The 230,686-nt window shown below is 67.0% G+C and carries 193 protein-coding genes, 6 tRNA genes and 4 pseudogenes (2 of these 203 running past the window's edge); 76 read left to right on the top strand and 127 right to left on the bottom strand.

The features are described 5' to 3' along the window. The 7 genes in view from SLW56_RS08895 to SLW56_RS08865 are tightly spaced (at most 30 nt apart) and all read left to right on the top strand, a layout consistent with a single transcriptional unit that may run on beyond the window. Positions 1-332, top strand: the 3' portion of a protein-coding gene (locus tag SLW56_RS08895) for a DUF2341 domain-containing protein (protein WP_295909880.1). 1,447 nt of this gene lie to the left of the window's left edge; the window shows 332 of its 1,779 coding nt (coding positions 1,448-1,779); its start codon lies off the left edge, out of view; the stop codon is at positions 330-332. A 4-nt stretch (positions 333-336) separates the two neighbouring features. Continuing rightward, positions 337-741, top strand: coding sequence for a biopolymer transporter ExbD (locus tag SLW56_RS08890; protein ID WP_152237666.1), 405 nt, complete (start codon positions 337-339; stop codon positions 739-741). Between the two features lie 10 nt (positions 742-751). Then, entirely contained in the window at positions 752-1,420 is a 669-nt protein-coding gene (locus tag SLW56_RS08885) for a TonB family protein (RefSeq protein WP_267102819.1), read from the top strand. A 30-nt stretch (positions 1,421-1,450) separates the two neighbouring features. After that, a complete protein-coding gene (locus SLW56_RS08880; protein WP_152237254.1) occupies positions 1,451-3,163 on the top strand; it encodes a putative porin in 1,713 nt (570 codons plus the stop codon). Between the two features lies 1 nt (position 3,164). Continuing rightward, positions 3,165-3,830, top strand: a complete 666-nt coding sequence (locus SLW56_RS08875) for a hypothetical protein (RefSeq protein ID WP_295964278.1) — start codon at positions 3,165-3,167, stop codon at positions 3,828-3,830. Beyond that, the gene (locus SLW56_RS08870; RefSeq protein WP_295909883.1) at positions 3,827-4,168 is read left to right on the top strand and encodes a hypothetical protein; all 342 of its coding nucleotides are present in this window, start codon (positions 3,827-3,829) and stop codon (positions 4,166-4,168) included. The genes SLW56_RS08875 and SLW56_RS08870 overlap by 4 nt, the downstream gene beginning before the upstream one ends. A gap of 24 nt (positions 4,169-4,192) precedes the next feature. Next, entirely contained in the window at positions 4,193-16,264 is a 12,072-nt protein-coding gene (locus SLW56_RS08865) for a filamentous haemagglutinin family protein (RefSeq protein WP_320694707.1), read from the top strand. A gap of 27 nt (positions 16,265-16,291) precedes the next feature. Here SLW56_RS08865 and SLW56_RS08860 read toward each other — a convergent pair whose 3' ends face one another. Beyond that, the gene (locus SLW56_RS08860) at positions 16,292-16,483 is read right to left on the bottom strand and encodes a hypothetical protein (RefSeq protein WP_320694706.1); all 192 of its coding nucleotides are present in this window, start codon (positions 16,481-16,483) and stop codon (positions 16,292-16,294) included. 274 nt (positions 16,484-16,757) lie between these two features. On the opposite strand from SLW56_RS08860, the gene SLW56_RS08855 reads away from it, so the two are divergent. Further along, complete coding sequence (locus SLW56_RS08855) at positions 16,758-18,065, top strand: substrate-binding domain-containing protein (RefSeq protein ID WP_320694705.1); 1,308 nt, start codon at positions 16,758-16,760, stop codon at positions 18,063-18,065. A 94-nt stretch (positions 18,066-18,159) separates the two neighbouring features. Here the strand turns inward: SLW56_RS08855 and SLW56_RS08850 are convergent, their stop codons facing one another. Then, the gene (locus tag SLW56_RS08850; protein WP_320694704.1) at positions 18,160-19,347 is read right to left on the bottom strand and encodes an ATP-binding protein; all 1,188 of its coding nucleotides are present in this window, start codon (positions 19,345-19,347) and stop codon (positions 18,160-18,162) included. After that, positions 19,344-20,033, bottom strand: a complete 690-nt coding sequence (locus tag SLW56_RS08845; RefSeq protein ID WP_320694703.1) for a response regulator — start codon at positions 20,031-20,033, stop codon at positions 19,344-19,346. The genes SLW56_RS08850 and SLW56_RS08845 overlap by 4 nt, the downstream gene beginning before the upstream one ends. Before the next feature lie 109 nt (positions 20,034-20,142). Between SLW56_RS08845 and SLW56_RS08840 the strand changes: the two genes are divergently transcribed. Genes SLW56_RS08840 through SLW56_RS08820 form a run of 5 tightly spaced genes read left to right on the top strand, consistent with a single transcriptional unit; the run spans position 20,143 to position 28,523 of the window. Continuing rightward, entirely contained in the window at positions 20,143-21,603 is a 1,461-nt protein-coding gene (locus SLW56_RS08840; RefSeq protein ID WP_320694702.1) for an efflux transporter outer membrane subunit, read from the top strand. Positions 21,604-21,632: 29 nt separating this feature from the next. Then, positions 21,633-22,451 (top strand): MipA/OmpV family protein, encoded by an 819-nt coding sequence (locus SLW56_RS08835; protein ID WP_320694701.1) that lies wholly within the window; start codon positions 21,633-21,635, stop codon positions 22,449-22,451. Positions 22,452-22,474: 23 nt separating this feature from the next. Next, positions 22,475-23,593: an efflux RND transporter periplasmic adaptor subunit gene (locus tag SLW56_RS08830; RefSeq protein WP_267099796.1), complete on the top strand. Its 1,119-nt coding sequence runs from the start codon at positions 22,475-22,477 to the stop codon at positions 23,591-23,593. After that, positions 23,590-26,664 carry an efflux RND transporter permease subunit gene (locus SLW56_RS08825; RefSeq protein WP_320694700.1) on the top strand — a complete coding sequence of 1,025 codons (3,075 nt, stop codon included), beginning with the start codon at positions 23,590-23,592 and terminating at the stop codon, positions 26,662-26,664. The genes SLW56_RS08830 and SLW56_RS08825 overlap by 4 nt, the downstream gene beginning before the upstream one ends. Beyond that, entirely contained in the window at positions 26,661-28,523 is a 1,863-nt protein-coding gene (locus tag SLW56_RS08820; RefSeq protein WP_320694699.1) for an alpha/beta hydrolase, read from the top strand. The genes SLW56_RS08825 and SLW56_RS08820 overlap by 4 nt, the downstream gene beginning before the upstream one ends. 567 nt (positions 28,524-29,090) lie before the next feature. Here the strand turns inward: SLW56_RS08820 and SLW56_RS08815 are convergent. From SLW56_RS08815 to SLW56_RS08800, 4 genes are all read right to left on the bottom strand, one after another. Then, a tRNA-Glu gene (locus tag SLW56_RS08815) sits at positions 29,091-29,166 on the bottom strand. Between the two features lie 44 nt (positions 29,167-29,210). Beyond that, positions 29,211-29,286: transfer RNA gene (locus SLW56_RS08810), tRNA-Ala, on the bottom strand. Between the two features lie 114 nt (positions 29,287-29,400). Continuing rightward, a tRNA-Glu gene (locus SLW56_RS08805) sits at positions 29,401-29,476 on the bottom strand. Positions 29,477-29,522: 46 nt separating this feature from the next. Next, positions 29,523-29,598, bottom strand: a tRNA-Ala gene (locus tag SLW56_RS08800). A 429-nt stretch (positions 29,599-30,027) separates the two neighbouring features. On the opposite strand from SLW56_RS08800, the gene SLW56_RS08795 reads away from it, so the two are divergent. The 3 genes from SLW56_RS08795 (at position 30,028) to SLW56_RS08785 (ending at position 34,621) form a co-directional block, all read left to right on the top strand. Further along, positions 30,028-30,114 (top strand) — tRNA-Leu (locus SLW56_RS08795). Between the two features lie 163 nt (positions 30,115-30,277). Beyond that, positions 30,278-30,658 carry a response regulator gene (locus tag SLW56_RS08790; RefSeq protein ID WP_017909846.1) on the top strand — a complete coding sequence of 127 codons (381 nt, stop codon included), beginning with the start codon at positions 30,278-30,280 and terminating at the stop codon, positions 30,656-30,658. A gap of 159 nt (positions 30,659-30,817) precedes the next feature. After that, entirely contained in the window at positions 30,818-34,621 is a 3,804-nt protein-coding gene (locus tag SLW56_RS08785) for a PAS domain-containing protein (RefSeq protein ID WP_320694698.1), read from the top strand. Between the two features lie 79 nt (positions 34,622-34,700). On the opposite strand, the gene SLW56_RS08780 is transcribed toward SLW56_RS08785, so the two are convergent. The 3 genes from SLW56_RS08780 to SLW56_RS08770 all read right to left on the bottom strand — a co-directional run bounded on the left by SLW56_RS08780 (position 34,701) and on the right by SLW56_RS08770 (position 39,092). Then, positions 34,701-37,070: a Tex family protein gene (locus SLW56_RS08780; RefSeq protein WP_320694697.1), complete on the bottom strand. Its 2,370-nt coding sequence runs from the start codon at positions 37,068-37,070 to the stop codon at positions 34,701-34,703. A gap of 96 nt (positions 37,071-37,166) precedes the next feature. Next, on the bottom strand, positions 37,167-38,801 hold the full coding sequence (locus SLW56_RS08775; RefSeq protein ID WP_152237240.1) for a hybrid sensor histidine kinase/response regulator: 1,635 nt from the start codon (positions 38,799-38,801) through the stop codon (positions 37,167-37,169). Between the two features lie 75 nt (positions 38,802-38,876). After that, positions 38,877-39,092 carry a hypothetical protein gene (locus SLW56_RS08770; protein ID WP_017907884.1) on the bottom strand — a complete coding sequence of 72 codons (216 nt, stop codon included), beginning with the start codon at positions 39,090-39,092 and terminating at the stop codon, positions 38,877-38,879. Between the two features lie 177 nt (positions 39,093-39,269). Here SLW56_RS08770 and SLW56_RS08765 point away from each other — a divergent pair, with 177 nt between their 5' ends. After that, positions 39,270-40,481 carry an FAD-dependent oxidoreductase gene (locus SLW56_RS08765; RefSeq protein ID WP_320694696.1) on the top strand — a complete coding sequence of 404 codons (1,212 nt, stop codon included), beginning with the start codon at positions 39,270-39,272 and terminating at the stop codon, positions 40,479-40,481. Positions 40,482-40,631: 150 nt separating this feature from the next. Here SLW56_RS08765 and SLW56_RS08760 read toward each other — a convergent pair whose 3' ends face one another. From SLW56_RS08760 to SLW56_RS08735, 6 genes are read right to left on the bottom strand one after another with little or no spacing between them, the layout of a single operon-like run. Further along, positions 40,632-41,087 (bottom strand): hypothetical protein, encoded by a 456-nt coding sequence (locus SLW56_RS08760; RefSeq protein WP_017913022.1) that lies wholly within the window; start codon positions 41,085-41,087, stop codon positions 40,632-40,634. Further along, complete coding sequence (locus SLW56_RS08755) at positions 41,084-41,284, bottom strand: PspC domain-containing protein (RefSeq protein WP_026144177.1); 201 nt, start codon at positions 41,282-41,284, stop codon at positions 41,084-41,086. The genes SLW56_RS08760 and SLW56_RS08755 overlap by 4 nt, the downstream gene beginning before the upstream one ends. Before the next feature lie 28 nt (positions 41,285-41,312). Continuing rightward, positions 41,313-41,687: a DUF5329 family protein gene (locus tag SLW56_RS08750; protein ID WP_148828215.1), complete on the bottom strand. Its 375-nt coding sequence runs from the start codon at positions 41,685-41,687 to the stop codon at positions 41,313-41,315. A gap of 52 nt (positions 41,688-41,739) precedes the next feature. After that, the gene (locus SLW56_RS08745) at positions 41,740-42,816 is read right to left on the bottom strand and encodes a class III poly(R)-hydroxyalkanoic acid synthase subunit PhaC (protein ID WP_267092262.1); all 1,077 of its coding nucleotides are present in this window, start codon (positions 42,814-42,816) and stop codon (positions 41,740-41,742) included. Continuing rightward, positions 42,813-43,934 carry a class III poly(R)-hydroxyalkanoic acid synthase subunit PhaE gene (gene phaE, locus SLW56_RS08740; RefSeq protein ID WP_267099785.1) on the bottom strand — a complete coding sequence of 374 codons (1,122 nt, stop codon included), beginning with the start codon at positions 43,932-43,934 and terminating at the stop codon, positions 42,813-42,815. The genes SLW56_RS08745 and phaE overlap by 4 nt, the downstream gene beginning before the upstream one ends. 45 nt (positions 43,935-43,979) lie before the next feature. Further along, positions 43,980-44,594 (bottom strand): CDP-alcohol phosphatidyltransferase family protein, encoded by a 615-nt coding sequence (locus SLW56_RS08735; RefSeq protein WP_017909499.1) that lies wholly within the window; start codon positions 44,592-44,594, stop codon positions 43,980-43,982. A gap of 141 nt (positions 44,595-44,735) precedes the next feature. Here SLW56_RS08735 and SLW56_RS08730 point away from each other — a divergent pair, with 141 nt between their 5' ends. Further along, positions 44,736-45,494 (top strand): 3-hydroxybutyrate dehydrogenase, encoded by a 759-nt coding sequence (locus SLW56_RS08730; protein WP_043092076.1) that lies wholly within the window; start codon positions 44,736-44,738, stop codon positions 45,492-45,494. Between the two features lie 525 nt (positions 45,495-46,019). On the opposite strand, the pseudogene SLW56_RS08725 reads toward SLW56_RS08730, so the two are convergent. The 4 genes and pseudogenes from SLW56_RS08725 to SLW56_RS08710 all read right to left on the bottom strand — a co-directional run. After that, positions 46,020-46,136 (bottom strand): annotated as a pseudogene (locus SLW56_RS08725) (7,8-dihydro-8-oxoguanine triphosphatase); the annotation flags it as partial. 163 nt (positions 46,137-46,299) lie between these two features. Further along, complete coding sequence (locus tag SLW56_RS08720) at positions 46,300-46,788, bottom strand: 8-oxo-dGTP diphosphatase (RefSeq protein WP_148828211.1); 489 nt, start codon at positions 46,786-46,788, stop codon at positions 46,300-46,302. Between the two features lie 69 nt (positions 46,789-46,857). Next, positions 46,858-47,364 (bottom strand): DUF1249 domain-containing protein, encoded by a 507-nt coding sequence (locus tag SLW56_RS08715; protein WP_017909496.1) that lies wholly within the window; start codon positions 47,362-47,364, stop codon positions 46,858-46,860. A 155-nt stretch (positions 47,365-47,519) separates the two neighbouring features. Continuing rightward, entirely contained in the window at positions 47,520-48,341 is an 822-nt protein-coding gene (locus SLW56_RS08710; RefSeq protein ID WP_010342958.1) for a pyruvate, water dikinase regulatory protein, read from the bottom strand. Positions 48,342-48,486: 145 nt separating this feature from the next. Between SLW56_RS08710 and ppsA the strand changes: the two genes are divergently transcribed. Both ppsA and SLW56_RS08700 read left to right on the top strand, forming a co-directional pair. After that, a complete protein-coding gene (ppsA, locus tag SLW56_RS08705) occupies positions 48,487-50,862 on the top strand; it encodes a phosphoenolpyruvate synthase (RefSeq protein ID WP_295957889.1) in 2,376 nt (791 codons plus the stop codon). Positions 50,863-50,867: 5 nt separating this feature from the next. Next, positions 50,868-51,818 (top strand): mechanosensitive ion channel family protein, encoded by a 951-nt coding sequence (locus tag SLW56_RS08700; RefSeq protein WP_267092264.1) that lies wholly within the window; start codon positions 50,868-50,870, stop codon positions 51,816-51,818. Positions 51,819-51,916: 98 nt separating this feature from the next. Here SLW56_RS08700 and orn read toward each other — a convergent pair whose 3' ends face one another. The 3 genes from orn to mntR form a co-directional block, all read right to left on the bottom strand. Continuing rightward, positions 51,917-52,489, bottom strand: a complete 573-nt coding sequence (orn, locus tag SLW56_RS08695) for an oligoribonuclease (RefSeq protein ID WP_017917154.1) — start codon at positions 52,487-52,489, stop codon at positions 51,917-51,919. A gap of 100 nt (positions 52,490-52,589) precedes the next feature. Further along, positions 52,590-53,090: a tRNA adenosine(34) deaminase TadA gene (tadA, locus tag SLW56_RS08690; protein WP_152237567.1), complete on the bottom strand. Its 501-nt coding sequence runs from the start codon at positions 53,088-53,090 to the stop codon at positions 52,590-52,592. Next, complete coding sequence (gene mntR, locus SLW56_RS08685) at positions 53,087-53,551, bottom strand: manganese-binding transcriptional regulator MntR (RefSeq protein ID WP_026143893.1); 465 nt, start codon at positions 53,549-53,551, stop codon at positions 53,087-53,089. The genes tadA and mntR overlap by 4 nt, the downstream gene beginning before the upstream one ends. Before the next feature lie 147 nt (positions 53,552-53,698). On the opposite strand from mntR, the gene SLW56_RS08680 reads away from it, so the two are divergent. Next, positions 53,699-55,048 (top strand): Nramp family divalent metal transporter, encoded by a 1,350-nt coding sequence (locus SLW56_RS08680; protein WP_320694695.1) that lies wholly within the window; start codon positions 53,699-53,701, stop codon positions 55,046-55,048. Positions 55,049-55,128: 80 nt separating this feature from the next. Here SLW56_RS08680 and SLW56_RS08675 read toward each other — a convergent pair whose 3' ends face one another. The 3 genes from SLW56_RS08675 to SLW56_RS08665 form a co-directional block, all read right to left on the bottom strand. Then, entirely contained in the window at positions 55,129-55,494 is a 366-nt protein-coding gene (locus tag SLW56_RS08675; protein ID WP_152236432.1) for a nuclear transport factor 2 family protein, read from the bottom strand. A 227-nt stretch (positions 55,495-55,721) separates the two neighbouring features. Beyond that, complete coding sequence (locus SLW56_RS08670; protein WP_043092081.1) at positions 55,722-56,174, bottom strand: VOC family protein; 453 nt, start codon at positions 56,172-56,174, stop codon at positions 55,722-55,724. 81 nt (positions 56,175-56,255) lie between these two features. Further along, positions 56,256-57,077: an AraC family transcriptional regulator gene (locus SLW56_RS08665; protein ID WP_319019739.1), complete on the bottom strand. Its 822-nt coding sequence runs from the start codon at positions 57,075-57,077 to the stop codon at positions 56,256-56,258. 572 nt (positions 57,078-57,649) lie between these two features. Between SLW56_RS08665 and SLW56_RS08660 the strand changes: the two genes are divergently transcribed. After that, positions 57,650-59,167, top strand: coding sequence for an MASE1 domain-containing protein (locus SLW56_RS08660; protein ID WP_267102614.1), 1,518 nt, complete (start codon positions 57,650-57,652; stop codon positions 59,165-59,167). On the opposite strand, the gene SLW56_RS08655 is transcribed toward SLW56_RS08660, so the two are convergent. After that, on the bottom strand, positions 59,151-59,570 hold the full coding sequence (locus SLW56_RS08655) for a hypothetical protein (protein WP_267098529.1): 420 nt from the start codon (positions 59,568-59,570) through the stop codon (positions 59,151-59,153). The genes SLW56_RS08660 and SLW56_RS08655 overlap by 17 nt on opposite strands. 310 nt (positions 59,571-59,880) lie before the next feature. Between SLW56_RS08655 and SLW56_RS08650 the strand changes: the two genes are divergently transcribed. Together SLW56_RS08650 and SLW56_RS08645 are read left to right on the top strand one after the other, a co-directional pair. Next, positions 59,881-60,324 (top strand): Rrf2 family transcriptional regulator, encoded by a 444-nt coding sequence (locus tag SLW56_RS08650; RefSeq protein ID WP_043092084.1) that lies wholly within the window; start codon positions 59,881-59,883, stop codon positions 60,322-60,324. Between the two features lie 2 nt (positions 60,325-60,326). Beyond that, complete coding sequence (locus SLW56_RS08645; RefSeq protein ID WP_017913847.1) at positions 60,327-61,247, top strand: NAD(P)/FAD-dependent oxidoreductase; 921 nt, start codon at positions 60,327-60,329, stop codon at positions 61,245-61,247. Between the two features lie 151 nt (positions 61,248-61,398). On the opposite strand, the gene SLW56_RS08640 is transcribed toward SLW56_RS08645, so the two are convergent. The 4 genes and pseudogenes from SLW56_RS08640 to SLW56_RS08625 all read right to left on the bottom strand — a co-directional run bounded on the left by SLW56_RS08640 (position 61,399) and on the right by SLW56_RS08625 (position 68,032). Beyond that, positions 61,399-63,564: an ATP-binding protein gene (locus SLW56_RS08640; RefSeq protein WP_295843720.1), complete on the bottom strand. Its 2,166-nt coding sequence runs from the start codon at positions 63,562-63,564 to the stop codon at positions 61,399-61,401. A 483-nt stretch (positions 63,565-64,047) separates the two neighbouring features. Next, positions 64,048-64,239 (bottom strand): annotated as a pseudogene (locus tag SLW56_RS08635) (LysR family transcriptional regulator); the annotation flags it as partial. A gap of 16 nt (positions 64,240-64,255) precedes the next feature. After that, positions 64,256-66,964 (bottom strand): AAA domain-containing protein, encoded by a 2,709-nt coding sequence (locus tag SLW56_RS08630; protein WP_320694694.1) that lies wholly within the window; start codon positions 66,962-66,964, stop codon positions 64,256-64,258. A gap of 177 nt (positions 66,965-67,141) precedes the next feature. Further along, complete coding sequence (locus SLW56_RS08625; RefSeq protein WP_043092087.1) at positions 67,142-68,032, bottom strand: LysR family transcriptional regulator; 891 nt, start codon at positions 68,030-68,032, stop codon at positions 67,142-67,144. 107 nt (positions 68,033-68,139) lie between these two features. Here SLW56_RS08625 and SLW56_RS08620 point away from each other — a divergent pair, with 107 nt between their 5' ends. Genes SLW56_RS08620 through SLW56_RS08610 form a run of 3 tightly spaced genes read left to right on the top strand, consistent with a single transcriptional unit; the run spans position 68,140 to position 72,610 of the window. Then, complete coding sequence (locus SLW56_RS08620) at positions 68,140-69,711, top strand: proton-conducting transporter membrane subunit (protein WP_320694693.1); 1,572 nt, start codon at positions 68,140-68,142, stop codon at positions 69,709-69,711. Between the two features lie 24 nt (positions 69,712-69,735). Continuing rightward, on the top strand, positions 69,736-72,171 hold the full coding sequence (locus SLW56_RS08615; protein ID WP_320694692.1) for a DUF2309 domain-containing protein: 2,436 nt from the start codon (positions 69,736-69,738) through the stop codon (positions 72,169-72,171). A 4-nt stretch (positions 72,172-72,175) separates the two neighbouring features. Next, complete coding sequence (locus SLW56_RS08610; RefSeq protein WP_267092272.1) at positions 72,176-72,610, top strand: helix-turn-helix domain-containing protein; 435 nt, start codon at positions 72,176-72,178, stop codon at positions 72,608-72,610. Here the strand turns inward: SLW56_RS08610 and SLW56_RS08605 are convergent, their stop codons facing one another. The 3 genes from SLW56_RS08605 to SLW56_RS08595 form a co-directional block, all read right to left on the bottom strand. Then, positions 72,611-73,132 carry an arsinothricin resistance N-acetyltransferase ArsN1 family B gene (locus SLW56_RS08605; protein WP_152244511.1) on the bottom strand — a complete coding sequence of 174 codons (522 nt, stop codon included), beginning with the start codon at positions 73,130-73,132 and terminating at the stop codon, positions 72,611-72,613. It abuts the gene before it with no gap. Positions 73,133-73,163: 31 nt separating this feature from the next. Further along, positions 73,164-73,595 carry an arsenic resistance N-acetyltransferase ArsN2 gene (gene arsN2, locus SLW56_RS08600; RefSeq protein WP_017908088.1) on the bottom strand — a complete coding sequence of 144 codons (432 nt, stop codon included), beginning with the start codon at positions 73,593-73,595 and terminating at the stop codon, positions 73,164-73,166. A 125-nt stretch (positions 73,596-73,720) separates the two neighbouring features. Then, positions 73,721-74,035 (bottom strand): metalloregulator ArsR/SmtB family transcription factor, encoded by a 315-nt coding sequence (locus SLW56_RS08595; RefSeq protein WP_017908089.1) that lies wholly within the window; start codon positions 74,033-74,035, stop codon positions 73,721-73,723. A gap of 41 nt (positions 74,036-74,076) precedes the next feature. Here SLW56_RS08595 and arsH point away from each other — a divergent pair, with 41 nt between their 5' ends. Together arsH and SLW56_RS20850 are read left to right on the top strand one after the other, a co-directional pair. Then, entirely contained in the window at positions 74,077-74,811 is a 735-nt protein-coding gene (gene arsH / locus SLW56_RS08590) for an arsenical resistance protein ArsH (protein WP_295933147.1), read from the top strand. Then, positions 74,808-75,061: pseudogene (locus SLW56_RS20850) on the top strand (ArsC/Spx/MgsR family protein); the annotation flags it as partial. The gene arsH and the pseudogene SLW56_RS20850, both read left to right, overlap by 4 nt. 569 nt (positions 75,062-75,630) lie before the next feature. Here SLW56_RS20850 and SLW56_RS08580 read toward each other — a convergent pair. The 7 genes from SLW56_RS08580 to SLW56_RS08550 all read right to left on the bottom strand — a co-directional run bounded on the left by SLW56_RS08580 (position 75,631) and on the right by SLW56_RS08550 (position 84,511). Beyond that, positions 75,631-77,592 (bottom strand): hypothetical protein, encoded by a 1,962-nt coding sequence (locus tag SLW56_RS08580; RefSeq protein WP_320694690.1) that lies wholly within the window; start codon positions 77,590-77,592, stop codon positions 75,631-75,633. 2 nt (positions 77,593-77,594) lie between these two features. Further along, positions 77,595-78,062: a hypothetical protein gene (locus tag SLW56_RS08575; RefSeq protein ID WP_320694689.1), complete on the bottom strand. Its 468-nt coding sequence runs from the start codon at positions 78,060-78,062 to the stop codon at positions 77,595-77,597. Positions 78,063-78,217: 155 nt separating this feature from the next. Then, complete coding sequence (locus tag SLW56_RS08570; RefSeq protein ID WP_320694688.1) at positions 78,218-79,837, bottom strand: VPA1262 family N-terminal domain-containing protein; 1,620 nt, start codon at positions 79,835-79,837, stop codon at positions 78,218-78,220. Positions 79,838-80,062: 225 nt separating this feature from the next. Next, the gene (locus SLW56_RS08565) at positions 80,063-81,943 is read right to left on the bottom strand and encodes an AAA family ATPase (RefSeq protein WP_320694687.1); all 1,881 of its coding nucleotides are present in this window, start codon (positions 81,941-81,943) and stop codon (positions 80,063-80,065) included. Then, on the bottom strand, positions 81,940-82,434 hold the full coding sequence (locus SLW56_RS08560) for an ABC-three component system middle component 2 (protein WP_320694686.1): 495 nt from the start codon (positions 82,432-82,434) through the stop codon (positions 81,940-81,942). The genes SLW56_RS08565 and SLW56_RS08560 overlap by 4 nt, the downstream gene beginning before the upstream one ends. Then, positions 82,431-83,519, bottom strand: coding sequence for an ABC-three component system protein (locus SLW56_RS08555; protein ID WP_320694685.1), 1,089 nt, complete (start codon positions 83,517-83,519; stop codon positions 82,431-82,433). Before SLW56_RS08555 ends, SLW56_RS08560 begins: the two co-directional genes overlap by 4 nt. After that, a complete protein-coding gene (locus tag SLW56_RS08550) occupies positions 83,516-84,511 on the bottom strand; it encodes a restriction endonuclease (RefSeq protein ID WP_320694684.1) in 996 nt (331 codons plus the stop codon). Before SLW56_RS08550 ends, SLW56_RS08555 begins: the two co-directional genes overlap by 4 nt. 382 nt (positions 84,512-84,893) lie before the next feature. Here SLW56_RS08550 and SLW56_RS08545 point away from each other — a divergent pair, with 382 nt between their 5' ends. After that, positions 84,894-86,405: an MASE1 domain-containing protein gene (locus SLW56_RS08545; RefSeq protein WP_320694683.1), complete on the top strand. Its 1,512-nt coding sequence runs from the start codon at positions 84,894-84,896 to the stop codon at positions 86,403-86,405. Here SLW56_RS08545 and SLW56_RS08540 read toward each other — a convergent pair. Next, positions 86,389-86,820, bottom strand: a complete 432-nt coding sequence (locus SLW56_RS08540; protein ID WP_320694682.1) for a hypothetical protein — start codon at positions 86,818-86,820, stop codon at positions 86,389-86,391. The genes SLW56_RS08545 and SLW56_RS08540 overlap by 17 nt on opposite strands. A 239-nt stretch (positions 86,821-87,059) precedes the next feature. Between SLW56_RS08540 and SLW56_RS08535 the strand changes: the two genes are divergently transcribed. Continuing rightward, on the top strand, positions 87,060-87,389 hold the full coding sequence (locus tag SLW56_RS08535) for a hypothetical protein (RefSeq protein WP_320694681.1): 330 nt from the start codon (positions 87,060-87,062) through the stop codon (positions 87,387-87,389). A gap of 79 nt (positions 87,390-87,468) precedes the next feature. Here the strand turns inward: SLW56_RS08535 and SLW56_RS08530 are convergent, their stop codons facing one another. The 21 genes from SLW56_RS08530 to SLW56_RS08430 all read right to left on the bottom strand — a co-directional run bounded on the left by SLW56_RS08530 (position 87,469) and on the right by SLW56_RS08430 (position 110,339). Further along, a complete protein-coding gene (locus SLW56_RS08530) occupies positions 87,469-87,804 on the bottom strand; it encodes a hypothetical protein (protein WP_320694680.1) in 336 nt (111 codons plus the stop codon). 184 nt (positions 87,805-87,988) lie between these two features. After that, entirely contained in the window at positions 87,989-88,654 is a 666-nt protein-coding gene (locus SLW56_RS08525) for a calcium-binding protein (protein ID WP_320694679.1), read from the bottom strand. Between the two features lie 180 nt (positions 88,655-88,834). Further along, entirely contained in the window at positions 88,835-89,095 is a 261-nt protein-coding gene (locus SLW56_RS08520; RefSeq protein WP_320694678.1) for a hypothetical protein, read from the bottom strand. A 1-nt stretch (position 89,096) separates the two neighbouring features. Next, positions 89,097-92,771: an RHS repeat-associated core domain-containing protein gene (locus SLW56_RS08515; protein WP_320694727.1), complete on the bottom strand. Its 3,675-nt coding sequence runs from the start codon at positions 92,769-92,771 to the stop codon at positions 89,097-89,099. A 1,028-nt stretch (positions 92,772-93,799) separates the two neighbouring features. After that, positions 93,800-94,054: a DUF2274 domain-containing protein gene (locus SLW56_RS08510; protein ID WP_320694726.1), complete on the bottom strand. Its 255-nt coding sequence runs from the start codon at positions 94,052-94,054 to the stop codon at positions 93,800-93,802. A 47-nt stretch (positions 94,055-94,101) separates the two neighbouring features. Continuing rightward, positions 94,102-95,421 (bottom strand): TrbI/VirB10 family protein, encoded by a 1,320-nt coding sequence (locus tag SLW56_RS08505; protein WP_320694677.1) that lies wholly within the window; start codon positions 95,419-95,421, stop codon positions 94,102-94,104. Position 95,422: 1 nt separating this feature from the next. Further along, positions 95,423-96,439, bottom strand: a complete 1,017-nt coding sequence (trbG, locus tag SLW56_RS08500) for a P-type conjugative transfer protein TrbG (protein ID WP_320694676.1) — start codon at positions 96,437-96,439, stop codon at positions 95,423-95,425. Continuing rightward, positions 96,436-97,137, bottom strand: a complete 702-nt coding sequence (gene trbF, locus SLW56_RS08495; RefSeq protein WP_320694675.1) for a conjugal transfer protein TrbF — start codon at positions 97,135-97,137, stop codon at positions 96,436-96,438. Before trbF ends, trbG begins: the two co-directional genes overlap by 4 nt. A gap of 26 nt (positions 97,138-97,163) precedes the next feature. Continuing rightward, a complete protein-coding gene (trbL, locus tag SLW56_RS08490; RefSeq protein ID WP_320694674.1) occupies positions 97,164-98,537 on the bottom strand; it encodes a P-type conjugative transfer protein TrbL in 1,374 nt (457 codons plus the stop codon). Then, complete coding sequence (locus SLW56_RS08485; protein WP_320694673.1) at positions 98,530-98,838, bottom strand: hypothetical protein; 309 nt, start codon at positions 98,836-98,838, stop codon at positions 98,530-98,532. Before SLW56_RS08485 ends, trbL begins: the two co-directional genes overlap by 8 nt. A gap of 14 nt (positions 98,839-98,852) precedes the next feature. Then, entirely contained in the window at positions 98,853-99,608 is a 756-nt protein-coding gene (gene trbJ, locus SLW56_RS08480; RefSeq protein WP_320694672.1) for a P-type conjugative transfer protein TrbJ, read from the bottom strand. Between the two features lie 11 nt (positions 99,609-99,619). Continuing rightward, positions 99,620-102,082, bottom strand: coding sequence for a conjugal transfer protein TrbE (trbE, locus tag SLW56_RS08475; RefSeq protein ID WP_320694671.1), 2,463 nt, complete (start codon positions 102,080-102,082; stop codon positions 99,620-99,622). 9 nt (positions 102,083-102,091) lie between these two features. Further along, positions 102,092-102,358 (bottom strand): VirB3 family type IV secretion system protein, encoded by a 267-nt coding sequence (locus SLW56_RS08470; RefSeq protein ID WP_320694670.1) that lies wholly within the window; start codon positions 102,356-102,358, stop codon positions 102,092-102,094. A 23-nt stretch (positions 102,359-102,381) separates the two neighbouring features. Then, entirely contained in the window at positions 102,382-102,765 is a 384-nt protein-coding gene (locus SLW56_RS08465) for a TrbC/VirB2 family protein (RefSeq protein WP_320694669.1), read from the bottom strand. Further along, a complete protein-coding gene (trbB, locus tag SLW56_RS08460; RefSeq protein ID WP_320694725.1) occupies positions 102,762-103,787 on the bottom strand; it encodes a P-type conjugative transfer ATPase TrbB in 1,026 nt (341 codons plus the stop codon). The genes SLW56_RS08465 and trbB overlap by 4 nt, the downstream gene beginning before the upstream one ends. Then, positions 103,787-104,251 carry a CopG family transcriptional regulator gene (locus tag SLW56_RS08455; protein ID WP_320694668.1) on the bottom strand — a complete coding sequence of 155 codons (465 nt, stop codon included), beginning with the start codon at positions 104,249-104,251 and terminating at the stop codon, positions 103,787-103,789. Before SLW56_RS08455 ends, trbB begins: the two co-directional genes overlap by 1 nt. Next, entirely contained in the window at positions 104,248-106,245 is a 1,998-nt protein-coding gene (locus SLW56_RS08450) for a conjugal transfer protein TraG (RefSeq protein WP_320694667.1), read from the bottom strand. Before SLW56_RS08450 ends, SLW56_RS08455 begins: the two co-directional genes overlap by 4 nt. Before the next feature lie 227 nt (positions 106,246-106,472). Continuing rightward, positions 106,473-106,706 (bottom strand): EexN family lipoprotein, encoded by a 234-nt coding sequence (locus SLW56_RS08445; RefSeq protein WP_320694666.1) that lies wholly within the window; start codon positions 106,704-106,706, stop codon positions 106,473-106,475. Positions 106,707-106,963: 257 nt separating this feature from the next. Next, positions 106,964-107,902: a hypothetical protein gene (locus SLW56_RS08440; protein WP_320694665.1), complete on the bottom strand. Its 939-nt coding sequence runs from the start codon at positions 107,900-107,902 to the stop codon at positions 106,964-106,966. Positions 107,903-108,170: 268 nt separating this feature from the next. Next, the gene (locus tag SLW56_RS08435) at positions 108,171-109,115 is read right to left on the bottom strand and encodes a tripartite tricarboxylate transporter substrate binding protein (RefSeq protein ID WP_320694664.1); all 945 of its coding nucleotides are present in this window, start codon (positions 109,113-109,115) and stop codon (positions 108,171-108,173) included. A 285-nt stretch (positions 109,116-109,400) separates the two neighbouring features. After that, the gene (locus SLW56_RS08430) at positions 109,401-110,339 is read right to left on the bottom strand and encodes a LysR family transcriptional regulator (RefSeq protein WP_320694663.1); all 939 of its coding nucleotides are present in this window, start codon (positions 110,337-110,339) and stop codon (positions 109,401-109,403) included. A 206-nt stretch (positions 110,340-110,545) separates the two neighbouring features. Here SLW56_RS08430 and tssI point away from each other — a divergent pair, with 206 nt between their 5' ends. The 8 genes from tssI (at position 110,546) to SLW56_RS08390 (ending at position 119,472) form a co-directional block, all read left to right on the top strand. Continuing rightward, on the top strand, positions 110,546-112,897 hold the full coding sequence (gene tssI / locus SLW56_RS08425) for a type VI secretion system tip protein TssI/VgrG (RefSeq protein ID WP_320694662.1): 2,352 nt from the start codon (positions 110,546-110,548) through the stop codon (positions 112,895-112,897). 16 nt (positions 112,898-112,913) lie between these two features. Continuing rightward, complete coding sequence (locus tag SLW56_RS08420) at positions 112,914-114,032, top strand: DUF2169 domain-containing protein (protein ID WP_320694661.1); 1,119 nt, start codon at positions 112,914-112,916, stop codon at positions 114,030-114,032. After that, a complete protein-coding gene (locus SLW56_RS08415) occupies positions 114,025-115,566 on the top strand; it encodes a PAAR-like domain-containing protein (protein ID WP_320694660.1) in 1,542 nt (513 codons plus the stop codon). The genes SLW56_RS08420 and SLW56_RS08415 overlap by 8 nt, the downstream gene beginning before the upstream one ends. Then, positions 115,563-116,333, top strand: a complete 771-nt coding sequence (locus tag SLW56_RS08410; RefSeq protein ID WP_320694659.1) for a PoNe immunity protein domain-containing protein — start codon at positions 115,563-115,565, stop codon at positions 116,331-116,333. The genes SLW56_RS08415 and SLW56_RS08410 overlap by 4 nt, the downstream gene beginning before the upstream one ends. Before the next feature lie 204 nt (positions 116,334-116,537). Then, positions 116,538-117,170 carry a PoNe immunity protein domain-containing protein gene (locus SLW56_RS08405; RefSeq protein ID WP_320694658.1) on the top strand — a complete coding sequence of 211 codons (633 nt, stop codon included), beginning with the start codon at positions 116,538-116,540 and terminating at the stop codon, positions 117,168-117,170. 83 nt (positions 117,171-117,253) lie between these two features. Then, positions 117,254-118,006: a PoNe immunity protein domain-containing protein gene (locus SLW56_RS08400; protein WP_320694657.1), complete on the top strand. Its 753-nt coding sequence runs from the start codon at positions 117,254-117,256 to the stop codon at positions 118,004-118,006. Positions 118,007-118,034: 28 nt separating this feature from the next. After that, positions 118,035-118,589, top strand: coding sequence for a hypothetical protein (locus SLW56_RS08395; protein WP_320694656.1), 555 nt, complete (start codon positions 118,035-118,037; stop codon positions 118,587-118,589). A 142-nt stretch (positions 118,590-118,731) separates the two neighbouring features. Beyond that, positions 118,732-119,472: an AP2/ERF family transcription factor gene (locus SLW56_RS08390; protein ID WP_320694655.1), complete on the top strand. Its 741-nt coding sequence runs from the start codon at positions 118,732-118,734 to the stop codon at positions 119,470-119,472. Here the strand turns inward: SLW56_RS08390 and SLW56_RS08385 are convergent. Then, the gene (locus SLW56_RS08385) at positions 119,450-120,382 is read right to left on the bottom strand and encodes a LysR substrate-binding domain-containing protein (protein WP_320694654.1); all 933 of its coding nucleotides are present in this window, start codon (positions 120,380-120,382) and stop codon (positions 119,450-119,452) included. The genes SLW56_RS08390 and SLW56_RS08385 overlap by 23 nt on opposite strands. A 738-nt stretch (positions 120,383-121,120) precedes the next feature. Here SLW56_RS08385 and SLW56_RS08380 point away from each other — a divergent pair. Beyond that, positions 121,121-121,669, top strand: a complete 549-nt coding sequence (locus tag SLW56_RS08380) for a hypothetical protein (RefSeq protein WP_320694653.1) — start codon at positions 121,121-121,123, stop codon at positions 121,667-121,669. A gap of 46 nt (positions 121,670-121,715) precedes the next feature. Here the strand turns inward: SLW56_RS08380 and SLW56_RS08375 are convergent, their stop codons facing one another. From SLW56_RS08375 to SLW56_RS08330, 10 genes are all read right to left on the bottom strand, one after another. Then, positions 121,716-123,716 carry a relaxase/mobilization nuclease and DUF3363 domain-containing protein gene (locus SLW56_RS08375; RefSeq protein WP_320694652.1) on the bottom strand — a complete coding sequence of 667 codons (2,001 nt, stop codon included), beginning with the start codon at positions 123,714-123,716 and terminating at the stop codon, positions 121,716-121,718. A gap of 460 nt (positions 123,717-124,176) precedes the next feature. Further along, positions 124,177-124,701 carry a S26 family signal peptidase gene (locus SLW56_RS08370; protein ID WP_345785063.1) on the bottom strand — a complete coding sequence of 175 codons (525 nt, stop codon included), beginning with the start codon at positions 124,699-124,701 and terminating at the stop codon, positions 124,177-124,179. Positions 124,702-124,796: 95 nt separating this feature from the next. Continuing rightward, positions 124,797-125,066 (bottom strand): chromosome partitioning protein ParB, encoded by a 270-nt coding sequence (locus tag SLW56_RS08365; protein WP_320694650.1) that lies wholly within the window; start codon positions 125,064-125,066, stop codon positions 124,797-124,799. After that, complete coding sequence (parA, locus tag SLW56_RS08360; protein WP_320694649.1) at positions 125,063-125,701, bottom strand: ParA family partition ATPase; 639 nt, start codon at positions 125,699-125,701, stop codon at positions 125,063-125,065. Before parA ends, SLW56_RS08365 begins: the two co-directional genes overlap by 4 nt. Positions 125,702-125,939: 238 nt before the next feature. Then, a complete protein-coding gene (locus tag SLW56_RS08355; protein ID WP_320694724.1) occupies positions 125,940-126,713 on the bottom strand; it encodes a replication initiator protein A in 774 nt (257 codons plus the stop codon). A gap of 89 nt (positions 126,714-126,802) precedes the next feature. After that, complete coding sequence (locus tag SLW56_RS08350; protein WP_320694723.1) at positions 126,803-127,105, bottom strand: helix-turn-helix domain-containing protein; 303 nt, start codon at positions 127,103-127,105, stop codon at positions 126,803-126,805. A 491-nt stretch (positions 127,106-127,596) separates the two neighbouring features. Continuing rightward, the gene (locus tag SLW56_RS08345; RefSeq protein WP_320694648.1) at positions 127,597-127,911 is read right to left on the bottom strand and encodes a DUF736 domain-containing protein; all 315 of its coding nucleotides are present in this window, start codon (positions 127,909-127,911) and stop codon (positions 127,597-127,599) included. A gap of 836 nt (positions 127,912-128,747) precedes the next feature. Next, positions 128,748-128,957 (bottom strand): hypothetical protein, encoded by a 210-nt coding sequence (locus tag SLW56_RS08340; RefSeq protein WP_320694647.1) that lies wholly within the window; start codon positions 128,955-128,957, stop codon positions 128,748-128,750. A 59-nt stretch (positions 128,958-129,016) separates the two neighbouring features. Beyond that, on the bottom strand, positions 129,017-131,083 hold the full coding sequence (locus SLW56_RS08335; RefSeq protein WP_320694646.1) for a ParB N-terminal domain-containing protein: 2,067 nt from the start codon (positions 131,081-131,083) through the stop codon (positions 129,017-129,019). Between the two features lie 72 nt (positions 131,084-131,155). After that, positions 131,156-131,983, bottom strand: coding sequence for a DUF932 domain-containing protein (locus SLW56_RS08330; RefSeq protein ID WP_320694645.1), 828 nt, complete (start codon positions 131,981-131,983; stop codon positions 131,156-131,158). A 702-nt stretch (positions 131,984-132,685) separates the two neighbouring features. On the opposite strand from SLW56_RS08330, the gene SLW56_RS08325 reads away from it, so the two are divergent. Continuing rightward, positions 132,686-133,543, top strand: a complete 858-nt coding sequence (locus SLW56_RS08325) for a hypothetical protein (RefSeq protein ID WP_320694644.1) — start codon at positions 132,686-132,688, stop codon at positions 133,541-133,543. A 104-nt stretch (positions 133,544-133,647) separates the two neighbouring features. Here SLW56_RS08325 and SLW56_RS08320 read toward each other — a convergent pair whose 3' ends face one another. From SLW56_RS08320 to SLW56_RS08310, 3 genes are all read right to left on the bottom strand, one after another. Continuing rightward, on the bottom strand, positions 133,648-134,463 hold the full coding sequence (locus tag SLW56_RS08320; protein ID WP_320694643.1) for an alpha/beta fold hydrolase: 816 nt from the start codon (positions 134,461-134,463) through the stop codon (positions 133,648-133,650). A gap of 130 nt (positions 134,464-134,593) precedes the next feature. Then, complete coding sequence (gene radC / locus SLW56_RS08315) at positions 134,594-135,103, bottom strand: DNA repair protein RadC (protein ID WP_320694722.1); 510 nt, start codon at positions 135,101-135,103, stop codon at positions 134,594-134,596. Between the two features lie 336 nt (positions 135,104-135,439). Continuing rightward, positions 135,440-135,835 (bottom strand): ATPase, encoded by a 396-nt coding sequence (locus tag SLW56_RS08310; RefSeq protein WP_320694642.1) that lies wholly within the window; start codon positions 135,833-135,835, stop codon positions 135,440-135,442. A 546-nt stretch (positions 135,836-136,381) separates the two neighbouring features. Here SLW56_RS08310 and SLW56_RS08305 point away from each other — a divergent pair. From SLW56_RS08305 to SLW56_RS08290, 4 genes are all read left to right on the top strand, one after another. Continuing rightward, positions 136,382-137,779, top strand: coding sequence for a 3'-5' exonuclease (locus SLW56_RS08305; protein WP_320694641.1), 1,398 nt, complete (start codon positions 136,382-136,384; stop codon positions 137,777-137,779). Further along, complete coding sequence (locus SLW56_RS08300; protein ID WP_320694640.1) at positions 137,776-138,438, top strand: DarT ssDNA thymidine ADP-ribosyltransferase family protein; 663 nt, start codon at positions 137,776-137,778, stop codon at positions 138,436-138,438. The genes SLW56_RS08305 and SLW56_RS08300 overlap by 4 nt, the downstream gene beginning before the upstream one ends. Positions 138,439-138,450: 12 nt before the next feature. After that, positions 138,451-140,130, top strand: coding sequence for an ADP-ribosylglycohydrolase family protein (locus SLW56_RS08295; RefSeq protein ID WP_320694639.1), 1,680 nt, complete (start codon positions 138,451-138,453; stop codon positions 140,128-140,130). Positions 140,131-140,279: 149 nt separating this feature from the next. Then, on the top strand, positions 140,280-140,660 hold the full coding sequence (locus SLW56_RS08290; protein ID WP_320694638.1) for an AlpA family phage regulatory protein: 381 nt from the start codon (positions 140,280-140,282) through the stop codon (positions 140,658-140,660). Between the two features lie 16 nt (positions 140,661-140,676). Here the strand turns inward: SLW56_RS08290 and SLW56_RS08285 are convergent, their stop codons facing one another. From SLW56_RS08285 to SLW56_RS08275, 3 genes are read right to left on the bottom strand one after another with little or no spacing between them, the layout of a single operon-like run. After that, positions 140,677-141,201 carry a DNA-binding protein gene (locus SLW56_RS08285; RefSeq protein ID WP_320694637.1) on the bottom strand — a complete coding sequence of 175 codons (525 nt, stop codon included), beginning with the start codon at positions 141,199-141,201 and terminating at the stop codon, positions 140,677-140,679. Between the two features lie 4 nt (positions 141,202-141,205). Further along, complete coding sequence (locus tag SLW56_RS08280; protein ID WP_320694636.1) at positions 141,206-141,481, bottom strand: hypothetical protein; 276 nt, start codon at positions 141,479-141,481, stop codon at positions 141,206-141,208. A 58-nt stretch (positions 141,482-141,539) separates the two neighbouring features. Next, on the bottom strand, positions 141,540-142,796 hold the full coding sequence (locus SLW56_RS08275) for a tyrosine-type recombinase/integrase (protein ID WP_320694635.1): 1,257 nt from the start codon (positions 142,794-142,796) through the stop codon (positions 141,540-141,542). Between SLW56_RS08275 and SLW56_RS08270 the strand changes: the two genes are divergently transcribed. Beyond that, the gene (locus tag SLW56_RS08270; protein WP_152246778.1) at positions 142,783-143,016 is read left to right on the top strand and encodes a hypothetical protein; all 234 of its coding nucleotides are present in this window, start codon (positions 142,783-142,785) and stop codon (positions 143,014-143,016) included. The two genes, SLW56_RS08275 and SLW56_RS08270, sit on opposite strands and share 14 nt — an antisense overlap. An 81-nt stretch (positions 143,017-143,097) precedes the next feature. Here SLW56_RS08270 and guaA read toward each other — a convergent pair whose 3' ends face one another. The 3 genes from guaA to folD all read right to left on the bottom strand — a co-directional run bounded on the left by guaA (position 143,098) and on the right by folD (position 147,414). Further along, positions 143,098-144,663, bottom strand: coding sequence for a glutamine-hydrolyzing GMP synthase (gene guaA, locus SLW56_RS08265; protein WP_010342916.1), 1,566 nt, complete (start codon positions 144,661-144,663; stop codon positions 143,098-143,100). Positions 144,664-144,763: 100 nt separating this feature from the next. Beyond that, positions 144,764-146,221 carry an IMP dehydrogenase gene (gene guaB / locus SLW56_RS08260; protein WP_017917282.1) on the bottom strand — a complete coding sequence of 486 codons (1,458 nt, stop codon included), beginning with the start codon at positions 146,219-146,221 and terminating at the stop codon, positions 144,764-144,766. A gap of 281 nt (positions 146,222-146,502) precedes the next feature. Beyond that, on the bottom strand, positions 146,503-147,414 hold the full coding sequence (gene folD / locus SLW56_RS08255; RefSeq protein ID WP_043092093.1) for a bifunctional methylenetetrahydrofolate dehydrogenase/methenyltetrahydrofolate cyclohydrolase FolD: 912 nt from the start codon (positions 147,412-147,414) through the stop codon (positions 146,503-146,505). Between the two features lie 51 nt (positions 147,415-147,465). On the opposite strand from folD, the gene SLW56_RS08250 reads away from it, so the two are divergent. Beyond that, the gene (locus tag SLW56_RS08250) at positions 147,466-147,762 is read left to right on the top strand and encodes a DUF1244 domain-containing protein (RefSeq protein ID WP_043092094.1); all 297 of its coding nucleotides are present in this window, start codon (positions 147,466-147,468) and stop codon (positions 147,760-147,762) included. A gap of 4 nt (positions 147,763-147,766) precedes the next feature. Further along, the gene (locus SLW56_RS08245; protein ID WP_320694634.1) at positions 147,767-148,540 is read left to right on the top strand and encodes an alpha/beta fold hydrolase; all 774 of its coding nucleotides are present in this window, start codon (positions 147,767-147,769) and stop codon (positions 148,538-148,540) included. Between the two features lie 198 nt (positions 148,541-148,738). Here SLW56_RS08245 and SLW56_RS08240 read toward each other — a convergent pair whose 3' ends face one another. The 11 genes from SLW56_RS08240 to ndk form a co-directional block, all read right to left on the bottom strand. Continuing rightward, positions 148,739-150,586, bottom strand: a complete 1,848-nt coding sequence (locus tag SLW56_RS08240; protein WP_267116912.1) for a monovalent cation:proton antiporter-2 (CPA2) family protein — start codon at positions 150,584-150,586, stop codon at positions 148,739-148,741. A 476-nt stretch (positions 150,587-151,062) separates the two neighbouring features. After that, positions 151,063-152,199 carry a molybdopterin-synthase adenylyltransferase MoeB gene (gene moeB, locus SLW56_RS08235; protein ID WP_320694633.1) on the bottom strand — a complete coding sequence of 379 codons (1,137 nt, stop codon included), beginning with the start codon at positions 152,197-152,199 and terminating at the stop codon, positions 151,063-151,065. A 165-nt stretch (positions 152,200-152,364) separates the two neighbouring features. Beyond that, positions 152,365-153,582, bottom strand: coding sequence for a gephyrin-like molybdotransferase Glp (gene glp / locus SLW56_RS08230; RefSeq protein WP_320694632.1), 1,218 nt, complete (start codon positions 153,580-153,582; stop codon positions 152,365-152,367). Next, positions 153,579-154,184, bottom strand: coding sequence for a molybdenum cofactor guanylyltransferase (locus SLW56_RS08225; RefSeq protein WP_320694631.1), 606 nt, complete (start codon positions 154,182-154,184; stop codon positions 153,579-153,581). Before SLW56_RS08225 ends, glp begins: the two co-directional genes overlap by 4 nt. Before the next feature lie 7 nt (positions 154,185-154,191). Beyond that, the gene (der, locus tag SLW56_RS08220; RefSeq protein ID WP_017913737.1) at positions 154,192-155,589 is read right to left on the bottom strand and encodes a ribosome biogenesis GTPase Der; all 1,398 of its coding nucleotides are present in this window, start codon (positions 155,587-155,589) and stop codon (positions 154,192-154,194) included. Between the two features lie 18 nt (positions 155,590-155,607). Then, a complete protein-coding gene (gene bamB, locus SLW56_RS08215; protein WP_017910712.1) occupies positions 155,608-156,963 on the bottom strand; it encodes an outer membrane protein assembly factor BamB in 1,356 nt (451 codons plus the stop codon). Continuing rightward, positions 156,963-157,601: a tetratricopeptide repeat protein gene (locus tag SLW56_RS08210; RefSeq protein ID WP_010342903.1), complete on the bottom strand. Its 639-nt coding sequence runs from the start codon at positions 157,599-157,601 to the stop codon at positions 156,963-156,965. The genes bamB and SLW56_RS08210 overlap by 1 nt, the downstream gene beginning before the upstream one ends. Positions 157,602-157,665: 64 nt before the next feature. Then, a complete protein-coding gene (locus SLW56_RS08205) occupies positions 157,666-158,541 on the bottom strand; it encodes a RodZ domain-containing protein (RefSeq protein ID WP_017910710.1) in 876 nt (291 codons plus the stop codon). Continuing rightward, positions 158,538-159,329 carry a type IV pilus biogenesis/stability protein PilW gene (gene pilW, locus SLW56_RS08200; RefSeq protein ID WP_026143845.1) on the bottom strand — a complete coding sequence of 264 codons (792 nt, stop codon included), beginning with the start codon at positions 159,327-159,329 and terminating at the stop codon, positions 158,538-158,540. Before pilW ends, SLW56_RS08205 begins: the two co-directional genes overlap by 4 nt. Before the next feature lie 13 nt (positions 159,330-159,342). Then, on the bottom strand, positions 159,343-160,524 hold the full coding sequence (rlmN, locus tag SLW56_RS08195; protein WP_017910708.1) for a 23S rRNA (adenine(2503)-C(2))-methyltransferase RlmN: 1,182 nt from the start codon (positions 160,522-160,524) through the stop codon (positions 159,343-159,345). Between the two features lie 35 nt (positions 160,525-160,559). Then, the gene (gene ndk, locus SLW56_RS08190; RefSeq protein WP_002812972.1) at positions 160,560-160,985 is read right to left on the bottom strand and encodes a nucleoside-diphosphate kinase; all 426 of its coding nucleotides are present in this window, start codon (positions 160,983-160,985) and stop codon (positions 160,560-160,562) included. A gap of 214 nt (positions 160,986-161,199) precedes the next feature. Between ndk and SLW56_RS08185 the strand changes: the two genes are divergently transcribed. The 3 genes from SLW56_RS08185 to SLW56_RS08175 all read left to right on the top strand — a co-directional run bounded on the left by SLW56_RS08185 (position 161,200) and on the right by SLW56_RS08175 (position 165,597). Then, positions 161,200-161,832: a TetR family transcriptional regulator gene (locus SLW56_RS08185; RefSeq protein WP_017910707.1), complete on the top strand. Its 633-nt coding sequence runs from the start codon at positions 161,200-161,202 to the stop codon at positions 161,830-161,832. Between the two features lie 34 nt (positions 161,833-161,866). Next, a complete protein-coding gene (locus tag SLW56_RS08180; protein ID WP_152181412.1) occupies positions 161,867-164,239 on the top strand; it encodes a 3-hydroxyacyl-CoA dehydrogenase/enoyl-CoA hydratase family protein in 2,373 nt (790 codons plus the stop codon). Between the two features lie 152 nt (positions 164,240-164,391). Continuing rightward, positions 164,392-165,597: an acetyl-CoA C-acyltransferase gene (locus SLW56_RS08175; RefSeq protein ID WP_017913732.1), complete on the top strand. Its 1,206-nt coding sequence runs from the start codon at positions 164,392-164,394 to the stop codon at positions 165,595-165,597. Positions 165,598-166,059: 462 nt separating this feature from the next. Here SLW56_RS08175 and galU read toward each other — a convergent pair whose 3' ends face one another. From galU to cmk, 8 genes are all read right to left on the bottom strand, one after another. Further along, positions 166,060-166,941 carry a UTP--glucose-1-phosphate uridylyltransferase GalU gene (galU, locus tag SLW56_RS08170; RefSeq protein ID WP_043092104.1) on the bottom strand — a complete coding sequence of 294 codons (882 nt, stop codon included), beginning with the start codon at positions 166,939-166,941 and terminating at the stop codon, positions 166,060-166,062. Continuing rightward, positions 166,941-168,851 carry a nucleoside-diphosphate sugar epimerase/dehydratase gene (locus SLW56_RS08165; protein WP_267085220.1) on the bottom strand — a complete coding sequence of 637 codons (1,911 nt, stop codon included), beginning with the start codon at positions 168,849-168,851 and terminating at the stop codon, positions 166,941-166,943. The genes galU and SLW56_RS08165 overlap by 1 nt, the downstream gene beginning before the upstream one ends. Continuing rightward, entirely contained in the window at positions 168,851-169,840 is a 990-nt protein-coding gene (locus tag SLW56_RS08160; protein ID WP_267085219.1) for a glycosyltransferase family 4 protein, read from the bottom strand. The genes SLW56_RS08165 and SLW56_RS08160 overlap by 1 nt, the downstream gene beginning before the upstream one ends. Next, entirely contained in the window at positions 169,840-171,018 is a 1,179-nt protein-coding gene (gene lapB, locus SLW56_RS08155) for a lipopolysaccharide assembly protein LapB (RefSeq protein ID WP_017910701.1), read from the bottom strand. Before lapB ends, SLW56_RS08160 begins: the two co-directional genes overlap by 1 nt. A gap of 6 nt (positions 171,019-171,024) precedes the next feature. Beyond that, the gene (locus tag SLW56_RS08150; protein ID WP_043092107.1) at positions 171,025-171,324 is read right to left on the bottom strand and encodes a LapA family protein; all 300 of its coding nucleotides are present in this window, start codon (positions 171,322-171,324) and stop codon (positions 171,025-171,027) included. Positions 171,325-171,397: 73 nt separating this feature from the next. Next, positions 171,398-171,703 (bottom strand): integration host factor subunit beta, encoded by a 306-nt coding sequence (locus tag SLW56_RS08145; RefSeq protein ID WP_010342890.1) that lies wholly within the window; start codon positions 171,701-171,703, stop codon positions 171,398-171,400. A gap of 80 nt (positions 171,704-171,783) precedes the next feature. Beyond that, entirely contained in the window at positions 171,784-173,463 is a 1,680-nt protein-coding gene (gene rpsA, locus SLW56_RS08140) for a 30S ribosomal protein S1 (RefSeq protein ID WP_010342889.1), read from the bottom strand. Between the two features lie 230 nt (positions 173,464-173,693). Further along, positions 173,694-174,365, bottom strand: coding sequence for a (d)CMP kinase (gene cmk / locus SLW56_RS08135; RefSeq protein WP_320694721.1), 672 nt, complete (start codon positions 174,363-174,365; stop codon positions 173,694-173,696). Between the two features lie 173 nt (positions 174,366-174,538). Here cmk and ykgO point away from each other — a divergent pair, with 173 nt between their 5' ends. From ykgO to SLW56_RS08110, 5 genes are all read left to right on the top strand, one after another. Next, positions 174,539-174,664 carry a type B 50S ribosomal protein L36 gene (gene ykgO / locus SLW56_RS08130; RefSeq protein WP_010342887.1) on the top strand — a complete coding sequence of 42 codons (126 nt, stop codon included), beginning with the start codon at positions 174,539-174,541 and terminating at the stop codon, positions 174,662-174,664. Positions 174,665-174,791: 127 nt separating this feature from the next. Further along, on the top strand, positions 174,792-175,121 hold the full coding sequence (locus SLW56_RS08125) for a hypothetical protein (RefSeq protein ID WP_152236249.1): 330 nt from the start codon (positions 174,792-174,794) through the stop codon (positions 175,119-175,121). Between the two features lie 168 nt (positions 175,122-175,289). After that, complete coding sequence (locus SLW56_RS08120; protein WP_152236250.1) at positions 175,290-176,327, top strand: agmatine deiminase family protein; 1,038 nt, start codon at positions 175,290-175,292, stop codon at positions 176,325-176,327. Between the two features lie 141 nt (positions 176,328-176,468). Further along, positions 176,469-177,353, top strand: coding sequence for a carbon-nitrogen hydrolase (locus SLW56_RS08115; RefSeq protein WP_152236251.1), 885 nt, complete (start codon positions 176,469-176,471; stop codon positions 177,351-177,353). A gap of 158 nt (positions 177,354-177,511) precedes the next feature. Then, complete coding sequence (locus SLW56_RS08110) at positions 177,512-178,792, top strand: TraB/GumN family protein (RefSeq protein WP_320694630.1); 1,281 nt, start codon at positions 177,512-177,514, stop codon at positions 178,790-178,792. Between the two features lie 132 nt (positions 178,793-178,924). Here the strand turns inward: SLW56_RS08110 and SLW56_RS08105 are convergent, their stop codons facing one another. Genes SLW56_RS08105 through SLW56_RS08095 form a run of 3 tightly spaced genes read right to left on the bottom strand, consistent with a single transcriptional unit; the run spans position 178,925 to position 186,632 of the window. Continuing rightward, positions 178,925-182,011 (bottom strand): efflux RND transporter permease subunit, encoded by a 3,087-nt coding sequence (locus SLW56_RS08105; protein WP_320694629.1) that lies wholly within the window; start codon positions 182,009-182,011, stop codon positions 178,925-178,927. Beyond that, a complete protein-coding gene (locus SLW56_RS08100; protein ID WP_320694628.1) occupies positions 182,008-185,514 on the bottom strand; it encodes an efflux RND transporter permease subunit in 3,507 nt (1,168 codons plus the stop codon). The genes SLW56_RS08105 and SLW56_RS08100 overlap by 4 nt, the downstream gene beginning before the upstream one ends. After that, complete coding sequence (locus tag SLW56_RS08095) at positions 185,514-186,632, bottom strand: efflux RND transporter periplasmic adaptor subunit (protein ID WP_295909851.1); 1,119 nt, start codon at positions 186,630-186,632, stop codon at positions 185,514-185,516. The genes SLW56_RS08100 and SLW56_RS08095 overlap by 1 nt, the downstream gene beginning before the upstream one ends. Before the next feature lie 194 nt (positions 186,633-186,826). On the opposite strand from SLW56_RS08095, the gene SLW56_RS08090 reads away from it, so the two are divergent. After that, the gene (locus tag SLW56_RS08090) at positions 186,827-187,210 is read left to right on the top strand and encodes a cytochrome c (protein ID WP_026143839.1); all 384 of its coding nucleotides are present in this window, start codon (positions 186,827-186,829) and stop codon (positions 187,208-187,210) included. Positions 187,211-187,217: 7 nt separating this feature from the next. Beyond that, complete coding sequence (locus SLW56_RS08085; protein WP_017911097.1) at positions 187,218-187,679, top strand: cytochrome c; 462 nt, start codon at positions 187,218-187,220, stop codon at positions 187,677-187,679. Between the two features lie 350 nt (positions 187,680-188,029). On the opposite strand, the gene SLW56_RS08080 is transcribed toward SLW56_RS08085, so the two are convergent. Both SLW56_RS08080 and SLW56_RS08075 read right to left on the bottom strand, forming a co-directional pair. After that, positions 188,030-189,742, bottom strand: coding sequence for a transmembrane repetitive protein (locus SLW56_RS08080; RefSeq protein ID WP_320694627.1), 1,713 nt, complete (start codon positions 189,740-189,742; stop codon positions 188,030-188,032). Positions 189,743-189,755: 13 nt separating this feature from the next. After that, a complete protein-coding gene (locus SLW56_RS08075; RefSeq protein ID WP_010343876.1) occupies positions 189,756-190,352 on the bottom strand; it encodes an NfuA family Fe-S biogenesis protein in 597 nt (198 codons plus the stop codon). Positions 190,353-190,438: 86 nt separating this feature from the next. Here SLW56_RS08075 and SLW56_RS08070 point away from each other — a divergent pair, with 86 nt between their 5' ends. The 4 genes from SLW56_RS08070 to SLW56_RS08055 all read left to right on the top strand — a co-directional run bounded on the left by SLW56_RS08070 (position 190,439) and on the right by SLW56_RS08055 (position 194,092). Next, positions 190,439-190,780 carry a 4a-hydroxytetrahydrobiopterin dehydratase gene (locus SLW56_RS08070; RefSeq protein WP_267085686.1) on the top strand — a complete coding sequence of 114 codons (342 nt, stop codon included), beginning with the start codon at positions 190,439-190,441 and terminating at the stop codon, positions 190,778-190,780. Positions 190,781-190,785: 5 nt separating this feature from the next. Then, a complete protein-coding gene (locus tag SLW56_RS08065) occupies positions 190,786-191,217 on the top strand; it encodes an energy transducer TonB (RefSeq protein ID WP_152236258.1) in 432 nt (143 codons plus the stop codon). An 85-nt stretch (positions 191,218-191,302) separates the two neighbouring features. After that, positions 191,303-192,124, top strand: coding sequence for a zinc transporter ZupT (gene zupT, locus SLW56_RS08060; RefSeq protein WP_267100382.1), 822 nt, complete (start codon positions 191,303-191,305; stop codon positions 192,122-192,124). A 126-nt stretch (positions 192,125-192,250) separates the two neighbouring features. Then, positions 192,251-194,092 carry a DUF3300 domain-containing protein gene (locus SLW56_RS08055; RefSeq protein WP_320694626.1) on the top strand — a complete coding sequence of 614 codons (1,842 nt, stop codon included), beginning with the start codon at positions 192,251-192,253 and terminating at the stop codon, positions 194,090-194,092. A gap of 51 nt (positions 194,093-194,143) precedes the next feature. Here the strand turns inward: SLW56_RS08055 and SLW56_RS08050 are convergent, their stop codons facing one another. Next, entirely contained in the window at positions 194,144-195,133 is a 990-nt protein-coding gene (locus SLW56_RS08050; protein ID WP_043090516.1) for an RluA family pseudouridine synthase, read from the bottom strand. 394 nt (positions 195,134-195,527) lie between these two features. Here SLW56_RS08050 and SLW56_RS08045 point away from each other — a divergent pair, with 394 nt between their 5' ends. Beyond that, positions 195,528-199,067 carry an Rne/Rng family ribonuclease gene (locus SLW56_RS08045; protein ID WP_267085689.1) on the top strand — a complete coding sequence of 1,180 codons (3,540 nt, stop codon included), beginning with the start codon at positions 195,528-195,530 and terminating at the stop codon, positions 199,065-199,067. Positions 199,068-199,668: 601 nt separating this feature from the next. On the opposite strand, the gene SLW56_RS08040 is transcribed toward SLW56_RS08045, so the two are convergent. Beyond that, positions 199,669-200,316, bottom strand: coding sequence for a response regulator (locus SLW56_RS08040; protein WP_320694625.1), 648 nt, complete (start codon positions 200,314-200,316; stop codon positions 199,669-199,671). A gap of 460 nt (positions 200,317-200,776) precedes the next feature. Between SLW56_RS08040 and SLW56_RS08035 the strand changes: the two genes are divergently transcribed. Further along, entirely contained in the window at positions 200,777-201,238 is a 462-nt protein-coding gene (locus SLW56_RS08035) for a GNAT family N-acetyltransferase (RefSeq protein ID WP_267085690.1), read from the top strand. Positions 201,239-201,265: 27 nt separating this feature from the next. Here SLW56_RS08035 and SLW56_RS08030 read toward each other — a convergent pair whose 3' ends face one another. Continuing rightward, a complete protein-coding gene (locus SLW56_RS08030) occupies positions 201,266-202,453 on the bottom strand; it encodes a DUF2252 domain-containing protein (protein WP_267085691.1) in 1,188 nt (395 codons plus the stop codon). 347 nt (positions 202,454-202,800) lie between these two features. Between SLW56_RS08030 and SLW56_RS08025 the strand changes: the two genes are divergently transcribed. The 3 genes from SLW56_RS08025 to SLW56_RS08015 all read left to right on the top strand — a co-directional run bounded on the left by SLW56_RS08025 (position 202,801) and on the right by SLW56_RS08015 (position 204,761). Continuing rightward, positions 202,801-203,379 (top strand): DUF3617 domain-containing protein, encoded by a 579-nt coding sequence (locus tag SLW56_RS08025; RefSeq protein ID WP_267085692.1) that lies wholly within the window; start codon positions 202,801-202,803, stop codon positions 203,377-203,379. Between the two features lie 198 nt (positions 203,380-203,577). Then, positions 203,578-203,982, top strand: a complete 405-nt coding sequence (locus tag SLW56_RS08020; protein WP_320694624.1) for a hypothetical protein — start codon at positions 203,578-203,580, stop codon at positions 203,980-203,982. 29 nt (positions 203,983-204,011) lie between these two features. Then, positions 204,012-204,761: a BPL-N domain-containing protein gene (locus SLW56_RS08015; RefSeq protein WP_267085694.1), complete on the top strand. Its 750-nt coding sequence runs from the start codon at positions 204,012-204,014 to the stop codon at positions 204,759-204,761. Between the two features lie 68 nt (positions 204,762-204,829). Here SLW56_RS08015 and SLW56_RS08010 read toward each other — a convergent pair whose 3' ends face one another. The 5 genes from SLW56_RS08010 to SLW56_RS07990 form a co-directional block, all read right to left on the bottom strand. Continuing rightward, entirely contained in the window at positions 204,830-206,134 is a 1,305-nt protein-coding gene (locus tag SLW56_RS08010; protein WP_267085695.1) for a hypothetical protein, read from the bottom strand. Next, a complete protein-coding gene (locus SLW56_RS08005) occupies positions 206,131-206,721 on the bottom strand; it encodes a hypothetical protein (RefSeq protein WP_267085696.1) in 591 nt (196 codons plus the stop codon). The genes SLW56_RS08010 and SLW56_RS08005 overlap by 4 nt, the downstream gene beginning before the upstream one ends. Then, entirely contained in the window at positions 206,708-207,286 is a 579-nt protein-coding gene (locus SLW56_RS08000) for a hypothetical protein (RefSeq protein WP_267085697.1), read from the bottom strand. Before SLW56_RS08000 ends, SLW56_RS08005 begins: the two co-directional genes overlap by 14 nt. Next, complete coding sequence (locus SLW56_RS07995; protein WP_267085698.1) at positions 207,283-207,846, bottom strand: hypothetical protein; 564 nt, start codon at positions 207,844-207,846, stop codon at positions 207,283-207,285. The genes SLW56_RS08000 and SLW56_RS07995 overlap by 4 nt, the downstream gene beginning before the upstream one ends. Positions 207,847-208,066: 220 nt before the next feature. After that, positions 208,067-208,780 (bottom strand): DUF2306 domain-containing protein, encoded by a 714-nt coding sequence (locus SLW56_RS07990; protein WP_198527637.1) that lies wholly within the window; start codon positions 208,778-208,780, stop codon positions 208,067-208,069. Between the two features lie 75 nt (positions 208,781-208,855). On the opposite strand from SLW56_RS07990, the gene SLW56_RS07985 reads away from it, so the two are divergent. Further along, positions 208,856-209,815: an AraC family transcriptional regulator gene (locus SLW56_RS07985; protein WP_320694623.1), complete on the top strand. Its 960-nt coding sequence runs from the start codon at positions 208,856-208,858 to the stop codon at positions 209,813-209,815. 147 nt (positions 209,816-209,962) lie between these two features. Here the strand turns inward: SLW56_RS07985 and SLW56_RS07980 are convergent, their stop codons facing one another. The 5 genes and pseudogenes from SLW56_RS07980 to serS form a co-directional block, all read right to left on the bottom strand. Then, positions 209,963-211,246, bottom strand: a complete 1,284-nt coding sequence (locus SLW56_RS07980; RefSeq protein ID WP_267085701.1) for a hypothetical protein — start codon at positions 211,244-211,246, stop codon at positions 209,963-209,965. A gap of 532 nt (positions 211,247-211,778) precedes the next feature. Continuing rightward, positions 211,779-212,480: pseudogene (locus tag SLW56_RS07975) on the bottom strand (site-specific integrase); the annotation flags it as partial. A 254-nt stretch (positions 212,481-212,734) separates the two neighbouring features. Beyond that, positions 212,735-212,824, bottom strand: a tRNA-Ser gene (locus SLW56_RS07970). 213 nt (positions 212,825-213,037) lie between these two features. Beyond that, a complete protein-coding gene (locus SLW56_RS07965; protein WP_010342573.1) occupies positions 213,038-214,027 on the bottom strand; it encodes a LysR family transcriptional regulator in 990 nt (329 codons plus the stop codon). Positions 214,028-214,409: 382 nt separating this feature from the next. Continuing rightward, positions 214,410-215,690, bottom strand: coding sequence for a serine--tRNA ligase (gene serS, locus SLW56_RS07960; RefSeq protein WP_320694622.1), 1,281 nt, complete (start codon positions 215,688-215,690; stop codon positions 214,410-214,412). A 131-nt stretch (positions 215,691-215,821) separates the two neighbouring features. On the opposite strand from serS, the gene SLW56_RS07955 reads away from it, so the two are divergent. Both SLW56_RS07955 and SLW56_RS07950 read left to right on the top strand, forming a co-directional pair. After that, a complete protein-coding gene (locus SLW56_RS07955) occupies positions 215,822-216,475 on the top strand; it encodes an energy transducer TonB (RefSeq protein ID WP_152236275.1) in 654 nt (217 codons plus the stop codon). A 105-nt stretch (positions 216,476-216,580) separates the two neighbouring features. Next, on the top strand, positions 216,581-216,841 hold the full coding sequence (locus SLW56_RS07950; RefSeq protein ID WP_148829457.1) for a hypothetical protein: 261 nt from the start codon (positions 216,581-216,583) through the stop codon (positions 216,839-216,841). A 66-nt stretch (positions 216,842-216,907) separates the two neighbouring features. Here SLW56_RS07950 and aroA read toward each other — a convergent pair whose 3' ends face one another. The 4 genes from aroA to serC form a co-directional block, all read right to left on the bottom strand. Beyond that, positions 216,908-218,221 (bottom strand): 3-phosphoshikimate 1-carboxyvinyltransferase, encoded by a 1,314-nt coding sequence (aroA, locus tag SLW56_RS07945; protein ID WP_320694621.1) that lies wholly within the window; start codon positions 218,219-218,221, stop codon positions 216,908-216,910. A 98-nt stretch (positions 218,222-218,319) separates the two neighbouring features. After that, a complete protein-coding gene (locus SLW56_RS07940) occupies positions 218,320-218,514 on the bottom strand; it encodes a hypothetical protein (protein WP_295969773.1) in 195 nt (64 codons plus the stop codon). A gap of 316 nt (positions 218,515-218,830) precedes the next feature. Next, the gene (gene pheA / locus SLW56_RS07935) at positions 218,831-219,979 is read right to left on the bottom strand and encodes a prephenate dehydratase (RefSeq protein ID WP_017916069.1); all 1,149 of its coding nucleotides are present in this window, start codon (positions 219,977-219,979) and stop codon (positions 218,831-218,833) included. A gap of 79 nt (positions 219,980-220,058) precedes the next feature. Then, positions 220,059-221,144, bottom strand: a complete 1,086-nt coding sequence (gene serC / locus SLW56_RS07930; protein ID WP_320694620.1) for a 3-phosphoserine/phosphohydroxythreonine transaminase — start codon at positions 221,142-221,144, stop codon at positions 220,059-220,061. Between the two features lie 154 nt (positions 221,145-221,298). Here serC and msrP point away from each other — a divergent pair, with 154 nt between their 5' ends. Then, positions 221,299-222,267 carry a protein-methionine-sulfoxide reductase catalytic subunit MsrP gene (msrP, locus tag SLW56_RS07925; RefSeq protein ID WP_267124490.1) on the top strand — a complete coding sequence of 323 codons (969 nt, stop codon included), beginning with the start codon at positions 221,299-221,301 and terminating at the stop codon, positions 222,265-222,267. 134 nt (positions 222,268-222,401) lie between these two features. Further along, positions 222,402-223,031 carry a protein-methionine-sulfoxide reductase heme-binding subunit MsrQ gene (msrQ, locus tag SLW56_RS07920; RefSeq protein ID WP_043092131.1) on the top strand — a complete coding sequence of 210 codons (630 nt, stop codon included), beginning with the start codon at positions 222,402-222,404 and terminating at the stop codon, positions 223,029-223,031. Here the strand turns inward: msrQ and SLW56_RS07915 are convergent. Next, positions 223,000-223,797, bottom strand: a complete 798-nt coding sequence (locus SLW56_RS07915) for an FHA domain-containing protein (protein ID WP_295839546.1) — start codon at positions 223,795-223,797, stop codon at positions 223,000-223,002. The two genes, msrQ and SLW56_RS07915, sit on opposite strands and share 32 nt — an antisense overlap. Positions 223,798-223,913: 116 nt before the next feature. Between SLW56_RS07915 and SLW56_RS07910 the strand changes: the two genes are divergently transcribed. Then, entirely contained in the window at positions 223,914-224,189 is a 276-nt protein-coding gene (locus SLW56_RS07910) for a polyhydroxyalkanoic acid system family protein (protein WP_017916064.1), read from the top strand. Positions 224,190-224,550: 361 nt separating this feature from the next. Here the strand turns inward: SLW56_RS07910 and SLW56_RS07905 are convergent, their stop codons facing one another. Then, a complete protein-coding gene (locus SLW56_RS07905) occupies positions 224,551-225,270 on the bottom strand; it encodes a hypothetical protein (protein ID WP_017914340.1) in 720 nt (239 codons plus the stop codon). Positions 225,271-225,357: 87 nt separating this feature from the next. On the opposite strand from SLW56_RS07905, the gene SLW56_RS07900 reads away from it, so the two are divergent. The 3 genes from SLW56_RS07900 (at position 225,358) to SLW56_RS07890 (ending at position 228,598) form a co-directional block, all read left to right on the top strand. Next, a complete protein-coding gene (locus SLW56_RS07900; RefSeq protein WP_017914341.1) occupies positions 225,358-226,623 on the top strand; it encodes a patatin-like phospholipase family protein in 1,266 nt (421 codons plus the stop codon). A gap of 122 nt (positions 226,624-226,745) precedes the next feature. Beyond that, positions 226,746-227,396, top strand: a complete 651-nt coding sequence (locus tag SLW56_RS07895; RefSeq protein WP_320694619.1) for a phasin family protein — start codon at positions 226,746-226,748, stop codon at positions 227,394-227,396. Between the two features lie 200 nt (positions 227,397-227,596). Continuing rightward, positions 227,597-228,598 (top strand): restriction endonuclease, encoded by a 1,002-nt coding sequence (locus SLW56_RS07890; protein WP_320694618.1) that lies wholly within the window; start codon positions 227,597-227,599, stop codon positions 228,596-228,598. Between the two features lie 159 nt (positions 228,599-228,757). Here the strand turns inward: SLW56_RS07890 and SLW56_RS07885 are convergent, their stop codons facing one another. Beyond that, positions 228,758-230,686: the 3' portion of an SDR family oxidoreductase gene (locus tag SLW56_RS07885; RefSeq protein WP_320694617.1), read on the bottom strand. It continues 60 nt past the right edge of the window; only the last 1,929 of its 1,989 coding nucleotides appear in the window; its start codon lies off the right edge, out of view; it ends in the stop codon at positions 228,758-228,760.

Raw genomic sequence — 230,686 nt, 5'->3', positions numbered from 1 at the left:
TCCACAAAGGCATGGTGCTGCTGACCATCGCCATCTCCGGCGGCCCATTCCTTGGTCTGCTCGGCACCGTGGTCGGGGTGATGATCACCTTCGCCGCAGTCGCGGCGGCGGGCGACGTCAACATCAATGCGATCGCTCCGGGCATCGCCGCGGCGCTGCTGGCCACGGTGGCCGGCCTGGCCGTCGCGATCCCGGCGCTGTTCGGCTACAACTACCTGCTGAGCCAGGCCGAAGCGGTCTCGGCGGACATGCAGGTGTTCGTCGACGAACTGGAGAAGCGTATCGCCGAAGACTACGCCGGCGACGCGCCGGCGCGCGTGCGCGAGGGCTGAGCCGATGAAGGTGCAAGGCAAGAAGCCGTACGACGACATCAACATCACGCCGATGCTGGACCTGGCGTACGTGCTGCTGGTGATCTTCATCATCATGACCACCGCGGCGGTGCAAGGCATCAAGGTCGATCTGCCCAAGGCCAGCGCGGCCAAGCCGCTGTCCGAGCCGAAAACCAAGGTCATCGCGATCGACAACAACGGCCAGATCAGCCTGGATGCCGTGCCGGTGAGCATGAGCGAACTGGAGCAGCAGTTGCGCAACGCGCTGGCCAGCGACGCCGAACTGCCGGTGATCCTGCGCGGCGACCGCAGCGTGCAGTACGAGAAGGTCATGGCCGTACTGGATCTGTGCAGCCGGCTCGGCATCGCATCGATCGGCCTGGCTTCGCAACGGCCGGCGGCCGGCTGAGATGACGCCGATGCCGCCCTCGCCCGTGGCTCCTGCGCGACGCTGGCTGCTGCCGGGCGCAGGGCTGCTGGCGCTGCTGTTGCTCGGTTGGCTGGCGACGATGCTGTTGCGTCCGCATCCGGTCATGCCGACGCGCGCGCAGCCGCCGCGCATCACCCAGGTCATATTGCCCCCGCCGCCCCCTCCGCCACCGCCCAAGCCGGAGCCCGAGCCGCCCAAGCCGCAGGAGCGCCTGCCGCCCAAGCCGCTGCAGGCCGCCGAGCCGACGCCCAAGCCCGAGGCTGCGCCCACACCGCCAGGCGACCCGCTCACCGCACCCGCCGGCCCGGGCGACAACGCCTTCGGATTGCAGGCCGGTGCCGGAGGCGGCACCCGTATCGGCGGCCAGGGCGGCGGCGGCAGCCCGTTCGCCAGCTACGCCGCCAGCGTGCAGCGCGCCGTGCAGCAGGTGCTGCAGCGCGACGAACGCACGCGCAAGGGCCGGTACACCGCCACCGTCGCGTTGTGGCTGAACCCTGACGGCAGCATCGGCCGGTTGCAAGTGCTGCGCTCGGCCGGTCGGCCGGAACTGGATGCGGCGATCGTGCGGGCGCTGCAGAACCAGCCGTTGCCGCAACCGCCGCCGCCCGCCCTGCCCCAACCCATCCAGTTGCGCATCGGAGCCCTCGCTCCGGGCTGACTTCCGCGTTTCACATCCAGGACTTCGCGCATGACGCTTCCGCTCCCTTCCCTCCGTCCTTCCCGACTGCGCATGGCGGCGCTGGCGCTGCTGCTCGCGCCCGCCGCGGCGCTGGCGCAATCGGCAGCGGCCTCGGTCGATCCTGCGCAGCTCAATCCGCAGGTCACCCTGCGCCTGATCGACCTGCTGGTGGCCAAGGGCGTGCTCACCCGCGCGCAGGCCGACGACCTGATCCGAGAGGCCGCCGCGCTGCCGGCGGCCGCGCCTGTCTCGCCCGCCGGCACGCCGGCCTACGCCACCGCACCCGGCGCGGTGGTGGTGCCGTACGTTCCCGAGCCGGTGCGCCAGCAGATCAAGGACGAACTGCGCGCCGAGGTCACGGCGCAGGCCAAGTCCGAAGGCTGGGCGGCGCCCGGGGCGCTGCCGGAATGGACCCAGCGCCTGCGCCTGTACGGCGATCTGCGGGTGCGCGGCGAAGGCGTGTTCCACCCCGACGGCAACTACGCCTTCTTCCCGGACTTCGGCGACATCAACGCCGGCTCCGGATTCGACGTGGTCGGCGCCAACAACGCGCCGTTCGTCAACACCACCCGCAACCGCAGCCGCATGCGCCTGCGCGCGCGCCTGGGTGTCAGCGCACAGATCGCCGACTGGGTCCAGGCCGATCTGCGCCTGGCCACCGGCAGCGACCGCAGCCCGGTGTCCACCAACCAGACGCTCGGCAGCGGCGGCAATCTTTCCAAGTATTCGCTGTGGCTGGACCGCGCTGCGCTGCAACTGACCCCGCTGGAGGCGCTGTCGCTGTCCTTCGGCCGTTTCGCCAATCCGTTCTGGAGCAGCGAACTGGTATTCGACAGCGACCTCAACTTCGACGGCGTGGCCGCCCGCTACGACCTGGCCGCCTCCGATCCGGACGCGACGTTCGCGCCCTGGGCCAGCGCCGGCCTGTTCCCGGTCTACAACACCGACTTCGACTTCGGTTCCACCAGCACCAGCAAGACCCGCAGCCGCGACAAGTGGATGTACGGGGTGCAGGTCGGCGCGAACTGGCGCTTCGCCGATGCCACCGCGTTGCGCGTGGGGCTTGGCTATTTCGAGTACGACCAGTTCGAAGGCAAGCGCTCGTCGCCGTGCCTGGCGCCGACCTCGGCCGACAGCTGCGACAGCGACGGCTCGCGGCCGCAGTTCCAGCAGTTCGGCAACACCCTGTTCGCCCTGCGCGACATCGTCGCCGACCCGTCCAATCCCAACGGACCGCAACTGCAGTACTACGGCTACGCCAGCAAGTTCGGCGTGGCCGACCTGCACGCGCAACTGCAGTTCGCGCAATTCGATCCGGTCATCGTCTCGGTGGAGGCGGACGTGGTCAAGAACACCCGCTACGATCCCGCGCGCATCCTCGCGCTCGGTCCGGTCAACAACCTCGGCAACCAGGGCGTGTTCGAAGGCGGCGACATGGGGTACGCGCTCAACCTCACCGTGGGCCAGCCCAAGCCGATCCAGCCTGGCGAGTGGAACGTCAGTCTCGGCTACCGCTACCTGGAGTCGGATGCGGTGCCCGACGGGTTCACCGATTCGGATTTCCACCTCGGCGGCACCAATGCGCGCGGCTTCATCGTCGGCGGCACCTATGCCCTGGCGCGCAAGACCTGGCTGGGGCTGCGCTGGCTGAGCGCCAACCAGATCTCCGGTCCGCCCTACGCGGTGGACGTGCTGCAGCTCGATCTGGGCGCGGAGTTCTGACATGCGCGACCCGTCCGACTTCCGACTGGTCTTCGCGTTCCTGTCCGTGCTGCTGGCGATCGCGCCGGCGCAGGCCCAGGAGGGCAACGAGGCCCGCCTGCGCGACGCGTTGCGGGACACCAGCGCTCGGCTGCGCCAGGCCGAGGCCGCACTCGTGCAGCAGCAACTGGCCACCGCCGCCGCCGAGCGCGAGCGCGATGCCTTGCGCGCGACGCCGCCGCCGCGCAGCGCCGACCCGGGCCGCGAGGCGGCCCTGCAACGCCAGTTGCAACAGCTACGCCAGGAGCACGACGCGGCGCTGAGCCAGCAACGCAGCCAGCAGCAGGCGCAGCAGCAGGCCGCGCAACGCGCTGCGCAGGACCAGCAGGCGCTGGCGGCGCAGCAGGCGCAATTGCGGCAGGAACGTGCGCATGCGCGCGACTGCGCCGCGGCCAGCGCGGCGCTGTACGCCAGCGCCCGCGAACTGGCCGCGCTGTACCGCGATCCGGCCTTCGTGCGCTTCGTGCGCAGCCATGGCCGCGAGTTGTTCGGGATGGCCAGGGTGACGCGCGAGAACCGGGTCCGCCAATTGGAAGACCGCCTGGCCGAACAGGACGCACAGGCCCAGGCCTGCGCAGCGCCCGCGCCGCCGCTGCCGGTCGCGGCGCAGCAGGACGCCGCGCCGTGATCCAGCGCGTCGCCCTCGGCCTGGCGCTGGCCGCACTGCCGGCGCATCAGGGCCTTGCCGCGCCGCCGCCGGCCACCCCGTGCGTGCAGGTGCGCGTCGGCGAGGACGTTGCCGGTCACCTGGATTGCCTGAACCAGGCGCTGCAGGCGGCCGCGACCCGCGCCCGCCCAGCGGCCTCGCCGCTGACGCGTGCGGCGACCGCGCTGGATCCGCTGCAGCGCGGCCAGCCGACCCCGGCCGCGCTGCGCCAGCGCTACGGCACCGCGTACGGCCGATCGCTGCAGCCGCAGCGGCCGCCGCCGCCCGCGTTTTCCACCCCGTTCGCTCCGGCGCATTGACGCGCCGCCACCGAGACCGCCGCCATGCCCCGCATCCACCGCCATTCCCGCCGCCCTCTGCGCCCGCTGTTGCTGAGCGTGGCGATCTCGGCCGTTCTGGTCGGACGCGCCGAGGCGCAGAGCAGCCCGTTCGTGCGTCGCGGCGCGGATCCGGGCACGCAGGCCGCGGCGGCGGCGCAGCGTCAGGGACTGCAGTCGGCGGCCGCCAGCAAGCTGGCGCAGACCTCGCTGCAGGCCTTCCAGCGCGCCGCGCAGACACGCCAGGCGCTGGATGCGGCGCAGGCGAGCGCGCGCGCCGCGGCCCAGGCCGCGCAGCACACCGGCGTGCCCGACGGCCTCGGCAAGGGCGGGCTGCAGGTGCCGGACGCGGTGGCGATCGATCCGGGTCCGGTGCGCAGCGACGACCCGCGCCTGGGCCAACGCAACATCTGGCTGGGCGCGCGCGCGCCGACCCAGCAGAGCGTCGACGGTGCCACCCAGGTCACCATCCAGCAAACGCAGAAAAAGGCCATCCTCAACTGGGAAACCTTCAACGTCGGCAGCCGTACCCGCCTGCAGTTCGACCAGTCCGCCGGCGGCGCCGACGCGGCGCAGTGGATCGCGCTCAACCGGGTCAACGACCCCAGTGCCGCGCCGAGCCGGATCCTGGGCAGCATCCAGGCCACGGGCCAGGTGTATCTGCTCAATCGCAACGGCGTGCTGTTCGGCGGCGCCAGCCAGGTCGCTACGCACTCGCTGCTGGTGTCCTCGCTGGATCTGTTCGACGCCAACCCGGCGCGCAGCGATCAGGCGTTCCTGGCCCGTGGCCTGTTCGGCAGCGCCGGTCAGAGCGGCGTGGTGCTGAGCGGTCTGGACAGCCTGGCCGCAGGCCGCACGCCCGGCGATATCCGCATCGACAGTGGCGCGCGCCTGTCCAGCGGCAGCCAGGGCTACACGCTGATCGCCGCACCGAACGTCAGCAACGCCGGCAGCGTGACCGCGCAGGACGGCCAGGCGCTGCTGGCGGCAACGCTGGGCCTGCGCCAGTCGCAGGAACTGCAGCAACTGCTGGGCGGCGCCAGCGGCAGCGTGGCGCCGCTGGGCTTCGGCGACTTCGTCTCGCCGGTGGGCAGCGACCGCTCCGGGGTCGGCCGGCTCGACAACAGCGGCATCGTCGCCGCCACGCGCGGCAACGCCACCCTGGTCGGCTATCAGGTGCAGCAGCGCGGCCTGGTCCAGGCCACCACCAGCATCAGCCGCCCGGGCAGCGTGATGCTGCTGGCGATCGACCAGGACAACCAGTTCGGCGGCGGCGCCCTGGTCAACTACAAGGGCGGCGCCCTGGAGCTGGCGCCGGGGGCCGTCACCGCGATCCTGCCCGAACGCGACGGCGAGACCACCACCTCCAGCCCGGCGTCGGACCTGGCCTTCCTCGGGCCGAAGATGGTCCTGGCCGGCGCGCAGATGGCCCTGCGCGGACAATCGCTGACCTTCGCCCCCGGCGGCAGCGTGGATCTGCTCGGCCTGGGCCGGGAAACCACGCTGCTGCGCGGCCGCGCCCTGCTCAACAACCGCATCCTGCTCGACAGCGGCGCGCAACTGGATGTGTCCGGCATCGCCGACGTGCAGATGCCGATGGACCGCAACCTGGTGCAGATCCCGCGCGTGGGCCAGAACGAACTGGCCGATGCGCCGCTGCAGCGCGATGGCGCGTTGCTGCGCCAGTCGCTGCGGTTCGACCGGCGCGCCAGCGGCGTGCGTGCCGACGGCCAGGCCTGGGTCGGCAGTCCGCTGCTGAACGCGCAAGGCTATGTCGACCAAGTGCCGCGCGATATCGATCAGATGCTGCTGAACGGCGGCACCATCAACATCGGCGCGCGCGACCTGGCGATCGCGCCGGGGGCGCAGGTGAGGCTGGACGGCGGTTATGTGCACATGCTCGGCGGGATGGTCGAAACCCCGCGCCTGCTGGGCGCCGATGGACGCCTGTACGACCTGGCCGATGCCGATCCGTCGATGCGCTATTTCGGCATCGCCGGCAGCCAGAGCGTGGCGCACACGCGCTGGGGCATCAGCGAGACCTTCGCCAATCCCTTGCTCGGCAGCCGCCGCTACTACGAAAGCGACTACCTGCAGGGCGGCGACGCAGGCGCGCTGAACATCGAACTCGGGCGCCATTCCAGCGGCAGCGGGCAGGAACTGGGCGTGGCGGTGTTGGCCGGCGATCTCTCCGCGCAGGCCCTGGCCGGCCGCTACCAACGCGCCAGCGGCACGTTGCCGCACGGCGGCGCCCTGCGCATCGACAGCGACGCCGGCCTCTACAACAGCAGCATCGGCGCCTCGGTGAACGGCGACATCAGCCGCGATCGGCGCAGCTGGCAGATCGTCGACAGTGCGGTCGCGTGGCCGCAGGGCCTGGATCTGCCCATGCCGGCGGCGGACCTGCCGGGCGCCGCCGGCCAGGCCCAAGCGCGCGACAATCCGCTGTTCTGGTCGCAGCTGTCCACGCGCATGCTCGACGGCAGCGGCGTGCAGAGCGTGGCGATCGGCAATGCGCCAGTGATCGAGGTGGCGCCAGGTACGGCCTTGCAGGTCGCCGATGGCGGCACGCTGTCGCTGCAGGCGCAGCGCCTGCAGATCGACGGCACGCTGACCGCGCACGCGGGCAGCATCGCCCTGCAGAGCGCCGGCGGCATCGCCACCGTGCAGGACCCGCGCCAGGGCGGCAATGCCCTGCTGGGACGTGGCGACCTGCTGCTGGGTGCCGATGCGCGCCTGGACGTGAGCGGGCGCTGGGTCAACGACGACCGGCGCTTCGGCCAGGACGCGCAGGGCAGCGCCTTCGTCGATGGCGGACGCATCGCCCTGGACGCGCTGCAACTGCGCCTCACCGATCCGCTCAGCGGCACCGACAGCGACCAGAGCGGCGCGATCAGGGTGGCCTCGGGCGCGGTGCTCGACGCCTCCAGCGGCGGTTACGTCGATCGCAACGGCGCCTTGGCCATGCGCGAGGGCCGCCCGCTCGGCCATGGCGGCGACATTGCGCTGCGGACCTACGTGCGTCCGCAGAGCGAAAATCCCGGCGCACCGACCTACACCGCCGATCTTGCGCCCGGCGACGGCGCTGGGTTGCTGCAGTTCGACCCGGCCAGCCTGCGCGCTGACAGCTTCGCCGGCGGCGGCACCCTCAGCCTGCGCGCCTTCGGCATCCAGATCGGCGGTGCCGCGCCCGCCGACGCGCGCGTGCTGCAGCTCGATCCCGGGTTCTTCGCCGGCCAGGGCTTCGGCGGCTACGACCTCGCCGCCGAGCAGGACGCCACCGTCGCGGCCGGCACCCAGGTACGGGTGAGCCAACGCAATCTGCTTCCCGACCTGCAGGCCTTGCGCGGCGCCGCCAGCGGCCGCGATGTGGTCGGCGGTGCGGCCCAGCCAGGCGGCAACGGCTTCGCCACGCTCGGCACCCTGGACGCCTTCTATCGACCGGCCACCGATTTCGCGCTGCGCGGCGGCGATTTCCTCGGCCGCGTCGCCGGCGATCCCAGCCGCAGCGGCGCCAGCGGGCAAGTCCGTCTGGACCAGGGCGCGCAGTTGTCGCTGGACCCCGGCGCGACCGTGCGCGTCGGCGGTCGCGGCCAGGTCGCGATCCTCGGCGGCATCCAGGCCAGGGGCGGCGACATCAGCGTCTCCGCCGACACCTCGGCCGATGCCGGCCTGTCCGCAGCGCCGGCCGTGGACCGCGGCCGCGCCCACGCCGTCCCCGGCAGCGTCGTATGGTTGGGTGCTGAAAGCCACCTGGACGTGTCCGGCATCGCCCTGCTCGACCCGCAAGCCGCCCTGAAACCCACCGCCAGCGGCCTGCGCCAGCCGCGCAGCGGGCGCGTCCTCGATGGCGGCCACATCACGCTCAGCAACGACAGCGGCGCCATCGCGGTCGCCAACGGCGCGCAACTGGACCTGTCCGGCGGCAGCGCCGTATTCGACCTGCCCACCGGCAACAGCGCGCTAGGCGGCGGCGAGACGTTGCAGGCGCAGACGGCGGGAAGCGCAGGCGGGCGCCTAGATCTTGCTGCCGGCACCGGCCTGTTCTTCGACGGCCGCATCCGCGCCGGCGGCGGAACGGCGCAAGACCGCGGCGGTACCCTGGCATTGCAGGCGCTGCAATTGCGCGAGGGCGCCACGCCACTGCTGCCGGGCCCCAGCGGCATCGTGTTCACGCAGAACGACAGCCGCATGCCCGCCATCGCACAACCGGGGACGCCGCTGCCGGCTGCGGCCACGCCCGGCCCGCTGTATTTCGCGGCCGAGCGCCTGCGCGACAGCGGCATCGACACCCTGCTGGTCGGCGACCAGGCGCCCGGCGTGGCACCGCGCCCGCAGGTGCCGATCGGTTTCGCCGGCGACGTCGATCTGGCGGTCGCGCGGGCCATGGTGTTCAACGCGCCGCGTTATGCGCTGCTGCCAGACGCTGCCACCGGCTTCGGCGTCCTTGCCGCGAGTAGCCAGGTCACGTTGCGCGCGGCCTACGTCGGCCTCAACGGCTGGCAGTCGCCGGGCAGCGCGAACGCCCGCTTGACCGAACCGGGTGCGCCGGGCGCCACCGCGCTCGAAGTCAGCGCCGCACACATCGACCTGGGTGGCCAGTTCGCCCTGGACGGCGTCGCTGACGCGCGCCTGTCGAGCAGCGGCGCAGTGCGGTTCCACACCCCTGCGGCCTACGCGTATCTGGTCGACGCCAACGGCGTGGCCACCCCACGCGCCGGGGAACTGCTGACCGCCGGCAACCTGACCATCAGCGCCGCGCAGGTGTATCCCGGCAGCGGCGAGACCTTCCTGGTCCGCGCGCTCGGCGCGCCCGGCGCCGACGGCAGCCGCGCCGACACCCGCATCGCGCTGCAGGCGCAAGGCACGCTGCCGGCGCTGCCGCTGTCGGCCGGCGGCACGCTCGCGCTGGACGCGACCCGGATCGACCAGGACGGCCGCCTGCGCGCGCCTGGCGGTCGCCTGCTGCTGGGCGTCGCCGCGCCCGACGATGCCGCCGCACGCGCGGTGTTCGGCGACCGTGCGCTCACCGCCACGCGCGAGGTACGGCTCGGCGCGGGCAGCGCTACCTCGGTCTCGCTGCAAGGCCAAGTGCTGCCCTACGGCGCTACCGTCGACGGCAGCCAATGGCGTTACGACGGCAGCGCGCAGGGCAGCAGCACCGCGCTCACCGCGCCGCCGCAGAAGCAGATCCGGATGGACGCGGACAGCGTGACCCTGGCGCCGGGCGCCAACGTGGACCTGTCCGGCGGCGGCGACCTGCAGGCCAGCGAATGGGTACCGGGCACCGGCGGCAGCCGCGACCTGCTCGCGGCCAGCAACACCAGCTATGCCAGCGGCAGTGCGGTGCAGGTCCCGCTGTATCCGGACGCACGTGCGGTCTACGCCATCGTGCCCGGCGCACAGAGCCCGGTCGCGGCCAGCGACGCCGCGTTCGAACGCAACGGTGGCGCCCCGGCGCTCGGCAGCGCCGTACATCTGAGCGGCGTGCCCGGCCTGGCCGATAGCGACTACACGCTGCTGCCGGCCAGGTACGCCACCCTGCCTGGCGCCTACCGCGTGGTCGCACGCAGCGGCAGCGACGATGCCACCGCCGCACAGAACCTGACTGCACCGGACGGCACCGCGGTGGTCGCCGGCTACTTCGTCGACACCCTGAGCGGCACTCGCCACGCCCGCAGCCAGTTGTTCGAGGTGCAATCGGCGGCGACCTGGGGCCTGTATTCGGAATACACCACGACCAGCGCCACGTCGTTCTTCGCGGCACAGGCGGCAGGCCGCGGTGCCGCCGCACCGCAACTGCCGCGCGACGGCGGACAACTGGTGCTGGCCGCCGGCAGCGCGCTCGGACTGGGTGCCAGCCTGGCCACCGCCGCGGCCAGCGGCGGCAACGCCGCGCAGGTGGACATCGCTGCGCGCGCGCTGCAGGTCCTGGGCAGCGGCCAGAGCGCGGCGCCCGGCTACGTCGGGGTCGATGCCGCCGCGCTGAACGCATTGAACGCCGGCAGCCTGCTGCTCGGCGGCACCCGCACGCAGACCGACGCCGGCCTGCGCGTGCAGGTGACCTCGGAACGGCTGCGGGTCAGCAACGACGCCGCCACGCCACTGCGCGCGCCCGAACTGCTGCTGGTGGCCGGCGGCACCGGCGATGCCGCTGCCGGCCTGCGCGTGGACGCCGGCAGCGTGCTGCAAGCCCAGGGCGGCAGCGGCGACCGCGGTGCCGTCACGCTGTCCTTCGGCGAGACGGGCGGCGCCAGCGGCGACGGCGCGCTGCTGCGCCTGTCCAGCGTGGGCCCGGCATCGATCATGCGCAGCAACGTGCCGAACGCGGAGCAGGCCCGCGCGCGCCTGCAGGTCGGCGCCGGCGCGCTGCTCGAAGGCGCCGCCGCCCTGACTCTCGATTCCACCGGCGACACCGCGATCGACGCCGGCGCGCTGCTGCGCGGTGAGCGCATCGATGCCAGCGCCGGACGTGTGCGCCTGGATCCACAGGCCGCCAATGGCGCAGCCGATGGCCTGGTGCTCGGCACCGGCAGCCTGGCGCAGTTCGCGCAGGCGCGCCAAATCGGCCTGCACAGCTATGGCGACATGGAACTCGCCGGCGGCCTGGACCTGCACGTCGGCAGCACGCTGACGCTCAGCGCCGGCCGCTTCCTCGGCGACGGCGGCGACGTCACCCTCGGCGCCGATCAGCTGACCCTGTCCAATCAGGGCGGCAGCGCCACAGCGAAGACCGCCGCGGCCGAGACCGGACGGCTGCACCTGCAAGGCCGCGAGGTGACATTCGCCGGCGGCGACAAGCAGCTCGGCGGCTTCGCCAGCGTTGCGGTCGATGCGACGCAGACCTTGTACGTGCGCGACCGCGGCCAGTTCGACTTCGGCGGCCGCGACGTCGACCTGCGCACGCCGCTGCTGCTGGCCGACGCCGGCGCCGACCAGGCGCTGCGTACCGGCGGCGCACTGCGTCTTCAACGGACATCGGGCACCGGCAGTGCCGCGCAGCCGCTGGGCGGCAGCGTGAGCCTGATCGGTGCGACGCTCGACAGCGACGGACTGATCCGCGCCAACTCCGGCGCGATCGCGTTGCGCAGCACCGCGGGCGCGCTGAACCTGCACGACGGCGCCACCCTCGACGCCAGCGGGATGGCAGACACCTTCTACGGCACCGTCCGCTCGACGCCAGGCGGCACGATCGCCGTGCAGGCCGACGTCGGCGACGTGCGCGCCGACGCCTCCACCCGCCTGATCGTGAGCGCCAGCGGCAACGCCGATGCCGGCGGCGTGGCCTTGGCCGCACCCCAAGGCCGCGTGACCCTGCCCGGCACCCTCGACGGACACGCGCAACAGGGGCACGGTGGCCGCTTCGCACTCGATGCCGCCAGCGCCATCGCCCTGGATCCCCTGTCCGCGCAACTGGCCGGCGGCGGCTTCGACGACAACATCGACGTGCATGCGCGCAGCGGCAACCTGGACTTGAGTGCGGGATCGACGCTGCGCGCGGCGACGGTGCGGCTGACCGCCGACGGTGGCGCCGACCGTCCCGGCACCGATCCGGACGACGGCAACGTGCGCATCGCCGGCAGCATCGACGCCTCGGGCGCGGCAGGCGGCAGCATCGCGTTGTGGGGCCGCCACGGCGTGGCCGTCGATGGCCGCCTGCTGGCGATGGGCAGCGCGGCCGACCGGCGCGGCGGCAGCATCGAATTGGGCACCGGCGGCCGCTCCGATGGCACCCTCAACGCCGACTACGGTTACCAGAACGTGCAGGCCGACGGTGCCGGCCGAATCGCGCTGGGCGCCGATGCGCTGCTGGACGTCTCCGGCGGCAGCGCCGGTGGATTGTCCGGCGGCAGCGTGCAGATCCGCACGCCGCTGCTCGCCGACGGCGAGGTCAATGTCGGCGTCGCCGAAGGCGCACGCATCCGCGGCGCGCGCGAGGTCGGCCTGGAAGCGTACGCCGTGTGGAGCACCACCGACGCCAGCAGCGACCCATCCCAGCATTTCGACGGCATCGTCGATCCGGCCGGCTGGTACGACGCGCAGGGTGCGCTGCTGCCGGGCAGTTGGACCGACCTGGCCGGCAATGCGGTGGCTGCGCCGACCACGCCCGCGCAGGTCGCCGATTACCTCAGCCGTTATGTCTTCGTGCCCGACGCCGCCAACGCCGCGCATCGCGGCTTCTACGGCTACGCCGACGATGCGGCGGGCACGCCCGGCATGCTGATGGGCTTCGTGCAGAAACCGGGCTTCGCATTCGAGGCGCGCCTGGCCAACCTGCCCAACCTGCGCGCGCGCCCCGGCATCGAACTGCGCAATCCCGACCCGGACATCAACGGCGGCGAGATTCGGGTGATGAGCGCCTGGAACCTGGGTTCCGGCGCCGACCGCGATCGGCTCGACTTCCGCTACAACGGCAACGCGCCGGTGCTGAGCCTGCGCGCGCAGGGCGCCGTCAGCCTCCAGGCCAGCCTCAGCGACGGCTTCTACCAGTTGCGCAATCCGTTCGGCGGCGGCGGCCCGAAGGCGCCCTACAGCAGCGCCGAAAGCGCCTACCAGGCGCTGCTGGACAACGCCTTCAACAATGCCTTCGTCAGCATCGACGGCCTGCTGCCGGTGCCAGCCTCGGATCAGGGCGCCGACCAGGACGAGGCGCAGCAGTACTACGGCCAGTACCTGCAACTGCTGAGCATGCTGCAACAGCCGCAGACCCTGGGCGGACTGCCGACCAATCTGCTGGAAGGCGTGATCTACAGCTATGCGCCCGAAAACGGCTATCCGGTGCAGGACTACCCGGATCAACCGCAGGCGCCGCAGGCGCCGACCTCGCCGACCGACTATGCGACCTATCTGGCCGGCTACCAGCGCTACCTGCTTGCGCTGTTCGACTACAACACCGAACTGTCCAATGCCGGGGTGTTCGGATTGGCCACGCTCGCCCTGCCTTCGGCGCCGGTGCTGGGGCCGCTGTTGCCGGCGGCAACCCACAATACGCCGTCGCTGCAGGCCGCGGCGGACAACCCGTTGCCGCTGGCGACCAGCAGCCTGATCGGTGGCGACAGCAGCCGCTATCGCATCGTCGCCGGCGCCGATTTCGCCGCGGTGCGGCCGGATGCGCTGCGCCGCGGCAGCGACGCCGACGTGGTGCTGGACGGCCACCAGCGCTATCAGGAAAGCGGCAAGAAGGACGTGCTGCTGCCCACGGTGGTGCGTACCGGGATCGGCAGCATCCAGATCGCCGCCGCGCGCGACCTGCGGTTCGCCGATGCCGACGCGCCGGCGAGCCTCTACAGCGCCGGCCGGCCCGCGCCCGACAGCGAGGACGACGCGGATCTGCGCATCGTGCGCAGCGACGACGGCAGCCGCAGCGCCGACCAGGTGGTCAGCGCCCAGGCCACCGCCGAAGCCGCCGGCGACCTGCGGCTGCAGGCCGGCCGCGACATCCTGGGCAATCGCCAGGTCTTCGATCGCGACGGCAGCCGCACCGGCGTGGCCGGCAACTACGTTGGCCAGTACTGGTGGCCGTGGCTGCAGGTCGGCAACCCGCTCGGCAACGACGGCAGCACGCCGCGCGCCGGGCTGATCAACTACGGCGGCTTCGCCCAGGGCGTGATGAGCAGCGGCGGCGACGTCGCGGTACAGGCCGGGCGCGACATCCGCGAGCTGTCGGTGTCGCTGCCCACCAGCTACCGGTTGACCGCTCAGGGCCGGCAGACCTACGGCGGCGGCGACCTGCGGGTCGACGCCGGACGCGACGTGCTGGGCGGCGACTACTTCGTCGCCCGCGGCCGCGGCACGCTCACCGCCGGCGGCAGCCTCGGCAGCGCGTTCGCGCTGCAGGGACAGGGCTACGACGCCGCCGGCTCGTTGCGCAGCGTGAGCAGCGCGGTGGACCCTGTGTTCGCGGTGCAGGATGGGCAGTGGAGCATCCGCGCCGGCGGCGAGGCCGACCTCGGCGCCATCGTCAACCCCAGCTACGTGATCGCCTCCGGCGGCGTCGCGGCGCTGTTGCGCGACGGCGGCCGCGCCGTCACCGACTACGGCAACGCCTCGTCGGTGGAGATCCAGTCGCTCACCGGCGACGTGCGCCTGGGCACGCTGAAGTTGCCGGCGCTGCTGTTCGGCAACGGCGAACGCGATACCGAGCGCCAGGCAGACAGCCTGATCCTGGGCGGCAGCGTGTTCGACACTGTGCTGCCGGCGCAGTTGCGGGCGATCGCGCATGGCGGTGCTGTGCAGTTCGAAGCCAGCGCCCGGCTGTATCCTTCGGCGCTGGGCCGGCTCGAGGCGATGGCGCAAGGCGACATCCGCCTGTTCGACGACACGCTCAGCGCCAGCAAGAGCAAGTATCAGTTGGCGATGCTGGACGAGGCCGGCGGCTACGACGGCAACGACGCCGCCGCAGGCAGCGGCACGCCACTGGACCTGCACCGCGACGATGCGCAACCGGTCCGCCTGTACAGTCGCAATGGCGATCTGATCGGCGGCCACGCCGCCGACGGCTACCTGGTCGATCCGCTGACCCTGCGGGTCCCGACCGCGGCCGACATCCGCGCCGGACGCGACATCGTCAACCTCGACCTGCGCGCGCAGAACGCCAGCGCCTCAGACGTCACCCGCGTACAGGCCGGCCGCGATCTGTACTACACCCCGATTCAGGGCGGACCGCGCGATACCGGCACCGGCGGCGCGGTGCACTGGGGATGGCTGGAACTGGCCGGACCAGGCACGTTCGAAGTCGAGGCCGGCCGCAATCTCGGGCCGCTGACCTCCGCCAACGAGGCGCTCGCCGCCAATCTGCTGCACGACCGCAATGCCGGCGGCATCCGCACCACCGGCAACCGCCGCAATGCCGGGCTGCCGAGCGCCGGCGCAGACCTGGTGGTGCGCTACGGCGTGGCCAACGGTGAGGACATCGACGCCTTCGCCGCGCTGTATCTGGATCCGCAAGGCGCGCACAGCACCGCCACCTACCAGCAATGGCTGCTCGCTTTCGTGCAGGCGCAGGACGCGGCCTTCCCCGCTGCGGCGCCAACGGCCGCGCGCAGCGTCTTGGCCCAAGAGACAGGCGAGTCCGCCAGCGCCTGGCAGCGCTTCGAGCGACTGCCCGTCGACAAGCGCCGTCTGCTGGTGGAGCGCGTATTCCTGGACGTGCTCAAGCGCGTCGGCGAGGGCTATGCGGATCCGGCCAGCGCGGACTACCAGAAGTACGCGCGCGGCTATGCGGCGATCGAAGCGTTGTTTCCTGCGCGGTTCGGCTACACCCGCAACAACCTGGAAGGCGGCAGCAACGGCGCCGCCACGCTCAGTCTGACCGGCACGCTGGACATGCGCGGCTCGACCCTGCAGACCGAACGCGGTGGCGACATCCGCATCCTCGGGCCCGGCGGCGGCCTGCAGGTCGGCAGCGTGCTGGCGCCGCCCACGGTGGTGGACAGCCAGGGCACCGTGCTGATCGGTCCGGCGCAACAGGGCATCCTGGCGGTGGGACGCGGCGACATCGGTGTGTTTACCGACGCCAGCGTGCTGCTGGCGCAGAGCCGCGTGTTCACCCAGCGCGGCGGCGACCTGATGATGTGGAGTTCCAACGGCGACATCAACGCGGGCAAGGGCAGCAAGACCAGTGCCGAGCGTGCCCGAGTGCGCTACCTGTGCGACCAGGACCAGTACTGCATGCTCGATGCCAGCGGCCAGGTCAGCGGCGCTGGCATTGCCACGCTGCAGGCGTCGGTCGACGATCCGCGCGGCAACGCCGTGCTGGTGGCCCCCCGCGGTACCGTCGATGCGGGCGACGCGGGCATCCGTGCCAGCGGCAATCTGATCGTGGCCGCACAGTTCGTTGCCAATGCGGACAATATCCAGGTGCAGGGCGACGCGGTCGGCGTGGGTAGCGCGCGCAGCGTCAACACCGGCGCGCTGAGCGCGGCGTCCAACGCCGCGGCGGCGGTCTCCGATGCGGTCGGCGATCTGGCCGCACGCAGCGCTCCCGGGCCCGGCGAAGCGCCGGCGATGATCACCGTGCAGGTGCTGGGCTTCGGCGATTGCGCCATCGACGATCCGCGCTGCCAGCCGCATCCTTGATCCGGATGCGGCATTGCCGACGCGCAGTCAGGGCGGCAACGCGCGGCCGATCCAGGCCGACCGGATTTGGAAACGATGCCGGCTGCCGGACAGCACGATGCGATCGCGGGGCCGGTATCGCATCGCCACGCAAAATTCAGCGACGACCATCGCGACCGCCAACGTGCATGACATCTGCACGACATGCTTCGCCGTCACGCACCGCGCGGTGTCCTGCATCTCGGTCGATGGTGCATTCCGTATACATGGAACGCGCACAATCAAAATATCGGAACCTAAATCGTCATTTTCTTCGAGTTCATTATTTCATAAAGGTGATACGCCGCTATTTGCAGAATGCGCATCACAGGTAAGGAAATGTTCCCTGGAATGTCGCCACCGCAACATCTGCGCCGCACATGCTGATCTCGCGCCAGGAAGAAGGCGCAAGCACGCAAGGTAAAGAATTCCCCCGGATTCATTCCGTCGTTTTCTCAACCAAGGAGAACAGCAAGTGCGCAATCTCACCCTTTCCCGTTTCAGCGCGATCGCCGTGGCGATCGCGGCCATGTCCACCGGCTCAGCGATGGCCGCCGAGAACCTGTATGGCGGCGGCGCGACCTTCCCGGCGCAGCCGTATGTCGGCAACACCTACACCGCGGTCACTCCGAACGCGCGCCTGTCGACCAATGCCGGCAATACCGCCGGCAGCGGCTCCACCACCGCCGCCCTGGGCAGCGGCTCGGTGTTCCTGACCTACAGCAACGGCAGCAGCAACAAGGTGTCGTATTGCCAGACCGGCAGCGGCTTCGGCAAGAACACCCTCGCCGGCAGCACCGCCGCCAACCAGGCCTGCAACGACTTCAGCACCTCGCCGCTGGGCCTGAGCGCCGCGGCCTTGGCGCCGGACTTCATCGGCACCGATGCGCCGTACAGCACCTCCGACTACAACGCCTTCCTCAATGGCGGCAACGCCGCCGGCCGTGTCGGCATCGTCCAGGTTCCGACCCTCGCCGGCGCCATCGCACTGCCGCAGAGCACCCCGACCGCCAGCTTCAACCTCACCGCGGCGCAGGTCTGCCAGATCTATTCCGGCCTGGTCAGCGACTGGAGCAGCGTGTCCGGCAGCGGCACCAGCGGCCCGATCAAGATCGTCTACCGCACCGACGGCAGCGGCACCACCTTCGCTTTCACCAGCTACCTGGCGCGCACCTGCAACGGCACCAGCAACGTGCCGTCGGGCTTCACCTTCACCCCGAACCAGACCTTCAACTCGGCGCTGCCGGGCGGCGTCAGCGGCGTGTACGGCTCGCGCGCGATCGGCGCCAGCGGCAATAACGGCGTGGTGACCTCGGTGCGGGTGACCAACAGCAACGCGCTGGGCTATGCCGATGTCGGCGAAGTGCTGCTGCAGGCGGCCCGCTACGTCACCGTGGCCGGGTTCGATCCGAAGAACTTCGGCAAGGACTCCAGCGGCAATCCGGCGCCGGTGACGCTGGCGGCGTCGGCCCTGCTGAGCGGCCGCGTGCTCGACGGCGCGACCGTCAACGCGGTGCCGGGCAGCGGCTCGACCGCGGTGAAGAACTGCGTGCGTCTGGTCAACCCCAGCGCCGCGATCACCAACGCCTACCCGATCGCGGCGATCACCTACCTGGCCGGCTTCACCAGCGGCAACGGCAGCACCGCGCATGTGCAGGCGGTGAAGGATCTGTTCAACATCTTCTACAACACCAGCACCCGCCCGGCGCTGCCGGATGGTTTCGCCTACCTGGGCGGCATCACCGCCTCGGCGCAGAACACGGTCAATACCTGCGTGCAGTAATCGCGCAGCGCAACCGAGCGCATGCGCAGCCGGTGGGCCTTCGTGCCCGCCGGCTTTTGCGTGCGCGTTGCGCCTGCGGCAACTCCGGCGGATGTCAAAACCCGTGCGGCAGGCGCACCCGCGCGCACAGCCCGCCGCCCGCGCGGTTGGCGAACTCCAGCGCGCCGCCGTGCGCCTGGCAGATGGCCGCGGCGATCGACAGGCCGAGGCCGCTGCCGCCGGAATGGCGTGCCCGCGAGTCGTCGGCGCGCCAGAAACGGTCGCCCATCCGCGCCAGCGCTTCCTCGTCGACGCCGGGACCGCGATCGGCCACGCGGATCAGCACGCCACCGGCATCGGCCTGCGCCTCCAGCGCCAGTTCGCCGCCGGCCGCGGCGTAGCGCAGCGCATTGTCGATCAGCACCGACAGCACCTGGCCCAGGCGGTCGCGGTCGGCGCTGATGTGCAACTGCTCGGGAATGCGCACCTGCACCTGCATGCCGGCCTCCTGCAGCGGCTGCGCCGCCCAGGTCAGGCGTTCGCGGACCAGGGCGCCGAGTGCGAACATCTGCGGCTCCAGCATCAGCTGGTTGGCGCGTGCCATCGACAGCAGGTGCAGGTCGCCGACCAGGCGATTGATCTGTTCCAGTTGGCGCTGGACCATGCGCAACTGCTCCTCGCTGCTCGGGAACACCTGGTCGAGCATGCCCTGCACCCGCCCCATCGCCGCGTTGAGCGGGGTGCGCAGTTCGTGCGCCAGCATCGCGCTGGACTCGCGCACCTCGCGCTCGTACCGCTGCAGCTGCGCGCTCATGCCGTTGAAGTCGGTCGCCAGCCCGGCCAGTTCGTCCGGGGCGCCGGGCACCACGCGCGCACGCGCGGCGAAATCGCCATCGCTGATCCGCCGCGCCGCCTCGGCGACGTTGGAGAACTGCCGCGACAATGGCCGCGAAGCGAGCAGGCCGCAGACCACGATCACCGGGATCGACGCCAGCACCATGCCGGCCAGCAGCCACCAGTCGCGGCTGGCCAGCCCGGGCAGGAAGTCGGCCACGTCGTAATAGGTTTCGAACAGTTCCCACAGGCGCCGCGCATTGCTGTGCGGATCCTCGCGCAGCTGCAGCATCTCCTGCCGCGCCTGCGGCGGCAGGCGGCTCAGGGTGGAGACGTCCCAGATCGCGAAGCGCAGCACCATGCCCAGCGCGATCGCGATGATGGTCAGCACCGCCAGCGCGCTCATGCGCAGGCCTACCCATTGCCACAGCGGGGCGTGGCGTTTGCGGCGGAACCAGGCCCAGTTCATCGGAAGCGGTAGCCGATCGCGCGCACGGTCACCAGCAGGCCAGTGACCTGCTCGTGTTCCAGCTTCTTGCGCAGGTTGTGCACGTGCGCATCCACCACCCGTTCCAGCGCGTCGCTATCAGGCAGACAGATTTCCAGCAGTTCGCTGCGGGTGAAGGCCTTGAACGGCGTCTTCATCAGCGTCGCCAGGATGTTGAACTCGGTCGGGGTCAGTTCCAGCGCCACCTCGTGGCCGTCGGCATCGCGCACGGTGGCACGCACCGCGGCGGTGTCCACGGTGAGCCGCTCGTGGCGCAGCGGCTCCTCGCTGGCACGCGCCGGCCCGGCGCGGCGCAGCACCGCATACACCCGCGCCACCACTTCCTTGGGGCTGTACGGCTTGACCACGTAGTCGTCGGCGCCGTAACGCAGCGCGCCGAGCTTCTCCGGTTCGTCGCCCATCGCGGTGACCATGATCACCGGCGTGTCGCTGCTGCGGCGGATCGTGGACAGCACCTCGGTGCCGCTGAGCCGCGGCAGCATCACGTCCAGCAGCACCAGGTCCGGCTTCCACTGCGCATGCACCGCCACCGCCTTCTGTCCGTCCTCGGCGATGGTGACCTCGAAGCCGTCGCGGCGCAGGTAGGCATCGAGGATGCTGGCGCTGTCGGCATCGTCTTCGACCAGCAGGATCTTCTTCGCGTGCATTGCCCGGTGCCCGTGTTTGGCGTCTTGATGGAATCTTGAAGATTCCTAGAAGGCGGATTGAACATGCCCGCCGATGCTGGCAGTCGAGTTCGATCACCCGACCGCTGCCATGATTCTACCGTCCCTGCCGCTTCGCCCGTGTCGCACCCGCGCCCTGCTCGGCCTGCTCGCGCTCGCCCTGGGTGGCTGCTCCCTGGCGCCGGTCTACCAACGCCCGCAACCGGCCCTGCCGCCCACCTTCGGCGCGACCAACGCGACCGCGGCCGCCGCACCGGATCGCGGCGAGAGTGCGCTCACCGACCAGGAACTGCAGTTCGTACGGACATTCTCGCCGCAGCACGACCTGGCCCCGCTGCTGACCCAGGCACTGGCCCACGATCCGGACTTCCGCAATGCCGTGCTGACCGTGCAGCAGGCGCGCGCCCAGTACCGCATCGAACGCGCGCAGCAGCTGCCGCAGCTGGGCCTCGATGCCCAGGGCACGCGTCGCAGCTACGACGACGCGGCCACGCAGGCGCGCTATGGCCAGAAGCTGAGTACCGTCGCAGTCGGCGTGGATGGCTTCGAACTGGACCTGTTCGGCAAGCTGGCCTCGCTGTCGGCGGCGGCGCAGCAGCGTTACCTGGCCTCCGAAGACGGCCGCCAGGCGGCGCGCGGTGCGCTGATCGCCGAGGTACTGCGCGCCTACACACTGGAGCGTGCCGCCCTGCAGAGCCAGCAGCAGGCGCAGACCATCGCCGAGCGTAGTGCGGCGCTGCTGGCGATCGCCACGCGCCAGCAGGCGGTCGGGCTGATCTCCCGCGATGCGCTGGACCGCCAGCGCCACGACGACGACCAAGCGCAGGCGCGCGCGCAGCAGGCCACCAGCGATCACGCCGCCGCTCGCCGAGCCCTGCAACTGCTCGCCGGCTACGCCACGCCGGACGGCGCCGGCACCTTGCAGGACCTGCTGCCGGGTGCCGGGCAGGACGATGGCCGCACCTGGCGCGACCTCGACTCGCAGCTGCTGCTGCAGCGCCCGGACATCCGCCAGGCCGAGGCCGAACTGCGCGCGCGCAATGCCGACATCGGCGCCGCACGCGCCGCGTTCTTCCCGTCGATCCGCCTGAGCACCTCGCTGGGCACCGCCAGCGAGGCATTGAACGGCCTGTTCATGCCCGGCAGCCGCAGCTGGAGCTTCATGCCGCAGTTGCTGCTGCCGCTGTTCGACGGCGGCCGCAACCGCGCCAACCTGGATCTCGCACAGCTGCGCAAGGACGGCGCGGTGGCCGACTACGAGAAGACCGTGGAAGCGGCGTTCCGCGAGGTCGCCGATGCGCTGGATGCGCTGCCGGCGCTGCAACAGCGCGAACGTGGCGAACGCACCAATCTCGAACGCGAACGCCAGCGTGTGGCGCGCCTGCAGCAGCGCGTCGCGCAAGGTCTGCAGGACCGCCCCGAGTTGCTGGCCGGCGACATCCAGGCCGCGCAGGCCGAACTGGCGCATCTGCAGGCGCGGCAGGACCTGTTGCTCGATCGCATCGCGCTGTTCCGCGCGTTCTACGGCGTGCCGCTGCCGCACGCGCCCTGATGACCTTTCCCCCGCACGAGGTTGCCCCGATGAAACATCTCCTGTCCGTTCTGTCGCCCACGCTGACCGTGGCGGTGCTGGCGCTGCCGCCGGCCGCGCACGCCGCAGACCCCGATCCGGCCCCCAGCGCCGGCCTGTTCGGCGACCGCACCCAAGTGAGCGTGGGCGCCGGCGCCATGCTGACTCCGCGCTATCCCGGCTCCGCCGACGACCGCGTGCAGGCGGTGCCGGTGTTTTCGATACAGCGCGGCATCCTGTTCGCGGACACGCTGCGCGGCGCCGGCGTCCAGTTCCAGAACGCGCACGGCTTCTCCGCCAGCCAGTCGTTCGGCTACGACCTGGGCCGCCTGCAGCGCAACAGCAGCTGGCGCCCCGGCTCCAAGCGCCTGGCCGGCATGGGCGACGTGCCCGGCGCGATCACCGCGCGCAGCCTGGTCATGCAGCAGCTCACCCCGTACCTGGCGCTGGACGCCGAGGCGGAGTTCGCGCTGAAGGACGGTGCGCGCCGCAACCGCTACCGCGCCGGCGCGCGCTTCACCCTGCTGCAGGCGGCGGCCGACAACGTGACCCTGGACCTGGACGCGCACGTCGGCGACCGCCGCTTCAACCAGGCGTACTTCGGCGTCACCGAGGCGCAAAGCCTGACCAGCGGATTCCAACCGCACCGCGCCGATGCCGGCGTGTACGCCTACACCGTCGGCGCCGAATGGGATCACACCCTGTCGCCGCACTGGACCGCCTCGCTGCTGCTCAACGCCACCCGCTACGTCGGCCCCGCCGACGGCAGCCCGGTGGTGCGTCGCCGCGCCGCTGCCGGCGGCGGCGCCACCGTCACCTACACCTTCTGAACGTTCCCGGGACACCGCCGATCATGACCCTGCGCCCCACCCTGCTTCTCACGCTGTGCCTGCCGCTGGCCGTGCTGGCGCTGTCCGGCTGCGGCCGCGAGGCCGCACCGCCCGCCGACGCGCCGCGCGCGGTCAAGCTGGAAACCGTCGGCAGCGATGCCGCGCGCGACAGCACCCGCTACCTCGCCCAGGTGCGCCAGCAACAACGCGCCGATCTCGGCTTCGAAGGCGGCGGCCGCATCGCCGCCATCGCCGTGGACGTGGGCGACCGCGTGCGCGCCGGCCAGGTGCTCGCACGTCTGGACCCGGAACCGAACAACCTGCGCCTGCAGCAGGCCGAGGCCGGCGTCGGCATCGCCGCGGCAGACCTGCAGCAGCAGCAGACCCAGCTCGCCCAGCAGCAGGCCATGTTCGACGACGGCGCCGCCTCGGCCGCGACCCTGACCGCGGCCAAGAGCGCCTTCGCCGCGGCGCAGGCGAAGGTCCGCAGCGCGCAGTCGGACCTGGCGCTGGCGCGCCGCGCGGTGCGTCAATCGGAACTGCGCGCACCGTTCGACGGCAGCGTGGTGGCACGCCTGCAGCAGCCCGACAGTCTTGTGAGCGCGGGCCAGCCGGTCCTGCAACTGGACGGCGCCGATCGCGCGCAGGTGCTGGCGACGCTGCCGGCCGATCGCGCGGCGGCGCTGCAACCGGGCCAAAGCGTCCTCGCCTACCGCAGCAGCGCACCGCAGCAGGCGCTGCCGCTGCGCCTGCGCAGCGTGTCCGAACGCGTGGACGGCGGGGCCACCGTGCAGGCGCTGTTCGACAGCACCGGCGCCGACGCGGCGCAGCCGCGCAGCGGCGAATCGCTGCTGCTGGCCCTGCCCGACAGCGCCGCCGATCAGGCGCCGAGCGTGCCGTTGAGCGCGCTGATCCCGAGCATGGCCGACGGCCAGACCATGCTGTTCGTGTACCGCCAGGACAGCGGCAGCGTGCGCCGTCGTCAGGTCGTCACCGGGCACGCCGAGGGCGGCCGCGTGCAGATCCTGCGTGGCCTGGCTCCGGGCGAGCGCATCGTCGCCGCCGGCGCCGCCTTCCTCCACGACGGCCAGCACGTCGTGCCGTTCCGTCCCACCACCCGCCTCGGCACCACCTCGCCATGAACCTGACCCGCGCCACCCTGCAATCGAGCCGCCTGGCGCTGTTCAGCGCCGCCCTGATCCTGATCGGCGGCATCGTCACCTTTCTCGGTTTCCCCTCGCAGGAGGAACCCAGCGTGACCGTGCGCGATGCGATCGTGCAGGTCGGTTACCCCGGCATGCCGAGCGAGCGCGTGGAGAACCTGCTCGCGCGCCCGCTGGAGGAACGGCTGCGCGAAGTCAGCGGGCTGAAGAAGATCGTCACCACCATCCATCCCGGCAGCGCCATCGTGCAGGTCACCGCGCAGGACAGCGTCAAGGACCTGCCGGCGTTGTGGCAGCGGGTGCGCAGCAAGGCGGCCGAGGCCGGTGCCGAGCTGCCCGCGGGTACGCAGGGGCCGCTGGTCGACGACGACTTCGGCCGCGTCGCCATCGCCTCGATCGCCGTCACCGCGCCCGGCTTCAACACCGCCGAGATGCTCGGGCCGCTGCGGCAGATGCGTGCGCAGCTGTACGCCGTGCCGGGCGTCGAGCGGGTCACCTTCCACGGCCTGCAGGACGAGCGCGTCTATGTCGCCTTCGACCGCACCAAGCTGGGCGAGGCCGGCCTCACCCCGGCCGCGGTCGCGCAGCAACTGCGCGCGCAGAACGTGGTCGCCGGCGGCGGCCTGGTCGCCGCGTCGGGCATGGCGATGACCGTGACCACCTCCGGCGAAGTGCGCGATCTCGACGACCTGCGCAATGCCCCGATCGCCACGCAGGGCGCCGACGGCCCACGGCAGATCCCGCTGGCGCAGCTGGCGCGGATCGAGCTGATGCCGGTTGATCCGCCGGAGGCCGGCGCCATCTACCAGGGCCAGCCGGCGGTGGTGGTGGCGGTGTCGATGGCGCCGGGCAACAACGTCGCCGAGGTCGGCAAGGCGCTGCGCCGCACCCTGGGCGAGACCGCCAAGGCGCTGCCGGTGGGTTTCGCACAGCACGTGGTCACCTTCCAGGCCGACGTGGTCGAGCGCGAGATGGGCAAGATGCATCACGTGATGGGCGAGACCATCGTCATCGTGATGGCGGTGGTGATGCTGTTTCTCGGCTGGCGCACCGGCCTGATCGTCGGCGCGATCGTGCCATTGACCATCCTCGGCGCGCTGATCGCGATGCGGGTGTTGGGCGTGGAACTGCAGACCGTGTCCATCGCCGCGATCATCCTGGCGCTGGGTCTGCTGGTGGACAATGGCATCGTCATCGCCGAGGATATCGAACGGCGCCTGGCCGCCGGCGAGGAACGTCGCGCCGCCTGCGAGGCCGCCGGCCGCAGCCTGGCGATCCCGCTGCTGACTTCTTCCCTGGTGATCGTGCTGGCGTTCTCGCCGTTCTTCTTCGGCCAGACCAGCACCAACGAATACATGCGCTCGCTGGCGATCGTGCTGGCGGTGACCCTGCTCGGCTCGTGGCTGCTCAGCATCACCATCACCCCGCTGCTGTGCATGTACTTCGCCCGCGCGCATGCCGCGCCGGCCGATGGACATGGCGACAGCTACACCTCCAAGCCGTATCGGCTGTACCGGCGCACGATCGAGGCGCTGCTGGCGCACAAGGCGCTGTTCCTGGGCAGCATGCTCGCCCTGCTCGCCCTGGCGGTGACCGTGCTGGTCTCGGTGCCGTACAGCTTCCTGCCCAAGTCCGACCGCCTGCAGTTCCAGATGCCGGTGACCCTGCAACCGGGCAGCGATGCGCGCGAGACACTGCGCACCGTGCAGTCGATCAGCCAGTGGCTGGCCGACCGCCGGCAGAACCCGCAGATCGTCGACAGCATCGGCTACGTCGCCGACGGCGGCCCGCGCATCGTGCTCGGGCTGAACCCGCCGCTGCCGGCGGCCAACATCGCCTACTTTACCGTCAGCGTGCGGCCGGGCAGCGACATCGATGCGCTGATCGCCAAGGTGCGCTCCCACCTGCGCCAGGCCTACCCGGCGGTACGCGCCGAGCCCAAGCGATTCTCCCTGGGCTCGACCGAATCCGGCGTGGCGATCTACCGGGTGATCGGCCCGGACGAAACGCAACTGCGCCGGATCGCCGCCGGCATCGCCGACGCCCTGCGTGCCCTGCCCGGCACGCTGGACGTCAGCGACGACTGGGACAGCCGCATTCCGCGCTACGTGGTGCAGGTGGACCAGGCCAAGGCGCGCCGCGCCGGCGTCGCCAGCGAGGACATCGCCCAGGCGCTGCAACTGCGCTATGGCGGCGTGGACGCCTCGGTGATCCACGACGACGGCAGCTCCGTGCCGATCGTGCTGCGCGGCGACAGCGACCCGCATGCACGCGGCGGCAATCCCGGCGACACGCCGATCTACCCGTCCTCCGGCGCCGCGCCGCTACCGCTGGCGGCGATCGCCGACATCCAACTGAGTTCGGAACCCTCGACGATCCAGCGCCGCAACCTGAGCCGCGCCATCACCATCACCGGCCGCAACCCGGACCTGACCACCGACCAGGTGGTGGCCGCGCTGGCCGACAAGGTGGCGGCGCTGCGCCTGCCGCCGGGCTACCGCATCGAGATGGGCGGCGAACTGGAGGACGCCGCCGAAGCCAACCAGGCGCTGCTGCAATACATGCCGCATGCGCTGGGCGCGATCCTGCTGCTGTTCGTCTGGCAGTTCAATTCGTTCCGCAAGCTGTTCATCGTGGTCGCCAGCATTCCGTTCGTGTTGATCGGCGCCACCCTCGCGCTGCTGGTCACCGGTTATCCGTTCGGCTTCATGGCCACCTTCGGCCTGCTCGCACTGGCCGGCATCATCGTCAACAACGCGGTGCTGCTGCTCGAACGGATCGAGGCCGAGCTGGCCGATGGCCTGAGCCGGCACGAGGCGGTGATCGCCGCAGCGGTCAAGCGCCTGCGCCCGATCGTGATGACCAAGCTGACCTGCATCGTCGGCCTGATCCCGCTGATGCTGTTCGCCGGGCCGCTGTGGACCGGCATGGCCATCACCATGATCGGCGGTCTGGCCCTGGGCACGCTGGTGACCCTGGGGGTGATTCCGGTGCTGTACGACCTGCTGTTCGCACGCCGCGCCGGCAAGCCGGCGAAGGTCGCGGCATGAAGCGGCGGCGCTGGCACCGCGCGATCCTGCCCTGTGTCGTGCTGTGCATGGCGCTGTGCACCGGCGGCTGTGCCAGCGTCACCCTGCAACGCGTGGATGCGGCGCGCTACATCCAGGCCAAGCGCGGCGACGCGCTGAGCACCGCGCGCCCCAGCGATGCCGCACTGCAGACGCTGAACGTGGCCGGCCTCGACGCGGCACGCTGCACGGCGACGGTGCCGCCATGCATCGACCAGTTGCTCGGCAACGCCGACATGGACCAGGAACGTACCCTGGCGACGGCGGCGGAACTGTCGCTGCTGGCCGCGCAACGTGCCGCCAGGCAACGTCCGGCCAGCGATGCCACGCTGGCCGCCTGGCTGCAGACCGCGCGTTACGCCTACGCCTACCTGTTCTTCAGCGCACGCACGCCCAGCGAACGCGCCTTCGAGGAACGCCAGACCCAAGTGCGCGACTACTACAACTACGCCGTGCAGCAGGCGGTGACCGCGTTGTTCGCCCGCTACCGGCGGCATCCGCCGGCCACGCACGAGGCCGGCGCGCAGATCGCCGCCCTGCCCGACTGGACGGTGACGCTGGATGCCAGCGGCGTCGGCGACATGCCGATGCCCGAGACGATGCTGGCGGCCAGCGGCCTGCGTTTCGACGGACTGCGCAGCGTGTATCGGCGCGATGGCTTCGGCGCGGAGATGGTCGCGGTCCTGCCGCAGCCGGCGGCGGAGGCCATCCGCAGCACCGACGCCGCTCCTGTCTACAGCGACATGCCCACCCCCAACCTCACGGTGTTGCTGCGCTTCGATGGCCGCACGCTCAAGCAGGTGCTGGCCAGCCACAGCGCACACGTGGAGGTCCACGACCCCTCGCTCGGCGATCGGGTCACAATGGGCGGTGTCGACGTGCCGCTGGCGGCCAATTTCAGCGCCGGCTACGGCGTGTGGATGGCGCGCGCCGGTTTCGCCGCGCAATCGCTGCGCACCCTGCTCGGCCTCGGGCACGGCATCGACCGGCCGCACGTGTTCCTGACCCAGCCCTACGATCCGAACCGGCGCGTGCTGGTGCTGCTGCACGGGCTGGCCAGCAGCCCGGAAGCCTGGGTCAACTTGGCCAACGACCTGCTCGGCGATCCGCAGGTCCGCGCGCGCTATCAGATCTGGTTCGTCTACTACCCGACCAACCTGCCGATTCCCTACACCCACCTGCAGGTTCGCAACGCCCTGGAGCAGACGCTGGACCAGTTCGATCCGCAACGCCGCAGCGTCTCCGCACATGACATGGTGCTGATCGGGCACAGCATGGGCGGCGTGCTGGCGCGCTTGATGGTGTCTTCCAGCGACGGCGAGCGGCTGTGGCGAACCCTGTTCGACGGGGCGGCGCTGGATCCGCAGGCGCGCCAGGCACTGCACGCAAGGCTCGGACCGATGCTGCAGTTCGCACCGATGCCGGAAGTCTCCGAAGCGATCTTCCTGGCAACCCCGCAGCGCGGCACGCCCGAGGCCGCCGGCACGGTGGGCGAACTGGCACGCGCCGTGATCGGGCTGCCACGGCGCGTGCTCGACCAGTTCCAGGACATCGCGGGCAAGAACATGCTCGACGGGCTGCCCAACAGCATCGACAGCCTCAGCGACCACGACCCTTTCATCCTCGCCGCAGCGCAATTGCCGATCTCACCACAGGTGACCTATCACTCCATCATCGGGCAGGAGGATCCGCGCGTGCCGCTGGCGCAGTCCAGCGACGGCATCGTGCCGTACTGGAGCGCCCACCTGCCCGGCGCCGCCTCGGAAACGGTGATCGTCTCCGGACACAGCGTGCAACGCACGCCGCAGGCGATCCTGCAGATCCGCCGGCTGCTGCATTGAACTGGCGCAGCGCTAGCCCTTCATCGATGCAGCACCAGCCCCACTGTCCCTAAGGGAGAAGGAACCAAAAGCCCCTCTCCCACCGGGAGAGGGGTTGGGGTGAGGGTACGGGGCGCGCAGCGCCCGCACCAATGTGGCCATGCGAGGCGACGCCCGTACCCTCATCCGCCCCTGCGGGGCACCTTCTCCCGGAGGGAGAAGGGAGCAACCAAAGCCCCTCTCCCCTCGGGAGAGGGGTTGGGGTGAGGGTACGGGGCGCGCAGCGCCTGCACCAATCTGACCATGCGAGGCGACGCCCGGACCCTAATCCGCCCCTGCGGGGCACCTTCTCCCGGAGGGAGAAGGGAGCAACCAAAGCCCCTCTCCCCTCGGGAGAGGGGTTGGGGTGAGGGTACGGGCGCCCTCGCACATCCTGGATGCAGGCAGACAAGGAACAGCAGCACCACTCGCTCGAAGAAGCCAGCGATCCACTCGGCTTCCAGCGCATGCTTGCCGCATCTCGCAGCCGCCGCACACGGCCACCGCACGCATAAAAAAACACCCGGCAGTGCCGGGTGTTTTCGAAAGTGGCGTCCCCACGGGGATTCGAACCCCGGTCGCCACCGTGAAAGGGTGATGTCCTAGGCCTCTAGACGATGGGGACGCGGATAACGATGTTGCTTTGCGGACGGCCTATGTCCGAAAAGTTGGTGGAGCCAGCCGGGATCGAACCGGCGACCTCTTGCATGCCATGCAAGCGCTCTCCCAGCTGAGCTATGGCCCCACGTGTACTGGCAGAAGCGGAATCTTACCCGACTTCCTTCCGATGTACAAACCCCGCACTCAGTGCGTTCGGCAGAGCCGAACCCGGATGCGCGCGAGGAATTCCTGCGAAAAATGGCGTCCCCACGGGGATTCGAACCCCGGTCGCCACCGTGAAAGGGTGATGTCCTAGGCCTCTAGACGATGGGGACGCTGTATAACGATGTCGCCTTTGCGGACGGCCTATGTCCGAAAAGTTGGTGGAGCCAGCCGGGATCGAACCGGCGACCTCTTGCATGCCATGCAAGCGCTCTCCCAGCTGAGCTATGGCCCCACGTGCTGCGAGGAGCGGAATATTAACGATCGTGATCGGCACACGCAAGCGTTTTTTTCGGAACGTTCGCGACGCCGCACACGCCCTCGCCACGACCGGCTGCATCCGCACGCGCGCCTGCATTGCGCGACGTCTGCGCCTCACGTCCAACGATGGAGGCGACCTGCGGAACTCGCCGCACACGGCGCCAATCCGCCTCCGCAGCCCTCCGCCACTCGTGTCGATGATTGCCGATATCGGCACAACGGGTGGATTTGCGCGCCCCTTGCGCGGTCGGCAGGAACCGAATGCTTCGCCTAACGTGCGACGCACATATAGAGATGTGCTCGGGAAGTACCCATGGCCACTGCCATTCCCCCCGCCTCCTCCAACGACGGCAAATACAGCGCTGGCGGCGCGGCCGAACTGTCGGCTATACTCCGCGGCCGCGCCGAAGTGGCGGAATCGGTAGACGCAGCGGACTCAAAATCCGCCGCCCTTAAAAGCGTGTGGGTTCGAGTCCCACCTTCGGCACCAGGACTGACGGCAGCTTCGGCTGCCGTTTGTTTTTTGCGTGCCGCCGCGGCGCGCGTCGACGTCGATCACAGGTAAACGCTTCATCTTCCTGCGCGCGTTTGTCTAGGCGGTGGCAGTGACGGTCCCGCTATACTTTCCGTTCCCAAACCTTAACGAGCAAGCGATGTCGGCATTGCGGGGCCTGCGTATCCTGGTGGTCGAGAACGACGAAATGAACGCCACGCTGCTGGAGTTGCAGCTTGCCCAGGCCGGTGCCGAGGTGGTCGGCATCGCCGCATCCGTGCAGCAGGCCCTTGCGCTGATCGACAGCGAGCGCCCGGACCGGGCGGTGCTCGACTTCCGCCTCTCCGCCGGCGAAACCAGCGAACCGGTCGCCCGGGCGCTGAGCGAGCGTGGCACCCCCTTCGTACTCGCCACCGGCGTGGCCGCCGACGCGCTCCCTCCCGGTTTCGCCGCCGGCGTGGTGCTGACCAAGCCCTACCTGTCCGAGCAGCTGATCAAGGCCTTGCAGGACGCTCACGCCAAGACGACCGCACGCCCCTGAGAATCCTCGGTCGTAAGCCCGCCGCCTGGCGGGAACGCTTCGAGGAACTCCGCCATCAACGTCAAGGACTGTTCGCCGCCTCCTGTCCGGTTTCCCGCCGGCAGCGCCACGGGGGCCTTGCTGCGCGCCATCGATTGGCGTGAGCACGAACTGGGCCCGATGGAGCACTGGCCGCGGAGCCTGCTCACGGCGCTGTCGATCTGCCTGAACTCGCGGTTCCCGATGGCGGTGCGCTGGGGCGAGCGCCAGTTCAACCTGTACAACGACGCCTACGTGCCGATCCTCGGGTTGCGACACCCGCAAGGGTTCGCGCGGCCGATGGAAGAGGTATGGCCGGACGTCTGGCCCGAGGTGCGGGCGCAGGCCGACCAGGTGATGGCCAGTGGCGAATCGACCTGGAACGAACACATCCCGTTGACGATGATGCGCAACGGCTATGGCGAGCAGGTGTATTTCACCTTCTCCTACAGCCCGCTGTTCGACGACGAAGGCGGCATCGCCGGCGTGCTATGCGTGTGCACCGAGGACACGGCGCGGATCACCCTGGCGCGCGAACGCGACACGCTGCTGAAGGCGCTGGACGCGCAACGTGCGCAGATGGCTGATGCCTTCGAGCAGTCGCCGGCGGCGCTGGCGATCCTGCGCGGCCCGGATTACGTGATCGAGACCGTCAACCGGCGCTACCAGCAGCTGGTCGGACCGCGCGAAGTGGTCGGCCGGCCGCTGACCGAGGCCATCCCCGAAATCCAGCATCAGGGCGTCATTGGCCTGCTCGACAACGTCCGCACCAGCGGCGTGCCGTTCATCGACGAGTCGATGACCTTCCAGCTGTGCCGTAGTCCGCACGAAGCGACCTCGGACACCACGCTGGAATGCGTGTACCAGCCGATGCACGACGCCGAGGGCCGGGTCAGCGGAATCCTGGTGCATGGCATCGACCGCACCGAACAGGCGCGCGCGCAGGCGCACGACAGCTTCCTGCTGATGCTCGAGGACACCCTGCAGAACCTGCACAGCACCGAAGCCATCTGCGAGACCGGTGCCGCCCTGCTCGGCCAGCACCTCGGCGCCAATCGCTGCGCCTACGCGATCGTCGAGGCCGACGAGGACGTGTTCGACGTGCGCGCCGACTACGTCGACGGCGCCTCGCACCTGACCGGGCGCTCGCGCTTCAGCGATTTCGGCAGCGACCTGCTGGACTGCATGCGCGAAAACCGGCCGTGGGTGGTGCAGGACACCGAGACCCACCAGCCGCCGATGCGCCTGGACGACCAGAACTACCGTCGTCTGGGCATGCGCGCCGTGCTGACCGCGCCGCTGCACAAGGCCGGCCGCCTGGTGGCCGCGATCGGCGTGCACCACGCCCAGCCGCGCGTGTGGACCTCGGCCGAGATCGAGCTGGTGCGGCTGGTGGCGGCGCGCTGCTGGGAATCGATGCAACGCGCGGGCGCGCAAAGCGCACTGACCAGCAGTGCGGCGCGCCTGAGCGAACTGGCCGATGCGATGCCGCAGATCGTGTTCACCGCCATGCCCGACGGCCACGTCGACTACTTCAACCGCCGCTGGTACGAGTACACCGGGCTGCCGGTCGGCGAGGCCGGCTACGACAGCTGGCGCCATGTGCACACCGAGGAAGGCCTGGCACGGGTGATGGAGGTGTGGCCGGAAGCGCTGCGCAGCGGCAAGCCGTACGAGATCGAGTACCCGCTGCGCCGCCACGACGGCGAGTACCGCTGGCATCTCGGCCGCGCCCTGCCGATCCGCGACGACAGCGGCCGCATCGTGCGCTGGATCGGCACCAACACCGACATCCACGACCGCCGTCTGGTCGAGCAGCGCCTGCAGGAAAGCGAACTGCGCTTCCGCCAGCTGTGCGACAACGCGCCGGTGATGATCTGGATGTCCAATGCCGACGGCGACTGCGAATACATCAGCCGCCAGTGGTATCTGTTCACCGGGCAGAGCGAGCAGGAGGCGCTGGGCAGCGGCTGGCAGGAAATGATCCATGCCGACGACCTGGCCACGGTCGGCCGTACCCTGGCGCGCGCCTGCGCCGACCGCCGCGCCTACACCGTGGAATACCGCCTGCGCCGCCACGACGGCGAGTACCGCTGGTGCGTGGACACCGCCACGCCGCGCTTCAGTTCGTCCGGCCAGTTCCTGGGCTTCATCGGCTCGCTGCTGGACATCGCCGAGCGCAAGCGCATCGAGAATGCCACCACCGCCGAGCGTGCGGCGCTGGAGATGATCACCACCGGCAAGCCGCTGAGCACGGTGCTGGAGGCGATCGCGCGCGGCATCGAGTCGCAGAGCGATGTCGGCCTGCGCTGCACCATCATGCTGGTCGACGAGCACCGCCAGTGCCTGCTGGAAGGCGCCGCGCCGAGCATGCCGCCCGCCTTCCGCAAGGCGGTGCAGCGCCTGCCGATCGACCCCAACACCGGCTGCTGCGGGCGCGCCGCCTATCTGCGCCGGCAGGTGCTGTGCAGCGACGTGCGGGTGAACCCGCATTGGCAGGCGTATCTGGCGACCGCCCTGGAGGCGGACATCGTCGCCTGCTGCTCGACGCCGATCCTGGCCAGCGACGGCGAAGTGCTGGGCGTGGTCGCGCTGTACTACCCGTTCGTGCACTACCCCAACCCGCACGAACAGGATCTTGCGCGCTCCGCCTCGCACCTGGCCGGCATCATCATCGAGCGCCGCGGCACCGACCTGCGCCTGCAGCAACTGCTTGCCGCCGAGCAGAGCGCGCGCAGCGAGGCCGAACGCGCCAGCCGCATGAAGGACGAGTTCCTGGCCACGCTCAGCCACGAGCTGCGCACGCCGCTGAACGCGATCCTGGGCTGGTCGCGGCTGATGCAGGACGATGCGGTGCGCCAGAAGGACCTGACCAAGGGCCTGGAGGTGATCGAGCGCAGCGCGCATTCGCAGGCGCAGATCATCGACGACCTGTTGGACATGAGCGCCATCCTGTCCGGCAAGGTCCGCCTGGAGGCCGGCGAGCTGGACCTGGGCGCACTGCTCAGCGAGACCATCGATGCGGCGCGCCCCGGCGCGCAGAACAAGGGCATCGACATCGTGCTGGTCGCCGACGAAGCGACCGCCCTGCCCTATCTGGGCGATCGGGTGCGGCTGCAGCAGGTGCTGACCAATCTGATCGGCAACGCCATCAAGTTCACCCCCAGCGCCGGCACGGTCACGGTGACCCTGGACAGCACCAGCACCCACGTCCGCATCGCCGTCGGCGATACCGGCATCGGCATCGACCCGGCGTTCCTGCCGCACGTGTTCGACCGCTTCCGCCAGGCCGACGCGAGCAGCACGCGCAGCGCCGGCGGCCTCGGCCTGGGCCTGGCGATCGCCAAGCAGCTGGCCGAACTGCACCAGGGACAGTTGTCGGTCAGCAGCGACGGCGTCGGCCTCGGCGCAACCTTCACCCTGCTGCTGCCGCGCAACGACGTGCAGAGCCTGGATCCGATCCGCCGTGGCAACGACGCCGCGCTGTCCGGCGGCATGCTGCGGCGCGACGGCATTCGCCTGGATGGCGTGCGCGTGCTGGTGGTGGACGACGACATGGATTCTCGGGGCGTCACCCAGCGCTTCCTGCAGGAAGCCGGTGCCGTGGTCGAGGCCGCGGTCTGCGCCGACGATGCCGAAGCGCTGCTGCGCGAACGGCAGTATGCGCTGCTGGTCAGCGACGTCGGCATGCCGCGCCGCGACGGCCACAGCCTGATCCGCAGCATCCGCGCCCGTGGTGCCGGCGCAGCCAGCCGCATCCCGGCCATCGCGCTGACCGCCTACGTGCGCAGCGAGGATCGCGCGCTGGCCCTGGAGGCCGGCTTCGACGCGCACCTGGGCAAGCCGGTGGATCCGGTCAAGCTGCTCGGGCTGGCCGCATCGCTGGTGGCGCCGGTACCGGCCGCGCTCGCCACCGACCAGAGCCAAAGCGCCGAATCGGCCTGAGTCGGCGCTGCGCGGCCGCACCGTGTGGCCGGCACTGGATGCACCGGCGCGAGCGCGCCGGATTTTTTCTGCTGGAACCTCAGCTGCGCTTGGCGCGCGCGAACGCGTCGGCCAGCGCGCTGTTGACCGGCGCCGCGGCAGCCGGCCGCGGCTTGGCATTGCCGCCGCCCGCATTGCCACGCCCGTCGCGCTCGCGCCGCGGCGGGCCGCCGGCGCCACGTGCGTCGCGGTCGCGGTCGCGGTCGGCCGGACGCGCCGGCGCCGGCGTGTCGTCCAGGCGCCGGGTCAGCGCGATGCGCTTGCGCGCCACGTCCACTTCCAGCACCTTGACCTTGACGATGTCGCCGGCCTTGACCACGTCGCGCGGATCCTTGACGTAGCTGTCCGAGAGCGCGGAGATGTGCACCAGGCCATCCTGGTGCACGCCGATGTCGACGAACGCGCCGAAGGCGGCGACGTTGCTGACCACGCCTTCCAGCACCATGCCCGGCTTGAGGTCCTTGATGTCCTCCACGCCGTCGGCGAAGCGCGCCGCCTTGAACTCCGGGCGCGGGTCGCGGCCCGGCTTCTCCAGTTCCTTGAGGATGTCGCGTACGGTCGGCAGGCCGAACTTCTCGTCGGTGAACTGGTCCGGCTTGAGTCCGCGCAGGAAACCGCCATCGCCGATCAGCGCCTTGATCGGCTTGCCGGTGGCACCGACGATGCGCTCGACCACCGGATAGGCTTCCGGGTGCACCGCCGAAGCGTCCAGCGGCTCCTCGCCATCGGCGATGCGCAGGAAGCCGGCGCATTGTTCGAACGTCTTGTCGCCCAGCCGCGGCACCTTGAGCAGGTCCTTGCGGCGCTTGAACGGGCCGTTGTCGTCGCGGTGGCGCACGATGTTATCGGCCACGCTCGACGACAGCCCGGACACGCGCGACAGCAGCGCCGCCGAGGCGGTGTTGACGTACACGCCGACCGCGTTCACGCAATCCTCCACCCTGGCGTCCAGCGCCCGCGCCAGGCGGTACTGGTCGACGTCGTGCTGGTACTGGCCCACGCCGATCGCCTTGGGCTCGATCTTGACCAGTTCCGCCAGCGGATCCTGCAGGCGCCGCGCGATCGACACCGCGCCGCGCAGCGACACGTCGAGCTGCGGGAACTCCTTGGCGGCGAACTCGGACGCCGAATACACCGAGGCGCCAGCTTCACTGACCACGATCTTTTCCAGCTTCAGCTGCGGGTTCTGCTTGATCAGGTCCGCGGCCAGCTTGTCGGTCTCGCGGCTGGCGGTGCCGTTGCCGATCGCGATCAGTTCGACGCCGTGCTGCGTGCACAGCTGCCGCAGCGTGTGCAGCGACTGGTCCCACTGCCGGCGCGGCTCGTGCGGATAGATGGTGTCGGTGGCCAGCAGCTTGCCGGTGGCGTCGACCACCGCGATCTTGCAGCCGGTGCGGATGCCCGGGTCCAGGCCCAGGGTCACGCGCGGCCCGGCCGGCGCGGCCAGCATCAGGTCCTGCAGGTTGTCGCCGAACACCGCGATCGCCTCGGCCTCGGCCTTTTCGCGCGCCTGGTTGAACAGGTCCAGCAGCAGGTGCATATGCAGCTTGGCGCGCCAGGTCAGACGACAGGCATCCAGCAGCCAGCGGTCGCCCGGGCGGCCCTGGTTGGCGATGCCGGCGCGCAGCGCGACGCGGCCTTCGGCATACTGGTGGCCGGCTTCGGCCTCGCTGCCGGGATCCAGCTCCAGATACACGATCTCCTCGCGACGCGCGCGGAACAGCGCCAGCAATCGGTGCGAAGGAATCTTGGCCAGTGCTTCGGCGTGATCGAAGTAGTCGCGGTACTTGGCGCCTTCCTGCTCCTTGCCCTCGGCCACGCGGGCGCGGATGACGCCCACCTCGCCCAGCCAGGTGCGCAGTTCGCCGACCAATGCGGCATCCTCGCCCCAGCGCTCCATCAAGATTGCGCGCGCGCCTTCCAGCGCGGCCTTGACGTCGGCCACGCCCCTGTCGGCATCGACGAAGCCGGCGGCGAAGGTTTCCGGCACCTGGCTCGGATCGGCCAGCAAGCCGTCGGCCAGCGGCTCCAGACCGGCCTCGCGGGCGATCTGCGCACGGGTACGGCGCTTGGGCTTGTACGGCAGGTACAGGTCTTCCAGCCGCGACTTGGTGTCGGCGGCGACGATCTCCGCACGCAGTTCGTCGCTGAGCTTGCCCTGCTCGGCGATGCTGGCGAGCACCGCGGCGCGGCGCTCTTCCAGTTCGCGCAGATAAGTCAGGCGCACTTCCAGGTTGCGCAACTGGGTGTCGTCGAGCCCGCCGGTGACTTCCTTGCGGTAGCGTGCGATGAACGGGACGCTGGCGCCCTCGTCGAGCAAGGCGATGGCGGCGCGCGCCTGCGCCGGCTGCGCGCCGATCTCGGCGGCGATGGTGTTGGCGATCTGCTGGGCGAGCTGAGTGTCGTGCATTGCGTCCGGCCGAAGCCGCCTTGCGGAAAACCCGCATTTTCGCAGTGCGCGCGCCGCCGGGGAACCCGTTGACAGGCGCGCGCCAAGCTGGCGGCGTCAGGTGACGCCGTTCGGCCCGTCCAGCACCATGCGCACCTTGCGGATCAGTTCCTGGCGGTTGTACGGCTTGGCCAGCACCTCGAACTCGTTGCCGCCGGCATCGGTACGCTCGATCGAGGACTCGGCATAGCCGGTGGTCAGCAGCACCTTGATCTTGGGCCGGCGCCGCCGCGCCTCGCGCGCCAGCATCACCCCGTTGAGGCCGCCGGGCATGATCAGGTCCGAATACAGCAGGTCCACGTGCACGCCGGTGTCTAGCAGCTCCAGCGCCTCGCGCGCGTTGTACACCACGTGCGTGGCATAGCCTTGGTCGCCCAGGAACAGCCGCGCCAGTTCGGCGATGTCCGGACGGTCCTCGACGATCAGGATGGTCTCGTCGCCCTGGCGATCGAACGGGCGGCGCGTGCGCGAATCGCGCGGGGCCATGTTCTCGACGTTGTCGTCGATCGGGAAGTACAGGCGCACGGTGGTGCCGTGGCCCTCCTCCGAATACAGGCGCACCGCGCCGCCGGACTGCTTGGCGAATCCGTAGACCATGGACAGGCCCAGGCCGGTGCCCTTGCCCTCTTCCTTGGTGGTGAAAAACGGATCCAGCACGCGCGCCAGCACTTCAGGCGGCATGCCGCTGCCGTTGTCGGTGATCGACACGCACACGTAGTGGCCGGGCAGCAGGTTGTCGTAGGTGGTGGGTTCGTCCGCGCGCACCGAGACGTTGCGGGTCTGGATCACCAGACGCGGCGCCGCCTGGTCGGCCATCGCATCGCGCGCATTGATCAGGATGTTGAGCAGCGCCACTTCGGCCTGGGTCGGGTCGATCCGGCAGTTGCGCAGGTCCGGCGACAGTTCCAGCGAGAACGCGATGCCGTCGCCCAGCGTGCGCTCGGCCACATCGCTCATCCCGGCCACCAGGGCATTGAGATTGAGCACGCGTCCTTCCAGCTTCTGCTTGCGCGCGAACGCCAGCAGCTGCTGGGTCAGGCGCGCGGCCTGGCCGGCGGCATCGCGAGCGCGGTCCACGCTCTTGCGCAGCAGCGACGGATTCAGCGGGTCGCTCTCGACCGCGTGCTCGATCAGTTCCAGATACCCGGACATGACCTGCAGCAGGTTGTTGAAGTCGTGCGCGATGCCGCCGGTGAGCTGACCCAGCGCCTCCATCTTCTGCGCCTGGCGCAGCGCGTCCTCGGCATCGCGGCGGCGGCTGACGTCCAGTTGCGAACCGAAGAAATACACCAGCTCGCCGCGGTCGTCATACACCGGGGAGATATACAGCGCGTTCCAGAAGCTGGAACCGTCCTTGCGGTAGTTGAGGATCTCCACCGCCACTTCGTCATGCGACTTGATCGCATCGCGGACGCTGCGTACGGTCTCGCGATCGGTGTCCGGCCCTTGCAGGAAGCGGCAGTTATTGCCGATCAATTCCTCGCGACCGTAACCGGTCATTTCCAGGAACGCGCGGTTGACGAAGATGATCGGATTGTCCGGCTGCCGCGGATCGGTCACGATCATCGGCATGCGCGTGGTCTGTACCGCAGCGAAGAAAATATCGCTGCGCTGGTTGGACATGTCGGTGGGGGCGTTCGGGTCGACGGTCGTCGGCGGCGCCGAGGTGTTGCTGGTTTCTGGTGCGGGCATGGTCGGTGGCAGGTCGATGCGAACCGTCGCTGGCCCGCCTAGGCGAGCGGCCACACCGGGGTTCGCACGCCGGCGTCAACGCGAATAATACCTGTGCAAGCGTTCTACCACGATATCGTCCTGCAGCGACTCCAGCGCCATGATCCGCACCTGCCGATCGCTCAATGCCAGCACGCGCTCGACATAGATCTCCGGGCCTGCCTCGGTTTCCTTCATGGACTTGCGGAAACCGTAGGGCACGACGCCCTTCTCTCCGTCCTTGCTGCCACCGATATACAGAACGACCGACATGACGCTTCCTCTACAGGGAATTCGTGGAACTGGCGCGCACCATACACAGCGCGATGTGAGGGACTTCTGCACCGAGATTAATCGCGGCTGTTTGCCCGAACATGACGTCCGCGGCGGCTCACGCGGACTTAACCGGACCTGCGCCTAAGTCGCACATCCTTTCTGCGCCGGGGCGTCATGGATCTCAAGAGCGGTTATCCCTTCTGGTCGGTCCGCAACGGCCTGATGCAGAGCTTTCCGCAGCTGCGCGACGACGTGCGCTGCGATGTCGCGGTCGTCGGCGGCGGTATCACCGGCGCCTTGATCGCCGAAGAACTGAGCGCGCACGGGCATGCCGTGACGGTCCTGGAGCAGCGCGACATCGGCTGGGGCAGCACCGCGGCCAGCACCGCCCTGCTGCAGTACGAGATCGACACCCATCTGATCGATCTGGCCAAGCGCTATGGCGAACCTGCCGCCGCCCTCGCCTACGGCGCCTGCGCGCAGGCGCTGGAGCAGTTGCGCGACCTGGTCCGGCCGCTGCGCGATGTCGACTTCGGCTGGAACGACAGCCTGTACTACGCCAGCAAACGCCGCCACGTGCGGGTGCTGCTGGAAGAGCTGGAAGTGCGCGCGCGACACGGCCTGGACGTGGAATGGCTGGACGCGCAGACGCTGGACACGGACTACGGCCTGCAGGCGCACGGCGCGATCCTCAGCCACCAGGCGGCACGGGTGGATCCGTACCGCCTCACCTATCGCCTGCTCGGCCGCGCCTTCCGACGCGGCGTCGGCGTCTACGACCGCACCCGCATCGCGCGGATCGTGGTCACTGGCCGCGGCGTGACCCTGCACACCGATCAGGGCGCGCAGGTGCGCGCCGGCCATGTGGTGATGGCCGCCGGCTACGCCAACCAGCACTGGCTGGATCAACGCGTGGCCCGCAACCGCAGCAGCTATGCCTTCGTCAGCGACCCGCTCGAGCCTTCCGTCCTCGGCCCATTGCGCGACACCATGATCTGGGAAAGTGCGCGGCCGTATCTGTACCTGCGCAGCACCGGCAACGGCCGCATCGTCGCCGGCGGCGAGGACGACAGCGTGGACGTGCCGGCGCGCCGCGACGCGCGCGTGGACAGCAAGGCGCGCACGCTGTCGCGCAAGATCGCCAAGGTGATGCCGGGACTGGAGCTGCAGCCGACCTTCGCCTGGGCCGGCACCTTCGCCGAGACCGAGGACGGCCTGCCGTTCTTCGGCCCGCACCCGCAGCACGGCCCGCGCGTGCAGTTCGCCATGGCCTACGGCGGCAACGGCATCACCTACAGCATGATCGGCGCCGGCCTGCTGCGCGCCCAGATCGAGCGGCATGCGCACCCGCTCAAGCGCCTGTTCGGTTTTTCCCGGCTCGACTGACCCGAGCCACCAACAAGCGCCACTGGTACATCCGTACGAGTGGCTTCAGCCGCGACCGGGACGTTCCCGGGAACGCCCGTCGCGGCTGAAGCCGCTCCTGCGCGGCAACGTCGTGCATTGCGAAAGCAGCGATTTGCGGACGCCACGCGTTCAACCCGTCCCCGGCCACCAACCCCGACCGTACAGCGCATAGCGATCGGCGGCGCGTTCCAATGGATTGCGCACGCTGACCCCGCCGCAGGCCAGGTACACCGGCAGGAACAGCGGCCCGAGCAGCATGTACTGCAGCACGTGCGCACGTTCGTGGTCGCCGAGCCGTACCGCAGGATGCCGGCAGCGACCGGCAGCGTGTTCGTAGGTGGCGCAGGCCACGTCCAGATCGTCTGCGCTGAGCAGGATCACGTTGCCCAGCGTCATCGCCCCGCGTGGCCGCATCGGCACGCGTTCGAACACCAGCGCCAGTTCGCGTCGGCTGAAGCGCAGGCGCGCACCGAAGGCCAGCGCGATGGTCCCGACGAGCATGCCCAGGACAGTGTTCGGCGAGGTCCAGAGAACGCCGACGGCGATGCCGGCACGGCGCCAGACCCGCGACAGCGGCCGCGTCAATCGGCTTCGTTGGGAATCAGCAGCCACAGGATCAGATAGACCAGGATGCCGGGGAAGGCGGCCGAGACGATCGACCCGACCACGTACAGCACCCGCAGCAGAGTTGCATTCCAGCCGAAGCGGTGGGCGATCCCGCCCATCACGCCCGCGATCATGCGGTCGTTCAACGAGCGCGACAGAGAACGGGGTTGCGACATGGCAGCGGCTCCAGCGACGGCGGCCGGCTCACTCTACGCGCGCCGGCGCGGGCGCGGCGTGACGGCGCAATGCCGCCAATTGTTGCTCGAACCAGGCCGCCGCCTCCTGCTCCGGCCGGCCAGGACAGGCGACACGGTAGGCGCTTCCGCTGACGCTGCTGCGGCTGGCGCCGCGCGCGATGAACTGCTCGGCGCTGTCCACCAGGTCGCGCGAACGCAGTGCCGCATACTTGCGCTGCAGATGCGCCTCGGCCTCGCGACCGGAGTACCAGGTCCCGTTGCGTTGGAACCGGCACGGCGAGGACTGCAACGCCGCCAGCAGTCCGCGGATTTCACGGTCGGCCGCGGCCGCAGGCGCAGCGATGCCGCGCTCCACGCTCAGCCAGGCCAGCGCCACCGCCAAGACGACGCCAGCAAGACGCGCCCCTGGCGGCACGACGCGTCGCCGCTGGCGCTCAGTGCCCGCCATCGCGCTCGGCCAGCCACTGATGCAGCGCCGCCGGCACTTCGCGTTGGGCGCGGCCGGAGACGTAGATACCGATATGGCCGCCGCGGAAACTCAGTTCGGCGTAGTCGCGGCTGCCGACCACGCCGCGCAGCGCCCGCGACGCGTCCGGCGGCACCAGGTGGTCCTGCTCGGCATAGACGTTGAGCACCGGCATGGTGACCCGACCCAGGTCCACCGTGTGCGCACCGATGTGCGCGCGCCCGTGCATCAGCGCGTTGTCCTGATAGAACTGCTTGACGAACTCGCGGAAGGTCTCGCCGGCCAGATCCGGCGAATCGAAGATCCATTTCTCCATGCGCAGGAAGTCCTCCAGCGCCCGCGGATCGTCGAGGATGTCGAGCAGGCCGACGTACTTCTGCAGGTTCAGGCGGAACGGCTTGAGCATCAGGTAGCTGACGTTCATCAGGTCCGCCGGCACGTTGCCCAGCGTGTCCACGAACAGGTCGACGTCGACCTGGCGCGCCCAGTTGGACAGCATGTTGTCCGGGGTGTGGAAATCCACCGGGGTGACCATGGTGACCAGGTTGCGTACCTTCTCCGGCTGCAGCGCCGCGTAGCACAGCGAGAACGTCCCGCCCTGGCAGATGCCGAGCACGTTGACCGGCGCGCCGCCGCCGGCGGAACGCAGATGGTCCACCGCGCCGTCGATGTAGCGCAGCAGGTAGTCCTCCAGCGTCAGGTAGCGCTCGGAGCGGTCCGGGTAACCCCAGTCCAGCACATAGACGTCCTCGCCCAGCGCCAGCAGGCCCTGCACCAGCGAGCGGTCGGCCTGCAGGTCGACCATGTACGGGCGATTGACCAGGGCATAGACGATCAGCAGCGGCACCTTGGCGGTGGGCGGGCGTTCGCCGACGAAGCGGTACAGCACCACCTTGCCGTCGCGCCACACTTCCTGGCGCGCGGTGGCGCCGTAGTCCACCGTGTCCAGGCCTGGCAGCACGCGCAGACCTTCGAGCAGCTTGCGCTGCAGCTCCAGGGTTTCCTGGACCAGATCGTCGCTACTGAAACTCAGCGGTCCCTTCATGCGCGACTCCGGCGTGCCGCCGGCGTGGTCCCGGCCCGCCGCGGCTTGGCGGCGGGCGTGGCCTTCGCTGGCGTGGCGGCGTTGGATTTGGATTTGGATTTGGGCGCGACGGCTGCCGCCCGCGCAGGGGCCGACTTGGCCGCGGTCTTCCTGGGGCTTTTCTGCGGCGCAGCCGGGGCCGTGGCAACCGGTGCAGGTCCGGCTGCGGCAGTCGCGCCCTGCCCTTCGCCGCGCTCCAGCCGCCGCAGCCGCCGTTCCAAGTCGGCGATGCGCCGATGCGCGGCATCCAGTTCGGTACGCGTGGGCAGGCCCACCTGCTCGCACACCTGCTCGGTCTCGCGCTGCAGCAGGGCGCGCAGGCGCATCTGCGCGTTCGCGACGTCGGCATAGACCTGGCGGAACTCCGGCGACAGCGCGGCCGCCGCATACGCTTCCTCGGCCGCGTCGATCCACAGATCGAACATCGCCCGCGCGTTGGTCAGTTGCCGGCCCGGATCCTCGTGCGCGCGCAGCTTCTCCTCGAACAGGCCGAAAGCGCGGTCGATGGCGCCCTGCAGCAGCCCCAGATAGGCCTGCAACTGCGCCTGATAGTCCTGCTGGGCCTTGGCCAGCGCCCGCCAGCGCGCCTGGTGGTTGCGCGCCGGGCCGAACCCGGGCATCTGCAACCATGGGCCACTGTCGCGTTGCAGGTCCTGCAGCCACTGCGCCGCCTGCTGCAGCCAGGGGTCGATCCCGGCCTGGCCGGCCCCGCGCACCGCACCCAGCAGCCACTGCAGCAACTGCTCGCGTTGACCCTGTACCTGTCGCTTCCAGGCGTCAGCGACGTCGGCACTGCTGGCGTCGCGACCGGCGAACTGCGCTGCCACCTGCTGCATCGCGCCGAGCCAGTCGCCGGCCTGCTGCTGGAACTGCGCCAGCGCGTCCTCGGCCTGCGGCGCGCTGCCGCGCGGCAGCCACTGGCTCCAGGCCGCGATCGCCTCGCGCCAGGAACCGGCGCCATCGCCAGCCGCGGGGGACGCGGGGGCCACGGCGCCCTGGCGCAATGCGGCGCTCCAGGCCTCCCAGTACTGCCGCGTCATCGCCTCGAAATCGCCGGCGCCACCGCCGCTAGCCTTCATCGCCACTCTCCAGACCTGGCCCGCGATGATAGCAACCCGCTGCGATCAGGGCTTGGGGATGCGTAGCGTCTTGCTGATCATCAGCGAGCCGGACAGCGCGAACAGCAGCGCCAGCGGGTGCAGCAGCCACGGTCCCAACCGCCACTCGCCCCACCACAAGGCGTCGCCGATATGGCCCAGGTGCGCGGCGATCGCCAGCACGATGACCAGGCCCAGGCTGCTCGGGATCGGCGTGCCCTCGAAGTACGGCACCTTGTCGCCGTCGCCGGCGATCTGCTCGGCGGTGACGTTGTAGCGGGCCAGGCGGCTGACCCCGCAGCAGACGAAGAAACTCAGCACCAGCCAGTCCCAACCGCCCTGCATGCCGCAGGCGTAGGCCAGCGCCGCCGGGGCCACGCCGAAGGAGATCACGTCGGCGAGCGAGTCCAGCTCGCGGCCCAGGGTCGAGGACGACTTGCGCCAGCGCGCCACCCGCCCGTCCAGCGCGTCGAACACGAATGCCAGCGGGATCAGTGCCATGCCGAACAGCAGGTCGCTGCGGCGGCCGTCCTGCAGGAAGCGCATCGCCGCGAACACCGCGCCGGTGCCGCAGAAGGCGTTGGCGAGGGTGAACCAGTCGGCCAGCTGGAACTCGCGCAGCATGGAGAAGTGGCGTTTCATCGGCATAACGTGGCGGATCCGGCGTGAGCGGCGAGCGACGGCACAGGGTAGCGTGGCGCCGCCGCACTGGCGAGCGGCCGCTGCCAGGCGTCACGGCGCGCTGCTACGCTGATCGCCCCCCACTCCGCGCAGGTACTCCCCATGCAGACCGTCCTGATCACCGGCGCCGCCAGCGGCATCGGCGCCGGCATCGCCCACGCACTGGCCGCCGACGGCCGCCACATCGTCGTCAGCGACCTCGATCTCCAGGCCGCCGAAACGGTCGCCGCGCAGGTGCGCCAGGCCGGCGGCTCGGCCGAGGCGGTGGCGCTGGACGTAGCCAGTGCGGACAGCATCGCCGCGGCGCTGGCGGCCGTCAGCCGGCCGGTGGACGTGCTGGTCAACAACGCCGGGCTGCAGCATGTGGCGCCGCTGCAGGAGTTCCCGATGGACAAGTGGAGCCTGCTGGTGGAGGTGATGCTGACCGGGGTCGCCCGGCTGACCCAGGCGGTGCTGCCTGGCATGCGCGAACGCGGCTTCGGCCGCATCGTCAACATCGGCAGCATCCACTCGCTGGTCGCCAGCCCATACAAGAGCGCCTACGTCGCCGCCAAGCACGGCCTGGTCGGCTTCTCCAAGGTGATCGCACTGGAGACCGCCGACACCGACATCACCATCAACACGCTCTGCCCCAGCTACGTGAAAACGCCGCTGGTGGACAGGCAGATCGCCGACCAGGCGCGCACCCGCGGCATTTCCGAAGCCGACGTGATCGCCCAGGTGATGCTCAAGCCGATGCCCAAGGGCGTGTTCATCGCCTACGACGAACTGGCCGGCTGCGTGGCGTTCCTGGCCTCGCCGGCGGCGCGCAACATCACAGCGCAGACGATCGCCATCGACGGCGGCTGGACCGCGCAGTAGCGCTGCGGCAAGCGCGCACGTGCGCCTGCTGGATCGCGCGATCGACGCTGGTCAAATTTTCGCCATTGCGGCGGCGGCCGTTGCGGCACAACGCCACTGGCATCTTATCCACAGCGTTCGTGCGCTTTCATCCACACCGGCTGTGGAGAAGCGCGACCGGGACTGATGAAATTTTCGCCACCCGGCAAAATCGGGCAGCCATTTCAGCGACTTGCGACGCTTGCCCACAGGCTTGTGCGGCATCGATCCACAACCGCTGTGGACAAGACGGACGCGGTGCCGCGCGAGCGTTCGACCGAGCGGCGCGCCGGCCCCTCGCCCATCCCCCGGCGCGAAAGGCAGAGGCTGTTCCTTCTCCCGACGGGAGAAGGTGGCCCGAAGGGCCGGATGAGGGTACGGGCGAAGCCTGGTGCAACCAAACTCCGCGCGTCGCTTTCGGGCCGTACCACCAAACTTCTTGAGTCGCTTTCGCCCCCAACCCCTCTCCCGATGGGAGAGGGGCTTTACGGCAGCGCGAGCGTGTCGGACCCGCGAGTCGCGCCAGGGCTGCATGCGTCCGTCGCGATACGGAATGACGCCGCGGAACGGGCGTGGGTCGCCATCGAACACCAGCGGCAAGAAGAGGCTGTTCCTACTCCCGTCGGGAGAAGGTGGCCCGAAGGGCCGGATGAGGGTACGGGCGAAGCCTGGTGCACCCAAACATCGCGAGACGCTTGACGCCGCACCCTCACCCGCCACCAAACTCCGCGAGTCGCTTTCGCGCCGTACCCCCACCCCTCTCCCGATGGGAGAGGGGCTTAGCGCGTCAGACCCGCGAGTAGCGCCAGGACTGCATGCGTCCGTCGCGGTATGGCATGACCCCGTGGAACGGGCGCGGGTCGCCATCGAACACCAGCGGCAGGAAATGGCGATCGCCCTCCCACAGCGGCAGCGTGTCCATCTGCGCGATCGGCACCCAGGCCAGCGTGCCCTCGGCGTTCTCGGCGAACGGCTCGCCCGCGTAGGCCTCGATCAGGAACACGAAGCCCAGCCAGTCCTCGCCGTGCTTGCCGAACCCCGGCCAGCTGATGGTGCCGCGCAACTGCAGCGCCTCGCAGGTGATGCCGGCCTCTTCCAGGATCTCGCGGCGCATGCCGGCCAGGACGTCCTCGTCCGCCTCCACCTTGCCGCCCAGGCCGTTGTACTTGCCCAGGTGATGGTCGCCGGGCCGGGCATTGCGATGGACCAGCAGCACCTGGCTGCGATCGGGCGAGAGTACGTAGCCCAAGGTGGCGACGATGGGGGTGTAAGGCATGCGACGAAGGCAGAGGACGACGGGCGCGCAGTATGCCGTAACCGTGCCGCCGCCTGGTCCAGCCTGTGGCTAGACGGCGGGCGTCGCCGCGTCCTGCGCCGCGCGCGGCAACGGCGGCGCCGATCGCAGCGTGGCCACGCCGTGGCCGCGCTCGGCCAGGTATTCCAGCCATTTGCCGAGGAAGGTGTTCATGCGCATGCGGTGGCTGATCAGTTCCGCCGGCGGCGGGTACAGCCCCATCACGTCCTGCCAGCGGCGGCCGACATAGCAATGCGTGGTCTCGGCCTGGCGCGCGTCCAGGTACAGGCGCACGTAGGCCGACGGGTCCGGCTCGCCGGTCAGCGGGTCGCACAGATCGTAGGTCAGGCGCAGTTCGACGGTGTAGCGGTGACGCTCGATCACGTCCAGGCGCAGGTCCAGGCCGTCGCCGATGCTGGACACGTAGCTGCCGGCGGCCAGGTCGGCCGGCACGAACAGGCGGTTCAGGTGCAGATAGTTCTCGGCGTACAGCCCCATCAGCCAGCCGAAACGGCTGAGCCGGGGGATGCGTTCGCTGCGGGTCATGGCGTGCTGCATGGACCGATCCTACACGCTGGATCGCGCCGGCGGCAGCATTGACGGATCGGCGCCAGCGGCCTACCGTGGAAATCCCTGCGAGCACGTGCGGAAATGCCGTCGCCGCCAGGAACGGCCCCGCCCGACCGGCGCGCGCTGGCCAGTCACACCCTCTCTCAGAACATCTCGCGCTGCAGTCCCAGCGTCGCCAGCACCTTGCTGGAAATCTCCTCGATCGAGGTATGCGTGGTGCTCAGGGTCGGAATCCGCTCCATGCGGAACATGGTTTCGGCCGCCGCCACTTCGCGCCGACAGGTCTCGGCGTTGGAGTAACGCGAATTCGGCCGCCGCTCCTGGCGGATCTGCTGCAGCCGCTCCGGATCGATGGTCAGCCCGAACAGCTTGTTGCGATAGGCGCGCAGGCGCGGCGGCAGCCGATCGCTCTCCAGGTCCTCGTCGGTCAACGGATAGTTCGCCGCGCGCACGCCGTAATGCAGCGCCAGGTAGATGCAGGTCGGGGTCTTGCCCGCGCGCGACACCGCCACCAGGATCACGTCGGCTTCGTCGTAGGTGAGCGCGATGCCGTCGTCGTGCGCGAGCGCGAAGTTCATCGCGTTGATGCGGCGGTGGTAGGTCTCGAAGTCGACCAGACCATGCGCCTGTCCCACCCGCGAGTGCCGCGGCGCGTTCAATTCGCGCTCCAGCGGCTCGATGAAGGGCGCGAACACGTCGAGCATCAGCGCCCCGCTCTCGGCCAGCAGCATGCTCAGTTGCGGATCGACGCAGGAGTTGACCACGATCGGCCGAACCTGATAGCGCTCCCCTGCGGCATGGATGCGCTGCGCGGCGTCGCGGGCTTTTTCCGGATCGTCGACGAACGACATGCGGTCGGTGACGAAGCTGAAACCGCTGAACTGGGTGAGCAGGCTATGCCCAATGGTTTCAGCGGTGATACCGGTTCCATCGGACACGTAGAACACCGGTCTGATCGTCGACATTGCCTGCATTCTCCTGGCTGAAACCCAACGGATGCGCCCGCTTCGCTTGTGCCGGCTCGGGTGCGCACTGCATCATATCGGCTTCTTCCCTCACGGACGCGGCCATTCAGCCCGCCTCGGGCGATGGCCTAACGGAGCATCGCGCTTGAACGAGAACATCCTGTGGTTGCATGAGCTGCGCCTGGCCGACCTGGCTCGCGTCGGTGGCAAGAATTCCTCCCTCGGCGAAATGATCGGCAATCTGGCGGGGCTCGGCGTGTCCGTGCCGGGCGGCTTCGCCACCACCGCCGAAGCGTTCAAGGCCTTCGTCGCCCACAACGATCTGTACCAGCGCATCTTCGACAAGCTGGCCACGCTGGACGTGGAAGACGTGGGCGCGCTGACCGCCGCCGGCAAGGAAATCCGCGGCTGGGTGATCGACGCACCGCTGCAGCCGGAGCTGGACCAGGCGATTCGCGACGCTTACGCGCAACTGTGCAACGAGAACGGCGGCGGCGACGTGGCCGTGGCGGTGCGCTCCTCGGCCACCGCCGAAGACCTGCCCGACGCCAGCTTCGCCGGCCAGCAGGAGACCTTCCTCAACGTGACCGGCGCCGACGACGTCGTGCACAAGGTCAAGGAAGTCTTCGCCAGCCTCTACAACGATCGCGCCATCGCCTACCGCGTGCACCACGGCTTCAAGCACGAGGACGTGTTCCTGTCGGCCGGCGTGCAGCTGATGGTGCGCTCGGGCGTCGGCGCCTCCGGCGTGCTGTTCACCCTGGACACCGAGTCCGGCTTCCGCGACGTGGTGTTCGTTACCTCGAGCTTCGGCCTCGGCGAAATGGTCGTGCAGGGTGCAGTCAATCCCGACGAGTTCTACGTCTACAAGCCCACCCTCAAGGCCGGCAAGCCGGCGATCCTGCGCCGCTCGCTGGGCAGCAAGCTGATCCGCATGGTGTATTCGGACGTGCCGGGCGAGCGCGTGCGCATCGAGGACACGCCGGCACAGCTGCGCAACACCTTCTCGATCAGCGACGAGGACGTGCAGGAACTGGCCAAGCAGGCGCTGGTGATCGAGCAGCACTACCAGCGGCCGATGGACATCGAATGGGCGAAGGACGGCGTCAGCGGCAAGCTGTTCATCGTGCAGGCGCGTCCGGAGACGGTGAAGTCGCGCGGCCACGCCACTCAGATCGAACGCTTCGCGCTGCAGCAGCGCGGCGAGGTGATCGCCGAAGGTCGCGCCATCGGCCAGAAGATCGGTGCCGGCGTCGCCCGCGTGGTGCGCAGTCTGGAAGACATGAACCGGGTGCAGCCCGGCGACGTGCTGGTCGCGGACATGACCGACCCCGATTGGGAGCCGGTGATGAAGCGCGCCTCGGCGATCGTCACCAACCGCGGCGGCCGCACCTGCCACGCGGCGATCATCGCCCGCGAGCTGGGCGTGCCGGCCGTGGTCGGCACCGGCAACGCGATGGAACTGGTCGAGGACGGCAAGGAAGTGACGGTGAGCTGCGCCGAAGGCGACACCGGCTACATCTATGGCGAGCGCCTGCCGTTCGAGCGCACCACCACCGATCTGGGCAACATGCCGCCGGCGCCGCTGAAGATCATGATGAACGTGGCCAATCCGGAGCGCGCGTTCGACTTCGGCCAGTTGCCCAACGCCGGCATCGGCCTGGCGCGCCTGGAGATGATCATCGCCGCGCACATCGGCATCCATCCCAACGCGCTGCTGGAGTATTCCAAGCAGGACGCGGCGACCAAGAAGAAGATCGACGAAAAGATCGCCGGTTATGCCGACCCGGTGAGCTTCTACGTCAACCGCCTGGCCGAAGGCATCGCCACGCTGACCGCGTCGGTGGCGCCGCACCCGGTGATCGTGCGCCTGTCGGACTTCAAGTCCAACGAGTACGCCAACCTGATCGGCGGCAGCAACTACGAACCGCACGAAGAGAACCCGATGATCGGCTTCCGCGGCGCCAGCCGCTACGTCGATCCGAGCTTCGCCGCCGCGTTCGCGCTGGAATGCAAGGCGGTGCTCAAGGTCCGCAACGAGATGGGCCTGGACAACATGTGGGTCATGATCCCGTTCGTGCGCACCCTCGAGGAAGGCCGCAAGGTCGTCGAGGTGCTGGCCAGCAACGGCCTGCGCCAGGGCGAGAATGGCCTGAAGATCATCATGATGTGCGAGGTGCCGTCGAACGCGCTGCTGGCCGAGGAATTCCTGGAGATCTTCGACGGCTTCTCGATCGGCTCCAACGACCTGACCCAGCTGACCCTGGGCCTGGACCGCGACTCCTCGATCGTGGCGCACCTGTTCGACGAGCGCAATCCGGCGGTCAAGAAGATGCTGTCGATGGCGATCAAGGCCGCGCGCGCCAAGGGCAAGTACGTGGGCATCTGCGGCCAGGGTCCGTCCGATCACCCGGACCTGGCCGAGTGGCTGATGCAGGAAGGCATCGAGTCGGTCTCGCTGAACCCGGACACCGTGGTCGACACCTGGCTGCGCCTGGCCAAGCTCAAGAGCAAGGGGTGATGCCGATGCAGTCGTGGCTGACGGCACTGACGGCGGCCACGACCGCTGCGCCGGCGACGCGGGCGGCCCGCCCGTTCGACTGGCGACAGCTGGACTGGGCGCAGTACGCGCTCAACTGGGGCGTGGCGCTCCTGATCCTGGTGGTCGGGATGTGGGTCGCCAAGCGCCTGAGCGAATGGCTGCGCAGCGCGCTGCTGCGCGCCAGGGTGGAAACCACCCTCAGCAACTTCCTGCGCAACGTCGCCTACGCGTTGATGCTGGTGCTGGTGCTGGTCACCGCGCTGCAGAAGATCGGCGTGCCGCCGACCTCGCTGTTCGCCGTGCTCGGCGCCGCCGGCCTGGCGGTGGGCCTGGCGCTGAAGGACTCGCTGTCCAACATCGCCTCCGGGGTCATGCTGATCGTGCTGCGGCCGATGCGCGACGGCGACCACGTGGTGGTGGCCGGCCAGGAAGGCGTGGTCGACGAGATCCGGATCTTCCAGACCCGCATCCGCACCTTCGACGAGCGCATGGTGACCCTGCCCAACAGCACCATCACCACCGCGCCGATCGTCAACTACAGCACCCTGCCCAACCGGCGCCTGGAGATCACCGTCGGCGTCGGCTACGGCGACGACCTGAAGAAGGCGCAGGAGCTGTTGCTGAAGATCGCGCAGGACAATCCGAACATCCTGAAGACGCCCGCCCCGTTCGTGCAGGTCACCAACCTGGGCGAGAGCACGGTGGACCTGATGCTGTTCGGCTACGCCAAGAACAGCGATTTCGGCGCGGCCAAGAGCAGCACGCTGGAGCAGATCCGCAACCAGTTGCTGGAGAACGGGCTGAGCATTCCGTATCCGCAGCGCGACCTGCACGTGTACCACCACGATGCCGACGGGCGCCCGATCGCGGAATTGTTGACCAAAGGCGTCACCGACGACGGCGAGACCAAGCCGGGACCGCCGCTGGCGCGCTGAGCGGCGGCGTCAGCGCCTGCATTCCCTGCGCGACTGTATCCGCCCGACGATCGTCGGGCGATCTATCGCATGCTCTCTGACAGCGTCCTGATCGCGGATCAGCCCTCGCCCTGCCCGCCCAACGTGCCCATGAACGGACGGTAGTAACGCAGTTCGTCGATGGAATCGTGCACGTCGCTGAGCGCGGTGTGCGAGGAGGTCTTGGTCAGGCCGGCCGACACCGTCGGCGCCCAGCGCCGCGCCAGTTCCTTCAGCGTCGACACGTCCAGGTTGCGGTAGTGGAAGAAGCGCTCCAGCCGCGGCATCTGCCGGTGCAGGAAACGCCGGTCCTGGCAGATCGAGTTGCCGCACATCGGCGAAGTGCCGGGCTTGCACCATTGGGTCAGGAACGCCATGGTCTCGGCCTCGGCCTGGGCCAGCGTGACCCGGCTGTCGAGCACGCGCTGCCACAGGCCGGAGTGGCGGTGCTGGTTGCGGTTCCACTCGTCCATCGCCTCCAGCGTCTGCAGCGGATGGGCGATGGCGAACTCCGGGCCCTCGGCCAGCACGTTGAGTTGCGCGTCGGTCACCACCGTGGCGATTTCGATGATCGAATCGCGATCGGTATCCAAGCCGGTCATTTCCAGATCGATCCAGATCAGCCGATCGTTCGCCACGTGCGCTTGCGCCATATCACCGTCCTGTCGTTCGCGGCGGCGAGGCCGGCGCGGAAGTGTCGTATCAGGCTTCAATGATACCGCGCGGCCTGCGCGACCGGCAGGGGCTGGCCGCTCACGCGCCCAGCGGCGGCTTGCCGCGCTTGGCGCGGAAATAGTTGGTCAGGCGCGTGCTCGCCTCCGCCGCCAGCACCCCGCCGCGGACCTGCACGCGGTGGTTGTGGCGCGGATCGGCGAGCAGGTCGAACACGCTGCCGCAGGCGCCGGTCTTGGGATCGGTGGCGGCATAGACCAGTTCCGCCACCCGCGCATGCACCACCGCCATCGCGCACATCGCGCACGGCTCCAGGGTCACGTACAGGCGGCTGCCGACCAGGCGGTGATTGCCGATCCGGCGGCCGGCCTGGCGCAGCGCGACGATCTCGGCATGCGCGCTGGGATCGTGTTCGGCGATGTTGAGGTTCCAGCCCTCGCCCAGCACCTCGTCCTCGGCCGAGACCAGCACCGCGCCGACCGGGATCTCGTCGAACTCGCGCTCGGCACGCTCGGCCAGGGCCAGCGCATGGCGCATCCAATGTACGTCGCGCGCCAGTTGCGCGTCGTCGCCGACGCTCATCGCGACGCGCCGTGCTTGCGCACGAACTCGGCGAAGACCGCCAGCGTCGCTTCGCTGACATGATGCTCGATGCCCTCGGCATCGCGGCGCGCGGTGTCCGCGTCGATGCCCAGGGCCAGCAGGAACTGCTCCACGGTCTGGTGGCGCTGCCGGCTGGCCGCGGCCAGCGCCTCGCCCTCGGCGGTCAGGAACACGCCGCGGTAGGGCCGCTGCACCACCCAACCACCCTTGACCAGGCGCTTGAGCATCTTGGCCACGGTCGGCTGAGCCACGCCCAGGCGCGCGGCGATATCCACCTGCCGCGCTTCGCCACCGTCGGCGAGCAGGTCGGAAATCAACTCCACGTAGTCCTCGATCAGCTCCAGGCGGTGCGCCTCGCGCACCTGGCGGAAGCTTTCGACCTGCACTTCGGCGTCGAGCAGCACCGCCGGCGGCGCCATCGACTTCCCGCTTTTCTGCATCGCAACGCCCTTGTCCTGTGCCGGCGCCCGCCGGCCACCCGCCTATTCTGGCCGAATCCGGGCTATCGCAGCGATCTGAATTGCCAATGCTAATCCATATAGCACCTGCTATATACTCGTTCGCACCCCGCCCCACGTGTCATTGCCATGGCCGCCCCCCTGCCCCTGCCGAGTTCCGCTGCCGCGCACGCCAGCCGCGGAGAGGCGCGTCCCAGCCTGGGCGCGATGCATGCCAGCGTGGCCGTGCCGCGCAGCGGCCTGGGCTGGCGCCGCTTCCTGGCCTTCCTCGGCCCCGGTTACATGGTCTCGGTCGGCTACATGGATCCGGGCAACTGGGCGACCGACATCGCCGGCGGTTCGCACTTCGGCTACCTGCTGCTGTCGGTGATCCTGCTGTCCAACCTGATGGCGATCGTGCTGCAGGGCCTGGCCGCGCGCCTGGGCATCGCCACCGGGCTGGATCTGGCCCAGGCCTGCCGCGCGCACTACTCCAAGCCGGTGAACTTCCTGTTGTGGCTGGCCTGCGAAGCGGCCATCGTCGCCTGCGACCTGGCCGAAGTGATCGGCACCGCGATCGCGCTGAAGCTGCTGTTCGGCATCCCGCTCACCGCTGGCGCGATCATCACCTCGATCGACGCGCTGCTGGTGCTGTTCCTGATGCGCCGCGGCTTCCGCGCGCTGGAAGCGTTCGTGATCGCCCTGCTGACGGTGATCTTCGCCTGCTTCCTGGTGCAGATCGCGCTGGCCGCGCCGCCGCTGCGCGAGGTGCTGTCAGGCTTCATCCCGCGTGCGCAGGTGGTGACCGATCCGGCCGCGCTGTACCTGGCGATCGGCATCATCGGCGCGACGGTGATGCCGCACAACCTGTACCTGCATTCCTCGATCGTGCAGACCCGCGCCTACGAGCGCACCGACCAGGGCCGCCGCTCGGCGCTGCGCTGGGCGCTGGCCGACAGCACCATCGCGCTGAGCCTGGCGCTGTTCGTCAACGCCGCGATCCTGATCCTGGCCGCCGCGGTGTTCCACGCGCACGGCCGCACCGACGTGCAGGAGATCGAACAGGCCCACGAATTGCTCGCGCCGATGCTCGGCGTCGGCCTGGCCTCGACCCTGTTCGCGGTGGCGCTGCTGGCCTCCGGCATCAATTCCACCGTCACCGCCACCCTGGCCGGGCAGATCGTGATGGAAGGCTTTTTGCACCTGCGGCTGCCGCCGTGGGCGCGGCGCCTGCTGACCCGCGGACTGGCGATCGTGCCGGTGGTCGCGGCGACCTCGCTGTACGGCGAACAGGGCACCGCCAAGCTGCTGGTGCTGAGCCAGGTGGTGCTGTCGATGCAGTTGCCGTTTGCGGTGATCCCGCTGGTGCGCTTCGTCACCGACAAGCAGCGGATGGGACCACTGGTGGTGCGCCGCGGGCTGGCCTGGCTGGCCTGGACGATCGCCGCGCTGATCGTGGTGCTCAATCTGAAGCTACTGGCGGACACCTTGCTGCACTGAGCGATCCCGCCACCGACGCCGTGCGCAGACGCGGACAGGATGGCCGCGCTGCGAACGGACGCCCGAACACATGCGCGTCGCTACCTGTCCTGGGCTGCAGCCAGCGGCACCACGTACGCCTCCAGTTCCGCCATCCGCCCATCGCGAAACCGCCAGACATCGCAGTAGGAGAACAACGACGTCCCGGCGTCGCCAGTCTCGAGCGTGATCTGGCCGAGGGCCACGACGTGGCCGTCGCCGGTGATGTACTTACGAACGTCGAACTGCGGCGGCTGCCGGTAGGCCTCGGCCATCCACTCCCTGACCGCCTGCTTGCCCCGCAATGTGCGCTCGCCGATGAAGTGCCAGTTCGTATCTTCGGTGCAATGGGCGAGAAAGCCTTCGTAATCGCCTGCAGCGATGGCGGCGTTCGCGGCCTGCAGGACCTGCTGGTTCGTTTCGGTCATCGGGATGGCTCCTCTTGTCTGAGAACTGTCGAGATGGCGCGAGCCTAGCGTCGTCGGTGTCGTGCCTGAGTACATGCGACGACCGCATCGCCGCGCAAGCGAAACGCGACGCATGCGGGCGTTGCGACGGCCCGAGGCAGTGATTCAGCGCATCGGCAGCGACGACGGCAACCCGCGTTCCCGCCAATGCGAACAGGCGCGCAACGGCGCGGGCAATGGCCGGCTTTTCAGGTTGTCTCTGCCTTCGCGAACAGCCCCGTATAGCGCCGCTGCATCTCCTCCGGCGTCACCGACTCGATCGCATGGCCGATCAGCCAGCGGTGGCCGAAGGGATCGCGCACGGTGCCGGAGCGTTCGCCGTAGAAGTGGTCCTGCATGCCGCGCTCGAGCGTGCCGCCGGCGGCGAGCGCGCGGGCGACCAGCGCGTCGGCATCGTCCACGTGCAGGTGCAGCGTGACCGGCGTGGCGCCAAGGTGTTCGGGGCTGCGTACGCCCATGTCCGGATACTCTTCCGACAGCATCAGCGTGTGGCCATCCAGATCCACCTCGGCATGGCCGATCCGTCCATCGGGCTCGGTAAGGCGGAACAGTTCGCGCGCACCGAACGCGCGCGCGTAGAACGCCATCGCGGCGGCGGCGTCGCGCACGCACAGATAGGCATACAGTTCGTGGATCGCCATGGCATGTCCTCGTGTGGGCCAGGCGCCCATTGTGGAACCCTGGGTGCGCCGCGTCTTGCAGGAAATTGACCTGCGCCGCGATCAGCGCGGCACATGCCGGGGGGCGGCGGGATCGGCCGCCCGCCGCCAGGCGGACGGAGTGACACCGGCCACGCTGCGGAAGGTGTTGGTCAGGTGCGCCTGGTCGGCGAAGCCGCTGGCGGCGGCAATGTCGGCCCAGCCCAGCGAGCGGTCGCACGCCAGGTCCAGCGCGTGCGAGAAGCGTTGCAGCCGCAGCCAGGCGTTCGGTGCCAGACCGGTCGCCTGCCGGAACAGGGCGATGCAATGCCGATGGCTGAGTCCGCTGGCGCGCACCAGGGTCTCCACGCGCAAGTCCGGATGCCAGCCACCGGAACGCAGCACGCACAGCGCCGGATGCCGCACGGGCGGGCGGCCGCCGGCGCGGTCGACCAGCCACCGTTCGAAGGCAGCCAGGCGCGCCGGCGCCTCGGCGCATGCATGCAACCGCTCCAGCAGCGCATCGACCTCGCCGGCAGGCAGCAGCAGTTCCAGCGGCGTGTGATGCCCGGCCAATGCGGATTCGGGCACACCGAGCAACACGCTGGTGGCGCCTGGACGCAACATCGCACCGACCGAGACCGCAGGCTGCGTGACATCGCGCACGTGATACGCCGTGCGTACCCCACCCACCACCGCGTGGCCGAGGCAATGGCCGCACAGGTCGTCCGCGTGGTCGAACACCCGCAACGGTGCACCGCCGATCCGCACGGCGAGATGCGTGGCACCGGTCGGCAGCACGTGCTCGCGCGCAGGCAGCCGCAGGACCGCAGACACCGGTGCGGGCTCGTGCGCCCACACCGCTGTCACCAGACCGCGCAATGCGGAAACGGGAGGTCGATGCATGGACGCCATGGCGCGATGCTACGCCTGTCATCGGCCCCGTCGGTAGTCCGCCCGACGACGCGCCTCCGCCGCCACTCCCGACGCGATGATCGAGCGCTGTCGCACAGGCTCGGCCGCACGTCGCCGGCATCGATCCGATTCGGTCACGCAGCAGTATCGGACGCCCTCGGAATGCCTCCGCGACGCACCTGCAGTGATCATGCCGCATCCGTTGTGGCAGGACGTTTCAGGTTTGCTGGCGCACATCCTTGCCCTGCTGTCGCAGTCACTTTCGAGGAGCACGTGGCCATGCATCATCGCACCTAGCCATGCTCGCGTGGCTCGACATCGAAGCGGTGGAAGACATGCTGCCGCCGGCACGAGCGACGCGCAGCATCACGCAGACGAAACAGCGGCACGACTGCAAGCGCCCCCTTGCCGGCTCGCGAATCCGGGCGAAAGAACACCCGGCATTCGCCTGCATGCGCCGCGCACTTGCGACGCATCTCACACTGTCGTCGACACCGCCAACTGTCTACCCTCGCCGCCGATCCGGCTTATACAGTAGCCGCGACATACCACGGATGGCGGGAATGGCCGCGGCAAGAGATATCGCCAAAGGCGTTCTACTGAGCGCCACTTACTGCGCCGCCTTCCTGCTGGCCTGGCGGTGTTCCGTGGACCAGTGGTATCTGCCGGCCGGCGTGCGCGTCGCGAGCCTGCTGTTCCTGCCCGCACGGCGCTGGCCGTGGTTGCTGGCCGGCGATGCCGCCGCGCTGCTGACATTGCGCATTCCCATGAGCGAGGCCTGGGGCGCGAGTGCCACCTGGGCATACCTGAGTCCGTTCCTGCTGATGCCCGCCGTGTCGCTGCTGCCGGTCCTGGCGCGTCAGCGGGTGCCTGACCTGGCACGCGACGATCACTGGCTGCTGCCGCTGACGCTGGCGACCGCGCTGTGGAGCACGCTCTGCAACATCGCGATCAACACCGCGCTGGGCGGCCCCGCCGGGCCGGCGCCGCTCGATGTGCTGCTGCGCTACTGGCTTGGCGACTACCTGGGCACCTTGATGTTCGTGCTGCCGGCGTTGCTGTGGCTGCGCCGGGACGAACCCACGCGACTGCGGGCCTCGCTGTTGCGCGAGGGGCTGGCGTCGATCGCCGTGGTCGTCGCGCTGTCGGCGTCGATCGCCGTGGCCGGCGACGCGCTGCTGCGACAGTTGCTGATGGTCCTGCTGGTGGTCCCGGCGATCGTACTGACGCTGCGCCATGGCTGGCGGGGCGCGGCGCTCGGCGTGGTCATGGCGAACGTTGCGGTGGCCCTGTCCATGCCCAAGGTCGTCGCACCGGGCATGCACGATGCCGATGCGTTCGTGGTGCAGATCCTGCTCGCCGCCACCGCCACGGTGATGTTCGCGTTCGGATCACGGATTTCCGCCGCCTATCGGCACATGCGCGACGACGGACGCCTGCGCGAACAGGCGCTGGCCTTCGCACAGGCCGGCTACCTCTCCGCCGAACGCACGCTGCGCCGACGGGTGGTCGACTACACCGACCTCAGCACCCAGATCAACAAGCTGCGCCGCGATGTGGTGGAGGATCTGCGCGCACGCGGCCATTACGCCGCCGCCATGCAGATGACCCGCACCGGCGTGATCCAGGCACAGTTGCTGGACGAATACGTCACCGCGCTCTACCCGCTCGGCATCGAGACGCACGGCCTGTACCACACGCTGCACTCGCCGACCTTCGCCAACCTGTGCGCCACGGAGTTCCGCTGCCGCCTGCATGGCGATCCGCGACGCCTCTCGCTGGGTCTGCAACTGGTGGCCTATCGCTGCATCCTCGACGCCATCGAGACCCTGCCCGTGGCCCATACGCATCTGCTGCGGGCACGGGTATGGCGTGCGCAGGGACGACAGGGCATCGCCATCCGCATCACCGCCGATGCGGCGATGCTGAGCGCGTTGCGGCGCCGTCCGGAAGCGCCCGAGCGGGAACTGGCGGTCCGCCTGCAGGCGCATGGCGGCACCTGCCGGCGCCGCCATGCGTTGAGCTTCAGCTTTCTGGTGTCCGAAAGCCCGATCTCCGGCGGCCTCACTCCACCGCCGTGACCTCCCACGCGTCACCGCGTGCATCCGAGCGCAGGCGCACCACCACATCGGCCGTCCGGTAGATCACGCGTGACGGCACCGCAGGCGATGCCGTCAGCGAGACCCGCCCCACGTCGCTGCCCATCGGCAGCACCCACAAGGTCTTGCCGATGCGGCCGACCGCGGCACGGACCACGCCGCTGGCGTCGTTGATCTGCAGGTAGTTCACGCCATCGCGCGAGAACTCATAGACGCGCCAGGCCGAATCCGTGGCGAGATTCAGCGCCTTGGGCACGCTTTCGCCCAGTCCCTTGCCCACCACCCCATGCCCGCCGGAGGGGCAGCAGGACTGCGCCTGCGCCTGAAATGACAGCGCCAACCCCGCTGCGACCACGATTGCCAAGCTCTTCGCCTTCGTTTCCATTGCATCGATCCTTTCCCACCCGGGGAATTCCGCCTGCATCTCAGGCGGGATCAAGGTACGTGGTCCGGGCCGGGAAGCGGTCGACAAACAGCATCGCCGCCATGGCGAGAGACCAGGTCGTTGCCTGTCCACGATGAACAAGCGTCGTGCCGCCACCATGCCCGCGATCGCCGCTGTTTCGATCGCACTCGCCGTGCGTTGCGGGCGCCAGACGCGCACATGTTCGCGGCACACCCCGTTGAACGCGATCGACAGCGCCGGGACGCAACCACGCTTGACCTGCCGCAACTTTCGAAACATCATTAGTTACATGAAACGCGACAGCCGCCTGTCCTCTGTCCTGCATGCCCTGCTGCACATGGCCGAGCACGATGGTCCCATGACCTCCGACGCCCTGGCCCAATGCCTGGGCACCAATCCCGTCGTGGTCCGGCGGACCATGGGGTACTTGCGCGAAGCCGGCATCGTGACCTCGGATCGCGGGCACGCGGGTGGATGGCGCATCCATGCCGACCTGGCCACGGTCACCCTGCGCCAGTTGCATGAAGCGCTGGGCGAACCGGCGCTGTTCGCCATCGGCAATCGCCACGAATCCCCGGAGTGCCTGGTTGAGCAAGCGGTGAATGCCGCACTCGAGGGAACGTTCGCAGAGGCAGAGGCGTTGCTGTTGAAGCGGCTTTCGGACATCACCCTTGCCGACCTGGCCGCCGACTTCGCGCGCCGGCATGCGGCGGCACGACGGACGAGGAGTTAGGCATGCACCACGACATCATCGTCATCGGCGGCAGCTATGCGGGCATGGCCGCCGCCCTGCAACTGCTGCGAGCGCGGCGTTCCGTGCTAGTGATCGATGCGGGCCAGCGCCGCAATCGCACGGCCCACCATGCACATGGCTTCCTCGGCCAGGACGGCGTGCCGCCTGGCACCATCGCGGCGACCGCGCGCCAGCAGCTCAGCGCCTATCCGACGCTGACGTGGCTGGACGCACACGCCCTGACCGCCACTGGATCCTTGGACGTCTTCCGGGTGACCACCTCCGATGGCGGCACCCACCAGGGTCGCCGGATCCTGCTCGCCACCGGCGTGGCCGACCAGCTTCCGGCCGTCGACGGCCTCGCCGAACGCTGGGGCACGGCCGTCTTCCACTGCCCGTACTGCCACGGCTACGAACTGGACCAGGGACGCATCGGCATCGTCGGTGCCGGCCCGCTGTCCGTGCACCAAGCCGAACTGCTCACCGAGTGGGGCAATGTGACCTTACTCGTCAACGGCGCACTGCAGCTCGACGACGCGGCCAGGGCTCTTCTGAGCGGCCGCGGCGTGGCGATCGAGGAGGCGCCCATCGACAGGATCGAGGGGCATGCCGACGTGGTCCTGGCCGACGGTCGGCGCCTGGTCTTCGCCGGCCTGTTCACGGCGACACGCACCACCCCGTCCTGTCCCCTGGCCGAGGCCATGGGCTGCGTGCTGGAGGAGACGCCAATGGGCACCCAGGTCCGCATCGATGCCGAGCATGGGACCTCGGTCGCCGGCGTCTTCGCCTGCGGCGACCTGGCGAAAGCGCCGCATTCGCTGTCATTGGCCGTGGGCAGCGGCGCCATGGCCGGCGCGCAGGTTCACCGCTCGCTGGTATGGCCGGAAACCTTCGCGCCGCCAGCATCAACGCGCACAGGATGACGCGCGCTCGGATTCCACTGCGGTATCGGTCTACGCCGGGCGAATCGCGCAGGCGCGATCATGGCAGGTGTAGCCGTTTGTCTCGGCTGCCCGTCCGCCCATGGCCACAACGCACCAGACGCGACGTGCGCGTACGCTGGACCTGACCAAGTCAGTCGAGCCCGGCAAACAGTCCGTGCAACTCGGCAAACCCCACCGGTTTGACCAGGTGCGCGTCGAACCCTGCATGCGCCGAATCGCGGCGATCGCTGTCCTGCCCCCAGCCGGTCAGCGCGACGATGGTGATGTCCTTGCCCCAGTGGCAATCGCGAATGCGGCGGCACGCCTCGTGCCCGTCCATGCCGGGCATGCCGATGTCCATCAGGATCACCTCGGGGCGCATGCGCGCACCGATCGCCAGCGCTTCCTCTCCGCCGCCAGCGGTGCGCACAGCGTGTCCGTCCAGTTCCAGCAGGGCGGCCAGCGCCAGCGCGATATCCGCATTGTCGTCGACCACCAGGATCCGGCGCATCGTTTGTGCCGGCCGGACATCCCCCGTGGCCGACACGGCAACCGGCGCGGCGTCGCAGGGAAGCCGCACGACGAACGCGCTGCCCTTGCCGGCCCCCTCGCTGCGCGCCTCGACGGTGCCGCCGTGCATCTCGACCAGCCGCCGAACCAGCATCAGGCCGATGCCGAGTCCACCTTGCGCACGCTCCAGGGTCCGGTCCACCTGGGTGAACAGTTCGAAGATGGCATCGACCTTGTCCGGCGGAATGCCGGATCCGTTGTCCGCGACCACGACCTCGACGCTGCCCGCGCCCGCCTCGACCCGCACCTCGATGTCTCCCCCGGGTGGCGTGTACTTGCACGCGTTGGTGAGCAGATTCCCGAACACCTGGGTGAGACGGACCGGGTCTCCTTGCAAGGGCAGCGGCGTCTCCGGCAACACCACGCGCAAGCGATGCCGCTGCTGGTCCAATGCAGGACGGCAGACCTCGACGGCCTGCTGGATCACCTCGGCCAGCAGCAGCGACTCGCGCCGCAATTCCAGTTTTCCCTGCTTGATGCGATTGACGTCGAGCAGGTCGTCCACCAAGCGCACCAGCTGCCGTACCTGCCGTTCCATGACCTCGTGCGCCTTCCGCGACAACGCCTCGTTGCCATGCGAGCGCTTGAGCACTTCCAGCATGTTGCGCAACGGCGCCAACGGGTTGCGCAGCTCGTGCGCGAGCATGGCCAGGAACTCGTCCTTGCGCCGCCGCTCCTGCGCCAGCTCCGCTTCGATCTGATGCCGCTCCACCAGTTCGGCGGCCTGGCGTGCGAGCAGGTCGATGTAGCGCAGCGCGTCCGGGTCGGGGCCGCCCGGCCAGCGGTAATGATTGTTGAGCATGCCCAACAGCCGGCCATCGCGGCTGAGCAAGGGCATGCACTGGATGGAGCGGATCTGATCCTCCAGCACGATCTCCAGCCCCAATGTCCCCTGCAGGCCTTCCAGCTTCTCCACGTCGGCGACGACCAGACGCTGCACCTGCTTCGCCGCTTCCCCGCAACTGGCATCCCACCCATCCTCGCGGAAATGCTCGACCAACCGCGGGCCCAGTCCCTGATGCACGACGATCCGCAGGGTTTTCCTGACCGGATCGAAGATCTGGATGTTGCCCTTGTCGGTTCCCGAGATGTCGGCGGCCGCCGCGAGGATCTTCTGCAGCAGCGGCTCGAACTCTCCCGGCCCCACCAGCTCGGCACTCAGTTCCTGCAGGCGGGCGAGCGCCGCCATTTCCTTGCGCAGATGCGCGGCGGCCCGTTCCCGCTCCACCACGATGCTGGTCACCAGCGCGCCGAACTCGGCGACCTTGCGCTCCCACGCAGTAGCCTGCCGCGCTTCCGCAAGACACAGAAAGAACGATCCGACCGCCTTGCCGCCCTGCCCGATGGCCGGGTGCGAATAGCACGCCAGGATGCCGTTTTCCAGGCAAAGCGAGCGCCAGGGCGCGGCCCATTGCGGCGCGTGCTCCACGTCCTCGCACTCGACCGGATGCCCCTCATGGATGGCGGTCCCGCAGGTACCGATGAGCGCTTCCCCGATCGGCAAGCCGCGGATGGCCGCGGCGAATGTCGGCGGGAAGTGCGACGAGTAGCCGCCGCCCATCGTGCGGCGGTCCTCGCTCGCCAGGAGTACGCACGCGCGCGCGCCCGGAGCAAGCCGCGCCACGGCGTCGGTCAGTGCATCCAGGCATTCCTCCATCGGCGCGCCGGACGCGATCATGAGCAGCGCTTTTCTCTGCTCCGCATCCAGGCATGCATCACGTTGGGCCTGTGCAAGTTCTCGGTACACGCGCACCTGCTGGATGGCGGCGCCGGATGTTATCGAATAACACCAGCGCGATGGATTTCGGAGCGAATGGATATCCGCAAAAATGGAAACGCTTTCCGAAGAGATGCGAAAACGATGGTGGCATAGGTCACGCGTGAAGCGCGTGCGACGTGCATCTAAGTCTATGGGTGAATGCCTCGTTAGACCTCAAGCCGTGTGAGCGCTGCATGCACGGGAGTCGTGCGCTCCACGCTCGCCAAGCTGCGTGAGGGGGCAATGACGCTTGTTCGCAAGGGCCGCAGCCCCCATCGCGTCGTCAACCGCCCCTTCGAACCGCTGCGGTTGAAGGACATCGCACGATCGAGACAAGCGCATATCGCCGTGTTCGCGTCACGGGATGGCATGCCACATGTCGTCGCTTGCCTGCGCGACGAACGCGCAGCGGTCGCTCATCGCTGACACACCTAGGGTTCGTCGCAGTTGGCGAGACGTTTCGGCGAGGCGCTACGCGCCACCCGCCGCAGCCGCTGGCTGCAACAGCAGCCGCACCAGCGGATTCGGGAAGCGCCGCGACATGGTGACGGCGTGGAAGGTCTCCACGATGTCCGGCAATTGATCGCCTTCCACCAGCACGCCCGCGGCGATCTCGTCCTTGACCACGATCGGCGGGAGCACGGCCAGGCCGATGTCCTCGCGCACCTTGTCAGGCTATTCAGCTCTCGGCCACAGCACTCATCCACTCTACAAGAAAATCGGTGATCTTCTCCTTGATGCCGCTTTCCACAGTGCGCAAGCGCAGGATGGCAATGCCGCTTTTGGACAAGATTCCGTTCTTCAAGCGATCCCGCTCCATCTGCTCGGGCCGGTCGTGAAGGCCGCCATCGACTTCAATTACCCCCACTGGGATCTTTCCAACCCGGAAATAAACAACAAAATCGCAACTGGCACGCGCCATGAAGGCCCGCTCGCGTTCCGTCAACTCCGGGTTGCTCGAGGCTGCGACTTGATCCAGCTTGACTTGATCGTGGAACATCAAGGCATGGCACTCGGATGTGGACAGAACCTCGCGCAGTAGCTGTGCCACGATCTGCTCGGACTTGTACTGTGAATCTTCGGGGCGCAAGCGAGCATTCAAGCGGGCCAGGGACTGGTCGTACTCGCGGTACAGCAGATCAAATGCAGAGATCACAGGCGCCCGCACGACTTGCGCACCCTCGGCGTAATAGCTGATATAGCGCACCAAGGCAGCGATGTGGCCATTGTCGGCAAATACGTCATCGCCAGTCACAAGGGTGAAGCGCTGCTTGGCTCGCGATACCGCCACATTGATCATGCGTGGGTCGTCAACGAAGCTCAGGCGCTTCGGATCCTGGTTGTAGCGCTTCTTGTCCAGCACCGTGGAGAAGACGATCTCATCGCACTCTCGACCCTGGAACTTATGCACCGTGTCTTTCACGAACTCCGCCGGCAGGCGCGAATCAGAGAGATTCACCTGCGCCCGGAACGGCGCGATGAATCCACGCCCATCGCCATCAATGCCAACCGCGTCATCCTCATCATCGAGCACCTTGAGCAGGGAATCCAATTCGCGGAGATTGGTGTTCTGACGGGTGTGGTTGCCCTTGGCGGTCACAATCAGGCGCAAAGGCGCTTCGCTTTGATCTTCGGTCATCGGCACCAATGCGTTATCGTAAAACTGCTGGTTGCAGAACTGGATGATCCTGGGATGGCAGCGATAGTGCTCTTTGAGCAGTGTCCTTGGTAGCGCCTGCTTGAACACGGCGATACACGAATCGAGCAGGCTGTAGCGCTCGCAATCGTAGGCCTCGGCGGGCGCTGACAGACCCAGCTTAACTGGAATGTGTGCCAACTGGCGGTTGTCGCCGACAACAATAAGGTTCCTCGCACAGCCCAGTGGCAAGATGCCCGGTACGATGTCCTGGAGCGAGGCCTCGTCGATGATCACGTAATCAAGGATCGTCTCCGGTGCGATCGAATTGATGATGGAGTGCGTACCGCTTCCCAGGATCGGGAAGCGCTTCAAGAAGACATCGAACCTTTGCCGGTAGGTTTTGCCATCGAAGCTGTCCGATGGCAGGGGCAGACTTTGTAGGTGCTGCTTCAGATGGCGCATGGACGCAGAAGTCATTGCATCCAACAAGGCAGTAAAGTTTCCTTGCGCCAGCGATTTGCGGCAAGCCTGCAACTCCGCCGCCTTTTCCTGCAGCGCCTTGTCGTAGTAGTGCATCTGCAGCGCATGAAACACGGACAGTCGCTCATCTGCGTTGGCGAAAGGCTTGACACGAAGGATCCCGAAGTTGAACAACAACTCGATGCGATCCCGCAGGCGGACACGCTCTTGGCCGAGATGGGCCAAGTAGGCCATCAAGTCTGCGGTCTTGTGCGGCGTCAACCCGTACTTTTCCAGCGAGACGGCAGCATGCACGCCGTTTTCCGCCTGCCATTGCTGGAGATAGCGCCGCTCGATGGTCAACTCGTCGAGTTCGGCCTGCAATTGCGCCAACCGATTGCGATCGCGCAACTGCTGCGTCAAGCGACCCAACAGACCCTGGATCTCCTCCAGCGTCGGCGCCGGCTCGGGTGCGTCAGATGGCCATGGCGGCAGATCGGCGAAAAAATCGTCGCGGTTTTCCTGATTGCCGAGTTTAGCGACCAGATAGCCCAGTCCGCACTTCTCCAACTTCTCGTAGACGTTTTCTACTGCTGCATTGTTGTTGGACAACACCGCCACTGTCTGCCCACGCAGCAGGATGTTGGCAAGGATGTTGAGAATCGTCTGGGTCTTGCCCGTCCCGGGCGGACCCTCGATCACGCTGACCTGAGCACGGAACGCATGCTCGACCGCCGCCAACTGGCTCTCGTTCAGACCGAACGGATAGATCAGGCCCGGCCCGGGGAGCAGCGTGCCGTTGTGTCCCGTGCAGTAGGCATGCAAGGCCGTTTCGACACTGACAGGCAGCCTGCCCAGCTGGTCTACGACATTGGCCGCGATCTTGCTATCTGTTTGCGACGTTGCATGCGCCTGCCGCGCCTTAGCCACCCTGATGAAATATTGCAGAACCGGCGCGCCGTTCTTCACCATCGGCGCAATGAAGTCGATTCCCTCCATTTTGAAAACGTAGGGCTTGTCGGCAGCGCCAGGGTAATGCACCACGGCATACCGCTCGCCATATATCGTCGCCTTCGCGACAGGCGTAACGTTCGTGCTGCCTGATCTGGTCAGCAGCACATCATTCAGTTCGCGAGTGGGAACGATGACGCAATCTTTGAGCGCGTGTAAAACGGCGCCCTTATTTAAGTAGGAACATATCAGCTGCAGACCTGCGCGCTTATCGCTCCAGATCAACCAATTGACGATCTCTGCAGTCTTGTCCTCGCCACCCACCTGGATCGACACCATACGTCTCTGTCCGTGTACTTGGCCGTCGTTCACCCTTCGACCGACAGCCAGATGCCGTTACTTATTCACATGACTTCATATTGCCAGTCTCTCTTCCGACGCAGGTAGACGGCCCAAGCGTTGCATCACGTAGCCTAGAACCTGCCTGAAGATCGGGTAATCACGGGGAAAAAGGAACTACAGGCTTTCTGCTGTTGCCGTCGGCAGCAGCAGCAGCCGCACCAGCGGATTCGGGAAGCGCCGCGACATGGTGACGGCGTGGAAGGTCTCCACGATGTCCGGCAATTGATCGCCCTCCACCAGCACGCCGGCGGCGATCTCGTCCTTGACCACGATCGGCGGGAGCACGGCCAGGCCGATGTCCTCGCGCGCCAGCAGGCGCATCATCGCCATGTCCTCCACTTCCGCCACGATCTGCGGGCGCACGCCCAGACGATCGGCCAGGGCGTCGAATCCCGCGCGCACGCTGTTGTCCACCGTCGGCAGGATGATGGGATGCTGGCGAAGCCGATCGGCGATGCTGGCGGCATGACCCAACCGGTCCGGCGTGCCCACCAAACTGACCGGGCGCTCGGCGAGCCGATGGGTCACGAACGGGGTCAGCGCGTCGGTGGCCGGCGCCTGGTTGAGCAGGACCACGTCGAGATTGAGCGCCTCCAGCGCCCGCAGCAGTTCGCCGGCACTGCCCGAGCGCAGGATCAGGTCGATGTCGGTTCGGCCGAGCAGCGGCCGCAGGAACTCCAGCTGGAAGTTGCGCGACAGCGTGGCCAGCGAGCCAACTCGCAGCGCCTGCCGCGCGGCGCCGGTCTGCCGCAGCGTGCCCAGCAGTTCGTCGCCGGTGGCGAAGATCGCATCGGCGTGGTCCAGCGCGATCTGCCCCGCCTCGGTCAGGTGCAGTTGCCGCCCGCGCCGCTCGAACAGTGCATGGCCCAAACGCTCCTCCAGCTTGCGGATCTGCACCGACAAGGCGGACTGGGTGAGGTTGAGCCGCTCGGCAGTGCGGGTCAGGTTGCCGTCGTGGGCCACGGCCCAGAAGTAACGCAGGTGGTTGTAGTTCAAAGCAGCCATCGTTCGATAATAACGAACGATATCGTGAAAACAATGAATTTTTGCTCAGCCCCACCGATCGCTATCGTGGCGCCGCCCGCCACTGCGCTCGATCCAAGGGGATTGCCTTGTCGCTCTATCTGCTGCCGCTCTCTGCCCCACTCCTGCTGCTGGTCGCGGCCGTGTTCGGCTTTGTCCGCAGCGGCCGACGCCCCCGCTTCCTCCCCGCCTTCGCCGAACGTGCCGCGCTCGGCGCACTGCTCGTCGCCATCGCCTCGCTGGCGCTGCTGATCGCCCGCGGCGCCGGCGGCAGCGCATTGATCGGATGGAGCGGCATCGGCCTGTCGGTCCGGCTCGATGCGGTGAGCACCACGATGCTGCTGCTGGTCGCCTTCGTCGGCTGGATCGTGGTGCGCTATACCCGCACCTATCTGGATGGCGAAGCGCGGCAGGGCTATTTCACCGGCTGGCTGTGCGTCGCGCTCGCCGCGGTGCTGCTACTCGTGCAGGCCGGCAACCTGGTCCAGGTCGTGGTGGCCTGGATCGCCACCAGCATCGCGCTCAATCGTTTGCTGCTGTTCTATCCCCAGCGTGTGGCCGCGCAACGCGCCGCGCGCAAGAAGCGCCTGTTCTCCAGCATCGGCGCCATCGCCCTGATCTGCGCGGCACTGCTTGTCTGGAAGAGCCTGGGCACCACCGACATCGTCACCATCAACACGCTGGCGCGGAACGGCCAGCATGGCGGTGCCCTTACCGCGGCGGCCGCCTTGATGGCGCTGGCCGCGGTGCTGAAATCGGCGCAGTTCCCCACCCATGGCTGGCTCACCGAGATGATGGAGGCGCCCACGCCGGTGTCGGCGCTGCTGCATGCCGGCGTGGTCAACGGCGGCGGCTTCCTGCTGATCCGCTTCGCCGACCTGATGCTGGCGGCCCCCGGCGTACTCGCCGTGCTGGCCATGCTGGGCGGGTTCACCGCGCTGTTCGGCGCGCTGGTGATGCTGACCCAACCCGCGGTCAAGACCTCGCTGGCCTGGTCCACGGTCGCGCAGATGGGCTTCATGATTCTGCAGTGCGGGCTGGCGCTGTTCCCGCTGGCGCTGCTGCACATCGTCGCGCACTCCCTCTACAAGGCCCATGCCTTCCTGGCCTCCGGCGGCGCCGTCGAGCAGGTGGCGTCCATTCGCCGGCCTGGGCCGGTCGCCGTGCCCAATGGGGCGGCGGTGTGCCGCGCCTTCCTGATCGCGCTGGCGATCTATGTCGGGATCGGCGCCGCCTTCGGGTTCGCCTTCGGCTTCGAGCACAAGTCGCCGCAGGCGCTAGCCCTGGGCGCCATCCTGATCTTCGGCGTCGCCTATCTGCTGGCCCAGGGTCTGGCCGATGCCGCACCCCGTCCGCTCACCCGAAAAACCGTGCTCTACGCCAGCGCGGCCGCGGTCGGCTACTTCGCGCTGCAGACCGCAGCCGAATGGCTGACCACCGGGGTGCTGCCAGCGACGCCGGCGCCGGGTCGGCTGGAGTGGACGCTAATGGCGCTGGCGGTGCTGAGCTTCGGCCTGGTGGCGGTGGCGCAGGCGCTGTTCCCGCTGTGGGCGACGCACCCGGCCGCCGCCGGACTGCGCATGCATCTCGCCAATGGCCTGTATGCCAACGCCACGCTCGATCGCCTGCTCGGCGGCTGGTCCGTCCGCAAGACCTCGTGACTCCCTAACCGCCAGGACACCGCCATGCTGATGACCACCACCGACGCACCGTCCTTGTCTCACGAGCTGATCATCGCCGCCGCCGCGTGTGCGGCGCGGGCCATTCCCCCGCTTTGGCCGCTCGCCTCGAGCGTGGCGGTCAACCCCTTCCTCGGCCAGACCGGCGAACCGCTGCCGATCGCGGCGGCGCGGCTGCGGCGCGCCGCCGGCATCGCCGTGACCATGCCGCGCGCCTGGTATGCGCAGCGACTGCAGTCCGGCGAGATCGCCGAAGAAGATCTGCAGGCGGCCTGGCACAACGCGCCGGCGGCGCTGCGTCCGCCGAGCGTGTCCGCACTGAAGCTCGTCATCGAAGCCACGCGCCCTGCCCCGCAGGCGATCCCGACCGTCGCCGATCTGGCACGCGATGCGTCGCTGGTCGACTGGCCGGGCATCGTCGAAGAGCGCATCGGACACTGGGCCGCCAGCTACTTCGACCAGGGCCAGGCGCTGTGGGTCGCCGGGCAGTCCGGCGGCGCCTACAACGCGTGGCGGCTGGTCGCGACACGCGATCTGACGCCGGAAATCGCCGGACTCACCCGATTCGCCCAGCAGGTGGCGGACGCGCCAGCGACTGCCGAAGAGGCGATCGTCGAGGGCGTCGCCCGCCTCGGCCTCGCGCCCGACGCGCTGGACGGCTATTTCCACCGTCTGCTGACCACGCTGGGCGGCTGGAGCCAGGTTGCGCGGTATCGGCTCTGGCAAGCGGAGTTGAGCGGCGGAACCGATGCCTGCGTCACCGATCTGCTCGCCATCCGCATCAGCTGGGAAGCCGCCCTGCTGGGCAAGTTCGGTTCGGAGATCGCGCCCGAGTGGCGAAGCGCCGTCGCCGCTTACGCCACGCCGATGGCAGCGACTTCGGACGACGTCGTCGACAGCATCCTGCAGGAAGCGGCCGAACGAGCTGCACAGCGGCGGCTCGGCAGCGTGCTTGCAGCCCCCGCCTCGGCCCCGGTCGCCCCCGACCGGATGACGTTGCAGATGGCCTTCTGCATCGACGTACGCTCGGAAGTGTTCCGCCGCGCGCTGGAAAGCCTGGATGCCGGCATCCAGACCCTGGGATTCGCCGGATTCTTCGGGCTGGGCATCGGCCATCGCCGGTTTGCCTCGGACGTGGTCGAGGCACGCCTTCCGGTGCTGCTGACGCCAGCGGTGCACACCTGCGCGGGAGCGGCCACGCCGTCATTGTCCGAGGCGGACCTCGCCGCGCGGATCGCGGCGCGCGCGAAGCGGGCCTGGGGACGCTTCAAGCTGGCCGCCATTTCCTCGTTCGCCTTCGTCGAGGCCACCGGCCCGATCTACGTCGCCAAGCTGCTACGCGATGGCTTGGGACTGACGCGGCACTCGGCGCCGAACGATCCCGCGCCGCGCCCGGCCGAGGCGCTCGACCTCGACACGCGCCTGACCATGGCCACGCGCATCCTCACCGCGATGTCGCTCACCAGCGGGTTCGCGCGACTCGTGGTGATCGCCGGCCACGGGGCAAACGTGGTCAACAATCCGCACGCCAGCGCCCTGCACTGCGGCGCCTGCGGCGGCTACTCGGGCGAAGTGAACGCGCGGCTGCTCGCCGCGCTGCTCAACGACCCCGAGGTGCGCGCCGGGCTTGCCGAGCGCGGCATCGCGATTCCCGCCGACACGCTGTTCGTCGGCGCCCTGCACGACACCACGACCGATGCGGTCACGCTCTACAGCGCCGACCATGCTTCGCCCACGCATGCCGCCGACCTCGACCAGGCGGCGCGTTGGCTGCACGCCGCCGGCGCGCTGGCGCGCGGCGAGCGCGCGCTGCGCCTGCCACGCGCGCAGCGCAGCCAGGACATCGCGCCTCGCGCCCGCGACTGGGCCGAGCTGCGCCCGGAATGGGCCCTGGCCGGCTGCCAGGCCTTCATCGCCGCGCCGCGCGCGCGCACGGCCGGGCGCGACCTGGCAGGACGCGCCTTCCTGCACGACTACGATTGGCGGCGCGACGAAGGTTTCGGTGTGCTGGAACTGATCCTGACCGCACCGGTCGTGGTCGCCAGCTGGATCAGCCTGCAGTACTACGGCTCGACCGTCGCACCCGAGGTCTTCGGCGCGGGCAACAAGCTGCTGCACAACGTCACCGGCGGCATCGGCGTGGTCGAGGGCAACGGCGGCCTGCTGCGCGGCGGACTCCCCTGGCAATCGGTCCACGACGGCGAACGGCTGATCCACGAACCACTGCGGCTTTCCGTGCTGATCGAAGCACCGACGGACGCGATCACCGACATCCTCGAACGCCATCCGCAGGTTCGCGCGCTGTTCGACAATCGCTGGCTGCATCTGTTCGCGCTGGACGACCAGGGCCGGATGGCGTCGCGCTACACCGGCGATCTGCGCTGGGAGGCGTGTCCTGGCGATGCGCCGCCCAAGCGCAGCGCCGTGCCGGCACACACGTGACCGGATGTCACCTGGTCACATCGACCCACCTGTCGACGTCCCTGCACCTGATGCGGGCGGCTGTCTGGCGACGCATCAAATCCTGGATCGCATCGGTGACAAGTGGAGTCCTTACATCGTCGCCATGCTGGCGAACGGCCCGCAGCGCTTCAACGCATTGAAGCGTGGCATCGACGGCATTTCCCAGCGCATGCTGACGCTGACCCTGCGCGGACTGGAACGCGACGGATTGGTCACGCCCACGCTGTATCCGACGATTCCTCCGCGCGTCGATTACGCACTGACCGACCTTGGACGCACGCTATTGAAGCCGGTCATGGCGCTGGTCCATTGGGCGAACGAGAATCAACGCGCCATTGCCGAAGCGCATCGACGTTTCGACGAGGCGCCGGAGCAAGATCAGGTCTTGGTTCAGGGCGACGTCTACCAGCGGCGTTAGTCAGACTCCGTTTTCGTGGGGCGCGACTGGAAGAAGCAACTGCCAGTAAGCGACATCCACCCAACGGCCGAGCTTGTAACCGACCTGCTCGAAGTGCGCGACCTTCTTGAACCCCAGCGCCTCGTGCAGCCGGGCACTTGCATCGTTCGGTTGAGCGACACCGCCGATGACTGCGTGCAACTCCAGCCGTCGCAGTGTTTCCAGCAGCGCGCCATACAGGACAGCGCCCAGCCCTCGCCCGCGATGCCCATCAGCCAGGTAGATCGTGGATTCCACCGAACGCTGGTACGCCTTTCTCGCTCTCCATTGTGTGGCGTAGGCATACCCGGCAACCTCGTCGCCCACCAGCGCCACCAGCCACGGAAGGCCGACGCTCTGTACGTCTTCAATGCGCCTGGCCATGTCGGCCGACGTCACGGCATCCAGTTCGAACGTGACGCACGTGTTGGCGATGTAGTGGTTGTAGATGTCCGCGATGCGCTGGGCATGCACGGGACTGGCCGAAACGATGGTCGCTGTCACGGTCACCGGCTTCCTTTGTTGATGGTCTGGATCACAGCCGCTTCGACATGCAGACGGCGCTGGACGGACAGAGGCGTTCGAACTGGCTCGACGCCCCGACCAGCGGCGGCACCTGCCCCCGGTCGCACTGCACGTAGCCCATGGCGGCGAACACATCCTGCGCCGTCGTGGTCAGCAGATACAAGGCAAGCACCTCACGCTGCACAGCCAGGCGCTCCGCCTCCCGAACCAGCCGACGCCCGAGGCCATCACCGCGATGCCCCTCCGCGACGCACAACGACCGCAGCACGCCATGTTCGCCATGGAATTCGACAGCCACGGTGCCGAGCAACCCACCCCGACGCGCGGCAAGGAACTGTCGCGACGCGTGACCGGCGATCAGGTCGGAGGTGGGCAACCCCGAGGACTGCAGCAGTTCTTCCGTCTGCGGATCGAACTGCGCCAGGCTGATCACCACGTCCATGACATCACCTCGGTATGTGCAGAAGAACGACACGGCGGTTGGCGACTGCCTGGCGATGCGCCGTCGGCACGACATGAGCCGCGCCCACGCTCATGTCGCAGCCATTCCGCATCGAATGCCAAGCGTCAACAAGTCCGCCCCTCTCCGCAACGCGCGTCGCCGCCGCAGCAGTTCTCGGTCAGGTAATCGAGCAGGCGCGTCATCGTGTCGAACTCGGCGCGATAGCAGACCGTCCTGCCCCGTTGCTCGGCGCGGATCATTCCGACAGCAGCCAGCTCCTTCAGGTGGAAGGACAGGGTCGGCCCCGGCAGGGTCAGCGCGCTGGCGATCTCGCCCGCCAGCTTGCCCGCCGGTCCGGCCTGGACGAGCAGCCGGAAGATGGCCAGACGGGTCTCGTGGCCCAGTGCCGACAAGGCCTTGGTTGCGGTCAAATGTTCCATTATTTTAGAATAATGGAATTAATGAAACCAGGCAATCGATCATGGACCTTCCCAATCTGGATGCAACGCTTGCGCCCGCAGCGGATCGCGCGCGCCTGGCCGCCGGCGATGCCGAGCACAAGCCGCGCATCCTGATCCTGTATGGATCGCTGCGTCCGGAGTCCTACAGCCGAAAGCTGGCACTGGAAGCGCAACGGCTGCTCGACTACTTCGGCGCCGAGACCCGCGTTTTCGATCCGCACGACCTGCCCATGGTCGATGCCGTCGGCCCGGACCATCCGAAGGTGCAGGAACTGCGCGCCGCTTCCCTGTGGTCGGAAGGCCAGGTCTGGGTGAGCCCCGAACGTCATGGCGCGGTGTCGTCGGTCTTCAAGAACCAGATCGACTGGCTGCCCCTGCAGGAAGGCAGCGTCCGCCCGACGCAGGGACGCACGCTCGCGGTGATGCAGGTCTGCGGTGGATCGCAATCCTTCAACGTGGTCAACGCGCTGCGCCTGCTTGGTCGCTGGATGCGGATGGTGACCATCCCGAATCAGTCGTCGGTGCCCAAGGCCTGGCAGGAGTTCGACGCCAATGGCCGCATGAAACCATCGGCGTACTACGACCGCGTGGTGGACGTCATGGAGGAACTGGTGAAGTTCACCTATCTGGTGCGCGGCCGCAGCGACTACCTGGTCGACCGCTACAGCGAGCGCAAGGATACGCAGGCCGCCGCTGCACTGGCGGCGGCCGCAGGCGCGGTCGAAGCCAGCCAGGCGGCAAAGACCGCGCCATGAAGGCCGTGATCTGCCACAACCCGGAATGCGGCACCTCGCGCAACACCTCGCCCTGATCCGTCACGCGGGAGCACTCCCACAGGTCGTCGAATACCTCAAGACGCCTCCAAGCCGGAAGCGACTTGTGGAGCCGATCGCCGCATCCGGGCTGACGGCACGAGAGGTTCTTCGGGAGAAAGGCACGCCGTATCACTCGCCGAAGCTACGGCATCCCGAGTTGACGGACAGCGACCTGCTGGACGCGATGCTGGAAGGCGAGCCGGAACACGACCGAAATGCCAAGCCTGCTTCAGGGCGCGCCGATCAGCCAGCGCCGCCCACGAAGGAGGTCACCTCACTCCCACTCGATCATCAACAGCACTCGCAAGTCCGCGTAGTTAAAGGATTTTGCGATGATCAACGTAGGCCACTGCCGTCGCGTTTACCGTCACCCGACAAGAGCTTTGCCTAGTGCGGAAGAAGGAGGAACTTCAGGGCGCGACGGCGATGGAAGCACATCGTCAATCACCTCTTAGGATAGCGCAGACATGCGTACCTCGACCAGCGCCTAGCACTGGCTGCAGAGGGAACTACAGCCACCAACAATGGCGACGACTCGCGACACATCGGCAGCGAGCCCCTGCGCCAGATCGACCTGGACGGCGTCGTCCTGAGTTAGTTCCATTGCGACGGCCTGCACCGCGAGATGCACGCTTAGGGCCGACTGGCGAGCCGCCTCGTCCTTGGCGCGATCTACCGGATCACCCTCAGCCATCTTGCTCGATTGATGACGCGCCCTCGCGGTATGTGGGCCTATGCAAGGCTGCGCTACAACAGCGCTCAATCGGCATCCATGAGCGGGGCGAGTGCGCGGATGGCAGCAGAATTCAGAGGATAGGCCCTGTCTCGCAGCCCGTTCAGGCGTTTGAGGGTGGCTACATGCGCGCGCAAGTCGATGCCGGCGCTTAGCAAGTCCTCCCGGAGCGCGGCCAAGTTGAGGTCGTTGCGCTCGCATGAATACAGGAAGGCCACGAGATCGCCGGGATTGGCCTGCAATCGCACCAGGTAGTCCGGGACCGCTGGTGACGATGCTTCACTGAAAAGCGCAAAACCGGGTTTAGAGCCGTAGCGGCGATCCCAGTACGCCCTGCGCAACGCCACGTGATGCAGCAAGACCAGCCACTGCTCGCGGTAGATCGTATCGTCGATGTGCAGCAGGTCCATCACCGCCGCGGCCAGTGCCCCATGCAAGCGCTCTATTCCGTCAACCACTGGGTCGCTGGATGCTCCTAGGCGGTCGGCAACCTGGTCCAGGCATGCCAGGGCCATGCTCGCCAGGAGCAGGAGCAGGCGGCTCGCGTCGGATTTGTCGGAGCCGACACGCGATTCCGCGGCTGCAGATCCGAATTCGACCACCTCGCGGAGATAAAAAGCTTCGTCCCACAGCGCCCGCCAGTCCTCCGCGAAGGTGTCCCTGGCAGCGAAAGGCACCGCCAGCAACCGCGAGGAGAGGCTGGGCACGTCGGCCCGCATGATGTGCAGTTCCGCCATTGCCAACAACTGGCGTCCCTTCTGCTCATGCCAGTCTTCAGGGGAGAGCCGCCATTGGCTGGCGAATGCCTCGACATCGGGGAGCGGCGCGTGCCTGTCCTGAGCAAAATACGACTGGACGCAGCGATAGCACCATGCCTCCCATGGCGCTGCGTCGTCGGGCGCGCGGGAGATCGCTTCCTTGCCGTGCATCGCCTTGTCGATGGCCCCCAGCAATGTCTTGTTGACAAATCCACGCGCGCGGATATCGTCGAATTCGTCGTCTTTGGAGACCAGCACCTGGCGCATCAGCCACGTACTCCATCGCGCGAGTGCCGCGAGCGCGTCAGTTCGCCGGGCAATCACATCCACTACGGCTTCGGCCAGTTCCACCACCTGCGCGGTAAGCGCCGGGACCTCAGATACATTGGAATCGAACCGCGGGAACTGACTGCTTGCCGCGACCAGTTGGCGCTGCCCATGCACCAGCAGCAGGGGCAGCAGCACCGAGCTCGTCCAGCGACCATCCGGCGCGAAGGCAGGTGGTGCCGCCTCGACGCACGTCTCCCATTGGGCGAAGCGAGGACTGAAGGCACCGACGCCGGCTCCAAGCAGGGCTGCGTCCACGAGGAAGGGATCCCGAGATCTGGCGATCAGCGCCTGGAACTCGGCTGGCGCGAGTTCGGCGAGGAGACCCAGGACCCGTACCTCCTCCTCGAAATTCATGAAGTCGGCCCCGCGAAGCCCCCACCAGATCTCATCGAGCTTGTGCTCGGCGTGTTCCCAGTGCGCCCTCGCGCCTTCGCGAGACTCGTTGCGGCGCGTCGAAGCCGACTTGCATGCGCCGCTTTCCAGCGCCTGGAACAGCTGCGTCAGCAGGGCGACGTAGCGTTCCTTGGCGTTGACATCTCGCGCGGCCTGGGCGGCCATGGCCTCGTGCAGCCAATGTTCGATCTCCCAAGAGTGGTTCGCGATTGACCTCACCGTCTGCCAGGTCGTCAGGTCGGGGCAGTGCGCAAGCGCAACGGCACACGCCATTGTCACGACCATGTTCGTGTCAAAGGCAGGCCTTGCGCTTGGAGCAGCAAGCGCCACGAGCATGTCGATCGTCGGTGTTTCGTCATCCGTCGTGAGCGTCGCCGCCAGCACATCGATCGCGTCGAGCGTTTCCCGATCGGCTTGCGCCAGCGAACGCAGGAAGTCCCTGCGCGTCTTGAACCGCGAGTCCTCGCCGTCGCTGGAATCGTCGCTGCGCTCATTGATCCATTGCATCGTCATCGTTCCTTGCACATGTCCCACGCCAGAATGAAGAAGTCGATGGCGCCCGACGCCTCCGCGTCCCACCCCCGACTGGCGGCATTGACGCGGGGATGAAAGCCACCGACTGTCGCCCCGAAATGCCAGAGTTCGTCGTCGATGATGGCGAAGCGATCATGGACGTGATCGAAACGCGCCGTCAGTCGCGTGCACACCTCGATGCGGCAGCGCGTTTGCCCGGGGCGGCGCTTGGCATTGATGTCGCTTTGCTTGCGTTCGAATAGCAGCAGCATCTCGTCGTTGATTTGTTTGTGGTCCTTGGTGAGGATCCTGATATCGCTGGCGGTGATGTGAGGAGGTAGCCATTCCAAAACCTTCCTGATCCGGCTGTCCGCCCCCGCTCGGTCGGGCGGCACCAGAAAATACTCGTCCACGATCCAGATGCGCTCGACTGAAGCGCTGACCGCGCTGGTGAAGGCCAGCATAGGCATCGGCTCAGGGGCATTCCTGCGGTTGTGGATCGTCCCCATGTCTAGGGGAAATCGCGGGCTGCCCCCACTTTCGCATCCCCACAGTATTTCGCTCTTGAGGGGAACGCGCGGCGGCTTGACGGCCAGAGCAGGGCCAGACGCTGGTTTTCTCATTCCTCCGACCCGCCTGTCGCGTTAGCAACCTGGCCAATGTAGGCATCGAGGTCGGGCGTCCCCGTGATCAATCCTTGCAACCGCTCGATGACTTCGTCGGGATAGGGAAGCCTGACGACCATAGAGGCCTTTTCGCCCAGTGCGTTCAGCGAATTGCCGATCAGCCACACCTCGTCGTCCACAACCAGGAAGCGATCGTGCAGGCTGGAGGCAGGAATGACATGGACCCTCGGCGTCAGCTTCTGATGCTTCTGCAGATCCTTGAGGCTGTCCTTGAATGCCTGGAGCATGCTCGATCGGGTGCGCGAAGGATTGGGGGTGAAGGCGAGCTTGGTCGTCAAGAGCGTGACGCCGACCGTGCTCCCGTGCACCGCGTAGAGGAACTGGCCCAACTGCAACGTCGACAGGTAGGGATCGGCGATGACCACCCTAGAACGCGCGCCGCGAAGCAGTCCCTGGACGAAGCCAGCGGCCTCGGCGCGCGAGCCTTCCGGAAACCATCGCTGCCCGAGGCGCCTGGCTTCCGCGCGCCGTTCGCGCATCCTGGCCTCTCTTTCGACGCGCTCGTTCGTGCTAGGTGCCACGGGCTCCCCGAACACGGACGCCGACGCGAGGCTCGATTCCGGCGCCGCGGAGTACTCAATGACCGGCGCATTCTCGGCGTCGCCCAGCGGCACCCTAACGACGCGCCGGGTGGCGCTCCTCGCGTACATGTTCAGGTGCATCTGACGAACAAAAGAGACGAAGGGCTGGTAAGCCAGGACACCGTGCCGTTCGTGGGTCACCACAAACCCGTACTGCCCCATGCAGGTGCCCTTGTCCAGTTCCACGATGCCATCGGCGGGCACGGAAATGGTCTCAAAGTGCGTCAGCAGCCGGGCTTCCTTGTCGAAGGCGGTGATGCGCACGCCATCCAGGCGCTGTCCGGCATGGGGCACAAAGCGATGGACGATCCGCTCGCCGTAACCGTCCCTGGGCGGCACCATGAAGCTGTCTATCTGCCGGATCACCGGGTCCGGTGCGATATAGACCGCGCTGCTGAGGTACTCCGGGTACTCACCCAGATTCACATGCATGCGCCTGGCGACGAACGCCTGTGCGTCGCCATGACCAAGGAAAGACTCGAAGCCCGCGCGGTCGCCGAAACGCCGGTGCAGACGAGAGGGGACGCTACCGAGGAACGGGGCGGGATTGCTGCTGTCCTCGGCTTCGGGTCCGAAGAACTCTTCCCTGATAGGCAGCCCGAGATTCGGCCAGGGTTGGCTGTCATCAAGCCTGGTAACGCGCATCGACAACCCGTCGTACTTCTCGCGGTCCTCCGGTCGGGTAGGGACCGGCGTCGCGATCGTGCCCTCCTCCAGGGACCGGTACCACCTGATGGCGTCGTGCTTCGCGAGAACGGTCCTGCGGAAGTTGAGCTTCTCGCCACCTTTCTTCATTTCGAAACGATTGACGCCTCGCATGGCCGCGGGGGCTGGCCTGTCTGACGCCAGCTCCGTGACGGTAGCAAAGAGCAGCCTGCCGATCTCGTTCCTACTTCCGATGGTGACTAGCCGAATGACAGCCCACTCCTGATGCTCTTCGGCAGCGATCACGCCCTGCTCCTGCGATTTCATTCCTTTTCCTTTTTCGCGGCGGCCCAGCCGGGCACCCCTCCCCTGCTGATTCTGATCTAGTTTTGAGCGCGGGAACAACCACGGGCAAAACGATTTTTGGGCGCGTCGCTACAGGTTGGGAGCACGTCACCTCAAATCTAACCCATCTCCCGAATTGAATTTACTAGCGGCGATTTGCCTTCTTGGTAGGTGAGTCGTGCTTGATGGACTGGGTCCACACGAGCCTTAAGCTGAGTCAGAGTTCGCCGAAAAAGGGAACAACCCGTATCGACCATGATGCGGGTTCTTACCGAACATCAGCGACTGCTCGCGCTGCCTGATTGCATCAGGCGGATCGGTGTTCTCGACCACGATGACTTGTGTGTCAGCCGGTACTGCTTCAAGGTAAGCGTAGAACTGTTCCTGAAGGTCAGTGCCAGTCAGGTCATCTTCTGTTCCATCTGGTTCTCGATACGCAAGCAAGGGAGAATCAAGAACAACGAATCCGGTGTGCGGCGTCTGCCGCGCTCGGCAAAAAGCCAGCAGCCCGAGGGTAAAAGCTGCGTGTGTGATGGCACGAAGACCCTTGCCAAACGCGCTGCGCGACTTTCCGGCAATGACAAGGTCGCGAGTTTTGGAATCGAAGTAAACATCCCCTGATTCTGGGAAATGCCAACCTTTCAAGATGCTTTCAACAGTCTTGGCAAAGTTGTACGTGACGGCAGTAGGGATGTCTGCGTTCGCAAGCGCTCCGGTTTTGTCGTCATCGGCACCCTTCTCAAGAGCAGCGCGGCGGCGTTCCATGTCTTGCACGGTGGCGTATAGCGCCAATGCCTCGCGCACTTCAGCGCGCTTGTCGGCAAAGTCAGAATAGGATTTCCGAAGGGTCGATAGCCTGGGCGCAATCAGTTCTTCGACCGCCTCGGAGATTGACTCCAGCTCCCGTACGATGGCGGGCATCCTACGGTCAAATTTGGTACCTTCGCGCTCAAGGCTTCGGACGGTTTCGGCGAGTTCAGCACGCAAGACCTCGATTTTGGCGATCTCCTTTCGCGCCGCCTGAACCACCGAATCAATGTCCCCGTTGCATTCGGCACCGGCGCTGTGATGGGCGGGAGCCGCCCCGCAGAGAGGACAATGCCCGGAGCCAAGGACGTTGAACAACGTTCCGCCTTCCTCGATAGCGCGTAGGCGTTCGATATCGGATGCGTAGTGCTTGTCGAGCAAGCTAAACCGCGCAAGCATCGTTCCGACTTCAGCGCGTCGCTCGCGGCTCTCCTCAAGTCTCTTACGCAGTTCGCGTCGCTTCCCGGCGGCCTCTTGGAAGTCGGATTCGGTGGTGTTCACTTGGGCCGCCTGCTGGCGGAGTGAAGTGTCGATCTTCTCCAGTTGCTCTTCCAGTTCCTTCGGGCTCTTGGTCAACTCGTTGAGCCGGTCACGATAGTCGCCAAGGAGTTGATCAAGAAGGTGCAGTTGCGCTTCACGTGATAACTCTTCTGGTTCGCTCTTATTGCTGGCGACTAGCGCTGAGTCGTCAGTCCCGGTCAGAAGCAACTTGAAAGTTGCAAGGTTCGGCGTGTTGGCTGTGGGGTTGCCGTCAAAGAGCGGAGAGCTTTGCTGCGTGATCTCCGTCTCGTTGACGATCATCAGACGCGCAATGTTGCGAAAGCTCAGGCTATTGGTCTCGTTCCGCGAATTCCTGCGGACACGCTTGCCGCCAAGACCGCACAGGCCAAGCAAGAAAGAAGACAGATTCGCATCGCTCCTCTCGCTGTGCTTCTCGTCAAGTTGCTTGTAGGGAATGTCAATCGCAGGCGGTTCCTCATACAAGTCTTCGTAGAGTCGAAAGCTGCCACCATCCATGCTGCGCCAGAGCGTGAAAGACTTACCGTCAAGCGTCTCAATACCCAGAAGAATGAGGTCGTAGCCAACGCGTTCCGGGATATCGCGCAAGGGCGGCTTACCACCAAGCATGAAGTCAATAGCTTCGACAATGAATGACTTCCCGGTATTCGAAGCGCCGTAGATGACATTCAGGCCGGGACCGAAGGTGACGGTCGATGGTTGGTTCTGCGGACCAAAAAAGCCAAGGAAGCGCAGGCGGAAACCGGGGGTTTCTTCCGTCATACCTCACCTCCCAGGCTCCGCTCAACCTGCTGGAATTCCTCAACCCATCTGTCAAAGAAGCGACGCATGACACCCTTGAACTGTTCGTCCGTGAGATCGCCGAGGGTTTCGACAAGCCAAGTGGCGCGCTCCTTGAGAGCAACCAGATAACTGGAAGACACGGACGATAGAAACGTCACGGCGTTCTCTCCCGCGCCGTACTTAATGCCGTCAGCCGTGACTTCACGCTTCACGAGATCGCGGGTCATCATCAGCAGCAGCGATTGCTCGATCAGTTTGCGGCGCACGAGCAATTCAGCCGAGGGCGTCGGCGTCGGCGGATGCAAGTTGGTAGGACCATTGAGATCGCCTGTATGGACAAGAAGGTAGTCAAGGGCGACGAGCCTCTGCAGGTCGTAATTTTGCGGATACGCTGCCCCCAGAATCGATACCGCGCGGATACCAGCCTCCAGCGGGCCATTGAACGTGATCGGCTTGGATTCCAGGCTCATGATTGTGTCCACCGTAGGCGATCCTCATTCACGAGCTGATGGCAGATTCCATCTCTATCTTTGGGGTTCGTGCAGGTGATCAGGGCGTTCGCCGTGATTTGCATGTCGCGGGCCGCCTTGGTGACGGCGCAGACCTTTTCGTAGCCATCGGCATAGTTCGCGTCATGCGTATCGATAACGCCGCCGTGGATGTCATCGAGCAAGGATTCAAAGGTGCCAGGTGGCACACTATCGCGCGCAAAGACGCGCAGTGACTCTGCCTCATAGAACGCTTCGCGCTGACGGCGGAAATGGTCCTTAAGCTTCGGCACGGACAGCGCCGAGGGATCAGTCACGGCCGCCCCCGTGTGCTCGCCGTATGCCACGAGCAACTGTGTCACGTAGCGACTTTCGGTGGCGGCGAGTTCTTGGGGAGGCTTTTCAGAAGCAGGCCGCGCTCGCAGTCCACCGCCGAAGCGCGCCGCGTGAACCGGCGTGCTACGGTGATCGTCAACGAGCTGAAGCGCGGTTTTAGCGTCGAAGATCGAGAAGTCGAAGGCGTCCACATAGGCGCGAAGCGCTGCATCGAGTGGCACCGCTTGTTTAGTGGTGATCTCGTCTTTTACGTGCTTGTCCCAGTTGGCAATCAACTCTTCGCGCAGCTTCGGAGCGTTCGCCAACAAGCGACTGAGGGACGTGCCCGCACCTCGCGGGGAAACAAAGTAGTAATGACGGGGTGCGACGTACTCACCGCTGTACGAGAACCAGATGACCTTGCCGAACTCAACCCAGACATCGCCGGGCCTAAGAGCATGGTCGTAGTGCTTGCACTGGTAGTTATCCCATACACCCTTGAGGCGCTTTTCGTCCGCAAATCCGGCGATGTCTATTCCCATGTCACCAGCACCCGAGAAGCGCTGGACATGCTTGTACTTCGCCGGAAGACAGTAGTAGGCCCACTCTTCAACGAAGCCTTCCCACTCGTCTGGCGAGTAGGTCAATAGTCTTTGCTGTGGCGGAATGACGGGACCGTTCGCCACCTGCGCCGCGGTGACCGCGGTCTGGGGGCTCGACGGCCTGTTGATGTCCTTCCAACTCGCCGTCATGACGCACCTTGTCCTTGACTGTCATAAGGACGGAAGTACGGGTTCTTGTGTATCTGCGCTGCCTGGACCTTCTTCGTGAAGAAATCTGCGAGGTCATCTTGGTGCTCAAGCAAACGCACGATTTCTTGGAGCGTCGAAAGAACCAAGACCTTCTGCTGCAGGAACTCGCGCACCGTGTGGACTGCGGGTTCCGTGTAATCGCTGGTGGAGATGAAGATGCCTCGAACTTCGGCGCGCGACATGAGGCGTACGAGATGCTCTGAAATTTCTGGTTTGCCGACTGGATTGCGGTACCACTTCATTTCTACGAAGTACAGCATCCCGCCAAGCTCAATCACTCCGTCGATCTGCTCAACGATCCCCTCCCCGGTATCACCGACCAAGTGGAAGGCTTTGTGAATGAGAACGCCATAGGCCTGGAAGAGATTGTTGAGGGCTGTTTCCAACATCTTGCCGCGTTCCTGTGCCGTCGCCGAAGTAGCAAACAGTGCATACAAAGCCTGCTTGGCGCTATCGATCCTGGAGATGCGCTCGCGCTTCTGTGCTGCGATCCGCTGTGTCTCTGCCAAGCGCGCCTGCCGCTCCTCCTCACGGGCATTGTTCATGCGCGTGAAAGCATCCTTTTGGTTGACGACTTCGCGGATGCTGGCGACAAGGCCCTTAGCCTTGAGCTGGTCATCGGGCCAGCACGAATCAAAGCTCGCAAAATCTACAACGCGCCTCAGCACTTCACGCCGCTCGCGAAGCGCGGCTTCCCCCTTCGCATTGAGGCGCTCAAGCACAGTGCGCACCATTTGGTACTTATTGACGTCCTTAGGGGTACTCCTCAAGTGAGCAGCCATGTCCGCAATCATGGCGTCAGGCACACCCGCGCCACGAAAGAAGACAAGCACATCCTGTTTCGATCGGTTGAGCAATGGGACAACATCCACCAGGAGATTGAACAGCTCTGGTGGATAGTGGAACGTGATGTCTGTAGAGGCGCCGGTCACGCGACACCCTCCTTACAAACACACTTACCACATTGAGAAAAGGTTTTATCCCCCGCTGTCATAAGTCCTTTCCTACGCATTCTTTAGCTGCTTGTGGGCCTTGTGTTCGCGAATGGCTCGATTCGCTCCCACTGATTAGTCAGCCTCGGCGAGAGCAGTTGATGATGCACGTCAATCGTACATTAATCGTGTTTACTTAAGCAGGTGGCACGTGCCAGTCCGCGTTTACCGTCACCCGAGAAGAGCTTTTTCTGATACAGAAAAGGAAGGCACTTTACGAACTCCGGCACCAGGCGCAAGCCATCCAAGGATCTTCCCAGCTGTCTACCCCGACTATAGAACCAGCTTGTACAGTAGCCCTGACACGCCACGGATGGTCGGAATGGCCGCGGGGAAAGACATCACCAAAGGCATTCTGCTGGCGGCAGCCTACTGTGCCTCCTTTCTGCTGGCGTGGCGCTACTCCATGGACCAGTGGTACCTGCCTGCGGGGCTGCGCGCAGCGACCCTGCTGTTCATGCCATACCGCTTTTGGCCCTACCTGCTGGCCGGCGATGCGGTCGCGCTGCTGACGATCCGTGTCCCAATGGTAGAGCGCGGCGCCAGTCCGCTATGGGCCTATGCGAGCCCGTTCCTCCTGATGCCGTGCGTCGCCCTGGCGGTGCATGCCGCGCGCCGCTACGTGCCGCGACTGCTGGACCAGGAGTACCTGCTGCTTCCTCTGTCCCTGGCATTGGCGCTGTGGAGCACGCTCTGCAATGTAGCCATGAACGTCACCATGAAGGGCTACACGGCGCTCACCCCCATGGAGGCGTTGGCGCGATACTGGCTTGGCGACTACCTGGGCATGCTGATGTTCGTCCTGCCGTCGCTGCTATGGCTGCGCCGAAAAGAGCCCGGGATCGCTAGGCCACGATTGCCGAGGGATGTGCTTCTCGGCTGCGGGGCCGTCGTGGCCTTGTTCTTGGTCGCCGGCACAACGCTTGACCACCTATCCCGCCAGATGCTGATGGGGATGATGGTCATTCCAGCGATCGTGCTGACGCTGCTGCACGGCTGGCGGGGTGCCACAGCGGGCGTCGTGCTCGCGAATGTCGCCATCGGCATCATGCTGCCGGATGCGATGACGCTGGCGGCCTATCACGCGGAAGCATTTCGGGTGCAGATCGCGCTCGCCGCGGCAGCCACGGGCCTGTTCGTGTTTGGGTCTCGCCTGTCGATTGCGTTCGAGCGCGCGGGCCGATTTCGGCACGAACGGCAGGAGGCCCTGCAGTTCGCGCAAGCCAGCTACCTGCAGGCGGAACGCACACTGCGACGCCGTGTTGTGGAGTACAGCGACCTCACCGTACACATCAACAAGCTGCGCAAGGATATCGTGTCCCACCTCCGCTCCCGGGGACAGCATGCGGCAGCCATGGAGATGACGCGCAGCGGGGTGATCCAGGCACGGCTGCTGGATGAGTACGTCACGGCGCTGTATCCGCTGGGCATCGAAACGCATGGCCTGTTCGAGACATTCCGCTCCGTGGCCCTGAGCAACCTGTGCGACACCGAGTTCCGGTGTCATCTACGTGGGGATCCCATGCGGCTCTCGCTCGGGCTGCAGCTGGTGGCCTACCGCTGTGTGCTCAACGTGGTCGAGACGCTGCCACCGGCGAAGCGGCACCTCCTCAAGGCCAGGGTGTGGCATGCGGGCAGCAGGCAGGGAGTCGCGGTCTGCGTGGTCGCTGACACGTCACCGCTTGATCGCCAGCGCACGGTGGCGCGAGAGGCAGATTGGGAACTGGCCGCGCGGCTCAAAGTGCATGGCGGCACCTGCCGGCGCCGCCATGCCTACAGCCTGAGCTTTCTGGTGTCCGAATCGGTCGGCGAAGGAATCAATCTGCGGCGCTGATCTGCCATGCGTTGCCACCGCTGCCAGGCACAACGCGCACGACGAAGCCGGAGGTCTGGTACACCACCGTGCCCGTGGCGCTGGCCCCCTTCACCGGCAAGGTCACGCGCGCCACGTCCGCCCCCATCGGCAGTACCCATAGCGTGTCGTTGACCCTGCCCACGGCGGCGCGCACCGTGCCCGCCACATCATTGATCTGCAGGTACGTTACGCCGTCGCGCTGGAACTCATAGATGCGCCAAGCCGGATCCAGCGCGAGGTTCCTGGCCTTCGGCAGCGCCTCGCCCAGGCCCGCCGCCGCTGCAGGCGCTCCATGCCCACCATCCGGGCAGCAGGCTTGCGCAACTTGGGCACCAACCAGCAAAACGCTGGCCAGCGCGACACGGGCCAGCACGCTCGTCTTCTTCATCTCCATGACTCGTCCTTGTCCCCTTCTGGGGAGCTTTCGCCTGCATTTCAGGCAGGTCCAAGGTACGCGGCATAGCAGGGGGAACGGGCGACAATTGCGAGGCTTCGCCCCCCTGCATGACGAAGCGACATGCCTCAAGGCTGGTTCGGGCGTTCCACCAATGCCAACAGCTTTCTTCAATTCTCCATGGCGCCTGGATGGCCGGGCGTCTCAGCCAATGAGACGCCTTCGAATAGCATGGCGCCATGGCACTACCTGAGCACTTCTCATGGGAAACAGACCAGTGGGGCAAGACCTGGCTGAAATGCCACCATACCGTCGTCGCGAACGTGAGCCGCACCGTGTTCCCGGACGGTCGCTGGATAGCGAACGTCAACCGCCACGACGAGCGGGTTACCAGCCACCCCTACGCGTACTTTCGCTCGCAGGAATCGGCCATGCGCTCCGTGGAGCGGTGGGCTTACTCGCATGCTGGACGCCTATTGCGGGAAATCGAGACCGGCGCGCGGCGACGGGCGCCGGAGCCGCCTCCCAGCCGCGCGGAAAAGCAGCTTGCCCGGAAGATGCGTGATTGAGCGCACCGGCTAGCTGATATGGCGCTTTACGGGCGTGACCGCTATGCACCAGTTGCCCGGTCCTGCCGCTATGACGATGTCAGGGCAGCTTTTGGGGATCAACGAAGACCACGGGCGTTCCAGCGGCAGAGCCGATGGGCAACTGTTGCTGCACTCCAGGCGTCACGATCAGAGCAGTCAGCACTTCATCCTGCGGTGAATTGATCTGCACATAGGTCAAGCCATCGCGCTCGAATTTGTAGACCTTGAAGTGTGGCGAAAGGCTGATGTTCTTGGCCCCCACGGGAATGCGCTCGCCCAGGCCCTGGATGACCTGCCCGGCCGGAGGCGTCGGCTCCGCTGCGGTGGCGACTGCGGTCGTGGTCACCGCGGCCAACATCACGGCGCGAAAAAAGTGGCGAGAGTTGCTGTCCATGTCCCAACTCCTGGTGTCTCGCATTGCGGTTCGCCCAAGCTATCCGCGCCGGCCTGCCTCAGCAAGCACCTGCCGGGCGGCTACGTCTACGAGAGTGGACAAAGCCCGGAGCTTGCTGGCTTTGGGTCAGGCATAGTTAGCGCGACACCCCGACCTGAGTGGCCGAAGACGCCGCGCATTTCACTCACTTCCAGTTGACCGCCAGGGTCGTCTCCAGCTTGCTCTGGTAGTTCGCCGGCAGCTGCGTCTGCCCCGCCGCCGGCGGCGAGAACGACGCCATCGCCTGCACGAGGTTCTGCACCTGGCTGGCCTGCAGCGCCTTGCCGTCGCCGGCCTCGAACCACTCCACCTGGTAGCGCGGGCCCAAGTACCAATCGGTCACCAGGAACTTGTCGCTCGTGCCGATGACGCTCACCTCCAGGTTATTGCCCGATTTGCGGAACCACAGCTGGAGCGAGGACACATCGCCCGCGAACTTTGCGGTGTCCTGGTTGCCGCTGGTCGTGTCGTTCTCCTGGATCGTGTCGGTCCCGTGGCCGCGTGCGAGCCAGTAGGTGTCGTTGCCCAGGCCACCCGCCAGCGTATCGGCCCCTGCCCCGCCAGCCAGGAAGTCGACGCCCGCGCAACCCGTCAGCACGCTGGCGCCCGCATTGCTGGTGAGGTGGTTGTCCAACGCGTTGCCGGTGGCATTGATCGCGCCGGAGCCCGTGAGCACGATGTTTTCGACGTCGGACGGCAGCATGTCGGTCACGCTGGACATCACCGTGTCCGTTCCGGCGTTGGCTGACTCGACCACCTTGTCGCCCGTGTTGCCCACGATGTAGGTGTCGTCGCCAGCGAGGCCGGACATGGTGGTCGTTGCCGCTCGTGCCGATCAGCGCGTCGTGCGGGAGGTCCGGTGATAGCGCCCGCCTGGAAGACGCCGGGGACGGAGAGGTTCAGATGAGAAACCACCCAATAGGCCAGCCTGGATCGGCGATAACGAAGAATCCGCCAGCGGAATGCTGGCGGATCTATCCGATTTCTTACATCACCAGTTGATGACAACTCCATTTTCATCAACAATCTTGGCATCACCCAACATGGACCTGGCAAAATTAGCTGCCAGCTCGCTTGCCTGAGCCGCGTCAATTCCTATAATTTTTTTATCTTTTGCCAACACTCCAGGCATATGTACGACACAGTAAAAGTCATCTTCACCCGAAGGAATTGGCTCGGATATTTTAAGCGAAAAAGGCTCAATACCTCCATCTTTATGAATAAAAGCATTGATATCAATATTTTCACTCATTTTAATTATTCCATGTATTTAATGGAGGCATAGGGCGTCCAACCAAGCAGGCCGAATAGCGCTCTGCCGCAGAAGCATAGCATACAGTACCTGCAGCTTTTCCTCGCGCCCTACCTATTGCACGACAAGTCGGAATATCAACATTGTAATACTGATGATCGCACTGCTTATCATCGGGTTCGTCCTCATCACTGCAAACCGCGTTAGCGGCTAGCATGGATAACTTCCACAAAAGCCCATTAGGCCCTATAGCATTTTGCGGACTCACCATCATGGTGAGCTGAAATGCCGCCTGCACTTCCGGGCTGTCTACTTTAGGCCCGTATTGATCAAGATTATAAGGATTTTCTGGATCGTTCTGATTCCTTGCCGCCACCACTGCCGCAGAACCATTCAGAGCGGGATTTACGGGATAAAAAACCTGAAGTCCGCTGGGATCAATTAGATGCAACGGACTCGTCAACGCATAGGAATATGTGCTCAAACCACCCTCTAGCCCAATCGGATCACTCTGGATATAACGTCCAGTGCCCGGCTCATAGTCACGGTGGTAATTCTGGTTCAGCCCACTCAGTGCGTCATAGCGCTGCCCCGGGAAACGCATGTCGAACACGAAGGCGGTTCCGTCCTTGTCCGGATCCTGGTCCGGGGCGGTGGCGCCAAAGGCTTCGCCCTTCAGGTCCCAGCGCCAGATCGCCACGTCGCGTGTCGGATCGATCACCGCGCGCGGCGTGCCGAGATGGTCCGGCTCCACATAGCGCAGCGTGGTCTTGGCCAGCACGCCCACCGGAAGTTCGTCCAACCAGATCGCCTGCTGCACGACTGCGCCATTGGCGTCGTAGTCGCCCAGCCAATGACCGCTCTCGTCATACAGCGTATAGGTGTTGGTCTTGCCCACCCGCCGCACCTGCTCGCCGCGGCCGTTGTAGGCGTAGTTCGCCACGGTGGTGCCGCTGCGCTTGACCTGGGTCAGCCGCCCATTGGCGCCATAGACGTACTGCACGGCCGTGCCACCAATGGCCGTCGTGTTGCCGGCCGCGTCGTAGCTGCGCGCAGTGCCGCCAACGCTGCTCAGGCGATGGCTGGTGGTCGGATACGCGTAGGTCTGCGTGGTGGTATTAACCTTGGCGCTAAGGCGGTTGCCCGTGGCGTCGTAGGTATAGCCGTCGATCACCGCATCGGTCGGACCATCCCTGAACCCAGTCAGCCGGCCCAGCGGGTCGTAGTCCAGTTTGACGACCGGCGAGGTGTTGCCCGGCGCGGTCAGCGCGCTGAGATTGCCGACCGGATCGAAGGCAAAGCCCACCGCCAGGCCGTCGCTGCGGGTGTCGTTGACCGCCAGCGGGCGATAGTCCTGATCCAGCACCCGCTGCATCGGACGACCGTTGCCGTAGGTCCAGCCGGCGACCGGGCCGAACGGGTAGTAGGTCGCCTGGTTCAGCAGCACCTGTCGCGTGCCGCCAGGTGGGGTCACCCCAACCTCGGTGGTCTGGCCCTGGGCGTTGCGCACGTAGTCCACCACCGCCCCATCCGGGTAGGTCAGGCGGCTCAGTTGCCCGGCTTTGGTGTAGGCGTAGCGGACCACGAACACCTTGCCGTTGGTGGTCTGCACCTTGCGCACCAGATCGCCGAAGCGGTCATAGCAGTAGTCGGTGCTGCCGCTGCCGTCCTGCATCCGGGTCAGGCGGCCGACGCCATAGGTCTCGCCGCCGGCGCAGGTGGTCTGGCTGACATCGTAGGTGTAACTGACGTTGAGGCTGGTGGTCGGATAGGTGACCTGGATCAGGCGGTTCAGCGCGTCGTAGCCGTAGCTGGTCTTGATGTTGCGCGCGTCGGTCTGAGAGGCGCGGTTGCCGGCACTGTCGTAGGTGTAGGTGGTACTGCCGGTGTCCGGGCTGGTGAGCTTGGTCAGGTCGCCCAGACCGTTGTAGGCGTAGGTGGTGTCCAGGCCCTTGGGGTCGGTGACCTTGGTCAGGTTGTCCAGGGCGTCGTAGCCAAACTTGGTCTCGGCGGCGATGCCGCCCACGTCCTGAAGGGTCCGCGCCAAGCGCTTGAGTGGATCGTAGTCGGTCTGGTTTTTGGATCCCAGCACGTCAGTGATAACTGCGGTGTTGCCTGCAGCATCGTAGCTAAAATCGGTTGGGTCGCCCTGCGCGGTGGCCTGGGTGGCTAGTTGGCCGAGCTGGTTGTACACGCGCGAGAGCGTGCGCTTGAGCGTGCCCGAAGCGTCCTGGGTGTCTTCCTTGAGCCGGTTGCCGGCATTATCCAGGGTGTAGTGGATGGTGTTGCCGGCGTTGTCGGCGATATCGGTCAGGCGATGTGCCGCATCGTAGGTGAAGCGGGTAAACGCGCCATCGGGTTGCGTCACCTGCTTGACAAGGCCGGTCGGCCAGTAGTCGATCGCGGTGATGCGATCGTCGCTCTCGCTACTGTCGTCGGCCCCACGCACCTTGCTGACGGTCAGCCAGCCGCGCGGGTGATACGTGTAGTCGGTGACCACGCCATTGGCGTTTTTCACCGACAGCACGCGACCGGCGCCGTCATAGGCAAGGTACTCGGTGACCTGGCCGAGCGCATTGGTCACCTTCCACAGGTCGCCCTTGCGGTGCGTGCAGTTGATTGGGGAAGAAGCGCAAGCACTGTCGTCGGAGAGGTAGTAGCTGTAGCTACTGATGTCATTAACGTCGGTACGCGAGCCATCAATCGACGTCAAAAGACCAAGGAAAGGGCAGCGACCAGCATCGACGTCCGACTGCTCGCAATAGGAAATTGCAACTGCCCGTTTAGTGTTTGTACCGGCTCCGGCGCGACTAATTGCCTGTACCTGCCCCCTGTTGTTATAGCCATAGCTTAAAGTTTCCGCCAAATTGTTGGCATTAAAGCGCTTTCTCTCAACGGGAACCAGAAGATCTGCATCCCATTTGAAGCTGGTTTTTGAAACAACGTTGCCGCCACCATCGCTTATCGCGACATCAGAAAGGAGGTCGTTTGAACCATAGGTGTACTTCGTAACGTTCCCAATCGCATCCTTTTTCTCAATGACTCGTGCTTGCGTATCGAACTGGCGCGACCTTTCAAAAGCAACACCTTCGAAAGAGCCGACTACTCTTGTTGCCTTATAAGCTCCATTTATCCTTTCAATCCGGTGCCGCTCGGTCATTCCAAGCGGTGAGACCACATCCACATAGCCGACGCTATCCGGTCGCGCCTGATATGCAACAGTATGTTTTTCTACGCCAGCGTGGCTGGTTGAGACAGGAAACCGGTCTTGGTAGGCATACGTTGCAAACCTTCCCCCATCCTCATCAATAATTCCTGTAAGGGTCGAAACATCGAAGAATCCATCCATATTGTCACGCTCGGCGTACACGTATGTCTTCTTCGATCCATCCGAATAGGTGGCTGCAGCCATGTTCCCGTCCGCATCATATGCATAAGAAACACTGCTCCCATTAGTCTGCGAAATAGACGAAATTCTGCCACTGGCACCGTAACTAAAAACAAGTCCACGCCCGCTTTGATCGAGGACTTGCACCGGCCACCTATAGCCAGGGTCTTTCGCGTCATCACTCAAATACGCAATGAACTGCCTTCGCCCATTTCGATTGCGAACCTCAAGTAGCCGTCCCTTTGCATCGTAATACTCATACTCATCGCCTGATGACCTGGCAGCCATCCACTTTGCGCTAGGCAAAGCACCGGAATCAGCCGCAACTGACTTAAGAAGACTCCCGCGACTATCATCCCCCTTCCAAACACCAGTTGCCTGGGTGAACATGGTGGAGGATCCATCTTCGTGAATCCATTCTATCTGGCTCCCCGCAGCAAGAATTAGGCGGCGATTATATGTGTGCGTCCATCTATTGCCGATTTGCTCGGTTCGCGCCTGTTGGTCGCTGTTGTAATATCTATAAAATCCTAACAAATCGGCGTCAGATTCGCGTTGAAATTTATTTCGCGACGCGAAATTTATTGGATTGCCACAATATATTTCGGAATCACACTGCGACCCTCCAAGCGCCGCACCGGGCCTACTAGGAGTATTCATTGCCTGGGCATAGTAAATTTTATTGCTGTTACACGTATCCATGCCGCTCTTGCTCCAAAACTCCACCCTGTAAGCTATACCGCTTGTGTTTGGAGAGAAGCTATAGACGGACTTTTCAAATTTACATTCCGCCCTAAACCAACAGTAATCATTGTAGACGTCATAGCTAGGACACCTACCTCCCAAGTAAGCAAACTCTGCATCTATTCCTGCAAGCACGTCGTCAAGATTTCCGTAAACCCCTGGCACGCCGAGGACTTCGTCACCATCATGACCAATCTGATATGGTGGCCCCCAATAATTCGGCTCATCAGCTTTTGCACTACCGAACAATAAAAACAAACTCAATGCAAGAATGAATTTCATCGCACGCCCCCTATGGAAAATTAAACTTGAATATTCCACGCGAAAATCTGCAGCCAAATTTTTGACTGCAGAGATTTCTGATTAATTTGCTTAACTGATAGGCGAGCGCTGCCGGAATCTGCGCTCTATTCATGTCAAGTGAGGCCGGTCTTCAACCAGCGATTTCATTCATCTTCGATCCTTGAATTCCTGAATGATTACTTCATCACACTACTATCACTCCATTGCAATCGCAAGCACAACTTGCAGGAACTGAGGTAGCCAATTTGGGGCACTGTTTCTACCGCCGCTCACCTTTTCCGCCGAAACCCCCGATCCCCCGCCATGAACGCTTCCAGCATGTACGGAATCAGCGCAGCCGCATCGACCGTCTCCCCGTAGGTCTGCCCATGCAGTGCGGCATAGCGGTCAAGGTCGGCTTTGAGGCTGGCTGGGCACACGAAAGTTATCTTGGTGCTGTCGGTCCTGGGCAACGGCCCCAGCCGCAGTTTGCGGCGGTTCTGCGGCGCACGGGCGGCAGTGCTGCTACTGCCACTGCCGCGCACTTCGCTCTTCCCACTGTCGTTGGCCTGATTGCTGTCGTTGCCCTGGGTCATTGCGATGCTCCCTGTGGTTTGCCATTGGCGAAGAAGATCGGCTGGTACGGCCGCAGCACCAGATCCCGGTTGACGATGATTCGCACCGGCAGCCCGGGCCGGGCAGTCAAGGTGGATTGCACGTTGAGGTTCCGGCGGGTCAGCTCCTGCCCCACCTGGTTTACGGAGTCCTGCAGCCCGTCCCGGCCGGCGATCACGATGCGGTTGCCGTCCTGGTGGTTCTCGGGCGCGGCCAGTTCGGCTCCCACCCCTAGCAGCGTGGTGAGCGCCGCGCCGGCCAGCAGGCGGTCCCAGTGCCGGTCCACGCCATCCTCCAGGCCCGCGTAGCCGGCCGGATCGGTGCCCACGAGGTTGTCGAGCGTGAGCGAGGACGTGTCGGGCAGGATGATCCGATGCCAGACGACCTGCAGGCGGCTCTGTCCGTAGCTGACCTGGCTGTTGTAGCGGCCGAAGATGCGCGAACCCTGCGGGATGAGCAGGTGCTGGCCCGTGGCGGTGTCGTACACGGGCTCGGTCACGGTGCCGATGACGTCACCGGGCAAGTCCGAGCGGATGCCGGTGACCAGGGCGGCGGGGATCACCGATCCCGCCATGACCTGGTAAGGCGACGCCGGCATCTGGAGCCTTCCGGAATTGTGGGTATCCCGCGTTCCGGATTTCAGGAAAGCCTCTTTCTGGTCCTGCCGGTTCTGCGCAATTGATGGATCCATTGGTTGCGGCGCGGTCGAAGCCGGTCCTGCGGCGAGCGGGTCGAAGGCCGCGAGCGCGGACGCAGGCGACGCCGAAGCGCTCCCGGCAGGTTGCGCCGCGGCGTCCGCAGCCCTCCCCGGACGGTTGTTGCCGGTGCGGAAGAACACCGACGATCCCGCGGCAGCCTCGGCCTCCTTGCGCAGCGCGTCCCGCTCGGCCGCCGCAGCGTCCTGGCCGGGCGGCGAGTAGGTCGCCACCGCGGGTTGCTGCTGCGACTTGAGGATGGCCGGCCCCAGGTCACCAGGCAGCGGCGGCCCCAACTCAGGCACCTTGGGGGCTGCCGGCGGCAGTTGCGAGTAGTCCTTCGGGAGCGCATCCAGGCCATCGGATTTGGCGATGCGATCGACGTTGTAGAGCTCGGGCTGTTCGGTGGCTGCGCGCCGCTGCGGCTGCAGCGACCACATCAGCGCGCCGAGCAAGGCGGCGGACAGGCCGCCGATCAGGACCGCGAGCGTGCGGCGGTTGAGCCGGGTCACGGCGCGCGGCTGGGCGCGCAGCGCGACGGTCTCCGGCGCCACCTTGGCGGGCCGCTGCGCGGCGCCGCTGTTGGGGAGGTCCTGAACCATGTCAGTCCCTCCGCTGGCCATCTGTGCGTTCGATGCGCACCACCTCGCCCTCGCCCGCTTTGCCGTCCGCGCTCTTCCCGCCGCCCAGGCGCAGTTCGGCCGCGCCGAACAGGCGATCGACGACGTAGTATGGAGAGCGGAAGCGGTAGTTCACCAGTTGTGCGCCACCTTCAGGGCCGACGACGAACAGCGGCGGCAGCTCGCCCTGCGCGATGCCGGGCGGGAACTGGATGTACACCTTCTGCCCGTCATCGAATGCACGCAGCGGCTTCCATGGCGGATTGCTGCCGGTGATCGCGTAGCGGAACCGGATCTGCTCCAGCGAGAGGCCGGCATCGACCGGTGCAGCCGCCTGCGCAGCCTGGGCCTGGCGCTGCAGCGCCAGGATGCGGTCCTTCGGATATTCCCAGGAAACGGAAGCCATCCATGCCTGTTCGGTAGAGGTCAGTTCCAGCAGGTAGGTGCGGCGGCTGGTCTTGATGACGAGATTGGTATGCAAGCCCGCGCGGATGGGCTTGACCAGGATGCTCACGCGCTGATCGGCGCCGGCGCCGCTCGTGGTGTCACCCACGATCCAGCGCACCGTGTCGCCCGCGGCCACGGTGACCAATTCCTCACCCGGTTGCAGCGCGATGTCGGTGACGCGCCCTGCGGCCGTGTACACTTGGTACAGGGCACCGTCGGTGTACGGCCACACCTGGATCGCGTTGACGTAGCCGTCGCGTGTCGGTGCGACGCGCGCCTCGGCATTGGCGCGGGAAACGCGCACGGCCTCGTCCGCCGGCTCCGGCGCGGGCTTGGGCTCATCGGCGGCCGGTAGCGGCTTCATCTGCGCCGGCATGGGCAACACCTTGGGAACCTCCACCACTTCGACCGGCTTGGGCGGCTCGGGCAGCGGCTGCGCCTGCACCGGCTCGTCGAGCGGGATGCGCGGCGCGTGCCGACCGTTCGATGCGCAACCGGCCAGGGCGACCATTGCAGCAAGCACGGAAGCGGAAACACGGAAACACGAATTCATGGCTTGGCTCCTTCGGGGGCATCGAGTTCACGGCTCCACGAGAGGCCATTGACGTAGATGCCCAGTGGGTTCTTGCGCAGCCGCTGTTCGGTGCGCGGGGGCTGCAGGACGATGGAGATGACGGCGGTCCAGCGCTCGGTGCCGGCCAGCGCGCCGTTGGCGAAGCGCTGTTCGGTCCAGCGCACGTTGAAGGACGACTCGCTGGCGCGGACCACGCTGGTGATCTGCACGGTCACCGACTCCTTGCCGACACGCGCGAACGGATCGTTGGAGCGGGCGAAGTCGTTGAGCACGCCGGCCCCCTTGTCCGTGGTGTAGTTGTAGGCATCAAGCCAGTTTTGCCGCACCACGACCGGATCGACCGACAGCGAGCGCACGCGGGTGATGAACTGCGCGAGGTGGAAGGCGATCTGCGCGTCGGTGGGCTGGTACGGGGTAACTGCCTTGCCCACGGCGCGCACGTGCTCCTTGTCCACTTCGACGACGTAGGGTGTGACGAGCGACTGCGTGGAATGCCAGATGCGGTCGCCGGCCAGCGCGAGCGCCAGCCCGAGGCATCCGAAGGCCATCAGCCGCCAATTCTTCGCCTGCACCCGGGCCGAGCCGATGCGCTCGTCCCAGGCCTGGGCCGCGGCTTGATAGGGCGTAGCGGGCTGCGGCGTGTCGCCATAGCGCACCCGTGGTCGTTTGAATCGCATGGGGTTCTCCTTGATGGTCAGATGTGTCACTCGTCGGGATCGCGCAGGCTCGGGCCCTGCGAGGAGCCGCCGCCGTCACCGCCGCGCAGGGCGTTGGCGGCCGTACCGGCCGCGTGGCCGAGTTGCTGACGGCGGTGCAGCCGCTTCGCCCATGCGGGTTGCGCCGAATTGGCGCCCCACCCTGCTCCCGAGTCGCCACCGGCCGCCTCACCGGGCGGCCTGCTCGTGCCAGCGGTGCCACCGCTGGCGCCGGCATCGAAGGCGGCAGTCATTCGCTGCTCGAAGGCCCGGAATCCAGCCGCGGCTTTGTTGCCTGCCGCGCGCATGCCTGCCCTCGCAACTTGCCCGAGGCCGGCGGCTACGCCCTGCGGACCAACGCCAGCAGCGGCGGAGCCAGCCCGGAAGGCAGAAGACGCGCGGCCGGCCGCCGAGGCCGCTGCGCTGGCCCCCCGATCAAGCGCGCGGGCGGCGGCCGGCGCCATGCGCGCCCCGGCCGCGGCGGCACTGCCCACGCCGGTGGCTGCAGCGCCGACGGCGACAGCAGTGCCGGCCGCACCCACCGCCGCGCCGGCCATCGCACCCGCTCCCAGTTGCGGCGCGCCGGACACCAGCCCGGTAGCGATGCCCGGGCCGAAGATGCCCAGTGCCAGCAGCGTGAGCGAGGCGAGCATGATGACCAGGGCGTGGTCGATCGAGGGTTCGTCGGGATGCACCTGGAACTCGGCGAACAGCCCCGTACCGATGCCCACGATCACCGCCAGCACCAGTACCTTGACGCCGGAAGACACGACGTTGCCGAGGACTTTTTCGGCGAGGAACGCGGTCTTGTTCCACAGCGCAAACGGCACCAGCACGAAGCCGGCGAGCGTGGTGAGCTTGAACTCCACCAGCGTGACGAACAGCTGCACCGCCAGCACGAAGAAGCACAGGATGACGGTGAGCCAGGCCAGGAACATCACGACCACGGGTGTGATGTTGATGAAGACGTCCGGGAATCCAGCCATCTCGCTGACCTGCTCCAAGATGGGCGCCGCCGCATCGATGCCGACCTTCGCCAGCCTGCCCGGCTGCAGGAAGTTCTCCATGCCCATGTCCGTCCCGCTGGCCGTAAGGCCCAGGCCGGCGAACGAGCGGAACACGATTCCCGCCAGCTGGTTGAAGTTACCCAGGATGTAGGCGAAGGCTCCGACATAGAGCACCTTGCGGATCAGCTTGGCCATCACGTCCTCGCCTTGCCCCGAGGCATGCCCCAGCGCCCACCACAGGCCAGCAAGCGTCATGTCGATCGCGACCAGCGTGGCCGTGAGGTACCCCACCTCGCCCTGTAGCAGGCCGAAGCCCGAATCGATGTAGCGCGAGAAGGTGTCGAGGAAGCGGTCGATGATCGTGACGTCATTCATGGCAAGGCCACGTCGGTGGTTCGAAGGTCGCGGGCAGCGGCGGAATCTCGGCCAGCGTGCGGTACTCGCCCGCATCGCTACGGCCGGACAGCAGCCGCTGCAGGTCGGCGCGCTCTACGCGCTCGCACAGCTCGTCGCTGGGACGCCCTGGCGGCGAGCCGTGCATGCAGCGCGTCCGCAAGGTGTCGAGCAGTTCGGCGTCGCCGGCCAGCGCGTCCACCGAAGGCAGTTGCGGCACGCCGCAGCCGGAGAGCGCGGCGCCGAGCAGACAAAGCGCGGAAAGCACAGGTATGCGTGACATTGCGCGGCCTCCCATCAGCGGCTGTAGAAGTCCACCGGCTGCGGGGTGTAGGCCGTACCGCTGCCGAGGAAGCGGCGCGTGATCTCGCGCCCACGCTCCGCCGCGGCGGACTGCCGTGCCAGCTCCAGCGATGCCGCGCGGTCCTGCGTGATCTGCAGTTGCTGCGCCTGGATGGACTGCTTGGCCTGCAGGGCCAGCAATTGGTTGGTCGCCTGCATGGCCTGCAGCGCACCGGTGGCCGACTGGCTCTGGCTGATCAGGTCGGCCAGTGCGCTTTCGTCGTCACGCAGGTTCTGCGACACCTGTGCCTGCATGCGCATGGCGGTGTGCAGGCCGTCCAGGGTGTTCTTCCAGTGCTCGCGTGCATCGCGGTACATCTGGTCGCCGCTGACCGTGGCGGCGTATTGCTGCGGGTAGAGCCGCGCGAACTCGCGGTCCATGTTCTGCACGTCGTAGGCCAGGCCCTGGGCCTCGGCGATCAGGCGCTCGGTGGTGGCGAGCGTGGAACGCAGGCGGTTGACGATGTTGAAGTCCAGCTTCGCGAGATTGCGCGCCTGGTTGATGAGCATCTGCGCCTCGTTCTGCAACTGGCGGATCTGGTTGTTGATCTGCTCCAGCGTGCGGACGGCGGTGAGCGTGTTCTGCACCAGGTTGGTCGGGTCCAGCACGATGTCGCCGACGCCGAACAGCGCGTGCGCGGGTTGCGCGACGCCGAGGGCGAAGATGCAGGCGGCCGTGAGGGCCGCGATCTTGGGGGCATGGGTTTTCATGGATGCGTCTCCTATGGACAGGTGGAGGTGTGGGCAGCGCCCGGTGCGGCGCCCGGGTACTCGCGCAGCAGGTCGGCCGCCCAATCGAGGCGGCGATGGCGCAGCCAGGCGCCCGCGAACCCGGGCGTGCCGTGCCCGGCGAGGACGCGGTCGATGTCGCGTTGGTCCTGAGGCGTGGACGCGCCCGCGAAGGCCAGCGCGACCGGCCCCAGGTCGAGATCGAACAGCCGGTTGCCCAGGCGCGACTGGTAGTAGTAGTCGCGCTTGGGAGTCGCGTTGGCGACGATCTCGATCTGCCGCGCGTTGAGGCCGAAGCCCTGGTAGATACCGCGGATCTGCGGCTCGGTGGCCTGCGGGTTGGGCAGGAAGATGCGGCTGGCGCAGCTTTCGATGATCGCGGGCGCGATGCTCGAATCCTGGATGTCGGCCAGCGACTGCGTGGCGAACACGACGCTGACGTTCTTTTTCCTTAACGTCTTGAGCCACTGGCGGATGCGCGCGGCGAAGGCCGGCTCGTCGAGGAACAGCCACGCCTCGTCCAGGACCAGCAGCGTCGGCGCGCCGTCAAAGCGCTCGTCGAAGCATGCGAACAGGTAGCGCAGCACCGCCTGCACCGCCGCCGGGCTGTGCATCAGCTCCTCCATCTCGAAGCACTGCACGTCGGCAGTGCCCAAACGGTCGCGGTCGGCATCCAGCAGGTGGCCGTGCGCGCCGCCCAGCACGTAGGGTGCGATCGCCTGCCGCAGCGCTTTGGACTGCAGCAGCACCGACAGGCCCGTCATCGTGCGCTGCTCCACTGGGGCACCGGCCAAGCTGCCCAGGGCGGACCAGATCGCGGCCTTCTCTTCGGGGCCGATGACCGCACCCTCGTGCAGCAGCCGGCCCTCGATCCACTCTGCCGCCCAGGCGCGATAGCCTTCCTGGTCGATCCGCGCCAACGGTTGGAAGGCGACGCCACCGCCCGGGCGGTCCGCAGCCTCCGCCCCGAGCTCGTAGTGCTCGCCGCCCAGGCCCAGCACCGTGGCGCGCATGGAGCGCCCCATGTCGAACACGAAGATGCGCGAGCCACGGTAGCGGCGGAACTGCATCGCCAGCGTGGCGAGCAACACCGATTTGCCCATGCCGGTCGGGCCAGCGACCAGCGTGTGCCCCACGTCGCCGATGTGCGTCACCAGCCGGAACGGCGTGGCGCCATCGGTGCGCGTGACGATCAGCGGCGGGCCGTCGAGATGGTCGTTCTTCTCCGGCCCGGCCCACACGGCCGAGACCGGCATCATGTGCGCCAGATTCAGCGTCGAGACGATGGGCTGGCGCACGTTGGCGTAGGCATTGCCCGGGATGGACGACAGCCACGCATCCACGGCATTGAGCGTTTCCGGGATCGTGACGAAGCCCCGCGCCTGGATGGCGCGCTCCACCATGCGCTGCTTCTCGTCGGCCACGTCCGGATCGGCATCCATTACCGTCACCGTGGCGGTGAAGTAGCCGTAGGAGACCTGGTCGCTTCCCAGTTCCTGCATGGCCGCGTCGGCGTCCGCCGCCTTGTTGCTGGCATCCGTATCGACCAGCGGCGTCTGCTCCTGGAAGATCGTTTCGCGCAGCAATGCGACGACGCTCTTGCGCTTACTGAACCATTGCCGGCGCAGCCGCCGCAGTTCCTTCTCGGCCTCGGCCTTGTCCATGCAGAGATAGCGCGTGGACCAGCGGTAGGCGAACCCGAGCCGGTTGAGGTCGTCCAGCACGCCGGGCCAGGTGGTCGAAGGGAAGCCGCGCACGGACACCACGCGCAGGTGCCGGTCGCACAGCATCGGCGCCAAGCCGCCGACCAGCGGGGAATCGGCCAGCAGCGCATCCAGATGGAACGGCACCTCTGGCACCGCCACCCCATGGCGCCGCTTCGAGACGGTGGCATGCAGGTAGGCCAGCGTGGCCGCATCGTCCAGCCACGCGATCTCAGGCATCACCCCATCGAGCAAATCGAAGACGCGATCGGTCTCTGCCACGAAGGCCTGCAGCCGCTCGCGCCAGTCCACGCCATCGCTGTCGTGGTGCTCGTAGAGCAGCCTGGCCGCCCGTGCGCGCGACTCTTCCGCTGGTAGATAGACGAGCGTCAAGTGATAGCTGCTTTCGAAGTGGCTGCCCGATTCCTCGAACGCGGCGCGGCGCTCTTCGTCCACCAGCCACGACAGCGGCTCCGGAAAGTCGGAGCGGGGATAGTCCGCCGCTGGCCGGCGATCGGCCTCGATGAACAGCGCCCAGCCCGATCCCAAACGGCGCAGCGCGTTGTTCAAGCGCGCTGACGTGGCGATCAACTCGCCCTGCGTCGCACTGTCCAGGTCGGGTCCGCGAAACCGGGCTGTCCGTTGGAATGCGCCATCCTTGTTCAACACGACACCCGGCGCCACCAGCCCCGCCCAGGGCAGCCAGTCGGCGAGCAGCGCGGGGCGCTGGCGGTATTCGGCAAGGTTCAGCATGCCGGCCCCCTAGACGTCCAGCAGCGGCGGGTGCTTGATGTGGCGCGCGAACACCTGCATGAACTGCGGGTCCAGCCTCGCGCCCCACACCGCCAGGGAATGACCGGCGATCCACAGCAGCAGCCCGGGAAGCCAGAGCTGCAGCCCCATGCCGACCGCGGCGGCCAGCGTGCCGTTCGCGATGGCGACGGCGCGCGGCGCGCCGCCCAGCAGGACCGGCTCGGTCAGGGAGCGGTGCAGCGGCACCTCGAAGCCCGGCAAGGCGTCCTGCTCCATGCCGGGCGCTGCGTCATGGGCCGTCATACGACGGCCCCGCCGGAGAAGCTGAAGAAGGACAGGAAGAACGACGACGCGGCGAACGCGATGGACAGGCCGAAGACGATCTGGATCAGCTTGCGGAACCCGCCCGAGGTATCGCCGAACGCGAGTGCCAGGCCCGTCGAAATGATGATGATGACGGCGACGATGCGCGCCACCGGCCCCTGAATGGATTCCAGGATGGATTGCAACGGCCCCTCCCACGGCATCGACGAGCCGGCGGCCTGGGCCGCGCCCGCCAGCCCCAGCAGCAGGACCGCGAGCGCCAGGCCACGCACTGCTGGCACGGTGAGGTGGTCCGGTCGCGTCGGACGGGAACGCGGATGTACGGAATTACGGAAGGCAGGAAGATGCGCCTGCGTCATGGCAGTTCTCCAAAGGGTTCAGTGGACAGGGAAGGTTCCAGCGGCAGTTCCGGAAACGGGGTTTCCAGGGCGTCCGCCAGGTGGTAGCCCGCGCCGTCGAAGCCGACGACGCGGGCGATGCTTTCGACGCGGCGCTTGCGGCCGCGTCCGGAGATGTGGATAACGAAGTTCACCGCCTCTGCGATCAGGGCGCGTGGGGCGTTCAACGCCACTTCGAGGATGAGTTGTTCCAGGCGCAGCAGCGCTCCGTGCGCGGAACCGGCATGGATCGTGGCGATGCCGCCCGGATGCCCTGTGCCCCACACCTTGACGAGGTCCAGCGCTTCGCCGCCGCGCACCTCGCCGACCACCACGCGATCGGGCCGCAGGCGCATCGCGGAGCGCACCAGGTCCGTCATCGAGACCACGCCAGCCCGCGTGCGCAACGCCACTTGGTCGCGTGCAAGGCACTGCAGTTCCACGGTGTCTTCGAGCACCAACACCCGGTCGCCCGTGGCAGCGACTTCCGCCAGCAGCGCGTTGGCCAGCGTGGTCTTGCCGGTGCTGGTGCCGCCGGCGATCAGGATGTTCTGCCGGTCGCGCACAGCACGGCGCAGGAACTCCGCCTGCTCCGCGCCCAGGATGCCATCGGCCACATAGCGCTCCAGGCCGATGACGTGCGCGGCGTGCTTGCGCAGCGCGAAAACCGGTGCCGGCGATGCTGGCGGCAACACGCCCTCGAAGCGCTCGCCCGTCTCCGGCAGTTCGGCGCTCAGCAGCGGCCGGTCGCGATGCACCTCCGCGCCGACGTGCGTTGCCACGAGGCGGATGATGCGTTCCCCGTCGGCCTCGGACAGTTCGACCCCCAACGGCACGCGGCCGCGGGACAGCCTGTCCACCCAGAGAGAGCGGTCGGGGTTGAGCATCACCTCCACCACATCCGCATCGGCCAGCGCGGCGCCGATCACGGGCCCCATGGCGGTACGCAGCATGCGTACGCGGCGATCGAGCGTGGTTGCCGTCGAAATACCAGCCGCGGGCATCACGACACGCGCTCCTTCACCTCGGCGGCTGCCACCGCGTCCTCCATGCGCGCGGCGTCGGGCTGCATTTCTCCCACGACGTCCCGCACCAGGCTGCGGCCACGCAGAAGATGGCGGGCCAGTTGCTCCACGAACTGCTCGAATCGGGCCTTGCCCTGCGCCCGCGCCGCCTCCTGATGGGCTTCGGGCAGCGGCGTGCTGACGGTCAGGAAGTAGCGCACGTACAGCGCCAACGTCTCGATCAGGATGGCCTGGTCGCGCTCCAGGCGCTCCAACTGCCGCGACAGGCGGTCCAGGCGCTTGGCGATGGCGGCTTCGCGCTGCTCGCCCGCATCCGTTGAAAGCCAGGACGCCAGTGCCGCCGCGACGATGGAGGACTTGGAGACCCCCTTCTTGGCCGCCAACTCATCGAGGCGCTTGGCGTGTTCGGGTTGGATGAAAAGATTGAGTCGATGCTGGGTCATAGGTCGATTCCGTCGTCGGGGTCGAGTGAGGCGAGCCGGGCCGTGCGCTGCATGGCCGGATCGAGCTGGCCGGGGAGCGGCAGCGGTGGGTCGTCGTCGTCGAGTAGCGAAAGGTCGTTCGCAGCCGCATCCAGTTCGGGGGCGTAGGCCACCGTTTCGGCGAGCTCGGGCTGCCGGCGCGGGCCACCGTCATCCGCGCACGCCAAGCCGTGCAGGGAATCGGTGGTGGGTGCCGGGGGCGTGGGGGGAATCGCCAGTTCGCTCCAGTCGTCCGGGCGGGCTGGCGGCGCATCGGCATAGCGGCCCATGGCCAGAACCGGCGGCGGCAGCACACGCTGCCGGAAGTTGGCATCCGCGTAGTAGCGCAGCTTCTTCGCCTTGATGGGCGGGCTGCTGCCGACCATGACCACCGCCTCGTCGGGCGGAAGCTGCATCACCTCGCCGGGCGTGAGCAGCGGCCGTGCGGTTTCCTGGCGAGACACCATCAGGTGACCGAGCCAGGGTGCAAGCCGATGGCCTGCGTAGTTGCGCTGCGCGCGCAGCTCGGTGGCGGTGCCCAGGGTTTCGGAGATGCGCTTGGCCGTGCGCTCGTCGTTCGTGGAGAACGTCACCCGCACATGGCAGTTGTCCAGGATGGAGTGGTTCTGCCCGTACGCCTTGTCGATCTGGTTGAGCGACTGGGCGATGAGGAAGCTGCGGATGCCGTAGCCGGCCATGAAGGCGAGCGCGGTCTCGAAGAAGTCCAGGCGCCCCAGCGCCGGAAACTCGTCGAGCATCAGCAGCAGCTTGTGCCGGCGCTCGATGCCATCGGAGCCATCCAGCGATTCCGTCAGCCGCCGTCCGATCTGGTTGAGGATCAGCCGGATGAGCGGCTTCGTACGCGAGATGTCCGAGGGCGGAACCACCAAGTACAGCGACACGGGGTGCTCTGCCGCGATCAGGTCCGCTATGCGCCAGTCGCAGCGCGACGTCACTTCGGCCACGGTCGGGTCGCGGTACAGGCCAAGGAACGACATGGCCGTGCTCAGCACGCCGGAGCGCTCGTTGTCCGACTTGTTCAGCACTTCGCGTGCGGCGGAAGCGACGACCGGATGCGGGCCATCGCCGAGATGCGGCGTGGTCATCATCCGGTGCAAAGTCAGCTCGAACGGGCTGGCCGGGTCGGACAGGAAGTTGGCGACACCACGAAGCGTCTTGTCCTCGCCCGCATAGAGCACGTGCAGGATGGCGCCGACCAGCAGCGCATGGCTGGTCTTCTCCCAGTGATTGCGGCGCTCCAGCGCACCTTCCGGATCGACCAGGATGTCCGCGATGTTCTGCACGTCCCGCACTTCGTGCGCGCCGCGGCGAACCTCCAGCAGCGGGTTGTAAGCCGCAGAAGCGGCGTCCGTAGGGTTGAACAGCAGACAGTGGCTGAAGCGACTGCGCCAGCCCGCGGTGATCTGCCAGTTCTCGCCCTTGATGTCGTGGATCACGGCGGACGCCGGCCAGGACAGCAGTGTCGGCACGACCATGCCGACACCCTTGCCGCTGCGCGTGGGGGCAAAGGTCAGGACGTGTTCCGGTCCCTCATGGCGCAGGTATTGGCGGTCATGCTGGCCGAGGAACACGCCGGCCGGCTGCGTGAGGCCGGCTTTGCGGATGTCCTCCGCATTCGCCCAGCGTGCTGATCCATATGTCGTGACCAGGCGCGACTGGCGGGAGCGCCAGACCGACATGGCGATAGCGACCACCACGGCCAGCAACCCACTGCCGCCGGCGATGGCGCCTCCTACGTCGAAGACGCCGGGGGCATAGGCGTCGTAGAAGAACCACCAATCGAAAAGGCGCCAGGGGTGGTACACCGGCGTGCCGTAGAGATCGAACCAGGGCGCGCCCAGGCGCACCTGATAGCCCAGGGCCGCGGCAGTCCATTGCGTCGCGCCCCAGACCCCGGCAACCACCATGCCGAGGACCACCGCGACCTGCCCGAACAGTACCCCTTGACCCTGCATTCCTGCCTCCACTTCTCCTGCAACACACGGCACGAGCGCGTGCCGGATGGCGAGGATCGGTGTGAGGTCCAGGGACCGTCAAAGACTGTTCTGGCGACGATTCATGCGTAAAAAATCAGACTTCCAGCAGTGGCGAAAGCCATGAAAAAGCCGCAGGCCCGAGGGCACTGCGGCGTAGTGGAATTCAAATGCGAAGCAGCGTGCTTCGCGCGCCAGATATCCCGGCGCTATGGCGACTTCTGTTCCGGTCGATCTCCGAGGAAGCGGCGATTGAACGCCTGTGCCGCCTTCTCGCATAGCGCGTCCGAGACCTTCTCCCGCTCTTCGCGGCACTGCCGGCGCACTTCCTTCAAGCGCCCAGGATTGGCCACCAGTGAATCGACCGTCTCGGCGGGTTGCGACGGTCCGCAGCCGGCCAGCAGCATCGCAAGCAAAGGGATTGCAACGGGTGTCTTGTGCATCAAGTGTTCTCCACAAATTGGTGCTGGCGCGGCAGCGCCAGAGACTTCCTGTTGGTGCAACGCTCCGCAGCCCACATGGGGACAAGCGAAGCGCGCACATCGTAACGTCGCACTGTCTCGATGTGCACACCGGTTCGTGCGCTCCAAGAATGGCGGATTTTCAGTTTGAGACACAAGTCAATTCGAAAGTGCGCGCAAGGGTTCCGCGCCAACGCAACGCGTTACCGCGTGCCTTTCCCAGCGAATGGACCGCGCCGTCAGGCAGCGCAGGCCTCGTCGCGAATCCCTAGACTCGACGTACCGCTCAACAGCAGGCGCCTTGCATCCACTACCGCAGCACTGCCCTCGGCCGTCAGCCCGCCGGCGTCATCCACCAGCCGCACCTGAAGCAGCCGAAGCTGCGCGGCGCACCACGACTTCAGGTTGTGCTGCTGGACCTGATCGAACTCCGCGTAGATGTATTCCACCGGCAGGCCTCCCGCGCCCCTGTACCGCGCGTCCAGTGCGGACAGCACACGGCCAGCAAGGGGATCCAGCCGCTCTGACAACTGTGCCAGCATCCAGGCGCATTCCTGCATCCGCAGGTCGATAGCAAGCACGGTCTCGGCCATGCACTCCAACTGCTGGACGGTATCCCGATAGCTGCCGGCAAAGACGGGGCAGCGCACATCCGGGTGGTCGCACACGCTGCGGGCCAGATCGCCCAGCCCACGCAGCAATGCGGCATCGATCACCCCACCCAGCACCTGCCACGACTGCGTCAGGTACAGCGGCACGGTTCCGTTCGCGATCCAGTACAAGGTGGGGTTTTCCGCGGCCTCGCTGAAATTCGCGGAGTCGAAGCCCAGCCCCCACGCCACCTGAGATGCGCTGGCCAATCCATGCCAGCCGTATTCCAGCATGCCACCCGCCCAAGTTGCCGAGGCGCGGACCTTGTTCGTCACCAGGCCGTGTAGCGGACCGCGGGGCAACCGATCCGCAACCCTGGCAAGCTGCGCCGCGGTGACGCCCAATGCTCGTAAGCGCGCGATGGCGACCGCATGCGCGCTGCCGTCCAATGCACAGCGCACCGCCGCCAGCGCTCGCGTCAGGTGCAGCACATGCCCGCGCGCCACCGGGTCCTTGAAGCTGCCGGGCTTGGCAAGCGGCGCTAAGGCCGCGCCCAGCGCGTCATGTACGTTGGAATGGGAATGCATGGTCGTGTCTCTCCTCCCGGGTGCCACGCATGCGGGTACCCGGTCTCTCGGGGCGCGAGTCCGCCCCTGCCCTCGCGGGCATGCAATTGATGAAAAATAGAATCCGCGCTGCATACCAGTTGGGGTATGCAGGCCGGGCCCCGCCCATCTGGGGGTCAGAGTGCAGCGATCAGCTCATTGGCATCGAGAGCACTCCACAGGGGATTGGCCTCGTTGCACAAACTCTCCATCTGCTGACGAGCCAGTGGAGCTGGGCCGTCCGCCTACCTCACTGCGGATTGATGCCCGCAGCCCGCGCAACCGCACCCCACTTCGAGATCTCGTCACCGAGAAAGCGGTCGAACTCTTCCGGTGACGACGGTAACGCGGTGAGGCCCGCGGTAGCAAAGCGCTTCTGAACGGCAGGATCATCCAGCACCTCGCGCAACGTAGCGTTCAGTTGCTTCACGACTTCGGGCGGGGTGTGTGCGGGCGCCGCCAGCCCAATCCAACTGGAAAGGTCGTAATCCTTGATACCCTGCTCGGCGATGGTTGGAATATCCGGCGCCAGCGATGTCCGGCGCGCCGTCGTAACACCCAACGCTGTCACACGCCCTGCTCTTGCCGCTTGTAGGCTATTGAGAACATCAGCGATCACGAAGTCGTTTGTCCCGCCCATCAGGTCTGTCACGGCCAAGTTGTTGCCCTTGTATCCCACCGCCGTCGCGGTGAAGGCCGCCAGCGATACGAACCGCGCAGCTTTCAATTGGCTGCTTCCCGACCCATAGCCATACGAGAGCTTGCCCGGGTGCGCTTTGCCATAGGCGACCAGTTCCTGCACATTTCGAACCGGCAGCGACTTGCTGGAGACCAGCAGGAACGGCAATTCCGCGATCAGGGAAATCGGCGCAAAGTCTTTACGCGGGTCGTATGGCAGCGCCTTCATCAATGCCAGATTGCTTGCTCCATTGGTGACCCCAACCAAGAGCAAGGTGTGGCCGTCAGGTGCGGCCCGGACCACGGCCAATGTGCCGACCACGGCGTTGCCGCCGGGCTGGTTGTCCACGACGACAGGCTGCTTGAGCCGGTTGCCCATGGACTCTGCCAACGTTCTCGCCACAACATCGGAAGTGCTTCCTGCCGGCATCGGCACAACTAGGCGGATCGGCTTGTCGGGGAAGGCTGCAGCCAGGAGCGGAACGGCGATGAGCGATGCGATGATGGTCCTTTTCATAGTTTCCTCCCGAGGTCGATCGCTTCTCCAGCGCGCCAGCACGAGATGCGATCAGGTTGTTCCAATACGCTCAACTGGCATGTGCGAGGGTCAACGCGCCGCGGTTGCTCGCCTGGCAACCATTGAGAAGCGGGCTCCAGCAAAGCGGAGAATTCGCAGAAGCAGTTGGTGATCGAATGCTATGCCGGCTGATGGAATGTGACGATTGCTTAATTCGCCATGGGGGATGCATCCTTCGCAATCGGGCCGCGATCGCCTATGCATTTGAGTAAACATTTATGGCCGCTATAAAGCCGAATTTGTCTGTTGGCGTGTGGACACCAATCCCGCCTTCCGATCTTCTACAGCCTGCTCCTTGAGCGCACTGATAAAAGGCGCGACGTAAGGCCTAGCTACTCCAAGCGAAGAGCGCACGACCGAAGGGGCCAAACATATGTCCTCAGTAATCGGCACAGCGCGCAGATGGTGGTACTCCTGTGCCTGCACCGTGAATTCATCCAGCAATGCCACCCCGACACCGGCCGCGACTAGCGAGTAACCGACGTCCATTTGCCAGATATGGGTGCAAACGTTCAGTGATAGCCCCCGCTTCTCAAGCGCGGCTTCGATCAAATGCCCGCCAGGATTGCTGGGGTGTGGAGCTATGACAGGGACATTGGTGAGCTCCCCCAGGCTGATGTGCTCATGCGAGGCGAGAGGGTGATCCAGCGGCATTACGCAAACGATACGCCCTGTAGTCAGCTGCTCGACTTCCAAATTGACATGCTGCAAAGGGAGCACGGCGATCGCTAGGTCCGCCTGATTGCTCAGGAGGACGCGAGGCATGTCAGCGAGTGTGCACACCCGCAGTTGCACTTGCACTTTGGGGTGGCGGGCAAGAAAGCGTGCAACGGCTTTCGCGGCCAGTCCGCGAGAAAGGCAAGAACTGGAGCAGATGTTCAGAGAGCCTGCAGATCCATTGCGAAGGTTTGTTGCCAGATCGTTGACCTGAAGCGCATGCAAGTAGCACGACTCAACTTCGTCGATCAGAGCCTTGGCCTCCTCTGTAGGGCACAAGCGCCCACCAACCCGATCGAACAGCGGGTACCCAAGACGTTGCTCCGTATGGGCAATTCCTCGGCTCACAGCAGGCTGGGACATGGACAGGAACTTCGCGGCCCCTTTCACTGATCCGGCCTGCATGACCGCCCGGAACAACTCCATCTGCCGCAAGCTAAACCGCATGTGTGGCCCCTCCTATGTTGATTGCAACACTCAACAACGGGGCTGCACGACCTCTCGACATCGCATCGAATTTCATGCGATGCATAACGATTAACGATCTGAAACAAAACAAATCGGTGGTGGCATGTTCGACTCAGCCATGCCCGCACTAAGATCGCGCCCGTTCTGGCACAAGGTGGCATGGCGTTACGTCGATGCCTCAACAAATGACTCGCCGCGTCACCATTAAAACGGCCCTGGGAGAGGCCCTGCAATTTCGACAATTGCGGGGCGAGGAAACACTTTCTTCGCTTTATTCCTTCGAGATCGATCTACTCTCCGAGGAACGCGACATCGACCCCAAAGCACTTTTGGGCAAGTCCGCAACCGTCGAGATCGAGACCGAAGGCGGCGGCAAGCGCTACCTGGACGGCTTGGTCACGCGCTTCGGCATGCAGGGGCAGGACCATCGCCTCTATTCGTACCACCTGCGCCTGCAGCCCTGGCTGTGGGTGGCCACGCGGCGGCAGGACTTCCGCATCTTCCAGTTCAAGACCGTCCCGCAGATCGTGCAGGAGGTGCTGGGCCGCTATGGCTACCCCATGCAGCTCAAGCTCACGCGCGCCTACCGCGCCTGGGACTACTGCGTGCAGTACGGCGAAAGCGACTTCGACTTCGTCTCGCGCCTCTTGGAGCATGAAGGCGCGTACTACTACTTCCAGCACGCGAGCGGCCAGCACACCCTGGTGATCGCCGATGACATCGTGGCAGGCCACGAGCCGCTGCCGGGCGCGGCCGTGATCCCGTTCTACCCACCCGAGAAGTCGGCCGTGGCTGACCGCGAGAACATCCACGCCTGGACATTGGGCGAGGAGATCAAGCCCGGGCGGTACTACAACGACGACTACGATTTCAAGAAGCCCCGGTCGGACCTCTCCAACATGCGCCAGCAGCCGCCGGGCCATGCGCACGATGCGTACGAGATCTACGAATGGCCGGGCGGCTACGTGCAGCATGGCGACGGCGAGCAATACGCCCGCGTGCGCCTGCAGGAAGGGCTGACCGGGCACAGCACCGTCCGGGGCGAATCGCGTCACCGCAGCCTCGCGACAGGCTACACCTTCACGCTGGAGAACTACCCGCGCGGCGACCAGAACCGGCAGTACCTCATCACCGGCGTCACCTACCACCTGCACGAGAACCCGCGCAGCTCATCGTTCAACAGCGCCAAGCCGGGCGAATCGCTCAAGCACAACGAAGAGCAGGGCTCGTTCCAGAAGTTCAGCCTCACGGCCCAGCCCACGAGCCTGCCGTACACCCCCGCCAGAAAAACCCCGAAGCCGCGCACGACAGGCCCGCAGACCGCCGTGGTGGTCGGCCCGGCCGGAGAAGAAATCTGGACGGACGAATACGGCCGCATCAAGGTGCAGTTCCACTGGGACCGGCTGGGGGCGATGGACGAGAACTCCAGTTGCTGGATGCGGGTGGCGACCAGCTGGGCGGGCTCGGGCTTCGGGGCAATCTCGATCCCGCGCATCGGGCACGAAGTGGTGGTCGATTTCCTGAACGGAGACCCCGACTATCCCCTGGTCGTGGGCAGCGTCTATAACGCCGCGAACATGCCGCCCTGGGCCTTGCCGGGCAATGCGACGCAGTCGGGCATCAAGACCAAGTCCAGCAAGGGTGGCGCCTTCGGCGACGGGATGAAGAACGGCGCGGGCGATGCGAACGCGATCCGCTTCGAGGACAAAAAGGGCGCGGAGCAGCTGTGGCTGCATGCGCAGAAGGACCAGCTCACGGAAGTCGAGAACGACGAGGACAAGTGGGTGGGCCAGGACCGGCGCAAGACGATCGACCGGGACGAGACGAACACCATCCACCGGGACCGCACGGAGACGGTGGACCGCAACGAGAAGATCACGGTGCATGGCTGGCGCACCGAGGAAGTGGATGGCGACGAGACCATCACCATCCACTCCAACCGCACGGAGCGGGTGGACCACAACGAGACGATCTCGATCGGCGACAACCGGGACGAGACGGTCGGCATCAACGAAGACATCCGCATCGGCCGGAACCGCACCAAGACCATCGGACGCAACGAGACCGATTCCATCTCGAAAAACTGGACCACCACGGTCGGCCTGCTGAAGACCGAGACCATCGGCGTGGGCTGCATCCAGACCACGGGCGTCTTCAAGATGGCCAACGTCGGCGTGGCCTACAACCTCAACGTGGGCATCACGATGATGACCAACGTGGGCATGAACCGCAGCGACACCATCGGGATGGAGCACACCCACACGGCGGGCAAGAAATACGCGCTCACCGTGGGTGGGGGCGGTGGAGGCGCGGCGGCCGGCGCGGTCTCCAAGAACATCACCGCCCCCTCCGGCGGCTCTGGAGGAAAAGGCGGCTCCAGCCTGGTCATGGACGAAACCAGCATCACCCTCAAGGTGGGCAAGTCCGTGCTGGAGATGAAGGACGACGGCACGGTCAGCGTCAACGGCAAGCTCATCCAGATCACGGCCGATGGCGACAACGTGGTGATCCAGGGCGAAGACATCCATCTGAACTGATTCGCCCTGGACTGGCATGGACGTCGAAAACCACAGCCCGTTCCCGCACATGGTCATCGAGAAAGCGACCACCAAAGGTCGCTTTTTCGATGTCGTCATCGTCGCGGGCAGCTTCACCCTCGCCCACGGGCAGCCTGTGCTCGCCATGGACGAGCAGATGCCGATCCAGTGCGTGGATCGCTATGTGGGTGCGCCCGAAAGCACGCCGTTTCTGGAGGAAACCCACCTCGTCGTCGGCAAGCAGCGCACGGACGTGCATGTGCTCGGCCACGCCCGGCCCCTGGACGGCAAGCCCGCGACGCACTGGCCCATCGGCGTGCGCGTCGGCCCGCTCACCAAGACCGCGCAGGTCACCGGCCTGCGGGCGTGGCACTGGACGCCGCTGCGCGGCTGGCACCTGACAAAGCCCGAACCCACGACCGCCGTGCCCCTGCACGCAGGGATGGCGTACGGCGGCGCGGTGCGCCGTGCCCGGTATCGCGGGCCGGCCACCGACGACATCCATGATGCCCAGGCCTTCGACACCTACCAGCCCAATCCGGTGGGACGGGGATATGTGGGCGATGCCGATCTGGACCGGGCCCAGTTCTATCTGGCCCCGCAGATCGAGGATGTGCAAAAGCCGCTGCGCGACATCCGCGAGCGGCTCGCGCCCGTCTGCTTTGGCCCGGTGCCCCGGTGGAACCCGCAGCGCGCCCGCCATGCCGGCACCTACGACGACGCATGGCGGGCGGAGCACTTCCCGTACCTGCCGCCGGATTTCGATTTCGCGTTCTACCAATCCGCGCAGCCCGACCTGATCGCGAACGGCTGGCTGAAAGGCGACGAGCCCATCACGCTGATCGGCTGCGATGCCACCGGGCGCATCGACACGCAGTTGCCGGACATCCAGCTACTGGCGCTGCTCACGGACAACCACGGGCTGACGCAACCCGTGCAACTGCGGCTGGACACCGTGACCATCGACCTCGACGCGCAGTGCGTGCAGCTGGTTTGGCGGCGGGCCGTGCCCAAGGAATGGGGGCTGCGCAAGGTGGTGTTGGCGGCTATCCCCGCCGGGCCGGCGCAGCGCGGCGCTGAGCAGCCGATCCACATCCATCGCGGCCATTCCCCTGCGGAGATGGCGAATGGCTAAAAAGCATATCGCCTGCGCGGAGGCCGTGTGGCGGGCCATCTGCACCGCGCCTGACGTCTGCAAGGTGGGCAACACGCCCGTGCCGTTCGACAGCTTCCGCGATCTGTCGAACCAGTTGCGGACGTCGCCGAATGTCTATGCACGCGGAAAGCCTGTGTACCGGCTCACGGACTGGGTGCGCGGTACCGACGCGAATGCCGGCAAGGGAGTTGTATCGCAGACCTCCCAGCAGCCAGGGCATGTCCGGCTGATCGGCGACAACACGAGCGTGAAGGTGAACGGGCTGGTCTGCGCGCGGCACGACACCGTGGTGCAGATGAACGTGGGGCCTGGTGGGCCCAACACGGTGGGCAAGCTCGTCACGGAGCAAGGGGAGCCCGCCGGGACCGTCAAAAACGGCAAGCTGCCCTGCAATGACCCGCCCAAGACCTCCGAAAGGCTGCAGAAGCTGGAGAAGCTCAAGCAGGAACTGAGCTTCATGGATCCGGACCAGCTCGACAAGATCGTGCAGTTCGATGAGCTGAACAAGATGGCGGACAGCGGCATCGCCTCGATCAAGGTCAAGGACGAAGGCGGCTGGTCCACGGCAGGCAACTACGGCACCCAGGCCTTGCGCGGCGTGCTGGGCTTCGTGAAGGACCTCGGGGTGGGCATCGGGGAGCTTGCCTACACCGTGGGCAAAAAAGTCAACATCGCGGGCGCGATCCACAGCAACCTGGATGCAGCGATCCTGGCGGAGAACATCGTCCTGGGCAATGTGTGCTTGGCGTCGGTGAAGGACGCAGCGGTGGCCGCGGGCAACGAAATAATCAAGCCCGTGGTTGACCCATGGAAAAAGGGCGACTACGTCGAGTCCGTGACGCGTGGTGGCCTGGAGGTCGGGACTGCCGTCTTTGCGATTGGCGACGTTGCAAAGGCTGCCCAAGGCGCCAGGGCAGCGGAAGCAGCGAACGCGGCCGGGAAGGCTTCGGAGGCGGCCAAGGCTGCAGAGGCGGCGAAGGCAGCGGAAGCGGCTGAAGCAGCCAGGGCCGCGGAGGCAGCGAAGGCGGCTGAGGCCGCGGAGACTGCCGATGCAGCGAAGGGCAATGGTGTCAAGGTCAAGAAACTCACGAACCACGAAAAAGGTGCGATCGGCGAGCGTACTGCACATGAACGCATGCTGGAGAGAGATTTCGAGCCAATTGGAAAGACAGATGGGGTTTATGAGCCAGGAAAGACAGGAATCGATGGTGTATACAAAAACCCAAATCCACCACCAGATTACGTTGTCACAGAAGTTAAATATGGATCTTCCAATTTGAGCAAAGGATTGGCGGATGGAACCAATCAAATGAGTGATGAGTGGATCGCCAAGAGGCTTGAAGAGAAGGTAGGCCGCGCAGAAGCCACCAAGATACTTGACTCCATGGACGCGGGTACAATGGAAAGATGGGTCATCCAAGTCAATGAGGATGGCGGATCTGTCGCGAAGAAGGTAAATTCCGCCGGCAATATTATTCGCGGCAAAAAAGGGCAAGTGATTGGTTTTCCATGATTTCTAAGGAAGATATGCGAGATCAAAACAAAGACCAGGCTTATTTCAATCAATGGATTGATTTTACCCAGGAATCCATAACAAAGAATTTTGGTGCCGTCGAAAATTTCCCTCGCATCGAGGGTCGATCATCCAAAGCCAGTAGGATTTGCAAGGATGCCTTTGAGCTATGCGTGATGCGTTATGGCAGAGGCGACGCCATTGGAGATTTGCGAAAATCCGTATGGCAATGGGTAGAAGCGAGAGAGCTAGCAGTTAGAATGTTCTCCCAACTCCCGCCAGATCTAAAGGACGTACGCCTTATGTATGAGAAGTTAACCCTGGATGGAGTTTACAACGGGTTAACAATGATGGCGTTTGCAAAGGCCTTGAAGTTTGATCAAGAAGAAATGAAACGCCTGATCAATGCGGTGGGACATTCGGGTCAGGATGCGCTGATCGATGAAGCGGCATCCGCTCTTGTTGAAAAGAAAAGGATTGCGGCTGACGCCTGCATGTACCCGAAAGTTTATGAATCACTATTGGACGTATGGCGCAGCCCCCCCTCAGAGCAACCAGCTAAATTGCTCGCTTTTTCAAAAGTTTGGAAGAAAAAGATCAAGCCGATCTATTGGTCCGAGAATTTGAGTGGCGCAGAAGGCGCTTATTTCGGATACTGGTGTTTCGACATCGCGCTTGCAGCTATTGCCCTGGAAATACCGGACGAGCCTCTGCGCGGCAACGCTTACTATCCCGGAGACTTGGTAGATGCCGCTCGATCAAAATAGTTTCGGAAAAATATAATGCCGGCAACGTGAAACTAAGGAATAAGATATTCCAAAGAAATACATCATTCGAGGTTACATGTGGCACCCAGAGACATCAATAAAAATGCGTCCTACTTTGATGAGTTGACCAAGTTTTATCAAGGAGTGATTGATAGAGATATGGCGCAGGTAGAGTCTTTCGATCGGCCCGAGGGACGGTTCGGCATGGCTCACAACCTGTCAAAGAAATCGTTGGAGCTATGCATTGTTAAGTATGGCCGAGGCGATGAGATCTCTTCCATAACGCCGACGGTGTGGCAGTGGGTGAAGGCCCAGGAGATACACGCGAGGGTGATGGCGGCAGCCTCTCCAGAGCATCGCAAGATCAAGAAGATGTATGAAAAGGTCACGCTTGATACGGTTTACAACGCGCTGACCATGATGGCTTTTGCCAAAGCTCTAAATTTCAAGCCCGAAGAATTGAAGAGGGTTATCCACGCTATCGGGCATGCAGGCGAAGACGCATTGATTGATGAGGCGGCCCGTGCACTAGGTGAGGTAGGCCGGCCTGTTGCTGGAGCCTGCCTTTATCCGAAGGTTTACGACCCTCTTTTGGATGTATGGCGCTGTGATCCTCCTGAGAGGCCTGCGAAGCTGCTAGCCTTCGCAAAAATCTGGAAGAAGAAGATCAAGCCAATTTACTGGTCCGACAGTTTGAATGAGGCGGAGGACGCCTATTTTGGCTACTGGAGCTTCGACGTGGCGCTCGCGGCTATTGTTCTGGATATCCCAGACGAGGCATTACGTGAAAACCCCTATTACCCCAAAGATCTAGTAGACGCTGCCCGGTCAAAGTAGCTTTTTCAAGTAAAGTGCTATGGGCGAAAAATCCACTCAGGAGCAAGGCTGACAAAGCTTTAGGATCTCAGGAGTAAATTCACATGAGAGATACTGAGAAAGACACCGAGTATTTCGATAGAAGGATAGCATTTCGTGGAAAAATGGTTGACGAAAATCTGCCAGCGGCTGAAACGTTTCCCCGTATTGAAGGTCGGTCCGGCAATGCGTCCAGCCTGTGCATGTATACATTTCAGACTTGCGTTCTTCGTTATGGTAGGGACGATGCAATAGAGGAAATCAGCTCAAGTGTATGGAGGTGGGTTGAAGCAAAAGAAATTGAAAATAGGATCATTTCTCAAATCCCTCCAGAGCGGAATAACGAGAAAGTGATGCATGAGCGGATCACCCTGGATACTGTGTACGATGCACTAACAATGATGGCTTTCGCCAAAGCTCTGCATTTCAGTTCAGCGGAAATGTTTCGTCTTTTCGGTGCAATTGGCCACCCAGGTGAAGATGCATTGATTGACGAAGCAGCGCGTGCCTTGGGTGATACAAAAAGACCTGTGGCTGACGCCTGCAAGTTTCCGAAGGTATATGACCCGCTGCTGGAAGTATGGCGTTGCGATCCCTCGGAGCGCCCGGCCAAGCTGCTCGCCTTCTGCAAAGTGTGGAAGAAAAAGATCAAGCCGATCTACTGGTCCGACAGTTTGAACGGTGCGGATGGTGCTTACTTCGGCTACTGGTGCTTCGACGTGGCGCTCGCGGCCATTGCCCTGGACATCCCGGACCAGGCATTGCGCGACAACCCCTACTACCCCAAGGACCTCGTTGACGCCGCCCGGGCGAAATAGTCCTTGGTCAACGGATGAAAGTGAATCCATGCCTTCGCGATTCAATCCTCTGCCTGACATGCTGCTGCGCAACCTTGGGCGATACAGCCGCCAGGAGCCGCTGCAGAAGGCGTTGATGTCGTTGCAGCCGCCAGTCAGGGATCTTCGTCGGGGCCGTGATGCCGACCCGTACCACGTCAGCGTGGAGTGCCTGGGGCTGGACCTCATGCTGCAGTGCATCGACCCCACACTGCCTGACCATGAGCAATTGTGGGGTCTGCATGCCCTGACCTTTCATACCCCCTTGTCCCGGCCGGCCGCGCCGTGGAAAGGTGATTGGTTCAAAGGACTCAATGTGGCGACAGCCACCTCGCGCGATGTCGTGGCTCTGCTGGCGGAGGATGGCGATGAAGCGTTGCTCGCATTGCCGGAGATGGCCTGCTTTCTCGTGCCTGGGTTCGACGGTCAGACCTGGGCAGTGCAGTGCGCGTTCGGCGGCCCGGGCAAGACACTGCAGACCATGAGCCTGGTGCGCACTGGGGACTGGGTGGGGGCATCCTGGCTTCCCGAGTTCAAGCCGACCGAGGTCAGCATCGCAGCCTGATTGCATCCGGACCGCAATGCATACACCTCCAAGCGCCACTTCCACCTTTGCAGGATTGCCAGGTTTCTCGGGACCAGAGAGACCCGAAAAGATCTACGGACTGACCCCAAGGTATGAAAGCGGAAGGTTGCTGAGGTGGTCGGTGGCGATCGGCCGTCGCGGCGAGCGTTTCCACCAGGAGTTCCGCGTTGCCACCTATGGCGACGCGGACAAAACCAAGGCCGCGGCGATCTCGTACCGCGACGAGGTTTTGAAGAAGATTCCGGCGATGAGCCGGAGCGAGTTCGGAACGATCGTCCGCAGCAACAACACGTCCGGTGTGCCAGGCGTGTTCCGGCGCGAGGAGAATGGTTTTGCACGTTGGTGCGCGATGGTATCTCTGCCGGATGGCAAGACGCGCAGGCGAACCTTCGGGGTAGTCAAGTACGGTGAGGAAAATGCCCGCCAAAAGGCCGTGGAAGCGCGGCTTGAACTGCTCAAGCTGCTCGACGGCTGGTTCGTGCACCATCCAGATGCCATGCCGCCTGGGCCGGCGCCAACCGCTGTTGTCGAACCCACCATGCCCAAGCGTGAGAAGACGCCGACGGGTAAAACCTGGCGTCAGCCCTCGCCAGAGAAGCGGGTGTACCGCACTCAGATCAAGTGGAGCCTGCGCAGTGGCGCGCAGGTCTGCCGCGACTACTGGGTGGCGGAGTGTACGCTGGCAACCGGGGGCACCCGACGCAAGCAGTTCTCCGTGACCGAATATGGCGAAGACGACGCCAGGCGCCGTGCGTTTGAGCAGCGCGGCGCTTGGCTGGCGCAGCCTCCAGAGCCAGCGCGCAGACGCGCTCAGCGGCCGCGCGCTGGTGCTGATTCAGCTAAACCGCAGCCTGGGATCTGACGCTTGGGCCGCATCCACCAAAAGCATCCATGGAGCCGACCGCCTGGGCACGGGCAATGAATCGGGCCAGCGCTTCGGACGGCGCCTTGTCGGGGCTCAATAGATAGGTGGTGAGCATGGGGGCTGGGGCCGCCAACGGACGCATCACTACGCCAGCGCGGCTGGGCGCGATGTAGGACGCACCTGCCAGCCCCAGCGCCAATCCCGCAGAGACCAAGGCGATCATCAGATCGAACGAGGCGACGCGTTCCGCTACCAGCGGCTCCAGACCCGTTCGCTGAAGGATGCGCTCCACCTGCATTGCCTGGCCCTCGTATGCCTTGGGGTCGCACAGCACGAGTGGGTAGCGGATCACCTCTTCGAGCGCCAGATACTTCTGCGCCAAGAGCGGGTGCCGCGATGGCACAGCCACGGCCAGCTCCTCGGCCCAGACGGCCTCGGCCCGGAGGCCGTCGCCAACGTCGGCAGACTGCGCGAACCCGATGTCGTACAAATCGTCTCGAAGTCCGCCGATCTGCTCGGACAGCGTGACCTCGTACACCTTGATGTCGGTCTCCGGCTCCTCCTCACGGCACCGGGCCAGTAGCGTGGGGAGCCCGGAAGCCGTGATACCGTCCGAGAGCGCGATGCGCAGCTGGCCATTGAACCCGCTGGCCGCGGCCTTGGCACCATCGCAGGCCTGATGGAGCGCGGCGAAGATCCGAGGCACGCGCTCCTTGAAGAGCATGCCGGCACGCGTCAATCGCGTGCTGCGGGTAGTCCGCACGAACAATGGTGTTCCCAGGTCCGCCTCCAGTTCCTTGATGGTGCGGGAGAGCGGTGATTGCTCAATGTGCAGGCGCTCAGCCGCACGTGAAAAATGAAGTTCTTCGGCTACCACTTGGAAGCACCGAAGATGGCGTAGTTCCATATTGTTTTTCCTTGTTGAACTCCAATCCATCGGGTCTTGTCTCCTGCTTATTCCCTCATCGGCTACCTCATTGCATATGGCCTCCCGCTGTTGACGATCTATCGTTCATGTATCCCTATCGCGCGAATGTGCGGCGCATCGAGTTTTGATAGCGCTATCCCGCAGGCGCTTGGCTTCCGTTCAACTTAGCTATCTGGTCAGTCGCTAGACGCGCCAGCTAGTCCATTGATCGCTACCGATATGAAAATTTCAGGCGCAAACGTTTTCGCCAGCATGGTGTTCGCCATCCGATGCGTTTCGAGGCGACCGCAGTGCAGCGTCCACGCCGCTATCTGGAAGGCCCTTCGGGAAAACGGGGCCAGCGCCTGCAGGCTTCAGGGCCGAAAGACAGGGAGCACCTACTGCAGAGCATGCCCCTGAGACGGGGGCCGATCGTAGAGGGAAGGTGGGCGCGTCGCTTCCCTACCGAGGGATGGAATTTGTTTCTGCGCATCTCACTTTATAGGGTCGATAAAAGGCGCCGCAGCTTGCCCGATCGCTGTTGATGGCCTGCCCGTCACCACGCACGCGAAGCCGCCAGATTGATACCCGTTGACACCACTTCTAGCTGCAAGAAAAATAAACTTCCCCACTCCAGCGCCATGGCTCATGACAAGGACGAGCACACGACTGGCCACTTGGCTCTTCGTCACTACATGCACTACTTCACTGGCGGGTATCGCCCAAGCACAAGCTGACTTGCCCCCTGATCTCATGCAGCCGGTGTACAGGAGCTATGCGAGGGACAACGGAGTCGATGAAGCAGAGGCTGCTCGCCGTCTGGAGCTCAGGCAGGTGCTTGTGCGGCCCGAGATCGAGGCTTTCAAGGCGCGCTACGCGGATCGCCTCGACACCTCGTATTGGGACGACAGCCGGGATGGATTCAAGCTCGTTCTGCGCCTCAAACAGGGACCGCTACCCGCCACGCGGGAGTTGCGCACTGCGCATGGAGCCATCCCAGTGGAATTCACGCGGGTCTCCGGCAAGACATTGGATGAGATCAGCGCCACCCTGGCTGCGAACCATTCCCGCCTGCACGAACTGGTACCCGGCCTGCAGGGAACGGGCGTAGACGAAGTGCATGCGGCGATCACCCTTTACGTGCTGGCTTCCGCCGAAGAACATGCAGCGTACGAAGCGCAGCAATCCTCCTTGAGCGCGCAACTCGGCGTACCCGTCACGTTCAAGTTCCTGCCCAGGCCAATGGAGTCCGAACCGCCTGGACCCGCGCAGAAACCGAACGCATAACCGCGTCGATGGGCAGTAGAGGCGCAGCGCTTCAGACTCCAGCTCTTCACCCAATCGATGGCCCGCGCTGCCGCCCGACATCCCACGTAACGGCTCCACCTCTCACCGTCGCGGAGAGCTGCCTCCCCAATCGCGGCTCGATGACCGGCTTCCATGGCACCAGGCTGAACCCCATGCCATCGTCCAGCATTGCGTAGCGACCACTTGCGAGCATGATGGAGCGCCGATAGGTGCCCGCCACGCGCTGCCCGTCGGCTAACGGGCGGTGCTCCAGGCCCGTTTGCGCAGCGATGTCTTTCGCGGCCTGGGCAAGTTCGCGGCTGCGCAGTGTCCCCAGCAGATTGGGCGCCAGAAGGATGCGCTGCCCGCGTCGCTCCGCCAGCCCCTGTTCGACCAGGAAATCGGCGCGCTGTTGCATCGCCCGCTTGGCTTCGTCACCGAAGCCGAGATCACCCAGCCCACGGCCTCCGCCGATCAGTTGCTGGTCGAGCCAGGTGGCCCCGATGGCTCGGGCCTGGCGCTCAATGGGCAGGTGCGATTTCAGCTCCACGGCGACGCCACCCAGCCTCTGCGCGTCGTGCTGGCGGCCACGCTCGGCCAGATCGCCCGGCACCTGCCATAGCCCTGCCGCCACGCGCTCCACGATACCGGCCCGGCGCAGCGCTTCCAGCCGGCGCACATGCGCTGTGACGACCTCTCGCGGATCGCGGCCCGGCGCGGCGCGGCCCTGCTCGATCGCGAGGTGATGGTCTACGCGGTACAGGCCATCCGTGGCCAACGCGGCGATGTTGCGGTCGGCCGTGCGCACCTCCGTGGTACCGCGCACTTCCACCACTGCGCCCACCGGGTAGTCCGCCAGTTCATCGCGCCGGCTCAACGTGACGTAGTGCGCCTTGCCGTCGGCGCCATCGACCACCAAATAGCCGCGGTCGTGCAGCTCGTCCGCGAGCCCCTTCGCGGCAACACGGCCGAGGATGGTGCGCCCATCCCCATCCCCACCCGGCTCGAATATCGCCAGTTCGCGCGAAGCACCAGACATGGCCCGCTGCATGGTGCGGATGATGTCGCCCCGTTCGCCCAGGGTCCGCAAGGTCTTCTCCGCGTCGGCATGGATGGTCCACGTCCCGGGCTGCACCTCGTCGGCCAACCCCAGCCGCTGCAGTCGCTGCAGCCGGCCGATCAGCAACAGGCGTTGGCGTTGCAAATCCGGCCGGTTGAAGCGTTCGATCTGCACCTGGCCACCCTCCCCCGACTCGCGCTGCAGCGTGCGGTCCAGGCTGGTCCATCGCTCCTGTTCTACCTCGCGCCCCAAGGTCTGCTGGATCTCCAGTTCGGTGCGCGGCCCTAGCCATTCCGTCGCCAGCTCGGCGGCCCGGTGGCGGAAGCCATGCGCGATGTAGTCGCCGGCGATGACGAGGTCCTTGCCGGTGTCGTCCTTGCCCCGCACGAGGATGTGCGTGTGGGGGTTGTCGGTGTTCCAGTGGTCAACCGCGACCCAATCGAGTCCTGTGCCCAGGTCGGCCTCCATGCGGCCCATGAGGTGCCGGGTATAGGTTTTCAGGTCCTCCAGTTCCGATGCGTCCTCCGCCGAGAGGATGAATCGGAAATGGTGCCGGTCGTCAGCGCAGCGCTCCTTGAAGGCGTCCAGGTCCGCGGTGTCTGTCTGTGGCCCGTAGGCCTGCCCGGGCTCACCATCGCGGCCCACCCCTTCACGCTCGATGTAGCGCAGGTGCTTGGCGAGCGACTGGGGGCTGGCCTGGCGCTGGTTGACCAGCAAGGTCTTGATGGTCACTCGCCGCGACATGGGCGTCAGGTTCGCACCCGCGAAGCGGGCCGCCGTATGACCGCGCCCGAGGCGCGAGCCGGGCCGCTGGCCGGTGCGCGCGCCTCGGCCGCCAGTCGTGGGACGACGCATCGCAGGCTTGCCGCCGCTGGCCTTGCCAGCCTGTTTCAGCACCTTGGAGATGAAGCGTTGGCTCTGCCCCTTGCCACGGTTTTTCGGGGCGCTGAGGCGCACCCGGAAGTCGTCGTCGCGGTCGCGGGTCATGCCCGCGCTCCCGGCGAGCTACAGCGCGCCAGGGCGCGCGAGGCACGCGGACATGCCAGGAGCGGCCCAGCTCCAGCACCCCACGCGGCACGGCGGCGCAGCCGCCGCGTGCCGCGCCAACCCCACGTGCAGACTGGCTTTCGACGCGGCCCGGTGCCGCGCCCTTTTGTCTTGCCTTCCCCCTTTGCCTTCTGCTGCGGCTTCAGGCACCGGCGGCCCGGCGGCGCTGTGTTGCGTGCGGCCAGCCGGCCGGCGAGCGCGACGAAGGACGCGCTGGGGACCGCAGGTCGCGCGCGTTCGGGGCAAGCACGCTGCAAGGCGGACGGCTGCGCCGGATGTTGCGCAGAGCGCGGCGCGGATGCGCGCGCGCTGCACGCGCGACGACGCGGCGGCGACCAACGCGACGACATACCCGATGGCACGGTGGGATGCACGGCACCGTGCAGCGAATCGGCGGTTCTCACGGGCGTGTCTCCAACCAGACCGGGCGCGCAACGCCGACCACGGCGGATGCGCTGACCGGGCCGAAGTAGCGACTGTCGAAGGACGCCGGATTGGTCACGCTCAGCAGGAACAGTTCATCCCGTTCGAGTGGACGGCACTCCGGCCAGGACAACAGCGGCCTGCCCATGCGGTCGGCCTGCAAGGTACTCGCCACCGCCACGCCATCGACCAAGACATGTCCGCCGACGATGCAGACATGCTGCGGCGCCACGGCACCGACCCGCTTGAGCAGCGGGATGTGCGCCGGCAGGTAGCCGCGCTGCGACGCGAGCGCGGCGACGCCAGCCGGCAGGCGGACTAGCACGGTGCTCCCCACCCGCATCCGCTCCGGCGACCGGGATGCAGCCGACGCCACCGGATCGACGCGGTACCAGCCAACCGGCACGCTGTCGGACGGGTTGTAGATGAGCCGCGGATCGGGATGCGCGAACGAGGCCCAGGCGAGCGCAGCGAGCCCTGCGGCCGACAGAGCCGCGAGCATGGCGCGGGGGCGCCGTCGCGAGCGCGGTGCGGCTGGCAACGGCGCATGGCGTGCGGCACCAGCCTCGGATGCCTTTTTTGGGGAATCGGATGCGTTCATGGTCGTGTCTCCGTGGACTCGGGGAATTCGCGCTCCAGCAGGCCACGCAACAGCTCCGCCACGGTCACGCCCTGCGTGAACGCGGACACCTTGATGCGCGCCCGCATCGCTGGAGTGATGTCGAGCGTCAGCCGTGCGGTGTAGATGTCGCCCTTGGCGAGCGCATCGGCGTCGCCCTGGCGGATCCATGCCTCGGCATGGGGATTCGCGGGCGGGCGCGCTCCGATGCCGACGCGCTTGGCGCGAGGTGTGGGCTTCGCGGTCATGTGGTCCACCGCAACAGTTCGTCCACCAGTGCGGCGACTTCGCGCGCAGCGGCACTGCCCGGCGCCGTCTCGCGGACGAGCCGGCCGGCGGCCGCGCTGTCGGCGAAGACGATGCGCTGGCGCACCTCGGCGCGCAGCGCGGGCAACGGTTGCTCCGCGAGCGCGCTACGTGCCTCCCGCCCGATCACGGTGGTGCTCACGCGCCGGTTCACGGCGAAGGCCGCGCGCAGCGCAGGCCGGAATACCTGCGCCTCGCGGATCAACGCCACCATCTCGGCGCTGGCCCACAGGTCATACGGACTGGGCTGCACGGGGATCAAGGCGCGGTCGGCCGCCAGCAGTGCCGAACGCGCCAGCGCGGCGATGCGCGGCGGCCCGTCGATCACGATGTGGTCGGCGCGACGCGCCAGCTCCGGCGTTTCCTGGTGCAGCGTTTCGCGCGCCAGGCCCACCGCGCTGAACAGCCGCGGCAGCCCCTGCTGGGCGCGGCGCTGCGTCCAGTCCAGCGCCGATCCCTGCGGGTCGGCGTCCAGGAGGATGACGTGCCCGCCGCGCATCGCCAGCTCGCCGGCGATGTGGGTGGCGAGCGTGGTTTTGCCGACGCCGCCTTTCTGGTTGAGCAACGCGAAGATCATGGCGCGGCCCTCCCCATTGCGGAGGCGAGCGCGTGCCGGCTGGCGGTTATCCACCGAATCGCGGCGCTTCTACCACCAATGTTAGAAACAAGGTTAGGTACGTTACGGGGAGTCGAAAGCCGCACCAGCCGTGGCTTTCCGGCGGATTTTGTTGCCTGATAGCACGAGGATTCGTTGCCCGATAGCACGATGCCCGTGTTGCCTGATAGCACGAGGCCGTCCACAGGAATTACCGCGGTTATCCCCGTGCCGTCGGCAGCACGGGCCGGAACGACAGCAAGGGGGACTGCGCGCCATCGGCAGGCAGGATGCACAGGCGATACCCCGGCAACGCCTGCCGGGCGACCAACGCGCGCAGGTCTGCCGCGAAGTCGTAGTAGCGCGCCACACTGCCCGATTTGCGATACAGGTGCTGGAAGTCGAACTGCCAGCCCCCGGGCTGCCGCCCGCCGTGCTTGCGCACCAGGCGGTACAGCCAGCGCTCGATGCCGCCGGTCAGCCTGAAGTACCCCGGGTCGATGGTCAGCACCAGCGCCGAATCCATCACCCCGGAGAAGAACCAGTCCGGCAGGATCAGTTCGATGCCCAGCGGCGCGCCGCGGGCGTCGGCCAACTCCTTCCATTCGTTGATCCACGAGAAGCGGTGCAGCCGGCGCCCCGTCGTCTCGCGGATGGACGTGGCCACCGTGGTGGACTGCAGCCGGTCCAGCGCCGCCTTGAGCCGTTGGTAGTCGCGCAGCGACGTGCCGCGGCCGATGAAGCGCAGGATCTCGTAAGGGGTGGCCTGCATCAGGCGCGACGGCCGCAGGCCGGCATCGCGCGCCTGCACGATCTGCGAGGCCGCCCAGATTAGGACGTCCGCATCCCAGATCGTGGCGATGCCGTGCTCGTGCGTGCCCTCCACGCGGATCTTCACGTTCCCGGCCTGGAAGTCGATCGGCGCCGTGCGCCGCGACTTCGCGAGCGAGAAAAATGGATAGGCCATCAGGTCCTGGCTGTCGCGCGGCGCCATGTCGCCAGGCAAGGCACGGAACAGGTCCAGCTGTTCCCGCTCCGGCGATTCCGGCGCGCACGGCGCGGCAGCCCGCCGTGCGGCGGCCGTCACCGCGCACGGCTGTCCGCCGAGTGGTGCTCGGCGTACTCGGGATCGGACGTGGCCTCGAAGCTGCGGGCGTCCGCCCAGGCATCGAGGTCGGTCGCCGCGTACATCACGCGCCGGCCGAACTTGCGGAACTTCGGGCCGCCGCCGATCACGCGCAGCTTTTCGAGCGTGCGTGGGGACAACCGCAGGTGCGCTGCGGCTTCGTCGTTGGTGAGGTAGCGCGGTGGGTTCGTGGCGGCGGCGGTAGCAGCCTGCGGCGCAGCGCCGGGGGCGGCCGGGGGCCGCACGGGAGTGGGTCGCATCATGGTGTTCTCCATCGATTCACAGCCCCGACCGCGAAAGCAGGTCGGGTTTGGGCAGTCTCTGGAGGACGGCACCGCAGCGCATGTCCGTTTCGATCCGAATCGCGCCGCTCCGCGTCTGGAACGCGATTGAGACGCACGCCGTCTGCGGCGAGACCGAGGATCGCGGCAATGCGCGTGCGAGCGCCTTGGCCGCGTCAGACGCACGCATGCGTGCTTTCGTGCATCGTCACGGAAGCGGCTTCGTGCATGCGTGCGCAAGCACGCATGCGCTTGTACGGATGGCATCGAACGACCGATTGCACAGATGCGGATTTACGGATTTGTGCTTCAATGGTGATGCGCTTCTCTGCTTCTCTGCTTCTCTTCTTCTCCGCTTTTGCGCTCTTGCGCTTCTGCGCTTCTGCGCGGTTCTGTGGCTCTACGCCTTGCCCCGGCCTTGTGACCGGGGCAATCCGGCCCCGCCGATGGGCGGGGCTCGGTGGCGGCCTTCAGGACGCCTGGGGCTTGCTGCGCGACCAGAACAGCTCGTGCTTGCCCTCCTCGCCTTCGATCAGGCGGGCGTAGATCGGCGCCGGGAACGAAGGGTCATCCAGGGTCACGGACAGGTAGTGCCGGCCGGCTTCGCTGGTCTTCTTCCACGCGGCGCCAACATCGCTTCCGGAGACCTGCAGCAGGTAGTCGGGGGCTTTCTCGTTGTCGGCCTTGTCGTTGTGGACCAGCCGGGCCTTCGCGTTGAGCGTGAGGGTGCGCAGCGTGCCGGTGTAGCCGTCGTTCTGGGTGGTGAAGGTGCCGATGTTTGCCATGGTGATTTCTCCTTTCGGGGTGACCCAAGGTCGCGCCAGTGCGTCCTTGTTGTGATCCGCCCGGCGGGGGATGGGCTGACCGCACCGCGCGGCGGTCGCAACGCAGTGGAGAACCTGGAAGCGAAAAGAATTTGCTGCGCGAGGAAGGCGCGCAGCGCCGGGGAAATTGTTTTCGCTGGAAGGTTGCGGGCATGAAGCCAAGGCGCAGCCGCGCCCTCGCCAGGATTCACGACAAACAAGGACGTACTGGTGCCGGCCCTCCCCGAAAGGTGGCATGGCCAACTCGGCGCCTCCAAACGACGGCTGCACCGGCATGCCTCCCCTCCGGCATCGACATGTCCGCCCCAATGGCAAGGCCGGCAACGAGCATGCGTCCCGCCGCGCACAGCGGCGCAGCGCATGGCGGCTACAGGAAGAAGACCGGCGAAGCCGGCTGGCAGCGGGACGCGCGTACGGGAACCGTTCTTCATCGCTTCCTGGTATGGAACCGCCGCCGTCGAAGGCGGCAATCACGAGCTGTTCTGGTTACGCAGCAAGCCTTCGCGTGGCATCCGCCTTGCACGCCGTCACACGGCGGCGCATGGCATGGCAGTCGCGCATCGCGCGGCTGGCGTTGCCAGACGCCATGCATTGAAAGCAAGCGCAGCGCCGCGGGCGCGGAGGTACTTGCATTGAAGCCGAGGCCTGACGCCACCGGCGGCACGGCCTCGGCCAGAAAATTCGCAGCCTCACAGGCTGCTCGAAAGCTGCATTCAACACCGGGCGCGGCAGTAGCCGCGCCCGGATTTTTTCTCCGCGCCCAGGCCGGAACGGGCTGGGCGCGGTACCGATCGCGGCTATTCCTTCGTTTCGATGATCCACCACTGTGCGCGCGGCAGGACGCGGCCGGTGATGGGGTGGATATCGGTGAGGTCCGCCCGGGCCGACCAGCCCGAGGGCGGGCGGTAACCGCGCACGTCGCCAGCGCCACGCCAACGGCGTGCGCGCACGGTGCCCGGTGCGTAGATCGCCGCCATGCGCGGGCGGCGGTCGATGTTGCGAGACATGGGGTTGCTCCTTCAACGAAACGCCCCGGCCGGGGCCGGGGCGCTGGTCCGATTGCGGATCAAGCGGCCATCGCTCGGGTAGCCACCTCGTTCTCGCCGTCCCCGGTGTCTTCGGGAACGTCTTGTGCCGGATTCTCTGGCTGCATTTCCTCCTGGTTCTGCGACAGGTCTTCGGAACGGAAGATCGGCGGCATCCAGCCCGTGCCCTCGGCCAGCCGCTCGGCCTCGCTGGCAATGTCAGCCTTTTTCAGCTTCGCCAGCCTGGTGACGTGTTCCGGTGCGAACTCCGCAAGGGCATGCAGGATCGCAGCCTTGGGAATGTGCCGGAAGTAACCTTCCGCAGTGGGCCGCCACCATGCAGCCATGTCCAGGCCCACCGCCCGCGCCAGCACTTCGCCCGGCTGACGCGGCACGGCGCGCAGCGTCACCACGTCCACGGTGGCCCCCACACATACCGCCAGCAGCTTGACCAGTTCGTCCTGCGGCATCGCCAGCAACACCGCGAACAGTTCGGCGCTATCTTCGGGCAGCTTCGCGGCCCAGCCGCACTTGAGGTCGCGCAGCGCCTCGGCCGCCGGCGACTCGGGCAAGTCGGAGGCCACGCGCTCCAGCCGGTCTTGCGCGGTGGCGGACACGCCCACCAGAAGATCGCGGCGGAAGTGACCGTCCTGCAAGATGGACTGCACCATGCCATGCACCAGGGCGGCCAGGGCCACATGCGGATGCCGGGCCACCTCGATTTGCAATGCCGCCGTGCGGTGCGCACTCAGGCGTTGCGCCAGCCGGTCGGACACGGGGGCGACTCGCGGAGCGCCCTCGCCTTCCTCCCCATCGTCGTCGTTGCTGGCATCGCCATCGGCAAAGCCTTGCCGCAGCCGCTCCAGCGTCAGCAGTGCCTTGGCCTCGGCTTCGCGCATCAGCCCGCGATGGACGACCGCCTCCCCATTGCGGTCGATGGTGACGACGGCACCCGCCACGGCCAGCACGTTCGGGGCGTAGCACAGCAAGCCGTCCTCCAGCACGTGCAGTTGGCGGCGCAGATGTTCGCTTTCCCCCTGCAAGGATTCCGCCGCTTCTTCATCGTCGGTATCCATCGCGGCCTCGATGGCCTCGTCGATTTCCAACATCCTGTCTTGCAGCTTCTCGATGCGCTGGGCTTCGCGCTTGGTCGGGGTGCGGTGCTCTCGCGGCGCGCGCTGAAAGGCGTGCAGGTCCGCATAGGTCGTGGCCGGCACGGCTTCCACCCAGGCCCAGCCCTCGGCTTTCACTTCGGCAGCGAGCCCAGCCAGCTTCTCATGGGCCAGCCGATCCAGCAGCGCGGCATCGCTCAGGTACACCCCCGTATCGGCCTCGGCGAACAGGTCGCGGCGCACACCGCCGCCCGCAGCCTCGTAGGCAGCCAGCCCCACGAAGCGCGCCAGCGGATTCCGATAGGCATCAATCTCGCGTTCGGTAAGGCGCTCGCGCAGCATGGCGGGCTGGCGCTGCCACGTAGGCGCATCGTAGAAGGCGGCTTCCTGTGCGGCATGGTCATCGGTGATGGCAAGGGCCATCAACTGGTCCAGGCTCACGGCATCCGCGCGGTAGTCGGCCATCAGGCGCGGCGAGACGTTCGCCAACTTCAGCCGGCGCTGGACCACCAGCGGGGTGACCGAGAAGTCGGCCGCAATGTCTTCGATGGGCCGGCCCTCGGCCACCAGCGCCGCGAAGGCCTCGAACTGGTCGGCGGGGTGCATAGCCTCGCGCTGTACGTTCTCCGTGAGGCTCGCCGTGCGCGCCGTGCCGTCGGCCACCAGCAGGCAAGGCACCTCCCACTCCTTACTGATGCGGCGCTTCTTCGCCAGCAGCTTCAACGCGGCAAACCTGCGGCCACCGGCCTCCACTTCGTAATGCTCCCCATCGGCGGATGCAGTCACGATCAGGTTTTGCAGCAGTCCTACCCGCAGGATGCTGGCCGCCAGCTCGGGGATGGACACGCGCGGGGTCTTGCGCACGTTGCGGCCCTTCGGGCGCAGCACCAGCCGCGACAGCGGAACGAGAATCAGGTTCTTGGTCGGGTCGGCGGCTTCCAGCGGCACGGTGACGGCATCGACGGCGCGGATTTCGTTGTGGGTAATGGCATTCATGGCGTATCTCCAATCCAGAAAGAAACAGGGGATGGAGGGGACCGTTCCCCTCCATGTACGGGGGGAAACAGGTCAGGCTTTCAGTTGGCGCAGACCATCGGCCAGCAGCCAGAGCGCGCCATTCAAGCGCACGTCGGAGTCGATGCCCTGCACGGGCCGGGTCTGCTGACGGCGTCCGTTGGCGCTGCGCCCGGACAGCCCGCCCTTGATGATGTTTTCCTGCACGCGGTTGAACGTGGTCCACAGATCGGGCCGGCGGTCATCGAATCGGCGCGGCATCAGCACCTGCGATTCCGTCACGGGCGCGGGCTTGTTCGGGTCGTCGTACTTCAGGGTCAGTGCGGCGCGGGCGAACACCTCGGCCTCGCCCTCGTCCAGCGTGACGCTGCGCATCAGGTCGCGGGATTCCTTCACCCGCTCGAAGCCGCTCAGCACCTCGAAGGCGCCTTCGATGACGGACCCGGCTACGTCGCCCTTGTGCGCTACGCGCACGTCCGCCACCGTGTCCCCGCACACCAACCCGTTGCAGCACACGAACCGGAACATGCCGGCCAGCATCTGGTAGCTGCTGGTTCCGTCATGCGAGTTCAGCAGGATGATTTCGTTGGCTTCCGCGCCGTTGATCTGGCTGGCGTGCCGCAGGCGGATCATGTGCTTGGTGTGCTCGCGCTTGCCCTCGTCGCGCACGCGGGTCTGCGTCACCGCGAAGGGTTGGAAGCCTTCCTTGCGCAGCTCGGTCAGCACGGCGGCGGTGGGGATGTAGCTGTACCGGCGGGATCGGCTCTCATGCGGGGCCTCGGCGAAGATGGACGGGGCCACCCTGCGGATCTGGTCATCGGACAGCGGGGAGTCGCTGCGCAGCGATGGTGAGCGGGAAGCGAAACGGGATGCGAGTTGCATGGTCTTTCTCCTGACGAAAAGGCTGTTGAAGAAAACCGCACACCGGATTCCTAGATTCGGAGCCCAGCCTTCCGGCTGTTCTGTGCGGTTGGCGCGAGAAACCCGGTTGGCCCTGTTGCCACCGTCTTTCCTGAGTTCATCGCCCGCGACGGCCAGGAGCGCGCGGACGGAAGCCGTCAAGGAGAAAAGCGCAGGGGTGGTGCGGCCCGCAGGCGCAGCCGAGGACACGGCCCTGCGCGCCTTGACGGCGCACGGACGCGGGCTACAGTCGCGGACAAGGTGATGAAGTCAGGGAGGACGGCTGGACACGGCGGTGACCACCCCGCTGCGCCGAACCGCACGGCAAGCGAAGCGCGCAGGCCCGAAGCTGGAAGCCGGGCCGGAGGCGTCAGCCGAGCGGAGCGAGGGAACGATGGAAGCCCGCCAGGGGCGAGACCCGCGCAGCGGGGCTCGATGCGCAGCACGACAGCGCGACCGGCCATCTCCCAGAGGGCCGGGGACGCCCTGCCCCGACCAGGTCATAAATCGGATGCATTCCAGCCATGCACGTTGCGCGGGGTCGATGAGCTCGACTCTCTTGCAGCGGAAGCGATGATCGCGGCGCCAGCAAAACTTGGCACATCGTCCCGGAAGCAGGATGGACCAAGCCCACTCGGCGGCAGGCTATCTAGACTTCAACGCACTCCCATCCGATCCAGAACCATGTCCTTTCCAGAAAGCTCGCTCAAGGACCTCTCCGCACTCATCGAGCGCATGACGCGCCCGGATGGCAGATCGCGCCATCTTCCGATGGGTAGCCAGCACAAGAAGTGGATTGAGCCCACGCTCATCATCATGATCGTCGTCAACACGGCGCTGCTCGCCATCGCCCTCCAAATCGAGCGGCGCTATCCAGGGTTGCTGCCAGCGAGGATCTCGCCGAACTGGGCACTGGTGACCCTCGTCCCGTCCATGGCCTACTTCCTGCTGTTCTTCTACGACGCCGGGAAGATGCTCCTGGAGCAAAGACGCAACCCTTGGGGCACGATCTACAAGCAGTTCCAGGCCGACATGGTGTTCGACGCGGCCTACATCGAGCAATTGAGGGCGTTCTCGAAGGAAATGCTGAAGTACGCCTTGGTCCAGTACCGCCACCGTTGGAGCCGCGTCGATGGCAGGGTCATGCTGCTGTCGGGCGACGTCAAGAAACTGGGCCTGTTCCCCGGCCTTCTGGCAATCCTCGTGGCGACCCCAAAGCTATGGGAGGGTCCCTGGAGCACCTGGATCTGGCCAGCAGTCGCGATGACGGGCGGGTTCTATCTCATGGCCTTCCTCGTGATCGCTTCAGGTGAGCGACGCGCCCAGGTCTTCGACCTGCTCGAATACGCCATCGCCCAACCCGAACCAGCCGCCCCAGGCAACACCTCCCTGCCGGACCCAGTCCAACCCTCCCTGGGTCTGACGCCGAGGCACCTCAGCTCCGACGCTCCCAACCAGCCAACGGCGCCAGCCCCAGGAAAATCCCGACACGGCACCGGGCAACTTCCCGATACCGCCGCACGCGATCCCGTGGAAATCTGACCATGCCGGACGCGGGCGCCATTGGCAGCTCCTCCCGCGAGCGCCTGAGCAGCGCCACGCCGGCAATAACACAGCGCCAACCTGGGCGGCATGCGCCGCGCAAGCTAGGTGCTCCGGCGAGGACTCGTCCCAGCAAGCATCTCCCGCAGAAACTCCACGGACGCCGCAGCCACCGCCCCCGCGAGTTGCGTCTTGTGCGGTGAACCGATGGCATGGGCACCTGCCGCGAAGGCCTGCGCCCGCTTCTGCTCCGCACGGCTGCCCAACGCATCGAACATGGCCAGCATCGCCGGGACGGACGCCACAGGATCCTCGCGCCCATCGGGGCCGCGGTAGTACCCCAGGAACACAGGACACTTCACTTTCGGCCACGGCGGCTCGGCGGCGCATCGGCGGAATGTCTCGCGCAGCGCCTTGAACCCGTCGGGGTGGATGGCATCGGACCAATAAGCGCGGACGACTGGCGACCGCTCCTGATCGCCCGTCCACGCCTCGCTCATCGCACACATCCGGTCCAGCAGCGCCGGGGCCGCCGGCTGCACACCAGGCGACCAGGCAACGACGGCAGCGATGTCGGCAGGCCGCGCGGCGGCCAGCCGCAAGCCCAGCGTGGCACCGAGCGAGCATCCCACGATCGCAACGGCCTTCCCCATCGCGCAGGCATGGTCCAGCGCGGCCCACGCCGAGGCCTCCAGCGCATCGGCAGTCAGCCCGCGCATCGCTTCCGGCACATCCTCGCCATGGCCGGGCCACAACGGCATGTACAGATTGGCCCCGAGCGCCTGGGCCATCTGCTCCGGCAGGTCCCCCGCCTCGCCGGGGCTTGCCGAAAATCCATGGAGATAGAGGATGGCGAGCGGTGCGCGCTCGCCGCGCACACCCTGCCATCGTTCCTGCGCCTCATTCCCAGGCTTCAACATGGCTCCATTGTCCTAGCTTCGCCTGGGCGTGTCGCCAGCCCCGCACCTGAGCGGAGGCCCACGCCCTCGGCGACGCAAACGGGTGCGGCGACAGCCGCACCCAAAAGAAAAGGGGCCGAAGCCCCGAAGTTCACCTCCAGCCTCGCATCGCCATCGAGACCGCGCGCGACCCCGCGAGGATGAAGTGGTCGAGGGTTCTCACGTCTACCAGGCCCAGGGCGCTGCGCAGGCGCTCGGTGATCTGCCTGTCCATTTCGCTCGGCGTCGGGTTCCCGCTGGGATGGTTATGCGCCAAGATCACCGCGGCCGCATTCAAGCGCAGTGCCTCCTTCACCACCTCGCGCGGATGTACCTCCGAAGTATTGATGGTCCCCCGAAACATCTCCACGTACTCGATCAGCCGATGCTGGTTGTCAAGGAACAGGACGGCGAACACCTCGCACTCCAGGCCAGCCAGCTTCGCGCAGAGGTATTTCTTCACCAAAACCGGCGAGGTGAACTCCGCGCCCCGCTGCAACTTCAGGTCAGCCACGCGCCGCGCAGCCGCAAGGATCTGGTCAACGGACGCAGGACGGTAGCGCCCCCGCCCGTCGCGCACGTGCAGCGACGCATCGACATCGAGAATGGACAGGTTCGACATGGCCATGATCAGCTCCGGTTGCTCGGGCGGAATTGCCCGGCACCGTCGCCATCACGGCGCAGCGCAAGCCGTCAGGGGTCACAGACGGCCGCAGGCCGCCAGCGTGCCCACAGGCACGCGCAGCCCTTGACGGCGAGAACGCCGTGGTACGGTGAAGGGATCGGCAACTCCGCACCCTCCCCCAAACGAAGCCAGGACCGGCAAGCGGAGCGCGCAGGCCCGGCGAACCTCGCCGGGCCGAAGATGCAGCGACCGCAATCGGAAGCAGCGGCGCAAGATCGAACGCAAACGAAAAGGCGCCGCCTGCCTCACGGCAGGCAGCGCACATGACTGCGATCAGGTGGCCTCGCGCTTCAGCAGCGACTCCAACTGATCGATCAGCCCGACCTCGACGAACACGCAGTCCTGGCAGGATTCCAGCGGCACATCGAACAGCTTCGCGAACAGTTCGCGCCGCAGGTGCGCCACGTGGCCTGTCCGGTACGCATGCTCCGGCTTGAGACGGTCCGTATCGGCCGCCACTGTGCTGCGCTCAGGATCGCACTCGATCAACGCGACGAAGCCATCGTCGGCGAACTTCCGGTGCTCGGGACACAGCCCCCAGCCGGTCCTCGTGTGGCGCTCCATGCTGGCGCGCAGGCGCCTATCCAGCAGGAGGGAGCCGGTCTCGAACGCGTTGCCACAGACCAGGCAGACGTGTTGTTCCAGCGAAACGTGCGATTTCTCGTTCATAGCGATCTCCGGTTGCTCGGGCGGAATTGCCCGGCACCGTCGCCATCACGGCGCAGCGCAAGCCGTCAGGGGTCGCAGACGGCCGCAGGCCGCCAGCGTGCCCACAGGCACGCGCAGCCCTTGACGGCGAGAACGCCGTGGTACGGTCAAGGGAACGGCAACTCCGCCCACCCGGCCCCAAACGAAGCCAAAACCGGCAAGCGGAGCGCGCAGGCACGGCCCACGGGGCACGCCAAAGGCGTCAGCTGAGCTCAGCGAGGGAACGATGGAGGCCCGCCAGGGGCGAGACCTGCGCACAGCAGGGCACGGTGCGAAGCACGAGAGCGCGGCGCTGCGAGGCCGGGGACGGCATGGGAGCGCGTTACGCGAGTTCTACCTGCGTAGACCAGCCGAGTGACAGTTATCCCAAATTTTTCAGATCACAGAATAGATAGCAAACCCTAAACTTGCAGAAATTGAAGCGTTCTTGACGTTGGTCATCACGCAGATTCTTCTTTGCGGAATTTTTTACTGCATACTGAACCATCTGTAACCGGATCATCCAAGATGAAAAAATTACCTGTCGTTCGCGCCACAGGCGATCAACTGCCTTTAATGAGTCAAAACCGGCTTGGCGTCGAGGTCATTTGCGGCGCGGCCGGAAGTGGGAAGACCTCGACTGCACTACTGCGTCTGCGGTCTTTGGTTCACATGCATGTGCACAGGCACGAGCGCATGGGCCTAGCAAATCCAGTTAAGGTGCTTGTTCTCACTTTTAACAGGACGCTATCTGGTTACGTAAGTTCCCTTGTGGAAAATCAAATTTCTGCGGACGCAAGGGTAGATCTTGAGGTTTCTACATTTTCTAAATGGGCGATGGAAAAGCTGGGGCGGCCTGCGATCAGCGAAAGTTCAACTGAGGACTTAGCAGTCTTTGCACGCCGCTTCTCTGGTCTTGACAGTGGATATGTAGCAAGTGAAGCAGAGTACGCAATGGGCCGTTTCTCACCAAGTGAGTTGGCTGCCTACTTGACCTCCGAGCGAACTGGACGCGGCTTACAACCGCGGGTAGATCGTGCATTGCGCCGAAGGCTACTGGATGAGGTCATCCTTCCGTACCAAGCGCAGCTGTCCAGCAACAATGTCCTTGATTGGAATACGCTGGCAGTGTCTATGATGAACCTCACTCCCATCGGATATGAGATTGTAATCATTGACGAGAGTCAGGATTTCTCAGCCAACCAATTGCGCGCCATACGTCACCATTTGGCGCAAGACCACACGATGACATTCGTGATTGACACCGTGCAGAGGATCTATGCGCGCGGCTTCACGTGGTCTGAGGCTGGCTTCGAAGTGCGCCCTGAACGCTACCACAGGCTTACGACGAATCATCGCAATACGAATCAAATCGCCAATTTCGCTGCAGGAATTCTTAATGGAATCAATGTTGACGGAGATGGCGCGCTGCCTAACCTGACAACCACTGATTCTAACGGCCCTCTTCCTGTAGTGATGCGAGGCCTTTACAGCCAACAAATATCAGCTGCGATTAATTTTATACGAAACCATGTTGACCTCACTCAAGAGTCAGTTGCATTTCTAAAACCCAAGGGTGGCAGATGGTTCGAAACGATCAGTGCACACCTTGCTGCAGCGGGCATAGGGTCTGTAAATATTACCCGGGAGTCCGAATGGCCAGAGGGACCCGAGAATGTAGCTCTGTGCACATTTCATTCCGCCAAAGGGCTAGAGTTTGACTATGTCTTCATTCTTGGACTGAGTAGTGAAACCACACCCCATGGCGATGAAGACCATGATGACCAGCTGTGGGTACTCAGGAGGCTACTGGCAGTCGCGGTCGCGAGAGCGCGAAAACAAGTTTTTATCGGCTACAAGATAGGCGAGCAATCTGAACTCGTGAAATTTTTCACTCCAAATACGTTCCAAGAGGTGGACTTATGACCCTTGCTGACGCCATCAAACAGCGCGGCATTTCGGAGGTCATTCATTTCACGACCAATCGTGGGATTGTTGGAACATTAGCCACTGGAGCGCTCTTGTCCAGGCATCTTTTGCCACAGGAAAAGTATCTGGAAAAAGTTTTACACGTCAATGCAGCGAACCGCCCTGAGTCTTGGCATGACTTTGATAAAAGTCAGAACTGGCTCGACTATGTCAACTTGTCGATTTCCGAGATCAACCGAAGATACTTTGAATTTTCATCAAAATGGCACAAAGATTCTGAAGTATGGTGGGCTATCCTGGCATTTGATCCAGTCATAATGACGCATGACGGGGTATTTTTTGCCACCACCAACAATGCTTATGAGCCATTTTGCTCCCGTGCACCAGGCATCTCCGGCTTCACACAGCTGTTTGACGATAGAGTCAGGCGCAAGAGTGACTGGACGGTAAGTCGGATGGGCCGTGCGGCCCACCTGACGACTTGCGAGCAGGCTGAGGTTCTGTATCCTCAACGGGTTTCAGTCGACTTCCTACGGCGGATCTATGTTCGTGAAGGCGAGCATCAGGACCAAGCTCGTGGTTGGCTGACTGAGTTCGGCCTTCAAACAGTCGACGTTGCCATCAACCCCGCGAAGTTTGAGGGATGCAAGAATTGAAAGAGGCGGCCTGTGATCCACACTGAAAAAACCAGTCCGCGTGAGCGGATGGTGATCAACTCTGCCCTGTGGGCAGCCGCTGGCGATGCGTTAGGTTGGATCACTGAGCTGGCCCACGGGTCGGCCAACGTGATGCGCCGCAGTGGGACCGCTACGGTCCAGCGACCTGTGGCTTGGGAACGGGTCATAGGAGGTCGAACGGGACCCAAAGTCGCGCTGCCTGCCGGCACGTACTCCGATGACACGCAACTCAGGCTGGCAGTCTCCAGATGCATCCGCAATGGCGGCACGTTTGACGCCGAGGCCTTCGCGAAGATTGAACTGACAGTGTGGCCGTCGTACGCCCTCGGCGCTGGTCGGGGAACAAAGGCTGCAGCGGCTAATCTTGCACGCCGTAACACGACTTGGTACTCGAATTTCTTCGAGTCTGGCTCACAGCGCTATGTGAGCAGCGGCGGCAATGGCGCTGCCATGAGAGTGCAGCCACATGTCTGGGCCCGCAAGTCTTCAGGCCCTGAACTGGTGTTGACAGTTTTGCAGGACGCTCTGATCACACACGGGCATCCTCAGGGGTTCTGCGGAGCGGTCTTTCACGCGTTGACCTTACACGCAACGATCTCCGCCGGTGCGGTTGCCGGCCCTGACGTGTGGACTGACCTCGTAGAAACCTTCTTGGATATCCCAGAAATCCTCGACAATGACCCTCAGTTGGCGGCCTTCTGGCGTGCAGCTTGGGAGAGCAAGACGGGAAACAGTCTGCCTGATGCTTTGCAGGCAATGCGGGATGCCTCACTGAAAGACATTGAGTCTATTCATAGCCTCGCGAAATCTATGGAGCCGGAGGAGTACCCCCGCGTACTGGATGCGCTGGGGTGCACCTCGCAAGAATTTCGTGGTGCGGGCTTCAAGACAGCGCTAGCAGCTTCGGTCTTGGCCCACATGCATCGCAGCAGTTCCCCTGCGCAAGCGCTGGTGCAATCCGCCAATGAACTAGAGAGTGATACCGACACTATTGCGACGATGGCGGGTGCGATCCTCGGCGCCTGCGTGGAAGAAGCACCCAACTGGCCTATCCAGGACCATGACTACATCGTTCGCGAAGCAGCGAGGCTTGCCCGCATTGCCGCGGGCCAGCCCAGTGAGTATTTCATCTATCCTGATCTGGCACGTTGGAGTCCGCCGGCCAATCAGCATGCCGCAGTCGGCCAACTGGGTGACAATGTGGCCTTGGCCGGCCTGGGAATGATTAGGGCTGAGGGACAAGATTATCGGTCTGGCGACTCGATCTGGCAGTGGTACAGACTGCCTTTCGGACAAACTATCCTCGCGAAGCGCAAGGCGACGCTGCCAAAAGTGGCTCAAGATCAGATGCCGGGGGAATCCGCCCGCCTAAAAGCTACTCAGAGCCCCAAGAGCAGAAATCAACCGGGCGACCAAGGCGCCCTTTCATTCGAAGACGGCCGCAACAATATGGATGAGCGCTCGAAACAGGCAAACTCATACATCGAGCATGGCGTTTGGTCCATTGACCGGGCAACCGACGAAGCAATCAGATCAAATTTTGATCCTGCGATTGTGGGCACCTTGTTCAATCGCTGCCTTGACGAGACAGAATCTATCGAGCAGGTTATAGCGTTCGCGGCAATTCTCGGCAAAGCAAGGCTCGCTCGGCGTCGGAAACGCGATCGGTAGCACGTCAACCAATCTTAGCGCTACCTCTACGACAAACCTTTGGCGGAGACAATCAAGACCTTGTAGCGAAACAGCCGTGCCCAGCTACGCCCCAACTGGTTGTGCCGATAGCCACCGAAAACCACCATACCCCCATGCAGTAAAAACCGATGGAGGTCCAAGTGGAGCAACGATCACAGGCACCGGTTGAGGACAGTAATGCAGCACAGTCTCTCCCGGCCCCAGGCACCCACGCCTACGCGGCGCTGCCGCAATTTCCCCAGCGCAGCCCCCTTCCCTTTCGCCGCACCATCCGACGCCACGAATTGCGTAAGATGGTCCCACTGGCCGAAACGACGATCTACGAAATGGAGCGCCGAGGCGAGTTCCCCCGCCGCTTCAACCTGACGCCCCGTTGCGTCGTATGGGACCTAGCCGAAGTGGAAACGTGGATCGAACAACGCAAGCAGGCGCCTCGCACCGGCATCGTCAAGCCCAACGTACATCAACGAAAAACCCGCCCTGTCCGGGCGGGTTCGGAAAAGGTCTAGTCGCTCGCGAAGCCGTTCATCCGACCAAGGCGTCCAGTTCCTTGGTAGAGGCCTTTGGCAGTCGCAGACGCTCCTTCGCCACATTGGCCTGCATGGCCACACGCGCCACGTCCTGCACATCCTCCGCTAGCGCATAACCTCCCCGAGCTTGCAGCCAGGCCAGCACGTCGGCCAGATGCCAGATCGACGTGCTGCCCTCATGCACCGGGGCCGGGAAGCTTCCAGGATGCGCAAGCATCAGCTTGCGCATGTTCTGCCGCGACACGCCCACGATCTCGGCCACGTCGGTCAACCCCACCAGGTCCGGAGCCACCTCGATCAGGCGAGCCGAAGGCACAGCCGCGCGTACGTCAGCCAATGCGCTGCGCACAGCTTCCCCGGCATCGACCGCCTCGCGCGTGAACTCCAGCGCCAGACGTCCCGGCTGCCCAATGCCGACCAGCGCATCGTCGCAGCCGGCCTCGCCCAGGCGCTCGACCAGCGCATCGATGTCGCGGTCCTCGTCGGCCAGTTGGTACTTCAGGGTGAAGGTGTATTCCATCGCTCTACTCCTGGGCGCCCTCGCCAGCATCCTGCTGGCGGCGGTGCGTGGTGCAGTTGTCCACGACGCGCCGCAAGGCGCGCGCATGGTTACCAGGGCTCTTCGGCGTGCTCCACACGCTGGTGATGCAGAACTCGCCGCATCGGCATTCCTGGTCGTTGTAGGGGCAATAGATCCGCCCCCACGCATGGCTTCCGCCGACCGCAACGCGCCAGCCCTGCCCTTCGGCATGCCGAAGCGCCTCCTCGACTTCCTTCTTCGGATGGGAGGGGCGAACCATCAGCGGCCTCCAGTGTGGAGACGACAACCAAAGTTGTCAAGTGACAACCAACACATGGTCATGCTACCGCGCTCAGCATCGGCACCGCCATGTTCTCGGGCAGCAGCTTCGGCACGTAGGTTTCGCCCTCGATCCACGCATGGACCATATTGGCCCACTCCTGCAGCATGTGCCGGCGTTGCTCGGCGTACTCTGCCTTGTTGTAGACGCCGCGGGACGAGCGCCCGTCCTCGTGAGCCAGGCACTTCTCGATCCAGTCCCGGTTGAAGCCCACCTCGTTGAGCAGTGTCGAGCCTGTGCGGCGCAGATCGTGGACCGTGAACGGTTCCAGCGGCAATCCCGCTTCCTTGGCGCGCTGGGCCACGATCTGCGTGACCCGGTTCAAGGTCGCATGCGACATGCAGCGGTCGGCGTCATAGCGAGAGGGCAGCACGAAACGTGACCCCGCCGCGCAGGTGTGCAGCGCCACGAAGATGTCCAGCGCCTGACGCGACAGGTACACGACGTGCGGATTGCGCCCCTTCATCCGCTGCTTCGGGATCGTCCAGGTCGCGTTCTCGAAATCCACCTCGTCCCAGGTCGCCTCGATCAGTTCGCTCTTGCGTACCAGCGTGAGCAGGATCATGCGCAGCGCGAGCCGGATCGTCGGATAGGTCGCCACCGACTCCATCTGCCGCGCCATCAACCGGATCTCCAGCGGCGACAGGGCGCGGTCCTTGGCAACGAAGGTGGCGATCGACGACGCGGCCACACCCTCGGCCGGGTTGTCCACCTTCTCTCCGTGCAGGATCGCGAAGGCATAGACCTGCTTCACGATGTCGCGGATGTGCACCGCCGTGGCAGGCGCGCCGCGGGCCTTCACCCTCTGGCACAGCGCACGTAGGTCGTCCGGGGTGATTTCGTTGAGCAGCCGCTTCTGGAAGACCGGCAGGATGTCGCGCTGAACGACATGCTTGCGCATCGCGCGAGTGCTGTCGGCCATCCGCGCCTCATCCAACCATTTCACCGCCAGGTCCCCAAAGCACTTCACGGCGGTCAGCCGGCGCTTCTCGCGCTGCTTCTCCATCGCGGGCGACTTGCCCTGGGCAATGGTCTTCTTGGCATCGATGAGCTTTTCGCGGGCCATCGCCAAGGACAGGCCGGCAGGCCCGTAGCGCCCGATCGTGAGCGTCTCCCGGCGCCCATGGAGACGGTAGTCGTAGCGGAAGGTGACGGTACCGGTAGGCGATACCGTCACGTACATTCCATCTCGATCAAAAGCCTTATAAATCTTTGACTTAGGCTTGAGATTACGCAGTGCAGTGTCGGTCAGCATCGAGGTTTTCACTCCTGTTCGTGACGGCTTTTACCGTCAGGGACTTGGAGACCCGCTGATGCTCGGAAAGCCGCATGAAATAAGCTTTCCTCAAGAGGTTTTTACCGTCAAAGACCGTTTTGGCCTCAATAGTAAACGGGAGGGTCTTGATCCGACCTCCGGTTCGTACCGCCAGCGCTACCGCCAACCTGTCGTGCTGGCCAGCGATAGCCACCGATAGAAGCCGCGAACTTTTTCCTTTCAGATCAACACGTTGCGGCGACTTTTCGATAGCTGGCGATAGTCCCCGAAGGACCTGATTTCACTCCCACTCGATCGTCGCCGGCGGCTTCCCCGAAATGTCGTAGACCACCCGCGAGACACCGCGCAGTTCGTTGATGATGCGGTTGCTCACCGTGCCGAGGAAATCATAAGGCAGGTGCGCCCAGTGCGCGGTCATGAAGTCGATGGTCTCCACCGCGCGCAGCGCGATCACCCATTCGTAGGCGCGGGCGTCGCCGACCACGCCGACCGACTTCACAGGCAGGAACACGGCGAAGGCCTGGCTGGTCTTGTCGTACAGGTCGGCCTTGCGCAGTTCGTCGATGAAGATCGCATCGGCCTTGGCCAGCAGTTCGGCATACTCGCGCTTCACTTCGCCGAGGATGCGCACGCCCAGGCCGGGCCCGGGGAACGGGTGTCGGTAGACCATGCTGCGCGGCAGGCCGAGTTCGACGCCCAGGCGCCGCACTTCGTCCTTGAACAGTTCGCGCAGCGGCTCGACCAGGCCCAGCTTCATGTGCTCGGGCAGGCCGCCGACGTTGTGGTGGCTCTTGATGACGTGGGCCTTGCCGGTCTTGCTGCCGGCCGACTCGATCACGTCCGGGTAGATGGTGCCCTGCGCCAGCCACTTGGCGTTGCGGAGCTTGTTCGACTCTTCGTCGAAGATCTCCACGAACAGGTTGCCGATGATCTTGCGCTTGGCTTCCGGATCGCTGACGCCGGCCAGCGCCTGGAAGTAGCGGTCGGCGGCGTTGACCCGGATCACCTTGACGCCCATGTGCTCGGCGAACATCGCCATCACCTGGTCGCCTTCCTGCCAGCGCAGCAGGCCGGTGTCGACGAACACGCAGGTCAGCTTGTCGCCGATCGCCTTGTGCAGCAGCGCGGCGACCACCGACGAATCGACGCCGCCGGACAGGCCGAGAATCACTTCGTCGTCGCCGACCTGGGCGCGCACGCGGGCGATCTGGTCGTCGATGATGTTGGCCGCGGTCCACAGCGTGGCGCAGCCGCACACGTCGACCACGAAGCGGCGCAGCAGCGTCTGGCCCTGCAGGGTGTGGGTGACTTCCGGATGGAACTGCACGCCGTACCAGCGCTTGGCCTCGTTGGCCATGGCCGCGACCGGGATGCGGTCGGTGACGGCGGTGATGGTGAAGCCCGGCGGCACCTGCGACACGTGGTCGCCGTGGCTCATCCACACGTTCAAACGCGACGCGCCTGCGTGATCGGTCAACCCGGAGAACAGCGCATCGGCAGCGACCACCTCGACCTCGGCATGGCCGAACTCGCGCTGGTCCGCCGCTTCGGTGGCGCCACCGAGCTGCGCGGCCAGGGTCTGCATGCCGTAGCAGATGCCGAAGATCGGCAGGCCGCTGTCGAACACTTCCTGCGGCGCGGCCGGCGCGCCCGGCAGCGTGGTCGATTCCGGGCCGCCGGAGAGGATGATGCCTTTCGCCCCGAAGCCGGCGATCTCGGCCGGATCGTGGTCCCACGCCCAGATCTCGCAATACACGCCCAGTTCGCGAATGCGCCGCGCGATCAACTGCGTGTACTGCGCACCGAAATCGAGGATGAGGATCTTGTCGCTGTGGATGTTGGTCATTGGGGCCGGGAATCGGGAACGGGGAATCGGGAATGGGCAAAGCGGTGCAGACGCTGGTTCATCGATTCCCGACTCCCGATTCCCCATTCCCGGATGGGCGTCAGCCCATCCTGTAGTTCGGCGGTTCCTTGGTGATCTGCACGTCGTGGACGTGGCTTTCGCGCTGGCCGGCACCGGTGATGGTGACGAACTTGGGCTTGGTGCGCATGTCCTCGATGGTGGCGCAGCCCACGTAACCCATGGTCGCGCGCAGGCCGCCGATCAGCTGGTGGATGATGCCGCTGAGCGGACCGCGGTACGGCACGCGGCCTTCGATGCCTTCCGGCACCAGCTTGTCGGCGTCGGAGGCGTCCTGGAAGTAGCGGTCCTTGCTGCCCTTCTCCATCGCGCCCAGGCTGCCCATGCCGCGGTAGCTCTTGTAGCTGCGGCCCTGGAACAGTTCGACCTCGCCCGGGGCTTCCTCGGTGCCGGCGAACAGGCCGCCGACCATCACCGTGGAGGCGCCGGCGACCAGCGCCTTGCCGATGTCGCCGGAGTAGCGGATGCCGCCGTCGGCGATCAGCGGGATGCGGTCCTGCAGCGCCTCGGCGACCATGTCGATCGCGGTGATCTGCGGCACGCCGACGCCGGCGACCACGCGCGTGGTGCAGATCGAGCCGGGACCCACGCCGACCTTGACCGCGTCGGCGCCGGCGTCCATCAGCGCCAGCGCGGCGTCGCCGGTGACGATGTTGCCGCCGATCACCTGCAGCTGCGGGTAGGTCTTCTTGACCCAGGCCACGCGGTCGATGACGCCCTGCGAATGGCCGTGCGCGGTGTCGACGATGACCACGTCCACGCCGGCCGCGGCCAGCAGTTCGATGCGCTGCTCGGTATCGCCGCCGACGCCCACCGCGGCGCCGACCAGCAGCCGCGTGGCGGCGTCCTTGGCGGCGTTGGGGTTGTCGGTTTTCTTCTGGATGTCCTTGACCGTGATCAGGCCGCGCAGCTCGAAGCCGTCGTTGACCACTAGGATCTTCTCGATGCGATGGCGGTGCAGCAGCTGCAGCACTTCCTCGTCGCTGGCGCCTTCGCGCACGGTGACCAGGCGATCCTTCTTGGTCATGATGTGGCGGACCGGATCGTCGAGCTTCTTCTCGAAGCGCATGTCGCGGCTGGTGACGATGCCGACCAGTTCGCTGCCGTCGACCACCGGCACGCCGGAGATGTTGCGGGCGCGGGTGAGTTTGAGCACCTCGCCGATGGTGGTCTCCGGACCGACCGTGAACGGCTCGGTGATGACGCCGGCCTCGAACTTCTTGACCTTGGCCACTTCGGCCGCCTGCTGCGCCGGGGTCAGGTTCTTGTGGATGATGCCGATGCCGCCGAGCTGGGCCATGGCCACCGCCAGGCGGTGCTCGGTGACCGTGTCCATCGCGGCCGAGAGGATCGGCAGTTTCAGGCGCAGGTCGCGGGTCAGCCGGGTTTCCAGGCTGACGTCCTTGGGCAGGACGGTCGAATGGGCGGGGACGAGCGAGACGTCGTCGTAGGTGAGAGCTTCAGCCTGGATGCGCAGCATCGGCGGACCCGAGTGTGGGGAAGCGCGGCATTTTAACGCATTGGGGCGGGGATTTGGGAGTCGGGAGTGGGGATTCGTCAAGACCTCGCCCTGCGCGGTCGTGCCGTTTGCCTCTCTTTCAGCAGGGCGATCTCGACGGCCTGCCGATCCCGCATGCAAACCGGAAAGGCCGCGCATGCGCTTTTGCTGTTGCCTTTAACGAATCCCGAATCCCGAATCCCCAATCCCGCGCAGCCTTCAACGAATCCCGAATCCCCACTCCCCAATCCCGGCCACTGCCCTCAACGAATCCCCGATCCCGAATCCCGACTCCCCGCCGCCTCAGCGGCCTCGATCGTGTTCTGCATCAGCGTGGCCACGGTCATCGGCCCGACCCCGCCCGGCACCGGGGTGATCCAGCTGGCGCGCTGCGCCGCCGCGTCGAAGCCGACGTCGCCGACCAGGCGGCCGTCGTCAAGGCGGTTGATGCCGACGTCGATCACCACCGCACCGGGCTTGACCCACTCGCCCGGGATCAGCCCCGGCCGGCCCACCGCCACCACCAGGATGTCGGCGTCGCGCACGCGCGCCTGCAGCACCTCCGGCGGGGTGAACTTGTGGCAGCAACTGACCGTGCAGCCGGCGATCAGCAGTTCCAGCGCCATCGGCCGGCCGACGTGGTTGCTGACGCCGACGATGGTGGCGTTGCGCCCGCGCACCGGCTGGTCGGTGTGCGCCAGCAGGGTGACGATGCCGCGCGGCGTGCACGGGCGCAGGCCGAATTCGCGCAGCGCCAGGTGGCCGACGTTTTCCGGATGGAAGCCGTCCACGTCCTTGCGCGGATCGATGCGGTGGATCAGCCGGCTGGCATCGGGGATGCCCGGCAGCGGCAACTGCACCAGGATGCCGTGGATCTTGGGATCGGCATTGAGCCGGTCGATCAGCGCCAGCAGTTCGGCTTCGCTGGTGCCCGCCGGCAGGTCGTAGTCGAACGCCTCGATGCCGACCTTTTCGGCCGCGCGGCGCTTGTTGCGCACGTACACCGCCGAGGCCGGATCGCCGCCCACCAGCACCACCGCCAATCCGGGCCGCGGCTGCCCGGCCGCCAGCCGCGCGTCGACCCGCGCCTTGAGCTCGTCGAGCAGGTCTTCGGCGATGCGCCGCCCGTCGAGGATGCGGGCCGGGACGGAGGAGACGGGCACGGAATCGGTCATCGGGGCGGGCGGGTGTAGAGTCGGGGGATGTCCATTGTCCCCGATTCCGCCATGACCGACACCACCCGCATCGAGGCCGCCGCCTTCCGTCGCCTGCTGCAGCACCTCAATCAGGTCCGCCCTGACGTGCAGAACATCGACCTGATGATCCTGGCCGGGTTCTGTCGCAACTGCCTGGCCGACTGGTATCGCGAGGCGGCGGCCGCCGAAGGCGAAGACCTCAGCAAGGAGCAGGCGCGCGAGCGCGTCTACGGCATGCCGTTCGCCGACTGGAAGGCGCAGCACCAGGCCGAGGCCACACCTGAGCAACTGGCCGCCTTCGCCGAGGCGCAGCGCAAGCACGGCTAGCGCGATGCTGCGTTACACCGCGATCGCGGCGGCCATTCTCGCCGCGGCCTATGTGCTGGTCTGTGCCTTGCTCTACCTGGGCCAGCGCGACCTGCTGTATTTCCCGCAGGGCACGCGGGTGGCACCGGCGCAGACCGATTTCGCGCTGCGTCGCGGCGCGGACGTGGAGCTGCGCGGCTGGCAGGTCAATCCCGGTCGCGACAAGGTGCTGCTGTACTTCGGCGGCAATGCCGAGGATCTGCGTGTCGCCCGCGCGCAGTTGCAGGCCGCCCTGCCCGACCACAGCCTCTACCTGCTCGCCTACCGTGGCTACGGCGCCAGCGACGGCAAGCCCAGCGAGACCGCACTGGTGGGCGATGCCGTGGCGCTGTACGACCATGTGCGCGCCGCGCAACCACAGGCACAGATCGCGGTGCTGGGGCGCAGCCTGGGCAGCGGCGTGGCCAGCCAGTTGGCGGCGCGGCGCGCGGTGGCGCAGCTGGTGCTGGTGACGCCGTTCGACAGCCTGATGTCGGCGGCGCAGGCGCACTACCCCTGGGCGCCGGTGCGCTGGCTGCTGCGCGATCGCTACGACTCTGCGCGCGCCTTGCGCGCCTATGGCGGCCCACTGCTGATTCTGCGCGCCGGCCGCGATCAGGTGGTGCCGCCGAGCAGCACCGATGCCCTGCTCGAGGCCCTGGCGCAACGCCCGACCGTGGTCGCCTTCGCGCAGGCCGACCACAACGACATCAGCGACGATCCGGGCTACGTTCGGGCGCTGCAGGCGTTCCTGCGCTGAGGCGGCATCGCTCGGGCGGGGTACTCGAAAGGTACCCGGGAGTCGACTGTCATGCAGCCACGACGCGCAAAGTGGTGTGTGCTTCCGAAAGCGCAATGCGTCGGGACTGAAGTCCCTCCCACGGTGCATCCGGCGGGCTCGCCGCAAGTCCCTATCGGTTCCCACACGGGCACCGCACACAATGCTGCCTTGCCGTGGCTAATCGCCGCGACGCGGCTCGCCGGGCTCGACCGGCACGCCTTCCGGATTGAGCGTGCGGCTCTCGCGCCGTGGCGGCGTGAACGGAGTCGGGGTCGGCACCACTGGGGTGATGTTGCCGTACATCAGGCCCCTGCCAGCACGCACGTCGCCGGCGGCGATCTCCAGTTCCAGCCGCTCTGCATCGCGGCGACGGATCTCGCGGGCGATGGAGCGCGCCTCGCTCTCGTCCATGCCCAGTTCGATCAGCGCGGCCTGGCCGAATTCCACCGCCGATTCGAAGGTCTCGCGAATGTGGTAGTCGACGCCGGCGGCGATCAACTCCAGCGCGTGCTCGCGGTCGTAGGAGCGCACCAGCAGCTTGGCCTGCGGAAACTCGGTGGTGGCCAACTCGACGATGCGGTTGGCCGCCTCGCGGTTGTCCACGCACACCGCGATGGCGCGAGCGCTGTGCGCGCCGGAGGCGTGCAACACGTCCAGACGCGTGCCGTCGCCGTAGTAGATCTTGAAGCCGAACTTGGCCGCGCTCTGGATCATCTCGATGTCGTTGTCGATGATGGTCACGTCCACGTCGCGCGCCAGCAGCGACTGGCTGGCGACCTGGCCGAAGCGGCCGAAACCGATGATCAGCACGCTGCCGGTGAGGCCGTCGGCTGCATCTACGCCTTCCATCGACGGTGCCTCCACCGGTGCCCAGCGCCGGTACAGCAGCACGAACAGCGGCGTCAGCGCCATCGACAGCACCACGATGGCGGTCAGGTTGGCATTGATCTGCGCGTCGATGACGCCGGCACCGCTGGCGGCGGCAAACAGCACGAAGGCGAACTCGCCGCCCTGCGCCATCAGCACGCCGCGATCCAGCGCCTGCGCATGGCCGCTGCCGGTGAGCCGCGCGACCAGGTAGATGCACGCGGCCTTGGCCGCCATGAAGGCAAGCACACCGCTGAGGATCAGCGTCCAGTTGGCCGCCACCACCGCCAGGTTCAGCGCCATGCCGACACCGAGGAAGAACAGCCCCAGCAGGATGCCGCGGAACGGTTCGATGTCGGCTTCGATCTGGTGGCGGAAGGTCGATTCGGACAGCAGCACGCCGGCCAGGAACGCGCCCATTGCCATCGACAACCCGCCGAGCTGCATCAGCAGCGCCGCGCCCAGCACCACCAGCAGGGCGGCCGCGGTCATCACCTCACGCGCCTTGGCCGCCGCCAGCAGCCGGAACAGCGGGTTGAGCAGCCAGCGCCCCGCCGCCAGCAGGCCGACGATCGCCGCGGCGCCGATACCGATGCCGATCCAGCGCGACGGCGCAGACGCGTCCACCGGTACCGGCGCCATCCACGCCACCACCGCCAGCAGCGGCACGATCAACAGGTCTTCGAACAGCAGGATCGCGACGATCTTCTGCCCCGCCGGCAAAGCGATGTCGCCGCGCTCGCCGAGCAACTGCATCACCACCGCGGTAGAGGTCAGCACGAAGCCGGAGGCCGCGATGAAGGCCACCGGCAATGGAAAGCCGAAGGCCAGTCCGACCCCGGTCAGCACGCTCGCGCAGACGATGATCTGCGCGGTACCCAGGCCGAAGATCTGCTTGCGCAGGCTCCACAGGTGCGAGGGCCGCATTTCCAGGCCGATCACGAACAGGAACATGACCACGCCCAATTCGGCGACGTGCAGGATCGCCTGCGGATCGGAGAACCAGCCCAGGCCGAACGGCCCGATCGCCAGGCCGGCGGCGAGATAGCCGAGCACCGACCCCAGGCCGAGCCTGCGAAACACCGGCACCGCCACCACGGCCGCGCCGAGCAGCGCTACCACCTTGATCAATTCGCTGCTGTCGGCTGCACTGGTCATGCGCCGATTCTACGCACAAGGCCGCAGCATCCCCATGGAGCGGGATGCGACATGAGACGCGGCGCACTGCGTGCTGCGCGCAAGGAACCTTTTGTGCGACATGCAAGCGGTCGCGCGCTGTGCGCCGCACCCTCACCCCAACCCCTTTCCCGCAGGGAGAGGGGCTTGAGCGTGCGCGACGCTGCTTCAGCCATCGAGACCCCGCCTCCCTTCTCCCACTGGGAGAAGGTGCCCGAAGGGGCGGATGAGGGTACGGGTGCCGCTGCGTACAACGAAAGCCAGCGCTGCCCTGCATCGCGAGTCGCTTCGCGCCGTACCCTCACCCCAACCCCTCTCCCGCAGGGAGAGGGGCTTGAGCGTGCGCGACGCTGCTTCAGCCATCGAGACCGCATCTCCCTTCTCCCACCGGGAGAAGGTGCCCCGCAGGGGCGGATGAGGGTACGAGTGCCGCTGCGAACAGGGACACCTAGTAGCAGCTAACCCTCAGCCCCACAGAACCGCGCGTAGTCGATATAGCCAGGGAACGGCCGCTCCGGCGCACACAAGGGACACTGCGGATCGGCGGACAGGCGGGTTTCGCGGAAGCGCATCGCCAGGGCATCGAAGTGCAGCAGGCGGCCGCGCAGGGGTTCGCCGATGTCGAGCAGCAGCTTCAAGACCTCGTTGGCCTGCAGCAGGCCGACGATGCCGGGCAGCACGCCGAGCACGCCGGCGTCGGCACAGTTCGGTGCGAACTCCGGCGGCGGCGGCTCCGGGAACAGGCAGCGGTAGCATGGCGCCTGCCCGCGCCGACGGCCGACATCGAACACGCTGACCTGGCCTTCGAAGCGCTGCACCGCGCCGTACACCAGCGGCTTGCCCAGCTTCACGCAGGCATCGTTGAGCAGGTAGCGCGCGGGAAAGTTGTCCGAGCCGTCCAGCACCACGTCCACGTCCTGCAGCAGCCGCTCGACGTTGTCCGCGGTGACCCGCTCGCGCACCGCCTCCACCCGCACGCCCGGGTTCAGCGCGCCCAGGCTCGCCGCGGCCGAGTCCACCTTGGCCTGGCCGATCCGCGCGTCGCCGTGCAGGATCTGCCGCTGCAAATTGCTGCGCTCGACCACGTCGTCGTCGGCGATACGCAAGTGCCCCACCCCGGCCGCGGCCAGGTAGAAACCGGCCGGCGAGCCCAGGCCGCCGGCACCGACCAGCAGCACGCGCGCGGCATGCAGCCGGCGCTGGCCCTCGACCCCGACTTCGGGCAGGCGCAGATGCCGCGAATAGCGGTCGAAGAAGTCTTCCTGCGCCGGTTCCAGCGTCGGTCGCTGCAACGGCAAGCCTTCGCGCTGCCAGCGCGTGGTGCCGCCCAGCACGGAAGCGACATGGGTGTAACCGGCCTGCTCCAGGAACAATGCGGTGTCGTGCGAGCGCTTGCCGCTCTGGCAAATCAGCAGCACCTCGGTCTCGGCGCCAAGATAGGCAGCCGGGTCGGCCTGCAACTGCGCGCGGGCCACGCCCTGCGCGCCCTCGGCCATGCCGGTGACGCGCTCGTGCTCCTCGCGGATGTCGATCAGGCGCGCGCCATGCGCCTGCCGCGCCTGCGCCTGTGCAGGAGTGAGTTCTCGAATGCCCATGCGCGCATTATCGGCGCAAACCGGTTCCGCGTCCGCTGTCGACGGCGCGGCTGAAGGAACCTCGCGACGCGCTTGCCCGGGAACGCCCCGTCCCGCTGAAACCAGTCCCACAGGCATCCTGTATCCGGCTTGATGATGTTGGATGCAGGTGCTTAGGGGGTGCCCTCAGTACGGCACCACCTCGACCACGTCGCCGGCCTGGAACTGGCGTGCGCCCTCCTCCAGCCGCAGCAGCACGTCGCTGTCGGCGGCGCCGCGCAGGCGATGCGAGCCGTCCGCGGGATTCGGCTCTGCCCACAGCTGACCGTGGGCGTCGCAGCGCATGCGCCCGCGCAGAAACTCCAGCCGGTCGTGGCGTTTGTCCCAGCCGGCCGCCAGCCGGGCGCGCCAGGCCCGATGCGGCTCGCTGCGCCGCTGCAGCGCATCCAGCAACGGTCGCCCGATCGCCAGGAAGGTCGCCAGCACCGACACCGGATTGCCCGGGAGACCCAGGAACAGGGCGCGGTCCCACTCGCCGAACAGCAGCGGCATGCCCGGGCGCATGCGCACCTTCCAGAACAGGATGCGGCCGTGCTCGGCCAGCAGCCGCGGCAGGTAGTCCTTCTCGCCGGCTGAGACGCCGCCGCAGGTCAGCACCACGTCGAACGCCGAGGCGGCGTCGGCGAGCATGGCCTGGATGCGCTGCGGATCGTCCGGCAGGGTCGGCCACGCGGTCGGCGCCAGGCCGAGCAGGCGCAGTTGCGCCATCAGCATGTCGCGGTTGCTGTTGTAGATCTGCCCCGGCTGCAACGGCAGGCCCGGCTCGACCAGTTCGTCGCCGGTGGCGAACACCGCCACGGTCGGCCGCGCCGCCACCATCAGCTGGTCCACGCCCAAGGCCGCGGCCAGACCGATGCGCGAAGGCGTCAACAGCATGCCGGCCTCGAGCACGCGCTCGCCGGCGCGCACGTCTTCGCCGCGCGCCCGCACATGCGCGCCAGCGGCGAGCCCGTCCGGCACCTGCACGAGGCCATCGCGCTCGTGCACGTTCTCCTTGATGACCACCGTATCGGACCCGGCCGGCAGTGGCGCGCCGGTCGTGACCCGCAGGCATTCGCCGGGCGCGAGCGCCTGGTGCCGATCGGCGCCGGCGAACTGCTCGCCGGCCAGCCGCAAGTCGGTCGCCGCCCCCGGGGTCAGATCGGCATGGCGCAGCGCGAAGCCATCCATCGCGCTGTTGGCGAACGGCGGCAGGTCGATCGGCGCATCCAGCGGTTCCAGCAGGATGCGGCCATCGGCGCGCGACGCCGCCAGGCGCTCGCTGTTGACGGGACGGGCACGCGCAGCGGCAGCGACGATCGCCAGCGCGTCGGTGTAGGCGATCCGGGAGGGATAGTCGGTCATGGTGGCGGCAGGATACCCGCTGCAGCCAGATCCTGCGGCGTGTTCAGATTGCCCAGCACGATTTCCGGCAGCGGCACCGGCCGCATCCGCAGGCGCTGCTGCAATGAGCGTGGCGCGTAGCGGGCGGCTGCCAGCGCCTCCTCCAGCGCCGGGCGCAGCGCGGCCAATCGGTACAGCGCCACCAGCGGCTGCGCGCCGGTGGCATCCTCGACCCAGGCGCCATCGCACTCGTCAGCGGCTGCGGCCAGCACCGCAGGCAGATCACGCGGCAACACGCAGATATCGACCGGCACGGTCAGCAGCCAGGGCGTGGCACAGGCGGCGGCAAGCGCGTCCAGCCCGGCGATCGGTCCCAAGGAACGTTCCGCCCCGGCCGGTGGTGCGACGCGGTCCGGCACGGCCTGCAGGCCAATGGCGGCATAGCGCGGCAAGCTGCGGTTGGCGCTGACCAGCACTTGGGCGACCTGAGGCGCCAGCGCCTGCACCAGCCATTGCACCTGCGCCTGCCCGTCGCGCTGCAGCCAGGCCTTGTCGCATCCGCCCAGGCGTTGCGCGCGGCCGCCGGCGAGAATGCCGAGGGTGATCGCGCGCCGCGTATCCATCGTGCGACTACTTGCCGCGGACGTGCTTCATCAGGCGCCGCTTCTTGGCGATCTGGCGCTCGGTCAGCACGTTCTTCTTGCCTTCGTACGGATTGGCGCCTTCGCGGAACATGAAGCGCACCGGCGTGCCGACCAGCTTGAAGCGCTTGCGGAAGAAGTTCTCCAGGTAGCGCTTGTACGACTCCGGCAGCACCTTCAGGCGCGTGCCGTGGACGATGAAGGTCGGCGGATTGCTGCCGCCCGGATGCACGTAGCGCAGCTTGGAGACGTGGCCGCGGATGCTCGGCGGCGGATTGCTTTCGTAGGCGATTTCCAGCGCCTGGTTGACTTCGCTGGTGCTGAACTCGCGCACCGCCGAGGCGTGCGCGCGATGGATCGCCTGGAACAGCTCGCGCAGGCCCGAGCCATGCTTGGCGGAGATGCGCACCGCCTCGGCCCAACTGACGAAGCCGAGCTTGCGCGACAGCAGGTCTTCGGCCTGCGCACGCTGGTAGTCGCTCTGCCCGTCCCACTTGTTGATCGCCACCACCAGGGCGCGGCCGGCGTCGAGGATCGCGCCGAGCACGGTCGCGTCCTGGTCGGTCACGCCCTCGCCGGCATCGAGCATCAGCACCGCGACCTGGCACTGTTCGATCGCCTGCAGCGTCTTGAACGCGCTGAACTTCTCCACCGCCTCCTCGACGCGGCCGCGGCGACGCAGGCCGGCGGTGTCGATCAGACGGTACAGGCGGCCGTCGCGCTCCAGATCCACCGCGATCGAGTCGCGGGTGGTGCCGGGGACTTCGGAGGCGATCATGCGCTCCTCGCCCAGCAGGCGATTGACCAGGGTCGACTTGCCCACGTTCGGGCGGCCGACGAAGGCGATGCGCATGCGCGCCGGGTCGGTGTCCAGGGTCTCGCCAGCGCCCTCTTCCGGCAGCCGCTCCAGGACCTCGTCGAGCAGGTCGTCGATGCCGTGGCGATGCGCGGCGGAGACCGCGATGGCGTCGCCGAGACCGTAGCGCGCGAATTCGGCGCGCACTTGGTCCTCGTCGGTGCCGTCGATCTTGTTGATCAGCAGCAGGGTCGGCCGCGCCAGCTTGCGCAGCCAGGCCAGGATCTCGTCGTCGAGCGCGGACGATCCCTCGCGACCATCGACCACGAACAGGATCAGGTCGGCCTCGCCGGCGGCGGCGCGCGCCTGCTCGGCAGTGGCGCCGGCCAGGCCTTCCTCTTCGCCGGAGATGCCGCCGGTGTCGACGATCACGAACGGGGTGTCCGGCTGCAGCCGGCATACCCCGTAGTGGCGGTCGCGGGTGACGCCGGGCTGGTCGTGGACCAGCGCGTCACGGCTGCGCGTCAGCGCATTGAACAGCGTGGACTTGCCGACATTCGGCCGTCCAACCAGGGCGACCAGCGGCAGCATCGCGACATCCTTCTCTTGTTATTGACCCAACCGGAACGCGGTCAGGTCGCCTTTCGTGTTCTGCATCAGCAGGATCCCGTCCGCGACCACCGGCTGCGCCACCAGCGGCTTGCGGCCGACCCGCTCGCGCGCGGCGAACTCGCCGTTGTCGAGCCGGAGCCAGTGCAGATAGCCCTTGTAGTCGCCGACCACGGCGTAATCGCCCTGGATCGCCACGCCGGTCAGCGACCGGCGCGCCAGCCCCGGCTGCGACCACATGGCCGATCCGGAGGCCTTGTCCAGCGCCCACACGGTGCCGGCGTTGTCGGCCACCACCACGTTGCCGGAACTGACGCCGACACCGCCGGCGCCGCCATGATCGCGGTTCCACAGCGGGCGGCCGCTCGGGCCTTCCAGCGCCACGGTCTCGTTCTTGAAGCTGGTCGCATACAGCGTGGTGCCGTCGAGCACCGGAGCGCCGTCGACGTCGGCCATGCGCTCCAGCTCGGTGCGGCCTTCCGGCACGCCGATGGTCTGCTCCCACAGCACGCGACCGTCCTGCATCGCCAGCGCGGCCAGCGTGCCGTCGTCGTTGCCGATGAACAGCACGCCCGGACCCGCCACCACCGGCGCATTGCCGCGCACGGTCAAGCTCGGCAGTTCCTGCGCATTGAACCAGCGCTGCTGCCCGGTCGCCGCATCGAAGGCGGTGGTGCGGCCGTCGTTGCTGCGCACGAACACCATGTTCTGCGCGATCACCGGCGCGGCGATCACTTCGTTGGGCACCTTGGCGCGCCACTTCTCGGTGCCGTTGGCGGCATCGAGCGCGATCACGGCGCCGTCCAGCGCACCGACGACCACCAGGCCGTCGCCCACGCCCGGGCCACCGGCAAAACGCGGTAGCGGACGCTTCTTCTCGAGCCGCTTGCGCTCCTTGGCCTGCTGCTTCTCGTTGCGCAGACGCTGCTTGTAGGCGGCGCGCTCGTCCTTGGACAGGTTCTTGCCGGACTCGCTCTCGACCTGGCTCTTCGGCTGGTCCTCGGCCTGCGACAGCTGCTGCTTGCGCGCCTGCTTGGCGTCGTATTCCCAAATGGTCTTGCCGGTCTGCAGATCCAGCGCGTACACCGTGCCGGAGGTCGCGGCCGCATACACCTTGCCGTCGGCGACTACCGGGCGCTGACGCACGCCAATCTGGCGCTCACCCTTGCCGGCGTCGGTGGACCACAGCTTCACCACCTTCACCGACGGGGTGAACTTCACCAGTTCGGCCGGCTCGGCGGCTTTCTTGGCGGCCGCATCCTTACCGGCGAACCAGCCCTTGACGGTGGTGCAGCCCGACAAGGCCAGACCCAGCAGGGCCACGGTGGCGACACGCTTGAACATGACTACCTTCATCAGATCGGCTCCGCGGCATTCGGCACGCTGCCGCCCGCATCCATCAATTTCGTTTCGACCACGCGCCGCTGCGGCGAGGCCACGTCCAGGCTGGTCAGCGCCTTGGCGTACGCATCGCGCGCCGCATCGCGCTTGCCCTGCGCGATCAGCGCATCGCCGCGAATCTCCAGACCCTGCGAATCGGTGGCCGAGGCCACCAGCGCCAGCGCGTCCTGCGGCTTGCCGCCGGAAATCAGCAACCGCGCCACGCGATGGTCGACCAGCACCTTCATTTCGCCGTCGGCCTTGAGCGCGCGCAGCGTGGTCAACGCGGCATCGGACTTGCCGGCATCGACCTGCGCCTTGGCCAGGCGCAGCGCCGCCAGTTCGGCGTAGATGTTGGTCGAGCCTTGCTGCAGTTCGGCCATGTCCTTGGCCGCCTTGTCCAGCTGATTGGCCTGGATGCTCTTGAGCACCGCTTCGTAGCGGGTATTGGCCTGGGCCAGATCGTTGGACCGCTGCTTGGTCCACCACTGCCAGCCGATGATCGCGCCAAGGCCCAGGACGATGCCGCCGATCAGGCCGGCGCCGTTTTTCCTGAGCCAAGTGCGGACGCGTTCGCTTTGTTCGTGCTCGTCGAGCAGGTCGTCAATCGCCATGCGTACTCTCGCCCCGCCGCTGCGACGGGACATGAAATGTTGAAGATGAGGAACCGCGCCGCCGTCACTCGGAGGCGGGCACCACGGAACCGTCAGAGGATACCGCAAAGCGCGCCACGTTCGCGCGCCTGAACGGGGTCAGATCCACGGTACTCCCGGATTGCTGAACCTGGACCGCGGAGGCATTGCCCAGCACCACACGCCCGACCTGCCCCGGCGCATACGTGCGGGTCTCGCCGGCCTTCAGCAGTGCCTTCTCCACCGGCGTGCCGTCGGGCGCGAGGATCTGCACCCAGCTGTCGCCCTGGAACGACAGGCTCAGACTGTTCTTCTCCGGCTCTGCCGCCGGACGCGGCATCGGCGTCAGCGAAGCGATGTACGGCGCCGCGGCGCTTGGCGCCGGACGCGTGGCCGCCGGCGTGGTCGGCACCGGCGCAGCAGCACCGTTGGCCGGCGTCGCCGTCGCGGCAGCGGTCGTGCCCGGCGTGCCAGGCACCACGTCCAGCGAGGCGGTGCTGGGGCCGTTGTCGTCGGCGAAATGGCTACGGGTGGCGTACCACACCGGCACCGCCAGTCCGGCGGTGATCACCACGTAGACCATGCGCCGCGTGGCGCTTTCGAGCATGCGCCGCAGCGGCGGCGTATGCGTGTGGCTGATCAATTCGACCGGCTGCACCGGCGCGATCTGCGCGGTCTGCAGCAACGGCTCCAGGTCGACGCCGAGCAGGCGCGCGTAGCTGCGCAGCTGCCCGCGGACAAAGACCGGCGCGCCAAGGCGCTGCCACTGCTCCGACTCGAGTGCCTGCACCACATGCACCGGCATGCGCAGTCGGCTGCCGACGTCGTCGATGCTCAGGCCGGCCGCTTCGCGCGCTTCGCGGAGCTGTTGCCCGCAGCCTTTGGCGCCATCGAAAGCGTTCGGATTGGAATCACTGATCACAATGCACTAGCCCCGGGTGTCGTGGTCGCGGCGTCGGGAAACTCCTTGCGCAACCGCTGTTGGTAACGGCCGGCGGCAGCCTTGTCGCCCAGCCTTTGCTCAATCTGAATAGCAAGTTGTAACACGGAAGCGGTGGCAGGCGCAGCCGCCAGACGCCGCTCGGAGAAGGCCCGTGCCTCGAAAAAGCGCCCTTGCGCGACCTCGTTGCGGGCCATCGCCTCGAGTGCGTACGCGTTGTCCGGATCCAGCTCCAGCGCCTTGCGCAGGTCGCGCTCGCCACGCTCGCGCTGGCCGACCTGCAGTGCGCAGCCGCCAGCGTTGGCCAGCGCCGAGGCCGGCGTGGCGTAGTCCTGCAGCGCGAGCGCGCGGTCGAACCAGGCCAGCGACTCCGCCGGCGAGCCGTTCGCGCACAGCCAGGCGCCGTAGTTGTTCAAGGTCGCGCCGTTGCTCGGCGCCAGCTCGGCGGCCTTGCGGTAGTACCCGCCGGCGGTCGCGGCATCGCCCTTGCGATCGGCGACCACCGCCAGCACGGTCAGTGCGTCGACCGAGTCGGCGTCCACTGCCAGCGCCTTGCGCGCATGCGTCTGCGCTGCGTCCAGGTCGTTGGAGGCAAGCCCGTTGGCGGCCAGGCCCAGTTGTTCCTGCAAGGCCACGCGCGACTTCACCGCGCGGCTGTCGCGGAAGGAATAATGCGGCTGCACCTGTTCGGCGGTGCGCACGGTGCCGGTCTTGGCAGCGATCCAGTTGCAGCCCGGCAAGGCCAGCACTGCGATCGCCACCACCGCGATGGAACGCCCTTGGCTACGCCGCCGCATCCCGATCCGCCCGCGTCTGCAATTCGCGCTTGAACTCGGCCTGCCGGCGGGTACGGTCCATGACCTGCCCCTTGAGCTGCCCGCAGGCCGCATCGATGTCGTCGCCGCGCGTGCGCCGCACCATGGTCAGCACCTGTGCGTCCAGCAGGATCTTCTGGAACGCACGGATCTCGGTCTCGCCGGAGCGCTCGTAGCGCGTGCCCGGGAACGGATTGAACGGGATCAGGTTGACCTTGCCAGCGTTCGACGCTTGCACCGCATTGTCGAACTGGCGCATCAGCCGCGCCAGTTGCCGCGCATGCTCGGGCTGGTCGTTGATCCCCTTCATCAGGGTGTATTCGAAGGTCACCGACTCGCGGCGCTTGTTGGCGCGCAGGTAGCGCGCACAGGCGTCCATCAGTTCGGCGATCGGGTACTTCTTGTTGAGCGGGACCAGGGTCTCGCGCAGCGCGTCGTTGGGCGCATGCAGCGACACCGCCAGCGACACGTCGCTCTCGCTGGACAGGCGGTCGATCTGCGGCACCAGGCCCGAGGTGGACAGGGTCACGCGCTTGTTGGCCAGGCCGTAGCCCAGGTCGTCGCGCATCACGCTCATCGCGCGCACGACGTTGTCGAAATTCATCAGCGGCTCGCCCATGCCCATCATCACCACATTGGTGAGGCGGCGCATCTGGTGCGGCACGTTGCCCAGATGCCGCGCCGCCACCCACACCTGGCCGATGATCTCGGCAGTGGAAAGGTTGCGGTTGAAGCCCTGGGTGGCGGTGGAGCAGAAGGTGCAGTTGAGGCCGCAGCCGACCTGCGAGGACACGCACAGCGTGCCGCGCGTCTTGTCGGGGATGTAGACGGTCTCGATCGCGTTCTTGCCGTCCACGCCCATCGCCAGCAACCACTTGTGGGTGCCGTCGGCGGAAGGCTTGTCGAACACGATGTTGGGGACGACGACCTCGGCATGCTGCTGCAGCTTGGCGCGCAGCGCCTTGCCGAGGTCGGTCATCTGGTCGAAGTCGGTGACGTAGCGGTGGTGGATCCACTTCATCACCTGGTGGGCGCGGTAGCGCGCTTCGCCGAGGGTCTCGGCGAAGAAGCGCTCCAGCCCCTCGCGATCGAGGTCGAGCAGATTCTGCTTGGCCGCCGCGCCGGTCCGCACGGGATCGGCGATGGCCAAGGGAGGATGGACGACCTCGTTCACGACGACCTCGCTTAGCGCGAAACCACTTCGGTGGCGGCGAAGAAATACGCCACTTCGTTGGCGGCGTTCTCGACCGAATCCGAGCCGTGCGCGGCGTTGGCGTCGATCGAATCGGCGAAGTCGGCGCGGATGGTGCCCGGCGCGGCGTCCTTCGGGTTGGTGGCGCCCAGCAGGTCGCGGTGCGCGGCCACGGCGTTCTCGCCTTCCAGCGCCTGGATCATCACCGGGCCGGAGATCATGAACTCGACCAGCGCATTGAAGAACGGACGCTCGCGGTGCACGGCGTAGAAGCCCTCGGCCTCGCGGCGCGACAGCTGCTTGTACTTGGCGGCCACGACCTTCAGGCCGGCCTTCTCGAAGCGCGAGTAGATTTCGCCGATGACGTTCTTGGCGACGGCATCGGGCTTGATGATGGACAGGGTGCGCTCCAGCGCCATGGGAAGTTCTCCGTTGGGCGGGCCACTGAAGGCCCGAGGTTAACATGAAAAAAACCCGCGTCAAAACGCGGGCTTAGCCAGAATTGCGATGGACAATTCTATCCAATCGGCGCCGGCTTTGCACGGCCAGGCTGAATTGTGCTGCAAAGCAGCATGACGTGCCCACCGCCCGGGCCTAGACTCAAACAATCGTTTGATTGATTCTGGCGGCCGCATGGCAAAGCAAGCGCACTTCTCGACCAAGGACCGCATCCTCAGCGCGGCCGAGGAACTGTTCGCGCAGCACGGCTTTTCCGGCACCTCGCTGCGCCAGGTCACCAGCCAGGCCGACGTCAACATCGCCGCGGTGAACTACCACTTCGGGTCCAAGGAAAACCTGGTCAACGAGGTGTTCCGGCGGCGCATGGACGAAATGACCGCCGCACGCATGGCGCAGCTGGAAACCGCGCAACGGCAGCATCCCGGCCAGCTCGGCCCGGTGCTGGCCGCCTTCGTCGAGCCGGCCCTGGCGATGGCCCAGGAGCGGCAGAGCGGCGGCGCCTTCGTGCGGGTGATCGCCCGCGCCTATGCCGAGAACAACGACAGCCTGCGCCAGTTCCTGTCCGACCACTACGGCCATGTGCTGCGCGAATTCGGCAAGGCCATCGCCGCTTGCGTGCCCGGGCTGAGCAAGCAGGAACTGTACTGGCGCCTGGATTTCCTGGCCGGTGCCCTGACCTACGCCATGGCCGACTTCGGCCTGATCAAGCGCCCCGCCGGCGTCAGCGAGGGCGCGCACCGTGCCCACGCCGCCCGCGAACTCATCCGTTTCGCCGAAGCCGGCTTCCTCGCCCATTCGGTTCCCTGATCCCGCAAACGTTGACCCACAGAGGCTGATCGCTATGTCCAATCCCCTGCTCGTCCGCCGTGCCGCCGTCCTGGGCGCGGGCGTGATGGGTGCGCAGATCGCTGCGCACCTGACCAACGCCGGCGTCGACACCGTGCTGTTCGACCTCCCCGCCAAGGAAGGCCCCGCCGATGGCGTGGTGCTCAAGGCGATCGCCAACCTGACCAAGCTCAGCCCGGCGCCGCTGGCCAGCACCGCGCTGGCCGAGGCCATCACCCCGGCCAACTACGACTCCGGCCTGGAGCAACTGCGCGGCTGCGACCTGATCATCGAAGCCATCGCCGAGCGCATGGACTGGAAACAGGACCTCTACAAGAAGATCGCGCCGTTCGTGGCCGACCATGCGGTGCTGGCCTCCAACACCTCCGGCCTGGGCATCAACGCCCTGTCCGACGTGCTGCCGGAACAGCTGCGCCACCGCTTCTGCGGCGTGCACTTCTTCAACCCGCCGCGCTACATGCACCTGGCCGAGCTGATCCCGGCCAAGCACACCGAGCCGTCGGTGCTGGAAGGCCTGGAAAGCTTCCTGGTCACCACCCTGGGCAAGGGCGTGGTCTACGCCAAGGACACCCCGAACTTCATCGGCAACCGCATCGGCGTGTTCTCGATCCTGTCCACCATCCACCACACCGAGCAGTTCGGCCTGGGCTTCGACGAGGTCGACGGTCTCACCGGCCCGCTGGTCGGCCGCCCCAAGTCGGCGACCTACCGCACCTCCGACGTGGTCGGCCTGGACACCATGGCGCACGTCATCAAGACCATGGGCGACACCCTGCCGAACGATCCGTGGCATGCTTTCTTCAAGGCGCCGAAGTGGCTGGAGGCGCTGATCGGCAAGGGCGCGCTGGGCCAGAAGACCGGCGCCGGCATCTTCCGCAAGGTCGGCAAGGACATCGTGGTGCTGGACCTGCAGAAGCAGGACTACCGCCCGGCCGACCGCGCCGCCGCACCGGAAGTCGTCGAGATCCTGAAGATCAAGAACCCGGCCGAGAAGTTCGCCAAGCTGCGCGAGAGCCAGCATCCGCAGGCGCAGTTCCTGTGGGCGACCTTCCGCGATCTGTTCCACTACAGCGCCTACCACCTGGCCGACATCGCCGAGACCGCGCGCGACGTGGACCTGGCGATCCGCTGGGGCTACGGCTGGGCGCTGGGTCCGTTCGAGACCTGGCAGGCCGCGGGCTGGAAGCAGGTCGCGCAGTGGATCGCCGACGACATCGCCGCCGGCAAGAGCATGAGCAGCGCGCCGCTGCCGAACTGGGTGTTCGATGGCCGCGACGGCGTGCACGCCGCCGAAGGTTCGTACAGCCCGGCGCGCGACGCCAAGCTGCCGCGCTCGGCGCTGCCGGTGTACAAGCGCCAGCGCTTCCCCGATCCGCTGCTGGGCGAGAAGTTCGCGCAGGGCGAGACCGTGTTCGAGAACGACGGCCTGCGCATGTGGCACGACGGCGACGACATCGCCGTGGTCAGCTTCAAGACCAAGATGAACACCGTCTCCGACCAGGTGCTGGACGGCCTGCAGGAAGCGGTGGGCCGCGCCGAGAAGGACTTCAAGGGCCTGGTGCTGTGGCAGCACAAGGAACCCTTCTCCGCCGGCGCCGACCTGGCCGGCGCGCTGGGCCTGCTGCAGGCCGGCAAGGTCGATGCGTTCGAGGCGATGGTCGCCAACTTCCAGGCCACCAGCCAGCGCATCAAGTATTCGCTGGTGCCGGTGGTCGCGGCGGTGCGCGGGCTGGCGCTGGGCGGCGGTTGCGAGTTCCAGATGCACAGCGCCAAGAGCGTGGCTGCGCTGGAGAGCTACATCGGCCTGGTCGAGGCCGGCGTGGGCCTGCTGCCGGCCGGTGGCGGCCTCAAGGAGATCGCGGTGCGCGCGGCGCAGGCGGCGGGTCCGGGCGGCGACGTGTTCGCCGAGCTGAAGAAGACCTTCGAGACCGTGGCCATGGCCAAGGTTTCCACCTCGGCGGTCAACGCCAAGGAACTGGGCCTGCTGCGCGGCACCGACAAGGTGGTGTTCAACAGCTATGAATCGCTGTACATCGCCAAGGCCGAGGCGCGCGCCCTGGCCGAGGGCGGCTACCGCCCACCGCTGCCGGCGCGACGCATCCAGGTCGCCGGCGACGTCGGCATCGCCACCTTCAAGATGCTGCTGGTCAACATGCTGGAAGGCCGCTTCATCAGCGAATACGACTACGAGATCGCCACCCGCATCGCCACCGTGCTGTGCGGCGGCGAGGTCGACCGCGGCGCGCTGGTGGACGAGGAATGGCTGCTGAAGCTCGAGCGCAAGCACTTCGTCGAACTGGCCCAGCAGGAAAAGACCCAGGCGCGCATCGGGCACATGCTGAAGACGGGTAAGCCGCTTAGGAACTGAGAATCGGGAATGGGGAATCGGGAATGGAAACGCATTCCCAGCTCCTCCTTCTACCCCTAATTTTCTGCCGGAAATAGGACTGCTGCAGATCGCGCGAATCGCTTTACGATTCCCGACTCCCCATTCCCTATTCCCGGCTTTCGGAGAAAGCCATGAGCAAACAGATCCAGGAAGCCTACATCGTCGCCGCCACCCGCACCCCGGTCGGCAAGGCGCCCAAGGGCATGTTCCGCAACACCCGTCCCGACGACATGCTGGCGCACGTGCTGCGCGCGGTGGTGGCGCAGGCGCCGGGCATCGACACCTCGCGCATCGACGACGCGATCATCGGCTGCGCGATGCCCGAGGGCGAGCAAGGCATGAACGTGGCGCGCATCGGCGTGCTGCTGGCCGGCCTGCCGAACTCGGTGGCCGGGCAGACCATCAACCGCTTCTGCTCCTCGGGCATCCAGGCAGTGGCGCTGGCCGCCGACCAGATCCGTCTGGGCAACGCCGACCTGATGCTGGCCGGCGGCACCGAATCGATGTCGATGGTGCCGATGATGGGCAACAAGGTCGCGCTGTCGCCGAGCGTGTTCGCCGACGACCACGTGGCCATCGCCTACGGCATGGGCATCACCGCCGAGAAGGTGGCCGAGGAATGGAAGGTGTCGCGCGAGGACCAGGATGCCTTCGCCCTCGCCTCGCACCAGAAGGCCATCGCCGCGATCGCCGCCGGCGAGTTCCGCGACGAGATCAGCCCCTACGAGATCCTCTCGCACCAGCCCGACCTGGCCGGCAACGTCATCGCCCTGCGCAAGAAGCTGGTCGATACGGACGAAGGTCCGCGTCCGGACAGCTCGATCGAAGGCCTGGCCAAGCTGCGCCCGGTGTTCCGCAACGGCCAGTTCGGCGGCAGCGTCACCGCCGGCAACTCCTCGCAGATGAGCGACGGCGCCGGTGCGGTGCTGCTGGCCTCCGAGCAGGCGATCAAGGACTACGGGCTGACCCCGCTGGCCCGCTTCGTCAGCTTCTCGGTCGCCGGCGTGCGTCCGGAAGTGATGGGCATCGGCCCGATCGAGGCGATTCCGAAGGCGCTCAAGCAGGCCGGCCTGAGCAAGGACCAACTGGACTGGATCGAGCTCAACGAAGCCTTCGCCGCGCAGTCGCTGGCGGTGATCCGCGACAGCGGCCTGGATCCGTCAAAAGTCAATCCGCTGGGCGGCGCCATCGCCCTGGGCCATCCGCTCGGCGCCACCGGCGCGATCCGCACCGCCACCCTGGTACACGGCCTGCGCCGCCACAAGCAGAAGTACGGCATGGTCACCATGTGCATCGGCACCGGCATGGGCGCCGCGGGGATCATCGAGGCGCTGTAAGCGCGCGGCGCCCTCCCCTCATCCGGCCCTGCGGGCCACCCGACGGGAGAAGGGAGCAGTACACAGCCCCTCTCCCACCGGGAGAGGGGTTGGGGTGAGGGTCCGGCGCGAAGCGACTCGCGATGCAAGGCAGCGCTGGGTTTCGTTGTACGTAGCGGCACCCGTACCTTCATCCGCCCCTTCGGGGCACCTTCTCCCGGTGGGAGAAGGAAGGAGAGATCTCGATGGCTGAAGCAGCGTCGCGCACGCTCAAGCCCCTCTCCCTCCGGGAGAGGGGTTGGGGTGAGGGTCCGACACCAAGCGCGTGTTGTACAGACCAGCGCACAAACGGAAAAGGCAGCCGCGCGGCTGCCTTTTCCGTTTGTCATCCGATTCGGCTTATCCGGATCGAATCAGCCGCCAGAGGCTCCTGGATCGGCACTCAGCCAGCGCACCGCTCTGCAGCGGCGCGCAGCACCAGGCTCATTCCTCCGCGAGCATCTGCGTGAGCTTCTCGCGCGCCGGCTTGGCCAGCTTCTTGTTCTCCAGCGCAAACCGGATGGTCGCCTCGACCAGGCCCAGGTGGGTCCCGCAGTCGAAACGGGTGCCCTCGAAACGGTAGGCGTCCACTTCCTCGCTCTTCAGTAGCGCGGCGATGGCGTCGGTCAGCTGGATCTCGCCGCCCGCACCGGTGCCGGTGCTTTCCAGCAGTTCGAAGATCTTCGAGCTGAGCACGTAGCGCCCGACCACCGCAAGATCGCTCGGCGCGTCTTCCGGCTTGGGCTTCTCGACGATCTGCGCGATGCGGCCCTTACGGCCGTCGAAGGCCTCGGTGGCGACGATGCCGTAGCTGGCGGTGTTCTCGTGCGGCACGTCTTCCACCGCGATCACGCTGGCGCCGCTGCGCTCGTTGAGATCGGCCATCTGCTTCAGCGCGCCGTCGCCACGGTTCCAGATCAGGTCGTCCGGCAGCAGCACCGCGAACGGCTCGTCGCCGATGACCGACTTGGCGCACAGCACGGCGTGGCCCAGGCCCAGCGCTTCGGCCTGGGTCACGAAGACCGCGCGCACGCCGTCCGGCAGCACGTGACGGATCATTTCCAGCTGCTCGTGCTTGCCGGCACGCTCCAGCTTCTGCTCCAGTTCGTAGGCCTTGTCGAAATAATCCGCGACCGCGTGCTTGTAGCGGTTGGTGACGAAGATCAGGGTGTCGCACCCTGCTTCGATCGCCTCGTCCACGGCGTACTGGATCAGCGGCCGATCGATGATCGGCAGCATTTCCTTGGGAACGGTCTTGGTGGCGGGAAGGAAGCGGGTACCCAAACCTGCCACCGGGAATACTGCCTTGCGGATTCTCTTGCTCATCAGAGCCTTCTGGCCTCGCGTGCGGGGAATGGAACGATGGTAGCGGAGCCGTCGTGACCGTCTTGCTGACGCAAGGGCGCGAACTCCGGCATGGTCATGCGCAACACCTTCTCGATGGTGTCGCTGTCGTAATCGGCCACGGCGGCGCGCAACTGCTGCACGCCGCGCAGCACGTCCTCGCGCGAGAAGCTGCGCACGCCGGCCTCGAGGATCTTCGGGTGCGAGGTGGGCCGGTAGTTCTCGTCGGCGTAGAACAGCGTCTCGTGCAGCTTCTCGCCCGGACGCAGGCCGGTATAGACGATGGCGATGTCGCGCCCGGGCTGCTTGCCCGCCAGGCGGATCATCTGCTCGGCCAGCAGGCGGATCGGCACCGGCTCGCCCATGTCCAGCGTATAGATGGCGCCATGCGACGCAGAGGCCGCCGCCTGCACGATCAGCTGGCTGGCTTCGGGAATGGTCATGAAGTAGCGCGTCACCTGCGGATCGGTGACCGTCACCGGGCCGCCCTGGCGGATCTGCTCGCGGAACAGCGGCACCACGCTGCCGGCCGAGTCCAGCACGTTGCCGAAGCGCACGGTGACGAAGCGCGTGCTCACCGCCTGGTCGTCCAGCGACTGGCACACCATTTCGGCGTAGCGCTTGGACGCACCGAGCAGATTGACCGGATTGACCGCCTTGTCGGTGGAAATGAACACGAAGGTCGAGACCTTGGCCGCGACACAGGCGCGCGCCACGTTCTCGGTGGCCAGCACGTTGTTGCGTACCGCCTCGCGGCACTGCCGCTCCAGCAGCGGCACCTGCTTGTAGGCGGCGGCATGGAACACCGCGTCCGGCTCGGCCACCTGCATGGCGTGGCGGATCACCGCCGGATCGCCGCAATCGCCGAGCACGCAGTCGATCTCCAGATCGGGGAACGTGCGGTGCAGGTCGGCATGGATGGTGATCAGCGCCAGCTCGTTGATCTCCAGCAGCACGATCTTGCGCGCGCCGTGACGCGCGCACTGACGGCACAGTTCCGAGCCGATCGAGCCGCCGGCGCCGGTGACCAGCACGGTCCGCCCGGACAACCAACCCTTGATCAGCTTCCAGTCCGGGGTCACCGGCTTGCGCCCGAGCAGGTCCTCGATCGCGACCTCCTTGAGCTCGCCCGGCAGATAATGGCCTTCGAGCACGTCGAGCAGGCGCGGCACGGTGCGGAACGGCAGGCCGGTGCTTTCGCAGATCGCCACCACACGCTGCATGCCGGCCGCGTCCAACGACGGGATCGCGATCACCAGCAGCTTGGCGGCGGTTTCCTTGGCGATCGCGCCGGCTTCGTCGATGCGGCCGAGGATCGGCAGGCCCTGCAGCTTGGCGCCGTGCAGGTGACCGGCATCGTCGACGAAGCCGACCGGATGATAGGCGCCGGAACGGCGCAGGTCGCGCACCAGGGCCTCGGCCGCGCGGCCTGCGCCGACGATCAACACCCGCCGCGCGGTATCGTCCGAGTGCGCGATCTGATAATCCTTCCAGGCGCGGTACAGCAGGCGCGGTGCGCCCAGCAGCGCCGACAGCGCGAACGGATACACCATCAGCACCGACAGCGGGATCGCGTCGAAGCGGCTGTAGGCCAGCCCCAGCACGATCGCCACCAGGCCATAGAAGCTGGCCTTAAAGATATTGAGCAGGTCCGGGACGCTGGCAAAGCGCCACAGGCCGCGGTACAGGCCGACCTTCCAGAACACCAGCCCCTGCGCCAGCAGCACGATGGCGGTGTTGAGGTTCCACAGCGGCAGCGGGTGCTCGCCGGGGAGCATTGTGTAGCGAGCGGCGTGCAGCAGCTGCCAGCAGACCCAGACGATGGCCAGATCGTGGACAACCACGGAGGCCTTGGGAAACAGTTCGGTGACTCGGTCGCGCGTGGAAAGCATCAGTGATCCGTGAGAGTTCGGCGCATCCGGTTGCGCAAGGCCAGCCAAAGCACACCTGCCGAACAGAACCAGGCGATCGTCAGACCGGCCTGCGTGCCCGCATCCAGGGGCCTGCCCAGCCGCGCAATTGTAATCGCGACAATGCTGAACAGACCGTAGGCGAGCGTGACGACAGTATGGCTACTGCCGGTGTGTACCCAACGCTGGTAAAAATGTTGCGCGTGCGGTTGCCACCAGCGTTCGCCGGCGAGCATGCGCGAGACGAGCGTGAAGCCTGCGTCGATGGCAAAGGCCGACAGCGGCAATGCTGGCAGCCAGGGCGCCTGGCCGCCGGCGACGAGGCACCAGGCGAACAGCGCGGCGATCAGGTAGCCAAGCGCGCCACTGCCGACATCGCCGAGGAAAATGCGCGCCCGGGGGTAGTTGAACGGCAAAAATCCCGCGCAGGCCACCAGCAGCACCCAGCACGGCCAGCGCAGCGGCGCCGGCAGCAGGCAGGCGAATCCCAGGGCGGCGAGCATCGCCTGGCTGCTGGCCAGGCCATTGATGCCGTCCATGAAATTCCAGATATTGATTAGCGAAACCGTCGCCAACCACACCAGCGCGACCATCCACAGCGGCTGGCTCGCCTTGTAGACAAGTGCAGCCAGCAGGGTCGCGGCGACCGCATGCACCAGCAATCGCAGCGCTGCCGACAGCGAACGGTGGTCGTCCCACCAGCCGACGCCGGCGACCAGCGCCAGGCCGGCGGCGACGGTGGCGATGCCCGCGCCGTGCTGCGGCCATTGCAGGGCCGCCCAGCCGCAGGCCAGCAGCACCGCCGCCACGATCGCCACGCCGCCGCCGCGCGGCGTGGCCACGGTGTGGCTGCGCCGCTCGCCGGGCGCGTCCATCAACTTGCGTTTGAGTGCGTACTGGCGCGACAGCCAGGTGCCGGCCGCGCTGAACACCCCGAGCGCCAAGAGCAGCGCGGCTCCTGCAATGGGCACTACACCACCGCGTAGTTGAGCAACGGCTTGACCGTGCCCCACTCCTTGCAGCTGGGGCATTGCCAGTGGTGGGTGCGCGCGCCGAAGCCGCAGCGGGTGCAGCGATAGCTGGGATTGCGCACCAGCAGCTGGTCGGTGATGTGCTTGAGATCCTGCAGGGTCGCGGTGGAATCGGCGCCCTCGGCCAGGGTCAGGTCGATCAGCGCGGACTCGCCGCGCACCGACGGCCGGTCCTTGAGCTGCCGGCCCAGGTAGGAACGCGCGGCGGAAATGCCTTCCTGCGACTCCATCAGGCGGGTCAGCGCCAGCACCGGAGCGATGCCGCGGTAGTGCTCGGTCATCTCCGACAGGAACGCGCGCGCGCCGCTGAGATCGTTGCCGCGGCGATAGCACTCCATCAGCGCCGGCATGATCTCCGGCAGGTAGTCCGGGTCGTGGCGCGCGGCGCGCTCGAAGGCGCGGATGGCGGCCTCGTCGTTGCCGTCGTCGACGTCGATGCGCCCTTCCAGGATGCCGGCACGCACCGACTTGGCATCGGCCTGGTAGGCGCGCGCGATCGCCTCCCGCGCCAGGTCGTTCTTGCCCGAGGCGCGGTAGCGGTCGGCCAGTTCGCATTCGAACTGGGCGATCAGCTTGCCCATCGGCTCGCCGGTCACCTCTTCGTAACGTGTGGCGTTGTCGATGGCCTTTTCCCAGTCGCGCTCGGCCTGGTAGATGCCGATCAGGTGCTTGAGCGCCTGCGGCGCACGCTGGTCGATCTGCGCCAGCTCGGTGAACACGGTTTCGGCGCGGTCCAGCAGCCCCGACTTCATGTAGTCCTCGCCCAGCGCCAGCAAGGCCTGCACGCGTTGCGCGTCGCTCAGGTCGCCGCGCTGGACCAGGCCCTGGTGCAGGCGGATGGCGCGGTCGACCTCACCGCGGCGGCGGAACAGGTGACCCAGCGCGACCTGAGTCTCGAAGGTTTCCTTGTCCAGTTCGGCGATGTGCAGGAACAGCTCGATCGCCTTGTCCGGCTGCTCGTTGAGCAGGTAGTTAAGGCCGCGGAAATAGGTGCTGGACAGCCGGCTGACCTGGGTATCGCCATGGCGCTGGCCGCCACGGCGGCCGATCACCCAGCCGCTCAATGCCGCCAGCGGCAGGAACAGGAAGAACCAGAACCACTCGGTCAGAAAGTCCATCGAAGATCAGCGTCCGTCCAAGGGCTGGTGGGCATGGGTGGAAACCGGCGCGACGGCCGGGGTCGCGGCGTTCGCGGCCTTGTTGGCGCGACGCAGCTTGGCATACAGGGGGATCACCAGGGCCGCCAGGACCAGCGAGGCGCCGATCAGCACGCCGGCGAACAGCGAGACGATGATGGCGATGCCGGAGGTGGTGGCGATGCTGGAGAACACGAAGTTGATCTGGATCGGCTGCGAATTGAGCGACCCGATGACCAGGCCGGCCAACAGCAACACCAGCAGGATCAGCAGTCGTGCGATCTTCATGAGCAACTCCAGCGTCGGGAGACACTAGATTAGCCGAACAGGCATGGATTCCGGCAAGCGCCGGACGCCGGGCTCAGGGCGTGTCGGATTCGACCGGGACGACGCCGCTCACGCGCTCGCGCAGCTCCTTGCCGGGCTTGAAATGCGGCACGTGCTTGCCGGGAAGCGCGACGGACTCGCCGGTCTTGGGATTGCGTCCCAGGCGCGGCGGCCGGTAATGCAGGGAAAAGCTGCCGAAGCCGCGGATCTCGATGCGATCGCCGCCGGACAGGGCGCCGCCCATCATTTCCAACAACGACTTCACCGCCAGATCGACGTCGTCCGACTTCAGATGCGCCTGCTTGCGCGCCAGGATTTCGATCAGCTCGGATTTGGTCATTTACGGATGCGTGCAGTGGGGTCGCAACCTGGCACGGCCCGGGAACACCGGGCCGTGCCAGTAACGCTGCGTGTGGCGGATTACTCGGACTTGTTGCCGTTCAGCTGCGCACGCAGCAGCGCGCCCAGCTGGGTGGTGCCGCCCGACGCGGACTGGTATTCCTCCAGCACTTCGCGCATTTCGGCATCGTCCTTGGCCTTGATCGACAGCTGCAGGGTGCGGCCCTTGCGGTCCATGCCCACGAACTTGGCTTCGATCTTGTCGCCGACCTTCAGGTGCTGGCTGGCGTCGTCGACGCGCTCGTTGGCGATGTCGCGCGCGGCGACGTAGCCTTCGATGCCGTCGGCCAGGTCGATGGTGGCGCCCTTGGCGTCCACTTCACGCACCACGCCCTCGACCTTCGAGCCCTTCGGGTTGGCGGCCATGTACTGGCCGAACGGATCCTGCTCCAGCTGCTTGACGCCCAGGCTGATGCGCTCGCGCTCCGGGTCCACCGCCAGCACCACGGCTTCCAGCGTGTCGCCCTTCTTGAAGTTGCGCACGATGTCTTCGCCGGTGGTGTTCCAGCTGATGTCGGACAGGTGCACCAGGCCGTCGATGCCGCCGTCCAGGCCGATGAAGATGCCGAAGTCGGTGATCGACTTGATCTGGCCGGACACCTTGTCGTTCTTCTTGTGGGTGGCGGCGAAGGTCTCCCACGGATTGGCGGCGACCTGCTTCATGCCCAGCGAGATGCGGCGACGCTCTTCGTCCACGTCCAGCACCATCACTTCGACTTCGTCGCCGACCTGCACGACCTTGGACGGGTTGACGTTCTTGTTGGTCCAGTCCATCTCGGACACGTGCACCAGGCCTTCCACGCCCGGCTCGATCTCGACGAACGCGCCGTAATCGGTGACGTTGGAGACCTTGCCGAACACGCGGCTGTTGGCCGGGTAACGGCGCGCGATGTTGTCCCACGGATCCTCGCCCAGCTGCTTCAGGCCGAGGCTGACGCGGTTACGCTCGCGATCGAACTTCAGCACGCGCACGTCCAGCTCGTCGCCGACGTTGACCACTTCGGACGGATGGCGCACGCGCTTCCAGGCCATGTCGGTGATGTGCAGCAGGCCGTCGATGCCGCCCAGGTCCACGAACGCGCCGTAGTCGGTCAGGTTCTTGACCACGCCCTTCAGGATCGCGCCTTCCTGCAGCTTGTCCATCAGCTGCTCGCGCTCTTCCGAGTGCTCGCTCTCGACCACCGCACGGCGCGAGACCACCACGTTGTTGCGCTTGCGGTCCAGCTTGATCAGCTTGAACTCCAGTTCCTTGCCTTCCAGGTAGGCCGGGTCGCGCACCGGGCGCACATCCACCAGCGAACCGGGCAGGAACGCGCGGACATCCTTGATGTCCACGGTGAAACCACCCTTGACCTTGCCGCTGATGCGGCCGGTGATGGTCTCGTTCTTCTCCAACGCTTCTTCCAGCTCGTCCCACACCATGGCGCGCTTGGCCTTCTCGCGCGACAGCACGGTCTCGCCGAAGCCGTTCTCGAGCGAGTCGAGCGCGACCTTGACCAGGTCGCCTTCGGCGACGTCGATTTCGCCAGCGTCGTTACGGAACTGCTCGATCGGCACGATGCCTTCGGACTTCAGGCCGGCGTTGATCACCACCACGTCGCCGCGGACTTCCACGACGGTACCGGTGACGATGGCGCCGGGCTTCAGCTTGGCCAGGTTGGCTTGGCTAGCTTCGAACAGTTCGGCAAAAGATTCGGTCATTTGAAATTACTCTAGTGGACACACGGACAGGGCGTTTTCTTCTGGAAAACAGCGACTGTCCACCTGTTAGTCGGCCCGAACAGCGGCCGGGTGTGGAATGGAAAAACCGCAGCGCGGAATTGCGCAGCGGAGCCTTTAACGCTATCGGTGGAACATGGATGTTGCGGGTGTAACGAGGAACCGGTGGCGTGCATGACGCCACCAAACTGCTGCCCTGCCCTGCGTGCCGCTCAGATCGGCAGCAACTGCAGGACGCGGCCCACCACCTGGTCGATGTCCATGCCGGTGGTATCGAGGAGGACGGCATCGTCTGCCGGCCTCAGCGGGGCCACCGCGCGTTGCGCATCGCGTGCGTCGCGGGCCATGATCTCGCGCAGCAGGTCGTCGAATATAACCGAAACCCCTTTTTCCTTCAACTGCTTATGCCGGCGCTGGGCGCGCTCCTCGGCGCTGGCGGTCAGGAACACCTTGTACGGGGCGTCCGGAAAAATCACCGTCCCCATGTCGCGACCGTCGGCGACCAGCCCCGGCGGGGTGCGGAAGGCGCGCTGGCGCTGTTTCAGCGCCGCGCGCACCTCGGGGATGGCGGCGATCGCCGAGGCCACCGCACCCGCGGTCTCCAGGCGCAGCTCGTCGGTGGCATCGGCGCCGTTGATCCGCACCCGCAGGCCGCCATCGGCGACCTCGTCGAAATCCACCCGGGTGTCGAACGTGCAGCGCACCAAGGCGGCGGCGTCGGAAATGTCCAGATTGGCCCAGCTGGCCGCCACCCCGACCGCCCGGTACAGCGCCCCCGAATCCAGGTAATGCCAGCCCAGGCGGGCGGCGACGATGCGGCTGACGGTGCCTTTGCCGGCCCCGGAAGGGCCATCGATGGTCAGGACGGGAGCGGGCTCGTTCATGCGGTTCCTCGGACGGGGGGGCGGCGCATTGTAGCGCCGACGCCGGCCGGGCTGGCGCAAGCAGTTGAAACCATGAAGAAAACCAGGCTACAATCGCCGGCTTACTGATCCCGCGCCATGGTTTCGGCCGTGCCGCCCTCCTTCGAATCCACAAGTTTACGCCGAGGTGTGCCATGAAAGTCCTGTCCTCCCTGAAGTCGGCGAAGGCCCGTCACCGCGACTGCAAGGTGGTCCGCCGCCGCGGCAAGGTCTTCGTGATCTGCAAGTCCAACCCCCGTTTCAAGGCGCGTCAGCGCTGATCCGATCCGGCCTGCCCTGCCGCGCCGCGCGCAGCGGTGGCCGGTCGTCGACGAAAGCCGCCTTCGGGCGGTTTTTTGTTATCGAAGTTTGCTGTAATCGGCGCTCGTCCTCTGGGGAGTACACGTGATGAAGCATCGTCTGTCCGTCCTGCCGCTGCTGGCCGTGCTGGGTCTGGCCGGCGGCGCCCACGCCGAGACCCTGCTGGTCGACCGGGTCAGGGAAGAGCCCGCCGCGGCGCTGCCGACCCGCGGCCTGAGCATGGCCCAGGTGCAGGCGCGCTACGGCGCACCGCAGCAGAAGCTGGAGCCGCGTGGCGGCCAGAAGCGGCAATGGCCGACCATCAACCGCTGGGTCTATCCGGCCTTCACCGTGTACTTCGAGAAACAGAAGGTGGTGGACGTGGTCGCCAACAAGGCCGACGCCAACGAGATCGGCCCGAAACCCGCGATCCGCTGACGCCGCCCCTGCGCCCGGTCGCGCGTGCGCCTGGCCGAGCACCCCAGCACTGCCGCGTCGCGGTCGCCTAGCCGCGGCGCGGCGCAAAGCTCCCGCGCCCCGCCGGTGCGGGATACGAACGACACACACCCTGGCGCGATGCCGGGCACAACCTGAGTAGTGGTCGCAATGTCTGATCGTCTTCGCCTTCCCGCCGAATGGGAGCCCCAGTCCGCCATCCTGATCGCCTGGCCGCATGCCGGCACCGACTGGGCCGAGCGCCTGGCCGAGGTCGAGGAAACCTACATCGCCCTGGTCGCGGCGATCGTGCGCTTCCAGCGGGTGCTGATCTGCGTGGCCGACGCCGACCTGCAGATCTACGCCGAGGCGCGGCTGCGCTCGGCGCGGGTGGACATGCAGCGGGTGCGCTTTGTCGAGGCCGAGTACGACGACACCTGGCTGCGCGATTCCGGCCCGATCACCCTGGCGCGCGCCGGCGGCGGCTTCCAGTTGCTGGACTTCCGCTTCACCGGCTGGGGCGGCAAGTTCCAGGCCAGCCGCGACGACCAGTTGGTGAGCGTGCTGGCCGAGCAGGGCCTGTTCGCCGACAGCGACGTGCGCCGCATCGACTTCGCCCTGGAAGGCGGCGCCATCGACTGCGACGGCGCCGGCACCCTGCTGACCACCTGGCAGTGCCTGCACGAGCGCCACCCGCAGCGCAGCCGCGAATCGCTCAGCCACGACCTGGCCGACTGGCTGGCGCAGCAGCGCGTGCTGTGGCTGGACCACGGCTACCTGGAAGGCGACGACACCGACGCGCACATCGACACCCTCGCCCGCTTCGCCGGGACCGACGCGATCGTCTACCAGGCCTGCGACGACGCCGGCGATTCGCACTACGCCGAGCTGCAGGCGATGGGCGCCGAACTGGCCGCATTGCGTACCGCCGAGGGCGCGCCCTATCGCCTGTTCCCGCTGCCGTGGGCGCAGCCGGTGATCGATCAGGGCCGGCGCCTGGCCGCGTCCTACGCCAACTTCCTGATCGTCAACGGCGCGGTGCTGATGCCGGCCTACGGCGACGCGGCCGATGCGCAGGCGCAGGCGGTGATGGCGCAGGCCTTCCCGCAGCACGAGATCGTGCCGATCCCCTGCCGCGCGCTGATCTGGCAGAACGGCAGCCTGCACTGCATCACCATGCAACTGCCGGCCGGACTGCTGGCGGACTGAACCGCCGCGCCTGCGCCGCACGCCGGCGCAGCACCGAGCACCCGCGCCGCCGCCACGCGTGGCGCTGGATTCATCTCCCCGGAACCTGCCGCGCGGCCATCCGCGCTACCATGCCGGTTTACCGCGAACCTTGATTCCGCAATGACCCGAACCACTCTTTCCGTCGCGCTGATCCAGGAGCGCAACCACGGCGACGCCGCGGCGAACCTGGCAGCGATCGAATCGCGTGTGGCCGAGGCCGCCGCGCAGGGCGCGCAGCTGGTGCTGCTGCAGGAACTGCACAACGGCGCGTACTTCTGCCAGCACGAATCGGTGGACGAATTCGACCTGGCCGAGCCGATTCCCGGCCCCAGCACCGAGCGCCTGGGCGCGCTGGCCAAGCGCCATGGCGTGGTCCTGGTCGGCTCGCTGTTCGAGCGCCGCGCCGCCGGGCTGTACCACAACACCGCGGTGGTGTTCGAAAAGGACGGCAGCCTGCTGGGCAAGTACCGCAAGATGCACATCCCCGACGATCCGGGCTTCTACGAGAAGTTCTACTTCACCCCGGGCGATCTGGGCTTCACCCCGATCCAGACCTCGGTCGGCCGCCTCGGCGTACTGGTGTGCTGGGACCAGTGGTATCCGGAAGCGGCGCGGCTGATGGCCCTGGCCGGCGCCGAACTGCTGCTGTACCCGACTGCGATCGGCTGGGACCCCAGCGACGAACAGGCCGAGCAGGAACGCCAGCGCGATGCCTGGATCCTCAGCCATCGCGGCCATGCCGTGGCCAATGGCGTGCCGGTGCTGAGCTGCAACCGGGTCGGCCACGAGCCGTCGCCGCTGGGCGCGTCGGGCATCCAGTTCTGGGGCAACAGCCACGTGCTCGGGCCGCAGGGCGAGTTCATCGCCGAGGCCGGTGGCGAGCCGACCGTGCTGGTCTGCGACGTGGACCTGCAGCGCAGCGAGCACGTGCGGCGGATCTGGCCGTTCCTGCGCGACCGCCGCATCGATGCCTACGGCGACCTGCTGAAGCGCTACATCGACTGACCCGCAGCGCCGTGCCGGGTCTTTGCTAGTGCAGCGCCGTTGAGTGCGGCGCGGCGCGACCCGGCCGCAGGCGCCCATGCCGATCGCGGCCGATGCCCTCACACCCCCATGCCCGCTGAGCCCCGGCGCTGCCGAGGCGCCCTCCGATGAGTGATGGAATGAACGAACTTTCCCAGGCCGACGGCGACGATGCGCTGTTCGACGGCCAGCCTTACCGCATCGTCGAACGCGATGGCATCCGCTACACCCTGCTCGGCACCGCGCACGTGTCCCTGGCCAGCGTCGCCGCGGTGGAACGGGCGATCGGCAGCAGCCGTTTCGACGCGGTGGCGGTGGAACTGGATCCGCAGCGCCTGCAGGCGCTGACCGATCCGGACGCGCTGACCAAGCTGGACCTGGTGCAGGTGATCCGCAAGGGCCGCGTGGCCCTGTTCGCCGCCAATCTGGCGCTGGCCGCCTACCAGCGGCGCCTGGCCGAGCAACTGGGCATCGAGCCCGGCGCCGAACTCAAGCGCGCAGTCCTGCTGGCGCGCGAACGGCAACTGCCGGTGTACCTGATCGATCGCGAAGTCGGCCTGACCTTCAAGCGCGCCTCCAGCCGGCTCGGCTTCTTCGGCAAGCTGAAGCTGGCCAGCGGCCTGCTCGGCGGCTTGTTCGCCTCCGACGAGGTCGGCGAGGCGGAGATCGAGAAGCTCAAGCAGGGCGACATGCTCGAAGCCAGCTTCGGCGATTTCGCCAGCGAGAGCCCGGCGCTGTATGACACCATCATCGCCGAGCGCGACCGCTACATGGCCACGCGCCTGCGCGAGGAACAGGCGCAACAGCGCGCGCTGCCGCTGGCCGGCAATGCCGAACCGCTGGATGGCGCCCCCAGTGCCGGCGTGCGCGACGTGCTGGCTGTGGTCGGCGCGGGCCACCTGGCCGGCCTGGCGCGGCACCTGCAGGGCGACCAGGACGACCCGGCGACGCTGCGCAAGGCGCTGGAAGAGGTGCAAACCAAGAAGAAGGTGCCGTGGATCACCCTGACCCTGACCGCGCTGGTGCTGGGCGGCGTGGCCTGGGGCTACTGGCACGGCGGCTTCGCCCTGGGCACCGACCTGCTGCTGCAGTGGGTGCTGTTCACCGGCGGCCTGGCCGGGCTGGGCTGCATCCTGGCCGGCGGGCATCCGCTGAGCGTCATCGCCGGCGCCATCGCTGCGCCGCTGAAGCCGTTCCGCCCGGGCGTGCCGGCCGGGGCGTTCAGCGCCCTGGTCGAAGTGCACATGCGCAAGCCGGCCTATGGCGATTTCCTGGCGCTGCGCGACGATGCGCAGAACCTGCGCGGCTGGTACCGCAACCGCGTCTCGCGGGTGGTGCTGACCTTCCTGCTGACCAACCTGGGCAGCATGCTCGGCGTGTGGCTGGCCGGCTTCCGCATCTTCGGCAAGCTGGCGGGTTGAACGCCCGCCGCGCGGCGGCGGCAACTGTCACCGCGCGGGTTTCACCTTCGTGGGAGGGACTTCAGTCCCGACGCCTCAGCAGTACGCCGTCGGGGCTGAAGCCCCTCCCACAGGTCGTCTGAAGCCTCCGGATCAGGACACCATCTGCGCGGCCACGTCGCGACGCCCACGCGCGCGACGCACCAAGCCCGCCACGCCGTTACTCAGATCGTCGAGGATCGCGTAGATGGTCGGCAGGAACAGCAGGCTGACCACGGTCGAGAACGCCAGACCGCCGGCGATGGCGCGCGCCATCGGGTAATAGGCCGGGCCGTCGCCGAACATCTGCGTGGTGGTCAGCGAGATCGGCACCATCGCCAGGATCGCCGTGCCCATGGTCATCATGATCGGCCGCAGGCGCTCGCGCGAGCCTTCGATCAGCGCCTCGGTGCGGCCCAGGCCGCGCCGGCGCAGATTGTTGATGTGCTCGATCATCACGATGCCGTTGTTCACCACCACGCCCATCAGCACCAGGATGCCGATGAAGGCCATGATCCCGAAGCTGGTGCCGGTGATCCAGAATAGCCAGAACACGCCGAACACCGAGAACAGCACACCGCTCATGATCGCCACCGGGAACAGCAGCGATTCGAACATCGCGGCCATGACCACGTAGATCATCACCAGCGCGATCAGCAGGTTGAACAGCATCTGCTTGCTGGCCTGGTCGTCGTCCTGGCCGTCCGCGCCGTCGAAGCTGTAGCGGTAGCCGACCGGGAAGCTGACTGCGTTGAGGGTGTCCTCGATCGCCTGCTTGGCTTCCGGCGCGGTGACCTTGGCGCCGAGGTTGGCGGTAATGGTCAGCGTGGTCTGCCGGTTGGTGCGGGCGATCTGAGTCGCGGCGGCGCGCGGCTGCGTCTCGACCAGGCTCAGCAACGGCACGCTGCGCCCGTCCTGGGTGCGCACGTTGAAGCTGTCCAGGTCTTCCGGCGAGGTCTGCTCGGCACCGGCGAAGCGCACCCACACCGGCACCTCGTTGTCGCCATGGCGGAACTCGCGCAGCGACGCGCCGCGCAGCGCCAGGCCGACGAAGCTGGCGACCTGCTCGGCGCTGAAGCCGAACGCGGCGGCGCGCTCGCGGTCCACCCGCACCGTCAGTTCGGCGCTGCGATCGCCGCTGTCCACGCGCACATCGCGCAGCTCCTTGCGCCGCGCCAGCAGCGGCACCACGTCGTCGGCAAGCGCGCGCAGCGCCTCGGTGGAATCGCCGACCAATTGCACCTGCACGGTCTGCCCGCCGCCGTTGCCGCCATCGCCGCCGTTGCTGTTGCCGACGTGGAAATCGACCCGCGCCGAACGCGGCAGTTCCTTACGGATGCGTTCCATCAGCGCGGGCAGGTCGCGGACCTGCTTCAGATCGACGGTGAGCGTGGTGCTGCTGCCCTCCTCCTCGCTGAACCAGGAGTACACCTGGGTCACGTGGTACTGCGCGCGGCGCGCGTCGATGAAGCGTTCCAGCCGGGTCACTTCCTCGGCCATCTGCTCGCGCGTGTAGGCGCCCTTCCACTGGTAGCCGATGAAGACCTGCTCGCCGCCGTCGCCGCCGAACATGTCCTTCTTGGTCTGCAGCATCGGGATCACGCTCAGCGCGCTGATCAGCACGATCGCGCACACGCTCCAGCCGCGATGCGCCAGCGACCAGGCCAGCACCCGCGCGTAGCGGCGCTGCAGGCGCGGGATCAGCCCGTGCGGGGAATGCAGCAGCGCCGGGGTGCGCATGCGCGCCGACAGCATCGGGATCAGGCTCACCGCCACCAGCCACGACGCCAGCAGCGACACCGAGATGGTGATGGCGATCTGCGACATGAAGATGCTGATGTTGTTGGTCTCGCCGAACAGGTTCGGCAGGAACACGATGCAGTGGCACAGGGTGCCGGCCGACAGCGCGATGGCGACATTGCGGGTGCCGAGGATGGAAGCGCGCTGCGGCTGGTCGGGCATGCGCTCGCGCTCCTGGTAGATGCTCTCCACCACCACCACCGCGTTGTCCACCAGCATGCCCACCGCCAGCAGCAGGCCCATCATGGTCAGGATGTTGAGGGTGACCCCGGCGAAGTACATGAAGCCCAGGGTGATGGCGAAGCAGATCGGGATCGCCAGGGTCACCATCAGCGTCGACGGCCAGTGCCGCAGGAAGAAGAACAGCACCGTCACCGACAGCAGCAGGCCGACCGCGCCGGCTTCGGCCAGCTCCGCCAGCGACGAGGTCACCGCCTTGCCCTGGTTGTCGATGACCTTGATCTGCACGTCGCTCAGCGCCGGCTGCTTGCGGATCTGCTCGACCTCGGCCAGCACCGCGCGCGAGACCTCGACCAGATTCGCGCTGCGCTCCTTGAACACGTCCAGCCCCACCGCCGGGCGCCCGTCCAGGCGCCGGCCGTAGCTCATCCGGGTCGGCTTCAGCCGCACCTCGGCGATGTCGCCCAGGCGCAGGCCCTTGGCATCGATGACCAGGTCGCGCAGCTCCTGCAGGTCGCGCAGCTCGCCGACCGGCTGCACCCGCAGGCGCTGGCCGTTGTCGTCGATCTGCCCGGCCGACAGCGAGAAGTTGAGCTTGCCCAGGCGCTCGCTGAGCTGGTTGAGGCTGAGGTTGTGCGCGCTGAGCCGGTCCGGGGCGATGGCGATCTCGACCTCGTTCGGCGGCGCGCCCGACACCGACACCTTGGCCACCCCGGGAATGCGCTCCAGGCGACGCTTGAACTCGCGATCGAGCATGTCGTACGCGCCGGTCAGGTCGGCCGCGCCGGCCAGACGTACCTTCAGCACCGGCTGGTCGCTGCTGGACCACTTGAACACGTTGTAGCGCCGCAGGTCGGCCGGCAGGTCGGCGCGGATCGCGTCGATGCGCTCGCGCGCATCGGACGCAGCGATGGCGATGTCGCGGTCCCAGTCGGAGAACTCGATGAAGATGTTGGCGCCGTCGGCGGTGGCGGTCGAGCGCATGCGCTTGATCCCGGTCATCGTCGCCAGCGCTTCCTCGGTCGGCCGCACCAGGTTGCGCTCGACCTCGTCCGGGGTCGAGCCGGTGTACGGCAGCTGCACGAACAGGAACGGCGCGGAGATGTCCGGCAAGGCCTCCAGCGGCAGGCGGAAGGCGGCGATCAGCCCGACCACCACCAGCGAGACGAAGCACATGATGGTGGTGACCGGACGGCGGATGCTGAACTCGGCGACGCTCATGCCGGCGCGCCCTCGCCGTCCTGCAGGCGCTGCTCGCCGTTTTCACGTTGCCGCGCACGCCGCCCGCGCTCGGCGTAGTACGCGTCGGCGCGGCGGTCCAGGCGGTCGTAGACCACCGGGATCACCAGCAAGGTCAGCAGCGTGGACACCAGCAGCCCGCCGATCACGGTGATCGCCATCGGCGCGCGCACCTCGGCGCCCTCGCCGCTGGCGATCGCCAGCGGCAGGAAGCCGAACAGCGTGCACAGCGTGGTCATCACGATCGGCCGCAACCGCGAGCGTGCGCCTTCGATCAGCGCCGCGCGCTTGGCCACGCCCTCCTCGCGCAACTGGTTGACCTTGTCTATCAGGATGATCGCGTTCTTGGTCACCAGGCCCACCAGCAGGATCAGGCCGATGAACACCACCACCGACACCGGCTTGCCGGTCAGCAGCAGCGCCAGCACCGCGCCGACCAGTGCCAGCGGGATGGTGAACAGGATGACGAACGGATGCAGCAGCGACTCGAACTGCGAGGCCATCACCAGGTACACCAGGAACACCGCCAGGCCGAACGCGAACAGCAGCGAGCGCGCCGACTGCGCCAGTTCCTCGCCCTGCCCGCCGATGTGCATGCCGACGCCGGCGCCGAGCGGATCGCGCGCCACCATCTCACGCACCTCGCGCACCGCCGTGCCCAGGTCGATGTCGCGCAGATTGGCCGAGACGATCGCCACGCGGATCTGGTCGGCGCGGTGGATCTCGCTGGGACCGGTGGTGGCGACCACGTCGGCGACCGCGTCCAGCGTCACCGGCCGGCTGCTGCCCGGGTTGACGATCAGCCGGCGGATGCTGTCGACGCTGGCGCGGTCGCTCTGCTGCGCGCGCACCAGCACGTCTATCTTGCGGTCGCGGAAGCTGTAGCGGGTGGCGACGTCGCCGCGCACCTTCTTCACCACCACGTCGGCGATCTGCCGCGTGGTCAGTCCCAACGCACCGGCACGTTCCTGGTCGAAGCGGATCTGGATCTCCGGAAAGCCCTCCTCCACCGTGGATTTGACGTCGGCGAAGTGGCCGTTGCCGCGCAGCAGCGCCGCCAGCTTCTGCCCGGCGTGCTGGATGGTCTGCAGATCCTGGCCGCGCAGTTCGATCTCCAGCGGCGTGGAGAAACTGAACAGCTCCGGCCGGCTGAAACCGACCTGCACGCCCGGATGGTTGCGCATCGTCGCGCGCATGCGCTCGCTCTGCTGCGCCTCGAACTGCGCGCTGCCGCCGCCGGCCATGGCGATGGTCAGCTTGCCGATGTTCTCGCCGCTCTCGGTGGGGTTGGCGTCGAGCCGGGTGCCGCTGCCGCTGACCCCGTACAGCGCCTGCACGCCCGCGTCCTTGCCGTGCACCTCCTGCAGTTCGCGCACCAGCGCATCGGTCTGCCGCAGCGGCGTGCCGGCCGGCAGCTTCACCGTCATCTCGAAGCGGTCCTGCGCCAGCTGCGGGATCAGGTCGGCGCCCAGCAGCGGCGCCACCGCCAGGGTCGCGGCGAAGGCCAGCGCCGCCAGCCCCAGCACCCAGCCGGGACGCGCCAACGCACCCGGCAGCAGCCGCAGATAGCCGCGCTCGGCCAGCGCATACGGCGCCATCGCCACATCGCTGGCCTTGCGCATCACCGGCGCAACCACCGCCACCGCACCGCGCCACAGCCGCACGACCAACCAGGCCACGCCAAAGAACACCCCACGCACCGCCGCACCTGCGCCGCGCCGGCTCCAGGCCAGCGGCTTCAGCCAGCCGCGCCGCGGCTGCCAGTGCGGCGGCGCCGGTTCGACCGGGAACGCCAGCGGCGCACGGCCCTTCAGCGAGCTGAGCATCGGGATCAGGGTCATCGACACCACCAGCGAGATCGCGATGGCGATCGCCACGGTCAACGCCTGGTCGCGGAACAGTTGCCCGGCCACGCCCTCCACGAACACCAGCGGCAGGAACACCGCGATCGTGGTCAGGGTCGAGGCGACTACCGCCATGCCGACCTCGCGGGTGCCGACGATCGCGGCATCCAGCACGCTCAGCCCGCGCTCGCGCGCCTTGGCGATGCTTTCCAGCACCACGATCGAATCGTCCACCACCAGGCCGGTGGCCAGCGCCAGGCCGCCCAGCGACATCACGTTGAGGCTCAGGCCGAGCCGATCCATGAAGAAGAACGTGGTCACGATCGACACCGGCAGCGACAGCCCGATCACGAACGTGCTCCACCCATCGCGCAGGAACAGGAAGATGATCAGGATCGCCAGCAGGCCGCCGATCACCGCGTCCTTCTTGACGTCGCCGATGGCGTGTTCGATGAAGCGCGACTGGTCTTCCAGCGTGGTCAGTTCGGCGTCGGCGGGAATCTGCGCCTGCAGCTGTTCCAGGCGCTTGCGCAGCGCCGCCGCGGTGGCCACGGTGTTGGCGTCGCCTTCCTTGTAGATCGCCAGTTCCACCGCCTCCTTGCCGCCCAGGCGGATGATCGCCTCGCGCTCCTTGTAGCCTTGCCGCACCTGCGCCACGTCCTTGAGCCGGATCGGCATGCCGCCGGCGACGGTGGTGGTGGTGCTGGAAGTCGCGCTCTGCGCCGCCGACGCCGCGGCAAGCGCCGCTTCCGAGCCGGTGGAAGCGGCGATCGCATACATCTGCTGCAGGGCCACGTCGGCCGCGTTGCCGCCGGCGCCCTGGGTGGTCAGCAACAGGTTGCGAATCTCGTCCAGGTCGGCGAACTGGTTGACCGTGCGCACCAGGTAGCGCTGCGTCCCCTGCTCCAGGCGTCCGCCGGAGAGATTGACGTTCTCGTCCTTGAGCCGCGCGATCACCGTGTCGATCGGCATGTTGAGCTGCGCCAGCCGCTGCTGGTCGATATCCACTTGGATCTCGTCCTCCAGCCCACCGCCGACCTTGACCGCGGCCACGCCCGCCACCGGCTCCAGCTTCTTCTTCAGGTCCTCGTCGGCGTAGCGACGCAACTGGGTCAGCGCGCGCACCGCCTCGGCGTCGGTGTGCGCGGCGGTCTTGCTCGACAGCACCAGGCGCATGATCGGTTGGGTGGAGGGATTGAAGCGCAGCAGCACCGGCGCCTTGGCCTCCAGCGGCAGCGACAGCGCCTCCATCTTGTCGCGCACCTCCAGGCTGGCCTGGTCCATGTTGGTGCCCCAGGCGAACTCCAGCACCACGTCGCTCTGCCCGGTGCGCGAGACCGACTTGAGCTTGCGCAGGTTCTTGACCACGCCGACCGCTTCTTCGACCGGCTCGGTCACCAGCGTCTCGATCTCCGACGGCGCGGCGCCGGCGTACTCGGTGCGCACGGTCAGGGTCGGATAGCTCAGGTCCGGCAGCAGGTTGACCTTGAGCCCGTGCAGCGCGATCGCGCCGAACAGCAGCATGGTCAGCGTGATCATCGCGATGGTCACGCGACGGCGGGTGGCGAACTCGACCAGGCCGCCGCCTTGCGCGGCGGCGGGCGCAGGCGGTGCGTGCGCGTCGGAATCGGCGCCGTGCATCAGCGCGCTCCGCCGGTGGTGGCCGGGGCGGCGTCGGCAACCTCGCGCTGCGGCGCGATCACCTGCACGCGGCTGCCGTCGCGCAGCGCGACCTTGCCGGCGGTGACCACCTGGTCGCCGGCCTGCAGGCCCTGGCGAATCTCCACCCACGGCCCTTCGGCATAGCCCAGCGTCACCGGCACCCGCGCGACCTTGCCGGCGACCACGCGGAACACCGCCGGCTCGCCGTCGTCGAGCAGCGCCAGCCGCGGCACCACCAGCGCATCGGCGCGCTGGTCGTAATCGATGCGGATGCGGCCGAACATGCCCGGCTGCAGCGCCTCCGCCCCTTCGTCGAAGGCGCAGACCACGCGGAAGGTGCCGCTGCCGGCATCCACCACCGGCGCGATGCGGTCGACCCGGCCGCGGAACTGCTTGCCCGGCAGCGCATCGGCCAGCAGGGTCACCGGCTGCCCGGTCTTGAGCGTGGCCAGTTCGCGCTCGGGCACGTTGAGCGTGGCTTCCAGCCGCGAATCGTCGACGATGCGGAAGATCGGCGTATTGATCTGCACGAAGTTGCCGGTCTTGATCGAGCGCGAGGCGATCACTCCGGAGATCGGCGCCACCACCGTGGCATAGGACAGTTCCAGCGCCGCCAACTGGTGTTGCGCGCGCACGTTGGCCAGGTCGTACTTGATCTGGTCGACGTCGGCGGCGCTGACCAGTTGCTGGCCCACCAGCTGCTGCGAGCGGCGGTAGTTGTTCTCCAGCTTGCGCAGTTGCGCCTCGCTCTGCGCCAGCGCCAGCCGCGCGCGGTCGGGGTCCAGCCGCACCAGCGGCTGCCCGGCGCGCACCTGCTGGCCTTCCTCGGCCAGCACCGCCAGGGCCACGCCGGAGGTCTTGGCCACCACCTGCGATTCGGCGCGCGCCTCCAGCGCCGCGGTGCCGCTGTAGCTGGCCGCCACCGCACGGCGGCTGGCCGCCGCCACCTCCACCGGCACCGCCTCCGGTGCCTTTTCGCTGTCGGCGGCCTTGGCCTTGGCCTCCGCCGCCGGCTTGCAGCCGCCGAGCAGCAGCGTGGTGGTGACCAACAGCGCGGCAGCGCAAGTGGCAGTGCGGCGCGTGAGCGGTCGCGTCATCGTCGTGTCCTTGGTGGATGGCGTGAATGGTGTTGTAGATAAGTAGATCACCAATCGACGTCGTGCCGAATGCCCCAAAGGTCACGGGTCGCCCACCACCGCCAGTTTCGAAGCCGCGAAAGGTGAGGCTATACTCGGGCCGTTCCGTGTTCCCCCACGCCGGAACCCCAATCCGTCCTCCGGACCACGAAACCATGCGCACGCAGCCGCTAGCCGCTTGTTTTGCTCTGGCCGTACTCGTTTCTGTTGGGGCCGCCCCGGCCATGGCGCAGACCGCGCCGGCGCCCGCCGCTCCCGCTGCCGCAGCCGCGGCACCCGCGCCTGTTCAGGGCAACGCGGCCAACGGCCGGGTGCTCACCTACACCTGCCAGGGCTGCCACGGCGTCACCGGCTACAAGAACGCCTATCCCAGCTACCGCATCCCCAAGATCGGCGGGCAGTCGGCGCAGTACCTGACCCAGGCGCTGACCGAATACCGGCTCGGCAAGCGCAAGCATCCGACCATGCAGGCCCAGGCGGAAAGCTTCTCCGACCAGGAGATCGCCGACATCGCCGCTTTCCTGTCCACCCTCAAGTAGGCCTCCCATGCCGAACGCCGCGCACGCCTTGCGTCCCGCCCTCGTCCTGCTTGCCGCCCTGTGCCTGGGGGCCTGTTCGCAATCGCAGGTGGAATCCACCAGCAAATCCGCCGGCGACCCCGGCCACGCCAGCGGCGAGCACGGTTCCGGCTCCTCCGCCGGCCTGCCCGGCGGGCGCATCGACGCCGGCGACAAGCTCGCTCACGCCAAGGGCAAGGCCACCGGGCAGAGCTGCATCGACTGCCACGGCGCCGACGGCAACGCGCCGATCGACCCGACCTATCCCAAGCTCGGCGGCCAGTACGGCGATTACCTGGCACACGCGCTGCAGGCCTACCGCGGCGGCACCCGCACGCATCCGCTGATGAGCCCGCAGGCAGCGCAGCTGAGCGACCAGGACATCGCCGACCTGGCGGCCTACTTCGGCTCGCGCAGCAGCCAGTTGCGCGATTTGCACGGCGTGAATTGAGCGCACGGCGCGCAGGGACCTCGCACGCCACATGACGCGCGCGGTCGCCTGCACCAGGCTGCGCCGAGCAGCGGCGACGGGACCGCGCACAGCGCGTGCTCCGGATGCGCCGCCATCGACGCGTGACCAGCTCGCCGCCACTTTCGCGTGGTGCGCGATCCGGTGGCGCTTCGACCCTATCCAACGACGTGAGGCACACACGTAAGAGCGGCTTCATCCGCGATGAGCCCTCGCAGGCAACGCCGTGCCAGCTGAAGTCGTCCACTCGGACCAAACCGCGCCCGGTCCGCGTGTGCCGCAGCTGGTGATGTGCGGCGCCCGCATGTGTGAGCGGGCGGGTACCCCGCCACTCAGCGACTGCCGTTGTCTTCCTGCAGCTCGCGCTTGAACGGCACGTTCGGCGGCGGCCGCGCGCCAGCCGGCTGCTCGTTGAGATTGGGGTCGGTGATGCTGCAGCCGCCGCCCACCTGCAGGATCGAGACCACACAGGAAATGCTGCTGGTGGTGCCCGGAATCGGGATCTTCACCGACTTGATGCCGCGCCGCACCCACTCTTCCAGCAGCGTCGCGTTCGGCAGCCAGTATTTGTCGAACGAGGTCGGCGTGTAGTCGTACGGCGGCCGCTTGAGCCATTCCCCGGCCTTTTCGATGCGCTCGCGCGTCCAGGTGTCGGTCTCCGAGCCAGGCGCGCTGCGCGCCGGTGCCTGGTCGTTGCCGCGGCCATCGGCCAGGCGCACGCTGCCGTCGGCATTGAACAGGCCGCCGCCCTTGCTGGCGCCGGCACCGGCATCGCCGGGGCGGTTGCGTGCGGCCGCGCCCCAGTCGTCGCCGCGCTGCGGCGTGGCCCAGCCACCGTCACGTGCGACCGGCGCCGGACCGCTGCCCGGGCTCGCGGCCTGGCTGCCGGGCGGCGCGGTGCCGGCCGCGGGCGCAGTCGGCTTGGCAGTCGCACTGGCCGCAGCGCCGGCCGGCGCCGGCTGCGGGGTCTGCGCGCTCGCCGGCGTCGTGTCCGGGCTTGCGGCCGGGGCAGCCGCCGGTGCCGGCGTGGGTGCGCTCGCGGTGGCGGTGCTCGGCGTCGGCACTTCGATCTGCCGCACCTGCGGCACGTCCGCACTGCGCAACACCGGCGTGGGCGTCGGCGTGCGCAGCTGTGGTGCGGGAACCTGCACCTGCGGCAGCGGTGCCGGCACTTCCCGTTCGCGCACCTGTACCTGCGGTGCGACTGGGCGCGGCACCGCGATGTCGCGCGACCGCAGTTGCGCCACGGTCGGCACGTCGGTGACCACCTCGACCTCCCGCACCGGCACCTGCACGTCGGGCGGCACCACCGGGCGCGGTGTCGGCACCGGGACACGCACGCTCGGCGGCGGCGGCAGTACGAAGTCACGGGTGGGCGTGGGCGTTTCGGTCACCTGCAGCGGCTGCTCAACCGGCGGCGGTGGCGGCGCACTGGCCGTGGTCGGCGCGGGCACCGGCGGAGCCGGCGCTGGCTCCGCGGCCGGTGCAGGCGCGGGCGCTGCAGCGGCCGGCGGCGTTGGGCGCGCACGCGACACGGCGCGCTGCGCACGCGGCGGGGTCGGCGACGTCGCCTCCGTGGATGCGGCCGCCTCGGCCGGCGCCCCACCGCCGCTCTCGGCGGGCGTGCCGCGGCCGACGAATTCCACCTGCACGCGTCCGGCCTGGCCCGCATCGGTCAGCGGCGGTAGCCAGCGCACGAACGCCACCCACAGCAGGAAGATGGCGAACAGCAGATGCAGCAGCAGGCTGAGCAGCACGGCGATGCGCCGCCACCAGCGCTGGTCGTACGGCGCCGGATCCCAGTGCTGCCACCACAGCCGGCGGAACGCCTGCCACAGCGGCAAGGCCGGCAGGCGCAGGGTCGCAGGCGGCTGCGCCGGCGGCATCACCGCGATCAGTTCGGGGGCCGCGAACGGCCGCGGCAGCGCAGGCTGCGCCGCGATCCAGTGCGCCCATGCATACGGCAGGCCGGTGCGGCGATCGCGCAGCAGCTTGCGCGGCGTGCGCGCCAACAACACATCGAGGATGTCGGCGGCGCGCGTCACCGGCAGCGAAACGTCAGGCGGCCGAATCGCGCGGGATGTAGGGAGCGCTGCCGCTGTCGTGGTCGGTGGCGTCGCGCACCGCGGTCACCCCCGGCACGCGGCCCATCAGCGTCTTCTCGATGCCCTGCTTCAAGGTCACGTCGGCCATGCCGCAGCCGTGGCAGCCGCCGCCGAAGCGCAGCAGCACCACGCCGTCGGCGGAGACTTCCTGCACCGCCACGCGGCCGCCGTGCTGGGCCAACTGCGGATTGACCTCGTTTTCCACCACCCAGCGCACCCGCTCCACCAGCGAGGCCGCCTCGCCCGGCGCTTCGCCCTTGATCTTCGGCGCCTTGATGGTGAGCTGCTGGCCGGTGCCCTGGGTGACGTAGTCGATTTCGGCGCCGTCGAGCCAGCCGACGCTGTCGGCCGCCACATACAGAGTGAAGCCGGCGCAGTCGATCGCCCATTCGTCGCCGGCCAGGTCCGCCGGCTCGGCGAACTCCAGCCGCGCATCGGCGCGCGGGGTGCCGGCATCGACCGCGCTCAGGCGCACGCCCATGCCGGGCACGGCCTCGCGTTCGAGCAACTTGCGGAAATGGGCCTGTGCGTTGTCTGAGATCTGGATCATGCGGGTATTCTAGACCCTTCCACGCCCTGCGCTCATCGCGGGCAGTATCTTGACCGGCCCTGTCCGTTCCACCGCAGAGACCTTCCATGAACGACCTGATCCCGCTCGCCCAGGCCCATTGCTCGCCCTGCAAGGGCAGCGAATACAGACTGACCCAGGCGCGCCTGGCCGAACTGCTGCCGCAGGTGCCCGGCTGGGAAGTGGTCGAGAACGGCAACGCGATCAGCCGCACCTTCCGCTTCCCCAACTATTACCACACCCTGGCCTTCGTCAACGCACTGGCCTGGATCGCGCACCGCGAAGACCACCACCCCGACCTGGGCGTGCACTACGACCGCGTGGTGGTGCGCTATTCCACCCACGACGTCGGTGGCCTCAGCGAGAACGACTTCATCTGCGCCGCCAAGGCGTCCGCCCTTCCGGAATGATCACGATGACCGCCACCGCCCGCCATCTGCTCCCCCTGGCCTGCCTGAGCGCCGTGCTGCTCAGCGCCTGCGGTCAATCCCAGCAATCCCAGCAACACACCGTGACCCAGCCGCCGACCGAGGTCGCCGCGGTGAAGACACCGCCGCCTGACTACCCGATCGACGTGGCCTGCGCCGGCATCGGCGGCACCGTGGTGCTGAAGGTGGTGGTCGGCGTGCAGGGCAAGCCCACCGAAGTCGACGTGGTCACCGGCAGCGGCCAGGCCAAGCTCGACGCCTCGGCGCAGGAAGCGGTGCGCGGCTGGACCTTCAATCCCGCTACCCGCAACGGCCAGGCGGTGCCGTGGACCATCCAGGTACCGGTCAACTTCAATCCGCCGCAGCCGCGCCCGGACCGGTGCTTCGCGCTGGACGCGCAGGCGCACAAGGCCGGCTGAGCCACAGGCGCGCACCGCGCGCCTTCACGCGACACCGGCACCGCGCCGGGTTTGATCGACGCCTCTTCCTCGGAGCCGCCGGCGCATGCTGGACATCCCGCTGCACAATGTCCTGGTCGCGCTCGCCGTGACCCTCGGCGCCGGCCTGGCCACCGGCCTGGGCAGCGTGCTGGTGTTGTTCAGCAAGGGGCCCAATCCGCGCCTGCTCGCCTTCGGCCTGGCGTTCTCCGCCGGCGCGATGGTGTACGTATCGCTGACCGAAATCCTCGGCAAGTCGATCGCCGCCTTCAGCGATGCCTTCGATCCGCGCCTGGGCCAGGCCTATGCCACCCTGGCGTTCCTGGCCGGCATGGTGCTGATCGTGGCCATCGACCGGCTGGTGCCCAATCCGCACGAAAGCCTCAACAGCCGCGATCCGCTGTTCCGCGACGACAACCGCGCCTACGTCAAGCGCGTCGGCCTGCTCACCGCGGTGGCGATCACCGCGCACAACTTTCCGGAGGGTCTGGCCACCTTCTTCGCGACGCTGGAGAGTCCGGCGGTGGGCATGCCGCTGGCCTTCGCCATCGCCGTGCACAACATCCCCGAGGGCATCGCCATCGCGGTGCCGGTGCATTACGCCACCGGGCGCAAGTCCTATGCCTTCGCCGCCAGCCTGCTGTCCGGCCTGGCCGAGCCGATCGGCGCGCTGATCGGCTACGTCGCGCTGGCGCGCTTTTTGTCCGAGGCGGTGTTCGGCGCGGTGTTCGGGCTGATCGCCGGGGTGATGGTGTTCCTGGCCCTGGACGAATTGCTGCCGGCCGCCAAGCGCTACGCGCAGGGGCACGAGACGGTATACGGCCTGGTCGCAGGCATGGCCACGCTGGCGCTCAGCCTGGTGCTGTTCCGCCTGTCCGCACCGGCTTGATGGCAGCGGCCGACGCCGGCTGAACGCGCGCTCGCTGGCCTGCGCGAGCGCGCTGCGCAGAAAGGTCGCAGACACCCAAGGCGGCGCATGCTGCGGCCACCTTCGCCCCGCTCGATGAGGTGTCGCATGGATCTCCGTCCCCTGCCCCCGGCCAGGCTGGCCCTGTTCACCGCACTGAGCGTGGTGGCGCTGGGCGCCTGCCAGCGGCAGGACACGCCCACTCCTGCGGCCCAGGCCGATGCGCCCGCCCCGGCCGCGGCACCCGCACCTGCCCCCTATGTGGCCCCGACCGCCGACCAGCTCTATCAACTGGTCGCGCCGATCGCGCTGTTCCCGGACAAGCTGCTGGCGCAGACCCTGGCCGCCTCGGTGTACCCGGACCAGGTGGTGTCCGCGCAGGATTGGCTGCGCAACAACCGTACCCTGTCCGCCACCGACCGCCTGCAGGCGGCCGCGGCGCAACCCTGGGACCCCAGCGTCAAGGCGCTGACCGCCTTCCCCGACGTGGTCGACCAGTTGGCCGGCAACGGCGACTGGACCCGCGCGCTGGGCGACGCCTATGCCCACGATCCCAACCAGGTGCTGGACGCGGTGCAGGTGATGCGCCAGCGCGCTCAGGCGCAGGGCCACCTGCGCAGCACCCCGCAGCAACGCGTGCAGGTGGTGCAGCGCACCGTGGTGGAACCGGCCCCGGCCTACGCCGACGCGGTGCCGCCGCCGACCCGCACCATCGTCATCGAACCGGCGCAGCCGGACGTGGTCTACGTGCCGCGTTACGACCCCGACGTGGTCTACGGCGCACCGGTCAACGTCTACCGCGAGTACCGCTATCGCCCGCCGCGCCCCTACTACGACACCGGCGACTTGGTCACCGCCGGCATCATCTCCTTCGGCGTCGGCGTGCTGGTCGGCGACGCGCTCGAACACCACCACCACAGCGTGTTCGGCTGGCTGGAACCGGCGCCGCCGTGGCACAGCTGGGGCTGGAACAACTGGGGGGTGAACTGGAACGCGCCGCCGTCGGCGCCGAACTACGTGGTCTACCGCAACAGCGTGTACGCGCCGCGCACAACCATCATCAACAACCACTACGACAACCGCAGCTACGTGCACAACGACTACCGCGGTGCGCCGCCGCCGGTCGCGCCGATGGGCGGTCCGGGCGGGCAGCAGGCCTTCGCTGCCGCGCGTGCGCCGGGAGCGGCGATGGCCGCCGCGGCAATGGCGTCGCGTGCGCCGGCAGCCGCATTCGGGCCGGCGCGCGCGCAGCCGCCGGCGATGCCGCAGACCATGCCGCATTTCACCAGCCAGATGCTGCAGGCCGGCCGCCCGGTGGCAGCGATGCCACCGCCGGTGCAGCGCCTGCCGGCTCCGGGCACGCCAGCGGCCATGGCCGCCGCACGTGACCAGCGCCTGCTGCCCGGTTTCGCCCAGCATGCCGCGGCTCCGCAACGCACCGTGGCGATGGCCCAGCCGAACGCGCCGCGCGCGGCTCCGGCGATGCCGGTCCCGCAGTTCCATGGCCGCCCGGTACCGCAGGCGCTGACGCCCAGCCAGGCGCCGCGCGAGGCCATCGCCAATCGCGGCATGCCGGAAGCGCGCTTTGCCGAACCGCCGCGGCGCGGCGACCCGGGCATGCAGCCGTCCGGTTTCGCCCGCGAGATGGCACGCACGGAGCCGCCGCGCCAGGCACTGCCGAGCGAAGCCCCGCGCGCGCAGGCCTGGCATGCGCCGGCGCCCGAGCGCGAGGCGCGCGCGCCGCAGATGCCGCGCGAGGCGATGCGTGCGCCGATGCCGGAACCGCGCCAGGAGCAGCGTCAGGAACAACGCCAGGAGCAGCGCGTGGCCCGCTTCTCCCCGCCACCGCGCATGCCCGAGCCGCGGCCGGCCGAGTCGCATCCGGCACAGCAACGGCAGGCACCCGCCCATCACGACGGACATCACGACCACGACCACCACGAGAGCTGAGCACGATCCGGGGGCGGCCACGATGCCGCTCCCGGGTTCAGGAGCCTCGCCTCAGCCGAGGCGGTTCAGCGCTTCGGCCAGTTCGTCGGCCAGCGGGGCATTCAATAGATAAGGCGTCTTGCCGTCGTCCAGGCTGAACTCCAGCGAGGCGGCATGCAGGAACAGGCGCTTGAGCCCGATCTGTTCGCGCAGGCGCTTGTTGACCGCCGGATCGCCGTACTTGTCGTCGCCGGCGACCGGATGTCCCAGATGCTGGGCGTGCACGCGGATCTGGTGGGTGCGGCCGGTCTCGATCCGCACCTCGCAATAGGAATGCCCGCCGCGCCGCTCCAGCACCCGGAAGTGGCTCAGCGACGGCTTGCCGGCCGCGTTCACCTGCACGTGGCGCTCGCCGCCCTGACGCAGGCCGATGTGCAGCGGCGCGTCCACGCTCATGGTGCCGTCGGGCATGCGCCCGACCAGCAGGGTCAGGTAGCGCTTGCTGATGCCGCGGCCCTGGACCCGGTCGTCCTCACGCATCAGCGCCTGCAATTCGGTCAGCGCCGAGCGCTTCTTGGCCACGATCAGCAGCCCGGAAGTGTCGCGGTCGAGCCGGTGCACCAGCTCCAGCGACTGATTGGGACGCAGCGCACGCAGCGTCTCGATGGCGCCGAAACTGATCCCGCTGCCGCCGTGGCTGGCGACGCCGGATGGCTTGTTCAGCGCCAGCAGCCGCGCGTCCTCGTAGACGATCGCCGCCTCCAGCCGGGCCATGAACGCATCCGGCGGCGCGCTCTTCTCGCCCTCCTCGGTCAGCCGCACCGGCGGGATGCGCACCTCGTCGCCGGCCTCGAGCTTGCGCTCGGCCTTGGTGCGGCCGCCGTTGACCCGCACCTGGCCGCTGCGCATCAGCTTGTAGATCAGGCTGCGCGGCGCGCCCTTGAGCTGGCCGAGCAGGAAATTGTCTACGCGCTGTCCGGCCCTGTCTTCCGGGACCTTGAGAATGCGCACCGCGCTGGTCGCGACATCGCGCGGCTTTGGAGGGATCGGGGGGGAAGTCATCAGGCAGTTTATTCTGTTACACTCGGGGGGCGAGATAAGGGTTTGATTTCGTTGGAAGTTAGTTGAGGGCCAGAAGCCCGGCTTACGACGATTCCGGCACAGTGCGCGACCACCGCCCCCGGGGCGGCCATGTTAGCGGCTCACCGGCCTACCCGGCCATCGCCGGATGCCGCAAGCGTCCGCGCTGAACATGCCCCGTGCGGCGCCCAGCCTGGCTGGAGTCGCCGCCGGTCCTGAACCACCTAAAAGCAAGAAGCGCTCCCGCGGCTCGCCGTGGTGTCGTAGCGCTGGAAACCCAAGACGCCCACCCCGCGCCTGCGCGATGGGCGACGAAGCGTGACCAGAAGCGAAACCCCATGGCGTTCCGCGCGGTAGCAGCGCGAGGAACGCAACAATGAAGCGAATGCTGATCAACGCCACGCAGGCAGAAGAACTGCGTGTGGCCATCGTGGACGGCCAGACCCTGTACGACATCGACATCGAGCAGCCGTCCAAGGAACAGAAGAAGTCCAACATCTACAAGGGCCGCATCACCCGGCTCGAACCCTCGCTGGAAGCGGCCTTCGTCGAATACGGCGGCGAGCGCCACGGCTTCCTGCCGCTGAAGGAAATCTCCCGCGATTACTTCCAGGCCGGCGTCGACCACAACAAGGCGACGATCCGCGAACTGCTGCGCGAGGGCCAGGAAGTCGTGGTGCAGGTGGACAAGGAAGAGCGCGGCAACAAGGGCGCGGCCCTGACCACGTTCATCTCCCTGGCCGGCCGCTACATGGTGCTGATGCCGAACTCGCCCAGCGCCGGCGGCGTCTCACGCCGCATCGAGGGCGAGGACCGCGCCGCGCTGAAGGAAGCGCTGGACAAGCTGAACATCCCCGACGACATGGGCGTGATCATCCGCACCGCCGGCGTCGGCCGCGATGCCGAAGAACTGCAGTGGGACCTGGACTACCTGCTGCAGGTGTGGAAGTCGATCGCCGAGGCCGCCCTGGCCAAGCCGGCGCCGTTCCTGATCTACCAGGAATCGCGGCTGATCATCCGCGCCCTGCGCGACTACCTGCGCGCCGACATCGGCGAGATCCTGGTCGACACCGCCGAGATGTACGGCGACGCCCAGGAGTTCATGCAGCAGGTGATGCCGCAGAGCCTGCGCAAGCTCAAGCACTACACCGACGACATCCCGCTGTTCAACCGCTTCCAGATCGAGTCGCAGATCGAGGCCGCCTACGAGCGCAGCGTGCGCCTGCCGTCCGGCGGCTCGATCGTGGTCGACCAGACCGAGGCGCTGACCGCGGTGGACGTCAACTCCTCGCGCGCCACCAAGGGCAGCGACATCGAGGACACCGCGTTCCAGACCAACCTGGAGGCGGCCGAAGAGGTCGCGCGCCAGCTGCGCCTGCGCGACCTCGGCGGCCTGGTGGTCATCGACTTCATCGACATGGCCTCCAACAAGCACCAGCGCGAGGTCGAGAACCGCCTGCAGAACGCGCTCAAGTACGACCGCGCGCGGGTGCAGATCGGCCGCATCTCGCGCTTCGGCCTGCTGGAGATGAGCCGCCAGCGCCTGCGTCCGTCGCTGGGCGAATCCAGCCAGATCGTCTGCCCGCGCTGCGACGGCCACGGCCGCATGCGCAGCGTCGAGTCGCTGTCGCTGTCGATCATCCGCGTCGCCGAAGAGCACGCGATGAAGGAGAACACCGGGCAGGTGCTGGTGCAGGCCCCGGTGGAGATCGCCAACTACCTGCTCAACGAGAAGCGCCGCGCGCTCAGCGAGATCGAGAAGCGCCACGACGCGCCGATCGTGATCGTCGCCGACGAGCAGCTGCACACCCCGCACTACGAAGTGACCCGCCTGCGCGAGAACGAGCTGGGCGAGGAAAGCACCAAGCCCAGCTACCAGCGCGGCACCCCGCGCAAGCTGCCGGTGCACGCGCTGACCAAGGCGCAGTTGAACATCCCGGCGCCTGCGGTGACCAATGTGAAGCACTCGCAGCCGGCCCCGGTGCGCGAAGTGGCCGAAGAACCGGTGGCCGCACCGGCACCGGCACCCGTGGTTGCGCCGGTCCCGGTCGCGCCGCCGGCCACCGGCGTGGTCGGCTGGCTGAAGCGCATCTTCGGCGCCGGCGAGAGCCCGGCCCCGGCCCCGGCCGCCGCCGAGCCGGCACAGCGCCAGCGCCCGCAGGACGGCAATCGCAACCGCAACGACCGTGGCGATCGTCACGACCGCAATGCGCGCCGCGACGGCAACCGCAACGGCGGCCAGGGCGGCAATGCCGCGCGCGGCAACGGCAACAACGGCGGCGGCAACGCGCGCCGCGACGAGCGCCGCGCCGGCAACGGCGCCGCCGCGCCGGCCGGGCAGCAGAACCAGCAGCCCAAGGCGCCGCGCAACGAGCAGGCCGCGCAGCAGGCCAAGCCGCAGCAGCAGCCACAAACGCCGAAGCCGCCGAAGCAGCAGCAGCCGCAGAACCCGCCGCGCCAGCCGAAGCCGCAGCAGGAGCCGGCGCAAGCCGCTGCGCAGGGCGACAAGCCGCCGCGTCAGCCGCGTGCGGAGGAGGCCGTCGCCAAGCAGCAGGCCGCACCGGTCGCCACCGCACCGGCGACCCCGGTGCAGGACGCCACCACCTTGGCGGCCGCCGCGGTCGCCGGTGGCGCGATCGCCGCGTCGCAGGAACCGGCAGCAGCCGTCGACGCGGCAGCCGCCGCACCGGTACAGCCGGCGCAGACCGCGGCGGCAGCGAGCATCGATGAACGCGAAAGCGCCGCCGAAACCGCGCAGGCCGTGCCCGCCGGCGAAGGCGCCGAGGGCGAGGACGGTACCGGCGATGCCGGCGGCCGCCGCCGTCGTGGCCGTCGCGGTGGCCGCCGCCGTCGCCGTGGCAATGGCGAAGCCGGTGCTGCCGGCGATGCCGCCGGCCTGGACGATGCCGACCTGGATGCCGGCGACAGCGACGGCGAAAGCGCGCCCGCGCCGAGCCGCAGCCAGCCGGAGTTCGACTTCGACGACGACGGCGCCACCGATGCCGCTCCGGCCAAGTCGCAGCCGCCCGCGCAGGAAAAGCGCGAGCCGCAGGAGAAGCGCGAGCCGCGTCGCGAGCGTCCGGCTGCTGTCGGTGCACCGGCACCGGCCGACGGCGCTGCCCAGGCCCCCGCGCCGATCACCGCCGACCCCGTGCCTGCGCCGGCCACCGCACCGATGCAGCCGGCCGCCCCCGTCGAGGCCGTGACCGCATCGCCTGCGCCGACCGCGCCGGCCGCTGCAGCCCAGGGCGTCAGCGATGCCGCCGTGGCCCACGCCGACACCGTGGTCGCGGCCACACCGGTGGCGGCCGCAGTCGCCGAGGACAAGCCGGTCGCGCAGGAAACCGTCGCCACCGAGCGCACCGCGGCACCGGCCGAACCCGCAACGCCGGCCGTCGCGCCGCAGCCGCAGGCGGTCACCACCGCCATCGAGCAACCGACTGCCAACGCCGCCAAGGCGCCGGTCGCCGAGCCGGACGCGGCGGATGCCACGGCCACCGTCGAGGATCCGGCGGGCGTGACCACGCCGACGGCGACCACCGTCGCGCCGAGCGCAGCGCCGGCCGCCACGTCCACCGCTCCCGCGGAACCGCGTGCGGAAGACGCTGCCGCGGCCAAGCCGGCCTACGCACCGGTACAGACCACCCTGCTCGATGCCTTCGCCGAGGCACCGGCGGCGGTTCCGCACAGTGGTCAGGCAGCGGCCGCAGCGTCGACCGAGGCCGCATCGGTCACGCCGGCACGCGACGACAGCGCAACGTCCGTCGCTGCTCCGGCGACGCCGGCGCAAGCGGAGATCGCGACTGTGGACGAGGCGGCGCGGAAGGAACGTGCTGCTGCCGCGGCGCAGTCCGCAGCGCCTGCGCCGCATGGCGCGGACAAGGCGGACGGCGACGAGCACAAGGATCGCGGCTGATCCCCGCCCCTGCCGTTGCAGCGTGAAAGAAGCGGCCTTCGGGCCGCTTCTTTCTTTTGGGCGCCCATCAAACGCATCCATCGCTACGGCTCAAGACGATCGTCTGCACGCGTACTGCCTTTCGCGCGTCCTGTTCGGCGCAGCAGCAGTGGCTTCAAAGCCACGGCGAAACTCGCTTTGCCGTGACTCGACGAGCTACACGATCACCTCGCAGGAGCGGCTTCAGCCGCGACGGAGCTTTCCCGATGCGCCGGTCGCGGCTGAAACCGCTCCTGCGAAAACACGCGATGCGTGGAGTACGTGCTGCGCGGAAGGCTACCGAAGTGTCTTGAAGATCCACCACCACATGCACGTCCGCGTCGTTGTGCGCTCGCTGCAGTCGCGAGTGATGTATCGGCGCAGAGCACCCACTCCCTACTCCACCGCTTTCGCCAAACCCAGCCATTTCGACCGCGGCACGCGCCAGTGCCGGGGGCGTCGGCGATAGCCGCGGACGCGGGTTCGCAATCGAGCCACTGCGAGCAGGTCCGCACGTTGGCGCAAGCACAACGCAAAAGCGGCCCGAAGGCCGCTCTCGTGTCAGCTCGGCAGGAACCGCCGACTACAGCGGATGCGTCGGATCCAGCAAGCCGTATTGCGTGGCCAGGCGCGCCAGGGCGATGTTGTCCTGGATGCCGACCTTTTCGAACAGCCGCGCCTTGTGCGTGTTGACGGTCTTGGCGCTGAGGCTCAGGCGCTTGGCGATGTCTTCCTGGCGCAGGCCGCGGGTCAGCAGCAGGGCCACTTCCAGTTCGCGCGGCGACAGCGCGTCGAACGGCGAACCGCCGCCTTCCAGATTGGCCAGCGCCAGGTTCTGCGCGATGTTGGCGCCGAGGTAGCGCTTGCCCATCGCCACGTCGCGCACCGCGCGCAGCAACTCCTGCGCATCGCCAGCCTTGCCCACGTAGCCGGACGCGCCGGCTTCCAGCAGGCGCTTGGGCAGCGGACCGTCTTCCAGTACCGACACGATGATGACCTTGGTGCCGTGGTCGCCCTTGACGATGCGCTCGGTGACTTCCAGCCCACTGACGCCGGGCATGTGCAGATCGCACAGGACGATGTCCGGCTTCAGCTGCCGGATCTGCGGGAGCGCATTTTCGCCGCTGTCGGCCTCGCCGACGATCTCGATATCCGTTTGATTCGACAGGATCAGCTTCATGCCCGTACGCACAAGAGCGTGATCATCGACCAGAAAAACACTGATGGCCATCTCGTATAACCCCAACGCAGCGGATACCGCACCATCCAGACTATCTGCGTGAATTATTCAGGGCAATACGAATTTGTAGACAAACGACGACGCTTCACGGAGTGCTCATCTGCACTTCGCGAAGCGTCATCGTGTCGTCATCAAAACCCTGCCGAGCTTACTCAAGGCTCGGCACGCAGGGTCGAGTGACCTGCCAGCGCTCTCCCCGTAAGGCGCGCGACGGTCCCTGCGTCAGGCCGAGGCCAGTATGCTGGTGCGGCGGGAAAAGCGTTATCAGGACAATCCTGATCTCACGTCAGAATTATCTGACCCTCCCCCTTCCCGCTTCCGGACACCACCCCGCTGCGGATCCCGGACAGGCCCGGCGAAATTTTCCGACACTCGCGTCGGAAATGGCCGATGCGACCTCCACACCCGGCGCAGCCACGACATGCCTGGCCGCCTGCGGCACACTGCCCGAGTGAACACGATCCGTCCCTACGTCCTGCAGGACCGCGCGGCCTGCCTGGCGCTGTTCGACAGCAACGTCCCGCAGTTCTTCGACCGCAGCGAACACGCCGCCTTCGAGCGCTTCCTTGAACACGACGTCGGCGCCTGGCATTACCTGGTCATCGCCCGCGCCGGCGCGGTCGTGGCCTGCGGCGGCCACGCGCTGCGTGCCGGCGGCCGCGTCGCCAGCTTCGGCTGGGGCATGGTCGACCGCCGCCTGCACCGCCAGGGCCTGGGCCGCGCACTGACCGAAGCCCGGCTCGACGCCTGCCGCAGTGCCGGCGTCGCGCGGATCGAACTGGACACCAGCCAGCACACCCAGGCGTTCTATGCGCGGTTCGGCTTCACGGTCGAGCGCGTGGTCGCAAGCGGCTACGGCCCGGGGCTGGACCGCTGGGACATGGCGCTGGACCTGGACCGCACGCGCGGCTGAAACGGATCGCGCCTCAAGAAGTCGCCGTCAGGCGGCCAACGCATAGCGGCGGCAGTGCTCCAGATAACCGGCTTCGTGATGCCCGGCGAGCGCGACCACGCTCTCCCACAGCCACGACGGCGTGTCGATCGCCTTGCGCCGGTCGGCGTCCAACTGTTGCAGCCACGCGGCCCGCGTCCTGGGCTTCATCTGCCGCGCATGCGCCTTGCCGACGACGAAGGCGAGGTAGCGCGCCGAGCGCACCGCCTCGACGTGATTGAACTGGTCGACTTCCAGTTTCAGGTCGCGCGGCGAGAGTTCGCGAATGAACAGCGAGCGGCCCAGCAAATGCACCGGCAACATTCTGCTGCCCAGATAGGGCGACAGCGCCCGCGCCGCGGCGGTGACGCGTTCGGCGTTGTCCGCCGGCATCCGCGCATCGGGCGCTGCCGGCGCGATCGGTGCGACCGCCTCCTTCAGATCGACCAGCGCATAGGACCAGTGGCCCTTGCCGGTCTTCAGGCCGACGATCGCCGCGTAGCGCAGCAGGCCGAGCGAACTGCAGCCCTTCATCCAGTACGCCGCATCGACCAGGCGCACCTCGCGATCCTTGGGCTTTCCCTTCAGCGACAGCACCATCTGCGCCACCTTCGGATCGGCGAACAACCGCTCCAGCGCCTCGCGCTCTTCCGGCGCCAACGCCCAGAACTTCTCGCCAAGCGGGATACACGGCTCCACCGCCTGCAGTCGCTCCTTGGCCAGATGCCGCCAGCGCCGGCCGAAGGCCTCGCGGCGGATGCTGCGCACGGTCTCGGGTTCGGCACCGGGGTGATCGCGGGTCGGATCCTCGATGGCGGCGCCATAGCCGTCGATCATCGCCTCCATCATCCGTGCCGTGGTGACGCCGGGCAGGTCCGAGCCGCGTGCCGCGGTAGCCAGCGACAGGCCCAGGCGGATCAGATCGTGCGCGGGATTGCCGATCACGCCCTGGTCGAGGTCGCGGATCTGGATCTCGACGCGCCCCTCGCCGTCGGCGACCGGGCCCAGGTTGCCGAGATGGCAGTCGCCGCAGATCCAGATCGCCGGTCCCATCGGTACGCGCCGCGCCGCCGGCGACGCTGCCAGCCATTCGTAGAACTTGAGCGTGTTGCCGCGGACATAGGCGTGGGCGGAGCGGGCCATCTTCAACGTGCGTTTGCGTTCGAGGATGACGGGACGTTCGGCGAGGCTGGGCATCGAAGGTCGGACCTGGAGCGGATGGCGTGGGGGTCACGCGCGGCGGCGCAGACGCTAGCAGAGCCGAACGGAATGGTCCGTGCACGGCAGGCACCTGGACAACATACGCAGTGATCGCGGGGATCGCGCGGCCACGCACCGCATGCAGGCGCGGTGGCGGCGTGCGATTGCGCAGGGTTTGCTGCTTCTTCTGCCGCCGACGCGCGTGCCTGCGGCGGTCGGATCCAGCCTCTCCGCCGCCTCCTGCGTGACCAGGCACGCGCCAACGGCAGCGCCCGGCGTCGACGTCATCTTAATTACGCCCCCGGCTATGCTCCGCGCACCTCACATAACTTAGGGAGAAGTTCATGCGTCTGACCATGCCGGCAACGGTTGCTGTGTGTGTGCTGCTCGCTGCCTGCGGCAAGGGTGGCGACAAGAACGGCGACAACGTCGCGATGTCCAACGCCTCGGTCGCCGACGTGGCCAAGGTGCAGGCGGCCAAGCTGCAGCCCGGCCAGTGGGAAATGCGGATCGAGCAGGTGAGCAGCGAGACCAGCGGCGGCTCCGGCAACATGCCGCAGATGCCGAAGGTGCCGCCGAGCACCGCCAAGGTCTGCCTCACCGCCGAGCAGATCAACGACCCCACCAGCCTCTTCGGCAGCGCCTCGCCGATGCAGAAGAACTGCGTGTACGACTCCTTCAGCATGAAGGACGGAAAGATCGACGCGAAGATGCATTGCACGATGGGCGACATCAAGGTTGCCGGCACCAGCACCGGCACCTTCAGCGCCACCGAGATGGCCTCCGAATCGCATTCCACGATCACCGGCCTGCCGGGCGGCATGTCGATGAAGACGCACATGAAGATGGACGGCAAGCGCCTGGGCGAGTGCCAGCCGGGCGATATCAAGGCCGGCGATACCAAGGCGCCGGCTGCCGGCTGAGCGCGCCTGTCCTGATGCCGACGCCCAGCGTCGCTTTTGGAAGCATCCCAGTCCTGTTCCAAGCGCCGCGACGGTGACCCGTCGCGGCGTTTTTCATGCGCGCGTCCGCGCTTGCCGCGGCGCGATCCACCCTCCGACCAGTTGCCTGCGCAGCGAGGCACTGGCCTGTTCATACCTGGTTGCAGGCCGATCGGCCGAATGTACGCCTCCAGCGACAGCCGCGTCGCTCCTTGCGTCCTTGCCGTGCCGCCCCACAACGAACAGGAGACACCCATGCGCAACACCCTTCTGGCCACGATCATCGCGCTGGCCGCAGTACCCGCCCTGGCGAGCGCACGCACGCCGGCGCCGGACTGTCACGCGATGATGCTTGCCACGGTGAAGGACGACATGCACAACACCTGGAACAAGGGCCAGACCTTGCCGGTGGACATCGCGCGCGACACGCCGTCGGGCGGCGCGTTCTGTACGCATGGCGGCAGTTGCCTGCCGCGCATGGTGGCCGGCAAGGAGGCGGTTCGCCTCACCGATTGCAAGATCGGGCCGTCGATCGGCGACGGCGACTACCGACTGGTCGCATTGCCGCATTCGCACAAACACTGAATCTCCGACTTGCGCCAGGAGCGCCGACCATGAAACTTCCATTGCGACTGGCGGCGCTGTGCTGCCTCGCGTTCGCCTGCGTGTCCGCGGCGAATGCGCAACCCACGATCCGTGTCGCGGTCTATCGCGGCGCAGCCGGCTGCGACGATTGCTCAGAAACCGCCAAAGAAGCGATCGAGGCACTGAGTCCGCAGCACAAGGTCGACATCATCGGCCCGAAGGAGGCGCAAGACGTCACGCCCGCCACCCTGCGCGGCTATGCAATCTATGTGCAACCGGGCGGCGGGCAGGACATTCCGGCCGCATTGCGGGCGATGGGCGAGCGCCGGATCGCCGCCATCCGCGACTTCGTCGCGCAGGGCGGCGGCTATCTGGGCCTGTGCATGGGCGCCTATCTTGCCGATGACACCAACATGGGCCTGATCGGCGACGATCTCGATGGCGAGGTCGGCCGACCCGGCTTCCCCGTCACCACCATCGATGAGGAGGCCGTCGCGGTTCGCTGGAAGGGCCGCCCCGACAGCGTGTTCTTCCAGGACGGCCCCTACTTCCCGAAGAGCACCCAGGGTGGCTTCCGCGCGCTCGCCACCTACGCCAATGGCGATGTGGCCGCGGCGCGCTACGGCTTCGGCCGCGGCACCGTCGTGCTCAGCGGTCCGCATCCCGAGGCTGACCGGAGCTGGTTCGAACAGGCCGAGATCCCGCTGGACAGGATGCCCAGGACGCCGGTCCTGCAGGCGCTGTTCGACGAGTTCGCCCTGCCGGCGTCGCAGCCCTGAGTCCATCGGTGCCGACCGCCGCCGGCTGACGCGTCACCGCCCGATGCGGACGACTCGGGCGGCGCGGACTACTTCAACGCCCGCCAACTCCGACCGGCACGGAAGGCGCGCTCGAGGGTCGCCGCGAGCAGGCAGATCTTCAGCGTCTGCGGCAGGATGCCGTCGCCCGGGTCGCTGGGCGTGCCCAGCACCAACGAGAGCTGATTGGCGATCGCCTGCCACACCACCTGCGGGTGCGGGCCGATCAACCGGGTCAGTCCCATCCAGGCCCAGGCCGAGGCCCAGTCCAGGGCGCGATACAGCACGATCAAGGTGACCAGGGCCGCCAGCCCGGTGGCGCCGGCCAACTGCACGCTGTTGGCCGCAGCGCGATAGCGCGAAACGGTGCCCGCCCAGAAATGGCCGATGAAGTCGCGCAACCACGTCGGCAGCTTGCGCCACAGCCCCAGCGTGCCGTCGACCTTGCTCGACCACTTGCCGGGCGCATTGAATTCGGCGTTGTGCACGTCGTAGCGGTAGATCAGCGCGGCCAACGCCAGCCAGACCACCGGCAACAAGGCCGAGAAGAAGATCACCACCAGCGTGTCCGCCACGCCCGGCGGCGCCTGCTCCACCGCGCCCGGCAACGCGGCATGCGCGACACCGATCGGATGGCTGATGCCCTGCCACAGTTGCTGGCCGAGATCGGCGATGCGCAGATGCGCCAGCCAGCGGAACACGCCGCCCTTCCATTCGGTGAGCACGTACATGCCGACGAAGGTCCAGCCGGCCTCGCACAGCACGATCAGCACGTTCCACGCCGGATGCGCGCTGCGCTGCTTCTGTTTTTTCGCGCCGCGCCGGATCAGCCACAGCAGCGCCACCGACGCCGCCAGCCACCAGCCGCCGGACACCTCGAACAGCGACCCGCGGTAGGTCGGGTCGAACGGATTGAACTGTCCCATGCCCTCGCGCCCGTAGGCACGGATCGTCTCGCCGAGGAAGCCCCAGGCGGCGTAGTAGGCGAAGAACGGCACCAGCGCCTGCGAGACGATCGCCGACAGGCGACGCCAGCGCGCCCTGCCCTCGTCCTGCGCTGTCGTCGCGTCGGCCTGCTCGGCCAACGCAGCGCTGGCGATCCCCGGCAGGGCCGGGCGCAGCGTCTCGAACAGCAGCACGAAGATCACCAGCTTGACCAGTACCACCAGCGTCAGCGACAACAGACCGGCGAGCCGATTCTGGTAGCCGATCCACACCGCAGCCTGCAGCAGCAGTTCGTTGAGCAACACGCCGGCCAGCGCCACAGCGAGCAGTTGCGGCAGATAGCGGAACCACAGCCGCAGCGTGTCGCCGATCAACCCCAGCGGGCCGCCGCGCAGCGCCATCTCGGTCATGGCGTTGCTCCTCTTGCGAAACGCAGGTAATGCGGGCGACCGCCGCGCGTGCTCACGGTAAGTTGCAGCTGCGCGGCCACCGCACGCGGCACCAGGTAGTAGCCGTCGATCGCCAACGGCACGCCCGGCTTGGCCGCGGACACGGCCAGTCCATCGCAGGCCGCGCCGGGCGACTCGCCAGGCTTGGCCAAGGCACGCTGCAGCAGGTCCGGCACGGTATCGATCGCGGACCAGGATCGGCCAGTGCTGTCGATCAGTTTGAGCGTGCAATCGTTCCACTGCGCGCCGGCGGCGCCCGGCACCAGCGCCAGGCGCGTGCGCACGAAGGTGCGATCGGCGGGCAGCCCCGCCTCGAACGGCAGCACGTCGACCGAGGCGAGGCGAACGGCGGCACTGTCGTAGTCCACGGTCTGCGCCATCGCCACATCCACCGGCCGCCATTCGCGCGCATGCAGCAGTTCACGCACGTCGCGCCAGCCGGTCGCGGCCATCGTGCACGGCACCAGCACCACCAATGCCGCCAGTGCGACCCAGCGCATGCGCCGCTCGGAAACGGCCGGGGCCACGTCGCGGTCAGAGGCGTGCATGCAGCGCATCCAGATTGAGCACATCGGTGACCGCCGCTGCGGGCGAGAGCGGCGGATAGCGCACCTGCGCCTCGGCCGTCAACTGCGGGTCGCGGTCCTCCGACAGCAACAGCGTGCCACCGGCCCTGGCGAGCGCGGTCGGCAGTTCGAACACCAGCACGTCCTTGCGCTCCAAGCCGGGCTGCAGGGTCTTGATCGACGACAGCACCGCATCGCCCATCTCCGCGCGGCCGCTGGCGCGGTAGCGGCGGCCATCAGGCGTTGCCCAGGCCCGGCCGTACACGCGCGCGGTCGCGCGCGCGACCTTCGACCGCACCGGCACCACCAGCCACACGCCGCCGCTGTCGCGCTGCTGCAGCGCGCCCGCCGCCTTGAAGCGGATCGTATGCGCGAGCTGCGGCGTGCCGGCATTCACGGCCAGATTGTCGGTCTGCACCCAACTGCCCGGCGCTCCGGACACCGCGATCGGACCGGTGATGCGTTCGTAGCGCGGCATCGTCCAGCGCATCCCGGCAAGCAGCACGAAGCCGAGCAGCAGGACCGCGATGGCGGCCAGCCGCTTCACGGTTCACCCGCCTGTGCGCCGGCACGCGCTGCGCCAAGCGGCAACTCCACGACGCCGACCGGATGCGGATCGGTCCATATCGGCTGCGCGTAGAGATTGTCGAAGGCCCTGAAGGTCCTGGCGGTGATGTCGAAGCGCACGCGCCCAGCCACCTGTTCCGTCGCCGGATAGGTCCAGACCAGGGCAATCTGTTCCGGCAGACCCGGTTGCAATTCGGTAGTCGCCGCGCGATCGCGCAAGAGATAAGCAGTCGGCCGCGCATCGGCCCCGCGCGGCGGCGTCTTCAACGCCACAGCCTGCACCAGCGAGCCGCTGGTCTGCGTGGTGCGATTGGTGGCCTGCAGATACAGCACGATCGCCTTGCGACCGTCGCGCGACACCACCTCGCCATTCGGCAGCCGGTCGCTGATCTCTACGTGATCGAGGCGCAGCGACCATTCGCCTGCGGCAACGTCCTTCCCGGCCTGCAGCGCGGGCGGCACCGGCACCTCCTTGGCCTCGAACAAGCCGATGCCCCACCCCACCACGATCGCGGCAATGCCACCGATCCCGGCCAGCATCCGTGTCCGCCACTGTCCTAGAGACGCTTTGCTCGCCAAACCGGGTGACCCTTTTGGAAGCTCGGCCGGACGGTAGCACCGGTTTGCGAAGACGTGCAACCCGCAACTGAATGAAGAGAAACATTATACCGTCCGCACTGTGGATCCTACTTCCAGACCACCTTGCAAATGCTCCAAGCGAGAGACAAGGCGCTTATCGCGGATCCCACGACGCGGGTGCCTATTCTGAGCGCTTGAAATCGGGGCTAACGTCATCTCGCCCGAGGGCCGATGGGTGCGCTTTCATCAGCCACTCGGCCACCAGAAGATTCGGTAGCCAGCATAACCAGGCAATCGCCCGATAGGCCACGACAAATTCGATGCCCAAGACAAACGTCGAGAAAGGCAGGTAAAGACGCAGCGTTACCGCAGACAGGGTCAAGGCGAACGAGCGCATCATCCAGCGCCGATGCTCAGCCAGCCGACCTGTCAGAACCTTACGCAGCGCGATGGCCGTTGTCGCCATCCACGCGATTCCAAGCGCACCGAATCCCGCGCCAGCGACAGGCCCGGTGGATATCCCGGCAGCAAGAAACACGGCGGAGAGGCCTCCGACCATGCAACCCGCGACATACACGCGTCCGGTCGCCCGATGCCACCCTGGGTGACGCAGACGAAGCCGGCGAACGAACTGGAGGGGCCCACAGAGCAGCGCCGTCGCGGCGCTGGTCGCGTGCACGATCAACCAGGGATGCACGTGCCGGTTGGCTGCGACCCCAGGTGGCACCGGACCTCGGTCGAACAGATAGCGATAGGACAGCAGGGCGACCGTGCCGCTCAATACAGCGAGCACGCCCCATGCATAGCCCGACCGTCTGGATTTCGCTGTCGTGCTTGCCTGCGACCGATACGCCGAATGCATCATGCTGCCCCCTGGAGTGACAAATGCGGCCATGGGCCGGACTTCAAGCCGCGGCATGTCCGCCGCGTCCTTCAAGTGCAACACTATCGGTGCCGGGCAGCCGAGCCCATGTTCGATCGTCGAAACATCTGTCGCTATCGTCCAGACATGACCGACCCGCTTTCCGACATCCTCACCCTCGTTCAGCTCGACTCGTATGGATTTCGCGGGTTGGACGCTGGAAGCGACTGGGGACTGCGTTTCCCACCAGCCGACGGCATCCGATGCTTTGCCATCGATTCGGGGGAATGCAGGATCGTGCTGCAGGACGCCCGCTCTCATATCGCCTTGGAACCGGGTGATGTGATTCTTGTGCAAGGAGGAGCCGCCATGCAGCTGTATGCGGGCGCCCCCGTAACGTGGCAGGACGCCATCTCGTTCCTGACACAGGTGCCGCCTGGCCACGTCGCTGAACTCAATGGCGGCGGGGTGTGTCGAGGCATCGGGGGATTCTTTTCGTTGCGCGGCCAACATGCTGCGGCCATCCTTTCAGCGGTACCGCCGGTGGTCCACATCCGGTCTCAAGATCACAAGGCGGCGCTTCAAGCCAGCGTACGGCGCCTCATCGTCGAACTGCGCGAACCTCGGCCAGGCAGCGATCTGCTCGCTGGACACCTTGCGCAGGCGCTCTTGATCGAGGCCTTGCGCGCCCATCTGGAGACAGGCCAGCAGCAGATGGGATGGCTGGCCGCGCTCGGCGTGCCCGCACTGCATCGTGCCCTGACGGCCATGCACGCGAACGTCAGCCATCGGTGGACGGTCGCAGAATTGGCCGCCGCCGCACGGATGTCGCGCTCCAGCTTCGCCGCCCATTTCGAGCGCGTCACCGGCGAGACACCGATGGATTATCTGACCCGGTGGCGCATGGCCCTGGCGTCTCATCGTCTGCTGACGTCGACGCTGTCGGTCGGTGCGATCGGCATTTCCGTCGGTTATTCGTCTGAAAGCGCGTTCACGGTTGCATTCAAGCGCAACTTCGATGCGTCGCCCAGGCAGTATCGCGCGCAATCGGCGCCGGCCAAGCCCTGACGTTGTGGATGTCTCCAGGACGTAAAAGCTGCGCAGGTCTCGTCCCCTTTTTACCGAGACGTTTTTGAACCAATAGAGATGACGAATTTTGTTAGAGATGTGCAAGTCATCGGTGTAGGTCGAAAAGCCTGCCACTTTTTTTCTTGTCTAGGCCAGCTGGTTGACGAATGCCTTAAGTTCGCGATCGTTACTACCGTCGTGAGGAAACAGATCAACCACGCCAGGCAGTTTCCGCATCAACTCGTGCATACGCTCCTTCTGTTCAAGATACTCCTCGTTCTTAAAGCCCATCGTTTCAACGATCAAGCGCTTGGCCTGGGCATCCAAGATGAAATCAGGACGAACGCCCTGGCCATCTTGCTTCAAGTCGATCAAAGGCTTGATGATCTCAAAGGGCTTGTTCATTCCGTTGAACTTCCAGAGCATTTTTTCAAGCAAATCAAGCGTCTTCCTTTCAAGTCCTGAGTCAACCAGCACATAGCTTCCAAGCTTGGCCAAGGGATGCAAGTAGGCCTGATAGATCTGCGGCGAAGGCTGTCCTGGGACCAATGCCACCAGCGCGATGGCAAGCCAGGGACCTTCCGTGCCCTCTCCGGGAATGAGTAATCGCCCTTTGAAAGAATAGGTCTGATTGCACCTGGTCAGGACATGCTCACCACCAGCGCTGGTGTGATCATCGACGACATCGATCACAAAGCCTTGGGGCTGAACCTTCCCAAAATCTGCCTGCCGGGCAGCGATCTTCGCTTTCAGTTCATCGAGATGGCCCCATGACAGTTTGAACCAAGGCCTTGCTGGCACCGCTTTGGCGGCGTCGAGGAACCGACCATCGAGGTAGGAGGACAACGCTTTCATCTGGTCCTCGATGGCTTTCTTCGTAAAGGCCATGCGATGCAGCGATGCTCCTTCCAAGATGGTAAACAGCACGCGCGCTAGCGTTGGCATCGCTTGGGCGCGACTCGTTTGCTCCGGTGGCTGATGCGTAGAGCTCCCAGCATCAGAGCCTTCTCGTTCCATCGCTTTTAGAACCGCAAGCCCCCTGACCTTCTTAACGCGTGGAAGGCCTGAGATACCGCCCAATGACAAAGGCCGGTCTCGCGACAATTTGCAGTCCGGATGATGTGCCGGGCGCTCGTAAAGATGCACCAGCGTCGCCTTCCGAATGGCGCCGTTGGGCACTTGCTTAGGGAAGAAGACCGGGGACTTTGCCGAATGCATCCCTTGGCACCCACAGATCAGCCAGCGCTTCTGCAAAGCCAACTCTTGAAGCTTGTGCACGACCACCGCGTCTTCCTTTGTCCCAAGAGCACTTTTTTTGAAAAAGCGTTCGATGTAGCCAAACCAAACCGGATCAAGCGTTTCAAGCACAACCGGCTCTTGGTCTTCGTCAAAATGATCGACGACAGCTATAGCTCTGGGATCAGGGTTCATCTTCGCACTTTGCCCAATAGCGAAGCGCATCGTCAATGCGGCACTACAACCTTCTTGGCTAACTTTTACCTTGTGCGAACGGGGTCTCGCTTTCAAGCCATTCCCGCTCAGCCTCACGAAAGAGCTTGGCAAGCGCGCGCAGGTATACAAGCTCGCTCTGGCACAGGTAAGACCGCACTTTGAGCCTCACCGTGACGGTGCTCGACGGTTGAAACGGCCGTCCACAGGACGGCCGGTCAACGCCTTACTTCTTCTTGCCCTTGTCGGGCGCTTGACTCAAAGCCGATCCTGCTGCGGTTTAAAGTCTTTCCCCGTTCCCCCGCTTTTGAGCACCTTACTGGCTGCGGCTGCCGCCTTAGGGCTGGTTTTCTCGTTCTTGGCCATGACACAAACTCCCTCCTCCAACCGATCGTGGCGCTTTAAGATGGCGCGCCCTGGGTCGCTGGAATAAGACTATCTGCACGCAGAAAAAGGCGTGATAATCCAAGACCCACTCGGCGGCGGTGCTTTTTTGCAGGACTGACCTGGGCGGCTAGACAGACCTCAGTTTCAGGTCGCAGCTCAGAGAAGCGATTCCGGGCGAGTGTTTGCCGATGCCATTCAAATTTTCTCTGACAGTGAAATCCCGACTGTAAGTCGCATGATGCCATCATCGAGTTCGTGGCACACGATCTGCGCACGAAGCTCTGACGGCACACCAAGCCCTTGCAGCTCCTGGATGAAGGTCTTCCGCAACGAATGGAACCCGAGCTTGGCCTTGGGCCAATTTTTGCCAATCTCGCCCAGATACCGGCTAAACGCCTTCGTGATCCAGTTCCCCTGCCCGTTCATAGCGTCTGCTTTGGCTTACGAGAATAAGCGCTTGTGACCAGCAGCCTTTCGGCTCTCCGCCCAGTCCCAAAACCCCAGCGCCAACGGCTCGGGATGAATCGGCACCGCGCGCAAGCTGACTTCGGTTTTGACCTTCTGGTGCTCTCCCTCGTCCGAAATCCGGATGCAAGGGATATTGCCTTCCTTGAATACATCCGCCACCAGCAGCTGCCCGACCTCAGAGGCACGCGCTCCTATGTAGAGCCCCAATGAGGGCTGCCCAGCGGGCATTTGGAGAAAGCCTTGGGAAGTTGACAGGCGAGAAGATCGCCTGGATCTGCTCTCGGTCGTAGGCCTTGAGGCCGAGCTTACGGCGAGCACGCTTTTCCCGCTGCGAATAGCTCACATGGCCTGATGCCGGATTGCCTGAGGCAAGCATCAGCGCCCGCAGTCGCGCGCTAGGCAATTCTTTCATATGAAGGGTGTGCTTGATGACCTTCCGTCCCAAGGCCCTTTACAGATCGACAGGAACGCGTTGGCGGAAGGACCAGTGACCGGCGAAGGATCGGACGAGATGATGAGGGATGCGCATCGGGAGATGTGTCCCGATTTGTGTCCCGCCCCGGATCTCAATTCCTCAACAAAAAAACAATTTAAGCCATTGATTTATATAAATAATGGCGGAGAGAGTGGGATTCGAACCCACGGAAGGTTTGACCCTTCGCCGGTTTTCAAGACCGGTGCCTTAAACCGCTCGGCCATCTCTCCGTTTGCGAACGCGGCGGTGCTGCGGAAGAGCGTCGCAGCCGCTTGAAGCACAACGCCGCGGAAGCGCGACGCTGCAGTGCCTGTCCCGCTCGACGCAGCCGGTGCCACTGATGGCACCACATGCACCCCGAACCCAGGACCACCGGCCCGGGCGCGCATTTTCGCACGCCCGCGGCGGTTTTGCTCGACCGACGTGTTCGGCCGGCAGCTCGATCAACCCGCCTCGACCGCCATGGCGCCCAGGGTCGAGTGCCGGGCCTTGGTGCGTTCGGGGCAGTTGCCGCCGCAGTCCAGGCGCGAGGCTTCGATCTGTCGCGGCAGGTGTTCGGCGAGGAAGTCGATGAACACGCGCACCGCCGGCAGCAGGCCGCGGCGCGAGGCGAACACGGCGTGGCAGATGCCCTGCGGCAGCGACCATTCCGGCAGCACCACTTCCAGTTCGCCGTTGCGCACGGCTTCGGCGCAGACGGTCTCGGGCAGCAGGGTGATGCCGAAGCCGTCCTTGACCATGGACTGCAGCAGGGGGAAGTCGAAGCCGGCCACGCGCGGCTGCAGGTCGACGCGGCGCACTTCGCCGGCCGGGCCGTGCAGTTCCCAGCGCTGCCGGGCTTCGTCCTCGCTGATGCTGAGGGTGACGTGCGAGGTCAGCTCCTCGGGATCCTTGGGGCGGCCGGCGCGGTCCAGGTACTTGGGGCTGGCGACCAGCAGTTCCTGCACCTGGCCGAAGCTGCGCATCACCAGGCTGCCGTCGTCGTCCAGGCGCGAACGCACGCGCAGGGCGACGTCGTAGCCTTCGTTGATGATGTCGACGCGGCGGTTGCTGATGTTCAGTTGCAGCCGCACCTTGGGGTACTGGTCCAGGAACATCGGCAGCAGCTTGGGCAACTGCATCTGCGCCAGCGACACCGGCACGCTCACCCGCACCAGCCCGCGCGGTTCGGCGCTGAGCCGGTCGACCACTTCGCGTGCGGCCTGCGCCTCGGCCAGCATGGTCTGGGCGTGGCGGTGCACGCTCATGCCCAGGTCGGTGACGGCGAAACGGCGCGTGGAGCGCTGCAGCAGGCGCACGCCCAGGTCGCTCTCCAGCTGGCTGATGCGGCGGCTCAGGCGCGACTTGGGGATGCCCAGGGCGCGCTCGGCGGCGGCGAACCCGCCGTGGTCGACCACCATGGCGAAGTAGTACAGATCGTTGAGGTCGTGCATGTTCTTTCGATATTTAGAACGATGGGGACAATCGGATCCGGTTCATTCTACTCCTACAACGATTTGCGCTGCAGGGACGCCCGTCGCGCTCGCGCGGTGGCTCAGGCACGGATAGAGACGGACGCAGGGTAACCCCGGCCGGGCTAGCGCGAAGTGACGGGGACGGGAGCTCGGCGCACGCGGAACGCCGCTGCGGCGCGTGCTGCAGCGGGCACTGCATGCGAACGCCCTGCCCCGTCCGGGTCGAAGCCCCACCGTGGCGCAAGGCGGGGCACTGCCCGCATCAGGACACGTTGCCTGAGCGCAGTGACGGACAGGAGGACGTCGCCGCAGCAACGGCGACGCGAGGCGCGCCCGGGGCCGACGCCCCGGGCGCGAGCGATCAGCCGATCCGCTCGGCCCCGCCCATATACGGGCGCAGCGCATCGGGCACGGTGATCGAGCCGTCGGCGTTCTGGTAGTTCTCCATCACCGCGATCATGGCGCGGCCGACCGCGGTGCCTGAGCCGTTGAGCGTGTGCAGCAGCTCGGGCTTGCCGGTGGCGGGGTTGCGCCAGCGCGCCTGCATGCGCCGCGCCTGGAAGTCGCCGCAGTTGGAGCAGGAAGAGATCTCGCGATAGGTCTGCTGCGACGGCAGCCAGACTTCCAGGTCGTAGGTCTTGCTGGCCGAGAAGCCCATGTCGCCGGTGCACAGCAGCATCTTGCGGTACGGCAGGCCGAGCGTTTCCAGCACCACTTCGGCGCAGCGGGTCATGCGCTCGTGTTCGGCGGCGCTGTCTTCCGGGCGGCACACGCTGACCAGTTCCACTTTCTCGAACTGGTGCTGGCGGATCATGCCGCGGGTGTCGCGGCCGCCGCTGCCGGCCTCGGAGCGGAAGCACAGCGAGTGCGCGGTCATGCGCAACGGCAGGCGCTCGGCCTCGACGATCTCGTCGCGCACCAGGTTGGTCAGCGAGATCTCCGAGGTGGAGATCAGGTAGCGCTTCTGTTCGCCCAGCGCGGTGGCGAACATGTCTTCCTCGAACTTCGGCAACTGGCCGGTGCCGTACAGGCTGTCGGCGTTGACGATCACCGGCACGTTGGTTTCCTGGTAGGCATGTGGGCCGGTGTGCAGGTCCAGCATGAACTGCGCCAGGGCGCGGTGCAGACGCGCGATCGGCCCGCGCAGCACGGTGAAGCGCGCGCCCGACAGCTTGGCCGCCGCCTCGCCGTCCAGCCAACCGTGGCGCGCGCCGAGTTCGACGTGGTCCTTGACCTCGAAATCGAAGCTGCGCGGGCTGCCCCAGCGCTGCAGTTCGACGTTGTCGGCTTCGTCCTTGCCCACCGGCACGTCGGCCTGCGGCAGGTTGGGAATCTCCAGCGCCAGCGTCTCCAACTGCGCGCGGATCTCGTCCAGGCGCTGCTCGGAGGCCTTCAGTTCGTCGCCGAAGCCGGCCACTTCGGCCATCAGCGCACTCGCGTCCTCGCCCTTGGCCTTGGCCTGGCCGATCGCCTTGGAACGGCTGTTGCGCAGGCTCTGCAGTTCCTGGGTCCGCACCTGGATGCGCTTGCGGTCGGCCTCCAGGGCCTCCAGGGCGGCCACGTCCAGCGCATAGCCGCGACTGATGCGCAGGCGCTCGGCGAGGTCGGCGGGCTGTTGGCGAAGCAGAGCGGGATCGAGCATGGGCGCGGGGTGCCAGGGGAACGAACCCGGGATTATCGCCTGTCCGTCGCGGTTTTGCCGACTCGCGCCCGCCGCGGCGCGCGATTCACTGCGGCTATGCCAGAATCGAACGGTTCCCTACGGTGAGTCCCATGTCCACGTCGCCCTCGTCCTCCAAGTCCGGCATCGTGCTGCATCTGCCGCGGCGCCTGCTCGCGATCGTCGGCATCGCCTTCGCCGCCGGCCTGCTGCTGTTCCTGGTGGTGTGGCTGGTCGGACGCAAGGACAACGATTTCTACAAGCCGCAGCCGGCGCAGGTGCAGCAGGAGACCGAACAGGTGAAGCCGCTGCCCGAACCGCTGCCCGCCGGCAGCGCCGCCAGCAGCATGCCGCAGGCCAAGCCCGCGCCCGCCGGCGACGCGCCGAAGCTGGTGGAGACCGCACCGGCGCCGCCGCCGACCACCGAAGCGCCGGCGCCGGCCGCAGGCGGCGATGTCGCCGGCAACACGGCCACCGCGCTGGCACCGGGCAACCGCCCTGTGCCGCTGGAAGGGCAGACCCCGCCGCCGCGCTATCCCCCGGCGGCGCTGCGCCGTGGCGATGCCGGCACGGTGGTGGTGCGGGTCGAGGTCGATGCCAGCGGTGCGCCCGCCGGCGTGGCCCTGCTCCGGCGCAGCGGCTCGCGCGATCTGGACCGCGCGGCGATGGAAACCGTGCGCCGCTGGAAGTTCCGCCCGGCGCAGCAGAACGGCCGTGCAGTGCCGGCCAGCATCGAGATTCCGTTCGACTTCAAGCCGGGGCCGTAACTGAACCGCCGCCCGGACGCGCGGGCGGCGTTCACATGGGGGTGACACCCCTGAGGCGGGTCCTGGGTGACACTGGACCCGTCCCACGGCACCGGAGTTGCCGCCATGCCCACCCCGTACAAGTCGACACAGCCGCTGGACGCGTGGAAGCGCCCCGCCCGCCCGTCGTCTGCGCGCGGGGAAGCGCATGCGCGGGCCGATCGCGGGTCGCCCTGGGCCTGGATGATCGTGATCGCACTGGCTCTGGCGGTGGCCGGCTGGTGGCTGGCCGTGGACCGCGACGACGACGGCAGCGGCTACCGTGCTACCCAGTCCACACCGTCGACACCCGCCAACGATCCGCCGCGTCCGCAGCCGACGCACTGACGTTCCGAAACCAGACTTGCCTCTTCCCCCGGCCGCGCTTGCACGCGGCCGGTGTTGCGCACGCCATCAGGCGGTGCGCAACGCGAAGCCGGCGCCGCGCGCCAGCGTGTCGAAGCCCGGAAACGACGTCGCCACGTTCGCGACATCCTCGATCCGCACCTCGCCCTGCGCCAGTTGCCCGGCGATGGCGAAGGCCATCGCGATGCGATGGTCGCCGTGGCTCTCGATGGTCCCGGCGCCCAGCGTGCCACCGTGGATGGTGGCGCCGTCCGGGGTTTCGTCGACCACGATGCCCAGGCTGCGCAACCCGGTGGCCATCGCCGCCAGGCGGTCCGACTCCTTGACCCGCAGTTCCGCCGCGCCGCTGACCACGGTCTGGCCGTCGGCGGCGGCGGCGGCGACGAACAGCGCCGGGAACTCATCGATCATGTCCGGCACCACGTCCTCCGGAATCCGCGCACCGCGCAGCAGCGCGTAGCGCACGCGCAGATCCGCGACCGGCTCGCCGCCGTGCTCGCTGTGGTTGTGCTCGACGATGTCCGCACCCATCAAGCGCAGCGCGGCCAGCAGACCGGTGCGGCGCGGATTGAGCCCGACCGCCTTCAGGGTGATGTCCGAGCCGGGAATGATGCTGGCGGCGACGATGAAGAACGCCGCTGAGGAGAAGTCCGCCGGCACCGCGATATCGGTGGCGCGCAGACGCTGGCCGCCGCGCAGCCGCGCCTGGCCCGGCGAGAACGCGATGTCCACGCCGAACGCGGACAGCATGCGCTCGGTGTAGTCGCGGGTGGGATGCGGCTCCTGCACCGTGGTGACACCGTCGGCATACAGACCGGCCAGCAGCACCGCCGACTTGACCTGGGCGCTGGCCACCGACGAGACAAAGTCGATGCCGCGCAGCGGCTGGCCGCCATGGATGCGCAGCGGCGGCACGCCATTGGCCTCGGTGTCGATGCGCGCGCCCATCAGCGCCAGCGGCTCGGTGACCCGCCGCATCGGCCGCTTGGACAGCGACGCATCGCCGACCAGCACGCTGTCGAAGGGCTGCGCCGCGAGCAGTCCTGCAAGCAGGCGCATGCCGGTGCCGGCATTGCCGCAATCCAGCTCGCCCTGCGGCGCCTGCAGCCCATCCACGCCCACCCCATGCACGATGCGCTGCGACGGCGAAGGCGTCTCGATCCGCACCCCGAGCCGCGCGAAGATCGCCGCCGTCGAACGCGTGTCCTCGCCCTCGAGAAACCCCTCGATCCGCGACGTGCCATCGGCCAACGCCGCGAACATCACCGCCCGGTGCGACACCGACTTGTCCCCCGGCACCGTCAGCGTGCCCTGCAGCGCAGTGCCGCGCGTTGCGATCCAGCCTTGCTCGTTGCTCATCATCGTTCCTGAAAGTCCAACCACCCGAAGATCCACCATCACCCGGCGACATCGGCGCCGCTACCGCGCGCTTGCGCTGCTGCCACGACGCCTACACCAAGTCAGCCACCGCCGTTGCCGTTGCTCTTGCCGTTGCTCTTGCCGTTGCTCTTGCTGTTGCTCTTGCTGTTGCTGTTGCTGTTGCCGTTGTTCTTGCTTTCGCTGTTGCTCTCAATCCCCCGTAAGGGCTGGCGGACACGGCGGGTAAAACCCCGTGAGGGGCGACGCGCAGGATGCGCGTCGTTTTCGGCAGGCACATGGATGTGCCTTCCGAAAATTCCCGTCGTGTCCGCGGACCCCGCGCGCAGCGCGGGGCAGCCCGCCCGGGGGTGTGTTTCTTTTGGTTACTTTTCTTTGCACAAGCAAAGAAAAGTGACTCGCGCGCAAGCGCGAAAGCTGTTGCCGTTAGCTGTTGACGTTAAAGCTGTTGCTGCTGAAGAAGTTGCTGCTGAAGAAGCGGTTTCACATTCCAGGGAACGCCCCGTCGCGGCTGAAGCCGCTCCTACACGTGCACATCTCATCGTGGCCCAAGCGCCCCACCGCGGTCAGAACCGAAGCAACCCCGCAACCAACTCAAGGCACCGCCACCGGATACGACCCCAACACCTTGATCTGCGCCGAATGCGCCTTCAACTCCGCCAACGCCAACTTCATCGCCTCATCCTCCACATGCCCCGCCAGATCGATGAAGAACCCGTACTCCCACTTCGCCTGATGCGACGGCCGCGACTCGATCCGATTCATGCTGATCCCATGCCGCGCGAACGGACTGAGCACATCGAACAACGCACCCGGCTTGTCGTGGATGAACACCAGCACCGACGTACGATCGTGCCCCGACGGCGGGAAGATCTGCCGCCCGATCACCAGGAAGCGCGTCGTATTGTCCGCGTCGTCCTCGATCGACTTCATGATGACCTTCTTCAGCGCATACACATGCGCCGCGCTCTCCCCGCCGATCGCCGCCGCATCGTCGGCATTGCGCGCCCGGCGCGCGCCCTCGGCGTTGCTGGAGACCGGAATCTTCTCCACCTTGGGCAGATTCGCGCGCAGCCAGCCGGCGGTCTGCGCGAACGACTGCGGATGCGCGTAGATCCGCTCGATCGCGTCCAGCCGCCCACTGCGCGAGAGCAGGAACTGGTGCACGCGCAGCTCGGTCTCGCCGCAGATCTTCAGGTTGGAGGTCAGGAACATGTCCAGGGTGACCTGGATCGTGCCCTGCCCCGAGTTCTCCACCGGCACCACGCCGAAGTCGGCGTTGCCGCTTTCCACTTCCTGGAACACTTCCTCGATGGTGGCCATCGGCAGGCCCACCGCCGAGCGACCGAAGTGTTTGAGCACCGCCTGCTGGCTGAAGGTGCCCTCCGGCCCCAGGTAGCCGATCTTCAGCGGCTCCTGCTGCGCCAGGCACGCGGACATGATCTCGCGGAACACGTGCACCAGCACTTCGTCGCTGAGCGGGCCCTGGTTGCGGTCCACCACCATGCGCAGCACCTGCGCCTCGCGCTCGGGCCGGTAGTAGTCCACCGCCGCGGCGAGCTTGCCCTTGGCCTTGCCGACCTGGTGCGCGAACTGCGCGCGCTCGGCGATCAACGCCTGGATGGTGCGATCGATCTCGTCGATCTTGGCGCGCACGTCGGCCAGGGCCGGCGTGGCGGCGGGTTTCGCGGACTTGGCCGGCTTGGCGTCGGCGGCGGGAGATTTCTTCGGCTTTGCGGCCATGGATCGGGGGTTCCTCGGTGGTCCGGATCGCCGGCGCGATCCGGTCGCGGCTGAAGCCGCTCCTACAAAAATCGGCGACTCAGCCGTGGCGCTGCTGGAAGTCGTGCATGAACGCGACCAGCGCCTGCGCGCCGGCCAGGGGCATGGCGTTGTAAAGCGACGCACGGATGCCGCCGACCGCCTTGTGGCCCTTCAGCGCCAGCAATCCGGCCGCCTTGGACTCGGCGACGAAGCGCGTGGTCAGGGTCTCGTCCGGCAGGAAGAACGGGATGTTCATCCGCGAGCGCACCGCCGCCGCGACTTCGTTGCGATAGAAGCCGCCGGAGGCGTCGATCGCCGAATACACCAGCGCCGACTTGGCCTGGTTGCGCGCGGCGAATGCCTCCACGCCACCCTCGGCCAGCATCCACTTGAACACCAGCCCGGCCAGGTACCAGTTCCAGGTCGGCGGGGTGTTGAGCATGGAGTCGCGCGCCACGTGCGAGCGATAGTCGAAGATGTCCGCGCGCGGCTGGCCGGCGCGTTCGAGCAGGTCGCGGCGGATGATCACCACGGTGACGCCGACCGGGCCGAGGTTCTTCTGCGCGCCGGCGTAGATCAGCGCGTACCTGGAGACGTCGATCGGCTCGGAGGCGATGCTGGAGCTGAAGTCGGCGAACAGCGGCACGTCGCCGACGTCGGGCGTGTCGCGGAACTCCACGCCGTGGATGGTCTCGTTGGCGGTGATGTGGACGTAGGCGGCATCCTCGCGCAACTGCCAGGCCGCGCGCGGCGGGATGTCGCGGAAGCCGTCGGCCTCGCTGCTGGCGGCCACGTGCACGTCGACGTACGGCCCGACCTGCTTGATCGCGGTCTTGCCCCAGTGCCCGGTCACCACGTAGTCCACGGTCTGCCCGGGCGCGGCGAAGTTCAGCGCCAGCAGCGCCTGCTGGGTGGTGGCGCCACCGGCCAAGAACAGCACGACATAGTCGTCGGGAATGCCGATCAGCCGGCGCAGGTCGGCGTCGGCCTGCGCCGCGACCTCCATGAACTCGGCGCCGCGGTGGCTCAGCTCCACGATCGAGGCGCCCACGCCGTTCCACTCCAACATCTCCGCCTGCGCCTGGCGCAGGACCGATTCCGGCAAGGCAGCGGGGCCGGCACTGAAATTGAACGCGCGCGTCATGGGGCACCTATCGGACAGGACCCCTAGTATGCCGCAGCGCAACAGCTTGCGGCCCGGGCAATTTAGGTTGCATTTGCATCCATTCGCCCTGCGCATGCGTAGTCTGTGGTGAAGTCCCCGCCACTGCTCGCCCCCTTCGCTCCAGGAGTCCGCCATGTCGTTGCGCGATGCCCTCACCGTTCCCAGCCGCGAGATCACCGACGAGGCGGTCTACCGCGACCGGCGGCGCCTGCTGCAGGCCCTGGCGCTGACCCCGCTGTCCGGCCTGGTCGGCTGCGCCGACGCCGAGCCGCCGGCCCCGCCCAAGACCGTGGTGACGCCGGAGCAGGCGCGCAGCGGGTTCCGCACCAACGAGGAGCTGACCCGCTACGAGGACGTGACCAGCTACAACAACTTTTACGAATTCGGCACCGACAAGACCGATCCGTCGAAGGCGGCCAAGACCCTGCGCACCTCGCCATGGTCGGTGAAGGTCTCCGGCGAATGCGAGAAGCCCGGCACGCTGTCCCTGGACGACCTGCTCAAGGGCCATACGCCCGAGGAGCGGATCTACCGGCTGCGCTGCGTGGAAGGCTGGTCGATGGTGATCCCGTGGCTGGGCGTGCCGCTGGGCGACGTGCTCAAGCGCTTCGCGCCGACCTCCAAGGCCAAGTATGTCGCCTTCACCACCCTGGCCGATCCCAAGCAAATGCCCGGCATCCGCTACAGCTCGATCGACTGGCCGTACAAGGAAGGCCTGCGCATCGACGAGGCCATGCACCCGCTGACTCTGCTCGCCACCGGCCTGTACGGCAAGCCGCTGCCGCAGCAGAACGGCGCGCCGCTGCGGCTGGTGGTGCCGTGGAAGTACGGCTTCAAGAGCATCAAGTCGATCGTGGAGATCCGCTTCGTCGAGCGCATGCCGGAAACCGCCTGGCACGAGCTGCAGCCGTCCGAGTACGGCTTCTTCTCCAACGTCAATCCGGCGGTGGACCATCCGCGCTGGAGCCAGAAGACCGAGCGCCGCATCGCCGGCAAGGCCAGCAAGCTGTTCGCCGAGCGCATCCCCACCCGCCCGTTCAACGGCTATGCCGATCAGGTGGCGTCGCTGTATGCGGGGATGGATCTGAAGAAATGGTATTGAGGAGAGGCTGGGAATGGGGAACTGGGAATCGGGAATGGGAAAAGCGCGGCGCCTGGTGGTTGCCTCGCGCGACGGCTGGAGTCGCAGTCGGTGTGCCGCGTGGCGCCTGTGCCAACACGGCGCGATGACGGCGCATGGCTAAGACCTCCGCTTCGTTGATCGCCGCCAAGGCGGTGGTGCACGCGCTGGCGCTGGCGCCGATGGCGTACCTGGGCTGGCAGTTCTGGCAGGTGTGGCAGACCGGCAGCGATGCGCTCGGTGCCGATCCGGTGGCCGAGGTCGAGCATCGCACCGGGTTGTGGGCGCTGCGGCTGCTGCTGTTGACCCTGGCCATCACCCCGCTGCGGCAACTGACCGGGCAATCGGTGCTGTTGCGCTTCCGGCGCATGCTCGGGCTGTACGCGTTCTTCTACGCGACCGTGCATCTGGCGGCCTATCTGGGGTTGGACCTGCGCGGCTATTGGACGCAGATCTTCGAGGAGATCGTCAAACGCCCGTACATCACCGTCGGCTTCCTGGCCTGGTTGCTGCTGGTGCCGCTGGCGATCACCTCCACCCAGGGCTGGATGCGCCGGCTCAAGCGCAACTGGGGCAAGCTGCACAAGGCAATCTATGCGATCGGCGTGCTCGCCGTGCTGCACTTCTGGTGGCTGGTGAAGTCGGACATCCGCGAACCGCTGCTGTACGCGGCGATCCTGGCGGTGCTGCTGGGCTGGCGCGGCTGGCGGGCGCTCAGCGCGCGCCGAACCACAGCAGGCCGCTGAGCGCGGCGGCCAGCAACAAGGCGCTGAGCAACAGCCACGGCCAGCGCCGCGCGGTGGCCGGGCGCGGCGCCACCGCCGGGGTCAGCGTGAGCGCGGCCAAGGCGGGGTCGTCGCGCAGCGGCTCGGCACCGACGACCTGCGGGACTTCCAGCACGAAGCGGTGCTGGGCATCGAATACCACCTGGTCGCCGGGCTGCAGCCAGCAGCTGCGCACGGCCACGCCATTGACCTGGGTCTGCGCCTCACCGAAGCCGCGCAGCAGTACCCGCTCGCCATGCCGTTCCAGGCGCGCGTGCTGCTCGGCGCAGGCCGGATCGTCGATGCGGATGTCGCACTCGCGCAGGCGGCCGATGCTGCGTACGCGGTCCACAGTGAAACTGCGGCCATGGTGCGGACCGCCGACGCCGCGCAGCACCAGGCGCGGATCGTCGTGCTCGGCCTCGCTGACCTCGGGCAGGCGCTGCAGCGGCTCGCACTTGCCCTGCACCACCATCTCCACGCCGTCGGCGTAGACCGCGTCGCCGGCGCGCAGCAGGGCCATGCGCCGCACCGGGCGGCCGTTGACGTGGATGCCACGGCTACCGTTGGCGACCTGCAGCCACAGGCCGCGCCGGTCCAGGCAGAACTGCGCCAGCAGCAACGCGCCCTGGGTGTCGTCGACCACGCTGACCTGGCCGGAGGCCAGCCGCACGATGCGATGCACGCCCGCGCGCAGGGGCCGGTCGGGATGTTGGCGGTTGCTGAAATGGACTTGCAGATCGTGCACGGCGGGCAGCCTAGCAGGTTGCCTGCGCGTGCAGAAGCGCGCGCGCTGGACAATGCACCGCGCATACGCACAATGCCTGATCGTTCACGCGGGCACCCGCCCGCACAGGAGCCAGCATGTCCAGCATCGACATCCGCCACGACCACGACAAGACCCCCGCGCAGGCCCGCAAGGCCATCGAAACCGCCGCCAAGAAACTGTCCGAGCGCTTCGACCTGGAATCGCACTGGGATGGCGATTCCCTGCTGTTCTCGCGCTCGGGCGTGGACGGACGCATCGAACTGCTGCCCAAGCAGGTGCACGTGACTGCCGAGCTGGGCTTCCTGCTGTCGGCGATGAAGGGCACGGTGGAAAGCGAGATTCGTCGCGTGCTGTCGGAAAAGCTGGGCTGATCAGTGCATCGAGCCCCTCTCCCCTCGGGCGAGGGGTTGGGGTGAGGGTACGGCGTCAAGCGCTGACGCAATCAAGCTGCACGAGGCTTCGCCCGGACCCTCATCCGCCCCTCCGGGGCACCTTCTCCCGAGGGGAGAAGGGAGCACCCAAAGCCCCTCTCCCGTCGGGAGAGGGGTTGGGGTGAGGGTGCGGTAGCAAGCGCTGACGCGATCAGTTGCACGAGGCTTCGCACGTACCCTCATCCGCCCCTTCGGGGCACCTTCCCCCGCAAAAGGGGGCCATGGTCCCGAGGGGAGAAGGGAGCAGCCAAAGCCCCTCTCCCGCCGGGAGAGGGGTTGGGGTGAGGGTCCGACCGCTGACTCACTCCAACGCAAACGGATCCGGATCGCCCGCGAACAATCGTTCCGACACGGCGCGCTCTGTGGTCTCGATATCGCCGATGAACCCCTCGGCATCGCCCAGCTTGGAGAACGCGTCGAAACCCCGCTCCAGGAATCCCTGCAGTTCCGACAGCCCCGCTGCCTTGGCCGGGCCTCGGGCGAAGCGCAGCAGCATGCGCACGCCGGGTGTGTGCACCGCCTTGGCCAGGCCCAGGCCGACGCGGGCGATCAGGTCGATCTGGCGCTGGCGCAGCCGGGGTAGCCCGGTCTGCCGATAGGCTTCGGCATACAACGCTTCGTCCAGGCGCTTGCGCCGCGGCGCCAGGTCCTGCAGCGCCTCGGCCATGCGCAGGTCCAGGGCGTGGGTCAGCGCACCCAGCTCGATGCCGTCGGCGACCGTGTCCAGCAACGACGCCGGCATCAGCCGCTGCATCATCGGCAACACCTTGACGATGTCGGCGTCGCGACGGCTGAAGTCGCGGTCGCCATAGACGTCGGTCAGGAAGAACATCGCCGCCGGACGCCGCTGCGGATCCTCCAGGAAATGCTCGAAGCTGCGCTCCAGCCGCTCCGATTGCCAGCGCCGCAGTTCCTGCAGCCAGCGCAGCGCATTGCGCGGTTCACGCACGGGGTCGTGCAGCGCCTGGTGCCACGCCAGGCGGCGGCCGAGTCGTTCCAGGACGGGAGTGCTGCGCGCCATGGGCGCCGATGATGGTCGCAGCCCGGCACGACCGCAAGCGTCACGGCGCTCGGCTACACTCGCGCCACTGCCTCCTGCGGACCGCGCATGCTTTCCCTCCACAGCGCCTCGCCCCGTCCCCATTCCAACGGCCGCATCGGCCTGGCCATCGCCGGCGGCGGGCCGATCGGCGGCATGTATGGCCTCGGCGCGCTGCGCGCCCTGGACGAGGCGCTGGACGGACTGGACCTGACCCGCCTGGATTGCTACGTGGGCGTCAGCTCCGGCGCCTTCCTGACCGCCGGGCTGGCCAACCGCATCAGCAGCGCCGAGATCTGCCGGATCTTCGTCACCGGCAACAGCGACGATGCGCGGTTCCGCCCGGAAGACTTCCTGCGGCCCAACGTCTACGAGTATCTGCGCCGTGCCGCGACCCTGCCGGGGCTGGCCTACGGCTGGTGGCACGACCTGCTCACCGAACCGCGCAAGACCCGCTGGTCGGACCTGATCACCCGCTTCGGCGGACTGGTGCCCAGCGGCCTGTTCGACAACGCCGGGGTCGAGCGTTTCCTGCAGGACGTGTTCAGCCGACGCGGCCGCAGCAACGATTTCCGCGACCTCGACGCCAATCTGTTCGTGGTCGCGGTGGACCTGGACAGCGGCCGTGCGGTGCGCTTCGGCGAGCCGGGCATGGACCACGTGCCGATCTCGCTGGCGATCCAGGCCAGCGCGGCGCTGCCGGGGCTGTATCCGCCGGTGCAGATCGACGGCCACCATTACGTGGACGGCGCGCTGCGCCGCACCATGCATGCCTCCACCCTGCTGGAGCGCGGCATCGACCTGATGATCGGGATCAACCCGCTGGTGCCCTACGACGCCACCCACGCGCCGCGCCGCAATGGCCACATCGACCGCGCGCGGCTGCTCGCCGGCGGCCTGCCGGCGGTGCTGTCGCAGACCTTCCGCACCCTGCTGCAATCGCGCATGCAGGTGGGGCTGGAGAAGTACGCGCGGCAGTACCCGCAGGTGGATCAGTTGGTCTTCGAGCCCAACGCCGACAACGGCGAGCTGTTCTTCACCAATCTCTTCAGCTACGCCGCGCGCCACCGCGTGTGCCAGCTCGCCTACCGCAACACCCTGTCCGACCTGCGCCGCAACGCGCAGACGCTGGAACCGCTGCTGGCCGCACACGGCATCGCGCTGCGCCACGATATCCTCAACGACCGCAAGCGCACCTTCCTCGATGGCGTGGACGTGCAGCCGCGGCGCATGACCGAGACCACCGCGCGGCTGCGGCGTGCGCTGGACGACGTCGACCAGGTCATCGCCGGCCGCCGCGCCAGGCGCCGCACCCGCCGTTCGCCGGAGGCGTAGCGCTGCCGCCCCGGCCGACGGCGCCATCGCTCCCCGCGCACTGCGCACGCTGGTGTGATTACTCTAGTCACAGTCCCGAGTCTCGAACCCCGCCACTCACCCGCCGAAGGAACCGCACCGTCATGGCCACTCTGAAGAAGTCCGCCCGCAAGAAGCGCAGCACCGCCGCTGCCGACGACACCCTGCAGGCGCAGGCGGAAAAGCTGTCCAAGCGCCTGGGCGAATCGGCGCAGCAGGTCTGGCTGGCCGGGGTCGGCGCGTTCGGCCGTGCGCAGGCCGAGGGCGGCAAGCTGTTCGAGACCCTGGTGAAGGAAGGCCTGAGCCTGGAGCAGAGCACCCGCAAGCTGGCCGGCGGCGGGGTCGATGCGGTGCGCGATGCGGTGGAGAACCGGGTCGGCCAGGCCCGCGAGCGCGCCGCCGACACCTGGGACCGCCTGGAGAAGGTGTTCGAGGACCGCGTGCAGCGCGCGCTGCGCCGCCTGGAAGTCCCCAGCCGCGAGGACCTGGGTGCGCTGATCGAGCGCGTGGACGCGCTCAATGGCGAACTGCGCCATCTGCGCGGTGGCCGTGCCACGCAGGCGGCGAGCAAGGCGCCGGCGGCGAAGAAGGCCGCCAGGAAGACCACGGCGTCGCCCGCCGGCGCCGCCAAGCGCGCAGCACCGGCGCGCCGACCTGCCGGCCCGGTGGTCGCCAAGGTCGCGCCAGCCAAGCGCGCGGCCGCGCCCAAGCGCGCCAGCCGCAAGCGCAGCGAGACACCGACCACGGCCGAGTAACCGGATTGTTGCAAAGCAACACGTTTTTCCAGACAATCGAAACGGACCCGCCAGTCCATCAGAAGACCGTTTGCTCCCCTCCCCTCTCGGCTTCGGACTGGCGGGTCTTTTTTGTCCGCCGTCCACCGCTGTCGCCTTGCCGGCGCCGTGACACGCTGGCGATACACTGACTTCCTTACGGCGCGTGTGCGGGTGCGAGCATGTTTTCCTGGATAGCGGCAGCGATCTTGGCAGTCGCGGCATGGCTGGCGGCCAGCCTCTACCTGTGGCTGGTACGGCGCCGCGAGAATGAGGCCATGGCCGGGCTGCACGCGCTGGCCGGCCTGCACTGGCGCGATTTCTCCTACATGGTGCGGCGCGCGATGCGCGAACAGCGCGACCTGCAGGACGCCACCGTCGACGAGCACACGAGCCAGGAACCGCAAAGCGACTTCGTGATGACCCGCGGCGAGGCGCGCTGGCTGCTGTCGTGCAAGCACGGCCGGGCCTACCGGATCGGCTCGGCCGCGGTCAACGAACTGGGCGCGGCGGCACGGCTGATGGGCGCGCAGGGCGGCATCCTGATCACCGAGGGCAAGGTGCAGCGCGACGGCATCGCCGCGGCCGAGAAGCAGGCGGTGGAAATCCTCGACGGCCCGCGCATCTGGCCGATGCTCAAGCCCTACCTGCCCAGCGAACTGGAAGACGGCGTGATCGGCGCCAGCCGCCGCCGCGCGCAGCGCCACATCGCCATCGCCGGCCTGGCCTCGCTGGCCCTAGGCGTGGTGACCGGCGTCGGTGCGCTGGCGTTGCAGCAGCCCGCAGAGCCTCCGGCAGCCGTGACCGCAACGGCATCATCGCCTACGCCCGCTGCCGCAGCCGCGCCTACGCCGGCCGCAACCACGCCAACGAGCACCACCGCTGTCGCGCCCCAACCGGCGCTGGACGACGCCGGCGACCTGGCCGACCCCGATCCCGCCACCGAACAGCGCAACCGCCAGGACCTCTCCAAGGCCCTGGCCGGCACCCCGGGCGTGATCCGCGGCATCTGGCAGACGCAAATGACCCTGGTGGTCGACCGCAGCGGCGACGACGCCCAGGTGTGGCCGCGCATCTGCCGCGAAGTGGAGCGCTACCCGTCCCTGCGCACCGTCCGCATCCAGCTCAACCCGCGCCCGGGCCACGAGGAACCGGTGCGCTGGCGGCAATGCAGGACGTTTTGAGCGGGGATTGGGGAATCGGGAATGGGGAATCGGTAGAGCGGGCTATCGGCATGCGACGAGCATGCACGAGCGACTTTCCTGCCCGACTAGCACAGTAGCGGCCCTGCGTGCAGCCAGCGCTTTTGCAATTCCCGATTCTCAATTCCCGATTCCCAGCTCCTACCAATGGACGCCCCGCATCAACGCCGCAAACGCGATCTGCTCCTGGCTCGGCTTGGTCTCGCGTAGCGCCTTGCGGTCGCCCTTGGCCGCGGCCGAGTCGGGGAACAGTTCGAAGGCGGTGTTCATCACCACCTCGTAGGCCTTCGGCGCCACGGCGTTGACCAGGGCGGCGAAGATGCCCAGGCGCGTGGCCACGCGGCTGGGGCGTTCGATGATCGCCTTGACCATCAGGTCGGCGGCCTCGTCCACGCTCAGCGTCGGCACGCTGTCGTACATCTTGGTGGGCGCGATCATCGGGGTCTTCACCAGCGGCATGTTGACCGTGGTGAAGCTGATGCCCTTGCCCGACAGCTCGCCCTGCGCGCAGCGGCTCCAGGCGTCCAGCGCCGCCTTGGAGGCGACGTAGGCGGAGAAGCGCGGCGAGTTGGCCAGCACGCCGATCGAGCTGACGTTGATGATGTGGCCCTTGCGCCGCGCGGTCATGCCCGGCAGCACGCCCATGATCAGGCGCAGGCTGCCGAAATAGTTCAGCTGCATGGTCCGCTCGAAATCGTGGAAGCGGTCGTAGCTGAGTTCGATCGAGCGGCGGATCGAGCGGCCGGCATTGTTGATCAGCACGTCGACATGGCCATGCGCGTCCAGCACGGTCTTGAGCAGGCGGTCGCAGTCGGCCAGATCCGACAGGTCGGCGGTATAGGCGAAGACCTTGCCGCCCTTGGCGTTCATCGCATCGCGTGCGGCATGCAATTCCTGCTCGCCGCGGGCCACGATGACGGTGATGGCGCCGGCCTCGGCAACGCGCTGCGCGGTGGCCAGGCCGATGCCCGAGGAGCCGCCGGTGATCAACACCACCTTGCCGCGCACCTTGCCCTTGAGCGAACGGTCGACGAACAGGTCCGGGTCCAGGTGCCGTTCCCAGTGGTCCCACAGGCGCCAGGCGTAGTCTTCCAGCCGCGGCACGGCGATGCCGCTGCCCTTGAGCGCGCGCTCGGTCTCGCGGCTGTCGAAGCGCGTGGGATAGGTGATGAACTTCAGCACTTCGCGCGGGATGCGGAAGTCGCGCAACAGCATGCCGGTGAAGCGGCGGATCGGCGGCAGGCTGCCGACCGCGGCGCGGATGCTGGAGGGCACGAACGCGAACATGCGCGCGTCCACCCGCAGGGTCATCTCCGGGGCGTGGCCGGCGCGGCAGAACACGTTGAGCACCTCGCCCACGCGCAGCGGCTCGGGGTCGGTGAGGTGGAAGGTGTGGCCGTCGAGCTTGGGCTTGTGCGCGATGTGATCCATCGCGTCGGCGACGAAGTCCACCGGCACCAGGTTGATCCGCCCGCCCTCGATGCCCAGCATCGGCGCCCACGGCGGCAGCAGCTGGCGCAGTTTCTTGATCAGCGGGAAGAAGTAGTAAGGGCCGTCGATCTTGTCGATAGCGCCGGTGCGCGAATCGCCGACCACCATCGCCGGGCGGTAGATGCGCCACTTGATCCGGGTCTCGGCGCGCACCAGCGCCTCGGCATCGTGCTTGGTGCGCAGGTAGGGATCGTCCAGGCCCTCGGCTTCCTCGAACATGTCCTCGCGGAAGATGCCCGGGTACAGCCCGGCCACCGCGATCGAACTGGTGTGGTGGAAGATGCCGGCGCCGAGCTGCGCGGCCAGTTCCAGCGCATTGCGGGTGCCGTCGAGGTTGGCGATGCGCTGGTCCTCGGCCTTGGCGGTGAGGTCGTACAGCGCGGCCAGGTGGAAGAAATGCTTGACCTTGCCTTGCAGCGTCTTGCGCTGCGCCGTGGTCAACCCGCAGTACGCCGCGCCGACGTCGCCGTGCAGCACCACCAGGCGCTTGGGATCCCAGCCCTGCTCACGCACCAGCGCATCGAACTTGCGCTGCGACTCCTTACGCAGCAGGACATGCACGACGCCCTTGCGCCGCAT

This window comes from Xanthomonas sp. LF07-6 (assembly GCF_034105445.1).
In the GTDB taxonomy this organism is placed as follows: Bacteria; Pseudomonadota; Gammaproteobacteria; order Xanthomonadales; family Xanthomonadaceae; genus Xanthomonas_A; species Xanthomonas_A sontii.
This window is presented reverse-complemented; position numbering and strand designations above follow the sequence as displayed.

Coding starts and splice junctions, on each gene's coding strand:
- SLW56_RS07910 (WP_017916064.1), top strand. CDS start 223,914: ATGTCCAGCATCGACATCCGCCACGACCACGACAAGACCCCCGCGCAG.
- serC (WP_320694620.1), bottom strand. CDS start 221,144: ATGACGCGCGCGTTCAATTTCAGTGCCGGCCCCGCTGCCTTGCCGGAA.
- SLW56_RS08515 (WP_320694727.1), bottom strand. CDS start 92,771: ATGGCTGCCAGGTCATCAGGCGATGAGTATGAGTATTACGATGCAAAG.
- SLW56_RS08325 (WP_320694644.1), top strand. CDS start 132,686: ATGTCCTTTCCAGAAAGCTCGCTCAAGGACCTCTCCGCACTCATCGAG.
- SLW56_RS08020 (WP_320694624.1), top strand. CDS start 203,578: ATGTACGCCTCCAGCGACAGCCGCGTCGCTCCTTGCGTCCTTGCCGTG.
- SLW56_RS08090 (WP_026143839.1), top strand. CDS start 186,827: ATGCGCACGCAGCCGCTAGCCGCTTGTTTTGCTCTGGCCGTACTCGTT.
- SLW56_RS07900 (WP_017914341.1), top strand. CDS start 225,358: ATGCTTTCCCTCCACAGCGCCTCGCCCCGTCCCCATTCCAACGGCCGC.
- SLW56_RS08545 (WP_320694683.1), top strand. CDS start 84,894: ATGGCCGCGGGGAAAGACATCACCAAAGGCATTCTGCTGGCGGCAGCC.
- SLW56_RS08735 (WP_017909499.1), bottom strand. CDS start 44,594: ATGAAACGCCACTTCTCCATGCTGCGCGAGTTCCAGCTGGCCGACTGG.
- SLW56_RS08210 (WP_010342903.1), bottom strand. CDS start 157,601: ATGGCGATTGACGACCTGCTCGACGAGCACGAACAAAGCGAACGCGTC.
- aroA (WP_320694621.1), bottom strand. CDS start 218,221: ATGATGAGCAACGAGCAAGGCTGGATCGCAACGCGCGGCACTGCGCTG.
- SLW56_RS08560 (WP_320694686.1), bottom strand. CDS start 82,434: ATGAGCCTGGAATCCAAGCCGATCACGTTCAATGGCCCGCTGGAGGCT.
- SLW56_RS08875 (WP_295964278.1), top strand. CDS start 3,165: ATGCGCGACCCGTCCGACTTCCGACTGGTCTTCGCGTTCCTGTCCGTG.
- SLW56_RS08885 (WP_267102819.1), top strand. CDS start 752: ATGCCGCCCTCGCCCGTGGCTCCTGCGCGACGCTGGCTGCTGCCGGGC.
- SLW56_RS07950 (WP_148829457.1), top strand. CDS start 216,581: ATGCCCACCCCGTACAAGTCGACACAGCCGCTGGACGCGTGGAAGCGC.
- SLW56_RS08250 (WP_043092094.1), top strand. CDS start 147,466: ATGACCGACACCACCCGCATCGAGGCCGCCGCCTTCCGTCGCCTGCTG.
- trbL (WP_320694674.1), bottom strand. CDS start 98,537: ATGAATGACGTCACGATCATCGACCGCTTCCTCGACACCTTCTCGCGC.
- trbG (WP_320694676.1), bottom strand. CDS start 96,439: ATGAATTCGTGTTTCCGTGTTTCCGCTTCCGTGCTTGCTGCAATGGTC.
- SLW56_RS08675 (WP_152236432.1), bottom strand. CDS start 55,494: ATGACCGAAACGAACCAGCAGGTCCTGCAGGCCGCGAACGCCGCCATC.
- phaE (WP_267099785.1), bottom strand. CDS start 43,934: ATGAAGGCTAGCGGCGGTGGCGCCGGCGATTTCGAGGCGATGACGCGG.
- SLW56_RS08100 (WP_320694628.1), bottom strand. CDS start 185,514: ATGCACGGCGCCGATTCCGACGCGCACGCACCGCCTGCGCCCGCCGCC.
- SLW56_RS08085 (WP_017911097.1), top strand. CDS start 187,218: ATGCCGAACGCCGCGCACGCCTTGCGTCCCGCCCTCGTCCTGCTTGCC.
- SLW56_RS08280 (WP_320694636.1), bottom strand. CDS start 141,481: ATGGTTCGCCCCTCCCATCCGAAGAAGGAAGTCGAGGAGGCGCTTCGG.
- SLW56_RS08450 (WP_320694667.1), bottom strand. CDS start 106,245: ATGCAGGGTCAAGGGGTACTGTTCGGGCAGGTCGCGGTGGTCCTCGGC.
- SLW56_RS08570 (WP_320694688.1), bottom strand. CDS start 79,837: ATGAAATCGCAGGAGCAGGGCGTGATCGCTGCCGAAGAGCATCAGGAG.
- arsN2 (WP_017908088.1), bottom strand. CDS start 73,595: ATGGACGTGGTGATCAGCCTGGCGCAGTTCGATCCGCAGACGGAAGAA.
- SLW56_RS08615 (WP_320694692.1), top strand. CDS start 69,736: ATGCTGATGACCACCACCGACGCACCGTCCTTGTCTCACGAGCTGATC.
- SLW56_RS08865 (WP_320694707.1), top strand. CDS start 4,193: ATGCCCCGCATCCACCGCCATTCCCGCCGCCCTCTGCGCCCGCTGTTG.
- SLW56_RS08145 (WP_010342890.1), bottom strand. CDS start 171,703: ATGACCAAATCCGAGCTGATCGAAATCCTGGCGCGCAAGCAGGCGCAT.
- SLW56_RS08015 (WP_267085694.1), top strand. CDS start 204,012: ATGAAACTTCCATTGCGACTGGCGGCGCTGTGCTGCCTCGCGTTCGCC.
- SLW56_RS08505 (WP_320694677.1), bottom strand. CDS start 95,421: ATGGTTCAGGACCTCCCCAACAGCGGCGCCGCGCAGCGGCCCGCCAAG.
- SLW56_RS08555 (WP_320694685.1), bottom strand. CDS start 83,519: ATGACGGCGAGTTGGAAGGACATCAACAGGCCGTCGAGCCCCCAGACC.
- SLW56_RS08410 (WP_320694659.1), top strand. CDS start 115,563: ATGATTTCTAAGGAAGATATGCGAGATCAAAACAAAGACCAGGCTTAT.
- SLW56_RS08240 (WP_267116912.1), bottom strand. CDS start 150,586: ATGACCAGTGCAGCCGACAGCAGCGAATTGATCAAGGTGGTAGCGCTG.
- SLW56_RS08075 (WP_010343876.1), bottom strand. CDS start 190,352: ATGATCCAGATCTCAGACAACGCACAGGCCCATTTCCGCAAGTTGCTC.
- SLW56_RS08710 (WP_010342958.1), bottom strand. CDS start 48,341: ATGTCGACGATCAGACCGGTGTTCTACGTGTCCGATGGAACCGGTATC.
- SLW56_RS08790 (WP_017909846.1), top strand. CDS start 30,278: ATGTCGGCATTGCGGGGCCTGCGTATCCTGGTGGTCGAGAACGACGAA.
- SLW56_RS08025 (WP_267085692.1), top strand. CDS start 202,801: ATGCGTCTGACCATGCCGGCAACGGTTGCTGTGTGTGTGCTGCTCGCT.
- SLW56_RS08225 (WP_320694631.1), bottom strand. CDS start 154,184: ATGGATACGCGGCGCGCGATCACCCTCGGCATTCTCGCCGGCGGCCGC.
- SLW56_RS08525 (WP_320694679.1), bottom strand. CDS start 88,654: ATGTCCGGCCTCGCTGGCGACGACACCTACATCGTGGGCAACACGGGC.
- moeB (WP_320694633.1), bottom strand. CDS start 152,199: ATGGGCATTCGAGAACTCACTCCTGCACAGGCGCAGGCGCGGCAGGCG.
- SLW56_RS07905 (WP_017914340.1), bottom strand. CDS start 225,270: ATGGCGCGCAGCACTCCCGTCCTGGAACGACTCGGCCGCCGCCTGGCG.
- SLW56_RS08320 (WP_320694643.1), bottom strand. CDS start 134,463: ATGTTGAAGCCTGGGAATGAGGCGCAGGAACGATGGCAGGGTGTGCGC.
- SLW56_RS08830 (WP_267099796.1), top strand. CDS start 22,475: ATGACCCTGCGCCCCACCCTGCTTCTCACGCTGTGCCTGCCGCTGGCC.
- SLW56_RS08610 (WP_267092272.1), top strand. CDS start 72,176: ATGTCACCTGGTCACATCGACCCACCTGTCGACGTCCCTGCACCTGAT.
- SLW56_RS08845 (WP_320694703.1), bottom strand. CDS start 20,033: ATGCACGCGAAGAAGATCCTGCTGGTCGAAGACGATGCCGACAGCGCC.
- SLW56_RS08745 (WP_267092262.1), bottom strand. CDS start 42,816: ATGAAGGGACCGCTGAGTTTCAGTAGCGACGATCTGGTCCAGGAAACC.
- SLW56_RS08125 (WP_152236249.1), top strand. CDS start 174,792: ATGAAGCATCGTCTGTCCGTCCTGCCGCTGCTGGCCGTGCTGGGTCTG.
- SLW56_RS07985 (WP_320694623.1), top strand. CDS start 208,856: ATGTTCGATCGTCGAAACATCTGTCGCTATCGTCCAGACATGACCGAC.
- SLW56_RS08850 (WP_320694704.1), bottom strand. CDS start 19,347: ATGAACTGGGCCTGGTTCCGCCGCAAACGCCACGCCCCGCTGTGGCAA.
- SLW56_RS08175 (WP_017913732.1), top strand. CDS start 164,392: ATGAGCAAACAGATCCAGGAAGCCTACATCGTCGCCGCCACCCGCACC.
- SLW56_RS08700 (WP_267092264.1), top strand. CDS start 50,868: ATGCAGTCGTGGCTGACGGCACTGACGGCGGCCACGACCGCTGCGCCG.
- SLW56_RS08055 (WP_320694626.1), top strand. CDS start 192,251: ATGGATCTCCGTCCCCTGCCCCCGGCCAGGCTGGCCCTGTTCACCGCA.
- msrP (WP_267124490.1), top strand. CDS start 221,299: ATGTCGTTGCGCGATGCCCTCACCGTTCCCAGCCGCGAGATCACCGAC.
- SLW56_RS08010 (WP_267085695.1), bottom strand. CDS start 206,134: ATGACCGAGATGGCGCTGCGCGGCGGCCCGCTGGGGTTGATCGGCGAC.
- SLW56_RS08630 (WP_320694694.1), bottom strand. CDS start 66,964: ATGGTGTCGATCCAGGTGGGTGGCGAGGACAAGACTGCAGAGATCGTC.
- pheA (WP_017916069.1), bottom strand. CDS start 219,979: ATGGCCGCAAAGCCGAAGAAATCTCCCGCCGCCGACGCCAAGCCGGCC.
- zupT (WP_267100382.1), top strand. CDS start 191,303: ATGCTGGACATCCCGCTGCACAATGTCCTGGTCGCGCTCGCCGTGACC.
- folD (WP_043092093.1), bottom strand. CDS start 147,414: ATGACCGATTCCGTGCCCGTCTCCTCCGTCCCGGCCCGCATCCTCGAC.
- SLW56_RS08835 (WP_320694701.1), top strand. CDS start 21,633: ATGAAACATCTCCTGTCCGTTCTGTCGCCCACGCTGACCGTGGCGGTG.
- ykgO (WP_010342887.1), top strand. CDS start 174,539: ATGAAAGTCCTGTCCTCCCTGAAGTCGGCGAAGGCCCGTCACCGCGAC.
- SLW56_RS08355 (WP_320694724.1), bottom strand. CDS start 126,713: ATGGCGCCGCGCGACAGCCAGGACCTGATGGCCTATCCATTTTTCTCG.
- SLW56_RS08880 (WP_152237254.1), top strand. CDS start 1,451: ATGACGCTTCCGCTCCCTTCCCTCCGTCCTTCCCGACTGCGCATGGCG.
- der (WP_017913737.1), bottom strand. CDS start 155,589: ATGCTGCCGCTGGTCGCCCTGGTTGGACGGCCGAATGTCGGCAAGTCC.
- SLW56_RS08375 (WP_320694652.1), bottom strand. CDS start 123,716: ATGACCCGCGACCGCGACGACGACTTCCGGGTGCGCCTCAGCGCCCCG.
- trbJ (WP_320694672.1), bottom strand. CDS start 99,608: ATGAAAACCCATGCCCCCAAGATCGCGGCCCTCACGGCCGCCTGCATC.
- SLW56_RS08340 (WP_320694647.1), bottom strand. CDS start 128,957: ATGTCTCGCAACATCGACCGCCGCCCGCGCATGGCGGCGATCTACGCA.
- SLW56_RS08820 (WP_320694699.1), top strand. CDS start 26,661: ATGAAGCGGCGGCGCTGGCACCGCGCGATCCTGCCCTGTGTCGTGCTG.
- SLW56_RS08310 (WP_320694642.1), bottom strand. CDS start 135,835: ATGAACGAGAAATCGCACGTTTCGCTGGAACAACACGTCTGCCTGGTC.
- bamB (WP_017910712.1), bottom strand. CDS start 156,963: ATGAAGGTAGTCATGTTCAAGCGTGTCGCCACCGTGGCCCTGCTGGGT.
- msrQ (WP_043092131.1), top strand. CDS start 222,402: ATGGCTAAGACCTCCGCTTCGTTGATCGCCGCCAAGGCGGTGGTGCAC.
- SLW56_RS08305 (WP_320694641.1), top strand. CDS start 136,382: ATGAAAAAATTACCTGTCGTTCGCGCCACAGGCGATCAACTGCCTTTA.
- SLW56_RS08335 (WP_320694646.1), bottom strand. CDS start 131,083: ATGAATGCCATTACCCACAACGAAATCCGCGCCGTCGATGCCGTCACC.
- SLW56_RS08670 (WP_043092081.1), bottom strand. CDS start 56,174: ATGGCGATCCACGAACTGTATGCCTATCTGTGCGTGCGCGACGCCGCC.
- SLW56_RS07965 (WP_010342573.1), bottom strand. CDS start 214,027: ATGCACGACCTCAACGATCTGTACTACTTCGCCATGGTGGTCGACCAC.
- trbB (WP_320694725.1), bottom strand. CDS start 103,787: ATGCCCGCGGCTGGTATTTCGACGGCAACCACGCTCGATCGCCGCGTA.
- SLW56_RS08530 (WP_320694680.1), bottom strand. CDS start 87,804: ATGGACAGCAACTCTCGCCACTTTTTTCGCGCCGTGATGTTGGCCGCG.
- SLW56_RS08715 (WP_017909496.1), bottom strand. CDS start 47,364: ATGCAGCACGCCATGACCCGCAGCGAACGCATCCCCCGGCTCAGCCGT.
- SLW56_RS08595 (WP_017908089.1), bottom strand. CDS start 74,035: ATGGAACATTTGACCGCAACCAAGGCCTTGTCGGCACTGGGCCACGAG.
- arsH (WP_295933147.1), top strand. CDS start 74,077: ATGGACCTTCCCAATCTGGATGCAACGCTTGCGCCCGCAGCGGATCGC.
- SLW56_RS08050 (WP_043090516.1), bottom strand. CDS start 195,133: ATGACTTCCCCCCCGATCCCTCCAAAGCCGCGCGATGTCGCGACCAGC.
- SLW56_RS08565 (WP_320694687.1), bottom strand. CDS start 81,943: ATGACGGAAGAAACCCCCGGTTTCCGCCTGCGCTTCCTTGGCTTTTTT.
- SLW56_RS08440 (WP_320694665.1), bottom strand. CDS start 107,902: ATGCATTCCCATTCCAACGTACATGACGCGCTGGGCGCGGCCTTAGCG.
- lapB (WP_017910701.1), bottom strand. CDS start 171,018: ATGGACTTTCTGACCGAGTGGTTCTGGTTCTTCCTGTTCCTGCCGCTG.
- SLW56_RS08005 (WP_267085696.1), bottom strand. CDS start 206,721: ATGCACGCCTCTGACCGCGACGTGGCCCCGGCCGTTTCCGAGCGGCGC.
- SLW56_RS08825 (WP_320694700.1), top strand. CDS start 23,590: ATGAACCTGACCCGCGCCACCCTGCAATCGAGCCGCCTGGCGCTGTTC.
- cmk (WP_320694721.1), bottom strand. CDS start 174,365: ATGAACGAGCCCGCTCCCGTCCTGACCATCGATGGCCCTTCCGGGGCC.
- SLW56_RS08150 (WP_043092107.1), bottom strand. CDS start 171,324: ATGAAGATCGCACGACTGCTGATCCTGCTGGTGTTGCTGTTGGCCGGC.
- SLW56_RS08785 (WP_320694698.1), top strand. CDS start 30,818: ATGGAGCACTGGCCGCGGAGCCTGCTCACGGCGCTGTCGATCTGCCTG.
- SLW56_RS08445 (WP_320694666.1), bottom strand. CDS start 106,706: ATGCACAAGACACCCGTTGCAATCCCTTTGCTTGCGATGCTGCTGGCC.
- SLW56_RS08775 (WP_152237240.1), bottom strand. CDS start 38,801: ATGCCCGCACCAGAAACCAGCAACACCTCGGCGCCGCCGACGACCGTC.
- SLW56_RS08860 (WP_320694706.1), bottom strand. CDS start 16,483: ATGCAGGACACCGCGCGGTGCGTGACGGCGAAGCATGTCGTGCAGATG.
- SLW56_RS08465 (WP_320694669.1), bottom strand. CDS start 102,765: ATGACGCAGGCGCATCTTCCTGCCTTCCGTAATTCCGTACATCCGCGT.
- rpsA (WP_010342889.1), bottom strand. CDS start 173,463: ATGACCGAATCTTTTGCCGAACTGTTCGAAGCTAGCCAAGCCAACCTG.
- parA (WP_320694649.1), bottom strand. CDS start 125,701: ATGATCTTCGCGTTGCTCAACCAGAAAGGCGGCGTCGGCAAAACCACG.
- SLW56_RS08645 (WP_017913847.1), top strand. CDS start 60,327: ATGCACCACGACATCATCGTCATCGGCGGCAGCTATGCGGGCATGGCC.
- SLW56_RS08575 (WP_320694689.1), bottom strand. CDS start 78,062: ATGCTGGCCTTCACCAGCGCGGTCAGCGCTTCAGTCGAGCGCATCTGG.
- SLW56_RS08120 (WP_152236250.1), top strand. CDS start 175,290: ATGTCTGATCGTCTTCGCCTTCCCGCCGAATGGGAGCCCCAGTCCGCC.
- SLW56_RS08580 (WP_320694690.1), bottom strand. CDS start 77,592: ATGCAATGGATCAATGAGCGCAGCGACGATTCCAGCGACGGCGAGGAC.
- guaB (WP_017917282.1), bottom strand. CDS start 146,221: ATGCTGCGCATCCAGGCTGAAGCTCTCACCTACGACGACGTCTCGCTC.
- SLW56_RS08540 (WP_320694682.1), bottom strand. CDS start 86,820: ATGGAGATGAAGAAGACGAGCGTGCTGGCCCGTGTCGCGCTGGCCAGC.
- trbE (WP_320694671.1), bottom strand. CDS start 102,082: ATGCTGAACCTTGCCGAATACCGCCAGCGCCCCGCGCTGCTCGCCGAC.
- SLW56_RS08330 (WP_320694645.1), bottom strand. CDS start 131,983: ATGCAACTCGCATCCCGTTTCGCTTCCCGCTCACCATCGCTGCGCAGC.
- SLW56_RS08415 (WP_320694660.1), top strand. CDS start 114,025: ATGGCTAAAAAGCATATCGCCTGCGCGGAGGCCGTGTGGCGGGCCATC.
- SLW56_RS08655 (WP_267098529.1), bottom strand. CDS start 59,570: ATGGAAACGAAGGCGAAGAGCTTGGCAATCGTGGTCGCAGCGGGGTTG.
- serS (WP_320694622.1), bottom strand. CDS start 215,690: ATGCTCGATCCCGCTCTGCTTCGCCAACAGCCCGCCGACCTCGCCGAG.
- SLW56_RS08040 (WP_320694625.1), bottom strand. CDS start 200,316: ATGGCCATCAGTGTTTTTCTGGTCGATGATCACGCTCTTGTGCGTACG.
- SLW56_RS08290 (WP_320694638.1), top strand. CDS start 140,280: ATGGAGGTCCAAGTGGAGCAACGATCACAGGCACCGGTTGAGGACAGT.
- SLW56_RS08105 (WP_320694629.1), bottom strand. CDS start 182,011: ATGAGCGTCGCCGAGTTCAGCATCCGCCGTCCGGTCACCACCATCATG.
- SLW56_RS07980 (WP_267085701.1), bottom strand. CDS start 211,246: ATGAACCCTGATCCCAGAGCTATAGCTGTCGTCGATCATTTTGACGAA.
- SLW56_RS08650 (WP_043092084.1), top strand. CDS start 59,881: ATGAAACGCGACAGCCGCCTGTCCTCTGTCCTGCATGCCCTGCTGCAC.
- orn (WP_017917154.1), bottom strand. CDS start 52,489: ATGGCGCAAGCGCACGTGGCGAACGATCGGCTGATCTGGATCGATCTG.
- SLW56_RS08350 (WP_320694723.1), bottom strand. CDS start 127,105: ATGCGACCCACTCCCGTGCGGCCCCCGGCCGCCCCCGGCGCTGCGCCG.
- SLW56_RS08045 (WP_267085689.1), top strand. CDS start 195,528: ATGAAGCGAATGCTGATCAACGCCACGCAGGCAGAAGAACTGCGTGTG.
- SLW56_RS07955 (WP_152236275.1), top strand. CDS start 215,822: ATGTCCACGTCGCCCTCGTCCTCCAAGTCCGGCATCGTGCTGCATCTG.
- mntR (WP_026143893.1), bottom strand. CDS start 53,551: ATGCAGAAAAGCGGGAAGTCGATGGCGCCGCCGGCGGTGCTGCTCGAC.
- SLW56_RS08420 (WP_320694661.1), top strand. CDS start 112,914: ATGGACGTCGAAAACCACAGCCCGTTCCCGCACATGGTCATCGAGAAA.
- SLW56_RS08115 (WP_152236251.1), top strand. CDS start 176,469: ATGACCCGAACCACTCTTTCCGTCGCGCTGATCCAGGAGCGCAACCAC.
- SLW56_RS08430 (WP_320694663.1), bottom strand. CDS start 110,339: ATGCGGTTTAGCTTGCGGCAGATGGAGTTGTTCCGGGCGGTCATGCAG.
- glp (WP_320694632.1), bottom strand. CDS start 153,582: ATGACCGACTATCCCTCCCGGATCGCCTACACCGACGCGCTGGCGATC.
- tadA (WP_152237567.1), bottom strand. CDS start 53,090: ATGAGCGTCGGCGACGACGCGCAACTGGCGCGCGACGTACATTGGATG.
- SLW56_RS08470 (WP_320694670.1), bottom strand. CDS start 102,358: ATGGAGCAGGACGCCTTGCCGGGCTTCGAGGTGCCGCTGCACCGCTCC.
- SLW56_RS08370 (WP_345785063.1), bottom strand. CDS start 124,701: ATGCTCGCGGCTCTGTCGGCCGCAGGGCTCGCTGCGCTCGCCTGGGCC.
- SLW56_RS08890 (WP_152237666.1), top strand. CDS start 337: ATGAAGGTGCAAGGCAAGAAGCCGTACGACGACATCAACATCACGCCG.
- SLW56_RS08030 (WP_267085691.1), bottom strand. CDS start 202,453: ATGCCCAGCCTCGCCGAACGTCCCGTCATCCTCGAACGCAAACGCACG.
- guaA (WP_010342916.1), bottom strand. CDS start 144,663: ATGACCAACATCCACAGCGACAAGATCCTCATCCTCGATTTCGGTGCG.
- ndk (WP_002812972.1), bottom strand. CDS start 160,985: ATGGCGCTGGAGCGCACCCTGTCCATCATCAAGCCCGATGCCGTCGCC.
- SLW56_RS08285 (WP_320694637.1), bottom strand. CDS start 141,201: ATGGAATACACCTTCACCCTGAAGTACCAACTGGCCGACGAGGACCGC.
- SLW56_RS08365 (WP_320694650.1), bottom strand. CDS start 125,066: ATGACCGCGAAGCCCACACCTCGCGCCAAGCGCGTCGGCATCGGAGCG.
- SLW56_RS08245 (WP_320694634.1), top strand. CDS start 147,767: ATGCTGCGTTACACCGCGATCGCGGCGGCCATTCTCGCCGCGGCCTAT.
- SLW56_RS08520 (WP_320694678.1), bottom strand. CDS start 89,095: ATGAGTGAAAATATTGATATCAATGCTTTTATTCATAAAGATGGAGGT.
- SLW56_RS07990 (WP_198527637.1), bottom strand. CDS start 208,780: ATGGCCGCATTTGTCACTCCAGGGGGCAGCATGATGCATTCGGCGTAT.
- SLW56_RS08720 (WP_148828211.1), bottom strand. CDS start 46,788: ATGCCTTACACCCCCATCGTCGCCACCTTGGGCTACGTACTCTCGCCC.
- SLW56_RS08110 (WP_320694630.1), top strand. CDS start 177,512: ATGAACGAACTTTCCCAGGCCGACGGCGACGATGCGCTGTTCGACGGC.
- SLW56_RS08535 (WP_320694681.1), top strand. CDS start 87,060: ATGGCACTACCTGAGCACTTCTCATGGGAAACAGACCAGTGGGGCAAG.
- radC (WP_320694722.1), bottom strand. CDS start 135,103: ATGTCGAACCTGTCCATTCTCGATGTCGATGCGTCGCTGCACGTGCGC.
- SLW56_RS08405 (WP_320694658.1), top strand. CDS start 116,538: ATGGCTCACAACCTGTCAAAGAAATCGTTGGAGCTATGCATTGTTAAG.
- SLW56_RS08070 (WP_267085686.1), top strand. CDS start 190,439: ATGAACGACCTGATCCCGCTCGCCCAGGCCCATTGCTCGCCCTGCAAG.
- SLW56_RS08345 (WP_320694648.1), bottom strand. CDS start 127,911: ATGGCAAACATCGGCACCTTCACCACCCAGAACGACGGCTACACCGGC.
- SLW56_RS08180 (WP_152181412.1), top strand. CDS start 161,867: ATGTCCAATCCCCTGCTCGTCCGCCGTGCCGCCGTCCTGGGCGCGGGC.
- SLW56_RS08275 (WP_320694635.1), bottom strand. CDS start 142,796: ATGCTGACCGACACTGCACTGCGTAATCTCAAGCCTAAGTCAAAGATT.
- SLW56_RS08185 (WP_017910707.1), top strand. CDS start 161,200: ATGGCAAAGCAAGCGCACTTCTCGACCAAGGACCGCATCCTCAGCGCG.
- SLW56_RS08765 (WP_320694696.1), top strand. CDS start 39,270: ATGGATCTCAAGAGCGGTTATCCCTTCTGGTCGGTCCGCAACGGCCTG.
- SLW56_RS08840 (WP_320694702.1), top strand. CDS start 20,143: ATGATTCTACCGTCCCTGCCGCTTCGCCCGTGTCGCACCCGCGCCCTG.
- tssI (WP_320694662.1), top strand. CDS start 110,546: ATGACTCGCCGCGTCACCATTAAAACGGCCCTGGGAGAGGCCCTGCAA.
- galU (WP_043092104.1), bottom strand. CDS start 166,941: ATGAGCAAGAGAATCCGCAAGGCAGTATTCCCGGTGGCAGGTTTGGGT.
- SLW56_RS08400 (WP_320694657.1), top strand. CDS start 117,254: ATGAGAGATACTGAGAAAGACACCGAGTATTTCGATAGAAGGATAGCA.
- SLW56_RS08665 (WP_319019739.1), bottom strand. CDS start 57,077: ATGCATCGACCTCCCGTTTCCGCATTGCGCGGTCTGGTGACAGCGGTG.
- trbF (WP_320694675.1), bottom strand. CDS start 97,137: ATGCGATTCAAACGACCACGGGTGCGCTATGGCGACACGCCGCAGCCC.
- SLW56_RS08300 (WP_320694640.1), top strand. CDS start 137,776: ATGACCCTTGCTGACGCCATCAAACAGCGCGGCATTTCGGAGGTCATT.
- SLW56_RS08095 (WP_295909851.1), bottom strand. CDS start 186,632: ATGACGCGACCGCTCACGCGCCGCACTGCCACTTGCGCTGCCGCGCTG.
- SLW56_RS08660 (WP_267102614.1), top strand. CDS start 57,650: ATGGCCGCGGCAAGAGATATCGCCAAAGGCGTTCTACTGAGCGCCACT.
- SLW56_RS08680 (WP_320694695.1), top strand. CDS start 53,699: ATGGCCGCCCCCCTGCCCCTGCCGAGTTCCGCTGCCGCGCACGCCAGC.
- SLW56_RS08435 (WP_320694664.1), bottom strand. CDS start 109,115: ATGAAAAGGACCATCATCGCATCGCTCATCGCCGTTCCGCTCCTGGCT.
- SLW56_RS07890 (WP_320694618.1), top strand. CDS start 227,597: ATGTTTTCCTGGATAGCGGCAGCGATCTTGGCAGTCGCGGCATGGCTG.
- SLW56_RS07895 (WP_320694619.1), top strand. CDS start 226,746: ATGGCCACTCTGAAGAAGTCCGCCCGCAAGAAGCGCAGCACCGCCGCT.
- SLW56_RS08385 (WP_320694654.1), bottom strand. CDS start 120,382: ATGGAACTACGCCATCTTCGGTGCTTCCAAGTGGTAGCCGAAGAACTT.
- SLW56_RS08625 (WP_043092087.1), bottom strand. CDS start 68,032: ATGGCTGCTTTGAACTACAACCACCTGCGTTACTTCTGGGCCGTGGCC.
- SLW56_RS08455 (WP_320694668.1), bottom strand. CDS start 104,251: ATGACCCAGCATCGACTCAATCTTTTCATCCAACCCGAACACGCCAAG.
- SLW56_RS07995 (WP_267085698.1), bottom strand. CDS start 207,846: ATGCTGGCCGGGATCGGTGGCATTGCCGCGATCGTGGTGGGGTGGGGC.
- SLW56_RS08485 (WP_320694673.1), bottom strand. CDS start 98,838: ATGTCACGCATACCTGTGCTTTCCGCGCTTTGTCTGCTCGGCGCCGCG.
- SLW56_RS08755 (WP_026144177.1), bottom strand. CDS start 41,284: ATGTCGCAACCCCGTTCTCTGTCGCGCTCGTTGAACGACCGCATGATC.
- SLW56_RS08770 (WP_017907884.1), bottom strand. CDS start 39,092: ATGTCGGTCGTTCTGTATATCGGTGGCAGCAAGGACGGAGAGAAGGGC.
- SLW56_RS08165 (WP_267085220.1), bottom strand. CDS start 168,851: ATGCTTTCCACGCGCGACCGAGTCACCGAACTGTTTCCCAAGGCCTCC.
- SLW56_RS08065 (WP_152236258.1), top strand. CDS start 190,786: ATGACCGCCACCGCCCGCCATCTGCTCCCCCTGGCCTGCCTGAGCGCC.
- SLW56_RS08780 (WP_320694697.1), bottom strand. CDS start 37,070: ATGCACGACACTCAGCTCGCCCAGCAGATCGCCAACACCATCGCCGCC.
- SLW56_RS08730 (WP_043092076.1), top strand. CDS start 44,736: ATGCAGACCGTCCTGATCACCGGCGCCGCCAGCGGCATCGGCGCCGGC.
- SLW56_RS08395 (WP_320694656.1), top strand. CDS start 118,035: ATGCCTTCGCGATTCAATCCTCTGCCTGACATGCTGCTGCGCAACCTT.